Source organism: Gemmata obscuriglobus (assembly GCF_008065095.1).
Taxonomy (GTDB): Bacteria; Planctomycetota; Planctomycetia; order Gemmatales; family Gemmataceae; genus Gemmata; species Gemmata obscuriglobus.
The window spans coordinates 453,472-684,157 of the sequence record NZ_CP042911.1 but is presented as its reverse complement, the minus strand read 5'-3'; the positions used below and the strand labels follow the sequence as shown (position 1 = coordinate 684,157).

185 protein-coding genes, 8 tRNA genes and 2 pseudogenes (2 of these 195 running past the window's edge) are annotated in these 230,686 nt (G+C 68.0%); 90 read left to right on the top strand and 105 right to left on the bottom strand.

The features are described 5' to 3' along the window. From nrfD to GobsT_RS02895, 10 genes and pseudogenes are all read left to right on the top strand, one after another. A pseudogene (gene nrfD / locus GobsT_RS02935) lies at window positions 1-117 on the top strand (NrfD/PsrC family molybdoenzyme membrane anchor subunit) (its annotated part extends 1,281 nt beyond the left edge of the window); the annotation flags it as partial. Continuing rightward, on the top strand, window positions 103-810 hold the full coding sequence (locus tag GobsT_RS40920; RefSeq protein WP_417936403.1) for a DUF3341 domain-containing protein: 708 nt from the start codon (window positions 103-105) through the stop codon (window positions 808-810). The pseudogene nrfD and the gene GobsT_RS40920, both read left to right, overlap by 15 nt. 60 nt (window positions 811-870) lie before the next feature. Beyond that, window positions 871-1,902, top strand: a complete 1,032-nt coding sequence (locus GobsT_RS02930) for a c-type cytochrome (RefSeq protein ID WP_010048627.1) — start codon at window positions 871-873, stop codon at window positions 1,900-1,902. Window positions 1,903-1,932: 30 nt separating this feature from the next. Continuing rightward, the gene (locus tag GobsT_RS02925) at window positions 1,933-3,210 is read left to right on the top strand and encodes a hypothetical protein (RefSeq protein WP_010048630.1); all 1,278 of its coding nucleotides are present in this window, start codon (window positions 1,933-1,935) and stop codon (window positions 3,208-3,210) included. 35 nt (window positions 3,211-3,245) lie between these two features. Continuing rightward, entirely contained in the window at window positions 3,246-3,632 is a 387-nt protein-coding gene (locus GobsT_RS02920) for a hypothetical protein (RefSeq protein ID WP_010048633.1), read from the top strand. Next, on the top strand, window positions 3,629-3,952 hold the full coding sequence (gene ccoS, locus GobsT_RS02915; protein ID WP_010048636.1) for a cbb3-type cytochrome oxidase assembly protein CcoS: 324 nt from the start codon (window positions 3,629-3,631) through the stop codon (window positions 3,950-3,952). Before GobsT_RS02920 ends, ccoS begins: the two co-directional genes overlap by 4 nt. A gap of 317 nt (window positions 3,953-4,269) precedes the next feature. Beyond that, window positions 4,270-5,724, top strand: a complete 1,455-nt coding sequence (locus GobsT_RS02910; protein WP_010050087.1) for a cbb3-type cytochrome c oxidase subunit I — start codon at window positions 4,270-4,272, stop codon at window positions 5,722-5,724. Window positions 5,725-5,877: 153 nt separating this feature from the next. After that, entirely contained in the window at window positions 5,878-6,696 is an 819-nt protein-coding gene (locus GobsT_RS02905; RefSeq protein WP_010050088.1) for a cbb3-type cytochrome c oxidase subunit II, read from the top strand. Beyond that, entirely contained in the window at window positions 6,693-7,568 is an 876-nt protein-coding gene (locus GobsT_RS02900) for a c-type cytochrome (RefSeq protein ID WP_010050089.1), read from the top strand. The genes GobsT_RS02905 and GobsT_RS02900 overlap by 4 nt, the downstream gene beginning before the upstream one ends. A 129-nt stretch (window positions 7,569-7,697) precedes the next feature. Next, window positions 7,698-10,604: a heavy metal translocating P-type ATPase gene (locus tag GobsT_RS02895; RefSeq protein WP_162542187.1), complete on the top strand. Its 2,907-nt coding sequence runs from the start codon at window positions 7,698-7,700 to the stop codon at window positions 10,602-10,604. Here the strand turns inward: GobsT_RS02895 and GobsT_RS02890 are convergent. Beyond that, window positions 10,588-11,379, bottom strand: a complete 792-nt coding sequence (locus GobsT_RS02890; RefSeq protein WP_010052821.1) for a sulfite exporter TauE/SafE family protein — start codon at window positions 11,377-11,379, stop codon at window positions 10,588-10,590. The genes GobsT_RS02895 and GobsT_RS02890 overlap by 17 nt on opposite strands. Before the next feature lie 913 nt (window positions 11,380-12,292). Between GobsT_RS02890 and GobsT_RS02885 the strand changes: the two genes are divergently transcribed. Beyond that, the gene (locus GobsT_RS02885) at window positions 12,293-13,879 is read left to right on the top strand and encodes an N-acyl-D-amino-acid deacylase family protein (protein WP_029601208.1); all 1,587 of its coding nucleotides are present in this window, start codon (window positions 12,293-12,295) and stop codon (window positions 13,877-13,879) included. A gap of 117 nt (window positions 13,880-13,996) precedes the next feature. On the opposite strand, the gene GobsT_RS02880 is transcribed toward GobsT_RS02885, so the two are convergent. The 3 genes from GobsT_RS02880 to GobsT_RS02870 form a co-directional block, all read right to left on the bottom strand. Next, window positions 13,997-15,259, bottom strand: coding sequence for a tetratricopeptide repeat protein (locus GobsT_RS02880; RefSeq protein WP_010047834.1), 1,263 nt, complete (start codon window positions 15,257-15,259; stop codon window positions 13,997-13,999). 71 nt (window positions 15,260-15,330) lie between these two features. Then, window positions 15,331-16,344: a DUF1559 domain-containing protein gene (locus tag GobsT_RS39285; protein WP_010047836.1), complete on the bottom strand. Its 1,014-nt coding sequence runs from the start codon at window positions 16,342-16,344 to the stop codon at window positions 15,331-15,333. 119 nt (window positions 16,345-16,463) lie between these two features. Beyond that, window positions 16,464-17,333 carry an AraC family transcriptional regulator gene (locus GobsT_RS02870; RefSeq protein WP_010047837.1) on the bottom strand — a complete coding sequence of 290 codons (870 nt, stop codon included), beginning with the start codon at window positions 17,331-17,333 and terminating at the stop codon, window positions 16,464-16,466. A gap of 103 nt (window positions 17,334-17,436) precedes the next feature. On the opposite strand from GobsT_RS02870, the gene GobsT_RS02865 reads away from it, so the two are divergent. From GobsT_RS02865 to GobsT_RS02855, 4 genes and pseudogenes are all read left to right on the top strand, one after another. Beyond that, window positions 17,437-18,657 carry a CaiB/BaiF CoA transferase family protein gene (locus GobsT_RS02865; protein WP_010047838.1) on the top strand — a complete coding sequence of 407 codons (1,221 nt, stop codon included), beginning with the start codon at window positions 17,437-17,439 and terminating at the stop codon, window positions 18,655-18,657. 63 nt (window positions 18,658-18,720) lie between these two features. Beyond that, window positions 18,721-19,233 (top strand): annotated as a pseudogene (locus GobsT_RS40915) (Uma2 family endonuclease); the annotation flags it as partial. 669 nt (window positions 19,234-19,902) lie between these two features. Further along, window positions 19,903-21,054, top strand: a complete 1,152-nt coding sequence (locus GobsT_RS40910) for a Gfo/Idh/MocA family protein (protein ID WP_033199576.1) — start codon at window positions 19,903-19,905, stop codon at window positions 21,052-21,054. A gap of 18 nt (window positions 21,055-21,072) precedes the next feature. Then, on the top strand, window positions 21,073-21,933 hold the full coding sequence (locus GobsT_RS02855) for a DUF1559 family PulG-like putative transporter (RefSeq protein WP_010047841.1): 861 nt from the start codon (window positions 21,073-21,075) through the stop codon (window positions 21,931-21,933). A 296-nt stretch (window positions 21,934-22,229) separates the two neighbouring features. Here the strand turns inward: GobsT_RS02855 and GobsT_RS02850 are convergent, their stop codons facing one another. Next, window positions 22,230-23,180 (bottom strand): ParA family protein, encoded by a 951-nt coding sequence (locus GobsT_RS02850; protein WP_010052038.1) that lies wholly within the window; start codon window positions 23,178-23,180, stop codon window positions 22,230-22,232. Between the two features lie 206 nt (window positions 23,181-23,386). Between GobsT_RS02850 and GobsT_RS02845 the strand changes: the two genes are divergently transcribed. After that, entirely contained in the window at window positions 23,387-25,570 is a 2,184-nt protein-coding gene (locus GobsT_RS02845; RefSeq protein ID WP_010052040.1) for a glutamine synthetase III family protein, read from the top strand. Between the two features lie 82 nt (window positions 25,571-25,652). Here GobsT_RS02845 and GobsT_RS02840 read toward each other — a convergent pair whose 3' ends face one another. Next, window positions 25,653-25,979, bottom strand: coding sequence for a hypothetical protein (locus GobsT_RS02840; protein WP_010048077.1), 327 nt, complete (start codon window positions 25,977-25,979; stop codon window positions 25,653-25,655). Between the two features lie 178 nt (window positions 25,980-26,157). Here GobsT_RS02840 and GobsT_RS02835 point away from each other — a divergent pair, with 178 nt between their 5' ends. The 3 genes from GobsT_RS02835 (at window position 26,158) to GobsT_RS02825 (ending at window position 28,660) form a co-directional block, all read left to right on the top strand. Then, on the top strand, window positions 26,158-26,508 hold the full coding sequence (locus GobsT_RS02835) for a c-type cytochrome (protein WP_010048078.1): 351 nt from the start codon (window positions 26,158-26,160) through the stop codon (window positions 26,506-26,508). A 65-nt stretch (window positions 26,509-26,573) separates the two neighbouring features. Continuing rightward, window positions 26,574-27,596: an NAD-dependent epimerase/dehydratase family protein gene (locus GobsT_RS02830; protein ID WP_010048080.1), complete on the top strand. Its 1,023-nt coding sequence runs from the start codon at window positions 26,574-26,576 to the stop codon at window positions 27,594-27,596. 92 nt (window positions 27,597-27,688) lie between these two features. Beyond that, the gene (locus tag GobsT_RS02825; protein WP_010048081.1) at window positions 27,689-28,660 is read left to right on the top strand and encodes a DUF1559 domain-containing protein; all 972 of its coding nucleotides are present in this window, start codon (window positions 27,689-27,691) and stop codon (window positions 28,658-28,660) included. 3 nt (window positions 28,661-28,663) lie between these two features. On the opposite strand, the gene GobsT_RS02820 is transcribed toward GobsT_RS02825, so the two are convergent. Next, the gene (locus GobsT_RS02820) at window positions 28,664-29,635 is read right to left on the bottom strand and encodes a hypothetical protein (protein ID WP_010048083.1); all 972 of its coding nucleotides are present in this window, start codon (window positions 29,633-29,635) and stop codon (window positions 28,664-28,666) included. A 214-nt stretch (window positions 29,636-29,849) separates the two neighbouring features. Between GobsT_RS02820 and GobsT_RS02815 the strand changes: the two genes are divergently transcribed. Then, window positions 29,850-31,532, top strand: a complete 1,683-nt coding sequence (locus tag GobsT_RS02815; protein ID WP_010048084.1) for an amidase — start codon at window positions 29,850-29,852, stop codon at window positions 31,530-31,532. Between the two features lie 509 nt (window positions 31,533-32,041). Then, window positions 32,042-32,587: a hypothetical protein gene (locus GobsT_RS02810; RefSeq protein ID WP_010048086.1), complete on the top strand. Its 546-nt coding sequence runs from the start codon at window positions 32,042-32,044 to the stop codon at window positions 32,585-32,587. A 308-nt stretch (window positions 32,588-32,895) separates the two neighbouring features. Here GobsT_RS02810 and GobsT_RS02805 read toward each other — a convergent pair whose 3' ends face one another. Together GobsT_RS02805 and GobsT_RS02800 are read right to left on the bottom strand one after the other, a co-directional pair. Then, a complete protein-coding gene (locus tag GobsT_RS02805) occupies window positions 32,896-33,708 on the bottom strand; it encodes an ABC transporter permease (RefSeq protein WP_010048087.1) in 813 nt (270 codons plus the stop codon). Window positions 33,709-33,794: 86 nt separating this feature from the next. Continuing rightward, window positions 33,795-34,799: an ABC transporter ATP-binding protein gene (locus GobsT_RS02800; RefSeq protein ID WP_010048088.1), complete on the bottom strand. Its 1,005-nt coding sequence runs from the start codon at window positions 34,797-34,799 to the stop codon at window positions 33,795-33,797. 645 nt (window positions 34,800-35,444) lie between these two features. Here GobsT_RS02800 and GobsT_RS02795 point away from each other — a divergent pair. The 5 genes from GobsT_RS02795 (at window position 35,445) to GobsT_RS02775 (ending at window position 40,766) form a co-directional block, all read left to right on the top strand. Then, window positions 35,445-35,915 carry a hypothetical protein gene (locus tag GobsT_RS02795; RefSeq protein WP_010051006.1) on the top strand — a complete coding sequence of 157 codons (471 nt, stop codon included), beginning with the start codon at window positions 35,445-35,447 and terminating at the stop codon, window positions 35,913-35,915. Continuing rightward, a complete protein-coding gene (locus GobsT_RS02790; RefSeq protein ID WP_010051009.1) occupies window positions 35,912-37,021 on the top strand; it encodes a prenyltransferase/squalene oxidase repeat-containing protein in 1,110 nt (369 codons plus the stop codon). Before GobsT_RS02795 ends, GobsT_RS02790 begins: the two co-directional genes overlap by 4 nt. Before the next feature lie 331 nt (window positions 37,022-37,352). Next, window positions 37,353-38,000: an NAD(P)H-dependent oxidoreductase gene (locus tag GobsT_RS02785; RefSeq protein WP_010051011.1), complete on the top strand. Its 648-nt coding sequence runs from the start codon at window positions 37,353-37,355 to the stop codon at window positions 37,998-38,000. A 55-nt stretch (window positions 38,001-38,055) separates the two neighbouring features. Then, window positions 38,056-39,456 (top strand): outer membrane protein assembly factor BamB family protein, encoded by a 1,401-nt coding sequence (locus GobsT_RS02780; RefSeq protein ID WP_010051013.1) that lies wholly within the window; start codon window positions 38,056-38,058, stop codon window positions 39,454-39,456. Window positions 39,457-39,710: 254 nt separating this feature from the next. Next, on the top strand, window positions 39,711-40,766 hold the full coding sequence (locus GobsT_RS02775) for a Gfo/Idh/MocA family protein (protein WP_010038707.1): 1,056 nt from the start codon (window positions 39,711-39,713) through the stop codon (window positions 40,764-40,766). Between the two features lie 66 nt (window positions 40,767-40,832). Here the strand turns inward: GobsT_RS02775 and purD are convergent, their stop codons facing one another. Next, the gene (gene purD / locus GobsT_RS02770; RefSeq protein WP_010038709.1) at window positions 40,833-42,200 is read right to left on the bottom strand and encodes a phosphoribosylamine--glycine ligase; all 1,368 of its coding nucleotides are present in this window, start codon (window positions 42,198-42,200) and stop codon (window positions 40,833-40,835) included. Between the two features lie 192 nt (window positions 42,201-42,392). Between purD and GobsT_RS02765 the strand changes: the two genes are divergently transcribed. Together GobsT_RS02765 and GobsT_RS02760 are read left to right on the top strand one after the other, a co-directional pair. Beyond that, complete coding sequence (locus GobsT_RS02765; protein WP_148087589.1) at window positions 42,393-43,340, top strand: metal ABC transporter solute-binding protein, Zn/Mn family; 948 nt, start codon at window positions 42,393-42,395, stop codon at window positions 43,338-43,340. A gap of 26 nt (window positions 43,341-43,366) precedes the next feature. Then, window positions 43,367-44,188, top strand: coding sequence for a metal ABC transporter ATP-binding protein (locus tag GobsT_RS02760; protein ID WP_010038713.1), 822 nt, complete (start codon window positions 43,367-43,369; stop codon window positions 44,186-44,188). Between the two features lies 1 nt (window position 44,189). On the opposite strand, the gene GobsT_RS02755 is transcribed toward GobsT_RS02760, so the two are convergent. From GobsT_RS02755 to GobsT_RS02745, 4 genes are all read right to left on the bottom strand, one after another. Then, entirely contained in the window at window positions 44,190-44,729 is a 540-nt protein-coding gene (locus GobsT_RS02755; protein ID WP_010038715.1) for a GNAT family N-acetyltransferase, read from the bottom strand. Then, window positions 44,726-45,310, bottom strand: coding sequence for a helix-turn-helix domain-containing protein (locus GobsT_RS02750; protein WP_029600838.1), 585 nt, complete (start codon window positions 45,308-45,310; stop codon window positions 44,726-44,728). Before GobsT_RS02750 ends, GobsT_RS02755 begins: the two co-directional genes overlap by 4 nt. Beyond that, entirely contained in the window at window positions 45,286-45,426 is a 141-nt protein-coding gene (locus GobsT_RS37425) for a hypothetical protein (protein WP_162097353.1), read from the bottom strand. Before GobsT_RS37425 ends, GobsT_RS02750 begins: the two co-directional genes overlap by 25 nt. 577 nt (window positions 45,427-46,003) lie before the next feature. Beyond that, entirely contained in the window at window positions 46,004-46,447 is a 444-nt protein-coding gene (locus GobsT_RS02745; RefSeq protein ID WP_148087588.1) for a hypothetical protein, read from the bottom strand. 180 nt (window positions 46,448-46,627) lie between these two features. Between GobsT_RS02745 and GobsT_RS02740 the strand changes: the two genes are divergently transcribed. From GobsT_RS02740 to GobsT_RS02730, 3 genes are all read left to right on the top strand, one after another. Beyond that, window positions 46,628-47,143, top strand: coding sequence for a CBS domain-containing protein (locus tag GobsT_RS02740; protein ID WP_010038721.1), 516 nt, complete (start codon window positions 46,628-46,630; stop codon window positions 47,141-47,143). A gap of 296 nt (window positions 47,144-47,439) precedes the next feature. Continuing rightward, window positions 47,440-48,486, top strand: coding sequence for a DUF1559 domain-containing protein (locus tag GobsT_RS02735; protein WP_010038725.1), 1,047 nt, complete (start codon window positions 47,440-47,442; stop codon window positions 48,484-48,486). Between the two features lie 77 nt (window positions 48,487-48,563). Then, window positions 48,564-48,797, top strand: a complete 234-nt coding sequence (locus tag GobsT_RS02730) for a hypothetical protein (protein WP_148087587.1) — start codon at window positions 48,564-48,566, stop codon at window positions 48,795-48,797. Window positions 48,798-49,098: 301 nt separating this feature from the next. Here GobsT_RS02730 and GobsT_RS02725 read toward each other — a convergent pair whose 3' ends face one another. The 4 genes from GobsT_RS02725 to GobsT_RS02710 form a co-directional block, all read right to left on the bottom strand. Further along, window positions 49,099-49,335 carry a hypothetical protein gene (locus GobsT_RS02725; RefSeq protein ID WP_010038727.1) on the bottom strand — a complete coding sequence of 79 codons (237 nt, stop codon included), beginning with the start codon at window positions 49,333-49,335 and terminating at the stop codon, window positions 49,099-49,101. A gap of 1,189 nt (window positions 49,336-50,524) precedes the next feature. Continuing rightward, window positions 50,525-50,992 (bottom strand): CBS domain-containing protein, encoded by a 468-nt coding sequence (locus GobsT_RS02720; protein ID WP_010038729.1) that lies wholly within the window; start codon window positions 50,990-50,992, stop codon window positions 50,525-50,527. Between the two features lie 235 nt (window positions 50,993-51,227). Continuing rightward, the gene (locus tag GobsT_RS02715) at window positions 51,228-52,607 is read right to left on the bottom strand and encodes an FAD/NAD(P)-binding protein (RefSeq protein ID WP_010038731.1); all 1,380 of its coding nucleotides are present in this window, start codon (window positions 52,605-52,607) and stop codon (window positions 51,228-51,230) included. Window positions 52,608-53,039: 432 nt separating this feature from the next. Further along, window positions 53,040-54,035, bottom strand: coding sequence for an acyl-CoA desaturase (locus GobsT_RS02710; protein WP_148087586.1), 996 nt, complete (start codon window positions 54,033-54,035; stop codon window positions 53,040-53,042). Between the two features lie 123 nt (window positions 54,036-54,158). On the opposite strand from GobsT_RS02710, the gene GobsT_RS02705 reads away from it, so the two are divergent. Next, window positions 54,159-54,929: a CoA-transferase subunit beta gene (locus tag GobsT_RS02705; protein ID WP_010038738.1), complete on the top strand. Its 771-nt coding sequence runs from the start codon at window positions 54,159-54,161 to the stop codon at window positions 54,927-54,929. Window positions 54,930-54,932: 3 nt separating this feature from the next. On the opposite strand, the gene GobsT_RS02700 is transcribed toward GobsT_RS02705, so the two are convergent. From GobsT_RS02700 to GobsT_RS02690, 3 genes are all read right to left on the bottom strand, one after another. Then, entirely contained in the window at window positions 54,933-55,607 is a 675-nt protein-coding gene (locus GobsT_RS02700) for a TIGR02996 domain-containing protein (protein ID WP_010038740.1), read from the bottom strand. A gap of 12 nt (window positions 55,608-55,619) precedes the next feature. Further along, window positions 55,620-56,000: a hypothetical protein gene (locus GobsT_RS02695; protein WP_010038741.1), complete on the bottom strand. Its 381-nt coding sequence runs from the start codon at window positions 55,998-56,000 to the stop codon at window positions 55,620-55,622. A gap of 118 nt (window positions 56,001-56,118) precedes the next feature. Next, a complete protein-coding gene (locus GobsT_RS02690) occupies window positions 56,119-57,009 on the bottom strand; it encodes a DUF1559 domain-containing protein (RefSeq protein WP_010038742.1) in 891 nt (296 codons plus the stop codon). A 288-nt stretch (window positions 57,010-57,297) separates the two neighbouring features. Between GobsT_RS02690 and GobsT_RS02685 the strand changes: the two genes are divergently transcribed. After that, window positions 57,298-57,513 (top strand): hypothetical protein, encoded by a 216-nt coding sequence (locus GobsT_RS02685; RefSeq protein ID WP_010038743.1) that lies wholly within the window; start codon window positions 57,298-57,300, stop codon window positions 57,511-57,513. A gap of 1 nt (window position 57,514) precedes the next feature. Here the strand turns inward: GobsT_RS02685 and GobsT_RS02680 are convergent, their stop codons facing one another. The 8 genes from GobsT_RS02680 to GobsT_RS02655 form a co-directional block, all read right to left on the bottom strand. Further along, on the bottom strand, window positions 57,515-58,810 hold the full coding sequence (locus tag GobsT_RS02680; protein ID WP_010038745.1) for a TIGR02996 domain-containing protein: 1,296 nt from the start codon (window positions 58,808-58,810) through the stop codon (window positions 57,515-57,517). Window positions 58,811-58,812: 2 nt separating this feature from the next. Further along, on the bottom strand, window positions 58,813-60,627 hold the full coding sequence (locus GobsT_RS37420; RefSeq protein ID WP_010038747.1) for a tetratricopeptide repeat protein: 1,815 nt from the start codon (window positions 60,625-60,627) through the stop codon (window positions 58,813-58,815). A gap of 134 nt (window positions 60,628-60,761) precedes the next feature. Continuing rightward, the gene (locus GobsT_RS02675) at window positions 60,762-61,943 is read right to left on the bottom strand and encodes a zinc-binding dehydrogenase (RefSeq protein ID WP_010038749.1); all 1,182 of its coding nucleotides are present in this window, start codon (window positions 61,941-61,943) and stop codon (window positions 60,762-60,764) included. Continuing rightward, window positions 61,940-63,391 (bottom strand): DUF5690 family protein, encoded by a 1,452-nt coding sequence (locus GobsT_RS37415; RefSeq protein WP_010038750.1) that lies wholly within the window; start codon window positions 63,389-63,391, stop codon window positions 61,940-61,942. Before GobsT_RS37415 ends, GobsT_RS02675 begins: the two co-directional genes overlap by 4 nt. 84 nt (window positions 63,392-63,475) lie before the next feature. Continuing rightward, entirely contained in the window at window positions 63,476-63,742 is a 267-nt protein-coding gene (locus GobsT_RS38595; RefSeq protein ID WP_033198185.1) for a hypothetical protein, read from the bottom strand. 19 nt (window positions 63,743-63,761) lie between these two features. Next, window positions 63,762-64,076 carry a hypothetical protein gene (locus GobsT_RS02665; protein WP_010038755.1) on the bottom strand — a complete coding sequence of 105 codons (315 nt, stop codon included), beginning with the start codon at window positions 64,074-64,076 and terminating at the stop codon, window positions 63,762-63,764. 10 nt (window positions 64,077-64,086) lie between these two features. Further along, window positions 64,087-65,328, bottom strand: a complete 1,242-nt coding sequence (locus tag GobsT_RS02660; RefSeq protein ID WP_010038758.1) for an LL-diaminopimelate aminotransferase — start codon at window positions 65,326-65,328, stop codon at window positions 64,087-64,089. 783 nt (window positions 65,329-66,111) lie between these two features. After that, window positions 66,112-67,074 carry a C40 family peptidase gene (locus GobsT_RS02655; protein ID WP_010038759.1) on the bottom strand — a complete coding sequence of 321 codons (963 nt, stop codon included), beginning with the start codon at window positions 67,072-67,074 and terminating at the stop codon, window positions 66,112-66,114. Window positions 67,075-67,620: 546 nt separating this feature from the next. Here GobsT_RS02655 and GobsT_RS37410 point away from each other — a divergent pair. The 8 genes from GobsT_RS37410 (at window position 67,621) to GobsT_RS02615 (ending at window position 73,751) form a co-directional block, all read left to right on the top strand. Continuing rightward, window positions 67,621-67,851 carry a nitrilase-related carbon-nitrogen hydrolase gene (locus tag GobsT_RS37410; protein ID WP_010038760.1) on the top strand — a complete coding sequence of 77 codons (231 nt, stop codon included), beginning with the start codon at window positions 67,621-67,623 and terminating at the stop codon, window positions 67,849-67,851. Then, window positions 67,824-68,021, top strand: a complete 198-nt coding sequence (locus tag GobsT_RS02645) for a hypothetical protein (RefSeq protein WP_010038761.1) — start codon at window positions 67,824-67,826, stop codon at window positions 68,019-68,021. Before GobsT_RS37410 ends, GobsT_RS02645 begins: the two co-directional genes overlap by 28 nt. Window positions 68,022-68,039: 18 nt before the next feature. After that, window positions 68,040-68,489 (top strand): DMT family transporter, encoded by a 450-nt coding sequence (locus GobsT_RS02640; RefSeq protein WP_010038764.1) that lies wholly within the window; start codon window positions 68,040-68,042, stop codon window positions 68,487-68,489. 670 nt (window positions 68,490-69,159) lie between these two features. Next, a complete protein-coding gene (locus GobsT_RS02635) occupies window positions 69,160-69,399 on the top strand; it encodes a hypothetical protein (RefSeq protein WP_010038767.1) in 240 nt (79 codons plus the stop codon). 291 nt (window positions 69,400-69,690) lie between these two features. Beyond that, a complete protein-coding gene (locus GobsT_RS02630) occupies window positions 69,691-69,978 on the top strand; it encodes a hypothetical protein (protein ID WP_148087584.1) in 288 nt (95 codons plus the stop codon). A 489-nt stretch (window positions 69,979-70,467) separates the two neighbouring features. Next, window positions 70,468-71,946, top strand: a complete 1,479-nt coding sequence (locus GobsT_RS02625; protein ID WP_010038771.1) for an ABC transporter permease — start codon at window positions 70,468-70,470, stop codon at window positions 71,944-71,946. Window positions 71,947-72,041: 95 nt separating this feature from the next. Continuing rightward, the gene (locus tag GobsT_RS02620) at window positions 72,042-72,776 is read left to right on the top strand and encodes an ABC transporter ATP-binding protein (protein ID WP_010038776.1); all 735 of its coding nucleotides are present in this window, start codon (window positions 72,042-72,044) and stop codon (window positions 72,774-72,776) included. 129 nt (window positions 72,777-72,905) lie between these two features. Further along, window positions 72,906-73,751, top strand: a complete 846-nt coding sequence (locus GobsT_RS02615; protein ID WP_010038779.1) for an aminotransferase class IV — start codon at window positions 72,906-72,908, stop codon at window positions 73,749-73,751. A 211-nt stretch (window positions 73,752-73,962) separates the two neighbouring features. On the opposite strand, the gene GobsT_RS02610 is transcribed toward GobsT_RS02615, so the two are convergent. The 4 genes from GobsT_RS02610 to GobsT_RS02595 all read right to left on the bottom strand — a co-directional run bounded on the left by GobsT_RS02610 (window position 73,963) and on the right by GobsT_RS02595 (window position 79,819). Continuing rightward, entirely contained in the window at window positions 73,963-75,159 is a 1,197-nt protein-coding gene (locus GobsT_RS02610; protein ID WP_010038782.1) for an ABC transporter permease, read from the bottom strand. Continuing rightward, the gene (locus GobsT_RS02605) at window positions 75,156-75,914 is read right to left on the bottom strand and encodes an ABC transporter ATP-binding protein (RefSeq protein WP_010038784.1); all 759 of its coding nucleotides are present in this window, start codon (window positions 75,912-75,914) and stop codon (window positions 75,156-75,158) included. Before GobsT_RS02605 ends, GobsT_RS02610 begins: the two co-directional genes overlap by 4 nt. A 215-nt stretch (window positions 75,915-76,129) precedes the next feature. Further along, a complete protein-coding gene (locus GobsT_RS02600) occupies window positions 76,130-79,093 on the bottom strand; it encodes a pilus assembly protein TadG-related protein (protein WP_010051684.1) in 2,964 nt (987 codons plus the stop codon). A gap of 231 nt (window positions 79,094-79,324) precedes the next feature. After that, window positions 79,325-79,819, bottom strand: coding sequence for a Clp protease N-terminal domain-containing protein (locus GobsT_RS02595; RefSeq protein WP_148087583.1), 495 nt, complete (start codon window positions 79,817-79,819; stop codon window positions 79,325-79,327). Between the two features lie 844 nt (window positions 79,820-80,663). Between GobsT_RS02595 and GobsT_RS02590 the strand changes: the two genes are divergently transcribed. From GobsT_RS02590 to GobsT_RS02580, 3 genes are all read left to right on the top strand, one after another. Next, window positions 80,664-81,224: an NfeD family protein gene (locus tag GobsT_RS02590; protein ID WP_010044315.1), complete on the top strand. Its 561-nt coding sequence runs from the start codon at window positions 80,664-80,666 to the stop codon at window positions 81,222-81,224. 21 nt (window positions 81,225-81,245) lie between these two features. Continuing rightward, window positions 81,246-82,949, top strand: a complete 1,704-nt coding sequence (locus GobsT_RS02585; RefSeq protein WP_010044317.1) for a flotillin family protein — start codon at window positions 81,246-81,248, stop codon at window positions 82,947-82,949. Window positions 82,950-83,080: 131 nt separating this feature from the next. Then, on the top strand, window positions 83,081-86,488 hold the full coding sequence (locus tag GobsT_RS02580; RefSeq protein ID WP_010044321.1) for a sigma-70 family RNA polymerase sigma factor: 3,408 nt from the start codon (window positions 83,081-83,083) through the stop codon (window positions 86,486-86,488). A gap of 586 nt (window positions 86,489-87,074) precedes the next feature. Here GobsT_RS02580 and GobsT_RS02575 read toward each other — a convergent pair. Continuing rightward, window positions 87,075-87,788, bottom strand: coding sequence for a lipoate--protein ligase family protein (locus GobsT_RS02575; protein WP_010044325.1), 714 nt, complete (start codon window positions 87,786-87,788; stop codon window positions 87,075-87,077). 72 nt (window positions 87,789-87,860) lie between these two features. Between GobsT_RS02575 and GobsT_RS02570 the strand changes: the two genes are divergently transcribed. Both GobsT_RS02570 and GobsT_RS02565 read left to right on the top strand, forming a co-directional pair. Then, entirely contained in the window at window positions 87,861-88,175 is a 315-nt protein-coding gene (locus GobsT_RS02570; protein WP_010044327.1) for a Dabb family protein, read from the top strand. 62 nt (window positions 88,176-88,237) lie between these two features. Next, window positions 88,238-88,657 (top strand): ubiquitin family protein, encoded by a 420-nt coding sequence (locus tag GobsT_RS02565; protein ID WP_010044329.1) that lies wholly within the window; start codon window positions 88,238-88,240, stop codon window positions 88,655-88,657. Window positions 88,658-88,846: 189 nt separating this feature from the next. On the opposite strand, the gene GobsT_RS02560 is transcribed toward GobsT_RS02565, so the two are convergent. Continuing rightward, window positions 88,847-89,743 carry an alpha/beta hydrolase gene (locus GobsT_RS02560; RefSeq protein ID WP_010044331.1) on the bottom strand — a complete coding sequence of 299 codons (897 nt, stop codon included), beginning with the start codon at window positions 89,741-89,743 and terminating at the stop codon, window positions 88,847-88,849. A gap of 42 nt (window positions 89,744-89,785) precedes the next feature. After that, a complete protein-coding gene (locus tag GobsT_RS02555; protein ID WP_033198959.1) occupies window positions 89,786-91,267 on the bottom strand; it encodes a sulfatase in 1,482 nt (493 codons plus the stop codon). A 98-nt stretch (window positions 91,268-91,365) separates the two neighbouring features. Here GobsT_RS02555 and GobsT_RS02550 point away from each other — a divergent pair, with 98 nt between their 5' ends. The 3 genes from GobsT_RS02550 to GobsT_RS02540 all read left to right on the top strand — a co-directional run bounded on the left by GobsT_RS02550 (window position 91,366) and on the right by GobsT_RS02540 (window position 96,504). After that, window positions 91,366-94,188, top strand: a complete 2,823-nt coding sequence (locus GobsT_RS02550; RefSeq protein WP_010044339.1) for a DUF1549 and DUF1553 domain-containing protein — start codon at window positions 91,366-91,368, stop codon at window positions 94,186-94,188. Between the two features lie 39 nt (window positions 94,189-94,227). Continuing rightward, on the top strand, window positions 94,228-95,313 hold the full coding sequence (locus GobsT_RS02545) for a 3-keto-disaccharide hydrolase (RefSeq protein ID WP_010044342.1): 1,086 nt from the start codon (window positions 94,228-94,230) through the stop codon (window positions 95,311-95,313). Window positions 95,314-95,844: 531 nt separating this feature from the next. Continuing rightward, window positions 95,845-96,504, top strand: a complete 660-nt coding sequence (locus tag GobsT_RS02540; protein ID WP_010044345.1) for a hypothetical protein — start codon at window positions 95,845-95,847, stop codon at window positions 96,502-96,504. A gap of 29 nt (window positions 96,505-96,533) precedes the next feature. Here GobsT_RS02540 and hflX read toward each other — a convergent pair whose 3' ends face one another. After that, window positions 96,534-97,889, bottom strand: a complete 1,356-nt coding sequence (hflX, locus tag GobsT_RS02535) for a GTPase HflX (protein ID WP_010044346.1) — start codon at window positions 97,887-97,889, stop codon at window positions 96,534-96,536. Window positions 97,890-98,122: 233 nt separating this feature from the next. Then, complete coding sequence (locus GobsT_RS02530) at window positions 98,123-102,658, bottom strand: VWA domain-containing protein (protein WP_010049959.1); 4,536 nt, start codon at window positions 102,656-102,658, stop codon at window positions 98,123-98,125. Between the two features lie 546 nt (window positions 102,659-103,204). Here GobsT_RS02530 and GobsT_RS02525 point away from each other — a divergent pair. Continuing rightward, window positions 103,205-104,257, top strand: a complete 1,053-nt coding sequence (locus tag GobsT_RS02525) for a hypothetical protein (protein WP_010049958.1) — start codon at window positions 103,205-103,207, stop codon at window positions 104,255-104,257. A 257-nt stretch (window positions 104,258-104,514) separates the two neighbouring features. Here GobsT_RS02525 and GobsT_RS02520 read toward each other — a convergent pair whose 3' ends face one another. The 3 genes from GobsT_RS02520 to GobsT_RS02515 form a co-directional block, all read right to left on the bottom strand. Beyond that, on the bottom strand, window positions 104,515-107,181 hold the full coding sequence (locus GobsT_RS02520; RefSeq protein WP_050790395.1) for an OPT family oligopeptide transporter: 2,667 nt from the start codon (window positions 107,179-107,181) through the stop codon (window positions 104,515-104,517). Window positions 107,182-107,322: 141 nt separating this feature from the next. After that, window positions 107,323-107,472, bottom strand: coding sequence for a hypothetical protein (locus GobsT_RS37405; protein ID WP_010043664.1), 150 nt, complete (start codon window positions 107,470-107,472; stop codon window positions 107,323-107,325). Window positions 107,473-107,759: 287 nt separating this feature from the next. Further along, window positions 107,760-108,059: an HNH endonuclease gene (locus GobsT_RS02515; protein WP_010043666.1), complete on the bottom strand. Its 300-nt coding sequence runs from the start codon at window positions 108,057-108,059 to the stop codon at window positions 107,760-107,762. A 110-nt stretch (window positions 108,060-108,169) separates the two neighbouring features. Between GobsT_RS02515 and GobsT_RS02510 the strand changes: the two genes are divergently transcribed. Further along, window positions 108,170-109,198 carry a TolB family protein gene (locus tag GobsT_RS02510; protein WP_010043669.1) on the top strand — a complete coding sequence of 343 codons (1,029 nt, stop codon included), beginning with the start codon at window positions 108,170-108,172 and terminating at the stop codon, window positions 109,196-109,198. Between the two features lie 360 nt (window positions 109,199-109,558). On the opposite strand, the gene GobsT_RS02505 is transcribed toward GobsT_RS02510, so the two are convergent. From GobsT_RS02505 to GobsT_RS02490, 4 genes are all read right to left on the bottom strand, one after another. Next, window positions 109,559-111,028, bottom strand: a complete 1,470-nt coding sequence (locus GobsT_RS02505) for a tetratricopeptide repeat protein (RefSeq protein ID WP_010043671.1) — start codon at window positions 111,026-111,028, stop codon at window positions 109,559-109,561. Then, entirely contained in the window at window positions 111,025-111,672 is a 648-nt protein-coding gene (locus GobsT_RS02500) for a hypothetical protein (protein ID WP_148087582.1), read from the bottom strand. The genes GobsT_RS02505 and GobsT_RS02500 overlap by 4 nt, the downstream gene beginning before the upstream one ends. A 338-nt stretch (window positions 111,673-112,010) precedes the next feature. Further along, window positions 112,011-112,910, bottom strand: coding sequence for a hypothetical protein (locus GobsT_RS02495; protein ID WP_010043673.1), 900 nt, complete (start codon window positions 112,908-112,910; stop codon window positions 112,011-112,013). 73 nt (window positions 112,911-112,983) lie between these two features. After that, the gene (locus GobsT_RS02490) at window positions 112,984-114,906 is read right to left on the bottom strand and encodes a DUF362 domain-containing protein (protein ID WP_232068325.1); all 1,923 of its coding nucleotides are present in this window, start codon (window positions 114,904-114,906) and stop codon (window positions 112,984-112,986) included. A 102-nt stretch (window positions 114,907-115,008) separates the two neighbouring features. On the opposite strand from GobsT_RS02490, the gene larC reads away from it, so the two are divergent. From larC to GobsT_RS02470, 4 genes are all read left to right on the top strand, one after another. Continuing rightward, the gene (gene larC / locus GobsT_RS02485; RefSeq protein ID WP_029601053.1) at window positions 115,009-116,166 is read left to right on the top strand and encodes a nickel pincer cofactor biosynthesis protein LarC; all 1,158 of its coding nucleotides are present in this window, start codon (window positions 115,009-115,011) and stop codon (window positions 116,164-116,166) included. A 233-nt stretch (window positions 116,167-116,399) separates the two neighbouring features. After that, complete coding sequence (locus tag GobsT_RS02480; protein ID WP_010043679.1) at window positions 116,400-116,651, top strand: hypothetical protein; 252 nt, start codon at window positions 116,400-116,402, stop codon at window positions 116,649-116,651. A gap of 85 nt (window positions 116,652-116,736) precedes the next feature. After that, window positions 116,737-117,999 (top strand): peptidylprolyl isomerase, encoded by a 1,263-nt coding sequence (locus GobsT_RS02475; protein WP_010043683.1) that lies wholly within the window; start codon window positions 116,737-116,739, stop codon window positions 117,997-117,999. 346 nt (window positions 118,000-118,345) lie between these two features. Further along, window positions 118,346-119,491: an ISAs1-like element ISGob5 family transposase gene (locus GobsT_RS02470; RefSeq protein WP_010033957.1), complete on the top strand. Its 1,146-nt coding sequence runs from the start codon at window positions 118,346-118,348 to the stop codon at window positions 119,489-119,491. Window positions 119,492-119,552: 61 nt separating this feature from the next. Here GobsT_RS02470 and GobsT_RS02465 read toward each other — a convergent pair whose 3' ends face one another. The 4 genes from GobsT_RS02465 to GobsT_RS02450 form a co-directional block, all read right to left on the bottom strand. Further along, window positions 119,553-120,293, bottom strand: coding sequence for a pyridoxine 5'-phosphate synthase (locus tag GobsT_RS02465; protein WP_010043685.1), 741 nt, complete (start codon window positions 120,291-120,293; stop codon window positions 119,553-119,555). A gap of 33 nt (window positions 120,294-120,326) precedes the next feature. Further along, window positions 120,327-120,785, bottom strand: a complete 459-nt coding sequence (locus GobsT_RS02460; protein ID WP_010043687.1) for a hypothetical protein — start codon at window positions 120,783-120,785, stop codon at window positions 120,327-120,329. Window positions 120,786-121,040: 255 nt separating this feature from the next. After that, window positions 121,041-122,102, bottom strand: coding sequence for a sialate O-acetylesterase (locus tag GobsT_RS02455; protein ID WP_010043689.1), 1,062 nt, complete (start codon window positions 122,100-122,102; stop codon window positions 121,041-121,043). Between the two features lie 148 nt (window positions 122,103-122,250). Beyond that, window positions 122,251-123,876, bottom strand: a complete 1,626-nt coding sequence (locus GobsT_RS02450) for a M20/M25/M40 family metallo-hydrolase (protein WP_010043691.1) — start codon at window positions 123,874-123,876, stop codon at window positions 122,251-122,253. Window positions 123,877-124,273: 397 nt separating this feature from the next. On the opposite strand from GobsT_RS02450, the gene gatB reads away from it, so the two are divergent. Further along, the gene (gene gatB / locus GobsT_RS02445; RefSeq protein ID WP_010043693.1) at window positions 124,274-125,797 is read left to right on the top strand and encodes an Asp-tRNA(Asn)/Glu-tRNA(Gln) amidotransferase subunit GatB; all 1,524 of its coding nucleotides are present in this window, start codon (window positions 124,274-124,276) and stop codon (window positions 125,795-125,797) included. A 238-nt stretch (window positions 125,798-126,035) separates the two neighbouring features. On the opposite strand, the gene GobsT_RS02440 is transcribed toward gatB, so the two are convergent. The 9 genes from GobsT_RS02440 to GobsT_RS02400 form a co-directional block, all read right to left on the bottom strand. Next, window positions 126,036-126,108: transfer RNA gene (locus tag GobsT_RS02440), tRNA-Asn, on the bottom strand. Window positions 126,109-126,191: 83 nt separating this feature from the next. Continuing rightward, window positions 126,192-126,263, bottom strand: a tRNA-Pro gene (locus tag GobsT_RS02435). Between the two features lie 130 nt (window positions 126,264-126,393). Further along, window positions 126,394-126,465 (bottom strand) — tRNA-Gly (locus GobsT_RS02430). Between the two features lie 69 nt (window positions 126,466-126,534). Further along, window positions 126,535-126,607 (bottom strand) — tRNA-Phe (locus GobsT_RS02425). A gap of 14 nt (window positions 126,608-126,621) precedes the next feature. After that, window positions 126,622-126,694, bottom strand: a tRNA-Lys gene (locus GobsT_RS02420). Window positions 126,695-126,816: 122 nt separating this feature from the next. After that, window positions 126,817-126,888: transfer RNA gene (locus GobsT_RS02415), tRNA-Gln, on the bottom strand. Window positions 126,889-126,909: 21 nt separating this feature from the next. Beyond that, a tRNA-Gln gene (locus GobsT_RS02410) sits at window positions 126,910-126,983 on the bottom strand. A gap of 13 nt (window positions 126,984-126,996) precedes the next feature. Continuing rightward, a tRNA-Asn gene (locus GobsT_RS02405) sits at window positions 126,997-127,070 on the bottom strand. 398 nt (window positions 127,071-127,468) lie between these two features. Further along, on the bottom strand, window positions 127,469-127,768 hold the full coding sequence (locus tag GobsT_RS02400; protein WP_010052988.1) for a hypothetical protein: 300 nt from the start codon (window positions 127,766-127,768) through the stop codon (window positions 127,469-127,471). Between the two features lie 247 nt (window positions 127,769-128,015). Here GobsT_RS02400 and GobsT_RS02395 point away from each other — a divergent pair, with 247 nt between their 5' ends. The 3 genes from GobsT_RS02395 (at window position 128,016) to GobsT_RS02385 (ending at window position 131,704) form a co-directional block, all read left to right on the top strand. Continuing rightward, a complete protein-coding gene (locus GobsT_RS02395; RefSeq protein WP_010052985.1) occupies window positions 128,016-129,011 on the top strand; it encodes a type I phosphomannose isomerase catalytic subunit in 996 nt (331 codons plus the stop codon). Window positions 129,012-129,320: 309 nt separating this feature from the next. Further along, on the top strand, window positions 129,321-130,889 hold the full coding sequence (locus tag GobsT_RS02390) for a sigma-70 family RNA polymerase sigma factor (RefSeq protein WP_010052587.1): 1,569 nt from the start codon (window positions 129,321-129,323) through the stop codon (window positions 130,887-130,889). Window positions 130,890-130,921: 32 nt separating this feature from the next. After that, window positions 130,922-131,704, top strand: coding sequence for a hypothetical protein (locus GobsT_RS02385; RefSeq protein ID WP_010052589.1), 783 nt, complete (start codon window positions 130,922-130,924; stop codon window positions 131,702-131,704). A 266-nt stretch (window positions 131,705-131,970) separates the two neighbouring features. Here GobsT_RS02385 and GobsT_RS02380 read toward each other — a convergent pair whose 3' ends face one another. From GobsT_RS02380 to GobsT_RS02365, 4 genes are all read right to left on the bottom strand, one after another. Continuing rightward, window positions 131,971-134,862 (bottom strand): NACHT domain-containing protein, encoded by a 2,892-nt coding sequence (locus GobsT_RS02380; RefSeq protein WP_109571341.1) that lies wholly within the window; start codon window positions 134,860-134,862, stop codon window positions 131,971-131,973. Next, entirely contained in the window at window positions 134,859-136,328 is a 1,470-nt protein-coding gene (locus GobsT_RS02375) for a KAP family P-loop NTPase fold protein (RefSeq protein ID WP_148087581.1), read from the bottom strand. Before GobsT_RS02375 ends, GobsT_RS02380 begins: the two co-directional genes overlap by 4 nt. Before the next feature lie 466 nt (window positions 136,329-136,794). Then, a complete protein-coding gene (locus GobsT_RS02370) occupies window positions 136,795-137,187 on the bottom strand; it encodes a hypothetical protein (protein ID WP_010049630.1) in 393 nt (130 codons plus the stop codon). An 18-nt stretch (window positions 137,188-137,205) separates the two neighbouring features. Further along, window positions 137,206-138,204: a beta-ketoacyl-ACP synthase III gene (locus GobsT_RS02365; RefSeq protein ID WP_010049633.1), complete on the bottom strand. Its 999-nt coding sequence runs from the start codon at window positions 138,202-138,204 to the stop codon at window positions 137,206-137,208. Window positions 138,205-138,356: 152 nt separating this feature from the next. Between GobsT_RS02365 and GobsT_RS02360 the strand changes: the two genes are divergently transcribed. The 4 genes from GobsT_RS02360 (at window position 138,357) to GobsT_RS02345 (ending at window position 141,325) form a co-directional block, all read left to right on the top strand. Beyond that, window positions 138,357-138,794, top strand: coding sequence for a YkgJ family cysteine cluster protein (locus tag GobsT_RS02360; protein WP_010049635.1), 438 nt, complete (start codon window positions 138,357-138,359; stop codon window positions 138,792-138,794). A 178-nt stretch (window positions 138,795-138,972) separates the two neighbouring features. After that, entirely contained in the window at window positions 138,973-139,455 is a 483-nt protein-coding gene (locus GobsT_RS02355) for a hypothetical protein (protein WP_010047156.1), read from the top strand. A gap of 25 nt (window positions 139,456-139,480) precedes the next feature. Further along, window positions 139,481-140,713 (top strand): PQQ-binding-like beta-propeller repeat protein, encoded by a 1,233-nt coding sequence (locus GobsT_RS02350; protein WP_010047158.1) that lies wholly within the window; start codon window positions 139,481-139,483, stop codon window positions 140,711-140,713. A 60-nt stretch (window positions 140,714-140,773) separates the two neighbouring features. Then, on the top strand, window positions 140,774-141,325 hold the full coding sequence (locus tag GobsT_RS02345) for a hypothetical protein (RefSeq protein WP_010047160.1): 552 nt from the start codon (window positions 140,774-140,776) through the stop codon (window positions 141,323-141,325). A 128-nt stretch (window positions 141,326-141,453) separates the two neighbouring features. Here GobsT_RS02345 and GobsT_RS02340 read toward each other — a convergent pair whose 3' ends face one another. Further along, window positions 141,454-142,518: a hypothetical protein gene (locus GobsT_RS02340; RefSeq protein WP_010047162.1), complete on the bottom strand. Its 1,065-nt coding sequence runs from the start codon at window positions 142,516-142,518 to the stop codon at window positions 141,454-141,456. 209 nt (window positions 142,519-142,727) lie between these two features. On the opposite strand from GobsT_RS02340, the gene GobsT_RS02335 reads away from it, so the two are divergent. After that, window positions 142,728-143,168 carry an FKBP-type peptidyl-prolyl cis-trans isomerase gene (locus GobsT_RS02335; RefSeq protein ID WP_232068324.1) on the top strand — a complete coding sequence of 147 codons (441 nt, stop codon included), beginning with the start codon at window positions 142,728-142,730 and terminating at the stop codon, window positions 143,166-143,168. Between the two features lie 130 nt (window positions 143,169-143,298). Next, on the top strand, window positions 143,299-143,529 hold the full coding sequence (locus GobsT_RS02330; RefSeq protein WP_010047166.1) for a hypothetical protein: 231 nt from the start codon (window positions 143,299-143,301) through the stop codon (window positions 143,527-143,529). Window positions 143,530-144,213: 684 nt separating this feature from the next. On the opposite strand, the gene GobsT_RS02320 is transcribed toward GobsT_RS02330, so the two are convergent. The 3 genes from GobsT_RS02320 to GobsT_RS37400 all read right to left on the bottom strand — a co-directional run bounded on the left by GobsT_RS02320 (window position 144,214) and on the right by GobsT_RS37400 (window position 149,632). After that, complete coding sequence (locus GobsT_RS02320) at window positions 144,214-145,110, bottom strand: EF-hand domain-containing protein (RefSeq protein WP_010047167.1); 897 nt, start codon at window positions 145,108-145,110, stop codon at window positions 144,214-144,216. Between the two features lie 277 nt (window positions 145,111-145,387). Next, entirely contained in the window at window positions 145,388-148,651 is a 3,264-nt protein-coding gene (locus tag GobsT_RS02315) for a S41 family peptidase (protein ID WP_010047168.1), read from the bottom strand. Window positions 148,652-149,029: 378 nt separating this feature from the next. Then, the gene (locus tag GobsT_RS37400) at window positions 149,030-149,632 is read right to left on the bottom strand and encodes a hypothetical protein (RefSeq protein WP_157506950.1); all 603 of its coding nucleotides are present in this window, start codon (window positions 149,630-149,632) and stop codon (window positions 149,030-149,032) included. Here GobsT_RS37400 and GobsT_RS40370 point away from each other — a divergent pair. Then, entirely contained in the window at window positions 149,606-150,313 is a 708-nt protein-coding gene (locus tag GobsT_RS40370; RefSeq protein WP_109571343.1) for an EF-hand domain-containing protein, read from the top strand. The genes GobsT_RS37400 and GobsT_RS40370 overlap by 27 nt on opposite strands. A gap of 124 nt (window positions 150,314-150,437) precedes the next feature. Here the strand turns inward: GobsT_RS40370 and GobsT_RS02295 are convergent, their stop codons facing one another. The 3 genes from GobsT_RS02295 to GobsT_RS02285 form a co-directional block, all read right to left on the bottom strand. After that, on the bottom strand, window positions 150,438-151,781 hold the full coding sequence (locus GobsT_RS02295) for a dihydrolipoamide acetyltransferase family protein (RefSeq protein WP_010052368.1): 1,344 nt from the start codon (window positions 151,779-151,781) through the stop codon (window positions 150,438-150,440). 133 nt (window positions 151,782-151,914) lie between these two features. Then, window positions 151,915-152,970, bottom strand: a complete 1,056-nt coding sequence (locus GobsT_RS02290) for an alpha-ketoacid dehydrogenase subunit beta (RefSeq protein ID WP_029601351.1) — start codon at window positions 152,968-152,970, stop codon at window positions 151,915-151,917. 130 nt (window positions 152,971-153,100) lie between these two features. Next, a complete protein-coding gene (locus GobsT_RS02285; RefSeq protein WP_232068322.1) occupies window positions 153,101-154,234 on the bottom strand; it encodes a thiamine pyrophosphate-dependent enzyme in 1,134 nt (377 codons plus the stop codon). 642 nt (window positions 154,235-154,876) lie between these two features. Between GobsT_RS02285 and GobsT_RS02280 the strand changes: the two genes are divergently transcribed. After that, complete coding sequence (locus GobsT_RS02280) at window positions 154,877-156,994, top strand: S46 family peptidase (RefSeq protein ID WP_010050829.1); 2,118 nt, start codon at window positions 154,877-154,879, stop codon at window positions 156,992-156,994. 234 nt (window positions 156,995-157,228) lie between these two features. Beyond that, complete coding sequence (locus GobsT_RS02275) at window positions 157,229-158,353, top strand: non-specific serine/threonine protein kinase (RefSeq protein WP_010049791.1); 1,125 nt, start codon at window positions 157,229-157,231, stop codon at window positions 158,351-158,353. Window positions 158,354-158,399: 46 nt separating this feature from the next. Here the strand turns inward: GobsT_RS02275 and hemF are convergent, their stop codons facing one another. After that, on the bottom strand, window positions 158,400-159,284 hold the full coding sequence (gene hemF / locus GobsT_RS02270; protein WP_010049793.1) for an oxygen-dependent coproporphyrinogen oxidase: 885 nt from the start codon (window positions 159,282-159,284) through the stop codon (window positions 158,400-158,402). A 121-nt stretch (window positions 159,285-159,405) separates the two neighbouring features. On the opposite strand from hemF, the gene GobsT_RS02265 reads away from it, so the two are divergent. Then, window positions 159,406-161,070 carry a hypothetical protein gene (locus tag GobsT_RS02265; protein WP_010049795.1) on the top strand — a complete coding sequence of 555 codons (1,665 nt, stop codon included), beginning with the start codon at window positions 159,406-159,408 and terminating at the stop codon, window positions 161,068-161,070. 546 nt (window positions 161,071-161,616) lie between these two features. On the opposite strand, the gene GobsT_RS02260 is transcribed toward GobsT_RS02265, so the two are convergent. Continuing rightward, window positions 161,617-162,906, bottom strand: coding sequence for a Gfo/Idh/MocA family protein (locus GobsT_RS02260; RefSeq protein WP_010049797.1), 1,290 nt, complete (start codon window positions 162,904-162,906; stop codon window positions 161,617-161,619). Between the two features lie 824 nt (window positions 162,907-163,730). On the opposite strand from GobsT_RS02260, the gene GobsT_RS02255 reads away from it, so the two are divergent. Beyond that, window positions 163,731-164,720 carry an AAA family ATPase gene (locus tag GobsT_RS02255; RefSeq protein WP_109571345.1) on the top strand — a complete coding sequence of 330 codons (990 nt, stop codon included), beginning with the start codon at window positions 163,731-163,733 and terminating at the stop codon, window positions 164,718-164,720. A gap of 72 nt (window positions 164,721-164,792) precedes the next feature. Here GobsT_RS02255 and GobsT_RS02250 read toward each other — a convergent pair whose 3' ends face one another. Further along, window positions 164,793-165,809, bottom strand: coding sequence for an HDOD domain-containing protein (locus GobsT_RS02250; protein WP_010047268.1), 1,017 nt, complete (start codon window positions 165,807-165,809; stop codon window positions 164,793-164,795). A gap of 165 nt (window positions 165,810-165,974) precedes the next feature. After that, entirely contained in the window at window positions 165,975-166,709 is a 735-nt protein-coding gene (locus tag GobsT_RS02245; protein ID WP_010047270.1) for a 3-keto-disaccharide hydrolase, read from the bottom strand. Window positions 166,710-166,892: 183 nt separating this feature from the next. Between GobsT_RS02245 and GobsT_RS02240 the strand changes: the two genes are divergently transcribed. Next, the gene (locus tag GobsT_RS02240; protein ID WP_010047271.1) at window positions 166,893-168,809 is read left to right on the top strand and encodes a dihydroorotate dehydrogenase; all 1,917 of its coding nucleotides are present in this window, start codon (window positions 166,893-166,895) and stop codon (window positions 168,807-168,809) included. Here the strand turns inward: GobsT_RS02240 and GobsT_RS02235 are convergent. From GobsT_RS02235 to GobsT_RS02210, 6 genes are all read right to left on the bottom strand, one after another. Beyond that, the gene (locus GobsT_RS02235) at window positions 168,796-169,089 is read right to left on the bottom strand and encodes a hypothetical protein (protein ID WP_010047272.1); all 294 of its coding nucleotides are present in this window, start codon (window positions 169,087-169,089) and stop codon (window positions 168,796-168,798) included. The two genes, GobsT_RS02240 and GobsT_RS02235, sit on opposite strands and share 14 nt — an antisense overlap. A gap of 97 nt (window positions 169,090-169,186) precedes the next feature. After that, complete coding sequence (locus GobsT_RS02230; RefSeq protein WP_010047273.1) at window positions 169,187-171,895, bottom strand: PAS domain-containing hybrid sensor histidine kinase/response regulator; 2,709 nt, start codon at window positions 171,893-171,895, stop codon at window positions 169,187-169,189. Window positions 171,896-172,138: 243 nt separating this feature from the next. Beyond that, window positions 172,139-172,735 (bottom strand): Uma2 family endonuclease, encoded by a 597-nt coding sequence (locus tag GobsT_RS02225; RefSeq protein WP_010047276.1) that lies wholly within the window; start codon window positions 172,733-172,735, stop codon window positions 172,139-172,141. 29 nt (window positions 172,736-172,764) lie between these two features. Then, on the bottom strand, window positions 172,765-173,430 hold the full coding sequence (locus tag GobsT_RS39275) for a hypothetical protein (RefSeq protein WP_010047278.1): 666 nt from the start codon (window positions 173,428-173,430) through the stop codon (window positions 172,765-172,767). After that, on the bottom strand, window positions 173,427-175,388 hold the full coding sequence (locus tag GobsT_RS02215; RefSeq protein WP_029601188.1) for a YjhG/YagF family D-xylonate dehydratase: 1,962 nt from the start codon (window positions 175,386-175,388) through the stop codon (window positions 173,427-173,429). Before GobsT_RS02215 ends, GobsT_RS39275 begins: the two co-directional genes overlap by 4 nt. Window positions 175,389-175,471: 83 nt before the next feature. Further along, on the bottom strand, window positions 175,472-177,208 hold the full coding sequence (locus tag GobsT_RS02210) for an RNA polymerase sigma factor (RefSeq protein WP_010042453.1): 1,737 nt from the start codon (window positions 177,206-177,208) through the stop codon (window positions 175,472-175,474). Window positions 177,209-177,340: 132 nt separating this feature from the next. Between GobsT_RS02210 and GobsT_RS02205 the strand changes: the two genes are divergently transcribed. The 3 genes from GobsT_RS02205 to GobsT_RS02195 all read left to right on the top strand — a co-directional run bounded on the left by GobsT_RS02205 (window position 177,341) and on the right by GobsT_RS02195 (window position 179,366). Beyond that, window positions 177,341-178,504 carry an aldose epimerase family protein gene (locus tag GobsT_RS02205; protein WP_010042455.1) on the top strand — a complete coding sequence of 388 codons (1,164 nt, stop codon included), beginning with the start codon at window positions 177,341-177,343 and terminating at the stop codon, window positions 178,502-178,504. Between the two features lie 269 nt (window positions 178,505-178,773). Further along, complete coding sequence (locus tag GobsT_RS02200; RefSeq protein ID WP_010042458.1) at window positions 178,774-178,962, top strand: hypothetical protein; 189 nt, start codon at window positions 178,774-178,776, stop codon at window positions 178,960-178,962. A gap of 41 nt (window positions 178,963-179,003) precedes the next feature. Then, the gene (locus tag GobsT_RS02195; protein WP_148087580.1) at window positions 179,004-179,366 is read left to right on the top strand and encodes a hypothetical protein; all 363 of its coding nucleotides are present in this window, start codon (window positions 179,004-179,006) and stop codon (window positions 179,364-179,366) included. 248 nt (window positions 179,367-179,614) lie between these two features. Here GobsT_RS02195 and GobsT_RS02190 read toward each other — a convergent pair whose 3' ends face one another. Beyond that, window positions 179,615-180,703: a hypothetical protein gene (locus tag GobsT_RS02190; protein ID WP_029601002.1), complete on the bottom strand. Its 1,089-nt coding sequence runs from the start codon at window positions 180,701-180,703 to the stop codon at window positions 179,615-179,617. A 1,063-nt stretch (window positions 180,704-181,766) separates the two neighbouring features. Between GobsT_RS02190 and GobsT_RS02185 the strand changes: the two genes are divergently transcribed. The 5 genes from GobsT_RS02185 (at window position 181,767) to GobsT_RS02165 (ending at window position 189,488) form a co-directional block, all read left to right on the top strand. After that, a complete protein-coding gene (locus tag GobsT_RS02185; RefSeq protein ID WP_010042461.1) occupies window positions 181,767-182,516 on the top strand; it encodes a vWA domain-containing protein in 750 nt (249 codons plus the stop codon). Continuing rightward, window positions 182,513-183,265 (top strand): PP2C family serine/threonine-protein phosphatase, encoded by a 753-nt coding sequence (locus tag GobsT_RS02180; RefSeq protein ID WP_010042463.1) that lies wholly within the window; start codon window positions 182,513-182,515, stop codon window positions 183,263-183,265. Before GobsT_RS02185 ends, GobsT_RS02180 begins: the two co-directional genes overlap by 4 nt. Further along, a complete protein-coding gene (locus GobsT_RS02175) occupies window positions 183,262-185,241 on the top strand; it encodes a helix-hairpin-helix domain-containing protein (protein WP_010042465.1) in 1,980 nt (659 codons plus the stop codon). Before GobsT_RS02180 ends, GobsT_RS02175 begins: the two co-directional genes overlap by 4 nt. A gap of 168 nt (window positions 185,242-185,409) precedes the next feature. Then, complete coding sequence (locus GobsT_RS40365; RefSeq protein WP_010042468.1) at window positions 185,410-188,946, top strand: PAS domain S-box protein; 3,537 nt, start codon at window positions 185,410-185,412, stop codon at window positions 188,944-188,946. Window positions 188,947-189,050: 104 nt separating this feature from the next. Further along, the gene (locus GobsT_RS02165) at window positions 189,051-189,488 is read left to right on the top strand and encodes a response regulator (RefSeq protein ID WP_050790294.1); all 438 of its coding nucleotides are present in this window, start codon (window positions 189,051-189,053) and stop codon (window positions 189,486-189,488) included. Here the strand turns inward: GobsT_RS02165 and GobsT_RS40360 are convergent. The 9 genes from GobsT_RS40360 to GobsT_RS02120 form a co-directional block, all read right to left on the bottom strand. Then, window positions 189,457-191,124, bottom strand: a complete 1,668-nt coding sequence (locus GobsT_RS40360) for an RNA polymerase sigma factor (protein WP_010042473.1) — start codon at window positions 191,122-191,124, stop codon at window positions 189,457-189,459. The two genes, GobsT_RS02165 and GobsT_RS40360, sit on opposite strands and share 32 nt — an antisense overlap. Window positions 191,125-191,287: 163 nt before the next feature. After that, the gene (locus GobsT_RS02155) at window positions 191,288-191,827 is read right to left on the bottom strand and encodes a fused DSP-PTPase phosphatase/NAD kinase-like protein (RefSeq protein ID WP_157506788.1); all 540 of its coding nucleotides are present in this window, start codon (window positions 191,825-191,827) and stop codon (window positions 191,288-191,290) included. Window positions 191,828-191,983: 156 nt separating this feature from the next. Next, window positions 191,984-192,430 carry a DUF1810 domain-containing protein gene (locus tag GobsT_RS02150; RefSeq protein WP_010042479.1) on the bottom strand — a complete coding sequence of 149 codons (447 nt, stop codon included), beginning with the start codon at window positions 192,428-192,430 and terminating at the stop codon, window positions 191,984-191,986. A 257-nt stretch (window positions 192,431-192,687) separates the two neighbouring features. Continuing rightward, entirely contained in the window at window positions 192,688-193,062 is a 375-nt protein-coding gene (locus tag GobsT_RS02145; RefSeq protein WP_010042481.1) for a helix-turn-helix domain-containing protein, read from the bottom strand. A 44-nt stretch (window positions 193,063-193,106) separates the two neighbouring features. After that, on the bottom strand, window positions 193,107-194,252 hold the full coding sequence (locus tag GobsT_RS02140) for an ISAs1-like element ISGob5 family transposase (protein WP_010033957.1): 1,146 nt from the start codon (window positions 194,250-194,252) through the stop codon (window positions 193,107-193,109). 236 nt (window positions 194,253-194,488) lie between these two features. Further along, a protein-coding gene (locus GobsT_RS02135; RefSeq protein WP_417936319.1) for an IS3 family transposase occupies window positions 194,489-195,617 on the bottom strand; the annotation gives its coding sequence in 2 pieces (ribosomal slippage) (window positions 194,489-195,337 and window positions 195,339-195,617; 1,128 coding nt in all). Between the two features lie 115 nt (window positions 195,618-195,732). Beyond that, on the bottom strand, window positions 195,733-196,326 hold the full coding sequence (locus GobsT_RS02130) for an SMI1/KNR4 family protein (RefSeq protein ID WP_148087579.1): 594 nt from the start codon (window positions 196,324-196,326) through the stop codon (window positions 195,733-195,735). Window positions 196,327-196,335: 9 nt separating this feature from the next. Beyond that, window positions 196,336-196,932 carry a Maf family protein gene (locus tag GobsT_RS02125; RefSeq protein ID WP_010042487.1) on the bottom strand — a complete coding sequence of 199 codons (597 nt, stop codon included), beginning with the start codon at window positions 196,930-196,932 and terminating at the stop codon, window positions 196,336-196,338. Beyond that, window positions 196,899-197,963, bottom strand: a complete 1,065-nt coding sequence (locus GobsT_RS02120) for a glycosyltransferase family 9 protein (RefSeq protein WP_010042489.1) — start codon at window positions 197,961-197,963, stop codon at window positions 196,899-196,901. The genes GobsT_RS02125 and GobsT_RS02120 overlap by 34 nt, the downstream gene beginning before the upstream one ends. Window positions 197,964-198,206: 243 nt before the next feature. Here GobsT_RS02120 and GobsT_RS02115 point away from each other — a divergent pair, with 243 nt between their 5' ends. Then, on the top strand, window positions 198,207-199,034 hold the full coding sequence (locus GobsT_RS02115; protein ID WP_010045762.1) for a hypothetical protein: 828 nt from the start codon (window positions 198,207-198,209) through the stop codon (window positions 199,032-199,034). Between the two features lie 8 nt (window positions 199,035-199,042). Here GobsT_RS02115 and GobsT_RS02110 read toward each other — a convergent pair whose 3' ends face one another. The 12 genes from GobsT_RS02110 to GobsT_RS02055 all read right to left on the bottom strand — a co-directional run bounded on the left by GobsT_RS02110 (window position 199,043) and on the right by GobsT_RS02055 (window position 210,735). Further along, complete coding sequence (locus GobsT_RS02110) at window positions 199,043-199,228, bottom strand: hypothetical protein (RefSeq protein WP_010045760.1); 186 nt, start codon at window positions 199,226-199,228, stop codon at window positions 199,043-199,045. Window positions 199,229-199,331: 103 nt separating this feature from the next. Further along, a complete protein-coding gene (locus GobsT_RS02105) occupies window positions 199,332-199,601 on the bottom strand; it encodes a hypothetical protein (RefSeq protein WP_148087578.1) in 270 nt (89 codons plus the stop codon). A 102-nt stretch (window positions 199,602-199,703) separates the two neighbouring features. After that, window positions 199,704-200,555 carry a class I SAM-dependent methyltransferase gene (locus tag GobsT_RS02100; protein WP_010045753.1) on the bottom strand — a complete coding sequence of 284 codons (852 nt, stop codon included), beginning with the start codon at window positions 200,553-200,555 and terminating at the stop codon, window positions 199,704-199,706. Between the two features lies 1 nt (window position 200,556). Next, window positions 200,557-201,564, bottom strand: coding sequence for a glycosyltransferase family 2 protein (locus tag GobsT_RS02095; protein WP_010045750.1), 1,008 nt, complete (start codon window positions 201,562-201,564; stop codon window positions 200,557-200,559). Between the two features lie 139 nt (window positions 201,565-201,703). After that, entirely contained in the window at window positions 201,704-201,949 is a 246-nt protein-coding gene (locus GobsT_RS02090; RefSeq protein ID WP_010045749.1) for a hypothetical protein, read from the bottom strand. A gap of 346 nt (window positions 201,950-202,295) precedes the next feature. Then, window positions 202,296-203,297 (bottom strand): hypothetical protein, encoded by a 1,002-nt coding sequence (locus tag GobsT_RS02085; RefSeq protein ID WP_010045747.1) that lies wholly within the window; start codon window positions 203,295-203,297, stop codon window positions 202,296-202,298. Beyond that, window positions 203,294-203,644 (bottom strand): PadR family transcriptional regulator, encoded by a 351-nt coding sequence (locus GobsT_RS02080; protein WP_010045745.1) that lies wholly within the window; start codon window positions 203,642-203,644, stop codon window positions 203,294-203,296. Before GobsT_RS02080 ends, GobsT_RS02085 begins: the two co-directional genes overlap by 4 nt. A gap of 222 nt (window positions 203,645-203,866) precedes the next feature. Continuing rightward, window positions 203,867-204,610 carry a DUF4058 family protein gene (locus GobsT_RS02075; protein ID WP_010045742.1) on the bottom strand — a complete coding sequence of 248 codons (744 nt, stop codon included), beginning with the start codon at window positions 204,608-204,610 and terminating at the stop codon, window positions 203,867-203,869. 61 nt (window positions 204,611-204,671) lie between these two features. Then, window positions 204,672-208,025: an efflux RND transporter permease subunit gene (locus GobsT_RS38590; RefSeq protein ID WP_010045740.1), complete on the bottom strand. Its 3,354-nt coding sequence runs from the start codon at window positions 208,023-208,025 to the stop codon at window positions 204,672-204,674. Between the two features lie 133 nt (window positions 208,026-208,158). Further along, the gene (locus GobsT_RS02065; protein ID WP_010045737.1) at window positions 208,159-208,527 is read right to left on the bottom strand and encodes a four helix bundle protein; all 369 of its coding nucleotides are present in this window, start codon (window positions 208,525-208,527) and stop codon (window positions 208,159-208,161) included. Window positions 208,528-208,645: 118 nt separating this feature from the next. Beyond that, on the bottom strand, window positions 208,646-209,887 hold the full coding sequence (locus GobsT_RS02060; protein WP_010045734.1) for an efflux RND transporter periplasmic adaptor subunit: 1,242 nt from the start codon (window positions 209,885-209,887) through the stop codon (window positions 208,646-208,648). 209 nt (window positions 209,888-210,096) lie between these two features. Further along, the gene (locus GobsT_RS02055; protein ID WP_010045729.1) at window positions 210,097-210,735 is read right to left on the bottom strand and encodes a TetR/AcrR family transcriptional regulator; all 639 of its coding nucleotides are present in this window, start codon (window positions 210,733-210,735) and stop codon (window positions 210,097-210,099) included. Window positions 210,736-210,970: 235 nt separating this feature from the next. On the opposite strand from GobsT_RS02055, the gene GobsT_RS02050 reads away from it, so the two are divergent. Next, entirely contained in the window at window positions 210,971-211,948 is a 978-nt protein-coding gene (locus GobsT_RS02050; protein WP_010045727.1) for a DHH family phosphoesterase, read from the top strand. A gap of 477 nt (window positions 211,949-212,425) precedes the next feature. Next, window positions 212,426-214,198, top strand: coding sequence for an MFS transporter (locus GobsT_RS02045; protein WP_010045724.1), 1,773 nt, complete (start codon window positions 212,426-212,428; stop codon window positions 214,196-214,198). Between the two features lie 159 nt (window positions 214,199-214,357). On the opposite strand, the gene GobsT_RS02040 is transcribed toward GobsT_RS02045, so the two are convergent. Both GobsT_RS02040 and GobsT_RS02035 read right to left on the bottom strand, forming a co-directional pair. Continuing rightward, a complete protein-coding gene (locus tag GobsT_RS02040) occupies window positions 214,358-216,754 on the bottom strand; it encodes a serine/threonine-protein kinase (protein WP_010043630.1) in 2,397 nt (798 codons plus the stop codon). A 36-nt stretch (window positions 216,755-216,790) separates the two neighbouring features. Further along, entirely contained in the window at window positions 216,791-217,489 is a 699-nt protein-coding gene (locus GobsT_RS02035; RefSeq protein ID WP_010043632.1) for a sigma-70 family RNA polymerase sigma factor, read from the bottom strand. Between the two features lie 125 nt (window positions 217,490-217,614). Here GobsT_RS02035 and GobsT_RS02030 point away from each other — a divergent pair, with 125 nt between their 5' ends. Further along, a complete protein-coding gene (locus GobsT_RS02030) occupies window positions 217,615-218,418 on the top strand; it encodes a hypothetical protein (RefSeq protein WP_010043634.1) in 804 nt (267 codons plus the stop codon). Between the two features lie 149 nt (window positions 218,419-218,567). On the opposite strand, the gene GobsT_RS02025 is transcribed toward GobsT_RS02030, so the two are convergent. Beyond that, a complete protein-coding gene (locus GobsT_RS02025; RefSeq protein WP_010043637.1) occupies window positions 218,568-220,916 on the bottom strand; it encodes a serine hydrolase in 2,349 nt (782 codons plus the stop codon). Between the two features lie 104 nt (window positions 220,917-221,020). Here GobsT_RS02025 and GobsT_RS02020 point away from each other — a divergent pair, with 104 nt between their 5' ends. From GobsT_RS02020 to GobsT_RS02010, 3 genes are read left to right on the top strand one after another with little or no spacing between them, the layout of a single operon-like run. Next, complete coding sequence (locus tag GobsT_RS02020; RefSeq protein ID WP_010043640.1) at window positions 221,021-223,534, top strand: PSD1 and planctomycete cytochrome C domain-containing protein; 2,514 nt, start codon at window positions 221,021-221,023, stop codon at window positions 223,532-223,534. An 11-nt stretch (window positions 223,535-223,545) separates the two neighbouring features. Further along, on the top strand, window positions 223,546-223,947 hold the full coding sequence (locus tag GobsT_RS02015; RefSeq protein WP_010043643.1) for a hypothetical protein: 402 nt from the start codon (window positions 223,546-223,548) through the stop codon (window positions 223,945-223,947). A 22-nt stretch (window positions 223,948-223,969) separates the two neighbouring features. After that, a complete protein-coding gene (locus GobsT_RS02010) occupies window positions 223,970-225,397 on the top strand; it encodes a DUF1501 domain-containing protein (RefSeq protein ID WP_010043645.1) in 1,428 nt (475 codons plus the stop codon). Window positions 225,398-225,797: 400 nt separating this feature from the next. Here the strand turns inward: GobsT_RS02010 and GobsT_RS02005 are convergent, their stop codons facing one another. Continuing rightward, a complete protein-coding gene (locus GobsT_RS02005) occupies window positions 225,798-227,039 on the bottom strand; it encodes a TolC family protein (protein ID WP_010043647.1) in 1,242 nt (413 codons plus the stop codon). Window positions 227,040-227,328: 289 nt separating this feature from the next. Here GobsT_RS02005 and GobsT_RS02000 point away from each other — a divergent pair, with 289 nt between their 5' ends. From GobsT_RS02000 to GobsT_RS01985, 4 genes are all read left to right on the top strand, one after another. Then, the gene (locus GobsT_RS02000; protein WP_162097380.1) at window positions 227,329-228,042 is read left to right on the top strand and encodes a TetR/AcrR family transcriptional regulator; all 714 of its coding nucleotides are present in this window, start codon (window positions 227,329-227,331) and stop codon (window positions 228,040-228,042) included. A gap of 3 nt (window positions 228,043-228,045) precedes the next feature. After that, on the top strand, window positions 228,046-229,416 hold the full coding sequence (locus GobsT_RS01995; protein ID WP_010043650.1) for an HlyD family secretion protein: 1,371 nt from the start codon (window positions 228,046-228,048) through the stop codon (window positions 229,414-229,416). 39 nt (window positions 229,417-229,455) lie between these two features. Continuing rightward, on the top strand, window positions 229,456-230,160 hold the full coding sequence (locus tag GobsT_RS01990) for an ABC transporter ATP-binding protein (RefSeq protein WP_010043651.1): 705 nt from the start codon (window positions 229,456-229,458) through the stop codon (window positions 230,158-230,160). Between the two features lie 119 nt (window positions 230,161-230,279). Next, on the top strand, window positions 230,280-230,686 hold the 5' portion of the coding sequence (locus GobsT_RS01985) for an ABC transporter permease (protein WP_010043653.1). It continues 1,237 nt past the right edge of the window; 407 of the gene's 1,644 nt are visible here — the first part of the coding sequence; the start codon lies at window positions 230,280-230,282; its stop codon lies off the right edge, out of view.

Below are 230,686 nucleotides of genomic sequence, written 5' to 3'. Positions count from 1 at the left end.
CTCCAGATGATCGGCGACTTCGGGCTGTTCTTCACGCTGGTGCTGCTGTTCCTGCGGGCGCTGCCGATGGTGGCGATGGCGGAGGTGAAGGGCGTGCTGCCGATGGCGAACCCGCACGGGGCCGTGCCGGCCGCGGGGGCGTACCTCAAGGGAACGGACGGCACGTACCCCACCGCGGACCACGCGATGGCCGCGGCGTTCGGCCCGCCGTCGCAGCCCGTCACCGAGGTGAAGCCGCACCCCGAGCCGGTGCCCGCGTTCGTCCCGACGCCGGGCGGCACGGGCGCCCCGTGGGGCGCGGTCGCGGAGTTCGCTAACGGCACGCAGTTGCTCGCCGCGGCCAAGGCGGCGCTCGCCGCGGGGTACACCCATTTGGATGCGTGGACCCCGTTCTACGTCCACGGGATGAAGGAAGCGATCGGCCGCACGCGGAGCCGGCTGCCGGTGTTCACGCTCGCCGGGGCGCTCACCGGCCTCACCGCGGCGGTGGTGCTCCAGTTCTACCTGATGGCGTACTACTACCCGACCGTCGTGGGCGGGAAGGAGTACCGCTCGTGGGAAGCGTTCGTGCCGGTGTTCTTCGAGATGACGATCCTGTTCGCCGGGTTCTTCACGCTGTTCAGCCTGATCGGGCTGTGCGGGCTGCCGAAGTTCTTCCACCCGCTCGACAGCCACCCGACGTTCGGCCGCAGCACGCAGGGCGGGTTCTTCCTGACGGTCGAGGCGAAGGACGCGAAGTTCGCCCCCGACCAGACGCGGGCCTTCCTGGAGTCGCTCGGCGGGAAGCACGTGGCGGTGGTGGAGGCGTAACAGCAACCCGCCCGCGCCGCCTCTGGGGAGAGGGGCTGGGTTCTTCGAGGCCGATGAAGCATGTACGGCGTTGACCCGAACCTGTTCATGAACGGCGTGCTGGCGGCGGTCCTCGCCACCGGCGCGCTGGTTCTCGTCGCGACGGTGCTGGCCGCGTGGCTCGGCTGCCGCGGGCGGGTGATGTCGTACCTCTACATGTTCACCGCCCTGTTCGTGACGTTCGGGGCCGTCGTGGGCGTCCTCGGGTTCCGCGGGCGCGGCAGCGACGCGCGGCCGTGGCACCTGTTCCTGGACATGAAGTACCAGGCGAAGTACACGAGCCAGGGGCAGAGCCGGTACTTCGCCGACGGGCGCAGCAGCCGCCTGCCGGTGGAGGGCACGGTCCCGTTCGACGGCACCGACTACGCCGCCGACGCCGGCCGGCACGCCGCGCCGAACCCGGACTTCCTGAAGGCCGACCCGCGCTACTACACCGGGGTCGCCAACGCCGCGGCCAAAGGCCCGGACGGCGCGCCGGCGAAGCCCGCCTGGGTCACCACGGAAACGGCGGTGGCGCTGCGATTCAAGCCGCACGGCCACTGGTTCGGCGTGCGCGTCGTGCCGCCAACGATCCCGCCCGAGAAGAGCGTTGAGCCGCGGCTCCGGGGCCGCTGGGTCGGCGCCCGGGTGTGGCCGGTGAAGCAGTCGGCCGCGGTGACGGTGCGGTCCACAAAGCTGAACGAGACGTACTGGGTCAACAACCTGCCGCCGACGGCCGTCGAGCGGGCCGGCGGGTGGGAGGCGCTGCTCAAGCGCGGGCAGACGCAGTTCGACCGCCACTGCGCGGTGTGCCACGGGGCCAGCGGGCGCGGCGGCGGCGGCGAACTCGCATACGGAATCGTCGGCGCGTACGGCCTGAGCGTGCCCCCTGCGAACGTGGTCGCGCCCGAGATCCAGACCCAGCCGGACGGTCAGTTGTTCGGCACCGTGACTAACGGGAAGGGCGCGATGCCCGGTTACGGGCACAAGGTCCGGGACGTGTTGGACCGGTGGGCGATCGTGGCGTACGTGCGCGAGCTGCAGTTCGCCTACGGCACCCCGGCGGTGAAGTGAGGTCGGCGGCGCCGCACACAGAGAAGGTCGATGAGTAGCGCGAGCATCAACAACGAAACGCACGGCGAGCCGGCCCCGCTCACGTACCCCGCGGGGCTACCGGACCGCGTCGCGCCGGTCGGCGACGCGTTCGCGAGCGGGGTGCGCGTCCTCATCGCGGTCGTGCTGGCGTCCGGCACCGTACTCGCGGCCGGGTGGGTCGCCAACCGGCCGCAGTTCTACCACTCGTACCTGTTCGGGTACGTGTTCGCCCTGGACATCGCACTGGGCGCGCTGTTCTGGACGATGATCCACCACGTCGCGGACGCCGGCTGGTCGGTCGGGCTGCGCCGGGTGTTCGAGAACATCAGCCGGGCGATCCTGCCGCTGACGGTGCTGTTCCTGCCGGTCCTCGTTGGGACATTTACCGGCGAATTGCACGCGTGGTATAATTTCGTCCACGGCCAGGAGCCGCCGGAGGGGCACCTGAAGCACCTCTGGCACGTGAAGCACACGTACTTCGCCACGCCGTTCTTCCTGGCGCGGCTCGCGCTCTACTTCGCCGTGTGGGTCGGGTACTCGGTGGCGATGCGCCACTGGTCCACAAAGCAGGACGCGGTCGGCGGCGTGGCCCTCACGCGGACGATGCAGTGGTGGGCGCCGTCCGGGGTGGCGCTGCTGGGGCTGACGAGCAGCTTCTTCGCGTTCGACGTGCTGATGAGCCTCCAGTACTCGTGGTTCAGCACGATCTACGGTGTGTACTTCTGGGCCGGCGGCATCCGCGGCTCGCTCGCGACCGGCGTGCTGCTCGTGCTGGCGCTCCGCGCGGCCGGCTTCCTGCGGAACACGATCACCGTCGAGCACCTGCACGACGTCGCGAAGATCATGTTCGGGTTCACCGTGTTCTGGACGTACATCGCGTTCTCGCAGTACTTCCTGATCTGGTACGGGAACGTGCCCGAGGAGACGCAGTTCTACCTGTTGCGGCGCAACGGGGGCTGGTACACGCTGTCGATGCTGCTGCCGGTCCTGTACTTCGTGGTGCCGTTCTTCATGCTGCTGCCGCGTGCGCACAAGCGCTCGCCGGTGTGGCTCGCGGTCGCCAGCGCGTGGATCCTGGTCATGCACGCCTACGACCTCTACTGGCAGGTGATGCCGGTGCTGCACCAGGACACCGTCCACTTCCACTGGCTGGACGTGGCCGCCCCGGTGTGCATGTTCGGCGTGCTGCTGCTGTCCGCGGTGTGGGGCTTCATGCGGGTGCCGCTGATCCCCATCCGCGACGCCCGGCTGAGCGAGACGATCGGGTACGAGAACGAAACGCCGTGAGCAGCCGGCGCGGCCCCGACACACGAGACCATACGATGTCCGACACGACCCTACCCGCCGCCGATCGGTCGCCGCGCTTCCCGTTCGTGACGGTGGGGGCGGCGCTGGGCGTGCTGTTCACGTTCCTGTTCCTCATGTGGCTCGTGACCACCCGCGAAAAGGAGGCGGACGCCCAGCGCGCCGCCGACACGAAGGCCGAGCCGAAGCCCGACGCCGCGACCAAGCTCGACGAGGTGAAGGCCCGCAACGAGGCCGCCCTCAACGGGGTCGGCGCGAAGATGTCGCGTGACGAGGCACGCGGCAAACTGCTCGCGCGGCTGAAGGGGCCGGGCGACACGATGCCGTTCCCCGTGCCCGAGCCGGCGCAGCCGGCGGCGCCGAAGAAGGACGAGCCCAAGAAGGACGCGAAGGAGAAACAGTGAGCGCGTTCTACTCCGCACTGTTCGCCGCCGGCGGCGCGGCCACCGAGGGCGCGTCGGCCCGGGGCATGAGCCCGACCGATGTCGCGCTGTTCGCCACCGTGATCGGCTCCATGCTGCTGTTCGGCGGGGCCGCCGTGCTGGCGCTGAGCTGGGCGTTCCGGGCGGGGCAGTTCGACAACTTCCAGCAGGGCTCGCGGTCGATCTTCGGGCCGGACGAGCCGATCGGCGAGGGCACGGACGCGTTCCCGGGCGCCCGCCCGGCCGAAGCCGACCGCGAGCCGGAACCGTTTTCCGTGACCGGGCCGCCGGCCCGGCGGTGAGTGACGGGGGCGCTGGGGCGCACAGGGCTCCCGCCCTGTGCTACCCCCGGCGACCCCTCCGGGGTGCCAGACCAAGGCACAAGAGCAAAGTCAAAAGGCAAAGAGGATGCAGCGCTTTTGCCTTTTAACTTCTTTTCCGCCCCGGAGGGGCCGGCGGGCGTAGCACAGGGCGGGAGCCCTGTGCCCAGAGGCGCCGCGAGTGGGCGCACAGGGCGAGAGCGGCGTGAATGGGCGCACAGGGCTCCAGCCCTGCACAGGGCGGTAGCCCAGCGCCGGCGATCCGGGCGAGAACGCGATTTTTGGGAGACCGATGCGACATGGCCGCGACCGCTGAGCTATCCCAGTACGACCGGGCGAAGTCGGCCGCGGAGCGCGCCGCGATCGACGCGTCGTGCCGCGGCCCGGTGCTGTTCTTCGCGTCCGCCGCGGTCCTGTGGCTGCTGGTCGGGTCGCTGCTGGCCCTGGTGGCCTCGGTCAAGCTGCACAGCCCGTACTTCCTCACCGGCACCGCCGAGCTGACGTTCGGCCGCGCCCGGATGGCGCACCTCCAGGCGGTCGCGCTCGGCTGGGCCACCCTCGCGTCGATGGCCGCCTGCCTGTGGCAGATGTGCCGGCTGTCCCGCGCCGAGCTGCCGTACCCGAAGCTCCTGTACCTGGCCGGCGCGCTCTGGAACGTGGGCGTGTGCATCGCCGTGTTCGGCGTGCTGCTCGGGGCCGGCCAGTCGGTCGAGTGGCTGGACGCGCCGCCGGCCGCGGCCCCGTTCTTCGTGACCGGCCTGGGGATCGTGTCGGCGTGGGTGGTGGCGGTGTTCCGCCGCCGCCGCGAGGCGCACGTGTACGTGACCCAGTGGTACATCTTCGGGGCGGTGTTCTGGTTCCCGTGGCTGTACCTCGTGGCCCAGTTCGTGATCTTCTGGATGCCGGTGACCGGGGTGGTGCAGCCGATCGTGAACTGGTGGTTCGGGCACAACGTGCTCGGGCTCTGGTTCACCCCGATCGCCGTGGGCACCGCGTACTACCTGATCCCCAAGATCATCGGCCGCCCGGTCCACAGCTACTACCTGAGCATCATCGGGTTCTGGTCGCTGGCCCTGTTCTACGCGTGGGCCGGGATGCACCACCTGATCGGCGGGCCGATCCCGGCGTGGCTGGCCACCGCCAGCACCGTGGGCAGCATGATGATGATCATCCCGGTGCTGGCGGTGGCGATCAACCACCACATGACCATGCTGGGCCACTTCCACCGGCTCCGGTACAGCCCGGCCCTGCGGTTCACGGTGTTCGGCGCGATCTCGTACACGCTGGTGAGCTTCCAGGGCTCGCTGATGTCGCTCAAGTGGTACAGCGAGACGGCTCACTTCACGCACTACATCGTCGCGCACGCCCACTTCGGGGCGTACGCGTTCGTGACGATGATCCTGTTCGGGCTGTTCTACTACATGGTCCCGCGGCTCACCGGGCGGGAGTGGGTCAGCAGCCGGCTCATCCGGGTCCACTTCTGGTGCACGTCGATCGGGATCACCGCTTACGTGGTCGGGCTGTCGGTCGGCGGGTGGTGGCAGGGGGTGATGATGAACAACCCGGACGTGCCGTTCGCGCGCATCGTGCTGTACACCCAGCCGCACCTGCTGGGCCGGTCGCTGGCCGGCGCGCTGCTGACCGTGGGGCACCTGGCGTTCGCGGTGTCGTTCGCGGCGAACGTGGGCGGCTGGGGGCAGCGGCGCTCCAGCGGCCCCACGCTGTTCGCGCAGCCGGCGGGGCAGAAGGCATAAGACAGAGTGGCCACAAAAACGCACAAAGGGCACAAAAGAGAACCGGGGCAGAAGAAGCGAGGTTGGGACCAGTTCAAACTCTTTGATTTGGTTTTCTTTTGTGCCCTTTGTGCATTTTTGTGGCCGCTCCTGTTCTCGTTGAATGAGGGAACGATGGACCGCGGGATGGTGATCTTCCTGGGCGCGCTGCTCACGTTCTCGTCGAGCTGGCTCGGCCTGATCGTGTTCCCGTACTGGCAGTTGGGGAACGAGAAGCCGTACCAGAAGGGCGAGGGCGAGGACCCGTACCCGCGGCCCCTGTCGGGCGCCGAGCTGGCCGGCATGAAGGTGTACCAGCACAACGGGTGCATGTACTGCCACACGCAGCAGGTGCGCAGCGCGCGGTTCGGCGGCTGGACCGACGCCGACGGCGTCGAGCGGACCGGGGCCGACATCAAGCGCAGCTACGGGCTGCGGCGCACCGTCTCGCGCGACTACATCTACGACAACCCGACCATGCTCGGGACCATGCGCACCGGCCCGGACCTCGCGAACATCGGGGTGCGGAACCCGTCCGACGCGTGGCACCACACGCACCTGCTGAACCCGCGGTCGGCGAACGTGTGGAGCGTCATGCCGTCGTTCCCGTTCTTCTACACCCGCGAGAAGGTCACCGGGGCGCGCAGCGACCGAGCCCTGGCGCTGGGCCGCGAGTGGACCGTCGACCCCGGGTACCGGTGGCGGCCCAGCGACGGCGAGTGGGACGGGATCGTGGCGAAGCGCGGGCCGGAGCTGGTGGCGCAGTACACGGCCGGCCGAGCGGAGTCCATCGACATCTCCACCGCGGACGGGAAGAAGCGGCTCCTGGAGTTCTGGCTCACGACCCCGGAAGAGGACTACCAGGTGGTCCCGAACGCCGACGGCGACGCGCTGGTCGCGTATTTGCTCGCACTGCGGAAGGCCGAAGTTCCGCTGCCGGAGGCGAAGGAATGAGCGACACCAACCCGACCAACGCCCCGATCCGCACCGACGCCCCCGTGGTCCCCACCGGCGGCGACTCGGTCCAGGACCTGCACCGCGCCCACATGGCGCAGATGAACGACCCGGTGATGCTCACCGCCGACGGCGTGGACGACACCGCGGTGGACGAGCCCGGGGCCGGCGGCGCGGACTCGGTGCAGTCGATGCACGACGTGCTGATGCGCGAGCAGGCCGAGCCCCGCGACGGGTTCGAGCCGGTGCCGTTCTGGGTGGCGGTGGTGTGCGGCGCGCTGCTCATGTGGGGCGGGTTCTACGTCGGCTCCAACTCCGCCGACTTCCGCGCCGACGTGTACGACGAGCCGAACCCGGTCGCCACCCCGGTGGCCGGGCCGGTCACCGACCCGGACCCGCAAACGGTCGAGGAACTGAAGGCGATCGGCGGGCGCAAGTACAACGCCATCTGCGCCGCGTGCCACCTGCCGGAAGGGCTGGGCAAGCCCGCGGAGAACATCCCGCCGCTCGACGGGTCGAACTGGGTCACGGGCGACCAGTCGTCGCCGGCGCGGCTGTCGCGCATCGTGCTGTACGGGCTGAAGGGGAACATCGAGGTGAAGTCACCGCAGGTGCCGCGCACCGCGTGGGGCGCCGCCGCCATGCCGCCGCACGCGGACCAGCTCAAGGACTACGAGATCGCGGGCGTGCTGACCTACGTGCGCAACAGTTGGTCGAACAAAGCCGATCCGGACGACAAGAAGCCGGCGATCACCGCCGCCACCGTGCGCGCCGCCCGGGCGAAGGACGGCAAGCGCGACTCGGTGACCGCAGCCGAGCTGCAAGAGAAGTTCCCGAAGGACTACGCCGACCCGCCGGCGCCGAAGAAGTGACCCGGCTGTCGGTTGGTCCGGGTGTACAGCCGGCGGGCGCGCACCAGGCGAGAGCGGCGTGAATGGGCGCACAGGGCTCCCGCCCGGTGCGCCCCCGCCGGCCCTGTGCGGCCGATGCAAAAAGCGAACATGACCACCTGCGCGAACTGTCACGGGCCGATCACCGGGGCCGGGTACGCCGGCCGCGCCGACGGCGACCGCCCCGCGCCACTCTACTGCTGTTTCGGCTGCCTCGCGGTCGCCGAGCGCGCGTGCGGGGCGGGCGCGTGCGGGGCCGGCGCTGAACCGGAGTTCGCGCAACTCGGGTGGCGCCTCGGGGTCGGGGTGCTGGTCGTCGGCCAGTCGATGATCTTCGGCCTCGCGCTGAACGTCCACGACGACGTGCCCCCGGCGGCCCGCGACCTCGCCCAGTGGGGCATTCTCGCGGGCACGGCCCTGGTCGCGGCGCTCCTGGGCGGGCCGCTGGTCCGCGCCGCCGCGCGCGAGCTGCGCCGCGGTCGGCTCACCATCGAGGCCCTCTTTCTCCTCACGGCCACCGGGGCGCTGGCCGCGTCCCTTCAAGCGCACCTCACCGGGCGCGGCAAAATCTACTTCGAGGTCGTGTCGGTTCTGCTGGTCGTTTACACGCTCGGGAAGGTGATCGGGGCGCGGTCCCGCGCCGCCGCGCTGGCCGGCTCGCGGGCCTGGGGCGACCGGCTCAGCCTGTGCCGCCTGCTGGGCGCGGACGGGGCCGCGCGGACGGTGGCGGTCGCGGACGTGCGGCCCGGCGACGTGGTGGAGGTTCACCCCGGCGAACTGGTCCCCGTGGACGGGCTCGTTCGCGACGGCACCGGCTTCGTGTCCGAGTCCGCCGTGAGCGGCGAGCCGTTCGCGGTGGTGCGCCGGCCCGGCGACCGCGTCCTCGCCGGCTCGGCCAGCTTCGACGCCGCCTTTCGTGTGACCGCGACGGCCAGCGGCCGCGAGCGCGAGATCGACCGGCTCCTGAAAGTGGTCGAAGAGGCGCGCGACAAGCCGCTGTCGCTCCAGAGCCGCGCCGACCGGCTCGGGCGGTGGCTCTTCCCCCTGGTCGTGTTCACCGCGCTCGGGACGTTCGCGTACTGGTCCCTGGGCGCCGGGGCCGGGTGGGAGGTCGGGCTGTTCAACGCCATGTCGGTGCTGCTGGTCGCGTGCCCGTGCGTGATCGGGCTGGCGACGCCGGTGGTGGTCTGGTCCGCGCTGAACCGGCTCGCGGAGCGCGGGGTGATCGTGAACAGCGGGGACGCGCTCGAGCGCCTCGCGGCCGTCGATCGCGTGATGTTCGACAAGACCGGCACCCTGACCGACGACGCGTTCGCTCTGGTCGATGTCCGGACGGTCGCGGTCGGGGCGGAGCGCGCGAAACTGCTCGGGTGGCTGTCGCTGGTGCAGGCTCAGAGTTCGCACCCGGTGGCGAAGCCGTTCGCCGAACTCCCCCGGCCGTTCGCACCGGGCGCCGAGCCGCGGGTAGAATCGCTGCACGCGGTCCCGGGGTGCGGTGTGGTCGCGCAACTGGTCGAAACCGACGGGACGCGGCACGAGGTGAAGGCCGGCGTCGCGGAATGGGCCGCGGCGGGTGCGGGCGCGCCGGAACCAGACGGGAGCAAGACGGTTCACATTTCCGTCGACGGGGCGTGGGCCGGCGTGGCGGTTCTGACGGAACGGCTCCGCGATTCGACCCCTCGGGCGCTGGCACACTTCGCGAAGCTTGGGGTGCCGGTTCAAGTGCTCACCGGCGACGTTCCGGGCCGGGCCGAGGCGCTCGGGCTGCCGGACGCGCGAGGGGGAATGCTGCCGGACGAGAAGCGGGCCGCGGTCGCGCGCGCACGGGCCGAAGGCGCGAAGCCGCTGTTCGTCGGCGACGGGATCAACGACGCATCTGCGCTCGCGTCCGCCCACGTCGGGGTGGCCCTCGCGAGCGGCACCGACCTCGCGGTCAGCGCGGCCCCGGTCACGCTGTACGGGGGCGACCTGTCGGCGCTGCCGTGGGCGGTGGAACTGAGCCGCAGCGCGGTGCGGGCCGTGCGCGCGAACCTGGCCCGCGCGGTGGCGTACAACCTCGTGGGCATGACGCTCGCCGCGTGCGGGGCGCTGCACCCGGTGGTCGCGGCCGTGCTGATGGTGGTGTCGAGCCTGACGCTGATCTTCTCGTCCACGCGCGTCGGGTGCGGGCACGAAGAACCTACCCCCCCGGCCCCCCTCCCTGAAGGGAAGGGGGAGAAAGACCCACCCCCCAGCCCCCTCCCTGAAGGGAAGGGGGAGAAAGAATCTTTGCCGAGCGACAACGTTTCCGCGCGTCCTTTGTTTTCCTCCCCTCTCCCTTCAGGGAGGGGGCTGGGGGGTGGGTCTTTCTCCCCCTTCCCTTCAGGGAGGGGGGCCGGGGGGGTAGGTCTGGCCCACGCGCTCGCGTTCGCGCTCCAGGGCGCCGCGTTCCTGCTCCTCCTCGCCGCGCTTCGCACCCCGGTCGCGGGGGCGCTCACCCTTGTCGGGTTCGCGACGGTGGGCGCGGGGCTCGCACTGGCTTGGCACCGGTGCACCGTCCCGCACTGGCTCGACATGTGTTTCGGAATGGTCACCTTCGGCAACCTCGGGATGGTGCTCGGGTGGTGGGCCGACAACGGGTGCGCCGCGCTGCCCGATCACGCCTGCTGCGGCTGCGTCGAGGCCATGCGCGAGGGCGTCATGAGGCCGTGGATGTGGGTCGGGATGCTGACGCTCGCCAACGTCGCGATGAAATGGTTCGGGAAGGGGCCGGCGCCGGGGGGCGAGCACGCGGTCGCGATGTACACCGGCGGTAACGTCGGGATGGCGCTGGGGATGATCGGCGGCGGGTGGCTCGCGGCCCAGACCACGCTGGCGAACATGGTCGCGGGCGTGGCGCTCAGCTTCGCGGGCATGACGGCCGGGATGCTCGCCGGGATGCTCGCCGGGACGTGGCTCGTCGAGCGGCTGCTCGTCGGCCTTCGGGCCGTCGGGTTCTGGCCGACCGGGTGGCGGATCGGGGCTACACGTACTTCTTGACGAAGTAGAACGCCGACAGCCCGAACCCGATCGCGATGACCGCGTACCGCACGTAGCTCGCCGGCAGCCGCCGCGCTACCCGGGCGCCCATGTAGCCCCCGGCCGTGGCCGCCGCCGCCATGACCAGCACGAAGTTCCAGTCCACCAGCCCGTCGCGGACGAAGACCACCACGCTCGCCGCGTTGATGAGCGCCGCGAGGCACGTCTTCACCGCGTTCATGCGGTGGATGTCGCCCACCCCCATGAACCCCAAGGCGCTGAGCATCAGGATGCCGATCCCGGCGCCGAAGTACCCCCCGTAAGTTGCAACCAGGAACTGGAACCCGATCACCAGCGCCTGCGTGATCCGGCCCGGCTCGTGGTGCTCGGGCTGCGCCCCGTCCCGTGCGGCCCGGCTCTTCACCCACTTCGAGAGCGGGGCCTGCGCCACGAACAACAGCGCGGCCGTCAGGATCAGCCACGGTACGAGGGTGGCGAAGGCGTCCTGGTTCTCGCCGACGAGCCACGCGCCGAGGAACCCGCCCGCGAGGCTCGGCGCGCACATCCGCAGCACGAACCGCCGGCACTCCCACAGCTCTTTGCGGTAGCCCAGCGCTCCGGCGCACGAGCCGGGCAGGAGTGCCACGGTGCTGGTGCCGTTCGCCATCGCCGCGCTGAGAACGCCTGTCAGCGCGGGGAACGTGAGCAGCGTCCCGCCGCCGGCCACGGCGTTCATGATTCCGGCCAGGAACGCCGAACCGCACAGGAACACGTAGGTCCAGAAGTCGATTGGCATGCCCGAAGCCCAGAGAGACGCGCGCCGGAGAGAACGCCCAGGGCGCTCGGACTATTCTCGGTACTATCGCCGGGGGCAACAGGGGTGCGGCACATCGAACCGGAAGACGCCGCATCCGGTGCCGCCCGAAACGACCGGCGGGGCGGGCGGTGCCATCAGGTTAATAGGTAGCCGCACCGGCGCGTTACGCCATTACGCGACGGACGGATGCTGAGAGTCGTTTCAAGCTGGCGGCAGCGGGGACGAGATCAATCGCTTGATCGGAACGTGCCGAGGTGCCACCCGCTTGGTGACGCGGACCGGGCGCACAACCAACGAACTTGAAACTACTGGGTTCGGTGCGAGATGCCGCCCTCTTACTCGGGCGGCTGCAACGCGTCGGGAAAAGTCCCAGTGTCCCGCCGGCGCGCGGCTGTAACGGGGGTTACAGCCGCGCACGAAGTAGGAGCGATGGGGGGCGTGGTGGCAATCCGCTGGTGCTCGGACTACCGGTTGGCTACTCATCCGCTGCCGAAAACAAGTTGCTCGAAATTTGGGTGAACGGTCCGAATCAGTCGCTTGGGAGAATTATGCTAATGGTGCGACTCGCCTATCTGTTGTTTATTATCGCGAAAGCAGAAACCTCACATTTTATTGGCATGGCAATTTGTGACAATTTCGGAGGGCTTAACAATCGGCATTTTATGCATGAATATGCGATCGGCTCCGAGTTATGTGTGCCGCACGTGTTTATCGTGAGCCTTCTTCCCGGGGCGGGCCGTTGCTGGAAACCGTTTCAGATCCCGGATTTGTCGCCGCGCCTTCCGAGGCGCGGCGACAAATCCGGGATCAAATTAAGATCCGAAATTCGTCACGCCCGTTGGCGCCGTGCGCGCCGGTTTCGGTACACTGGTGCGACACCCAGGAGGTCGCGATGCGTCGCTTCGCCAATGCTCGTGTGCTGCTCGTTTCGCTCGTCGCGTGTGGCTCACCGCCGCCCACATGCGGGGCCGAACCGAACGCCCCGGACACCAACCTCGTGTTCCGCGGCGCCACCATTTACGACGGCACCGGCGCGAAGCCCGCGAAGGGCGACGTTCACATCAAGGGCGACAAGATCGCGGCCGTCGGAATGGTGGGAAAGGTTGAGGGCGCGCGCGAGGTGAACGCCGACGGGCTGGCGATGTGCCCGGGGTTCATCGACCTGCACACGCACTGCGACCCCGGCCTGACGGGCAAAACGGGCAAGTTCAACAAGAACTACGTCGCCCAGGGCTGCACGCTCGCGGTCACCGGCAACTGCGGTTCCGGACCGGTCGACGTCGGGGCGTTCTTCAAGAAGCTCGAAGAGGGCGGCGTGGGCACGAACGTGATCCACCTCGCCCCGCACAACGGCATCCGGGCGGAGGTGATGAAGAACGCCAACCGCCCGCCCACCGCAGACGAACTGAAGAGAATGGAGCAACTCACCGACAGGGCCATGAGGGACGGCGCGTGGGGGCTCTCGACGGGACTGATCTACAACCCCGGCACCTACTCCAAAACTGACGAGATCGTCGCACTGGCGAAGGTCGCGGCGAGGCACGGCGGGCTGTACGCCAGCCACATCCGCAACGAGGGCGGCGGGCTGCTCGGGGCGATCGAAGAGGCGCTGACCATCGGGAAGGAGTCGGGGTGCCGCGTTCACGTCTCGCACATCAAGGCGAGCGGCAAGTCGGCGTGGGGCAAGTCGAGTGACGCCATCGCGCTGATCGAGGCCGCACGCACGAAGGGCGCGGAGGTGACCGCCGACCAGTACCCCTACGTCGCGAGTTCCACCTCCCTGCGTGCGACGCTGGTGCCCGCGAAGTACCGCGAAGGCACCGAGAAGGAGTACGTCGCCCGGCTCGACGACCCGCGGACCGGCCCCAAGATCAAGGCCGACATCGAAAAGGACCTGGGCGGCCGGGACGGCGGTAAGCGCATCCAGATCGCGCGCTACGCCGGGAACCCGAAGTGGCAGGGCAAGAACCTCACGACCATCGCCGAGGGCGAAAAGAAGGAGCCGATCGACATCGTTCTGGAGATCGAGCGGAACGGCGGGGCGCAGGTCGTCAACTTCGGGATGACCGAAGAGGACGTGCGGCTTTACATGAAACAGCCGTGGGTGGCGACCGCGAGCGACGGCGGCGTTCAAGCGCCGGGCGCGACGGTCCCGCACCCGCGGAGCTACGGCACGTTCCCGCGGAAGATCGGCCTTTACGCCGTCGAGGAGAAGATCGTTCCGGTCGAGTTCGCGGTCCGCAGCTCCACCGGACTGCCGGCCGACATCCTGAAGCTGACCGACCGCGGGTATCTGAAGCCGGGGCACTTCGCGGACGTCGTCGTGTTCGACCCGAAAGCGTTCCGCGACACCGCCACCTTCGAGAAGCCGCACCAGTACGCCGCCGGCTTAAAGTGGGTGCTCGTGAACGGTCATCCCGCGATCAAGGACGGCGAATATCAGGAGGTGCTCGGCGGTCGGGTGCTACGGCACCGTTGAACGCTGTGACGCCAGGTCTGATTGAAGGGCGTCGGTAGTTTGCAGGGCCACCCGCCGGCCGGCCGGCGGGTACAACCGATGCCCTGTCGAGCCGTTACTCTTTAACCGGATGTGGCATCACTCGTCATCGCGGAACGCCTTCTTCGCCTTGAACAGTTCCAGCCGCGCCTCCAACGTCTTGCGATCGCCCGCAGGGATCGCCTTCGCCTCGAGCGCCTTTTGAAGCTCGGTTACCGCCGCCTCAAAGTCCCCTGCCGCGGCGTGCGCCGCGGCGAGCGTGTCGCGGAACCCCCAGGCCCCGTCCAGCGCGACCGCCTTCTTCGCCGCCTCCACCGCCTTCTTGCCGTCGCGGTGCTTCTCGTCCGGGCAGGTGGCCAGGTGCCACGCGAGCGAGTTGAGCCGCGCCGCCGACGGGTCGAGTTTGGCCGCGGACTCGAACCCGGCGGTGGCCGCGTCGTACTTCTTCAGCTTCGCCAGTGCCCGTGCCCGGTACCACACCGCCGCCGCGAACTGCGGGTCGAGTTCGATCGCCCGGTCGCAGTCGGCCACCGCCTTCTCGTAGTCCTTCTTGTTCAGCAGCGCGTGCCCCCGGTTGCTGTAAGCGACCGCGTATTTCGGGTCGGCCTTCAGCACCGTGGTGAAGTCCTCAATGGCCTTATCATACTCCTTCTTGTTGATCCACACGGTGCCACGGTTGTTGAGAGCGGCCGAACTGTTCGGGGACAGCTTGAGGTACTCGGTGTAATCCGCGATCGCGGCGTCGTGCTTGCCGTTTTCGTTGTTGCTCGCGGCGCGCATGAACAGCGCCCAACTGTTCTGCGGGTCGGCCTTCAGCAGCGCGTCGAAGTGGGCGACCGCCGCCTCTTTGGGAACCAGGTCGTCCTTGACGACCCACCCCTCGCGGTACCGGTCGCGGACCCGCACCCAGCCGTCGCCGTTGTCCCGCACCACAACAAAAGAGATGCCGGTGAGCGTGAAGAACGTGGACCGGCCCTTCTCGTCGCGGTCCCCGAACTGCACCTGGTTGGCGCTCCTTTTCGCCAGCACCTTCGCCCCGGCGGCCCACAGCTTCGCGGGATCGATCTTGGGGGCCGGGGCGCCCTTCCGGGGCATCTCGCGGCCGGCGAACAGCTCCACCTCGGTTTTGAACAGGACACCGGTCTCGTCGACGAACTCGAGGTACACGCCGTCGTCCGACTTGACGGTGAGCGTTTGGCCCAGCGTCACCTCGGCACCGTCGCGAAGGATCCCGCCGGCCTGCCTGGTGCCGAGCCGGGTGGTCGTGCGCAGCCGGACGGTTTTGTCGGCCCAGTTCTGGTCCTGGCCGACCGCTGCGGCGGTCAACACCGCAACGGTCGCGAGAGCGAAAATGCGAGTCATGGGCGCCTCCGAGGTGACCGCACCAGTGTACCGGTGCGCCCGCCGACGGTCAAAGCCCTTACCGCGGGCGGTCACTCGGCCCCGGAGATCACCTCGCCGTCGTTGCGCACCGCGAACCGGCGCAGGTTCGCGGCGTCGATGCTGTTCCGCACGGCACGGACGCTGCCGTCGCAGAACACGAAGTTGCACACGCCCGTGTGCCAGCTCCCGAACCGGCGGGCGTAGAACGCGTCCCCGCGGGTGCTCGGGGTCACGTCGGTCGGCCCCTTCGCCAGGGGGTCGTCCGGCCCGGCCACGCGCCCGGAGTACGTGGTCCACACGCCGTTGTAGATCGACCCGTCGCCCACCTTCGCGCGCCCGAACATGCCCTGCGGGATGTGCTTCTCGCCCGCCAGGAACGTGTTGCTCAGCCCGTCGCTGATGCTGCCGAAGTGGGTCAGCCCCTTGAAGCTGGTCCCGACCGGGGCCTGCCCCTGGATCAGCGCGCCGTTAGCCCGGACGCTGGCCCACGCGATGTCGGTCGTGTTTCCCGGGTAGTTGTCCACGGTGCCCACGCTGCCCGCGTAGTCGCCCAGCGCCCCGGGCGGGTTGTTGGTCCCGGCGAACCGGGCGTCGGTGCCCGGCCCCGGGAAGTTCGGGGGCGGCGACGCGTCGGCCGGAATCACGTCCTCCTGCGTGCTCAGCGTGCCCGGGCTGCGGCGGCTCGGGCAGTAGAAGCTCTTGACGTGGAACTGGCGCCCGTTCGCGTTGGTCGTGGAGGAATAGTTCGCGGTCGGCGTCCACAGGTTCCGCAGGTTGTCCTGTTCCATGTACGGCATAATGAGCACGAACCACGTGACCGTGTTGTTGGTCACCCGCAGCGGCGGCAGCGTCCCCACAGAGTCGTGGTAGTTGTGGGCGGCCAGCCCGAGCTGCTTGAGGTTGTTCTGGCAGCTCATGCGGGCGGCCGCCTCACGGACCTTCTGCACTGCGGGCAACAGCAGCCCGATCAGGATCGCAATAATTGCGATCACCACCAGCAATTCAATGAGCGTGAACCCGCGCGGGCGCGTGCGGCGCCCGAGGCGAAGACCCGGGAGAGACATCGGAGCCTCCGAAATAAGAGCGGACCGAGGTGCTTGCAAATCCGAACGAGATGACACTGCTATTGGAGCAGTAGCAGTACGTTAATCGATCTCTAACGATTCGGTCTTGGCGGATCGGGTCAATCCGATTGGCGGATCGGGCCAACTTCGCGCAACACCGGCACGGCCGCACCGGACCCGCGCCACCGGCCCGGGGACTGCCCGGTGTGCCGCTTGAACGCGCGGTAGAACGCGGACAGGTCCTCGTACCCGCACTCGAACGCGATCGAGGTGATGCCGCGGGCGGTGTCCCGGAGCAGTCGGCACGCGTACTCGACGCGGACCCGCTCGACGTACTCGGCGAACGGGCACCCCGCCGCGGCGCGGAACAGGCGGGTGAACGAGCGCCGGCTCAGCCCCAACTCGGCGGCGGCCCGGTCGAGCCGCGGCGGCTCGTAGAACCGGCGGTCGAGGTCGGAGCGGAACCGCTCGACCGCCTCGCGCCCGGTCTCGCGGCGGGGGGCGCCCGCGGCGGGCCGGGGCGCGGACCGGGCGACCAGCGCCACCAGTTGCAGGGCCAGCCCGACCATCTTCGCGCGCCCGCCGGGCAGCGTGTCGGTCTGCTCGTGGAACATCTGGCGCAGCCCGGCGCGGACGCGGGCGGCCAGCACCCGCGAGCCGGGCACGACGCCGGCCCGCTCGTTGAGTTGCAGTTCGGGGTCGCACGCCAGCAGTTCGGCGGAAACGCCGATGCCGTACAGGGTGAGCGGCGCGTCGCGGTCCGCGATCTGGTGGACCACGCCCGGCGGCACGACGACCACGTCGCCGGGGCCGCACGCGTGCCCGCGCCCGGCGAGAACGAACGTCCCGCGGCCGTCGAGGGCGTAGAAGAGTTCGGCGAACGGGTGGCTCTCGGGCTCCATCACGAACCCGTGGTCGTGCTGCGTCTCCCACACGTAGACCCCGTGTGCGGGAAGTACGACCGCGACCGGCGCGCGGCGCGCGTTCATCGAGTGGCCCCTCGGGAGAGTTGGAGGGCGCGCGCAGTTTAACGCGCCGCCCCGGGCGTGTCACGTCGCGACGCGGCATAGAATTTCGGGCACGGAGGTTCCCATGCTGCCATTCCCGACGGACCCGGTGCCGCCGCTGCACGGTGTGCGCGTCCTCGACGCGGCCCGCGTGCTGGCGGGGCCGTTCTGCGGCCAACTGCTCGCCGACCTCGGCGCCGAGGTCATCAAGCTCGAGCGCCCCGGCCAGGGCGACGACACCCGCGGGTGGGGGCCGCCCTACGTGCCCGGGTTCGGCGACCTGTCGGCGTACTTCCTGTCGTGCAACCGCGGGAAGCGGTCGCTCACGCTCGACATTGCGAGCGCCGAAGGCGGCGAACTGTTTCACCAACTGCTCGCGAAAAGCGACGTACTGCTGGAGAACTTTCGCACCGACAGCGCGGACAAGCTCGGGCTGACGCCGGACGCGCTGCTTGCGAAGCACCCGCGGCTGATCGCGTGCTCGATCTCGGGCTTCGGCCGCACCGGACCGCTCAAAGACGCCCCGGGGTACGACTTCGCGGTTCAGGCGCTGTCGGGCCTGATGAGCATCACCGGACCCGCCGAGGGGCCGCCTTACAAGGTGGGTGTGGCGGTCGTGGACATCCTGACCGGCCTCTACGCCGCGAACGCGGTGCTCGCGGCGCTGCACGCGCGGTCCCGGAGCGGTCACGGGTACGCGATCGACCTCGCGCTCGCCGACTGCGCGCTCGCGGCGCAGGTGAACGTAGCGCAGGCGTACCTGACCGGCGGCACCGTGCCGTCCCGGCAGGGGAACGCGCACCTTCAGATCGTCCCGTACCAACTGTTCGCCACAGCCGACGGCTGGCTGGTGCTCAACGTCGGCAACGATTCGCAGTGGCGCGCGTTCTGCGCCGCGGCGGGCACGCCGGAACTCGGCAGCGCCCCCGCGTTCGCGACCAACCGGCAGCGGGTGGAGCGCCGCGCCGAGGTGGTCCCGATGGTAGAAGCCCTGATGAAACGGCTGGGCACCGCTGAGTGGGAAACGCGCCTGACGAAAGCGAACGTCCCGCACGCGGTGGTGCGCACCTACGCCGACGTGTTCGCCGATCCGCAAATGCTGGCCCGGGGGATGAAGCTCACGGTGCGCGACCCGGCGGGCAACCCGGTGGACCTGATCGGCTCACCGCTGCACGTCCACGGCGCCGCCGCGCCCGAACCGACGATGCCGCCGCGCCTCGGCGCCCAAACGGACGCGATACTCGCCGAGTTGCTGGGCCTCGGCGCCGACGCCGTTCGCACGTTGCGCGACAAGGGCGTGGTGTGACCGTTCGACCTTCCGCGGCTGTGCAGCAACAGATACGCTGTTGCGCATACGCAGGAGGAGCCCATGCTTATCGGTACCGCGCGACTCGAACTCGCTTACCGATATGCCGCCGCCGCGTACCGGTTCGCGGAACGCCGGTGCCACGACGACGTCGTACCGGCCCACGCTGAGCAACGCGATATCACGCGCTGGCCGTTGGAAGTTGTGCGTGGCGTCCGGAGCGATGTGCAGCCGTTCACGAACTTGCTGATTCAGTTCCCGCAAAGCGGAACGAACGAGCCGGGTCAAATCAAACCGGATAACGCACTCTTCATTCACCCGTACCCACTCGCACCGGGCGACAGCTACAACACTCCGCTGCAACCGGTGGGACCGTTTCTGGTGCTGGAATACGTATCGAAGGCGAGCGCCCGCAAGGACGAGGAAACGAGCTACGCGAAGTACGAACAGGAGCTGAAGGTTCCGTACTATTTGCTGTTCTACCCGGACGCGGACGAGTTTACGCTGTTCCGGCTGGGCGAGAAGGGCTACACATCCGTGGTGCCGAACGCACTCGGCCGGTGCCCGATCCCGGAACTGGAACTCGAAGTCGGGCAACTCGGGCGGTGGGTGCGGTACTGGTTCCGCGGCGAGTTGCTCCCGCTTCCGGGCGACCTGCTAAAAGAACGAGACGCCGCGCTCCAGCAGCGCGACGACGCCCAGCGGCAACTGAGCGCCGAACGACAGGTGCGGCAAACGGCCGAGGCGGAACTGGCCAGGCTGCGTGAAGAGCTGGCGAAAGCCAGGGGACAGGAGTTAAGGGCACAATGCGACCGTGCCGCCAGTGCCGAGCGCCGATCGAGAACCGCGTCGCGGTCTGCCCGCAGTGCGGAACCGCGCAAGGCGACACGCCGAAACCGAACACCGCCCCGTCTCCGCCGCAAACGCAACGTGCGCTCACGCGGCAGATCTCGGAAGGCGTCTCTGATACCGGCGGGCTGGGGCTGGCAGTCATTCCGTTTGTGTTCGTGTTTCCGTTCGTGCTTGCCTGCGGCGCCGTCGGGTACCTGCTTGCCGGGCAGACCGGCGCGGCCGTCGGGGGCGTTGGCGCCGTCGCTCTGGCGCTGGGCGCTGTCATGTGGACCGAATCGGGGGGCTGACGGCGCGCACGCCGTCCTTACAATCTCCGGCACGCATCGAACCCCGCCTCCCTCTTCCGGAGTTCCTCACGTGCCGACCAACGGATCACTCAACCGCAAGCTCCGCATGGGCCTCATCGGCGGCGGGCAGGGCTCCTTCATCGGCCGCGTCCACGCCACCGCGGCCGTGCTCGACAACCGCGCGGCGCTCGTCGCCGGCGCGCTGTCCAGCGACGCGGCCCGCGCGAAGGCGTCCGCGAGCGATTACGACATCCCCGCCGAACGCGCTTACACCTCTTACAAGGAGATGGCCGAGGCCGAAGCCAAGCGGGCCGACAAGGTCGATTTCGTTTCCGTCGCGACGCCGAACCACACCCACTTCGAGATCGCCAAGACCTTCACCGAAGCCGGGTTCAACGTCATCTGCGACAAGCCCCTCACGTTCGACCTGGCCCAAGCGGAAGAGCTGCTGAAGGTGGTTGAGAAGTCCGGCGTGGTGTTCGCGGTGACGCACAACTACACCGGCTACCCGCTGGTGCGGCAGGCCCGCGAGATGGTACTCAACGGCGAACTCGGCGAGATCAACGCGATCCGCTCGAACTACATCCAGGGCTGGCTCCGCGACCGACTGGAGACGGGCGGGCAGAAGCAGGCGGCCTGGCGCACCGACCCCAGCAAGAGCGGGATCGCCGGGTGCTTCGGCGACATCGGCACCCACGCCTACAACCTCGGCCGGTTCATCACCGGGCTGCTGCCGACCGAGATCTCGTGCAGCCTGAAGATCTTCGCCGACGGCCGCGCCCTCGACGACTACGGCGTCGCGCTGGTCCGGTTCGAGAACGGCGCGCTGGCGACCGTCACCGCCAGCCAGATCTCGCACGGCCGCGAGAACGACCTCTTCATCGAGGTGGACGGCACGAAGGGCGCGATCGAGTGGCACCAGGAGGAGCCGAACAAGCTGCTCGTGCGCAAGAACGGCGAGCCGCACAAGCTGTACACCCGCAACGGCGGCCCGTACCTTGGCGCCGCGCACGGCGCGAGCGTGCGCCTGCCGAGCGGCCACCCCGAGGCGTTCTTCGAGGCGTTCGCGAACGTCTACGGCACCGCCTACGACGCGATGGTGAAGCGCGCCGCGGGGGAGTCGTTCGAGACCGTGAACACGGTTTACCCGAACGTCTACGACGGCGTGGAGGGTATGCTGTTCATCACGAAGTGCGTGGAGAGCAGCAAGCAGAACGGCGGGTGGATCGCGTTCCACCACCCGAAGAGCCGCAAGTAACCCCGCGAGGGCCGCGACGTGTCACGCAATCGGGTGCTGGTCGTTGTCGCGGCCCTGTGCGTACTGACGTGCGTCGGGTTGCTGTTCCCGGCCGTTCAGAAGGTGCGGGAAGCAGCGGCGCGGATGACCTGCCAAAGCAACTTCAAGTGGTGGGCCACGATACTGCACACCCACGCCGATGCACACTATCGCGGTCCGGACGCGCCGTGGGATGATCGCACTACTGTTTTTCTGACCGGGACGGTGCAGAACCCGGCTCTCCCGCCAGAGCGGCGATTGAGTTGGTTGGTGGAAGTGTTGCCTTACGCCGAACAAGGTCGGGCGTACAACAAATTCGACCTGATGCGTGGGGCCGACGATCCGGTCAACGAAGGGGCCGCCAGCAACCGCTTCCGTAACTTGGTGTGCCCGTCGTCTGGCGAGTACGACCACAACACGTCCCGTTGGAAATCGCCGACTCCAATCACGCACTACGTTGGCGTCGCGGGCATTGGGACTGATGCAGCCGAACTGCCTCTGAAACACCCACGAGCGGGCGTGTTCGGCTACGACCGGCGCACCTCGCTGAAGGACGGCTTCCCCGACGGCACATCAAACACGCTGCTCCTCATCGAAACCGCGAACGAGCCCGGGCACTGGGCCTTCGGCGGGCGCGCGACCGTGCGCGGGTTCGAGCCCGGAACGGCGCCGTACATCGGCCCCGGGCGGCCGTTCGGCGGGTTCCACAACGGCGGCCCTGTGCTGGTCGGCGAGCGGTTGCACACCTGCACCGTGGCGTTTGCCGACACGTCAGTGCGGTCGCTCACCAGCGCGACCGCTCCGGAGGTACTGGAGGCGTTGGCAACCGTTGGCGGGCGGGAAGACGTCCCGCCCCCGTGATGACGATGAGCGGTAACCAAAGGCCGTAACCGCGACGGCATCGGCGGTGCTGTACCGATTTCGCGGCACCGGCAGGCTGCGCCCATCGGCAGCGAGCGCAAACCACTGGTGCGCTGTTTCACGCACCACTCAACCGCCGCGGCAACTCCTTGAGGAATGCCTGTGCCACAAAGACGAGAACGGGTAGCCGCGACCGGGCGGTAAATGATCGCAACACGTGTGTGAACGAGAGCCGGCCCGGACAGGTTTGCCTGTCCGGGCCGGCTCTCGTTTACATGCCCATTCCAGACGCGGTATCACGCCACCGCAGGCTCCGGCACCTCGACGGTCGTTTGGCGAACTGGCACATCGAGCACCGGCGTTTCGAGTACCGGCACCGCGACCGCTGCCGATTCAGCCGCCGGAGCCGCGACCACCGGCACTTCGACCGTCAGCTTCAGCGGCCCCACCACCACCGGAGCCGCCACGCCCATCACCTCGTTCGCGAGGGCGGCGTAGTCGGTCGCACCGCTGCTCTTCGGCGCGTAGGCGAACACGCTCTTGCCGAAGCTCGGGCACTCCGCCAGTTTGATGTTGCGCCGGATCCTCGTGCCGAACACCTTGGCGTTCGCCCACGGCACGTTCGCCCCGCGGCTCTGCGCCAGGAACGTGGTCAGGTCCGTGACCACCTCCTGAGCGAGTTTGGTGGCAGCGTCGTAGAGGCACACCACGACCCCGGTGACCGTGAGCTTGGGGTTGATGCGCCGGGCCACGAGCGCCGTCGTTTCGAGCAGCTTGCTCAGCCCGTGCAGCGCGAGGAAGTGCGGCTGGAGCGGGATGAACACCTCGTCCGCGGCGGCCAGCGCGTTGAGCGTCAGCACCCCCAGCGACGGGCCGCAGTCCATCAGCACGTAATCGAACGCGGTCGCGTCCGCCGCCAGGGCCTCGCGGAGGATCACCTCGCGGCCCACGATGCCCGCGAGTTCCACCTCGGCCGCCGCCAGGTTGATGTCCGACGGGATCAGGCTCAGGTTGTCGCCCACCGTGCGGCGCACCTCGGCGACCGGCTTGTTGGACACCAGCACGTCGTACAGGGACGGCAGCGTGCCGTCCGGCTCGGCCCCGAGGTGGGTGCTGGCGTGCGCCTGCGGGTCCAGGTCGATCACGCACACCCGCTTGCCCGCCAGCGCCAGCGCCGCCGCGAGGTTCGCGGTGGTTGTCGTCTTCCCGACCCCGCCCTTCTGATTGATGACCGCGATGGTCCGCATGGTGTGTCCTCCTGACGCCGCATTCGCCCGCCGGCGCGGAACTTGCTTCTTGCCGCAACTCTCATCACGCTTATAACCTGAGTAACCTCTCCCCGACCAGCCCAACCGCGCGGCCCGAAATCGGCCCACAGGGCGCCCGTTGCGTGCTGTCCACCACCTTTACTGAGTTGCGCCGCGGCGCGGCGCGGAACAGGAGTCTCCTCCCGATGTCGAACCCCCGTCAGGCCGCGATTCAAGCCATCGCGACGACCGAATACGACCTGAACCAGATCGACTTCCGCACCGCGCACCTGAAGGAGCTGTTCGGCACGCTGGTGTTCAGCGAGGAGGTGCAGAAGCAGCGGCTCCCGAAGCCGGTGTTCAAGGCCCTCCAGAAGACCATCAAGCAGGGCGCGCAGCTCACCGACCCGGCCGTCGCCGACGCCGTCGCCAGCGCTATGAAGGACTGGGCCATCGAGCACGGCGCCACCCACTTCACCCACCTGTTCCAGCCCATGACCGGGCTGACCGCCGAGAAGCACGACAGCTTCCTGGCCCCGACCGGCACCGGCAGCGCGGTGTCCGAGTTCAGCGGCAAGGAGCTGGTGAAGGGCGAGCCGGACGCGAGCAGCTTCCCGAGCGGCGGCATCCGCGCCACGTTCGAGGCCCGCGGGTACACCGGGTGGGACCCGACCTCGCCGGCGTACATCCGCGAGACCCCGAACGGCGCCACCCTCGTCATCCCGACCGTGTTCGTGTCGTGGACCGGTGAGGCGCTCGACAAGAAGACCCCGCTGCTCCGCAGCATGGAGGCCCTGAGCCACCAGGCGCTCCGCATCGTGAAGCTGTTCGGCAACGCCGAGGCCAAGAAGGTGTTCACCACCGTCGGCCCGGAGCAGGAATACTTCCTCATCGACAAGAACTTCCTGTTCGCCCGCCCGGACCTGCTGAACTGCGGCCGCACCCTGTTCGGCGCCAAGCCGCCGAAGGGCCAGGAGCTCGAGGACCAGTACTTCGGCACCATCCCGGAGCGGGTCATCGCGTGCATGGCCGAGTGCGAGGCCGAGATGTTCAAGCTCGGCATCCCGGTGAAGACCCGGCACAACGAGGTGGCCCCGAGCCAGTACGAGATCGCCCCGATCTTCGAGGACTCGAACCTCGCGACCGACCACAACCAGCTCACGATGGACGTGATGCGGCGCACCGCCGAGAAGTACGGCCTCGTGTGCCTGCTGCACGAGAAGCCGTTCGCCGGCATCAACGGGTCGGGCAAGCACAACAACTGGTCCATGTCCACCGACCTGGGCGAGAACCTGCTCGAGCCGGGCCAGACCCCGCACGACAACGCGCAGTTCCTGGTGTTCTGCGTCGCGGTGATCCGCGCCGTCGCCAAGTACCCCGAGCTGCTCCGCGTCACGGTCGCCAGTGCGGGCAACGACCACCGCCTGGGCGCCAACGAGGCCCCGCCGGCCATCATCTCGATCTTCCTGGGCGACCAGCTCCAGGACATCATGGACCAGCTCGAAAAGGGCAAGCCCGAGAAGACCCTGCCGGGCGGGTTCATGGAGGTGGGGGTCAGCGTGCTGCCGAAGCTGCCGCGCGACGCCGGGGACCGCAACCGCACCAGCCCGTTCGCCTTCACCGGCAACAAGTTCGAGTTCCGCGCCGTGGGATCGAGCTTCAGCATCGGCGGGCCGAACACGGTGCTGAACACGATCGTGGCCGAGTCGCTCGACTTCGTCGCCACCCAGCTTGAGGCGGCGGTGAAGGGCGGCACCCCGCTCAACGCCGCGATCCAGAACCTGCTCCCGAGCATCCTGAAGGAGTCCAAGAAGGTCGTCTTCAACGGCGACGGGTACAGCGAGGAGTGGCACAAGGAGGCCGAGCGCCGCGGGCTGCCGAACCTGAAGAACACCGTGGACGCGCTGCCGGTGATCGTCCGCAAGGACTCGGTGGAGCTGTTCACCAAGTACAAGGTGTTCACCGAGCGCGAGCTGACCAGCCGGTACAACATCTTCAGCGAGAAGTACGTCAAGGAGATCACCATCGAGGCCAACACGATGGTGAACATGGCCAAGACGATGATCCTGCCGGCGGCGCTGCGGTACCAGGCCGAGGTGGCGGCGGCGGTGAACGCGACCAAGGCGGCCGGCGTGGACCCGGCGGCGCAGCTCGACCACCTGAAGGAGCTGGTCACCACGACCGGCGAGTTCCAGAAGGCGACCGCGGCGCTGGCGCACGCGGCGGGCCACGAGCACGCCGGCGACCCGTACGACCACGCGAAGGCGGTGCGCGACACCGTGCTGCCGAAGATGGTGGCGCTGCGCGAGCTGGGCGACAAGCTCGAAACGATGGTCGCCGACGACCTGTGGCCGCTCCCGACCTACCGCGAGATGCTGTTCATCAAGTAAGCAAGAGTGAGTGAAACGAAGTGGCCCGCGGGGTTAAAACCCCGCGGGCCACTTCATTATCCGGTTATCGACGCCACGAACGTTAGTCACAGACCGGCGGCTTCGGCCTCGCGGGTACTGGCCCGGCTGCCGGTGGCGCGTCGGTCGGAAGCTGGCCCTCCTCCAGGGCCGCGATCTGCCGCTTCAGTTCGGCCTCATAGCCGCGGTATCGAGCGATCTGGCGGCTCCAACCCGCATCGGCGCGACGCTCAAGCGCCTTCCGCGTCTTCTCGGTGGACGCGAGGAGCTGTCGGTGGCTATCGAGCAGCCGGCTGCGGATGTCGGCGCCGAGTTGCTGCGGGGGCTGTTGAGGGGACGCCCCCACCAACTCGAACAGGGTAACGAGCGCCAGGGTCGGTAGTGCGCACATCGGCAAACCTCCGCAAGGGACCGGGACGGAACCAGTTCAAACGCTACCCGACAGCCCTGACGGCGGGAAATACGGATCGGGGATTGTGAGCGGCGCCGGAACAGGCGGCAGCAACTCTGACCGTTCCCCCGTTGCTACACTAACGGCACCACATTCACTCCGCGCACAGGGACCGCGCATGTTCCGTCGGTGTCTCGCCGCGTACCTGGTGTTCGTCTCGGCCCACGCCCTGCTCGGCTGCGGCGGGCCGAAGGCCGATCCCAACGAGACCTCTCCGCAGGCGCTGTACGACCAGCACTGCGCGAAGTGCCACGCCCGCGCCGGGCAGCCGGGCGGCCCCGGGATCGGCGGCTCGCGCGGCCCCGACATCTCGAAGACCGGCCGGGAGCACGACGCGAAGTGGCTCGCCGACTACATCCGCAACCCCAAGAGCGTGCGGCCCGACGCGCGGCTCATGCCCGCGTTCGAGGGGACGCTTACCGAGGCGCAGATTCAGGCCCTGGCCGAGCACCTCGCCGCCCAGAAGTAGCCCGAAACGCGCACACCCGGGCGCGGCCCGCTGTCGCCGGTCGGCGGGGGCGTATAACACGCTTCATGTCACGCAAACCTTCTGTCCTCATCACCGGCGCGTCGGGCGAGATCGGGCACGCGCTGATCTCGCGCCTGTCCCGCACCGACCCCGAGCGGCCCATCGTCACCCTGGACCTGAACCCGCTCCCGCCCGAGTCGGCGAAGCTGGTCCGGCAGGCGGTGTCCGGGTCGATCCTCGACCCCGCGCTGCTCGACGGGCTGCTGGCGCAGTACGAGGTGGACCACGTGTACCACCTCGCGGCGCTGCTCTCCACGCGGAGCGAGTTCAGCCCCGCCCTGGCGCACAAGGTGAACGTGGAGGGGACGCTCAACCTCCTGGAGTTCGCCCAGAAGCAGGGCGAGAGCCACGGCCGCCCGGTCGCGTTCTTCTACCCGTCGAGCATCGCGGCGTTCGGGCTCCCGGACCTCGGCGCGAAGGCCCGCGCCGGCCGGCTGAAGGAAGACGACTACAACGTGCCCACCACCATGTACGGCGCGAACAAGCTGTACTGCGAGCACCTGGGCCGGTACTACGCGCGGCACTACAAGCAGCTCGCGGCCGAGGTCATGAGCGGCAAGGTGGACTTCCGGTGCATCCGGTTCCCGGGGCTGATCTCGGCGGAAACGGTCCCCAGCGGCGGCACCAGCGACTACGCCCCCGAGATGATCCACGCCGCCGCCGCCGGGCAGCCGTACGCGTGCTTCGTGCGGCCGGACACCCGCATCCCGTTCATGGCGATGCCCGACGCCGTGGACGCGATCTTCCGTCTGATGGAGGCCCCGCGGGCGCGCCTCACCCGCACCGTGTACAACATCGGCGCGTTCGCCCCCAGCGCCGCCGAGATCGAGCAGGTGGTGCGGGCCGCGTTCCCGCGGGCGCAGATCACCACGCAGGTGGACGAGAAGCGCCAGGGGATCGTGGACTCGTGGCCCGCGGACGTGGACGACTCCGCCGCCCGCAGCGACTGGGGGCACCGGCCGGTGTACGGGTTCGCCTCCGCGTTCGGCGAGTACCTGATCCCGAGCATCAAGAAGCGGTACACCTGAGGCCGCACATCCGGACCGAATTAACCGCGGGCCGGCGAAACGACCCGCCTTTTCGCTTGCCGACGAAGTGCCAACGGGCTGACAATGGCGGGATGAAAAGCACCCCACCGTTGTCGGCCCGCTCCGCTTTCACCCTGATCGAGCTGTTGGTGGTGATCGCCATCATCGCGATCCTGATCGGGCTGCTGCTGCCCGCCGTGCAGAAGGTGCGCGAGGCGGCGGCCCGCATGAGCTGCCAGAACAACCTCAAGCAGCTCGGGCTGGCGCTGCACAACTTCCACGACGCGAGCGACGCCTTCCCGGCGTCCGGGTGGACGACCAGCGGCCCCGGGAACCCGAGCGGCAAGTACGTCGGCTGGCGCCCGCTCACGCTCCCGTACATCGAACAGGGGAACCTGCAAAAGCTGTACGACTTCGGCTCGAACTGGTGGGAGGGCACGAACCCGACCGCCGCCGCGGTGCCGGTGAAGGTGTTCCAGTGCCCGTCGGTGCCCGGTCGGGCGGAGGTGCTCAGCGCGGTGGCGAAGGCCCCGCGCCCGGCCATGACGTTCGCCAACCCGCTGGCCCCGACCGACTACGAGGCGCTGATGGGGGTGCAGCCGTCGGCGGTCAACCCGCACCTACCGGCCGCGCTCTACGACGCCAACAACCGGTTCGCGGTGCTGCACCGGAACTCGCGGGTGCGGGTCACCGACGTGACCGACGGCACCTCGACGACAATCATGCTGGTCGAGGCCGCGGGGCGCCCGCGGGTGTACCGCAACCGCACCGCCCGCGCGGACCTGAGCAACGACCAGGGCATCGGGTGGGCGGACAGCGAGGGGCCGTTCAGCTTCGACGGCGCGACGGCCGACGGTTCGGCCGAGGGGTGCGGGCCGGCGGGCGGGTGCACCTCGGTAATGAACCGCAAGAACGACAACGAGCCGTTCGCGTTCCACTCGGGCGGGGCGAACGTGGTGTTCGCGGACGGGCACGTGCAGTTCGTGCGCGATTCGGTGCCGCTGGCGACGTTCGCGGCGCTCAGCACCCGTGCCGCCGGTGAGGTGGTTGCGGGGGAGCTTTGAGCCTCACCACCCGGTCACGGCGTCGAGCGCCCAGCACCCCGGAATGTGGAGGTGCGGCCCGCGGCAGTGCGCGAGCAGGTGCTCGTCCTGGCACCCCGCCTCCTCGAGCGCGTCGGCCAGGATCGGCAGGGCCGAAAAGTCCCCGGTCGTGGCGATCTGGTTGGCGATCGACGGCACCGCCCCGTGGTTCCAGTCGAGCCACGCCGGGTCGATCCTGGGCGGGCTGAACGGGTTGCCGAACACCTCGCGGATCAGCTCGCACGCGCTGCGGTCGGCCTCCGCGGACCGCAGCGCCTCGCGGTCGGCCGTCAGGTACGTGAGCCCCCGCTGCCAGGGCGAGAAGCCGCCCGCCCCGCTCGGCCACTCGGTCCCGACGCGCTCCCGCTTTCCCTCGGGCAGCCGGGCGATAATCTCTTCACGGAACCGCACCCCGTCGAGCCGGCTCTTGGCGTCCGGCAGGTTCACCTGGCGCAGCATTTGCGCGAACCACCCCACGGGCGCCGCGGGCGAGCCCAGGGTGATCCGCGCGGCCAGCACCTGCGCCTCCTGGTACGCCTCCTGGCGCGCGCCGGACCGCACCGACGCGGCCCCGATGTCGAAGACCCGCTTCACCTCTTCCGTGTGGACCTGCGCCATCGCGCTGAGCCGGTGCGCGAACAGCCGCGCCCACGCGCTGTCCACGCCGAAGCTCCAGTCGAACGGGAGCGGATCGGGGATCTCGGGGGCGTGCGCCCGGACCACCTCGCGCCACAGGTGCGTCTCCTCGCTGTTCGCCGGCGGCCGGAAGGCGAACTGCTCGAGCGCCGCGAGGACGCGCTCGCCGAGGTCGGTGCGCGGCCCCGGCACCATGTGCCGCACCGCCGCGCACGTCAGGAGCAGGTACTTGCGCCCCCCGTTCGGCTGGACCCGCGAGAGGCGCAGCAGGTGCCGCGGGTTGGTCGCGGTGGTCCAGCTCTCTTCGGATGAGTTCGTCATTACGGCCAACCGGCCCCCGGCCCGTGATCGTTCGGTCAATTCGCTAATGGTTCGCACGGGAATCGGGCTCGCGAACGGAGAGGGGCGCACTCCCGGTTAATGATCGTCGATTCGGCGGCGGATTTTCGCCGGGCCTGAACCGAACCGTCCGACCCGGTAGAATTGCTCCGCGTGCCGAACTCACTTCTCCGAAACCGGTCCACGGGACGATGACATGCCTGCTGAAGTTTCGCGCCGGGAGCTGTTCGCCGCGGTGGCGGCCGTCGGGGTCGGGGGAACCACCTTCCAGCGCGCGGCGGTCGCCGCGGCGGCGCAGTCGAAGGTCGAGGCGGTGACGCCGGAAATGGTGCAGTCCGCCGAGTGGGTCGCCGGCATCACGCTCACCGAGCCGGAGCGGAAGGCCGTCGCGGCGGCGCTCACGAACACGCTCCGAAGCGTCGCCGCGCTGAACAAGCTTCCGATCAGCAACGCCGTCGGGCCGGCGGTCCACTTCGCCGCCGCGCCGGGAGAGCCGCCTTCGAAGGGCGGCCGCGGGGCGGTGGAACTGAGCCGCAAACCGGAGGGCGTGAATAAGCTCTACGGCGACGACCTCGCGTTCGCCCCGCTCGCCGACCTCGCCTTACAGGTGCGACACAAGTTCGTCTCGTCGACCGAACTGACCAAGCTCTACCTCGCCCGGCTCAAGAAGTACGACCCGGCCCTGCTGTGCGTGGTTTCGCTGACCGAGGAGGTGGCGCTCCGGCAGGCGGCCGAGGCCGACAAGGAGATCGCCGCCGGGAAGTACCGCGGACCGCTGCACGGCATCCCGTGGGCCGCGAAAGACCTGATCGCGTACCCGGGACACCCGACCACATGGGGCGCGGGGCACTTCAAGGACCAGACGTTCGAGGAAAAGGCGACCGTCGCGGCCCGGCTGGACTCCGCCGGCGCGGTGCTCGCGTGCAAAACCACCCTCGGCGCGCTGGCGTGGGGCGACGTGTGGTTCGGCGGCACCACGCGGAACCCGTGGAACATCAAGCAGGGGAGCAGCGGGTCGTCGGCGGGCACGGCGTCGGCGGTCGCGGCCGGGCTGGTCGGGTTCGGCCTCGGGAGCGAGACCCACGGCAGCATCGTGTCACCGTCCACGCGGTGCGGAGTGACGGGGCTGCGGCCCACGTTCGGGCGCGTCAGCCGGCACGGGTGCATGGCGCTGTGCTGGTCGCTCGATAAGGTCGGCCCGATGTGCCGCAGCGCTGAAGACTGCGCCCTGGTATTGGGCGCGATTCACGGGTTCGACGGCAAGGACGCGACCGCCCAGGACCGGCCGTTCGACTGGCCCGTGAAGGCGGACCTGAAGGAGTTGCGAGTCGGGTTCGTCGAGGGGCGGTTCGGCGGTCTGGCGGACGACGACCGGAAGGTGCTCGCCGACCTTGGTGTGAAGCTCGTGCCGATCACGCTCCCGGCCGGACCGGCCGGCGCGCTCATGAGCATGATTCTGGACGTGGAGTCGGCGGCGGCGTTCGACGACCTCACCCGGGAGGGGGTGAAGGAGAACATCGGGCTGTGGCCCAACACCTTCCGCCGCGGCCGCTTCGTGTCGGCGGTGGACTACTTGCGCGCCCAGCGCGCCCGCACCCTTTTGATGCGCGAGATGACCCAGGTGTTCGGGAAGGTGGACCTGTACGTCAACGGTAACGACCTCGCGCTCACGAACCTGACCGGCCACCCGACCGTCTGCTTGCCGAACGGGTTCACGAAGACGGGCGCGCCGACGGCGCTCACGTTCACCGGAAAGCTGTTCGGCGAGGGCGCGCTGCTGACATTGGCGAAAGCGTACCAGGACGCCACCGGGCACCACCGCAAGCGCCCGCCGCAAGAGGCATGGGTGCCGGAGAAGAAGGACGACAAGAAGGAGTAGCTGAGGCCAGAATTGCGGTGTGAGCGAGGGACAATACGGTTCCTCGCTCGCACCACAGCCTCATTCCAAGCATTTGAACGCGCGACTGGATGCACACCCCCACTCCAGGTGCCACGGCCAGCCCGAGGCAAGGGCTGGCATCACCAAAGTTCGGCGGAGAGGCCAAGACGATTTCGACATGATCAACAGGATATACAGGATGTCGATCCAACCGGCCTTCATCTCGTCTATCCTGTAATCCTGCCAAAAGCGCTCTTCGTGACCTCCGAGGCCCGCGAGGGCCGACGAAGCCGCATCCGTCCATTTCGCCACGCGCTCTTAACAACACCTCTGCCCCGTTGTTTGCTCCGTGCCTTTGAGCATCGCTCGATTCCGGTTCGCGCGATCGCGCGGGCTCCGCGGCCCCAGCTCTTCCGCCCGCGTTCCGATCGCGCCGGCAAACTGGACAACCCACGCAAGGGGTGCCGATCCCGTTATCGCATCCAGTTTGGGAAGACGGGAGCTATACGATGACGCACCTACTGCGCCGGGCGGCCGTGCCGGGCTTCGCGACTTTGGCGATTCTTGCGGGTTTGCTGGCATCGGTGCCGGTGGCGACTGCCGGTGACGGCGCGCCGAGTGCCCCCCGGCTCGAAATGCACGACCTTGTGCGGATGTCGAAGACCGACCTGGAGGCCCTGTACCTGGGCGCGCCGCCGGCGTCGATGCCGAGCGGGTTCGTTCCGGGACGAGCGATCAAAAACCCAGGGGGGCGGCTCACCGCAACGAACGCCCGCGCGACGCGGCTCGTGTGGCAGGGCAAAATCTTCCGCGACGACGCCACGATGATTAACCGCGTGTTCGGCATCGGGCGGGCGATCCCGGCGGACGTTTACCAGGGCGAAAGCCTGATCGACGGTCAGCCGTCGCTGATTCTCGACTACTCGGGCTCGAAGCTGTGGCCGGACGTGCGGGACGAACTCCGCGAGGTCGAGCCGGGCCTCTACTTGGGCGTGATGTACAAGGGCAAGCCGGCACGGCAGAAGATGTTCTTTACGCTCGACGCGCGGAAGTGAACGCCACAAGATGTCGAGATACACTTTCAGGGCAAAACGTGATCCCGGCGACTAACCTCGTGCCGCCATTTGGCCCGAGGTCAACGAAGTCTATTTCCCCTCGCCGCACGTTTCGGCCCCTCGCGGCTTGATTCCTGCGCCCGCAGGGCGTCCAGTTCTGCACGAACGGTAACCCGCGCCTCGTCGCACTTGCGGCGATAGTCTCACCAATAGCAACTCGAACAGGTGCAGTTGTTCGCTGATGCGCAATCGCCCGATGCGCTCGCGCAGCTCGTTCAGTTCGGCCTCGTTCGTCATTGAGCGCCCTCCTACACGTCCCGCTTGCTGAACCCGAGCAAGCCCGCGGCGGCGGCGGCCACGCTCAGCACGAACGCGCCGGTCAGGAACTGCGTCAGCGTCGCCGGGTTGTACTGCCCCTGGAGCATGAACTTCAGCCGCGCCAGTTGGCGATCCGGGGACGGCCACGGCTCCGGCATCAGCGTGAGCAGGAACCCGACGCCGTACAGCACCAGCCAGAACACCGTGATGCCCAGCATGGTGCTGTTGGCGAGCGCGCCGATGGCCACCCCCCACGACACGATGACCGCGAACAGCGCGCACACGACCAGCACCGCGGCCGCGGCCCCGCCCGGTGACAGGTCCGACTGGGCGTCGTCCTTGAAGAGGAAGTACGACGCGGCCACCACCCCGGCCGCGAGCGCCGCGAACGTGAGGGTCACCACGACGAGCCGGGCGTGCCACTTCGCCAGGAAGTACTGGTACCGGCTGATGCCGCGGCTCAGCACCGAGTCGGCCACGGTGCCGCGCTCGGAGCTGATGCTGGACACCGCCAGCACCACCACCAGCGCGAGGCTGCCGAGGATCATCAGCCGGAACAGGTCGCCGGTCTGCGCCGCGGCGCTCTGGAACATGCCGGCCTCTTTGTGCAGCCCGACGCGGTACAGCAGCAGCCCGGCGGCGGCGAACACGGTCATCAGCACCCACAGCCGGTACACCCAACTGCGCGCGGTCTGCCTCAGGTCCGTCTGAAGCACGGCCCAGTACGGCAGGAACTTGTTGAACCGCACCGTGACCACCGGCGGCGACGCGTCCATCTTCTTTCGCCCTTTATCCTTTGCCATGCGTCACCGGTTCACCTTCGTCGCAGTCAGTGGGGTGCGAGGTTCACGTGTCGGCTTCCGGCCGGTGACAACTGGGACGGCTGCTCCTACGCCGCTTCGACGTCCTTGTAGAGCCGGGCGAACCCGCGGCTCTCTTCCTTCTCCACCAGATCGAGGTACGCCTGCTCGGTCTGCATCCCGACGCTGCGCACCGTGATCAGGGTGATCTTGTGCTCCGCGAGCGCCTGGAACACCTGGGCCAGCACCGCCGCGTTGGGCGTCTCGTCGCCGAGCTTGATCTCCAGCCGCCGGAACCGCAGCGCCGCGTGGGTGACGTCCTTCATCCCGCGGACCACCTGCACGCACTTGGTGATGGACTTCTGCTCGCCGTCGAGGTCGAGTTCGTAGTGGTTCTTGCGGATGCGGCCCTTGAGGTCTTGCAGGCTGCCGTGGAAGATCAGTTGCCCCTTGTTCAGCACGCAGGCGTGGTTGCACACCTCGTCCACGTCGCTGAGGTTGTGGCTGCTGATGATGAGCGTCTTCTCGGCGGCGAGCGACTTGATGAGCTCCAGCATCGACCGGCGGGCCTCGATGTCGAGCCCGTGGGTGGGTTCGTCCCAGATGAGCAGGTCCGGCTCGTTGATGAGGCTCGCGGCGACCGCGAGGCGCGCGGTCATACCCGGGGTGAAGTGGGCGATGGACTCGCCCGAGTGCGGGAGCAGGTCGACGGCGCGGATCAGGGTCGCGAGCTTGGGCTTGCGCACGTCGGCGGGGAGCCCGAAGAGGCGCGCGATGTAGTCGAGGTACACGATGGGCGTCATGCCCTTCGGGAACTGCGGGTTGGTGGGGATGTAGCCGATGCGGCGGCGGAGGTCGGCGGCGTTGGGCGACATCGTCTGCTTGAACACCTTCGCCCAGCCCGCGGTCGGGCGGTGCAGCCCGAGGATGAGCCGCAGGAAGGTGGTCTTTCCGGCGCCGTTCGGCCCGAGCAAGCCGAGGACGCACCCCGGCTCGATGGTGAGCGAGACGTCGTTGAGCGCGATCTGCCGGTTCTGGTAGATCTTGGTCAGGTGCTGTGTTTCGACAACCAGTTCGGGACCGTCGTCAGCCACGGGCGCAACTCCCCCGGTGCGATTATTTCGCGTCTATCAAGCGCGTATAACCGCGGGGGTTTAACGAATCCAGGGCAGTTGTAAAACCGACAATCGCGAAACGGTAAGCTGTACGGGCGCCGAGTGATGAATGCGCTTAAAGTGCCGGTGGTACAGTCTATAGCGGCTGCTGATCCGGGGAAAAATCCCGAGTACGGAAGCCCCGTTGTGGCTCGGTTTGCGGCCCGCGTACCGGAAGAGATTTTTCCGCATCGCGGCGCGCGGAACGGATACCATTTCCGGTGATACCAAATCCGCTTGAAGAGTAACTACTCGGCAGTGCGTCGGTTGCACCCGCCGGCTGACACCGGCGGTTCGACGAGCCGCGGTCGAACCGCCGGTGTCAGCCGGCGGGTGGCGCTCCCAATCACCGATACTCTTCAATCGGATTTGGTATGACTTGTATCTCGACCAGCCAGACGCGGCACGTTGCAAGAGGGGTCTCGCCGGTGCGGGTGTCGCCCCCTTCGTCCCGACGACCGCCGGGCCGTTCGATTTGTTGAGGGCTCCCGCGTGCGAACTGCAGAACCGGCCGAGCGTGCTCCGCGCCGGGTAACGATAGCGACACGACTCGGCCGGGGCTTTGTTGGGGTCGGCCTCGGTTGGGTGTGGTGCTCGATCGGCACCCTGCTGTGGTTGGCGGCACTGGCGGCCGGCTACGGCGGGTTGGACACGGGCCTGTCTCGGTTCAAGTCCGAGCCGTGGGCGCCGGTCGCGGCGGCCGCGTATTTCGGGTCCGTGAGCGGCGCCTGGGTCGGCAGCGCCGTCGGCCCGGTTGTCGTCGGGGCGTCCCGGCGCCGCCGGCCGGTGCTCACCAGTTCGTTCCTCGCTGCGGCGGTGGGCGGGGCGTCCGCCGCGACCGGCGGTGCCGCGCTCGGCTGGCTCCTGTGGCGGGGAGGAGCCGGGCTGGAGTTGGCGCTCAAAGCGACCTTGTGGTTCGGGGCGGCGGCTGGCGCCCTCGCTGGCGTGTGCGCCGGCTGGGCGGTCGGCCACCCCAGGGCCGGCGTGTACCCGGCCGCACTTGCGGGCTCGCATGACGGCGCGGTTGCCCGCGCGGATGATCGGACCTCCTCATGACCCGATACACCCGCCGCTCCGTCCTGCGTCTCGCTGCCATCGGCGGCGCCGGCTCGCTCCTCCGGGCCGGGCACGCCGGGCCGCCTCCGGCGCCCGCGCCCGAGGGACCGGTGGACTTCGTCACACCAGCGACCCAAACCGCGATCGACAGCGGGCTGGCCTTTCTGGCCCGGTCCCAGCGCGAGGACGGCGGGTTCGCCACCGAGCGCCCGCCCGGCCCGACGGCCGTTGGAGTCGCGGCCCTGGCGGGGTTGGCCCTGTTGGCCGGCGGGCACCACCCGGGCCGCGGCCGGTACGCCCGCACCGTTTCCCGCACCGCTGACTACCTGCTCGCGGCCGCCGACGGACCGGTCAGCGGGTTCCTCACGCCGCCCGGCGGCCCGCGGGCCGTCACCGAGGAGTGGAACCAGCGGGCCATGTACTCGCACGGCTTCGGGTGTCTGTTCCTGGGCGAACTGTCCGGCACGCTGCCGGACCCGGAACGGCAGCGGCGGGTGCGGGCGGCGCTCGAACGGGCCGTCGGGTACACCGTCCGGGCGCAGTGCCCGGACGGCGGGTGGCGGTACACCCCGCACCCGCCGTACTCGGACGCGTCGGCCACCGTGGCGCACCTCCTGGCGCTGCGGGCGGCGCGGAACGCCGGGGTGCTGGTTCGCAAGGAGGTGATCGACGCGGCCGGGCGTTTCCTTCGGGCGTGCCAGCGGCCGGACGGCGGGTTCTCGTACACCCCCGGCGCGGGCGAGACGTCCATGTTCGCTCGCAGCGCCGCCGCGCTGGTCGGGCTGTTCAGCACCGGGGCGTACAGCGGGCCGGAGGTCGAGCGAGGGCTGCGGTACGTGCAGCAGTTCCGCCCCGGGCGGTCGCTCACGTCCCGCGAACTCCCCCCGGCGTACTACTACTACGCCCACTACTACGCGGCCCTGGCGATGTGGACCGCCGGCGGAACCTACTGGGCGGCGTGGGCCCCGGCCGCGCGCGACGAGCTCCTCGCGCGGGCCCGGGACGGTGCGTGGGACGACCGAATCTTCGGACCGGTGTACGCGACGGCGATGAGCCTGATCGTGCTCCAGTTGTCCGACCACTACCTGCCCATCTTGCAAGCGTAGGCCCCGCGGCGCGTGCGGTGAGCGCGTCCGGCACAGCCATTTGCTCGCTTGTAACCGACCGCGAGTCGTCCTCCCCCTCCACCGACCGATTTCGCCACGCACAGGATCTTCACACCCGACACGGTTTCCAGCTCGTGAAAGGTGGCTCCCGGTCGCTAGCTATAAGCGGTACACCTCACCTCGATCGGAGGCCCCGATGTTGGCTCGCGTTCGTCGCGCGGGCGAATGGCGCGGGCAAGCCCCGTTACAGCGTGGTGCTGGGAACAGACCTCTCTCGTGTGAACAAGGGCCGCGAGGCCGCTCTCGACCCCGATTCGATTTGGAGCCCCCGATGTCGACCGTTGCGCCCGAAACCGTTCTGACCCAGCTCGGTTGGCGGTATGCCACCAAGAAGTTCGACCCCGCAAAGAAGATCGCCCCGGACCTGTGGTCGCAGCTCGAACGCGCCGCGACCCTGTCGCCGTCGTCTCTCGGTATGCAGCCGTGGAAGTTCGTCGTGGTGACAGACCCGGCGGTGCGCCAGAAGCTCCACCCGGCGTCGTACAACCAGTCGCAAATTCTGGACGCATCGCACCTCATCGTGTTTGCCGCCAAGAAGCCGCCGACGCCCGCGGACGTGGACGCAGTCGTCGCGCGGTCCGCCGCGGTCCGCGGGGTGACGCCCGAGAGCCTCGACGCGTACAAGAAGATGATGCTCGGCGCCCTGTCCGGGATGGACGCCAAGCAGGCGCACCAGTGGGCCGCGAAGCAGTGCTACATCGCCCTCGGCACCTTCCTCGCCGCCGCGGCGCTGGTGGGCGTGGACGCGTGCCCGATGGAGGGGTTCCAGGCGGACCAGTACGACGAGATCCTCGGGCTCAAGGAAAAGGGGCTCGGGGCCGTGGTGATCGCCACCGCCGGGTACCGCTCGCCCGACGACAAGTACGCAGAGGCCCCCAAGGTCCGGTTCCCGGTGGACGAGGTCGTGGTCCGCGTGTGAACGCGCGGGCCGCGCGACGTGTCGGAGTGTCGCCCAACCCTTTACGAGATACCGAATGAATCGCCTCGCGCTCGGCCTGCTGGTCGTTCTCGCCCCCGCGCCGGCGCTCGGCGCCGACTGGCCGCAGTTCCGCGGCCCGTCCGGCTCGGGCGTCGCGGACGACCAGAAGCCGCCGGTCAAGTTCGGGCCGAAAGAGAACCTCGCGTGGAAGGTCGCGGTGCCCCCGGGCGCGTCGTCGCCCGTCGTCATCGGCGACAAGCTGATCCTGACCGCGTTCGAGAACAACAAGCTGTTCACCATCTGCTACGCCTGCGCCGACGGCAAGGAGCTGTGGCGCGCCGACGCGAAGGCGACCAAGATCGAGCCGTTCCACCCGACCGAGGGCAGTCCGGCCGCGTCCACGCCGGTCAGCGACGGGAAAACGGTGGTGAGCTACTTCGGCTCGTGCGGCCTCATCGCGTACAGCCTCGAAGGCAAGGAGCTGTGGCGGTACGACATGCCGACCGCGGTGACCAACAACGAGTTCGGCAGCGGCACCTCGCCGGTTCTCGCCGACGGGCTCGTGCTCCTGGCCCGCGACCTGTCGAAGGACTCGGCGGTGTTCGCGATCGACCTCGCGACCGGGTCGCAGAAGTGGAAGGCCGAGCGCAAGTACCAGAGCGCCTACAGCACCCCGCTCGTCTGGACGGACAGCGGCAAGCGGGTGCTGGTGGTGCCCGGGATGACGACGCTGATCGGGTACGACCTGCTCTCCGGTAAGGAGCTGTGGGCCATCAACCGGATGGCGGCGGTCGCCTGCACCACGCCGGTGGCGTACAAGGACACGCTGGTGTACGCGGGGTGGTCCCCGGGCGGCGCGGACTTCAAGCTCCCGACGTTCGACGAGATCCTGAAACAGGCGGGGGACGAGAAGCTCGGCTACCTGACGAAAGAGGGCGCGCAGAAGACCGCGTTCGGCAACTTCTTCGACAACAACGACCCGAACAAGGACGGCAAGATCACCCCCGAGGAGTGGGCGATCAACATGAAAGTGCTCGCCTCCGGGGAGAACCGCGCGGTCGCGCTCAAACCGGGCGGCAAGGGCGAACTCGCCTGGACCTACACGAAGCACCTGCCCTACGTGCCGAGCCCGATCGTGTACCGGGACAAGTTCTACCTGTTAAAGGACGGCCCGCTGCTCACCTGCCTGGACGCGAAGACCGGTAAGCCGGTGTACGAGGCCGAGCGCATCAAGGCCGGCGCGCGGTACTACGCCTCACCGGTCGCGGCGAACGGGCACCTCTACGTCGCGTCGCTCGACGGCACGGTGGCGGTGGTGGCAGCGGATGAGACCGAGCCCGAGGTGGTCCACGCGGTCAAGTTGCCGGAACCGGTCCGCGCGACGCCCGCGATCGCCCACAACACGCTGTACGTTCGCAGCGACAAGTTCCTGTACGCGTTCGCTGCGAAGAAGTGAGCGGGAGAGGGTCGAAAGGGCACCGGCTCACGCTCCTACTTTTTGTGCTTTTGCTCCCGTTTTAGCAGCCTCTGACCGAACCCAGTAGTTTCCAGTTCGTCACGCCAACGTTGCCCCCGCCTGCGTCAGCAGGCGGGGGCAACGTTGGCGTGTTCGGATCTCCCGGCCGATCGACTCCTTCGCTCACGGGGCTGGGGCTGACCGATCAATAACCGGGGCCGCTACAATCTCCCGCACCTCACACGGGAGACGCCATGCCTCAGCCCCTCGGGTTCGCGATCGTCGGTTGCGGAATGATCGCGCGGTTCCACGTTCGCGCGCTGCAAGAGATCCCCACGGCACGCGTCGCGGCGCTGGTTAGCCGCAGCCGGTCGAGTGCGGACAAGCTGATCGCGGACACCAAACTGCCGCCGTGTCCCGTTTTCACCTCGGTCGAAGACGCGGTGAAGGCGCCCGGCGTGGACGCGGTCATCATCACCACCCCGAGCGGCGCGCACCGCGAGCCCGCCCTCGTCGCCGCTGCGGCGGGCAAGCACGTCGTCGTTGAGAAGCCGCTCGAAATTACCGGCCCGCGGTGCCAGGAGATCATCGACGCCTGCGACCGCGCCGGGGTGAAACTGTGCACCATCTTCCCGTCGCGGTTCGGTGACGCCAACGGCGCCCTGAAGGCCGCGGTGGAGGCCGGCAAGTTCGGCCGCCTCACCCTCGGCGAAACGACCTGCAAGTGGTGGCGCTCGCAGGCCTACTACGACGAAGGCGGGTGGAAGGGCACGCAGGCGCTCGACGGCGGCGGGGCGATGATGAACCAGGCCATCCACAACGTGGACCTGCTGCTGTGGCTGATGGGCGACGCCACGCACGTGAGCGGGCTCACGGCCACGCTCGCGCACGAGCGGATCGAGGTGGAGGACACGGCGGTCGCGGTTGTCCGGTTCAAGAGCGGGGCGCTGGGCGTGATCCAGGCGACCACCAGCGTCCACCCCGGCTACCCCAAGACCGTCGCGGTCCACGGCGACAAGGGCTCGGCGGTGATCGAGCAGGACGACGTTCTGAAGTGGGACTTTACGCCCGAAACGCCGGACGACTGGATGGTGAAGGGGCGGTTCGCGGCGCGGGTCGGGGCGAGCGGCGGGTCGGCGGACCCGAAGGCGATCAGCCACGAAGGGCACCGCCGTCAGCTCGCGGACTTCGTCGAGGCCGTGCAACAGAACCGTGTGCCGAAGGTCGACGGGCGCGAGGGCAAGAAGGCGGTCGATCTCATCTGCGCGGTGTACGAGAGCGCACGCACCGGGCGCACGATCACCCTGTAACCGTTACGGTCCCCCCGCCGGGCGTGCCGTTTAACATTCAAACGGCGCGACCGCGGCGGGCCGGTTTCAGTTGGCGGGCTTGTCGCCGCCCGGCTTACGGAACCGCGCCGGCAGCTTCGGCGCCTCTTGCGGCGGCGCGGGCGGCTTCACCTTCAGCGCCTTGTCCGCGATGTCGGTCCGGTAGTGCATCCCCGGGAACTGGATCAGTTTGACCGCTTCGTACGCGCGGGCCTTGGCGTCCGCGAGCGTGTCGCCGAGCGCGGTCACCCCGAGCACCCGCCCGCCGTCGGTGACGGTGCGGTTGCGGTCGTCGACCCTCGTGCCCGCGTGAAACACCTTCACGTCCGGAAGCCGGTCCGCATCCGCGACGCCGGTGATGACCTTCCCGTTGTCGTACTTACCGGGGTAGCCGCCCGCGCACAGCACCACACACACCGCCGGCCGCGGGTCCCACACGATCTTGTCTTCGAACTCCTGAAGCCGCTCGTCCGCGACGGCCTCGAGCAGGTCGAGCAGGTCCGTCTTCAGGCGCATCATCAGCACCTGCGTCTCGGGGTCGCCGAACCGGCAGTTGAACTCCAGGACGCGGGTGCCCTGGTTGGTCAGGATGAACCCGCCGAACAGCACCCCCTGGAACGGGTACCGGTTCCGCTTCATCCAGTGGATCGTGGGGAAGAAGACGGTCTTCTCCCACTCCTTCATCAGCTCGGGCGTCGCGACCGGAGCCGGGCAGTAGGCGCCCATGCCGCCGGTGTTGGGGCCGGTGTCCCCGTCGCCGACCGCCTTATGGTCCTGGCACGCGGGGAGCGGCAGGAACGTCCGCCCGCTTACGAGCGCGAGGACCGACACCTCCTCGCCGTCGAGCCGCTTCTCCACGACCACGTTCCGGCCGGCCTTCTGGCCGAACTCGGCGTCGGTCATGATGCGCTTTACGGCCTGGGTCGCTTCCGTGCCGGTCTTGCACACCACCACGCCCTTGCCCGCGGCCAGCCCGTCGGCCTTCACCACCACGGGGTAGTCGCGGGTTTCGATGTAGTCGCGGGCCGGCTGGGGGTGGTCGAAGACCCGGAACTCGGCGGTGGGCACGTCCGCGTGGCGCATCAGCTCCTTGGCGAACACCTTGCTCGACTCGATCCGGGCGGCCTCCTTCGACGGCCCGAACACCTTCAGCCCCTTGCCGCGCAGGAAGTCGGCAAGCCCGGCCGCGAGCGGGTCCTCGGGGCCGATCACCACCAGCCCCACCTTCTCCCGAAGGCAGAACCGCTGAAGCTTGTCCGTTTCGGTGTGGTCGATCGGCACGTTCGTGATGCCGTCCCGCGCGGTTCCCGCGTTGCCCGGGGCGCAGAAAATCGTTCCCGCGCGCGGCGACTGTTTCAACCGCCATGCGAGCGCGTGCTCGCGCCCGCCCTTCCCGATCACCATCACGTTCAGCATTGCAGCCGTTTCGCCTTCGAGTTGCCAAGGGGTGGTGATGTCAGTTTATCCGTTACGCAACTGAAAGCGAAGTGGTGTTACGGCCTTCGTCCGCGCCCAGGGCCGGTGAAGTGCGATTCCTCTCGACTCACTTCAGAGCTTCGCGTAGACTAATAATGCGTTTAGCCCGAGCTAGTCGTGTGGGGGATTCTTGTGCGCGTTTCGCGAATTGCCCTGGCAGCGGTGCTGAGCAGCCTCACCGTTCTCGGGCTGCCGGGGTGTTCGGGTGGACCGCCCGCATTCGAGAAGCCCCCGGTGCGGGTGGTCGTTACCACCACCATGATTGCGGATCTCGTGAAGAAAGTTGGTGGCGACCGCGTGTCGGTAGACGCCCTCATGGGTCCGGGCGTCGACCCGCACCGGTACCAGCCGACCGCGGGCGACCGCAAGAAAATCGACGCCGCGCACCTCGTGTTTTTCAACGGCCTGCACCTCGAAGGCAAAATGACCGACACCTTCGAGAAGAGCCGCGGGCGCGTCCGCGGTTACGCGGTTACCGGGGCGATCGATAAGGACCAACTCCGGCACGCCGAGGTGGACGGCGGCGAACACGACCCGCACGTCTGGTTCGACGTGGCGCTCTGGGCGAAGACCGTTGACGTGGTTCGTGACGCGCTCGCGGCACTCGATCCCGCCGGCGCCGCAGATTACGAACGGAACGCGACGGGCTATCGGCGCGAGCTCGAGGCGCTCGACACGGAAGTGCGGCAGGCGCTCGCGGTCGTGCCGAAAGAAAAGCGCGTGCTGGTCACGTCGCACGACGCGTTCGGGTACTTCGGGCGCGCCTACGGGTTCGAGGTACGCGGGTTGCAAGGGGTCAGTACGGCCAGCGAGTCCGGGACGAAGGACGTCAAGGAGCTGGTGGATTTCCTGGGCCGGAACAAGATCCCCGCGGTGTTTACGGAAACATCGGTTCCGGACGCGGGGCTGAAAACGGTTCTCGACGCGTGCCGCCGCGACCACAACCACACGGTGGCGCTGGTGGGCGGGGACGAGGCGCTGTACTCAGACGCCCTGGGCGAACCCGGCACGCGCGGGGAAACGTACGCGGGCATGGTGCGGCACAACGTGGCGGTCATCGTGCGGGCGCTGGGTCGGTAACGGGCCGGTGACGAATCGAGGACGTGATGATCGAGTCGGCTGCTCTCAGCGGTCCGGGTGCGGTGAGCGAAAGTTCGCCGGCGGCACCCGCTTTTCACCGACCGGTACTCGGGGCCCCGCACGCGCTGAACGCGATCGAGGTTCACGACCTGACCGTTGCGTACCGCGAGAAGCCGGTCCTGTGGGACATCGACCTGGCCGTTCCGCGCGGGGTGCTGATGGCCGTCGTCGGCCCGAACGGTGCCGGGAAAACCACGCTCATCAAATCGATGCTCGGGCTCGTGAAACCGGTGTCGGGCCGCGTGCTGGTGAACGGCCTTCCGTACTCCCCGCACTCGCAGGCCGTGGCGTACGTGCCGCAGCGCGGGACCGTCGACTGGGACTTCCCGACAACGGTGTTCGACGTGGCGCTCATGGGCACCTACGGGCGCCTCGGGTGGTTTCGCCGGCCGGGAGCCGCCGAACGCGCCGCGACCCGCGACGCGCTCACGCGGGTCGGTATGGCCGACTTCGCGGACCGTCAGATCAGTCAGCTTTCGGGCGGTCAGCAGCAGCGGGTGTTTCTGGCCCGCGCGCTCGTTCAGGACGCTCCGGTGTACCTGATGGACGAGCCGTTTCAGGGGGTCGACGCGGTGACCGAAAGGGCCATCGTGGACGTGCTGCGTGGGCTGCGCGATCGGGGGCGCACGGTGCTGGTCGTTCACCACGACCTGTCCACAGTGCCCGAGTACTTCGACTGGGTCACGCTGCTGAACGTGCGGAAGGTGGCGAGCGGGCCGACGGCAGCGGTGTTTACCGGGACGAATCTGAAAGCGGCTTACGGCGATCGGTACACGGGCCGCGCGTAAGTCAGCTCGCGCGGGGCGGCAGCGCGCGATAGAAGTACGTCGTGCTACAGAACTCGCCGTGCGGCGTTAGCGCGTAGTTCGGGATGTCGCCGGCGCGGACCCAGCCGAGGCGTTCGTACAGCCGCGCTCCGTCGCCACCCGTAACCGCGTCTAACACCAGCAAGGTGCGCCCGTGCTCGCGGGCCACGTCCTCGGCCGCACGCATCAGCGCGGCCCCCACACCCCGCCGCCGCGCCCGCCGGTGAACCAGCATCTTCGCCAAATCGGCCCGGTGCGGTTGGTTCTCGGGGAGGCCGAAAATCACCTGCACCGTGCCGCACACGCCCTCTGCGTCTTCCGCAACGAGTACCGCACGCTCGCCCCGTTCCACGCCGTCCGCCACCCTGCGCCAAAAGTTCGTCGCCCGCTCGCGCGATAGCGGGAGCATGAAGCTGACCGACGCGCCGCCCTCGACGCAGTCGATCAGCACGTCCGCCAGCGCATCAACATCCGCGTCTTGAAGCGCACCGAGGCGCCGAACGGTCCAGGTGTGTGTGCTCATCGCAACGAAATGGGAAGGGACGCGATCACCACCGCGTAACGCGCCGGCTCCCGCGTGGGGTTGTGGAACACCGTCGGTCGGTCGAGTTGCATCGCGAGGCAGTCGCCGGCGCTGAGTTGGTGCCGGTCCGCGCCGAACGCGACCTCCATCGCGCCTTCGAGCAACCAAATCTGTTGGTACACGCGGGCGTCGCGCGGGCCGGTCTCGAACGCGACCGTGGCCCCGGGCGGGAAATGCACCTCGACGATCTGAACCGGGTTCGAGGTGCCGGGCGGGGACACGTTGCGCCGGGTGTACCCGGAGCCCGGGTCGGTCCACTCGGGTTGCTCCGACCGCCGCGCGACCGGATGCGGAACCGCTGGTGCGTTGAAGAGGTCGGCAAGCATGACCCCGAGGCCGGTAGCGAGCTTGTCCAGAACTACCGCCGTTGCGCTGCTCTCGCCACGTTCGATGAGCGAGATCATTGAGCGGCTCACCCCGCACTTGCCTGCAAGTGCGTCAAGTGACAGCCCCGCGGCGGTACGCAATTCGCGCACACGGGTTGCGATTCGTTCATTCAAGCGAGTTGCAGCATCCACCATGATGGATTAATCATCCACCATGGTGGATGCCGCATCAACAAGATTTCGGGCAAATTCATCATCGTCACGAAGTGTTTGTGCGGGTGCTTATGCTCGGAGCGGGCATCGGTCACCATCGCCCACTCCAACCCCGGTTCCCGCACCCGGTTCGATGAGCGCCGGCAGTGTGACGAACTCGTGGTTCAGGAATTGGGACATGCAGAGCAGAGGCGCAAAGGTCGCAGCCGGCCCCGGTAGCGTCGCGCGGACGGCCGCGTTCACGGCATGCGCGTGCCCCCGCGCCAGGTGCCAGAACTGCTCCCGGTGTAACGTGTGCACGCGGTCAAAATGGCACCCAGAGGCCCTACTCTACCGTCGCGTCCGAACCGTGATAATATTTCTACACGCCGTGAGCATAATACATTCAAAGAATTGTATACAATCACGCTACACCAACTTAAAACGACTGGAATCCAGTGGTTTTAAGTTCGGGCGTGTGCTCTCGTTTACTCTGAAGAGCGCGGGCATCTTGCCCACCTGAGTCACGCGGTGGTATCGCGACACGAGTACGCGTGTGCCGTACTCGTGCGCGTCGCAAGGCAGCCGGGACGGCCGCGCTCCGCAGAACGAACCAATTGCCTGCGCTACACTTAAAATGACTGAATGCGGTGTCAGCCTTGCGATAACGCGAAACGGCCCGGGCGGCGCCCAGTATCACGGCTGGGGCGAGCGGGCCGGTACGGTGCCCCCGGCCGGCTGAATCGTGCTCGCCCCGCCTCCGGTAGCGCCGCGCTTGCGGTACGTGATCTGGTATTCGGTCGTGTTCGTGCTGGTGACCATGCCGTTCGTGCTGATCCGCTCGCCCGGCATGTTCGGCTGCTTCTTGTTGGGCGTCATCTGGGTCTGCGTTTCCTGGTTGTTCATGACCCGAGAGCCGGTGACGACTTCGCGCTCGTCAACGATCTCAAAATCCGGCCCAACGTGCTTCCGCATCAGTTCCTCCGCCTCCTGGCGGTAACGGAACGGGGGGCTGTTCGTGTTGGAGGGGATCGCGACCACCCCCGAGTCCCCTTGTTTCGAGACGTACCGGGCGGACGCGCACCCCATCAGGTTCGTCACGCACCCTAAGATAAATACGATGGCAACTGTACGACCCATAGCATCTCCCCCGGACGAAGCCCCCCGGCCTCAACGGCTGGGCCGGATACCGTCGCGGGGTGGCGGAATCAACGCGGCTTCGCGACGGCGCTGTGCGGCGGGTGCGGTGTTTCGTATTTCGACTTTAACGCCTTTCGCCGCTGCGACACCCGCCCATCGAGTGCCCCGCGACCAGGAACGATGTACTGCCCCGCCTGCGACTACCGCAAGAACGCCCTCGGCGCGGACGCGTGCGGCAACTGCGGGTTGCCGCTCACGCGTCTGAACGCCCCGGCGCCGAACGGACCGGTCGAGGCCAGCCTCATGCGAGAGCCGGTGTCGGTGCTCGATCCCCGTCCGCCGATCACCGTGGACGCCGGGGCGACTCTCGGCGACGCGGTGCGACGGATGATCGACGGGCGGACCGGCGCGGTCCTCGTGACCGGTCCGGGTGGCGAGTTGGTAGGTATCCTCACCGAACGCGACTTCCTCACAAAGGTGGCCGGGGCGCCGGGGTTCGAGGCGCGCCCGGTCCGCGAGTTCATGACGCTCGCCCCGGAAACAGTCACTCCAACTGACACACTTGCGTTTGCACTGGGCAAAATGGACGCGGGCGCGTACCGGCACCTACCGGTCGTTGAGGGCGGCCGACCGGTAGGCGTTATTTCGGTAAGAGACCTGTTGCGCCATGTCACAGAAGTATGCCCGGAGAATTAATCTTGTGTGCGGCTCCTGCGATTGTGCAAGGTTCGTGAAAAAATCAGTTGACGCCCACGGCCGCTCTGCAACAATATTCTTTCGATGGGGGTGATGCGACTTCGGTCGACGACTCGCGCGGTGGCTCTTTCGCATTATTTCGCACCGCATTTTTGCCGCCGGCTTTTGAGCTTCCTCCATCAGCTTCTTAACGCGCTTTGCCGCGTTTGTTTTTCTCCATCCCTACCGCCGGCTTCGCCTGCCGGTCTGAGCCACTGTGCTCATTTTTCGGATCTTCGCCCGTGCAAGGAGTACCCATGACCCATATTCGTTCAGGGCGTTTGCGCCCTGGCTTCACCCTAATCGAGTTGCTAGTGGTGATCGCGATCATCGCGATCCTCATCGGGCTCCTGCTGCCCGCCGTGCAGAAGGTGCGCGAAGCCGCGGCCCGCATGACGTGCTCCAACAACCTGAAACAGATCGGGCTGGCTGCACACAATTATGAGAGCGCTCGTGGCTATTTGCCCCCGGGCTATTTCGGCGCGTACCCGGATCGAAACAGTGGTGAATCTGGCTACACGTCTAACTACGAAACGGGTGTCAGCGCGCTGACGGCAATGCTCCCGTACATGGAGCAGGACAACATCTTCCGACAAATACCTGCCCAGATGTCGGAAAACGATTCGTTCCCGACGACGCCAGGCTACTTTTATGGTTGGTGGGAAACGGGAGCCGATCCGGCTTGGGCGATGGCCCAGACGAAAATCAAGACGTTTACATGCCCATCAGACACTGACAGCCGGCCGCAGCGGACCATTGCTTATTGGTACTGGCAACAGGGCACCGGGAACGGCGCCGATAACTTTGGGTATGCGTACTGGTCAGCAGATTACAACATGGCCAAAACAAACTACGCCCCTGTCGGCGGCGCGTGCGGCACTCGGGCGAGCAATCCGTCCTCAAGTTTCGGCCCGAACGTGAACATCGCTCAGTTCAGCGGAATCTTCGGGAACCGGACGAAAACCAAGATTGTTGCTATCGCTGACGGGACTAGCAACACGCTCATGTTTGGTGAAGGGGCAACGCGGAATGACAATGTCGTGATGTGGCAGTGGATGAGCATCTTCCCTGTTCCCACCCTCATCGGTTTGAGCAACAACACGGCGAGCACGCAGACGGTCTTCCGCTTCGCCAGTCGTCACACTGGAACCGTGAATTTTTGCATGGGTGATGGCGCGGTGCGGTCTCTGCGCACCAGTGGCACCACGACTTGGGACCCGGCTACAAACGAGTGGCTGTTGTTACAAAAAATGAGCGGCATGGCCGACGGACAAACGGTCGACATGTCCGGTCTCAGCTACTGAATTGTAACCCAGGGACCCGGTACGCATTCGGGTCCCTCTTTCGTTTTGTTCGCGGTTTACGCTCGCTCGGAGGCTCAATGAAACTGCTGCGACGCTTGCCATTATCTGCCGTTTGCATTATCACGCTTGTCCCAACAATCGGTTGCGGGAAAAGCGGCCCGGCTCAACCGCCAGCTCAGCCGGTCGCGCAACCGCCTGAGCTGAACAAAGCCGAACCGCGCGGCAAGGGCGCGAAATCGAACAAAGACCGGATCGGCGGTGGGGCGACGGACTCTCCCCAAACCGGTGGCGGGTTCAAGCAAGGTGATTAAGTTTGACGGTCTTGTGTTGCGACTCGCTCGGGTCGCAACACGTAACAATCACTGCACCCCTGCCGCATGAGTCATAAACAGCCGGACGGCTCGAACAGCGAGAATGGTCTGGATCGCAACGATATGCGGCGCCACCCCTCGACATGCATCAAACTAATCAATCAAAAATTAGTACCGTGTCGTATATGGTACACGACACGGTACTGATTGCCAGTTCGTCATAAGCCATCAACGGATGCCGTTACTCCGCCCCGCTCGCGGTGCGCGGGCCGGCGGCCGGGTGGGTCCTCAACCCAGTCATTCAAGAAGCCGACAGCACAACCTGAACGCTGAGTAACGTGTGGCCGGGCTTGGCGGCGTCGTACTCGACCGTCACGACCGTGCGGGAGTCCCCGGCCGTCAGCGGAGAGGTGATCTCATACGTCGCTAAGTAAGTCACCTTGTTGTCACGCACGTTAGCCGGATGAATGCGTGCCGCGGCCGTGCCGAGCAGGCCCTCGACCTCTGTTCTCGGCAACCCGGGTTGGAGTCGGGCCAAGAGTTGGCCGATCCGGTCCGGAGTTGCAGACTCAGAAGGCGGAGGGAGAGGGACAGTTCGCGATGGCACCGAATTGTCGAGCGTGGTCGAGTTACGGCTTGGTACCGGCGCGCCGGGCCGTTCCATTCCACACGCCCACCCGATGAGCACGGCCGCGGTGCCCCCGAGTAACGCATAGACCACATAAAGTAACCGGCCGGACCACATCTTTCGCCCTCCGCCGAGCGCGGCGGCCGCGCCGCCACAGCAATTCCGTTTCAAGACCCGCCTACATGTACACTGTGGCGAACGTTTCGTTTTTTTTTTTTCCGCACGCCCCCTCCTTGAAGGGAAAGGGTGCGAACACCCGCTATTCGCTTGCCACTGAACGAGATTTCGCGGGAAACGTGCGATGTAGCTGGGGGCGGCGGTGCTTCAATCTGCGCGTTCTCCACTCAATCCGGTTTTCTTCATCGCGACGGTCGGTATGGGACGCCGACGCTTCGGCCGGCACCTCGTGTGTTGTCTAACCTAGAGCGGAGCAGGTGTGATCCGGATTAATTTTAGGTGAACCATTGCAGCATCGTTGAGGACATCGCCTGGCCACTCGCGGGCGCCACTCTCCGGCTTGCCATCAGGTAAATAGGGCCACGCATTGACACGCCCGAGCGAGGGAAGGCGTGCCGGCCCTCGTTCAAAACCAAACCTCTCGTAAACACCGGTAGTGCCCATGCGCCCTTTGTCCACGAAGTCACCCCGATGGAACGGCCTGCGAGACCAGTACTCAACGCGCCGAACAGAGGAGCCAGTTTACACGACTCATGGGCGGTACTGTACCCCCCGTTACAATGCCGCGACGGGCACACCGGTGTCTCTCGGACTGGACATCGGCTACCAACCGGCTACCCGCTCGCTGGCAGTTCGCTGGCTGGTTGCTACCCACGAATCACACGTCTTGTTTCAAAGTGTCAACACCAATGCCAACCCGATCCGGTGCCGTTTGTACCGAACGATCGCCGCGCAACATCTTTCTTCCGCATCATTTGCGGTCGGCAAGCGCCGACAAAGAGCAAAAGCTCGCGATCGGCAATTGAGCCCCATATCGCGCCTGGGACGGCTCCCGAAGCCCGTTCAGCGACTGCCGTGCGACTGGCGATTCCGCGGCGCCGAGGTCAGCGGGTTCATCGCATTCGTGCCAAGGGGACTTGGCTCACGCGCCTTCGGGGGTTTCAGGGTAGCGGTCCGGCTCGGGCGGCAGGTTGAACACCAGCCCCGGGAAGTGTTCGACCAGATAGTGAACCACCCGGCGCGCCGACAGCACGCCCACCGGGCGGCCGGCCTCGTCGACCACGGGCAGGTGCCGGTAGCCGCCCCGTTGCATCCGCTTGATCACGGTCCGCACCGAGTCCTTCGGCGCCACCGTTACCGGGGCCGCGGTCATGAACAGCCGGATGGGGGCGCCGAGCGGCTTTTGGGGCGCGAGGACGCGGGTGAGCAGATCGCGTTCGGTAAAGATGCCGACCACGCGACCCTGCTCCGTGACGAGCAGACAGCCGACGTTGCCGGCGCGCATCTCCTCGACGGCGCGGGCGACGGTGTCGTCCGCATCGACCCAGCGGGGCGGCGCCGGGTCGAGCCGAGACACGCTATCCACCTTGAGGTTGCGGGACAGCTCCATCAGATACAAGCACTCGTGAACGCCGATGGTGCGCGGGGATCACACGCCTAGCGCCCGGAGGGATGAACCGCTGTTCCCACACGGGGGAGAGTGTTGAGGGGACGTTCGCTCGCTGTTATTGTCCGAACGCACGCCGGCCGGGCAAGGCCGGTCGCACGAGAGGCGGGCGGGCGGTGGGTGCGTGTCGGTTCGCCTTTGTTCGAAATGCGCGCCCCGCGTGCGGAATGCCGGCGACTCAGGCGACCGGCAGACCGGCCGCAACGGCCCCGGCGGTCCGGGCCGCGTGAGCCCGTAGTTCCGGCACCGCGGTGCCCTCCCCGTCGCGCGCCCGGAGGAACGGGCCGACGTAGTACAGCACCGACGAGGGCGCGCCGTCGGCACCAACCACGGCACCGTCCGGCGCGACCTCGATGCCCAACCCGAGCGGGTCCGGGCGTGCGGCGCCGCGGGCCAGTAGGTCCGCGAGCAGCGGGTCGCCGGCCCCGAGCGCGTTCGTTGCCGGCCCGGTACAGTTGACAACGGCGCCGACTCGAACCGTCCGCTCGGCTCCCCCGCCCTTGGGGGCGAAGGCCACCTCGACACCGGAGGGGTGTTCATCGAACCGCGTGAACCGGCCCGCACACACCGCGAGCCACCCGCTCGCTACCAGGTCGTCGATCGCGGCCCCGGCGGCCGGCGCGAGCCGGTGCCGGTGAGCGTCCCAGTACGGGCGCAGGTGGCGGAAGAACCGGTGCCGGTCGGCGGTCCCCAGGGACTGCCACAGGCGGGGCGTGTACGGCCGGAGCGCGTCGATCACCTGGCGCCAGTTTCCGCCGCCCGTGGTCACCTCTCGCACGCACCGCCGCACGGCCCGCACGTGAGCCCGGAGGGACCGCGGCCCGTCTCCCATGCCGGAAGGGACGTGAGACGAATCCGGGGCCGGAACGGACGGATCGTGCGGCCGGGGGAGCAGCCCGCGGCGCGACACCGCGATCGCGCCGGGCAGCCCCGCCGCGTGCAGGTCGAGGGCCACATCGGCCGCCGTCAGCCCGGTGCCCACCAGGAGCGCCGGCTGGTCCCGCGGCACCGCGGCCAATGCGCCGGCGGCCCACGGGTCGCGGACGTACCGCTGCGAGTCGAGGAACGTCCGCGGAACGCCGGGCGGCGGCGCGGGCGGGTAGTGCCCGATCGCGAGGACCACGCGGTCCGCCCGAAGTTCCTCACCGGCGGCGGTCGTGACCCGCACGCCGTCGAATCCGGGTACAACCGAAACCGCTTCGCCCACGACCCGGCCGAGCGCCCCGGCTCCGGCGGCGTGCTCGGCCTCGGCCAGGATGTGCTGGAGGTACTCGCCGTAAACCGACCGGCGCACGAACGCCCCGGGGCTTGCGCCGGGGTCCGACTGCCGCACGAAGCGGAGGAAGTGTTCGGGATCGTTGGGCAGCGCCGACATGCGCCCGGCCGGAACGTTCAGCAGGTGGGACGGGGAGTTGGTGCCGTAGGCGACGCCGCGGGCCATCGCCCCCGACCGGTTCACCATCACCACCCGCAGCCGCGCGGTTCGCAGCAGGTGCGCCGCGACCATCACGCCGCTGAACCCGGCGCCGATCACCACCACGGTATGCGACGAACTCACACGCACCTCCGACCGCTGGCGCGGCGCTGCGGCTCCAGGGCTGATTTGGAGGGAGAGGGGTTGTTATACCGGTTCGCGGAGCGCTGGTCCGACGCCCCGGCGGGTCAGAATTTTTTTCCGCGGCCGTGTCCCGAGCCGCGTTCGCCGTGGGGTTACGGTGACCGGGCGCCAACCAGTCTGAGCGCCTCCCGCTCAGACCCGCTGCGCCCGGCGGCCACAGCTTGGACCGCGGCCCGCACGCCGAAAACGCTTGAAATGCCAATAAAAAGAAACGAGCCGCCGGGGACCACCCCCGACGGCTCGTTCCGCCCAAGCCTCCGACGGTGTCCCGCTGACACCGCCGGGGTTGCCATGCCGAAAGCACATAATGCACGCGGTATGCCAAAACGCACCGGGCGGGTACGGCGGGCACGCCGACGAGCGCCCCGGGACTCATTCCCCGCGCTCGCCCGGGGTGTCACTCTTCGCCCCGGCGGCGATGTGTTTGGGCACCTTCACCGGGGCAATGTTCCACGCGAGCCCCACGAGCTGCAGCGCGCGCACGAAGGTGAACGTGAGGTCCAGCTCCCACCACCGGTGCCCCTGCGAGCACGCCCGCGGCGCGGCGTGGTGGTTGTTGTGCCACCCCTCGCCGTTCGTGAGCAGCGCCACGACCCAGTTGTTGGTGCTGCGGTCGCCGGTGTTGTAGCTCCGGTAGCCCCAGCGGTGTGCGGCCGAGTTCACCAGCCAGGTGATGTGCCACACGTACACCGTCCGTACCACCACCGCCCACATGAACCACTGCACCCCGAACTGCACCGCCCCCGCGGCCGTGTCGGAGAACAGGAACCCGGCGCCGAACCCGAGCGCGGCGAGCGCGGCCACGTGCGCCGCCCACACGAGCAGCCACTTCTCGCCGCGGTGCAGCCAGCGGAGGAACTTGTCGCCCATCAGGTCCGGGACGTACCGCGCGTAGGTGTCCAGCTTCTGCCGCCGCTCGTCGGCGGTATAGATCCACTCCATGTGGCCCCAGTAAAAGTGCTCCCGCGGGCTGTGCGGGTCGCCCTCGTCGTCGCTGTGCTGGTGGTGGATGCGGTGCGTACACACCCACCACAGCGGCGACCCTTCGAGGCTGCACACGCCGCACAGCACCCACAACCGCTCCAGCGCCTTCGGGAACTTCGCGGCGGAGTGCGTCAGCATCCGGTGGTAGCCGAGATTGATGCCGAGCGAGCCGAAGATGAAGTTCCCGACCAGCACGACCGGGATGCCCCACCACACAAATGTGTACGGCAGGAACGCGAGCGGCACCAGCAGGTGCATCGCGACGATGGCCGCGACGAACCAGAACACCCGCCGCTTGCGGGCCCTCGCCGCGGGGGCCGCGGGCGCGGCCGGGCCTGTGGCGGGCGGGGTGGGGGCGGCGTTCGAAGCGGGAACCGTACTCACGAAGTACCCTCAAGGACTGGGCGCGAGTTGTTGCGGGCCGGCGGGGGTGTAGTCAGAATAATACCCGCGTGCAATTCCGTCAGTGTGAATTCACCTCTCCCCGGGTACCCGAAGGGCTCGGTTATGTCGTTCAGCCCGATGGAACTGATGATCTGCTGCGCGGCCCGCGAGTTGGAGGACGGGAAAACCGTCGCGGTAGGCACCGGGTTGCCCTGCGCCGCCGCGATGCTGGCGCAGCGCACCCACGCGCCCAATCTGGTCATCATGTTCGAGGCCGGCGGGGTCGCGCCGCTGCTCCCCACGATGCCGGTGAGCGTCGGCGACAGCACCACGTTCCACCGGGCCGTGCTCGCGACTTCGATGGCCGACGTGATGCAGTTTTGCCAGCGGGGGCTGGTCGATTACACGTTTTTGAGCGGCGCCCAGATCGACCCGCACGGCAACCTCAACTCTACGGTGATCGGCCCGCACGGACGCCCCAAGGTTCGGCTCCCCGGCAGCGGCGGGGCCAACGACCTCGCGTCGTTCTGCTGGAAGACGCTGATCGTGATGAAGCACGACGCGAAGAAGTTCGTGGAGCAGCTCGACTTCCTCACCACGCCCGGCTACCTCACCGGCCCCGGCGCGCGGGAGGCCGCGGGGCTGCCGGCCCGTACCGGCCCGCACCGCGTCATCACCGACCTGTGCGTGCTGGACTTCGCCCCCGAGTCGCGGCGGATGCGGGTGCGGAGTCTGCACCCGGGCAAAACGCTCGATCAGGTTCGCGCCGCGACCGGCTTCGCGCTCGAGGTGTGCGACCCGCTCGGCACGACCGTCGAGCCGAACGCGGAACAGTTGCACATCTTGCGCACGGAGGTGGACCCGGGGCGGTACGTTCTGGGGCGGGCGGGCTGAGTGCTACCGCGCGCCCGCCGCGCCGACGAGCCGCGCGCCGAGCCGGTAGCGGAGCGGGGCGAACAGTGGTGCGTTTTGGTCGCCGGGAACGCCGAGCAGGTTCAGGCCGTCGAGGTGCGAGGAGGCGTTGAGCAGGTCCACCACCCAGGGCGAGAAGTCGAACCGGGTGAACCGGAGTGCGCGGAGCTGGCGGAGCCGCGGGGAGTGTGCCACGGCGTCGACCACCCGCGCCAGGCCGACGGGCCGCTCGGCCCACAGTTCGAGTTCGCCCCAGCCGGGGTTCCAGTGTCGCTCCAAGAAATCGGCGACCGGGTAGTGCGCCGTCACGCGCAGGCACAGGCTCCGAACCCAGGGCAGCGCGGCGAGCCGTTTGTACCGGTCCAGGAACGGCTCGATCGGGGCTGCCAGCGCCTCCGGAAAGCCTCGCCGAAACGCCCACTGCGCCTCGGCGAACTGCGGTACCCGAAGGTCGGTGAGCCACCGCCCGCGGTTCCGCTCTTCTAACTCGGCCTCGCGCATCAGTTGCGCCTCACCGGCGTCCGGCAGGCACTGGAGGCGGATGAACTCGGCGCGCTCGGCGCGGTCGTGCTCGTCGAGCCAATCCGCGTAGACCAGTCGCGGCGTGTCTTCGTCCGGTTGCGCCCCGATCGCCGCCAGAAGGGCGTCTTCATCGCTCATGGTGTGTGATGCTCAAGCCGCTCCGAAGTCCTCGGGCATCATCTCGGTGGGCCGCCAGTCCACTTCCGCCGCGGTCGGTAGTGGGGCCGACTCGAACAGTTCCGGAGCGTAGCCCGCAATCACATCGGCCCAGGTTCGCGGCAACTTGTCCAGGCATTCGGCGTTCGTGACGTAGTGCTGCAACTCGTGGGCGTCGAGATACAGGACGAGTTCGGACCACTTCCCGGGCTGCGACTTGTCGGCCGGTGTGCTCGCCGGGATGCGGAACGCGAACTCGGCGATGTTGCGCCCGGCGCCGGTGGTGTACGACACCGCGATGCCGTACGGTTCGAGGAGTTGCGTCACCCGGTCGTTAATGGTCGAAACGAGTTGCTTACATTCGTCCGGGGTCATAGCTCGGGAACCTCACGGGAGGTCGCTCGGGCGCCCGCGTCGGCGAGGGGCGTGCTTGGGTATCGTAGCAGACGTACGTTCGGTCTGATAGCAGCGTCGGGCCGCTCCCGCACGGCCATCACAGCTCGCTCGTGTTGATCACCTCGTTGTCGTTGCGGACGCACGCCTTGGTCCAGGTGGCGGGCGCGATCGAGTACCGAATCGACCGCACCGAACCGTCACAAAACACGGCACCGAACCCGCTCACCCGCGGCCCGCCGAACACGTGCGACGGGGCGACCGTCTGCTCCGGGTTCCGGACGTCCGATGCCGGAGGGGCGAACCCGGTGCGGTACACTTCCCAGTCCCCGTTCCACCCTGGCGTGCAGTACGACTCGTTGTCGTCGGTACTGGTCCCGAACGCCGCCGCGTTCAGTTGCTTCTCCCCCACCAGAACCGTGGTACTCGTTCCGTCGGTGACGTCGGCCAGCCGGATCGTTCCGTAGTGCGTCTTCATAATCACCCCGTCGGTTCCGTACCCGCTGCTGGAGCCGCCGGCGTTACACGCGTAGTCGATCTTTGCCGTCCCGTTCACCGTCGCCGCCGTCCGCCGCTGCGGGCAGTAGTACACTTTCACCGGCGTGCGCCGGACGGTGTCCGGGTCGCCGTTCTTGTACAGGTTGTCCTGTTCGAGGTACGGCAGGATGAAGTAGGCCCAGCTCCAGCTCGCTTCGCGGGCCTGCGGGCTGGGGGCGTGCGGGTCGGCGCTCGACGGGGCGCCCGGCGGGTACACGTGCATCCCGCCGCGCGGGAACCGGCCGGTCGCATCGTGGTGGCCGTGGACGGCCAGCCCGATCTGTTTGAGGTTGTTGGCGCACGTCATGCGTGCGGCCGCCTCACGCACCTTTTGTACCGCGGGCAGCAGCAACCCGATGAGAACCGCGATGATGGCGACCACCACAATCAACTCGAGGAGCGTGAACGCCCCCCGTTTCGACGGCGGCCGAATGCGGGTTGTAGGTAACGACATGCGCGACTCCGGGTCGCCAAATGGGGATGAGCCCGGACCGCGTGGCGACCGGTGAGCGGGCGAATCGACCCAAATTCTCGAACGATCGGCCGCGAGTATGAAGAGCAACGATTATTGGTATCCGATGAGAATCGTGAGTGTCAAGCGGAAAAATGAAAAAGACATGAGCGAAGAAAGGTTTTGCAGCGACCGGACATGCAGCGTGAAAATATTGGGGTTGAATCGTGTTTGCCGGGCGCCCCATAATTCAGCTTGTGTGATTGCTGAAGAACAAGGAGGTTCTTGGCCATGATCGTTACCAACCCGTCCGTTCTGCTCCCCGAAGCTGTTGCCATCGACATCTCGGAGGCCCGCTGGGCGGCCGAGTACCTGTCACTGATGATTGAGCAGTTGGGGCCGGAGTCGTCCGTGAGCCTGGTGCTGATGCAGGCCCGGCGCGAGTTGGCGAGCCTGGCGCGAGACCCCAGCGCGACGGTGATCGGCCCCTTTCGCATCGCGGCGTGAGTCAGCTCTCCAGGAACCGCACGCGGTCGCCGAACTTCGCTCGGAGCGCGTTAGCAGCCCTCTCCGGGAAGTGCGACACCCCGATCGCGAACGTCTCGATCCGGTCCGGGTCGACAGCGTCCACCAGCGGCAGCAGCGCTCGGCCGTTCTCGTACGCGCCGAACAGGGCGAAGTGCTTCACGCGCTTGAGCAGTGGCGCGGCGGCTAGGTCGCGTACCGCTTCAGCAGTGAGGTAGACGCCGGCGAGGCGAAGCTCTTTGAGGCCTGTGAGATCGTTGCCCCGGCGGAGCACACCGAACCGGTTCCGCGCGTTCCCGAAATCGATGTCCAAGGCACGGAGGCGGCCCCAGGCGCGCGATTGGAGCAACGGCGCAAGGTCGTCGGAGTTGTCCAACATGTGAAATGCCAATCGACGCACCCCGGACACGTGCCGTGACTCGACGAAGGTCCGTAGCGGTTCCGCCTGATCGCTCTCGTACCACGGCGGCGAAAAGAGTTCCAGGTCGAGCGATTCTAGAGCCGCGAACGGTTCGGCGCGAGCGAACATCTCTGCGACGCGGTTCGGCCGGATCGGCGCCGAGAGGTGCCGCAGGCGCGGGGCGTGCGCGGCGGCGACCTCGAACGCGAGCGAACCCGCCACGACGGCCGGCTGAATCGCCCAACTCGCGTGCAGGGTCAGGTGCTCGAGCGCGCCGAGGTGCGGGGAGTCGCGTGCGGCGCGGAGCGTATCGACGCTGTGCTGGCGGATCTGGAGGCGCCGCACGGTGCGGAGGTGCTCCCCCTCGGGCCACTGGTAGCGCGGTTCGCGTGCCGCGCCGACCGCGACGAGTTCGGTCAGCGGGGAGACCGCGGCCCAGCGCGCGAGGTACGAACCGCACGGCCCCGGACCGGCCGCCAGGGCCGGAACCGACACCGCCTCCGGGAACCCGCGGCGAAAGGTGATCGGGCACTGGTCACGGGGTAGGGCGCCGTCGCCGGGCGACCGTCGGGGCACGAGTGCGGCGCCCCCCGCCGCGCGGTAGCCCGGCGGGCCGCCGGTTGGTAACCCGACGGCCGCGCACACCTCACCCCACCACTCGACCCAGTGCCGCTTGAACAGCGCTTGCGCCCGTGCCTCCAGCGCGGCGCGGGCGTTCGAGTACGGGTGCAGGCGTTCCGCTTCCACCTGGAGCCGGATGAACGCCGCGCGGGGTTCGTTTCCGTGCTCCTGAAGGCAGTCGGCATAGGCGAGCCGGGCCGTGTCATCGCCCGGATTGGCGACGACTGCGGCCAGCAGCGATTCCAGGTCCGGCGACACGGTTACCGGCCGCCTTTCACCTTCGCGAGGCTCTGCTCTACCTGTGCCGCTTCCTTCGAGCGGTTCGCCTCCTTCAGGTACGCCACCGCCTGCTCGTGCAGTTTCACGCAGTACGCGCTCACCTCGTCGCCGCGGCGCGGCGGCACCTTCGGCAGGATCTCCAGCCAGAACTTCGTCATCAGCGCGTCGCCGCCCTTGATGTCCTTCGACACCTCCTGCATACGGGTGACCATGCGCGGCACGTACCGGCCCTCGTCCGGGAACTTGCGCACCGTGAGCGCCAGCCCGTCGAACGCCTTCTTGTGGTCCTTCGCGTCGGTCTGGTAATCGACCAGCTTCAGCCGGGCCTCGCAGGCCAGGTCCGGGCGCCCGAGGTTCTCGTAAGCGGTCGCGAGTTTCAGGAACATCTGGGTGCGGTACTGCTTGTCCTTCTGCGGCGTGAGCAGTTCGTCCACAAGTTGCCACGAGAAGTCCGGGAACTTCGCGAACACCGTGGCCGCCTGGTTCACGAGCCGGGTGGCCTCCTGGGCGTCGGTCAGCTTGCCGTCGCGGTGCAGGGCCGCCAGTTCGAGCCACGCCTCCCCGCTCATCGGGTACACCGCCAGCACCTTGTTCAGGTACGCGAGCTGCTGTTTCGTGGTCAACTGCTTGGCGTCGCGCACCAGCGGGAACGCGCGCATGAGCAGGTCCGCGTGCCGGCTGCTCAGCGGCGCGTTGCCGACCGCGGTGAGCCGGCGCTCCAGTTCGCGGTCGGTCGTTTGCTTCCCGGACCGCGGGTCCCGGAGCGTGCCGACGTAGTAGTGATCGCCCTGGTAGCGCCCGAACGATTCGAGCGTGAACGTCACGGCCTCTTTCTGAACGGCCTTGACCTCGACCCACATCACCCACGCGTGCAGCACGCCGGAGTTGGCCTCCCCGCCCACGTACTCCGCCGGCACCAAGAGCGATTTGCCGACCCGCGCGGCGAAGTCCGCCTGCATCGCGCACACGCCGCCGTGCTTCAGGATGCTCTCCAGCGTGTACGGCTTGTCGTTCAGCTTGCACACCCGCGACTGCGTCCGGAGCATCTCGGTGTCGTACACGATGTCCTTATAGACGGTGCCGATCCCGGACCGGCGCGACAGGTACTTGCCGACCGCCCAGTCGCGCTCGGCGACCGGCGTGCGGTTGTTCACCACGTGGACGAGGAACTCCCACGGGAGCTGCGTCTGCGGCCCCTTCAGCCGCGACTGGCGGTCGAGGACGTATTTGAAGTTGTCCAGCGTCCCGACCTTCATGACCCCGTCGGGCAGCACGCTGCGGGTGCGCACCTGGTGCCCGCGGTAGTCGTAGGGCGCCCGCGGGTCGTCCCACACGACCGAAACGGCGGTCGCCAGTTCGTCGCTCTTGCGCACCGCCTCAGGGTCGGCCTGCCACAGCTCGCGGAACACACGAATTACCTTACCCGGGTCGTCGAACGCGGGGTCGATGGCGGTGAGCAGCGTCTCCTTCACCTCGCGGTTCTTGTCGAGCCATGCGAAGAGGGAATCCGCATCTGCGCCGAGCGCGGACCGCATGGCCGGGCCGTGCTTGGCCTCGAAGTACTTGGTGAACGCGGTCCGGGCGTACTTGTACTCGCCCTTGGTGAACGCCTTCTCGCTGAACGTGCCCGGACCGGTCACGAAATCGATGAGGAGCCGGTCCGCGTCGTCGGCCTTCGGCGCTTCGAGCGGTGCGGTGCCGGTCCTGGGCGGCTCGGGCTGCGCGCTGACCGGGCCGTAACCAACGAGGACGAAAAACCCGATCGTGAGCAACCCGGCCCAGGGGCGAGCAGACATGGTAGAACCTCGGTGTCAAAGCGAGTGGTGCCGGCGCGGGCGGTGCCAAGCTTCGGTTCTGGGGCGCCGGCGCCTGTGCGCGGTACGGCACCCGAAACGTAGAGCGTGTGGCGACGAGAATTGTACCCGGCGGGTCAGTCGCACACCACCGCGACCCGCACCGGGCGCTCGGCCTCGGCGAACCGGAACGCGCCGTTCACGTCCGCGAGCGGGAACGATTTGGCCACCAATTCTGCGAACGGGAACCGCACGTGGTTCGCGGCCAGGAACCGCACCGCCGCGTCCAGATCCTGGGGGGCGTAGTTGTGAACGCCGGTCACGGTGAGGCACCGGCGGATCACCTGTTCCGGGAGCATCGGCACCGGGTCCGTGGGGAACACGGCGCCGGCCCAGACCGCCGTACCGCCCACCCGCAGTACCTCCAGCGAAGCCCGCGCCGCCTCCGGCGCGCCGCTCAGCTCGAGCGCCGTGTCGGCCCCGCGGCCGTGCGTGACCGATTTCACCAGGTCCGCGAGCGCGTCGGGGTTCGCGAGGTGGCGCGCGCCGAACCGGGCCGCCTGCGCGAGCCGCGCGTCGCTCACGTCGCACGCGATGGCGGTGATCCCGAGCGCCTCGGCCCAGGCGCAGGCGGTCAGCCCGAGCATCCCGAGCCCGAGAACGACGCATGAAGAACCTTCCCCCTCCCTGAAGGAAACCGGGGGGAGAGAACGTTCCGGCGCTTCCAACGACTCCGAGATGGCAGCGGGACGCGAGGCCTCCCCCCTTCCCTTCAGGGACAAGCCGGGGGGCGGAGGTAATCGCCCCGCCGCCCGCAGCATCGCGGCGACGGTGGCGGTCGCACACCCCGCCGGCGCCGCGACTCCGTCCGGCAGATCGGCGGGTACCTTCACGATGGCCGTGCCACTCAGCAGGTGGCAGTGCGTAGACAACCCGCCGAGCGGCCCGCACTGCGGGGTGAGCGGCTCGTGGCCGTACTTTCGCAACGACTCGCACTTCTGCGGCAGCCCGTGGGTGCAGAAGAAGCATGTCCCGCACGACACCGCGACCGCCCACACCACCCGGTCGCCGACCCGCACCGGTTCGCCGCCGACGGCGCACACGTCGCCGGCCACCTCCTCGACCACCCCGACGGGTTCGTGCCCGAGCACGCACGGGGTCTTTTCCTTCCGGCGACCGATGAAGGTGTGCAGGTCGCTTCCGCACACGGTACACAGCGACACGCGCACCAGCGCCTCGCCGGGCCGGAGCGCGGGCCGGCCGGCCGGCTCAACGTGGAGGGGGAGGTTCGGACCGTCGAAAATGGCCGAGCGGATCACGTCGCAGCTCCCGCTCGTGGCACGTGGCCCCGGGCCGCGGTGCGCACGACCAGCACCCCGCTCGCGGTCATCAGCAGCACGCCGACCGTGGAGGCGACGATCGCATACGGCACGAAGAACTCCAGCCGGTTGAACTGTCCGGCCGCGAGGTCGCGGTAAAGCTGAACGAGCACCGAGCCGGTGTACCCGACGCCGTCGGCGAGCTGGATCGCGAACACGGCGGTGCCGTTGAACCGGCTCGCGGCCATCATCCGCTCGAACAGCACCGCCCCGAACGGCACGTACGCCAGATACATCCCGAGCCCGACCGCGGCCATCCACCAGTAGCCCGAAATGGCCCCTGCCTGAAACGCTACTGTGGCGCCCCCGATCAGCGCGAACCCGCCCACGATGACCCCGTACACCGCGATCAGCGCCCGCCGGTGGTTCGCGACGAGGTTCAGCACCGCGACCGCGACGATCACGCCGAACATGGCCCACAGCTCGGTCCGGGTGAAGATGGCGCGCTGCGACCCCAGCCCGAGCGCGTCAAAGATCTCGGCCCCGTAGTGGTCGCGGAAGTCGCGCAGCGCCGTCAGAAACAGGTACGCGACCAGCAGCATCCCGAACCCGATCCCGAAGTGGGCCAGGAACGCGCGCCGCTGCCGGCGGTCCATCGTCACGCGCTCGGACCGGAGAGCGACATCGGCTGCCGAAGGGGGCGGGAGCCGGTCCAGTAGCAGCACCGCGAGGACGAACGGCCCGAGGAACAGCAGCCCGGTGGCGACCGGCATCCACGACTCGGACACCCCCCACGAGCCCATCACGATGTCGCGGGCAATGTCGCGGGTCGCGGCGCCGGCCACGATGTACGAGCAGCTCAGCCCGGCGACCATCACCTCGCTCGCCCGGCGCCCTTCGAGGTACCGGACGCACAGCCCCCACACCATCCCGAGCGGCAGCCCGTTCAGGAGCATCGCCAGCGGCTTCAGGGCCGGGGGGAGGTTCGCGAAGAGCAGCAGCGCCCCCTCCGCGAACAGGATCAGCCCGACGAGCAGGTGCGCGCGGCGGTTCGCGGGGGTTTCGGAACAGATCTTGGTCCCGAGGTACTTCGACAGGCAGTAGCCGATGACCTGGGCGATGACGCACATCGTCTTGAGGTCGAGCCGGGTCCCGAGGTACTTGAGGGCGACCGGGTTGGTCTTCGGCACCTCGGTCTCGGTGCCGTCGGCGGCCTTCTGCTTCTCCGTCTTGGGGTTCCCGTCGGGGCCGAACACCGGCTCGCGGACCACGCTCCCGTTCGCGTCGGTGACGTAGAACTTGGCGGCGTCGAACGGCTTGCGGAACGCGTACATGCAGAAGTACGTGCAGAACGCGACCGCGATGGCGTACACCGTGAGCCGCCAGAGCGGCCCGCGGGCCAAAAAGCCGGTCAGTCCGCGGTGCTCAGGCGGAGTGGGGTCGGACACGGACGGTCCTCGGGGCGGGCGGGTGGTTCCGGATGTGATACGGGGCGCCGGCGCCCACCGGGTGAAATTCGCGTGAAGCCGGCACTACCCCGGCCGCGGCGCGCCGAGCAGCCGGAGCACTTCTTCGGCCACGCGCCGGTCGCCCCGCCCCCCGTCGAACGGGCGGCCCGCGGCGGAAGCGAACGCGCCCAGCACCTCGTCTTCGAGCCGCACCCGATCGAGCACCCGCCGGGCGTGGCCGAGCGGGGTGACGCCCTCACGGTCCGGCCGGTTCGCGTCGGCCCCGGCCGCGAGCAGCAGCCGAATCGCGTGAGCCACTCGCGCGGGGGCGTTGGCGGCAACTGGGGGCATGCAGGGCGCCGATGCCGCATTACCGGCGGTAGCCCGCGGGACGCCAGTTCGCGCCCCGCGCGGCAGGGTAAATTTGGATGTCGCGAAGAGCGGTTCCGTCAGGTGAACGGAGCCCCAGTTCTGCGATCGAATCCATTACGGAATCGAGGAGGCTTAACGCCTGATCGTTCACCAGTTGCTCGAACTCGGCGAATAACGGTGCGACCTCGCCGAACTGCGGTCCGGGAGTGAAATCACCGCTCACCCACTCTGGCGAAACGTCGTCAATCCGGACGGAACCGATGTACCGTCCGAACACATCGGTTAGTGGAACCGTGTCGCCGACGCCGAACATTGGCTCTCGCTCAGAACTTCAGGTTCATGCCCTTCAGCCGGGCCACCGTCTCGGCCATGAGCGCGTCCTCTTCCGCCTCGTCCTTGGCGATGTAGGTGACCGAGAACCGCAGGTACGCGCCCGCGTCGTCCCACGGCACGCAGCACACGCTCTGCTCGTGGATCAGGTACTGGGACGCCGCCTCGGCGTTCCCGAAGGCGATGTCGCCGGCCGCCTTGGGTGCCGCGGCGTAGAGGAAGTACGTGCCGCCCGGCATCTCGCACTTGAACCCCACCTGCTTCAGCGCCGCCACCAGCTTTTCGAGCCGCCGCTGGTACTTGGTGCGCACCTGGACCGGGATCTCGGCGGTGCGCAGCGCCTGGGCCGCCGCGTGCTGGACGGCCATGAACTGGCCGCTGTCGCTGTTGTCCTTTACGTCCGCGTAGGCCTGCACGATCTTCGGGTGCCCGGCGACGAAGCCGAGCCGCCAGCCGATCATGTTGAACCCCTTCGACATCGAGTGGACCTCGACGCCCACCTCCTTCGCGCCGTCCACCTGGAGGAAGCTGAGCGGCGGCTCCTTGTAGCTCAGGAGGATGTGCGCGGCGTCCTGCACGATGACGATCTGGTTCGCGTGGGCGAACTCGATCACCCGCTTGTAGAAGTCCTTCGTCGCGACCGCGCCGGTCGGCGAGTTCGGGTAGTTGATGACGAGCAGCTTGGCCCGCTTGCGCACCTCGGCGGGGATGCCGTCGAGGTCCGGGAAAAACCCGTTCTTCTCCAGAAGGGGCAGGCGCACGACCTCGCCGCCGAGGTAGCGGGTCCAGGTGCCCGCGACCGGGTACCCCGGGACGGTCATCAGCGTCACGTCGGCAGGGTTGATGAACACCGCCGGGAGCATGGCGTACGCCGGCTTGGAGCCGATGCAGTGGCAGATTTCCGTCACCGGGTCGAGGGTGACGCCGAACTGCCGCTGCATGAACTCGGCCGCGGCGTCCTTGTAGTTCTGGATGCCGTTGTCCGCGTACCCGCGGTTCTCGACCTTGTTGGCCTCGCGGGTCAGCGCCTCGCGGACGCTGACATCGGCCATGTCGTCGTTCTCGCCGATGCCGAAGTCGAGCAGCTTGCGCTCGGGGTGGTCGGCGAGCGCCTTCCGCTTCGCGCGCTTGATCTTCTCGAACTTGTAGATGTCGGTGCCCTTGCCGTAGTTGGCCCCGCCGATCCGGTCGGCGAACAGGGTCTGGAACCACGGGTCGGAAGCGGTAACGGACATGGCGCAAGGCCCTTACGCAGAAAGAAACGGAGGAGTGGCTGTTCTAGCGGCGGAAAAAGAAAAGCCCATCCGCGCCGCGGACGGGCGTTCGGCGCGGCCGGCGCTCGGCCTCGTTATTCGATCAGGACCGGTTTCGCCCAGACCCCGTGCCCCAGCCGTAGCCCTCCTTAGCAATGCACGCTGGCTCGTCAGCACCTTGACGCTGGCGATATCGGATCGCGCAGGGTTGGTAGGCGTCGCGCTTCGTGACCGGTTCCGATTTCCAGAGCGATTCGCCCCCCCCCGAGCACCACGAACGTGGACGCCGGGTCGGCGGGCGCGTTCCCCTCAATGGCCGGCACGCCAACTTTCACCCGCAGCACAGTCCAGTTGCAGCTCACCGTGTCCCTTCATTTGTCCGGTGCCCCGCTCCGGCGGGTGTGTGAGAAGGCCGTGGGGGCCCAAGCTCCCGTTCGCCTTGAACTTCGCCTCACGCTTACCAACCACCAACGTACTGTTATTGTCACTAAAGGAGTTGTGCCGTAACTGTACGTCGAGATGTCTGATGGCATCCAGATACGTGGGTCTGACTGCCGAACGGGAGAGGCACCTTGAAGGCGAACGGCTCGTGTTCCTTCTCGACCGCGTCGGCCCCTGCGTCCTGCTTGAGTTTCCATCAACTCTTATACACACAGCGTAAGTGGGACCGCCCGGCATCGGCGCGCTGAGCGACGTGACCGAGTCACGATCTTAAGACCGGGTGCGGTGCGACCCACAAGCAAGAGGCCGATCCTCGTCCGCGCTCTACTCAACCGCGGCGTTGACGGCCGCGTCCGAGCCGGCGCCGCCGATCCCGGTCAGCAGGTGACCGCGGCGGGCGCTGCGGTGGTACGTGAGCGCCGTGCCGTAGGGGGATTTGTCGACCGGGTGCAGGAAGAGCCCCATCGTCCCCCACTTCCCCTCGACCAGTACCGGCTGCCCCTCGGCCACGTACCGCACCAGCGCGGTGTGCGACACCGTGCCGTTGTTGCGGTACACCACCACGTCGCCCGGTTGCGGCTGGGCGACTTCGGCGTAACCGTTCTCCTTAAGAATCAGTTCCACGTCGTCGGGGCTGAGCAGGAACTTGCCCCCGGTGAACACCCAGCCGTGGCAGTTGAACTCGTCCGACGGCCCGGCGTGGCGGATCACCTGATCGTCCAACTTGGTGTCGCGGAGCAACCTCTCTTCGGGGCTCGAGAGGGTTTCGGGAGCGCGGGGCGACTGCGGCTCCTTGAGGACCACCGGGGTGCCGCGGTCGGTCGTCGCGCTGGCCCGCTCGGTGGGGCGGTTCGGCTGGCGGCCGAGCACAACTTCGAGGTCCAGCGTCTGATCCTCGGTGAGCTGCTGGTCGGCGAAATCGAACCACACCGCCGCACCAATCACGACCGCCAGCCCGGCCACGACGAGCCCGGCCCCACGGGCGGCCGGCTTGCGGAGCAAAGCACCGGCAGCCGCGAGCCGGCGGTGAAACCAGCCGGAGCTGAACAGGTTAACGACAACCAGTGCCGCCGCGAGTATCGCGGCGGCTCGCTCCGCGAGTTCGCGGTGCGTGAGCGTGCCGAGGGCCGCGACCGCCGCACCGCACCCGGCCGCGCCGAGCACCGTCCGGAGCACCACCATCCCCCCGCGCCAACCCAGGGCCAAGTTCGCGCACCCGAAGAGCATCAGCCCCGCGCCCACGGTCACGAGGAAGAAGAAGCGTTCGAAGTGTTCGGTACTGTTCACGGTCGCCCTTGGCTTGCGACAGCCTTCCGCGTCTCTCGGACGTCCAACCTACTTCACTTTTAACACGCTGCGGGTTAGGCGGTAGTGAGTGCGAGTTGGGAAAAATCGGTGAGTAGCCTTTCGGAAAAATGAGAGCCCGTCGTAATAATCTGCACCACGAGAAGACTCTATATCCGCACGTGGGTCCGCGTTTATTAATCGGCCAAGCCGTTTTAAGGTGTGTACTTACCACGGCTCACCTGGTCACCAACACCGCAACCTTGGTATTAGCACTGTCACACCGGTTGAACAACCAGGGTTCCAGATCGTACCACAAATTGAGCCGGTCGGGCGGATTGGCGCCGAGTGCCGACCGCGGCGAGAAACGTTGACAGGCCCGCTGCCCCGCCGGCGTCCGGCGTTAGCGCCCCGCGGGTACCTAATTCGTCACCTCAGGCATACCATGCGAACTCTCCTGACCTTTCTCATTTTTTGCCGCCCATTTCCGGCGCCGCCGCTCCAGGCGCGACCTCGGTAAACCAACAACCACCGGTCGCGCCAAAGACCGTGAAGGTCGCGGCGGTTCAGTGCTCGTCCGACCTCGGGGATGTCGTAGCCAACACGAGGAAGCGGACGGCACTGATCCAGGAAGCGGCCAAGGCCGGCGCGAAGTTCGTAGTGCTGCCCGAAACGGCCATCACGGGGTGCCCGTCGCAAGACCTCAAGACGAACTGGCACGTCAAAGGGATGCCCATCGAGAAGCGGAGTGGATGTGGGAGAAACTGCCGGCGCGGGTGAAGCCGTTCAAGCACCATCTGGTCGGCGCGAACTGGAGCGTGAACAAGAAGCCGGACTGGCGCGGGTACGGGTTCAGCGTGATCGTGTCGAACGAGGGGAAGGTGGTCTCGGGCGCGAAGAGACTGTACGGCAGCGAGATCGTATACGCGGACCTTCCGACCGCGAAGTGACGCGATACAACACCCCGCATGAACATCGTCGTTTTCGCGATTCTGGCCGCGGGTGCCGGGGCGTGTATCGCGCTGCAAGCGTCGGCCAACGGGAACTTCCGCAAGAACCTCGGCGACAACCCGCTCGCCGCCGCGTACCTGTCGATCTGCGGCACCATTATCACCGCCACGCTCGCCGTTCTGCTGTTGCGGCCCCGCGTTCCGGAAATGACCGCGGTGCGCGAGACGCCGTGGTGGAACTGGATCGGCGGGCCGCTCGGGGCGCTCATCGTGCTCGCCGGGGCCGCGCTCGCGCCGCGGCTCGGCGCCGCCCTCTTCATCGCCCTCGTGGTCGCGGGGCAGTTGGTGTGCTCGCTCGCCCTCGACCACTTCGGGCTAATGGGTCTGACTCAGCAAGCACTGACACCCGGCCGACTGCTCGGCGCGGTACTCGTCGTGGCCGGGGTGGTGTGCGTCAAGTACCTGTGACCGCTCGGTCGCGAGGCCCACACCTTCATCTTCCCGATCCCGGCTCGACCACGATCCGGCGCCGCGCCCGGCCGCTTCCCGGCCTACTGTCGGACCGTCAGCGTGCCCTTGGCGGGCGCCGGCGCGGGGCACTCAACCCGGTCCCCGAGTAGGCCGTGTCACCGGTGCGTGGCACGTCCTGAGGGCACACCACCCGGTCCCGTTCGTACACCGTCTTATCATGCACCGCGTGTGGCCTCGTCCTCTATGTGCGCGGCTTCAATTTTTGTACCGCATTGCTTACAAAGGCAGCAATGTCGTCCACAACGAAGAAATATTAACTTTTGACTTTTGACAAATTGCGCAACTTATTATTTAACAAGACAGCCGTAAAAGTCACAAGCCAAGTGCGGTGCTGAATTCAAGCGTCGTTGGCACAGCGCGCCAAGTCAAGTTATTTGAGTCGGTTTGCAGGCCGCAGCAGTGGCGGAGATCAGATGCCAACGCTCGTCGTTGAGCAACTCGGCCGGGTTGCCCTTGGCGCCTCGGTCGCGTGCTAATCTAATTGCGTTCGAGTTGCCGATGTTACGGCATTGAGTTCAGCCCCGGGCATGTGTCGCGCGGGGCGAAGTAGTCCCGTGTTATTGGGCGAAGCCTCGCACACTAAACACGGGTTCGGCGGAGGGGAGACGTGGGGCAACCGGATTCGTCGCGAGACCGCATCAGCGTAGTTCGAGTCGCCCTCGGACTCACCGGACTGATCGGGATCGCCTGCACGGTCCTTGGGGTCTTGCTGGCCGCTGCCGATAAGCGGGAGAACCTGGACCCGGCCTGGCGATTCCTGGCACTGGCGGTGGTCACCCTGTGGGGCACGGCGGTGGGTTGGCGGTTCCTGGTGTCCGCGGGCTCACGCCCAGGGGCGAGTGCGTAGATCGCACGCGGTCCCGTCGGTGAGCCCGCGTAGCGAGTGGTGCGGAGCCGCATCGCGAGCCGAACCCGGCGCTGCACCTGACACCGCCCGCTGATCTGTGACGCATCGCTCATCCCATGATGGCGGTGCAGGTGAGTTCTTTGTTCGGCCATAAGAGGCGTTATGGACGGTAAGGCTCGATTGGGTCGGTGGGTGCTACTTTCCATCATCGTCGTAACAGCTTTGTCGGAACTGGCCCTGGCCGGTTTTAGCCTCCAGGCCGGCCGATTCAAAGGTAGTCAGATTGGCCGTGTGTTACTGACCGGTTGGCTGTTGTGGCGGGTGTGGGACGGGGCCGGGTGGGCGAGGTGGCTGGTGGCCGGGCTGTTCTTGGCCGCCGCCGCGTTTGCGATCGTTCTCGGGGTGGCCTCGCCGGTTGTGCTGGCGAGGCCGGAGGTGACAGCACTGGTAGCCGGCATGGCGGCCGTGTGCATGGCGGCCGGGGCCGGGTTGGCGTCGCCGTGGGTAGGGGCATACCAGGCCGCCCGGCGCGGGAACGAAGAGGCCGAATCCGACGCTGCTCCGCACACCATCGGTTAATTGGCTGCGCGCTGCGCCTCGTGTGATCGTGCAGAGGTCGGGCAGGCGCCCGAACTCACCCCTCCGCGATCTGACACCCGCGCGCAGGCTCAGAGCGGTCCGGCTGTTGTCACATCATGAGCGGTAGTATTTACTACCGCGGGCACCGAAAACGACCGGTTTCGACGGATTTCGAGTCGGCCACCTGAAATGGCCAAGCTCCTCGGAATCCGAGGGGGGCTTCGGGGGGTTCACGCAAGAACTGATTTCGCATTTCGAGACCGGTGCCGTCCCCCATCGGCTTACCCTTCCGGATCTACATTTCCCGCCGCTATCGCGATAGCTGCCGTTTGATCGCGGCTAGTGGTGCGTCTTCGTGCTCCTGCCGTCTTGGTGGCGGGGCCTTCTGCCTTACGGCCGTTCCGACTTCACCTTTTCCTCGCCTGCCGATCGTGTTACAAGCACCGCGACCGCGTGCGCGCACCGACAGTGCCGGGAAGGAATCCCACCGTGTACAAGCTGCTCCTCTGCGTCCGCTACCTGCAAACGCGCTACTTGGCGTTCATCTGCATCGTGAGTGTGATGCTCGGCGTCGCCACCCTGATCGTGGTGAACGCGGTCATGAGCGGGTTCGGCACCAAACTCAAGGACCGGCTCCACGGGGTGCTGTCGGATGTCGTCGTCGACACGGACCGCCCCGACGGGTTTTACGTCCTCAGCGACGACCCCGACCCGGACCGGCGCCGGCCGCTGACGCCCGACGAGATCGTCGCGAAGATCAAGAGCGGGCCGGTGGGCGACCGGATCGAGGCCCTCACCCCCACCATCGAGACGTTCGCGATCATCCGGTTTCAGTGCAACGGCACGAACGTTTCCAAGCCCGTCCGGCTCATAGGGGTGGACCCGCAGGGGCGCGCGGAGGTGGGCGGGTTCTCCGAATACCTCGTGCGGCAGAAGGACGCGCCCAGGCCGAGTTTCGACCTCACCCCCGAGGCGCTCCAGCGGCACGAGTGGAACATCAAGCAGGCCCGCTACGAGGCCGGGAACGTCGTTCCGCCGCTCAATGACAAGGGGCTGCCGCCGCTGCCGGACGCGATCCCCGAGCCGAAGATGGACGAGCACATCGGCATCCCCAAGCCGAAACTGCACGGCGTGATCCCGGGCCACTCGATCGCCCACTTCCGGTACAAGGACAAGAACGGGCAGCCCGTCGAAGAGTGCGTGCTGAAGCCCGGCGACGACGTGGTCCTCATCACCGCCGGCGGCCAGGAGATGAAGCCGGTGTGGGGCTCGTTCATCGTCACCGACTACCTCAAGACGGAGATGAGCGAGTACGACCAGAGCTTCGTGTACGTGCCGCTCGAGCAGTTGCAGCACATCCGCGGGATGATCGGCCGGGCGACCGCGTTCCAGGTCAAGCTCAAGAACTACGACCGCGACAAGGAGCTCGTGACCCAGGAGCTGCGCAAGGTGTTCCCGCACGCCGACGTGCGCGTGGCGACGTGGGAGGAGCACCAGGGGCCGCTGCTGTCGGCCATCGACATCGAGCGCGGCATCCTGAACCTCCTGCTGTTCATGATCGTCGGGGTGGCGGGGTTCAGCATCCTGGCCATCTTCACGATGATCGTCAGCGAGAAGTACCGCGACATCGGCGTCATGAAGTCGCTCGGCGCGTCGAGCGCCGGGGTGATGTCCATCTTCCTCAGCTACGGGCTGCTGCTGGGCGTCGTGGGCAGCCTGCTCGGCACCGCGCTGGGGCTCACCGTCACGCGGTACATCAACGAAATCGAAGCGGCCCTGACGGTCCTGACCGGCCGCGCGGTGTTCCCGAAGGACATCTACTACTTCAAAGAGATCCCGACCAACGTCGAGCCGGTCACCGTGATCGCCGTGAACGTCGGCGCGGTCCTGATCGCGACCGTGTTCAGCCTGCTGCCGGCGTGGCGGGCCGCCCGGCTGCACCCGGTTCAGGCGCTCCGCTTTGAGTAATGCGGGATGCGGAACTCGGAATGCGGGACCGAAACCGCCGCACCTCCGGGTCTTCATTCCGAATTCCGAACTCCGCATTCCGAACTGGTGAAACGATGCTAATTGCGGAAAACCTTCAGAAGACGTACCGCCGGCACGCCGTCGAGGTGCCGGTGCTGACCCGGCTGAACCTGGAAGTCCGGACCGGCGAGTTCCTGAGCATCATCGGCGCGTCCGGCTCGGGCAAGAGCACGCTGCTGCACCTGCTCGGTACGCTCGACGAGCCGGACGGCGGGCGGGTGCTGCTCGACGGCAAGCGGATCGACAACCTGCCGAGCCGCGCCCGCGACCGGCTCCGCAACGAGACGTTCGGCTACATTTTCCAGTTCTACCACCTGCTCCCGGAACTCACGGCGCTCGACAACGTTCTAATGCCCGCCTACATCAGCAACTCGACGCTCGGCTGGTGGCGCAACCGCGCCCGCTTGCGCCACCGGGCCGAAGAGCTGCTGGAGAAAATGGGGCTGGGGCACCGGCTGAAGCACAGGCCGCGGGAGCTGTCCGGGGGCGAGATGCAGCGCACCGCCATCGCGCGTGCCCTGCTGATGCGGCCCCGGGTGCTGCTGGCCGACGAGCCGACCGGCAACCTCGACGCCAAGGCCGGCGGCGAGATCGTTCACCTCCTCCGCCAGATCAACCGCGAGGAGAAGGTGACGATCGTGATGGTCACACACAACACCGAAATCGTGTCGGAAACCGACCGCGTCGTGCGAATGGCGGGCGGGATGATGATCGAGGAGGCCCCGCCGCAGCCGCGGGGGCCGTTTCACCCGCGGTTAGCCGCGGTCTGATCGATGCGGAGCGCGGAATCCGGAACGCGGAATAAAAGACATTAAGAGTCACGCGGTGGCTCTGTGTTCCGGTGCCGCATTCCGCTGCTTTCTATTCCGCATTCCGCATTCCGCATTCTCTGAGCCCCCATGTCTCTCGTTTGGGTCAACGGCACGCTCGTTGACAAGCTCGACGCCCGCGTGAGCCCGTTCGATCACGGGTTCCTGTACGGCGACGGTGTCTGGGAGCACCTGCGCGTGTTCGGCGGGGCGCCGTTCCGCGCGCCGGAGCACCTCTCCGCCCTCGCCAAGGCCGCCGGCGCACTCGGGATCGAAGTGCCCCTTTCGCCGGCCGAGCTGCTGGCAGCGATCGGGGCGACGGTCCGGGCGAACAGCCGCACCGAGGGCTACGTTCGCGTGCTCGTGACCCGCGGTCCGGGGACGATCGGCCCGGACCCGCGGAAGCTCGAACCGCAAGTGCTCATCACCGCCGAAGAGTACCAGCCGTTCCCGCAGGAGCTGTACGGCCACGGGCTGCACGCGGTCGTTTCGCCGCAGCTCCTGGACGCCGACAACCCCGCGCACCAGTTCCGCACGCTGAACCAGCTCCACATCGTCCGCGCGAAGCAGCACGCGCTTCAAAGCGGGTGCCTCGAAGCGCTGCTCCAAAACCGGAACCGCGAGATCGTGGGGGCCACCGAAGGCGTGCTGTTCGCCGTGAAGGGCGATTTGCTCACACTCGCGTCCGGGGCGGCGTGGGACGACACCGGTGCGGCGGTCATCGATTCGACCGCCGACCGGCTCGCGCTCGTTGAAGATCCGCTCCGGCTCGAACACCTGCTCGCGGCGGATGAGGTGTTCGTCGCCGGGACCGCGTGCGGCGTCATCGGGGTCGTGCGCATCGACGGAACGGACATCGGCCGCGGGATCGAGGGGGCGGTCACACGGGGCGTGCGCGAAGCGTACACCCGCATCACACAGCGCGGAACCGAGTGACGCCGGAGCGGCAACGGCCCTCGGTCCTCGGTGCGGCTGGGCTGAATCCGCGCCGCATGGGACTACGGTAACGTGTGCGGGCACGTCGGCCACCACTTCCCGATCGAGTCCGGCTTGGTCCGAGCGATGGAAGTGTGCCCGCTCCCGCCGCCCGATCAGGCGCCCTGATGGGCGGCGCGTCTTCTTGCCCGGGGCGCGCGGCTCCGGCCGATCAGTAATCCAGGGTCCGGAACTCGTAGGCCGCGACCGCCAGCACGCCCACCGCGAACGCCAGCGACGCCAGCACCGACAGCTCCGGCTGGAACCGCTTGCTCTGCTTCACCGCGTCCAGCTCCGGGACCGGCGTCGAGTACGCGCCGGCGTCCATCGCGTCGAAGAAGATGCCGCTCAGGTCCAGCGGCTTCGGCAGCACCCAGTACCCGGCCTCGACCAGGAACGCCGACAGCGGGGCGAGCCCCTCGACCGGGAACGCGGTCACGCGCAGGTAGGTGAAGTTCATCGCCCAGCACAGCACCCAGAACAGCAGCGTGCCGAACACGCTCACGACGGTGCTGCGGGTGCACACCGCGAGGAACGCGCTGAACGCGTAGAACACCGCGAAGTTGGTCACCAGGAGCGGCACCGCGAGCCAGTATCGTGCGTCCCAGGTGCCCGTCCCGACGCCGAGGCACACCCACGTGGCGCCGACGAAGATCGTGGCATGGAGCGCGACGAACAGCACCACCCCGGCGCACTTGCCGACCAGCAGCGCCCACCGCGGGGCCGGCTTCGCCAGCAGCACCGTGACCGCGTGCGGTTCGAGGAACGTGGGCAGGAACCCCGCGGTCCAGAGCAGCGCCAGGAGCACGCCCACCGTGTCGGCGGCGACCCCGGCGAGCCACAACTGCACCTCGCGGGCCGCCGCCTCGCGGGTCTTCCGCAGCGGGTACGTGTGCAGCCCGAACCCGAGCGACACCTGCCCGTCCACGACCCGCAGCCCCTCCTTCTCGACCGTCTCGCGCCCGACCCGCGCGGTCTCCTCGGGCGTGACGGCCCCCATCCGGCGGCGCAGCAGCTCGTCGCGCCCGGTGCGCTCGGCGTCGGCGAGGGTGAACCCCTTCAGCCCGAGCCGCTTCGCCTCCTCCCACCCCACCCGGGCCGCGTCGTCCCGCTTGGTGCCGGCGAGCGTGTCCTGGCGGATCTTGTCCCACCCGATCTGGGGCAGGTCGAGCCGGTTGACGTACAGGGGGAGCTGGTCCGGGTGCTGCGGCCCAGGCGCGTCCCCGCTCACCGACACCCCCAGGCAGAACAGCGCGCACACCGCGGTCAGCGCGAGCATCACCCAGAACAGCTTCGTCGCGAGCGACTGGCGGAACGTGTCGCGCACCATCCAGCGGGCGGTGCGGATGGCCACCGGCAGCGAGTTCATGCGGCCTCCGGCTGGTACAGCCGCTGGAGCGCGGCTTCGAGCGTCCGGGCGGCGCCGGATTCCGGGTCGCGGAGCAGCTCGGCGAGCGTGCCGGTGAACGCCACCCGGCCGGCCACGAGCACCGCGGCCGAGTCGCACAGCTCCTGCACCTCGGTCAGCACGTGCGACACCAGGAGCACCGTCTTCCCGGCGGCCCGGCGCTCGCGCACCACCGCGCGGAGCAGCTGCCGGCCGAACAGGTCCAGCCCCTCGGTGGGCTCGTCGAGGATGAGCAGGTCCGGGTCGTTGAGGAGCGCCTGGGCCAGCCCGAGCCGCTGCACCATGCCCTTGCTGAACCGCGCGATCGGCTCGGCCTGGCGGTCGGCGAGCCCGACCCGCTCGACCAGGGCCGCCACGCGCCCGCCGAGCGCGCCGGCGGGAGCGCCCGACAGCCCGCCGTAAAACCGGAGCAGCTCGGACGCCGACAGGTACCGCGGGAACGCGTGGTTCTCGTGCATGTACCCGACGCGCCCGAGCGTGCCCCGGTCGGCCAGCGGGGCGCCGAGCCGGGTGACCGCCCCCGACGTGGGCCGGCAGAGCGAGAGGAGGAGCTTGATGAGGGTGGTTTTGCCGGCCCGGTTCGGCCCGAGCAGCCCGAACACCTGCCCGGCCGGGACCGTCAGGCTCACCCCGCGGAGCGCCGGCACCCCGCCCCGGCGGAGCAAGCCGGTCGGGTACGTCTTCACCACCTGGTCGAACACCGCGGCTGCCGTCACGGTCGGCGCCTCCGGAAGTTAACACCCGTTACTGACTGGTAACATAGCTCACATTTTGAGCCGGCACAGAAACCAGAAGACAAAGAGTGTTCAGCGCCGAGGGCACGAGAGGGCGCAGAGAGAAGACCAAAAGAGTGAGAACGGCTCAACTCTTTTGGTCTTCTCTCTGCGCCCGCTCGTGCCCTCGGCGGTGAATACTCTTCTCGATCCGCCGGCTACTCGATGAGCACGACGGACACGCCGCTCTGGAAGATGCGTTCGAGGCAGTCGCGGAGCCGGTTGATGCGCTGGTCGTAGCTGCCGGTGATGATCTGGGCGTCCGGCAACTGGGTCGCGCCGGTGGTGCCGGTGCCGCCGTAGGCCGCGCAGTTCGCGAGGAACTGGTTGGCGGTCGGGCGGAACGTGGCGTTCGGGGCCAGCACCTCGTCGAACAGGTCCCCAAACGCGATCGGGTACACCCGGGCCGGGGCGTTGGGCAGCGAGAGCCCGCTGTCGGCGCCCCCGCCCGAGGTTGTGGCGGTCGAGGCCATCTGCTTCACGATCTGCTGGATCACGCTGTACGCGTGGTTGATCCCGGTGGTGTCCCCGTTGTTTCCGCTGGTGACGCTGCCGGCGAGCGTGTAGTACGAGTTGTACCCCCGGGCGTTGAACGTCGGCACCCGGTAGCTGTTGGGCACCCCGTCGGTCTCGAAGATCACGATCTTCTGCGCCCCGCGGCGACCGTTGCCGGTCCCGACCGATTTCGCGGCTGTGATGGTGGACGGCGATAACAGGTTAAACGCGTACCCCAACCCGGTGGCCGGGTCGGTGCCCCCGGAGGAGTTCGGGATGATGGCCTGGTTGTACCCGCCGAGTGACGTGTTGGTGTACGGCCGGTACTCGCTGGTCACGTCCCCGTTGGTGATCGTGTCCACCAGGTCCCGCGGGTAGAACAGCGCGTTCTGGATCCGCTTGTAGTTCTGGCTCAGCGGGATCCGCACCCCGTTGTGCTGGCTGGTGGCGAAGTACACCAGCCCGCTGTAGTCGTTCGGGTGGTTGTTCTTCACGTCGTCGAGCACCGCGTTCACACCGGCCTTGAGCTGCCAGCACTGGGCCTCGTACACGGTGCCCGCGGTCCAGTTGCTGCCGGTCGCCGACGCCAGGAAGTCCATCATCGACAGCGGCCCGAACCACAGGTGCAGCCGCGGGCGCAGCGGGCTGTCGGTGTACCGCATGTACGGGCGGGTGGCCGCCCCCGTCTCCCAGGTGAACTTGTAGGTGGTCATGTCGCTGGTGGTGATCGACGCGGCGCTGGCCGACCAACTGTCCGCCACCCCGTACAGGTTGTCGGCTGAGGTGTAGCTGCCGGTGCCCAGCACGTAGTCGATGTACAGCTTCCAGAACCCCTTATCGAGCTTCTGGGCGGTGGTCCCGGTGGCCGTGTTCACGTCGTCCGGGATGGACGTGTAGTACACCACCCGGCCGGCCCGCAGGTTCGGCGGGAGCACCTGCGGCCCGCTCTTGATCCACTTCAGCACCGCCGCGTAGTTCACCACCGCGGCCGAGTTAATCGTCTGACCGGACGAACCGGTGTTGAACACCGCGTTGTTGATGTGGTCGGTGGTGCCGGCGGTGTTGGTGGTGTTGTTGTCGTTCTGCGGGTCGAGCGCGCCGCCGCTGCGGTTGAAGAAGAACCGCTGCCGCCAGTCGCCGGCCACGTGGCCCGCGTCGCCCGGGTTGCCCACCGGGGTGCGGGGGTCGGGCGGCCAGATGTAGAACGTCTTGCCCCAGTACCCCGGCCCCATCGAGTACCCGACGAACCGGTCCGCGGTCGGCACCAGGATGTTGCTCAGGACCCCGAGCCCGGTCGAGGCGAGGTACGTCGTCGGGTTGAGCGGGCAGTTGTTGGCCCCGTTCCGGGCGGCGCGGTACTTCACGATGTCCAGGTCGTAGCCGTGCGTCTCCCACACCGGGTCACGGAAGTTCAGCCACGTGGTCGCGAACGCCGGGTTCAGCCCCATGGCGGACGTGGGGGGCGTCGAGTTCGTGTACCCGAGCAGGTCGGCCGCGTGGTACGCGGCGCGGTTGTTCGTGCTGCTCCAGTCGGTCGTGGTCTTGTCGATGCGCCCGTCGCGCCGCCGCCACCGGTCACCGGTGTAGGTGAGGCCCGACGCGTCGGTCATCGTGCCGTAGGTGTCGGGGGCGGGCGTCGGCCCCTGGGGGGTGGTCTCGTTCCCCTTGTGAAACGCGTTGTAGCCGGCGAAGTTGTACGTCGGGGCGATGTAGTTGTCCGAGTCCGCGCCGCTCTCGGGCGGGGACCAGCGGTGGAACGCGGGCAGCAGGTTCGCGCTCCCGTCGCCCTTCGTGGTGACGGGGGAGGCGACGGTGCTCGGGGTGCCCCAGTTGCTCGGGTCGTAGTAGTACGAGCGGACGATCGGCGGGCCGCCCGGCGTGGTGATCGTGAAGTTGTTCCGCGGCAGCGCCTCGTTGGAGCTGTTGGCCAGGTTATCGGCCGCGACGATGCGGCTCTGGACCGTGGTGTAGTGCCCGGCCTTCGGCACGAGCGGGTCCGGGTTCATCGACTGGTAGTCGGACGAGGAGCCCTGCGCGTTGCCGCTGTTAAACGTGCTGCTGAACGCCATCGAGCCGGTCATGTCGAGCACGAACGCGATGTCGCGGGGGCGGTACACGGCCGTCGCGACCGCCCCGCTGGGCATCGAGTTGACGCCGAACACCCGCATGAAGTACGTGGGCTGCGACACGCCCAGGGTGACCCGCATCGCGGTCCACGAGTTGCCGCCCGGCGCGCTCATCGCGCCGCCCCCGGTGACCTGCGTCCAGTTCTGCACCTGGAACGTCTGGCTGGTGGGGTCGTAGAGGTACTGCCCCACCTCCATCTTGCTGACCTCGCCGCTCACGAAGTTGGTGCTCAGGTGCGGGTTGCTGGTCACCGACGCCTGGGCCGCGGTGACGGCCGCCGGCAGGTTGTTGTAGGCGACCCCGTCCCGGTTGTTGAGCGTGCGGGTGCCCACCAGCGCGGCCACGTCGGCCCCGTTCTGGCTCTGGGTGCGGGACACCGCCAGCATGCCCAGGTCCACCGCCAGCGCGACGAACCCGAACAGCCCGATCAAACACACCCCGAGCAGCGGCAGGATGGTCCCGCGGCGCCCCCGTCGGTTCTCGTAACTCCCCACTTTCATGGCGCGGTGCTCCCGGGCCGCGCCGGGCGCGGCCCCGTCCAGGCAATCTCAGATGTGGGGAGCCTAGTTCACGCCGGGCCGCCGGTGCGGCACCGGGCGGGCGAAAAAGCGGCGGTTTCTGAGGATTGAGACGGGGGCAGATTTCAGGGCGTGAATGCGTGTGTGAGAAGAGGCGGGCGCCCGGGCCGATGTCGGCCCGGGCGCCCGCCTCTTCTCACACACGCGGACACACTATTTCGCCGGCACATCTTTCTCGGCAAGAACGGCGAGTTCGGTGAGCTTGGCCGCGGTCACCCCGATCCGCTCGAAGCACTCGGCGACGATACTGTTCGGGGTGGTGAACAGGGTGATGAGCAGGTCCATCGGCGTGACGATCCCGCGGCCGCAGTCGTAGGCCCGACCGTAGGCGTCGCGCAGGAGGCGGATCACGTTGTCCGACAGGAACTCGCGGTTGAGCAGCAGCGGCGGGACCGGTTCGGCGTTCGGCTGGTGGAACAGGTCGCGGAACTGGTCGAGCAGCCCGGGCAGGTCGGCCCCGAGCTTGCCGGCCCACTTAAATACGCCGGAGTCCGGGGCGGCCAGCAGCCCCATAAAGAGGTGGGGGGTGCGGACACTGTCCCAGTTCGTGGCCCGGGTGTGGCCGAGCGCCTCGCGCAGCACGCGCGCGGTGGCCTCGTCCAAGATGTCCGGGCGGAGACGACCACTCGGAAGAAATATGTCGTCCACGGTTTCAACCGTTCCCGTCTATTGCAGCGGCTCGGACCCCTCACCTTCATCCCGATCTCGGCGGTCGAAGGTGAGGTGAATTATGTCGCGCCCCTCGCCAACTCGCAAGACAGTCTGCGCCGCACCGGTCACTTTTTCCTTGCCCGACAATCAGTTCCGCCCCACCATGAATCGCGCCGCGGAAAACTCGGCCTCCCGGTTCAACGTTCCGGGCGCCGACCGCCGGAGGCCCCCCCCCGGGCCGCGACTCTTTATCCAGTCCGGTCGGGCGCGTGACCCGGGAGCCGCACGCGCGGCCCGCGCGAGGGTTGAAGGCGGGCGCCAAATGAGAGCGGCGCCTCACACCGACTCCAGCCGTTTCAAGTTCGTCAAGTGTGTGCGCCACCCGCCGGCGTCAGCCGGCGGGGGCACCTCGGCGTGTTCCGATCTCACGGCCGATTACCAACGCCGCCCGAACTTGAAACGACTGAAGTCCAGTCGTTTCAAGCGGGCCGCAGGCAACAGGTTCGCTCTGTGGAGCGCGGCCGTCCCGGCCGCCTGGCGACGCGCACGAATACGGTACACGCGCGCTGGTGTTGCGATGCCACCGGGTGACCCAGGCGGGCAAGATGACCGCGCTCCGCAGAGAACACCAAGGCACGCGCCCGAACGGGAAACGGCGGCCCCGCCTGCTAACGCCCGGCGCGTGACTTCTTTGCGGCTTATGCCGGTGGCGCCGGCTTATTCGATTGGGCAGCTGGCGCATTTCTGTTGCTCCCGGCCGGATCTTCCCAAATCATCACAGTGTTCCGACGAATGCCCCGGTAGCAGCGTCCCTCTTCTGACCGGACCCGGCGGAGGCCACATGGAAACCGTGTTCCTGGTGTGTGCGATCACCGGCGGTACGCTCGTCGTGTGCCTGCTGGTCGCGGGGCTGTTCGGCTTCGGCAGCGAACACGATGTCGATCACGACACCGACACGGACGCCGACCACGACGCCGGCGACGACGGGCACGGCAATGCGCTGTTCGGAATGCTGTCCGTCCGCGCGCTCACGTCGGCGCTCCTGTTCTTCGGCCTCGGCGGCATGACCGCCCGCTACTACGGGGCCGACGAACTGGCGGCGTTCGGCACCGCCCTCGGCGCGGGGGCCGGTGTGCTTTACCTCGTCGCGACCGCGCTGCGGGCGATGAAGCGCCTCCGGTCCGATGGCACGGTGCGCGTCGAGCGGGCGGTGGGCACCACCGGGACGGTCTACCTGCGGGTCCCGGGCGAACGGGCCGGGTCCGGTAAAGTTCACCTCGCGCTCCAGAACCGGACCGTCGAGTACCAGGCCGTGACCGCGGGCGGCGAGTTGCCCACCGGCCGCCCGGTCAAGGTCGTCGCCGTCGTCAGCGCGGACACCGTCGAAGTCGAGCCGGCGTAACCATCACCCGGAGTTCCTCTCATGCTCACGCACACGCTCCTGGCGCAACAAAAGCCCGTCCCGGCGGAGGTGCCGTGGCCGGCGATCACCGCGCTGGCGGCCGGGCTGGTCCTCTTCGGGCTGCTGATGCTGGTCGCGAAGCGGTACAAGCGGTGCCCGAGCAACCGCGTCCTGGTTATCTACGGCAAGACCGGCGGCGGGAACGCGGCCAAGTGCGTCCACGGCGGCGCCGCGTTCGTGGTCCCGCTGATCCAGGACTACTCGTACCTCAACCTGGACCCGATCCAGATCGAGGTGCCGCTCAAGGGCGCGCTGTCGATCGAGAACATCCGGGTGAACGTCCCCAGCGTGTTCACGGTCGCGATCGGCACCGACCCCGAGACCATGCAGAACGCCGCGATCCGCCTCCTCGACCTCGGCACGCAGGAGATCAAGGAGCAGGCCCGGGACATCATCTTCGGGCAGCTCCGGCAGGTGATCGCGTCGATGCGGATCGAGGACATCAACCGCGACCGCGACAAGTTCCTGGAGAGCGTCCAGAAGTCGCTGGAGCCGGAGCTGAAGAAGATCGGGCTGGTGCTCATCAACGTGAACATCACCGACATCACCGACGAGAGCGGGTACATCGAGGCCATCGGCCGCAAGGCCGCGGCGATCGCGATCCAGCAGGCCAAGATCGATGTCGCGGAGCAGGAGAAGAAGGGGCAGATCGGCGTCGCGGAGGCGGAGCGCGAGCGGGCCATCTCCGTAGCGAACGCGACAAAGGTGCGCGAGATCGGCACCCGCGAGGCGACCCGCGAGCAGGCCATCAAGGTGGCGCAGCTCGAAAAGGACCGCGAGGTCGGCGAGCAGACGGCGCAGCTCGAGCAGGACGCGCTCATCAAAGAGGCCCAGCGCCAGCAGGCGATCCGCATCGCCGAACTGGACCGCGACCAGCGGGTCGGCGAGCAGCAGGCGGTGTTCGAGCGGGAGGCCCGGATCGCCGAGGCCGAGCGCGACAAGCGGGTGCGGCTGGCCGAGGCCAACGCGAAGGCGGTGACCGGCGAGGCCGTCGCGCAGGCGGACGTGGCCGGGGCGCAGGCCACGCTCGCGGTCCGCAACGCGGAGGCGTACCAGCTCGCCGAGACCAAAAAGCGCGAGGCCGAGGCCGCGGTCCTCGAAGCGCAGAACCGGGCGCTGGCGCGGGCCGCGCTGGCGCAGGCCGAGAAGGTGGAGGCGGAGCAGCGGGCCGCGCTCGAGGCCCCCGCGAAGGCCCAAAAGGCGAAGATGATCGTGGACGCCGAGGCCGCCGCGGAGCGGGTGAAGCTCGAGGCCGAGGCGCAGGCCGCGACGATCTACGCCAAGCTCGAAGCCGAGGCCCGCGGGCAGTTCGAGATCCTGGCGAAGAAGGGCGAGGGGCTCAAGAAGATCATTGAGGCGTGCGGCAGCCCGCAGGCGGCATTCCAGTTGCTCATGCTGGAGCACATGGACGCGCTCGCGGAGGCCAGCGCGAAGGCCATCTCGAACGTGAAGTTCGACAAGGTGGTGGTGTGGGAGGGCGGCGGGAACGGCACCGGCACCTCGAACACCGCCGGGTTCCTCAAAGACATGGCCAAGATGATGCCGCCGATGATGCAGGTGATGAAGGACATCGGCGGGGTGGAGTTGCCCGAGTACTTCGCCCGGCTCACGGGCGACACCTCGACCGAGCCGAAACCGAGCGCGAACGGCACGCACGCCGTGTAACGCCCCCCGGCTCCGAGCCGCGACCTCGCGCCCGCCGAAACGGACGCGAGGTCGTCCCGCTAAATCGACCGACGGAAACGGGCCGGCCGGCAACTACACTGAGTTGCCCACTCACCCCGGCAGGCCGACCGATGAGCGCCCCCCTCAGCTCCCTCCTGGGACACGTCCGCGGGCTGGATTCCGCCCGCGGCGCATCCGCCACCGACGCCGAACTCCTGAGCGGTTTCGCCGCCCACTGCGACGAGGCGGCCTTCACGACCCTGGTCCAGCGCCACGGGCCGATGGTGCTCCGCGTGTGCCGCCGGGTGCTGCGCCACGAACAGGACGCGGAAGACGCCTTCCAGGCGACGTTCCTGACGCTGGCTCGCCGCGCGGCCGCGGTCCGGAAGGGCGAGGCCCTGGCAAGCTGGCTCCACGGCGTCGCCTGCCGCACGGCCGCCAGCGCCCGGCGGGCCGCGGCCCGGCGCCGCGCGCACGAGGAGCGTGCCCGCCTCGCGCCCGTAACCGCACCCGGCGAAGAGTTCGCCTGGCGCGAGGTGCAGTCGGCTCTCGACGAAGAGGTTCAACGCCTCCCGGAGAAGTACCGCGCCGTGTTCGTACCGTGTTGCCTGGAAGGCGAGAGCCGGGCCGAGGTCGCGCGCCAACTGGGGGAAAAAGAGGGGACCGTTTCGAGCCGGCTGGCGGAAGCTCGCAACCTCCTCCGCCGGCGGCTGGCCCGCCGGGGCATCACGCTCTCCGCACTTCTCACCGCGGTGGCGGTCACACAGGGGACGGGGCGCGGCGGCGTGCCGGCGGCCCTGGCGCGGTCCACGGTTCGGGCCGCGGGGATGTTGGCACGAGGCGCGAGCGCGGGGGTGTCGCACCGCGTCCTGACGCTGATCGGCCGCGGCGGCGTCAACCGGCCCGGTCTGGTGACGGGCGCGCTGGTCCTGACGCTCCTCGCCGCCGGTCTGGTGGTCGGAGCGGCGACGACCGCCGACCAACCGCCCGCGGGCGATTCGCCGGTGCGGTCGCCCGTCGCGGCGCTCGCGCCCGAGGAGCCGGTTCGGAACCCGGAGCGCACCGACCGTCACGGCGACCCGCTCCCGGAAGGGGCCGTGGCCCGCATCGGCACCCAGCGGTTCCGCCACGGCGGGGGGAGCGTCAACCGCGTACTACCCACCCCCGACGGCAAGATGCTCGTGTCGAAGAACTACTACGGCGATGCTTCCGTACTCGTTTGGGAACTCGCGACGGGTCGGTTGCTCCACCAGTTCCCCGGTCACTACAAGGAGAACCGAGCCGTTGCCCTCTCGCCCGACGGCAAAACCCTGGCGCTAGGGCAGGACAAGGTGATCCGCTTTTACGACCTGACTTCTGGCAAGGAGGTGCGAAATTTGTCGAGTTCGATCGGTGGCACCGACGGACTGGCGTTTTCGCCCGACGGAAAAGTGCTGGCCTCCGGACACGGGTGCAACACGGTCCTTCTCTGGGATCTGGCCGGCGGCAAAGTGCAGAGCCAACTCCAGGCCGAGCAGAACCAGGTTTCCAATCTGGTTTTCAGCCCCGACGGCAAAACGCTGGCCACCGGAGACACAATCGACACGTTGATCCGGTTGTTCGACGTGGCGACAGGAAAGGAGCGCCAGCAAATTCGCTGCGCGGTGTTCGCGCGCGAGTTTGCCTTCTCACCGGACGGCAAGACGCTGGCCGTTGGTGCTCAGGAAGGCGCCGCCTCGCTCTGGGACGTGACCACCGGCAAGCCGATTCGGGAGCTGCACAGCCCGAACAAGTACGTGCGATCACTGGCGTGGTCGCCCGACGGGAAATCCCTCGCCACAGGCGATCTCGATGACGAAACGCAGGTGGTTGCCGTTCGGCTGTGGGACCCGGCGACGGGGAAGGAACTCCGGCAGATGCAGATGAACGGGGCCGTGGGGATGGCCGAGAGCCTCGCCTTCACCGCCGACGGCAAAACCTTGATTTGCGGGGGCAGCCACGGCGTCATCCGGCTGTGGGACCCGGCCACCGGCGCGGAGAAGTCCCCGACGGGCCTGCCCGGGCCGGTCAGGCACATGGCCGTCTCACCCGACGGCAAGACGCTCGCGTTCTCCGCCCGTGACATCACCCTCTGGGATCTGACAGCGGAACGGGAAATCGGGACGTTGCCGGGGCACCACTGGTCGTTTACCTTCGCGCCGGACGGCAAGACTCTCGCCGGCGGTAATGACATGAACGGGCTGAACGTGTGGGACGTAACCGGCCGGCGGCTCCTGAGCCAAGTAAAGGTTGATCCACAAAAGGAGAACCTTAAGTGGGTTGCGTTCGACTGCGTTGCGTTCTCGCCAGACGGAAAAGTGATTGCAACGGCCGGCCGCGAGCTCAACGAGACGGCCGGCCGCGAGCTCAACGGGTCGGATCGGTACCCCGTCGTCCGCTTGTGGGAAACGGCGACCGGAAGGCAGATACGAGAACACTGCTACAAGGACGAAATATATGACATGCCCGGGAGCGTTGCCTTCTCGCCGGACGGAACGCTGCTTGTAACGTCGGGGGCTGTTCTCGAGCGAGACGGCGCGGTCTGCGTGCTGGACATGTCCGGTGCCCAGGATCAGAGCCGTTTACAACAGATGATTAACCGATCACTCGGGAAGACGAAAAGACGATTCATTGGCCAGATCCCGGAACCGCGCGTCGCCTTCTCACCGGACGGGCGGTTGCTGGCAATGAACCGCTCGGAGGAAGGCATCCCCGTGTGGGAGATGGCCACGGGGCGCGAGCGCTGTTTGCTCAGGGGGCACGACGGCCCGACGTCTGCCGTCGCCTTCTCGGCCGACGGGCGGACGCTGGCCTCGGCCGGCTGGGACCACACCATCCGGGTGTGGAACGTCGAAACGGCCACAGAACTGAAGCGGTTAAAGGGGCACCGGGGCCAGGTGAACGCGCTGGTCTTCACCCCGGACGGGCGCAGGCTGATCTCCGCGGGCAACGACTCGACGGTGCTCTTCTGGGACGTGCTCGACCTCACCCGCCGCCCCCGCCCCGCGCTGCGCCTCGGGCCGTCGGAGTGGGACGCACTGTGGGCGGACCTTGCCGCCACTGACGCCGGCAAGGCGCACGCCGCGCTGGCGCGCCTCACGGCCGCGCCGGCGGTCACGGTCCCGGCCGTGCGGGAGCGCGTGCGACCGGCCCCAGAACCGGATGTGCGGCTCCTCGCGCAACTCGTGCGGGATCTCAACTCGGAGGAGTTCGCCGCCCGGGAGAAGGCGTCGCAAGAGCTGGGGCGTCTGGGCGAGTCGGTCGAAGCGGCGGTGAAGAGCGCCCGCAAGGGGGCGTCGCCCGAAGCGGCCCGGCGGTGCGACGAGTTGCTGACGAAACTCGCCGTCCTGTCCGGTGACCGATTACGGGGCGTGCGGGCGGTCGAGGTGCTGGAGCGGATCGGCACACCGGAGGCCGTTACGGTGTTGGAGTCACTCGCCCGCGGCGCCCCGCAAGCCCGGCTCACCCGAGACGCCCGGGCGGCACGGGACCGGCTCGCCCGTTCCGCCGGCGATCGTTGAGGTAGGAGTGAGGCCATCGCGCCCCGGCACCGGCTCGGGGTTGCGCGGCGCGTGCGGTGCCATCTGCCGTTTGATGCACGAGATTGACCCGCCGATCGTCGCCCTCCTCCGCGGGCCGTTTCCGGGCACCGCCCGGACGGTCTCGTCGTTCCTTGCTGGTCCGGCGCCGCAATGGGGCTCCCGTACCGCACCTGGGTGCCCCGTTGGGGCGCCGACGGGACATTCGCTACCTAACTACTGGTCACGAGTTGGCGATTCGCTGGGTAGTCGCTACCCACGAAAAGCCGGCTCAAGCCCCACACTCCGCGGCCGGACAGGTAAAGAGAAATGCCGTCGCTGCGCGGTCACTACGTCGCAACAGATTGACACAGTTGCACTTGCGACTGATTCGCCCTATGCACGTGTTTGGCCCGCGCGAGCGAACTTCCCGGTATTGGTCGCCGCACAGGGCGCGATTTGGACTTCAGAAAGTGCGGCATGGCGAAAAGACGGGGGAACAATGCCTGATGTGCGGAACATCCGGGCGACGACGCCAACGAACGGGAGGACGCGGGAGCCCGAGCGGGCGCGTCACGCCGGGGCCCCTTCACCGCCGCAGCGTCCACTCGTCGCGGGCGTACTTATCCGCGACAAGTTCTTCCGCCCGGGCCAGCGGCACCGGAGCGTATTCCCCGTCCGGTGCCCACGCTTCCACGAGCAACCGTTTGACCTCGGCAACACCGGCGGGCAGGTTCCGGACGAACTCCGCGTGCGGGCGGTCGCGCCGGTACTCCGGCTGGCGCTCCGGCGGGTTCAGGTACTTCGGCACCAGCCCCAGATCGAAGCCGCAAAGCAGCGTGCCGTGGTGCAAGAAGAAGTTGCGCTTCCGCTGCTGGGCGTTGCCGGAGAACTTCACGCCGCCAACGGTCAGATCGCTGGAACCTTCCACCGCGGCCGGTGCCACCGACTTGAGCGCGTTCAACACACGCCCCAGGACGTACCGGTTCGAGGCCGGAATGTCACCCAGCCCGGGCGCGTGGGTGTAGCCCAGCACCACGGAGAAACACAGGCACCCCGGCCCGAGGAGCACCGTTCCGCCGCCGCTGGCCCGGCGCAACACGGGCACCCCGTCGGCGGCGCAGGCCTCGCGGTTCACGTCGATCGGGACCGATCCGCCCGACCCGACGACCACGGCGTAGGAGGGGAGTTCCCAGAGGCGCAGCACCTCCCCGCCGGTGCCTTCTTCGGCTACGAGCAGCAGCGATTCGTCGAGGGCGAGGTTCGTCGCAGGGGCCGGGTGCGTATAATCGAGCAGCTTCATCGGGCGTTGACACGAGGGAGGGGGCGCGTATCTCAACACCGTTGTTGTACGCGAACCGCGGAGACTCTCCCGATGTCCAAGGACCGTCTGGCCCACAACGTGTTCTTCAAGCTGAAGGACGCGACGCCCGCGAAGGTGCAGGAACTGGTTGACGCGTGCAAGAAGTACCTGAACGTGCAGCCCGGGATCGTGTTCTTCGCCGCCGGGCCGCTGTGTGCCGAACTGGACCGCGAGGTGAACGACCGCGACTGGCACGTGGGGCTGCACCTCGTGTTCGTCGATAAAGCGGCCCACGACGCCTACCAGGACGACCCGACGCACAAGAAGTTCATCGACGAGAACAAACCGACCTGGGCCGGGGTCCGCGTGTTCGACTCGTATGTGTGACTCCGCCCGCTGTGCCGAGTGAACGGCGGCGGCGGGAGCCGCTCGCCCCATAAGAGACGCTCATGAACCGCCTACAGCCGCACGAGGTCACGAAGTTCCTACGCAGTCACCGGTTCGTCGGCGGTCAGCTCCGTGCGGTGCGGATCGTTCACGGGCGGGGCCGGGAGGTCGCGGTCGAGTTCCGCGTGCGCGTCCGCGAGTCGATCACGGACCTGGGCGCGGAGCCGAAACACGTCAGCCTCATCATCCGCGTGAGCGGCGCCGACGAGTTCCGGTTCCAGATGCGCCCGCAGCAGCCCAAGCTCAAGATCACCGACGCCCGCATCGGCTACCACAACGGGCTGTTCTACGTCACCTTCGATTCGATCGGGCTCGAAGCGGGCGAAACCGCCCAGGTGTTCGACTTCCGGTCCAGCGAGGTCTACGCCGCCGGCCGCGAACTGTTCTGGAAGCGGGTGGAGCCACAGAAGCAGGCCGAGTAGACAGGAAGCATTTTTGACAGGATCAACAGGATAGACAGGATTTGAAAGACAAGAACTCGATCGCCGCGACTGAACCGAGATTCCGCCCGAGAGCATACTTTGCCATCTTCTCCGCGGAACGCATGATCGTCCCGCCGGAGGAGATGGCATGCCGGGGATGGCAGCCAAGGTGGTCGTTACCGGACGTTCTCATTTCGCCTTATCGAGCAGGCCGCGCGACTTCAGCCAGTCGCCGGCGCGGTCGGGCCAGCTCGCGCACGGGTGCGGTGTTTTGCGCATCCCGTACCCGTGCCCGCCGGTCGCGTACAGGTGCAGTTCTGCCGGCACCTTGTTCTTCGTCAGCGCGAGGTACAGCGCCACGCTCCCCTCGCTCGTGACCGGGTCGTCCGACGAGTGCGCGAAGAACATCGGCGGCGAATCCTTGGTGACGGCGAACTCCGGCTTGAGCGCGCCGCCCTTGTCGGTCAGGTACGCCGGGTAGACCAGCACGCAGAAGTTCGGCCGGTGGCCGACCGCCTCGTCCGCCTGATCGACCTTCTCGTACAGCCGCTTCTGGGTGAGCGCGGTGCAAACGGTCAGGTGCCCGCCGGCCGAGAACCCGAGCATCCCGACCCGGTTCGGGTCAACGCCGAGTTCCTTACTCATGCCGCGGACGAGCGTGACCGCGCGCTGCGCGTCCTGCACCATCGCGAGGTTGTCGGGGCTCTGCGCCTCGCGCTTCGGCACCCGGTACTTCAGCAGCACCGCGGTGACGCCGAGGTCGTTGAGCCACTTGCACACGTCGGTGCCCTCGTGCTCGATGGCCAGGATCGAGTACCCGCCGCCCGGCGCGACCACCACCGCGGCGCCGTTCGCCTTCTCTTTCGGCGGCGCGTAGACGGTAATGGTCGGCTCGCTGACGTTACCCAGGCGCTTCACATCGGCTTGCCCCTTCTTGGGCTCGGTGAGCTTCTCCGCGCCGATGTCTTTCGTCTCACCCGGCGCCTTGCCCGGCCACAGCTTGTGTGTCACCGGTTCGGCCGCCCGTGCGGCAGACAGTGCGAGCGCGGCGGGTAGTGCGAGTGCGAGTGCGAGACCACGAATCATGAGGCACCTCAGCGGGGTGTGGGTAACGGGGCCACGGCCCCGTTACCTCTCGGGGAACGGGTCGTTCGGGCCGATCGGCTTGCCTTCCCAGACAGGCACGCCGTTGTCGAACGTGAGGAGCCGGCCGGTGCTTTTCGGCAGCGGGGCCGCGCTCGTGGCCGGCACCCACTTCGCGAGTTCTTTTTTCACCGCGGCGAACTTGGCATCCTTCGCGAGGTTGCTCCACTCGTGCGGGTCGGCGCCGCGGTCGTACAGTTCTTCGCTGCCGTCGGCGTACACGATGTGCCGCCACTTCTCGGTGCGGACGGAATGGTTGCCCGGGTTGTGGGTCGTGACGGCCGGGCGCTCCCGCGCCGCCTTTGCGTCCTTCAACTGCGGGGCGAGGCTGAGCCCTTCGTTCGCCGGGTTCGCAGGGAGGCCGCAGAGGTCCGCCAGCGTCGGGTACAGGTCGAGCAGTTCGGCCGGACGGTCGCACCGGGCGTTTGCGGCGACCTTCGGCCCGGCGAAGATGAGGGGCACGCGGGTGGAGCGCTCCCAGAGCGTGTTCTTCCCGGTGATGCCCTTCTCGCCCAGGTGCCAGCCGTGGTCGCTCCACAGCACCACAACCGTGTTCTGTTCCAGCCCGCCCTCGCGCAGGGCGTCGAGCACGCGGCCCACCTGGGCGTCAACGAAGCTGACGCTCGCGAGGTACGCCCGCACGAGCGGCCCCCACTGCTTCGCGTCCCGGAGCCACTTCAGCCGCGGCTCGGGGAGCTTCCAGTGCAGGTACGAGGCGAACCGCGGCAGGTCGTCGCGGTCGTCGTCCTTCACGTTCGGCAAAACGAGCTGATCCGCGGGGTACAGGTCGAACCACTTTTGCGGCGCATAACAGGGGACGTGCGGGTGCTGGAAACCGACCGCGAGAAACCACGGCCCTTTCGGCCGGTCCTTGAGGTGCTTCACCGCCCACGTCGCGACATCGTGGTCGAAACAGTCCTCGTCCTTCTCCGGGAACGCGCCCCAATCAACGAGCGGGTGCGGGTCCGGCGTGTCCACGAACTTCGCTTTTGGTCGCGGTTGCAGCGCGCCCGGCGGGCCGAAGGTATCGACCTCTGCGGCCCGCGCCTCTTTGGGCGGGTAGCCACCGTGGAAGATCTTTCCGGTGCTGGTGGTCGCGTACCCGCTCCGCTTGAACCACTGGAAGAGGGTAGCGTGGTCCTTCAGCTTCTCGGAGGTGCGGAACCACGGGCTGAGCGCGTAAACGCCGGTCGTGGAGGGGCGCAGCCCGGTGAGTACGCTCGTGCGCGACGGGTTGCACAGCGGGGCCTGGCAGTGCGCGTTCGTGAACGTGGTGCCGCGGGCCGCGAGCTTGTCGATGTTGGACGTTTTGACCTGCGGGTGACCGCCGAGCGGGCCGACCCAGTCGTTCAGGTCGTCGATCGCGATGAACAGGACGTTCGGCTTCTCGGCGCCGGCGGCGCGGGGCGGGTGTGAGCCTCCGGAGGCGATCGCGACACCGAGGGCGAGTGCGAGGAGAGGCCGCATCCGAATTTCCCGCGTGAAACCGCCCGCGGTGTTCCGGTACAATGCCGCGAGTCCCGCCATTGTGCGCTCCCGCGCCCGTCCAGACAACCCGCGATCCCATGCTCCGACCTGCGACCACTCTCCCGTTCGCTCTGCCGGGTGCGCTGACGGCGGCGCTGGTTCTGGTGCCGCTCGGTTCCGGGGGCGTACCCCTCACGGCCGCCCGGGGCGCCGACGCGAAGCATTGGGCGTTTCAGGCGCCCGTTCGCCCCGCGCCGCCGAAAACCGCGCACCCGGTTCGCAACCCGATCGACGCGTTCGTCCGCTCGCGGCTCGAAAAGGAGAAGCTGACGCCCGCGCCGGAAGCGGACCGCGTCACGCTGTGCCGCCGACTGTACCTCGACCTCACCGGGCTGCCGCCCGCGCCGAAAGACGTGGACGCGTTCGTCGCCGACACGCGCGCCGACGCTTACGAACGGCTCGTTGACAAGCTGCTGGCGTCGCCGCACTACGGCGAGCGGTGGGCGCGGTGGTGGCTCGACGCGGCCCGGTACGCCGACAGCGACGGGTACGAAAAGGACAAGTCCCGTCAGGTGTGGGCGTACCGCGACTACGTTATTAACGCGTTCAACGCCGACCTACCGTTCGACCGCTTCACGGTCGAGCAGGTCGCCGGCGACCTGCTCCCGAACGCGACGCAGGACCAGATCGTGGCGACCGGGTTCCTGCGGATGTCGATGCTGAACGAGGAGGGCGGGGTCGATCCCGAGCAGTTCCGGATGGACGCCATGTTCGACCGCGTGGACGCCCTCGGCAAGGCGTTCCTGGGGCTGAGCGTGGCGTGCGCGCAGTGCCACGACCACAAGTCCGACCCGCTCACACAGGAAGAGTACTACAAGCTGTTCGCGTTCCTCAACAACGACCACGAGGCCCAGCGCGTCGTGTACACGCCGAAGGAGCGGATGGAGGTCAACCGCATCCGCTCCAAGGTCACCGAGATCGAAGCCGGGCTGAAGGAGACGCACCCGGACTGGCAAGAGCGGCTCGCGAAGTGGGAGGAGAACGTTCGGAACGAGCCCGCGTGGAAAACGGTGGCCGTGGAGAACGCCAGCGACAACTCCCAGCGCTACATCGCACAGCCGGACGGCTCCGTTCTGGCGCAGGGGTACGCCCCGACGAAGTTCAACACCCTGATGCGCGGGCCGGCGCCCGTCAAGACGGTGACGGCGTTCCGAATCGAACTGCTCAACGACCCGAACTTGCCCTGCAACGGCCCGGGCCGCTCGTTCATGGGTACCAGCGCGCTGACCGAGTTCCAGGTCGAGACGGAAGCTCAGGGCAAGCGAACGAAAGTGAAGCTCGTGAAGGCGCTCGCGGATTACGCGAACCCGGAGCGCCCGCTGGAGAGCAACTTCGACGACAAAAGTAACAAGCCGCGGGTGACGGGGCCGGTGTCGTTCGCGATCGACGGCAAGGACGAGACCGCATGGGGCATCGACGCCGGCCCGGGCCGGCGGAACGCGCCGCGGGTGGCGGTGTTCGTGCCCGAAAAGCCGATCGAACTCCCCGAAGGGGGCACGCTCCACTTCACGCTACGGCAGATGCACGGCGGGTGGAACAGCGACGACAACATGAACAACAACCTGGGCCGTTTCCGGCTCAGCGTGACCGACGACACAGCTCCCGACCGCGCCCCGCTCCCACCGCTTGTACGCGCCGCGCTCGCGGTTCCCGCTCACAAACGCACAACCGCCCAGGCACAGACCGTGTTCGGTTTCTGGCGCACCACCGTGCCCACGTTCAAGGACGCGAACGCCGCAATTGAGGCGCTCTGGAAGCAGTGGCCCGAGGGCTCGACGAGTCTGGTCGTCGAGCCGCGTGACGAGCTACGCCCGACCGCGATCCTCAAGCGCGGCGACTTCTTGCGCCCCGCCGCGAAGGTGAGCGCCGGGACGCCCGCGTTTCTGCACCCGCTGCCCCCGGGCGCCGACGCGAGCCGGCTCACGCTGGCGAAGTGGCTGGTGGACGCGAACGCGCCGACCACGGCGCGGGCGGTCGTGAACCGCGTCTGGCAAGCGTACTTCGGCGCCGGGCTGGTGAGCACGCCGGAGGAGTTCGGAACCGAGGGCGCGCGGCCGACCCACCCCGAGCTACTGGACTGGCTGGCCCGCGAGTTCCAGGACGGCGGCTGGAGCGTCAAGAAGTTCCACAAACTCGTCGTGATGTCCGCCACCTACCGCCAGTCGTCGAAGGTGTCGCCCGAGTTGCTGAAGGCCGACCCCGATAACAAACTGCTCGCACGCGGCCCCCGGTTCCGCGCCGAGGGGGAGATCGTGCGCGACACGGCCCTTGCTGCGAGCGGGCTGCTGAACCCGAAGGTCGGCGGGCCGAGCGTGTTCACGCCGGCGCCGGACTTCCTGTTCAAGCCGCCGGCCAGTTACGGCCCGTTCGAGTGGACCGAAGCGCGGGACGGGGACCGCTACCGCCGCGCGCTCTACACCTTCCGCCGCCGGTCAACGCCGTACCCGGCGCTGACCGTGTTCGACGTGCCGGTCGGTGAGGCGTCGTGCGTGAAGCGGACGCGCACCAACACGCCCCTCCAGGCGCTGACGGGGCTGAACGAAACACTGTTCGTGGAGGCCGCCCGGGCGCTCGGCAAGCGCGCGGTTCTTGAAGGTGGGAAGACCGACGCGGACCGCCTCACCTATGCGTTCCGGTTGTGCGTGGCGCGCAAGCCCACCGCCGACGAACTGGCGGTGCTGTCGGCGCTGCTCGACAAGTCCCGCAAGCGTTTCGAGGAGGGCGGCGCCAACGCCGCGGAAGTGGCGACCGGTTCCAAGGACGCCAAGCAGGTTGAAGGACTCGCGTTCAGCGACTGGGGGGCGTTCGCCGTCGTGGCGCGCGTCTTGCTGAACCTGGATGAAACGGTGACAAAAGAGTAAATCGCCCGCCGGACCGACGTTAACGCCAAGGGACTATTCATGCTCGTGCGCCGACTGCTTTCGACCTGCCTCTTCGCCGGCCTGACCGCCGCCTGCCTGCCCGCCGAGGACAAGGCGCCCGCGCCGGCCGGGGGCGAGGTGAAGGCGCTGTTCAACGGCAAGAACCTGGACGGGTGGGTGAACGTGAACTGTGCCCCCGGCACGTTCTACGCGAAGGGCGACGAGATCGTCACCACGGGCAACCCGACGGGGTTCCTCCGCACGGACCGGCAGTACGAGAACTTCGAGCTCGACTTCGACTGGATGCACGTCGAAAAGGAGAAGATGGCGAACAGCGGGCTGTTCGTATGGGGCGACCCGCTCCCCGCGGTCGGCACCGGCTACACCCGCGGCATTGAGGTTCAGGTGCTCATCAACTACGCCCCGAAGGACGGGTGGGCCACCAGCCACGGCGACATCTTCAGCATCTGGGGCGCGAAATGCACCCCGGACCGGCCGCACTTCAAGGGCATTGAACGGTGCCTCCCGAGCGAGAACCGCGTGAAGGGCGGCGGCGAGTGGAACCACTACAAGGTGATCGCCAACGACGGCGCCATCAAGCTGCACGTCAACGGCAAGGAAGTTTCTGGCGTGAGCAAGAGCAACCCGCGCAAGGGCTACCTCGCGCTCGAGAGCGAGGGCGTGGAGTGCCACTTCAAGAACATCAAGATCAAGGAGTTGCCGAGCACGAACCCGACGCCGGCCGAGTGCGCGAAGGTCGCAGAGGGGCATGTGTCACTCTTCAACGGGCTGAACCTGGACGGCTGGAAGGCCGAAAAGGGTGGGTGGAAGGCCGGCGGCGGTATCGTCCGCGCCGCGGGCACGAGCGACTTGGTACATGAAGGGACGTTGCCGAACGGCGGCGCGCTCCTGTTCGACTGGAAGGTGCCGGCCAAGTCCGCGGCGGACCTCACCCTCGAACTCGCCGGCACGCCCGTGACGGTCAAGGCCGAGAAGCCGGGCGCGTGGCAGCGCACGCAGGTGCTCCTCACCCCGAAGGCCGGCGGTTCGCCGGTGGCGTTCAAGCCGGTCACCGGGTTGGAGGTCATGAACGTGTTCGCAAAAGAGCTTCCGGCCAAGAAGTGAGCGGCGGCTGATCAAAGTAACCTCCTTCATGTAGCCGGCCTCACACAACAGATTTGAATCCTGAAATGGCAAATCCGGACTGTCACCAGAGCAATCCAGATGTCACGGATTTCATGAACAATGGCGCTGCTACGTGCCCCGGACTGAAATCTGTTGTGTGAGGCCGGTGGTGTGCGGGTGCGACAGCACCGCCTCACCGATGCCTGTTTCCAGACCGCCGTCACTTTTCAACCGGATTCGGCCTCACCTATCATTCCGATGGCAGCGGGACCGGAACCCCGTGAGCGGCAAAAATTGCGTGGGATTTGTGGGTAGCAGTCGCCCAGCGAAGTGGTAGTCCGTGGCCAGTCGGACGGCAGCGAATGTCCAGCCCGTGCCCCACCTGCTGCTACCGATCGGTACTGTAACCCCCGTTACAGCGGCGGGCCGCGGCGTGTGTCAACGAGTGAACCGCCCGGGTTCGGCGCCTCATAAAATACACGGCTCAACGCGGCCGGTCGGGATTCGGGGCGCCAGACCTTGAGGGGCGGCATGTTCCTGTTCGGGCTGAACGAGGCCGAAGTGTCGGCCGAGTACACCAAGCGCGTCATCGTGACCATCCTCGTCGCGGCGACCACATCGGGCACCACCTTCGTGTTCACCTGGTGGTGGGCGCGGCGGCAGGCCAAGCGGCAGTGGAAGGCGAAAGAGTTCCTGGACCGGCTCACGATCAGCCTGAACATCTTCGCCGACGGCACGCTCAAGATCCGCACCGTGATGGAACGGTCCATCGACGAGATCTTCCTGAACCGGCTCGCGATCCAAAAGGTGTGGGCGGCGGCCCGCGCCACGACGCCCGCGAACCCCGTGCTGCCGATCCCGAAAGCGGACCGCTGGTTCCTGCTCAACTTTGTACTCAACGCGGTCGCCGGGCACTTCGTTGAGGGGCACATCCGGCTCGACGCCGGGCTCCCGGTCGCGAGCGTGAGGTACGCCCTGTTCCTGACCTGCGAGCACCTGGGAGAAGAACGCATCCGCAAGGTGCGGGCGATGTTAGTGCGGTGCGACGTGCTAGAGAACTTCCCGCACCCCGACACCATGCCGCGGCTGGAAAGCCCGTGGCACGACGACCGCATCCGGACCCTGCGGGTGGCGTCGGCCCTGTACAAGGCCGAGCCCGACAACTTCCTGACCGTTGAAGTCTGCGTGTAGCGCGGGCGGCCCGCGCCGCGCACCGAACCTCACCCGACCTCGCGCCGCCCCGCCGCTTCCGGTCGGCCCGTGCGCTCCACGAACCGCACCTTCACCGTCGGGCCGGCGATGTGGTGCAGCAGGTGCTTCGGCAGATGGCACCGGATCACCACCTCGTTTTCGTCGTCGCGGAACTCCTGGCGGTAGATTTCGGCGTGCGCGTTCAGGAACGCCAGCACCCGCCCGTTGCCCGAGTCCGTGACGATCTCGGCCTCCGCGAAGTCCTCCGCGAGCGCCTCCATCACCGCGTCTTCGAGCTGGTCCAGGCCCTCGCCCGTCAGCCCGCTCACCGCCACCGCCCGCGGGTGGTGCGCCTCCAGCAGCGTGAGCAGCGAGCGGTCCTGGAGCCGGTCGACCTTGTTCAGCACGAGGAGCGTCGGCCGGTCGCCGCAGTCCAGTTCCTTCAGCACGGTGTTCACGGCGTTGATGTGGACCTCGGCCTGCGGGCTGCTCGCGTCCACGACGTGGAGCAGGAGCTTCGCGTGCCGGGCCTCCGACAGCGTGGCCTTGAACGACGCGACGAGGTGGTGGGGCAGGTCGCGGATGAACCCGACGGTGTCCGACAGCAGCACCCGGCCCCAGTCGCGGATGTGCCACTGCCGGGTCCGCGTGTCGAGCGTCGAGAAGAGCTGGTTCTTGACGTACACGTCGGCCTTCGTCAGCGTGTGCATCAGCTGCGACTTGCCCGCGTTGGTGTAGCCCACGAGCGAGACCGTGTGCTCCTCCGCACGGCTCTTCACCTCGCGCTCCTTGCGGGCCAGCACCTCGTCCAGCTTGCGCTTCAGGTCGCGGATGCGGTGTTGCACCAGCCGGCGGTCGGTTTCGAGCTGGGTCTCGCCCGGGCCGCGGAGCCCGATCCCGCCGCCCTTCTGGCGCGACAGGTGGCTCCACATCTGCTTCAGCCGCGGGAGCGAGTACTCGAGCTGCGCGAGCTCCACCTGGAGCTTCGACTCGGCCGTGCGGGCGCGGCTGGCGAAGATGTCCAGGATCAGCTCGCTGCGGTCGAGCACCTTCACGCCCAGCGCCTGCTCCAGGTTCCGCGCCTGGTTCGGCAGCAGGTCGTTGTCGAAGATGACCACGTCCGCGTCGGCCGACTCGACCAGGTCGTGCAGCTCCCCGACCTTGCCGGTGCCCAGGTAGGTGGCGAGCTGGATGTCGTGGCGCCGCTGCGTGAGTTCGGCCACGGCGGTGGCCCCGGCGGTCTCCGCCAGCCCGCGGATCTCGTCGCACGGGTCGGCCTCGTTGGGCCACGGGCGCTCGGGCAGCGCCACGCTGACCAGGACCGCCCGCTCGCTCGCGACCGAGAACTCTTCCCGCTGCGTGTCGAATGCTTTGCTGATGATCACGTCCTCCGGCGCGGGATCGCGCCGCACACATTGTAAGCGGCCGCACGGCACGCCGTGAAGCCTCAAGTTGCCCGGCCGCAAGTCCTAAACCCGCATGGCCTTACCGAGCGAGACTTTACGACTCGTTACCGGGCGACGTGAAACGTCCCAGAAACGCCCGCGGCCCGACCGGGATTAGACATCCCGGTCGGGCCGCGGGTTCGCAACCGCTCAGGTTTTGGCGGTCGCGTCAGTTACTTCTCGGAACCCGGCAGCAGCGGCACCTTGGGCAGTGCCAGCTCGCCCTTCACCCCGGCGAACACGGGGCTGACCGTGACGCTGTAGGTCTTGCGGTCCGGGTTCAGCTTGTACGTCGCCCGGACGTCCCCGGCGCCGTCCATGCCCGGCTTGCGGGCCTCGGTTTCGGTCGCCACCACCGGCATCGTGGGGCCGTTCGACGAGGTGATCGGCGAGGTGAGCGCCGAGCCCGTGCGGCCGAACCCGGCGCCAATGCCCGACGAGCCGCCGGTCACCGCCGAGCCGGTCGTCTCGGACCGCAGGTCCGAGTCCCCGTTCATTTCGTCCTGAACGGCCGCCAGCTCGGTCCGCGAGCCGCCGACCAGCTTGACCTCAACCGGCGTCCCGGTCAGCGGAACGTCGAGCAGGTCGGTGCTCTCCTGCGGGGTGCCCTTGAACCGGGTCACCTTGACCTGGGCGCGGCCCCCGATGGGGCGGCCGAACGCCTGCTTCGCGGTGACCGTGTACACCCCGCTGAACGCGCTGGCCGCGGTGTACACCTCGGACCGGTCGTTCTGCTGGTCCAGCAGGTCGGCCTTGAGGACGCCGCCGCCGGTGGTGCGCTTGTGAACGGGCGAGCACACCGACCCGGTCGGCTCCGTGACCACCAGGTCCAGGTCCGCGCTGCCCTGCCACTGCAGCTCGATCACCAGGTCGCGCCGGGTCTGCTCGGCGGCCACCTTGGCGAGCGCGTCCGCCTTCTGGCCGGCCGCCTGCAGCTTGGCCGCCAGCTTCGGCAGCCGGTCGTTCACCTGCTTGTGGTAGTCCACGCCGTCGGAGGTGTTCCAGTCCCGCTTGAGCAGGTTGTTGGCCGCCCACAGCACGGCGTCGCTCCGCACGTCGGTGGACCGTTCGGCGTAGGCCATCGCGTTGGCGTACGGGGTCGGGTCGTTCGGGCTGCACTCGGCGGCCCGCTTGCAGAACGCGACCGCCTGGGCGTGGTTCTTCAGCCCGTCCTCGGCCCGCGCGGCCTTCAGGTACGCCTTGGCGTCGGCCGGGTCGAGGTCGATCGCGGACACCGCCGCCCGCTCGACTTCCACCGGCGGGCCGTTGCCGGCCTGCAGCGCCACGGCCAGGGCCTCGTGCGCCCACGCCTCGGTCGCCAGCCCCTTCCGCAGGTTCCCCTTCAGCACCTCGGCCGCGTGCCCGAACTCGTCGAACTCCATCAGGAACTCGGCGCACGCGACGATCAGCCCCGGGTCGGTCACGGTCTGGTCGATCGCCTTGCTCCACATGGTCCGCGGGTCGCCGCCGATCGCCTTGCGCATCGCCACCACGTCCACCTTCGGGTTCACGAGCGCGGGCTTCTCGGCCGCGACCGCCGCCCCGACGCCCATGTTGCCGTTGCCCGGCAGCCCCATGTTGCCGTTGCCCGGCCCGATCGCGAACGCGCCGCCCGGCGGCTTGGCGGGCAGCCCGACCATGCCGTCCTGCTTCCGCAGCTTGACGCTGGCGGCCGAGTGGTACCGGCTGGTGCCGCGGATGATGAGCGCCCGGGCCGGCGGGTAGTACCCCAACGAGTTCAGTTGGGCCGCGGTCAGCAGCGGCGCGTCGGACTCGCCGTCCCCGGGCTGCGGGGACACCCCTTGCATTTGGGCCCACTCGCCCTTGGCAACGGTTTCGAAGATCAGCGACATCAGGAGCCGGCTCTGGTCGCCGCCCTGGATGCCGAACTGGCCGCCGAGGTTACCGAACTGGCCGATCTGGCCGCCGCCGACGCCGGCGAACCCGCCGCCCGGCCCGTTCGGGTTCTGGCCCAGGTTGCCGCCCTGGTTGCCGAACGGCCCGGGGTTCCCGTTCGCGCCGCCCAGCGGGTTGTTGTTGTTCCCCAGCCCGTTGATGCCGCCCTGGGCGCCGAACTGGCCGCCGAGGAAGTTGGCCGCGCCGCTGGCCGCCCCGAAGATGGCCAGCGTCTGGTTCTGCACGTTCTGGTTCAGCTGCAGCGTCTGCAGGTTCACCGAGCTGGGGATCGGGATCGCCAGGTCGGCCACCGGGAACACCCGGGTCACCTTCTCCTCCAGCTTGCGCTGGAACGTGGTGATCTCGATGTAGTCCGGGCGGACGATGAACGTGGCGTTCATCGACACGAGGACCAGGTCCAGGAAGTTGCCCAGCTTGAGCCCGCGGAGCTGGGTCGCGGCCAGCTTCGGCTTCTCCTCGCGGATGTTCGGCACGCCGTCGGCCTTGAAGTACTCCTCCATCACCACGAACGACACGTTGTACTTCTTGGCCAGGAACCCGAGCAGCTCGAACAGCGGGGTGTCGACGAGGTTCTTGTTCTCCAGGTCGACCTCGGTGTCCTCGATCGCGCTCTTGAGGCGCCGCTGGCTCTCGCTGGCGTTGGGCCCGAGGTTCGAGTTCATGTACGCCTCGCGGCGCAGCCCGGTGAGCTGGCGCCACACCGAGGCCGGCGGGAAGTGGACCGGCGGCTCGTCGGGGTACGGGACGTGGGACTTCTCGGTCTGCATCATGGCGAGCAGGAACCGGTCCTCGCGGATCCGGGTCAGCTCGCGCCACTCGCGCAACTGGGTGGCGTGCTGGCCGATGATGTAGCTGGCGGTGTTGGCCACCGGCACCGGGAGGCCGCGGTTGGTCTTCTCCTGCACCATGAGCTGGGCCTCCTGGTACGCGATGTCGTACCGGGCCTCCTTCATGAGCTGGCGGAACTGCTCGATCCGGTCCTTGTCGCGGGCCTGCTCGTCGGCCTGCCGGTCGAACTCGCTGAGCCGCTGCTTGGTGCGGGCCACGCTCTGGCGGTCGGCGTCGGCCTGGCGCTTGATCTCGGCCCCCTTCACGAACACCTCGCGCATGACCGCCTCGAGGTCCGCGACGAGCTGGCGCCGGGCGTCGTCGCCGATCCCGTCGTAGGCCAGGATGTCGTCCCGCTGCCGCTTCAGGTCCTGGTACGCGCCCTCGGGGTCGGCGCGGAGCAACTGGCGGGCCCGGCGGACGGTCGCGTCGGCCAGCACGCGGTACCGCTGCTCCTCGATCTGGCGGCGGGCGGCGGCCTCCTTCAGCAGGTCCGCCGCGGCGCCGGGGGCGGCCGGGGCCGGCGGCACCGGCTCGTTCACCTTCGGGTCCTGGAGGACGGTGCGGATCGCCTCGTTCGGCGAGATCTTCTGCGCGTTAACCTTCTTGTTCACCTCTTCGGCGAGGGCGGCCTTGGTGACCTTGCCGGCCTTCATCTGGGCGGCCAGGGCGGCGCCCTTCGCGGCCTCCTTGTCGGTCGGGTCCACCTTGGCGGCGGCGGCGTACAGCTTCTCGGCCTCGTCGAACCGGTCGGCGCTGATGGCCCACACCGCCTGGGTGAGGAACTCGTCGCGGTACAGCTTCACCTGCGTGCTGGCCAGCGCCAGGGCGCGGTCGGACCGCAGCATGGCCGGCGCGTCCTTGTGCGGCGCGGCTTTCCACTGGTCGACCATGCGGTTCATGAAGAAGTTGTCGACGGCCGGGGCCGGGAGCGGCTGCGACAGCTTCAGCTCCACCGGGCGGCCGTTCACCGTCGCGCTGACCGCGACGCTGACGGCGGCCGCGGCGGGCTTCGCGAGCCGGCCCATCACCAGCGTCCCCTGGTCCGCGCGGAGCGGCGGCAGCTTGGTCGGGTACAGCTCGCCCACCTCGCCGCCGAACGTCCACTTCTCGGGCTTCGCGACGGGCACGTCGAGGGCGGCCTTGAGCCGGTCCACGAAGGCCTTCCGGCCCGGCGCGGCGGCGACGTCCTCTTGCAGGCGGACCACGGCGCCGCCGGTGAGGGCGGCCAGCCCGTGCAGGTTCTGCGGTTCGAGCTTCAGCCCGAGCGGCACGGCGAAGAAGTACACGTCGCCGCGGTCCATCCGGTTACCCAGAGCGATGCGGGCCCCTTCGCTCACCGGCTGGAACGCGCTCTCGCCGTCGCCCAGGTACAGCACCACCTGGTGCCGGCTGCGGTTGGGCGCCATGGTGGTGAGGGCCTTGTCCAGCCCGCCCGCGAGGTCGGCGGCGCCGGAGCCGTACTCCACCTCGGTGAGGGCCCGAGCGGCCTCGGCCAGGTTCTCGGAGGTGGCCGGCTGGAAGTCGCGCGTGAGGGCCCGGGTCGCCTTCGGGGTGCTGAGCGACCACACGCTCACCCGGTCCTCGGCGGTCAGCCCGGCGGCCAGCCCGGTAATGATGTTCCGGGCCTGCTGGAGCGGCCGGCCGGCCTGGCTGGCGGTGGTGTCCACCACCACCAGCACGTCCCGCGGGCGGGCCGCCTGGGGGGCCAGGGGCGGCTGGATCTGCCACGCGAAGATCAGCTCGCCGTCCCGCGGCTGGTACGTCAGCGCGGGGGTGTTACTGAACTTGGTGGCGACGAGGTCCTCGACGAACCGCCCGCCGTCGGGGCGGGCGGGTTCGAGTGTGGGGGCGCCGGGCGGGGCCGTGCGCATGTCGCCGAACAGGGTGGTACCCAGAGCCGCGAGGGTGGCGCCCACCCCCAACAGCACCGGTAGCACCCGCAGCCGTTTCAGAAGGTTCATCTGCCCGTCGCTCCTCCAGGTAGGTCGTCCGGCGAGGGTCGGACGGCCCGAACAAGTACGAACCAAACCTTGATTTTACGGCACGCCGCGGGCAGCCCGCTACGCGAAACCGCGCGGGCAACACCCGCCCCGGTCCCGGTCCGACCGGCGGGGCAGTGGCCCGAAGTTTTGCGCGGCCCGAGGCCGTGTCCCTATGATGGGGCTAGCGCTCGCGAGCGCGCCGCCGATTGGGACAGTCTAGCCGGTTTAACGGCGCTCCCGGGACGGCGTTGGCGAGTTCGCCGATTCGGGTTGGCGGGTCGCAAGTTATCGGCCGCGCCGTCCGCACAAGCGGTGCGACCGGCCGCGGGATTTTGATTTGACTTGATGGTTCTGCGGCCTAGGCTCATTCAGGCTAGGCAAGAGGATAATTCCGCCAGGACCGTCGAAACTCTCAGTTCCAAGTACCCGGCGCCAAGTCCCCATCACGGAGCAGCAGGCCGTCGCGGCAAGCCGTTGCGCTGTCAGAACTTGGAACGTGGAGACCGGGAGTTGGAACTTAACACTATGGCGAACCCGAACCCGCCCTCCGAGCAATCGCTTACGGCCGCCGAGCTGCGCCGCCGGCTTCTGGCATCGACCCCGCCGCCCATCGCCGCGACCGCGTCCACGCCCGACCCGCTCGTCGAACTTGTTGAAGAACAAGAACCTCCGGCGCCGCTCTCACCGCCGCCGGTCGCCCCGGTGGCCTGGGGCGGGGGCACCAGCGACCTGTTGGCGCGCCTGCGCATGCCGGGCAAGTCCGGATCGGTCCCGGTGCCGCCGGCCCGCACCGCCGCGCCGCCGCCCTCGTACGCGGCCCCGCCGTCGTCGTTCGCCGGGACGCCCGAAGCGCCGCGGAGCGTGATCGGGCGGCGCGGGCCGGCGCCCGGGGGCGGCCGCTCCTTTGCATCGGACCCGGGCAGCGCCATCGCCGGCGCCCTGAACCACCTCGCGGAACTGTCCCCGGGCGGTAACCGGTTCGACGAGTCGCCGGTCGGCGAGAACCAGCGGCTGAAGGCCGAGAACAAGGAGCTGCGCACGCTGCTCGACGAGATGAAGCACCTGCTCCAGGAGGCGAGCAACACCGAGCAGCAGTTCCTCGTTCGCGAGAAGGAGTTCGAGGCGGCGGTCGCGGAGAAGGACACGCAGCTCGCGGAGCTGAACGCGCAACTGGGCGCGATCGAGGAGCAGATCGCCACCGGCCAACTGGCCCCGCCCCCGCCCGTCCCGAAGACCCGCAACGAGCTCGAGGAGTGGGGCGACGAGCTGGAGCGCGAGAGCGCGAAGATCACGCAAGAGAAGCGGAAGCTCGAAGACGACCGCCGGCAGTTGCGCGAGGACGAAGACGCGCTCGAGCAGCAGATGCGGCAGATGGAAGTGTCGATGGCCCGCGAGCGGGCCATGATCGCCCGGCAGGAGACCGAGCTGCGGCGCCTGTCGGCCGAGATCCAGCACGAACTGGACCTGCTCCAGCGCGGCGACGCCGGGCTGCGGGAGCAGATGACCAAGTTCCAGCGCCGCGCCCAAGAGGTCATGACCAAGCCCGGCGGCGGCCCGCCGCCGAACGGCCGCCGCTGACAGCCCGCCCGATAAACGGCGCCGCCCGCGAGCATCTGCTCGCGGGCGGCGCCGTTTGTGGCTTTCTGATCCATGAACCTACTTGGGATGCCGCGGTCGCGGCTCGTCAAGAACGCGGCCGTATTACCGGGTGTGCATGAAGTGTGGCCCGCGCGCTCCGCGAGCGGGGCTTCGCGCACCAGATCAGCTCCTCGCAACGGACCCGAACGGCTTCGCCTCCGCTCGCGTATCACACCCCGAGCCAACGCCACTCGGGGTTACGCCGCCTGCTCCGCCTGCTCCGGGGCCGACCTCAGCAGGAGCCCGAGCCCGACCGCCGCCAGCAGCGCCACCAGCAGCCCGAACGGGATCAGCGTGGCCCACTGCGGCTGCGGCACGAACACCTCCGCCTGCGCCGGCAGCTTTTCCGGCACCTTCAGCGCGCCCTTGTTCAGCTCCAGAAGCTGCGCGGCCTTCCAGGTCCGCCCCAGCTTCTCCTTCGCGACCGCGCCGAGGGTGGTGTCGCTCGGGGCCGTGTACTCCTCCCCCTTCTCCCCGGGCGCGATCTTCAGCTTCGTCCCCGCCGGCACCTTCACCCACTGGGGCGGCAGGTCGTCCTCGTTCAGCGCGACGATCTCGCCCGCGAGCTTCTTACGCGCCTCCTCCGACCCGTCGGGCAGCTCGCGCCCCGCGACCGCCGCGGCCGCGTCCTCGAGCGGCAGCTCCGCCCCGATCGGCGCGGACCGGTACTGGAACGCGGACAGGTCGCGCGGGAGCGTGTCGCTGAACGCCAGGAACGCGATCAGCACGCCCGCGATCGACCCGCCGGCGATGTACCCGCTCGCGAGCAGCACCCCGGGGCTGGTTTCGGCCTTCCGGATCGCCTCCACCTCGGCCTGGGCCTTTTTCGCCGGGTCGTCGCCGGCCGCGGCGATGTCGCGCGCCGCCTCGGCGGCGTACTTCTTGTCCACCGCCCAGCGGACGACACCGCCGATGAAGATGGTCACCGAGAACTGGATCGGCACGTACAGCCCGACCGCGAACGCGAGCGCCGACACGCCGCACAGCTCCAGCATGACGGCGATCATCGCCCCGATGGCCACCATCGTCCAGTTCAGGTCCTTACTCAGAACGCCGTTGATGACGATCCCGAGCACCCGCGTCTTGGGGGCGTCGAACTTCCGCTCGACCGGCGTGCCGTCGTCCCGCGTCTTCAACTGCCCCATGATGGTGTCGTCCTTGAGGATCGCCACCGTTCCGGTGTCCGGCTCCACGAGGTAGCGCCCGGGCTTGTACTTCAGCACCTCCTCACGCGGCTTGTACCCGTCGGCCGCTTTGATCAGCTCGCCGTTCCGGGCGTCCATGATCTTGTACGTCTTGCCCTCATACATCTCGGTCTGGCTCAGACGAGCCAGTTCCGCCGGGGCGAGTGTGAGGGGCGGAACGTTCTCCGGCTTCGAGCTGTACACGGTGCCGGGCTTGTTCAGCAGGAAGATGAGCGTGCCGCCGATGACCAGAGCCGAGACGAACGCACCGGCCATGATCGCGTACTGCATGTACCGCGGCGTCCCGCCGACGAGGTAGCCGGTCTTGAGCGACTGCGCGACCGTCCCGCCGTTTGAAGAGGCGATGCACACCACGGCCGCGACCGACAGGGCCAGCACGCGGTCGATCGGGCTGGTCATGCCCAGCGCCAGGAAAATGAGGCAGGTGATCATCAGCGTCGCGGTGGTCATGCCGGAGATCGGGTTCGACGACGAGCCGATTTCGCCCGTGAGCCGGGCCGACACCGTCACGAAGAGAAACCCGAACAGAACGACCAAAAGCGCGCCGAGCAGGGCGGTCACAACGGACACCTCGCTCGCCAGGAACAGCGCGAGAAGCGCGACGAGGACGACGGTCCCCCCGAGCACCCAGCTCATCGGCATGTCGCGGTCGGTGCGGGGCACGTCGCCGCCCGCCCCGACGCTGACGCTCGACAGGCTGGAGCGAAAGCTGCGCACGATCAGCGGCAGCGTTTTTAACATGCTGATGATGCCGGCGGACGCCACACACCCGGCGCCGATGTAGAGCAGGTACGCGTTGCGGATCTGCGACAGGCTCATGTCCTTGATGGGCTTCACCCCGGGCGGGATCGCGTTCGGGTTGTTCTCGCCCACGAAGTAGATGATGGGCAGGATCACGAGGTAGCCGAGGACCGCGCCGCCCATCATCATCGCGGCGGTGCGGAGCCCGATGATGTAGCCCACCCCGAGCAGCTCGGACGCCATCTCCGTCGAGAACACGGCGGCCTTGTTGATGAAGGCCACCGGCACCTTGGCGGTGGCGACGAACAGGTTCATCCCCTCCGTCAGGAACTTGTGGAGGAACGCGAGCCCGAACCCGATGAACACCGTTTTGCCGGTGGTGCCGCCCTTCTCGCCGCTGATGAGCACCTGCGCGCACGCGGTGCCCTCGGGGTACAGGAGCGTTTCGCCCTGGTCCTTCTTCCCGGGCTGGAAGTGCATTTTCACGATGAACGCCCGGCGCAGCGGGATCATCACCAGGATGCCCAGCAGCCCGCCGAGGATCGAAACGACCATCACCCGCCCCAGGTCCATCCCGAACCCGAGCAGCAGCAGCGCCGGCATCGACACGCCGACCCCGAACGCGATGCTCTCGCCGGCGGACCCGGCCGTCTGAACGATGTTGTTTTCGAGGACCGTCGCTTGGCGAATTTTGAACGCCTTCGACAGCGCCCGGAACACGGTAATCGCCAGCACCGCGACCGGGATGGACGCGGACACCGTCATCCCGACTTTGAGGACGAGGTACAGCGACGACGCGGCGAAGATGAGCCCGAGCCCGGTCCCCGCGGCGACCGCCGAGAGGGTGAACTCCCGCGGCGCTTCGGAGGCCGGAACGAACGGCTGGAACCCGGGGTCCGGTTTCACTTCGGACGACATATTTTGGCCCGTGCGAGTGCGGTACTGTGGCGGAGAGTTGAGCCACAGCTTACGGGCCGGCGCGCGCGAAGTGAAGGAGGTGCGTGGGACCGCCCCGCGGGCGCCGCGTTTTGCGCGGCGCCCGCGGGGCGGTTGGAGGTGTTACCGGCTGGCTTGTGCGACGGGTGCGGCGGCTTCGGTGTGGGCGGGGTCGCCCTGGCCCCGGGCGCCGGGGGCGGTGCGGGCGCTCTCGGCGGCCCGGCGCACCAGTTCCTGAATGAACGACGCCATCACGCTGTCGGTCCGGTCCACGGCTGCTACTCCGCGCGGTTCGAGGGACGTTTGTCCTGTGATCGAACCTAGATCACGTTTCGGGGTGCGGCACACGATTTCCGTGCCGGATGCGGTTCGAATTGTGTCCGAACCGCACACTTAACGGACGCATCTTACCCTGCAATTGGTTCGCGAAGATGTCCGTTGTGTGAAATGTGGCGTCGGGCGCTCAGAATACCGCAGACTCGCCCTTCCGCGCGACCGCAATTCGGCCGCTTGTGGCGTCTTTGTTGCCGGGGGGAGCGAATGCGGGGCGCTTTGCGCGCCTACAGTTTTCGCTTCCGCGGCTTGTTCTTCTTCTTGCGCGTGACCGGCTGTTTGCGCGCCCACTTGATGAACCCGACCAGTTCGGGGGCCTTCCGCAGTTGCTCGATGGTCGGGTACACGGCCGCCAGCGTCGCGTTCGTGTAGGTCGCGTGGACCATCCCGTGGCACTGCGAACAGATCATCGCCACGTCGCCCGCGGTCCCGCCCTTTTCCTTCGGCAGGCAGTGGTGTTGCGTCAGGTCGCGCGGCGGGAACCCGCGACCGCACAGGCCGCAGGGCGTCGGCTTCGGCTCGTCCATCGGAACGCGCCCTCAACGTCAGGAGTGCTGGCGGACCGCTTCCCCGGAATGATACACTGGGGGACCAAAGGTTCGCGCCCGCTCCCTCACGCACGAGGACGTCACGCTCCATGAACGCGCTTCTGCTCACACTCGCATTCGCGCCCGCCGCCGATCCCGAAGACTGGAAGGGGGCCGAAGCGGCGTACCTGAAGAACATCCGTCAGCTCACAACGGACTACGTGCGGGCCGGCGAAGGGTACTTCTCGCCGGACGGCACCCGGGTCATCTTCCAGGCCGAAGAGAAGGACACGGGCAACCCGTTCTACCAGATCTTCATCATGGACCTGCGGACGGGCAAAGCGACCCGCATCAGCCCGGGCGTCGGGCGCACCACCTGCGGCTACTTCCACCCCGACGGCAAGAGGGTGCTGTTCGCCTCCAGCCACTCCGACCCGGACGCCAAGAAGCACCAGGAGGCCGAGGTCAAGCAGCGCGAGGAGGACAAGAAGAAGGGCGTGCGCCGCCGGTACTCGTGGGACTTCGACCCGCACATGAAGATCTACGAGGCCGGCCTCGACGGCACCGGGCTGAAGTGCCTCACCCCGGACGCGAAGGTGTACACCGCCGAGGGGAGCTACTCGGCGGACGGCAAGAAGATCGTGTACAGCGCCGGCAACGCCGGGAACGTGCAGCTCTTCACCATGAACGCCGACGGCACCAACGTGAAGCGCATCACCGACGTGGCGAACTGCTACAACGGCGGCCCGTTCTTCAGCCCCGACGGCACGAGGGTGGTGTTCCGCGCCGACCGCAAGGAGAAGGACCGGCTCCAGCTCTACGTGATCAACGCCGACGGCACCGGGGAGAAGGCGCTCACGAGCGACGACAAGTGGGTGTACTGGGCGCCGTACTGGTACAAGGACAACCGGCACATCATCTACACCGGCGCGGACCACTCGAACCCCATCGCGCCGCCGAACTACGACCTGCACTGGATGGACACCGAGACCGGCAAGAAGACGCGCATCACGTTCGCCCCGGGCCAGGACGTGCTGCCGGTGTTCAACCCCGACGGCACGAAGGTGATGTGGACCTCGTCCCGCGAGGGCGGGCGGGCGGCCCAGCTCTACATCGCCGACTTCACCCCGCCGAAGTGAGGTGCCGGAGAACGGCGGCGCCCGAACGTGGGCGCCCCGTGGTTGGCCGTCATTGCGGTTTCAGTAATTCCAGGTTCGCTGGTTGTGAACGCTATCCGCCTGCCGACGCAGGCGGGTGTAACCTCAGCGTTCGGATCTGCAGGGCTCAAATGCACCACGAGCCAGACGGGGCTAAACAAGTGCAGCATGGCATCGTGCTGGTGAGCGTGGTACGAAAGTGATCCAGCCGACAAGGCTTGAACTTGCAATGCCCCCGGACGTTGATTGAGTATTCTAGCTAATCAGATTAATCACAAGTTAATTCATAATTTTTAATTAGATCAGCGAGGCAATTCGCCCCAATGTATCTATTATTTTAAATTATATTTTAATGTTAATTATCTGTTCGTGGGCCGCATATCTGCCCGCACCTTCAAGTTCTCGGAACTGGGCTTGAAGTCGATTCCATCGTGAGTCAGATTCCCCCACTGGGAACAAGTCTAAATCGAAATCATCCTGAATTCTCGACCGAGGTGCAGCGGGAGTGGGCTTCACCTTCTCGGTCGACTGCTCACGAGCGTCGCGAACGAATTGACGGAACGATTCGTGATTTTCTGCGACCTCTGGAATCTCCGGAGCAAGTTGTTTTGCCTGCTGAAACAGACTTTCGATTTCTTCGATCGTCGTCCCCTCTTGTCCTCGAATAACTGCCATCCAATTCAAAAGTAGCCCGCGAATCGTTCGGCCTGGCTTCCGGCGAAGCGCTTCCTCGGTCATCACTTTCGCGCGCGCGAAGTCCTGAGCCTCCATCGCCCGCTGTGCTAGGTATAGGAAGGGGTAATGAGCTTTTTCTCCCAACTCGATGGCGCGTTCGAAGTCATCGAACGCTTGCACGGCCGGCTGGGTTACCAAACCTCGCATTGTCCAGAGACCCGGATATTTGGGGTTAAACTGAATCCCCTCGTTGCAAACGTCCCGCGCGCGTGCGTTCGCATTTAGCTTCCAATGGGCAAAAGCCGCGGCTTCAAAACAAAGGCTCATGTAAAGGCACAGGTCTGGATCTTGCTGGAACGCCTTCGGCATCTCTTGGTAGCGTTTCCAGCCATTTTCAAAGTGTTTTATTTGTTCGCCCAGCAGTTCTTGCTGGAGACCTTCTTCGGTCTGAGAAGCCCTCCGGTGACACACAAGTGATGCACTTACATGTGTAATGGCGTGGTCGATCTCTTTCAGTTGGTACTGGACGTACTCCCACGCCTCATCTAACCGCCCCATCGCAGGCAGTGACAATGGCAGTGCCGCGGCCAAGAAGTCGAGAGAGGGATCTTCGGGGCGGAACTGCATCGCTGAAAGGTAAAACAACGTCGCGGCGTGGTAACGCTTCAATTCCTCGCAAATAAAGGCCCGCATGAACGCCAGCCCTGTTCGGTCAAAGATGAACGGGTGGCCTTTTAGGATTTCAAGGGCATCGACATGCCGCCCCGATTTACTTGCTTCAAAAATTCGCTTCCGAACCTTCTCTATGTAATCCGGAGCCGCACGCGCTTCGACGTCGCGCATAAACGGCTCGAACAAAGGTCGCACCTCGGCTCGCAGCAACCGGCGCTCAACTCGCCGTGCGACTCGTAGTGCCCGCGCGTATCCACCGCCATAGAAGTGATGGCTGGCGGCGAGAAATAGCAGAAGGTGCTTGTCGCCAGATTTCAAGGCCGAATTGGCTCGCGCCTCGAACAGTTTCGCGGCTGCTGAGTATTGAGCGTGTGCAAGCTCCGTGTCCCCGCTTCCGAGCGCGAGCTTCCCTTCCGCCGCCAAGCGCGACGCCATGCCGTCTCGATCGATCAGCAACGCGTTCATGGTCGCTTCTTCTTCTGGCCGCGTTTCTTTACCTTCGGGTAGTTGCTACCAGGGCCGGTCCGGGACACGTAATGAAGTTGGCAACGGACCCCTTGATCGGGTGGGTGGCGAAAAGCCACAACGGAAGCAAACCCGGTCTCGCTTTTGGTTAGCACTTGGGCACACTTTTGTTTCAGTCGGGCCGTCGATTCGTACCCGTTCGGGTCGTCGCGGACCCCACTGCTCTCGGCCTGCAACGGAGGCAACCCCTGGATCTCGATCAGGTAGTCGCCCCCGCTGCCGATCTGGAGAACTGTGCGTATGACAGCTCCGACCAATTCATGAAGCAACAACGCCATCACGCCGATGGCCGCATCTTCACTAATGTCCTCTTCGTTACAGGTATTCGACCATTTAGCGCACTGGTTGGTCAGGTACCGTGGAACCTGAGCCCATTCGATGTCCCGCGTGAACACCTCGGGCGGTCTGCCACCGGGTTGACACACCCACTCGACCGTAACACTTCTCGTCATAGTACCAGAGAGAAGCGGGGTTGGGTCAAGGCTCAACCGGACGATCGTCGGGATCGCGAAACGGTACAAGAGCGACGCCTGTGGATGGTTCACTTCGACGGAATTGAGTTCCAGAGGCGATCCGGACGGCATCGGGCAACCGTAGCGAGGGAAGATAATTCGATTCTACCAGCCTCAACTGGCTCCGACGAGTAGCAGGCCACTAGCGGGAAATGCCCGCCCGCCCGAGACACGCCGCTTGTTACATTCCTAGATTTTGTCAGCGCCGATAAAGCACAAGGTGGCGCTGAACCAGCGGCCATGATGCGGTTAGCCGACACAATCACCAACCTCATAAGGTAGGTGGGCGATCACCCGTTCCCGAAATGCTTTAACGTCGAGTAACACGACAGCCCATTTCTCCGCCTCCGGCACCTAGACTTAAAAGAAATTACAGACCCGAATACTCCGAGTCGCATATTATTTCGGGCTCACTTGTCGCTCACCCGCAGCGCCCCGAGGCTGACCACCGCAACGGCCGGTAAGCCTTTCAGCTCCGCGTTCGGCGCGAGGAACTCCGGGAACCCGGCCCGCGGCTTCTTCTTGCCGGCCAGCGTCAGCTTGGTCCGCCCGTCGCCGGTGTAGTGCTCGGACGCGCCGAACAACCGCTCCACCGACTGCCGGTACACCCAGTCCGCCCCGCCCGCGTCCCGGAGCGCGGCGTACTCGATCGCGCGCACGCGCTTCTTGCCCGCGTCCGGGAAGCTCGCGATGAACGCCGCCTCCTTTTCCGAGCGGAACTGGAACTTGGTCGGCTGGAACCTGTCGCCCTCCGGCCGTACTGCGAATCGCTCCTTATCGGACGTGCTCCGGTCGGCCAGCGCGAACAGGTTGTCCCACGTGGACGGGAACACGCGCCGGTCCCAGTCGTCCGGGACCGCGTCGGCCTTCGGGTCGGCCTCGCGGACCGTGTCGGGGTACGCGAACACCACCGCCACCTTCTCCACGCCGGTCTCGGCGTCGATGATGTCCTCGGGGTCGTAGCCGATGGCCGACAGCACGCCGAGCAGGTCGCGGCCGTAGGCGGTCTCGGGCACGGTCAGGAACACGACGGGCCGGGTGCCGAGCCAGCCGGCCGGCTTCAGGTCCGCGTCCACCGCGTACTGCCGCGACAGCACCCGGAGGTACACGCCGTCGGCCTTCGCGGCGCCCGGGTCGAGCGGCTTCTGATCGGTCGCGAGGAGCTTTTCGACGTGCGGGCGCAGCACCGCCGGCACGTCGGCCGGCGCGGCCGGGTACAGCAGCTTGCGCGGGCCGCCCGCCGCGGGTTGCCCCAGGACCGCCGGGGCGAAGGTGAGCCAACAGGCGAAGGCGAGAAGCGTTCGTGACACGGGAGCCTCCTCGGAGTGGGGCGGGCGCCCCGGGAGGCGTTAGTCTAACCCCGCGTGCGTGCGCGCACCAGCGTCACGCCGTCTGCTTCGGCGGCGGGAGCAGTTCGCGGTCGATCTTCGGCGGCAGCGCGAACGTCTGCGCGACGGCCGCGATCGGCTCCCCGAACTGCGGGATCTCGGCCTCCGCGATCCGCCCGACGCGCTTCGCCGCGGCGTACACGAGGGTGGGCACCCGCTCCGGCGGCAGGCCCATGATCCGCGCGCCGGTGGCGTCCACCGCCACCGGGTCCAGCCCCATCACCAGCACGCCGGCGTGCTTCGCGGTGCCGTGCAGCGGCCCGTCGCCTTCCATTCCGACGATCCCGTCGATGATCGACAGGTGCGCCGGGTGGGTGCAACTGATGTCCACGATGCTCTGCGGGATGCCGCGCCAGTGCAGCTCGTTCTTCGGCCACCCGTAGCAGATCCCCGGCAGCGTGCCGAACAGGTTCTTGAGCGACAGCGTCACCCCCGCCCAGTGGTGCATCTTCAGCTTCGGCAGCGAGACGAGCACGTCCGCCCCCAGCACGGTGCGCGACATGTACAGGTGGTCGAGCTTCGTGAGCCGGCCGAGGTTGAGGACCTTGACGGGCTCGTCGTGGTTGATGTCCAGGAACCGCACGCCGTGCCTGTCGAGGACGGCACCCAGGCCGCTCTCGCGCACGAGGAACTCGACGTTGCGCCAGTGCCCGGGGCCTTCCGCGACGATGATCTCGGCCGCGCCCTCCTGCTTGCACAGGGTGATGACGGCGTCCACGACCCGCGGGTCCGTGTTGATGACCCGGTCGGCCCGGTACTCGACCAGGTTCGGCTTCAGCACCACCCGCTTGCCCGCGAGCGGCAGGTGCGGGCGGAAGTGCGCGAACTGCGCCGCGAGCACCTCCGCGAGCGGCTCGTCGTAGGACGCGGCCCGCGCGATGTGGACCGCCGACGTGGGCGGGAGCGGCTTCAGCGCGCCGAGCCCCGCGACCATCGCGCCGCGGAACTTGGTCGCGACCTTCGCGAGGAGCCCCCCCCCGGCGGCCGGCGGGGCCGCCGCGGTCGCGTCGAGCGGGCTGGCCGGGTGCGCGCCGTACCGCAAGCGCATCGGGTTCGTGCCCGCCACCGCCAGGGCCGCGAGGGCGAGCCGGTGGACGGTGATGGTCGGGTCCGCCGCCAGGGCCGCGACCTTCTTGTCCAGTTCCGGCAGCAGCTCGCGCGTGGCGGTGTCCGCGTCGTGAACGCCCAGCGCGATGCGCGCCCAGGCGAGGTGGTCGAGGTCGTTCGACTTCGCCGCGTGGACCCGCAGGTACCCCACGGCGGCGTCCACCCGCGGGTGCGCGACCGCCCCCTGCACCGCGAGCAGCATGAGCGCGGTCGGCCCCGGGATCGGCTCGGTCGCGGTGCCGAGCACCACCCGGTTCCCGTAGTTCACGCCGCCGCTGTCGAACGCGCGGTCCAGGAGCAGCTTGAGCCCCTGCTGGACCCGGGGGTGCAGTTCCAGCCCCGCGGCCCGCAGCGCGAGGCACGCCCACGCGGTCGGCTCCACCCAGCCGAAGTTCGTCGCCGCCCAGGGCCACCCAACGAGCGACAAGTCGATGTCGTTCTCCATGTCGGCGGTCTCGGGCACCGCCTCGACCGCCCGGCTCTCGGTGCCGAGCACGCGCGCGACCGTGGGCTTCACCTGCTCCGGCCCCGCGCCGAGGGCGAGCTGCGTGAAGAGCGTGATGGCGGTGGGCCAGCCGGCCTCGGGGCGCGCGCCGGCGAGCTGGTAGCCGCCGTCCGGCTGCCGGTGCCGCTCCAGCGCCGCCAGCCCGTTCGCGATCGGCTGCGCGAACGGCTCGCGCGCGGTGCTCAGCGCCAGCAGCGCCAAGCAGGTCGGTTCCGGGTGGCTGGCCGTGCCGGCGGTGTACCCCCACCCGCCGTCCGGGTTGACCGCCGCGACCAGGCGCGCGAGCAAAGGGTGCGATTCGGACACTCGACGACCTCCGCGGGACGGGCGATACCAGTTTATGCCACGCGGCGGGGCGTCCGGCCACTAGAACACCGGGAAGGGCTTCGTTCCGTTTGGAGAACAACCGTGCGTGTGGCTCACTTCGACTGCTTCAGCGGGATCAGTGGGGACATGGTGCTCGGCGCGGTTATCGACGCGGGCGTGCCCGCGGACGCGATCCGCGCCGCCCTGGATTCGCTCGGGCTCCCGATCTCGCTCGAAGTCGAAAAGGTGAAGCGGTGCGGGTTCGCGGCCACCAAGGCGACGGTCACGGCGGCCGACCAGGAGGACTACCGGTTCCTGCCGGACGTGGAGGCGATCCTGGCGAAGGGCGACCTCACCGAGAAGCAGCGCGGGCTCGCCGCCGCCATCTTCCGCAAGGTCGCGGTGGCCGAGGCGACGGCCCACGGGATGCCGCTCGAGCGGGTCCACTTTCACGAGGTCGGCGCGCTCGACAGCATCGCGGACATCGTCGGCGCCGCGGTCGGCCTGGACCTGCTCGGGGTGGACAAGTTCACCAGCTCGCCGGTCCCCACGGGGAGCGGAACGGTGAAGTGCGCCCACGGGATCATGCCCGTACCGACGCCGGGGACCGCGGAACTGCTCAAGGGCGTGCCGCTCGCCCCGTCGGTGATCAAAGCGGAACTCACGACCCCCACCGGGGCGGCGATCCTCACCGCCGTGGTGAGCGAGTTCACCGCCGCGCCGGTGCTGACGATCGAGCGGATCGGCCACGGCTCGGGGACGAAGGACTTCATCGAGCAGCCCAACCTCCTGCGGCTGCTGGTGGGCACCGCCGCGCCGGCGCCGCAGGCCGCCGAGGAAACGGACACGGTCGCGGTGCTGGAAACGAACCTCGACGACATTTCGCCCGAGGTGATCGGGTTCGCCATCGAGCGGCTGTTCGAGGCCGGCGCGCTGGACGTGTTCGCGGTGCCGGTGCAGATGAAGAAGCACCGGCCCGGGGTGCTGCTGAGCGTGATCTGCGACCCGGCGCATGTCGCCGCGTTCGAGGAGATCCTGTTCCGCGAAACGGGCACGTTCGGCGTCCGGCGCACGTCCGCGGCGCGGGCGAAGCTGCGGCGGGAGGCCGTTACGGTGGAAACGCCGTGGGGGCAGGTGGACGCCAAGCGCGGCTGGCGCGACGGGTTCGAGATCGTCACCCCCGAGTACGAGGACTGCGTCCGCGTCGCGCGCGAGCACAACGTTCCGCTGCGCGACGTGTACGCGGCCGTCCGGAAATAACTGCGGTCGGCGCCACCCGCCTGCGTCAGCAGGCGGGTGGGACCTCGGCGTGCTCGGGTCCCCCGCCCGGTCGCCAAAGTCGCGTGAACTTGAAACTGCTAAGCTCGGAACTGCCCTGAACACTGAACACTGAACACTGAACGGCGCCCGTCGACTTTTTCCTTGCCCCACCCCGTCGCTCACGTTATCGCTTCGACCGAATCTCTTTCCCACCTGTGCCGGGGCGTTCTGACATGTTCGCGCCACTGGGCCGTCGGGCGTTCGTGCTGGCGCTGCTGGGCGCCCCGCTTGCCGGCGGCTGCGCCTGCGCCCGCCGGGACCACCTTTCGGAGCGGGTCCGCGAGCGCGACGCGCGCGAGTGGGAGCTGCGGGCCGCCGCAGCACAGGCGGCGCCACCCGTCAACGACCCAACGGCCTCCGACCGCGAGGTGTGGGAGGAGCGTTCCCGGCGCGAGGCCGAGTTCCGCGCCGGGGGGCGTCGCTGAAATCGCCGCTGTTCCCACTTGCACTCCTCGCGAGAGACGATATAGCCACGGCGCATCACCACGCACTCACGCGCCGAGGCCGGGCATGGACGCCGCGAACCCGCTGTGCCGCTGTTCCCTGTTGGCCGTCGGACTGGCCGCCCTCCTCGGGTGCCAGTCGGACCGGGCGAGCCAGATCGCAGCCGCGCGCGGGCAGCAACCCCCACTCGACCCGATCGCCCCACTCGCTCCGGTCGCCCCCCCCGCACCGCCCGCGAACGCGCCGCCGCTCGCGCCCGCACTGGCTCCCGTAATGGGGAGCCCGGTCGGGACGTTCGCGGTCGACACGAAAGGCCCCGTCGTCCCGGTGGGCTTGAACGGGCCGGCCAAAACGGCGATCACCGCGGCCGACCTGCTCCGCAGCAGCGTCCCGCGGGTCAAGATCGTCGCGCGGGTGGGCGAGAACAACGTCATCACCGACCAGGAGGTGGTCGAGGGCGTGTACCAGCAGTTCCGCGAACTGGCCGCGCTCGACGGGCACGCCCGCTCGGCCAAACAGAAAGAAATGTACAACCAGGTGCTGCGCAAGACGATCGAGCGGGAGCTGATCCTCGACGAGATGTACACGAAGCTCAAGAAGGCCAACAAGATGGCCATCATCGACGAAGTCAAGGAGCTGGCCACGCAGTCGATCGACCGGCAGTTGCGCATGTTCCGCAAGGACACCGGGGCGAAATCGGAGGAGGAGTTCGCGGCGATCCTCCGCACCCAGGGGCTGACGGTGCCGGTGATCCGGCGCCAGATGGAGCGCCAGTTCATGGCCGAGCAGTACGTGAGCAGCGTGCTGAAGGAGAAGAGCCGCCGCACCGGGTTGGCCGAAGTGCGCGCCTACTACGACCAGCACCCGGACGAGTTCCGGCGGCCGGACCGGGTGGTGTGGCAGCACCTGTTCATCGCGGTGCGGAACTACCCGAACGCCCAGGCGGCGTACAACCAGGCCGCGGCACTCGCTCAGCAGGCGAACAGCGGTGCCGACCTGGCCGAACTGTCGATGAAGTACGACGAGGGGTTCGCGAAGCAGCAGAAGGGGTTGGGCGCCGGCGAGAAGCGTAACGAGATCCAGCCCGCGGACCTGGAAGCCACGGTGTGGTCGCTGCAACCCGGGCAGGTGAGCGGCATCCTCCAAACGCCCACCGGCTACCACCTCGTAAAGGTTGTGGAGCGCGACATGGCGGGCGTTCAGCCGTTCGACGCGGCCCTTCAGAGCAAGATCCGCGACAAGCTCACCCGGGCTCAAATGGAGAGCGAGTACCAGAAGCTCGTGGACGAGCTGTGGCGCAAGGGCGTCGTCCGCGTCTTCGATGAGTGAGCGGGTACAACGGCCGCAAAGGCAGAAGGCAGATTGGCCACAAAGAAGCACAAAGGGCACAAAAGAAAACCGAAGAGGAACACAGAAGAGAGTTAGCCACAAAGAAGCACAAAGGGCACAAAAGAAAACCGAAGAGGAAGAGTGCGTTTCAGAACACTGCTCTTCTGTATTGGTTTTCTTTTGTGCCCTTTGTGCTTCCAGGGCAAACGCACTCAATCCCCTAGGAATCGCTGGATTCTAGCTAATTTTGAGGCGTGTGATCGAGCGGCCATCGCTCGCCTCCTGCGCATGTGCGGCCCCGCCTCCATATGATTCTGGCGCGCCCTCACCGCCTCGGAGTCTGCCGATGAGTGCCGCCCCCGGCCCACGCCCGTTAATCGAGTACCTGTCCCAGATCCCGGATCCGCGGGTCGAGTTGAAGTGCTTCCACGACTTGATTGATGTACTCATGATCGTGACCTGTGGGACGATCGTCGGGGCCGATGACTTCGTGTCGATCGCCGAGTTCGCGCGGGCCAAGGAGTCCTGGTTCCGGGACCGGCTGGGGCTGACGCTGCGCAACGGGATTCCGTCCCACGACACCCTCAACCGGGTGTTCGCGCTGGTCCGCCCGGAGGCGTTCGGGCGGTGCTTCCGGGCGTGGGTCGCGGACGCCGCCGAGGGCCTCCGGGTGCCCCACATCCCGATCGACGGGAAGACCATGCGGGGGTCCAAGCGGGTCACCGGCACGGGGGCTCGCAAGGCCACACACATCGTCAGCGCATGGGCTCAGCAGTTGGGCCTCACGTTGGCCCAGGTGAAGACCGACGAGAAGTCCAACGAGATCACCGCGATCCCGGAACTGCTGGAGCGGCTGGACCTCGCGGGGGCCCTGGTGAGCATCGACGCGATGGGCACCCAGAAGGACATCGCCCAGCAGATCGTGGCCGCCAAGGGGGACTACCTGCTGGCGGTCAAGGACAACCAGCCGCGGCTGCTCGAGGACATCCAGCGGTTGGCCGAGGGGGCCCTAGAGGCGAGCTACGCGGGCCGCTCGACCGACCTCAACGAAGGAACGGGCCACGGGCGCGAGGAGATGCGGTTCTGCTTCGTGATCGACGACCTGGAGTCGATCCGGGACCGGAATGTGTGGCCCCGGTTGCGGTCCGTCGTGGTGCTCGTCAGCAGCCGCACGGTCGCCGGTAGGACGAGCGACGAGGTGCGGTATTACATCAGCTCGCGGAAGGCATCGGCCAAGCGGTTCCAAACGTGGATCCGGGCTCATTGGTGCATCGAGAATTCATGCCATTGGGTGCTGGATGTCGCGTTCCGAGAAGACGACCACCGACTCCGTGAAGGGCACGGCCCGCAGAATATGGCCCTCGTGCGCAAGATCGCCTTGGCGATGTTGAAGAAGGCAAACGCCAAATGTGGGATCAAGAACCGGCGACTCAAGGCCGGATGGGATAATACCTACCTCGAACAGGTACTACTGAAAAATCCCGAGGATTGAGTGCGTTTGCCCTGTTGTGCTTCTTTGTGGCTAACTCTTCTGTCTTCGCGGCCGTTGTACCTCAGCCGCTCTTGCGCGGGTTGGGGTAGTGTTCCTGCATCACCTGCTTCATCTCGCGCACCGCCCGCTCCATGCCGACCAGCACCGCGCGGGACACGATGCTGTGCCCGATGTTCAGCTCTTCCACGCCGGCGATCCGCACGATGGGCTGCACGTTCCAGTAGTTCAGCCCGTGGCCCATGTGGACGTGCAGCCCCAGCCCGACGGCCCGCGCGGTGGCCGTCCGGAGCTTCTCCAGCTCCGCCTCCACCGCCGCGCCCTTCGCTTCCGAATAGCTCGCGGTCTGGAACTCGATCGCGTCCGCGCCGAACTGCGCGCTGGCGTCGATTTGCGCCGGGTCCGGATCGATGAACAGCGAGACGTGGACGCCGGCGCCCTTCAGGCGCTCGACCGCGCCCCGAACGCTCGCGGCGTTGGCAACGACATCCAGCCCGCCCTCGGTGGTCAGTTCCTGGCGCTTCTCGGGCACCAGTGTGACCTCGTCGGGCCGCGCCTTCAGTGCGATCTCGACGATCTCGTCGTAGGCGGCCATTTCGAGGTTCAGCCGCGTGGTGACCGTCTCGCGCAGGCGGAACACGTCGCGGTCCTGGATGTGCCGGCGGTCCTCGCGGAGGTGGATCGTGATCCCGTCGGCCCCGCCGAGCGTGGCCAGCACGGCGGCCGCGACCGTGTCGGGCTCGTGCGCCCGGCGCGCCTGGCGCAGCGTGGCGACGTGATCGATGTTAACGCCGAGGCGGATCATCTTCTGAGGTTCCAGGTGACGGGGCGCCCGCCGCTACCGGTGAGAGAAGCGGGCGAGGTAATCGAGCACGGTGCGGTAGCGGTCCAGTTCGCGGAGCAGCACGCGGTACGCGACCACGGCCAGCACCCCGTCCATCAGCCGCTCGACGATCGGCGAGATGATCGGGAGGAAGAACCAGTGCGCGAGCAGGAAGTAGTTGAGCACGCCCAGCGCCGCGAGCAGCGGGAAGGTGATCTGCGCGGTGCGGCTGATCCGGTACCGCGAGTCGAAGTACATCTGCGCGGCGAGCCGCACCTCGGCCCACACCTGCACGAAGAACCACGGCTTCCGAATGTCTTGCGGCTCGGGCGGGGTGAGGATGGCCCCGAGCGGCGGGGCCGGCAACAGGCGCATGAGCGGGAGGATCGCGCTCGCCGCCGACGACACGACCGAGCCCTCGGCGGGCGGGGCGGCCGGCGGCGGGGGCGGCGGGGTGCTGCTCGGTTCGGTCATGCCCACTCCTCAGGCGCGTCGGTGCGCTGACGGTGTTAGGGTAATGCGTTCCCGCGTCGACGGAAAGGTCAGAGTCGGCCTCATGTTCCGGGCGCCGGCGCCGGTCCGGTGGTTTCAAGTTCCCGGGGTTGTTGACGGGTCCAACGGCGCGCCGGATGCGCCACGGTCCCCACCTGCTGGCGCCCGCGGGGACGCGCCCGGCCCGGGCGCCGGAGCGACCGAACCGGGGCCGGAGACCGGGGCGGGGCAGTCGGGTCACGGCTTGTTCTTGTGCAGTTCGAGCATCGCGTCGGCCAGCGACTTGCCGATGCGGTTGAACCAGATCGCACTGCCCAGGTAGTGGTACGGGAAGTCGCCGCCGATCTTGTCCCACTTTTCCTTGTTCTCGCGCCACGTCGGGAACAGCTCCTCCGCGGCTGTGTCCACCAGCACGTCGGTGCGAACCGCCTTCACGTTCCCCCGGTACTCGGGCACCTCGTTCATCGCCAGTTGCGCCTTCTGGATGACGAGCATCGGCCCGGTCGCGGGCTTCGACCCGTTCTGCCCCATCGCGGCGATCACCACCGGCAGCTTCGGCGCCTTCAGGTCCTTGCGCACGTCGTTGATGAGGTGCTTGAGGTTCGCCTCGTACTCGGTCTCGGCCCCGTTGTACTGATCGTTCCACCCCTGGAACCACACGAACCCGGCGAGTTCGAACGGCCGCCCCTTCAGCGCCGGGAACAGCGTGCCCATGTTCTCGGTCGCCCCTTTCACCTCCGCGAGCATCGCGCGGTACGACTCCCCGTAGCCCTTCTTGATTTCATCAAGGGTCGGCAGCGGATCGGTTTTCTTGTTCTTCTCGTTGTTCTGCCGGACCCGGTCCCGGGCTTGCTTGAGCTCCTTTTCGAGAACGGCGTCGGCCGGCAGCCCGGCGGCCGGCGGCCGGAACTGCTTGTACAGCGAGTGCCCGCCCCACGCCGCCTTCACCAGCAGCACCGGCTCGTCGAAGTGGTTGCCCAGCGCGGTCCCGAACTCCAGCTCCGCCCCGGTGCGGCCCGGCGAACCGAACCCGACCGTGAGCGGCCCCTTGCGGTCGAGGAACTTGACGAACACGTCGTCACGAACGGCCCACTTGTCGCCGGCGCGGAGGTGGGCGAACAGGTCTTTCGTCTTCGCGTCGGCGGCCTGGGAATCGAGCAGCGCGTTGGGCGCCTTGCCTTCCATGTTCGACTGCCCGGCGAGCAGGAACACCTTGACCGGCTTGGGGGCGTCGGCGCGGGCCGGCGTGTGGCTCGCGCCGGCTCCGGCGACGAGCAGGAGGAGGGACAGGACGGTCATGATGGGTGACCCGAAAGGAGGGAACCGACTCGAACGGCGTTCGAGCCGACACTCTCTCCGGGTGCGGAGCGGTTTGCAAGGGGGCGCGCGTCGTTTTGCACGCGGCTACGAGCGCGGGGACCGGACGTTCGGTCCCCGCGCCGGGCGGTCACTTCACGCCGCTCTTCTGGCGGGCCGGGAGGAACTCGTCGCCGGGGTTCCAGGTCGGGAGCTTGTCGGCGTCAGCGGCGGCGCGGGCGATGTCGAGCGCGAACCCGCCCAGCACCGGGAACCCCGAGTAGTCCCACTCGGGGCGCACCTCGTCCTGCGGGGCGTGGTAGCGCTGGTCGTTGAACTCCTGCGCCGCCTTCTTCGCGAAGTCCGCCGACTTGCCCTTGAGCTTCGACCCGGCGCCGATCGAGAACGCCGGCACGCCGGCGCGGGCCAGCGAGAAGTGATCCGACCGGTAGAACACCCCCAGGTGCGCCCGCGGGTCGGGCTCGACCTCCAACTTGTGTTTCGCCGCGGCGGCCTTTACCACCGGGAACGCGGTCGTGCGGTCCGCGCCGGTCACCACCACCGACTCGGGCACGCCCAGCGGCAGGATCATGTCGAAGTTCAGGTTCAGCGCGGTCTTGCCCAGCGGCACCAGCGGGTTCTGGGCGTAGTACTTCGACCCGAGCAGCCCCTTCTCCTCGGCGGTGACCGCCAGGAAGACCGCCGACCGCTTGGGCTTCGGGCTCTGCGCCGCCCACGCCCGCGCCAGCTCCATCAGGAGGGCGGTGCCGGTGGCGTTGTCCGCGGCGCCGTTGTAGATGGTGTCCCCGACCACCGCCCGGCCGACGCCGAGGTGGTCCCAGTGCGCGGTGAACAGCACCGCCTCGGACTTCAGCGTCGGGTCGGAGCCCTCGACCGTCCCGACGACGTTCTTGCTGTGGATCTTCTCGATCGTGGTCGGCACGCGGCCCTTCAGGTTCACGCCCAGCGCGCGCGGTTTGAACCCCTTCGTGTCGGCCGCCTTGAGCGCGTCACCGACGGTGAGGCCCGCGGGGGCCAGGAGCTTTTCCCCGGCCTTCTGCGAGAGCCAGCCCGCGAACGCCAGCGCGGGCGTGTTGGGATCGCGCTTGAGCTGCGCGCCGTCGAGCGGGCGCACCACCGAGTACGGGTACCCGGCCGTCTCGTTCGTGTGGATGATGAAGCACGCCTTGGCCCCGCGGCGCGCGGCCTCCTCGAACTTGAACGTCCACCGGCCGTAGTACGTCAGCGCCTTGCCGCCGAAGAACTGCGGGTCGTCCGACGGCGGCTCGTTGGTGAACAGCACCACCACCTTGCCCCTTACGTCGGTGCCCTTGTAATCGTCCCACCCGAACTCGGGCGCGGTGATCCCGTGCCCCACGAACACCGCCTCCGCGTCGAACTCTTCGAGTTCGGTTTGCGTGTGGCTGGTGCCCGAGAACTCCTCCTCGCACTGGAACGCGATCGGATCCTTGCCCGGGGCGGCGGCCTGGAGCGTCGCCTTCGGACTGGTGGCCACGCGCACGAGCGGGACCGGCTGGAAGTACGTCCCGGCGGCGCCGATGGGCTTGAGCCCGGCCTTCTTGAACTCGGCCGCGATGTGGTCGGTGGTCAGCTCCTCGCCGCGCGTGCCGGGGCCGCGTCCCTCGAGCCGGTCGCTGGCGAGGTACGCGATGTCGGCCTTGATGCGGTCGGCGGACAGCGCCGGCGGGTCCGCGGCCGGCGCGCGGGCCGTTACCGCCAGCGCGGCGCAGCAGGTGAGTGCGAGTCGGAACGTCACGGCGTGCGTCCTTCCGGTGAGGTGCGGCAGGCGGAGAGGTACGCGGCTATTATGCGAACTCCAGTAGTCGCAAGTCACAAGTCACAGATCACAGGTCGGCAAGTCTCAAGTCACAGGTCGCGGCTCCCAAGTCCCAAGTCCCAAGTCACAAGCATCGCGAGCGACCTTGGTGACTTGAGACCTGCCGACCTGTGACTTGAGACCAGGAAGCAGCGCCGGCGGGTCCCGAATCGTTTTTAACGGGATCGACAGGATCGAGCACCATCCCGTTGATCCTGTCAAAAATGGCGTTTCCGGCCGCGGGGCGAACCGGCGGGGCCGGTCCGTTCTCCTTCCGGCGCGGGCCGCTACAATTCCCTTTCATCCGCACCCGGAAGAGTTTGGGGAGCCGTCGCACATGGCCGAGCCGTACAAGATCGTCATCGGGCTGGAGGTCCACGTCCAGCTCCTCACCAAGACCAAACTGTTCTGCGGGTGCCTCAACAAGTTCGGACTGCCCCCGAACACCGCCACGTGCCCGGTGTGCCTCGGGATGCCCGGGTCACTGCCGGTGATGAACGAGCAGGCGTTCAAGCTCGCCCTCCGGGCGGCGCTGGCGCTCAACTGCCAGATCGCCCGGCACCCCGGGCAGGCGCCGGGCTTCACCAAGTGGGACCGCAAGAACTACTACTACCCGGACCTGCCGAAGAACTACCAGATCTCGCAGTACGACCTGCCGTTCAGCCACGACGGGTGGCTCGAAATCAACATCGCGAAGGACCCCAAGAAGGAGTTCGTGGGCCGGAAGATCGGGATCATCCGCGCGCACCTCGAAGAGGACGCCGGCAAGAACCTGCACGACGAGAGCGGCAAGGGCGGCGACACGCTCGTGGACCTCAACCGCACCGGCACCCCGCTGCTGGAGATCGTGTCGCACCCCGACATGACCTCGCCCGAGGAGGCGATCGCGTACCTGGAAGAGATCCGGCTGATGCTGCGCGAGATCGGCGTGTCCGACTGCGAGATGCAGGAGGGCTCGCTGCGGTGCGACGCGAACGTGAACATCCACGTCCCGGTGATCGGCAAGGAGCACGCCGAGACCGGCAAGGACTACCACGCCACGCCGCTGGTGGAGATCAAGAACCTGAACAGCTTCCGCGCCGTCGGCCGGGCCATCACCTACGAGGCGAAGCGGCACTACGAGGAGTACCAGAAGGACACCGCGGGCACGTTCCGCTTCGGCAAGATGCTGAAGACGACCGCCGGCTGGGACGACGCGAAGGGCGTCACGGTGGTCCAGCGGCACAAGGAAGATGCGGCCGACTACCGGTACTTCCCCGAACCGGACCTGGTGCCGGTGGTGGTGACCGAGGCGCAACTCGCCGAGGCCCGCGCCGCGATGGGCGAGCTGCCGCAGGAGCAGCGCAAGCGGCTGGTGGCGCAGTACGGGCTGTCGTCTTACGACGCGCAGGTGCTGACCGCGAAGGGGCGTCCCACCGTGGCGTACTTCGAGGCGGTGGCGACGGCGCTGAACGACGGCAAGGCCGCCGCGAACCGGATGAGCGACCTCGTCTACCCCGCGCTGACCGAGCGCAAGGAGGAGATCACGGAGTTCCCGTTCGACGCCGCGAAGTTCGCGGACTTCGTGAAGACCGGCCCGACCAACTCGCAGGACCGCCGCGACGTGTTCAAGCTGATGGTGGATGAGGGCCTGGACCTCGCCGCCGCGAAGGTGAGAGCGGGCATCAAAGAGGTCAACGCGGACGCGCTGCGGGAGTCCGTGAGGCAGGCGATCGCGAACAACCCGAAGGCGGTCGCGGACTTCAAGAGCGGCAAGGACGCGGCCAAGATGAAGATCGTCGGCGAGGTGATGAAGGCCAACAAGGGCGTGTCGAACGAGGTGGTGCGCGGCCTCGTGGACGAGGAACTGGCGAAGGTGTGATGGCGCCGGTACGCGAGTGCCCCAGGTCGAGGGCCTTGGTTTCGCCGAACGGGGCTACTGGATTTCCGTTGCCCCGATGCGGAACGAGATTCACAGCCCGGCTAGTTGCATCTATTTCTTGTGGCACAGACAGGAATGTCTGTGCGGCGCGAGAGGACTGCACAGACAGGAATGTCTGTGCCACAAAGCCAAATCCAAAGCAGACACCGGCAACCGGACTGTGGGCGAGATGTGGCAGAGGGCCGGGTGGGAATCGAACCCACTACACGCGGGTTAACAACCCGCCGCTATTCCGTATCAGCTTCCGACCCGCGAACAGTACACCGTGCTGGAGTCGAACCAGCCGACCAGACTTCGGAGGCCCGGTGCCGATAAACCGTCGGACGGTGCGCGATCAGGACGGCCGGAATCGAACCGACTTGAACGAGTTCCCAAGACTCGCGGCCAGCCAATGGCCCACGTCCTGAAGTTGCCCGCGCGAGTGCCGGGGGCGGTTGAAAGTTACGACCGGATTCGCACCGGCAACTTCCCGCTCCCAAAGCGAGTGCTCTACTATTGAGCTACGTGTGTACGCCCCCGATGTCGGGCGCGGGCAGAGCGTTCGGCGGGACTCGAACCCGCGCATCCTGGTTGGGAACCAAGCAGGCTACCACTAACCTCACGAACGCAGTCTTTTCGAGCACGGAATCGCGACAAGGACCGCGCGATCCGTTCCGAGTTCCGAACTTCAAAACAGGTCCCGGTGGCTGGGGTCGAACCAGCTCCTCCGCGTTTTCAGCACGGCGCTTCTACCGAGTTAGCTTCGCCGGGACGTTACGAACCAGTGCCCCGCCAGGGGATCGAACCCTGCGTATACCGGTTAAAAGCCGGCTGCTTCACCGTTGAAGCGTGCGAGGCGTGTTTTGAATGCGGAGTGCGGAATCCGGAATGCGGAATATAATCCAAAGCAACCACAGCAATGATTTCAATCCGTTGCTTTTAATTCCCCGTTCTGAATTCCGCACTCCGCATTCGAGAGGTTCCGGGGGCTGGAATCGAACCAACATCTCCGCGTTCAGAGCGCGGCGTTGCTACCGTTGAACTACCCCGGAACAGGTCCCGACCGCGCCGAGCACGGGGAGAAGGAGTCGAACCTTCATGGTGGCCGGGTTCAAAGCCCGGAGGCATACCGTTAGCCCATCCCCGTAGCGACCAGCGAGCAGCGGTGGTAGGAATCGAACCTACAAATTACGCCTTAACAGGGCGTCGCCTTACCATTCGGCTCCACACCGCTGTGCGCGAACCCGTGAACGTACGAACGCACCGTCGGCCGGGCGTCTCGATGGGAGACGCCCGGCCGACGGTGCGTTCAGCGTGTGCTGAAGGCGGTCGGTGCCTGGCGTCACCCGGTCTGTTGAGCGCGGGGGCGGTTCGGGAACTGTCCGGGGCGATTAAACCGCCCGAACCCGAACCCGCGCCGTTGCGGCTGCGGGCGTTGCGGGTTTCGCGGTTTATTCATGAACCCGGTCATGGGAGGCGTCCTATTTCGATGGTGATGTCGTCGCAGATATAGACGCGGCGCACACCGACGGGTTCGCGGTGTGCGCCGATTTATTTCGAACCCGTCCCGGCCGCTACCCGCCACCCGGTTCCGGCGGCAAGCGGCCGGGACGGTGCGCGTCCCGAGTTCGCTCACCACCGGCGCCGGTCCTCGACCACCTCGATCCGCACGCGGCGGCCGTCGCGCTCCAGGCGCCGGGCCACGCGCTCGGCCTCGTGCCGGGTCTCGTACCGCCCGTACCGGTCCCAGTGCCCGAAGTGCCGGATTAGCACCACATAGTCGTGGTCGTGGCGCGGGTGACCCGGGGGCACGAACCCGACGTCCAGCGGCCCGCCGATCGGCCCGCGCACCGGCTCGCCCGCCGTCGCGGAGGCCCCGCCGAACCCGACCGCCGCCGCCGCCACCGCCCCCAGAATCAGTTTGCGAATCATCGGTATTTCCTTCCCGACTCGGAGTCGAGAGCTTGAGGTTTCCCGGCGGTTTTCTGCTCCCGCCAGATTCACTCAAGTAACGGGCCGCAACGGCCGACTTGCGCCCCGGTTCGCATTGTTGGCGCGTGCCCGGACGCCTATATCTGGTAGGGAACGAAACGAGCGCGATCGGCGGCGCGTGAGATGGTGCGGCCCGGGGGCGGACCCGGCCCGCGCCGCGCGGCCCGCGCGAGCACGAGAGACACGAATGGCGCGCCCGCCGCTCTACCCGCTCCGGTTCGACCCGATCTTCACCACCAACCTGTGGGGCGGCCGGCGCCTCCCGGCGTACCTGAATCGCACCGTCAGTCACGACGACCCGGTGGGCGAGGCGTGGGTGCTCAGCGACGTGGACGGGAGCCCCAGCCGCGTCACCGACGGGCCGCTCGCCGGGCGCACGCTGCGCGAGCTGCTCGCCGACGCCCCGGAGCGCGTGGTGGGCGGTGCGAAGGCCCCGCAGGGGCGGTTCCCGCTGCTGCTCAAGTTCCTCGACGCCCGCCAGGAACTGTCCGTCCAGGTCCACCCGAACGACCAGCAGGCGGCGCTGCTCGGCCCCGGGAAGTTCGGCAAGACCGAGGCCTGGGTGGTGCTGGACCGCGACCCCGCGACCAGTCGGCTGTACGCCGGGTTCGCCGAGGGCGTGTGCGCGTCCGCCTTCCGCGCCGCGCTCGACGCGAAAACCACCCCGGGCACGCTGCACAGCTTCACCCCCGAGGTCGGCGACTGCGTGTTCCTCGAGGCCGGCACCGTCCACGCAATCGGGGCGGACCTGCTGCTGTTCGAGGTGCAGCAGACGAGCGACATCACGTACCGGCTCTACGACTGGGACCGCGTGGACGCGAAGACCAAGCAGCCGCGGCAGCTCCACATTGATGAGGGGCTGGGGTGCGCGGACTTCGGCCGCGGCCCGTGCCACCCGGTGCGCCCGTCGGCGGCGGCGGACGGCGCCGCCCGGCGCGAGACACTGGTGTCGTGCGAGTACTTCACGCTGGAGCGGCGGACGGGCGCCGCGCCGTTCCGCGCCGGGGCGGCGGACGCGTGCCGCGCGGTCGTGTGCGTCGGCGGCAGCGGGGCGCTGGAGTGGGGCGGGAACAGTTACCCGCTCCGCACCGGCGACGTGTACCTGCTCCCCGCCGAAGTGGGCGCCGTGACGGCCGTTCCGGCGACCCAACTCACGCTCCTCGAATGCGGCCTTCCGGCTTGAGCCGGGAAGAAGAAGAGGATTGGCCGCAAAGAAGCACGGGAGCAAAGGCAGATTGGCCACAAAAAAGCACAAAGGGCACAAAAGAAGACAGAAGACCAAGACAAAAGAGTGAGTTCAAAACACTTCTTCTGCTTTGGCCTTTGGTTTTCTTTTGTGCCCTTTGTGCTTTTTTGTGGCCAATCTGCCTTTGCTCCCGTGCTTCTTTGCGGCCAATCTGCCTTTGCTTCCGTGCTTGCTCGCTCCGTTTTTCTGAACACTTCGCGGCCTGGGCGGACATGATGGGGTAGAAGCCCGCCGGGAACCCCGCCGATGTCCGCTCGCACCCCGTTTTTGAACCCGCTCCTCGCGCTCGACGACCGCACGCTGCTGGCGCGGTTCGCGGAGCAGCACGACGAGGACGCGTTCGAGCAGCTCGTGAAGCGGCACGGCCGCCTCGTGTTCGGCGTGTGCCGCCGGGCGGTCCGCGACGCCCACCTCGCCGAGGACGCGTTCCAGGCCGTGTTCCTGGTACTCGCCCGCGCGCCGCAGAAGGCGGTCGAGGCGGCGTCCGTCGGCGGGTGGCTGTTCGGGACCGCGCGGCGGGTCGGGTCGGCCGCCCGCCGGCACGAGCACCGGCGCGAGCGGCGCGAGGCCCGCGCCGCTCAGCCGGCGGCGGAAGCGGGCGCCCCGGGCAGCGATTTCAGCGACCTCCTGTGCGTCCTCGACGAAGAGCTGGGAACGATGCCCGAGGAGATGCGGGCGGCGCTGGTCGCGTGCTTCCTCGAAGAGCGCACCCAGGACGAGGCGGCGCGCGAACTGGGGTGGAGCGTCAGCACCCTGCGCCGCCGACTCGAAAGCGGCAAGGAACTCCTGCGCTCGCGCCTCGCCCGCCGGGGCGTGACGCTCGGGGCGGGGCTGCTCGTGGGCGGACTCGGGGCGCCGGCGCGGGCCGCGGTCCCGGCACTGAAGCCGTCTCCGGCGGCGACGGTACTCGCGAACGAGGTGCTGGTCCGGGGAGTCGGGCTGAAGGCGGCCGCGCTACTGACCTCGGTGGCGCTCGCGGTCGGCGGGCTGGCGCACGGGTTCGCGAGCGACGCCGCGCCGACCGCTTCCGCGCAGGCCACGGCCCCCGCGGAAGTGGCCCCGCACACCGCCGAGCGCGTTCCGTGGGCGACCGTGTCGGGCCGAGTCGTGTTCCCGAAGGGGCACGCGGCGCCGAACCCGACGGCCCTGGCGACGGCGGCGCTCAAGGACGCGAGCGTGTGGGAGCCGTTCGCCCCTCTGTTCGACGAGGGCGTCCGCGTGAACGCGGGCAACCGCGGGATCGCGGACGCTGTCGTCTGGCTGCGACCGGACTCGACCGACCGCCGGGCCGAGTTCCCGGCCGAGCGGGTTCACCCTGCGCTCGCCGGCGCGAGGCCGCAGACGCACGCGGTAATCGCGGCGGCCGGGCAGTTCCGCCCCCGCGTGGTTGCGGCCCGGGCCGGCGACGCGGTGGTGTTCGAGAACCGGCTCCCGGTGCCGACCAACGTCCACTACGCCCCGACCGACGACGGCGCCCGCGACTTCAACGTGCTGCTCGGAAAGGGCGTGGCGCACACTGCCAAGCCGCTCCCGGCCCTGCGCGTCCCGGACGTGTACCGCTCGGACATCTACCCGTGGATGCGCGGCTGCGTGTGGGCGTTCGACCACCCGTACTTCGCCGTCACGGGCGCCGACGGGCGGTTCGAGCTGAAGGGCGTGCCCGCGGGCGCGTGGCGCCTTGTCGTGTGGCACGAGGTTGCCGGCTACCGCGCCGCGAGCCGACTCGGCGCAAAACTCACCGTTCCCGACGGCGGGAGCGGCCCCATCGAACTCGGCCCGATCGAGTTCGAGAGCGACGACTGGCCGACTCCGTAACCCTCCCCGTTCCTGATTTCCGAGGTGCTCCGATGCGACTTCTCATGTCGTGCGTGTGGTGCTGCGCGCTCGCGGCCGTTGCGGGCGCGGACGACAAAGACAAGTGGGCCACGGTGAAAGGCCGGGTCGTGTTCCCACAGGACGCGAACCTGCCGAAGCCCGGTACGCTCAACGTCACCCAGGACAAAGAGCACTGCCTGAGCAAGGGACAATTGCTCGACGAGTCGGTGCTGGTGAACCCGAAGAACCGGGGCATCAAGAACGTGGTCGTGTACCTGCGCCCGGACGACGCCAAACTGACCGCCGAGTTCACGCCGCAGCAGATCCACCCGGATGACGCCAAGCGGAAGCCGGCGGAAGTGGTGATCGACCAACCGTGCTGCGTGTTCGTGAAGCGCGTCACCGTGGCCCGGGTGGGCGACACGCTGGTGGTGAAGAATCCGTCCCCGGTGGCGCACAACTTCTACTGGGAAAGCGGCAACAATGGGTCCCACAACCCGAACATCGCCAAGCAGACCGACTGGAAGATGCCGAACGCGCTGGTAAAAGAATCCCCACCAATCCCCTACAAGTGCTCCGTTCACCCGTGGATGGTCGGCTATGTGCGCGTGTTCGATCACCCGTACTACGCGGTCACCGACGAGAACGGGAACTTCGAGATCAAGAACGCCCCCGTGGGCAAGTTCCGCATCGCGTACTGGCACGAGAACGGCCTCCGCGGCGGGGTAAAGGGCCGCGCCGGCGACCCGATCGAGATCGCCGGTCCGACCACCGAGCTGAAGCCCACCGACTTCGACGTGTCCCCCAAGCCGTAACTCCGCTCCGGGTTGAGGCAGCGACGGCCCCGCGCTCCACAGGTCCTATCCTGCCGGGCCATTCCACGCCTCAGATTGGGCCACTTAATTATCCCGTCTCCTGTGGGCGCCGGCCGAGAGCCGCCGGCGCCCGCAGGCCTGGGGTGCCCCAAACCCACGCACATTGTGAAACACGGAAGTGGCCTGCCAGGGACGTGGTGAAAACTGAGTTCGGCGCGTTGCGCGGTATGTGCGGTCCAGCACACCTTCTACCACTTTGCAAAGTACTACGCCGATGGCCTCATTATCACAACACCACGGCGCTGTAGCTCGTCAGGGATACTTAATGCACTTGCGCAGCCGCCCAGGTCCAGGAACTGTAGGGCGGTGAGTGGTGCCAGCGGGGACAGGTCCAACACCCCCGTGCAGCCACTCAGGTCCAGGCCTTCTAACGCCGTGAGGTTGGCCAGCGGGGACAGGTCCGACACACCCGCGCAGCCGCTCAGGTCCAGGTCCTCTAACGCCGTGAGGTTGGCCAGCGGGGACAGGTCCGACACACCCGCACAGCCGCTCAGGTCCAGGAACCGTAAGGCGGTGTGTGGTGCCAGTGGGGACAGGCACGACACCCCCGCACAGCCGCTCAGGTCCAGGAACCGTAAGGCGGTGTGTGGTGCCAGCGGGGACAGGTCTGACACCCCCGCGCAGCCACTCAGGTCCAGGCCCTCTAACGCCGTGAGGTTGGCCAGCGGGGACAGGTCCGATACCCCCGCACAGCCGCTCAGGTCCAGCTCCTCTAACGCCGTAAGGGGTGCTAGCGGGGACAGGTCCGACACCCCCGTGCAGCCGTTCAGGTTCAGGTGCCGCAATCCCGTGAGGTTGGCCAGCGGGGACAGGTCCGCCCACCCCGCACAGCCGCTCAGGTTCAGGTGCCGCAATCCCGTGAGGTTGGCCAGCGGGGACAGGTCCGACACCCCCGCGCAGCCGCGCAGGTTCAGGCCCTCTAACGCCGTGAGGTTGGCCAGCGGGGCCAGGTCCGACACCCCCGCGCAGCCGCTCAGGTCCAGGAACCGTAAGGCGGTGAGATTGGCCAGCGGGGACAGGTCTGCCCCCCCCGCGCAGCCGCTCAGGTCCAGGAACCGTAAGGCGGTGAGATTGGCCAGCGGGGACAGGTCCGATACCCCCGCACAGCCGCTCAGATCCAGCTCCTCTAACGCCGTAAGGGGTGCTAGAGGGGACAGATCAGCTATATCTGTTTTGCTCAACACAAGACGTCGAAGAGATAGTCCTCGGCGTATTTGGGTCCAGAGCATCTCAAGGCGTTTGTCGGGATCGAACCCTGAGCGCCGGAGAATAACTGGCAGAGCGTTTTCGTGCCGCTTTTTGGAGGGCTCTCGCTGTTGGCTGTGCAACATCCAGCCAATGATTGTCAGCAAATCTCGCTCGCGTTCGTGAGATTCCAACCCAGTGTAGGGGTCGATCAGTATTTCCGCTAGCAGTCGTACTCGCGATTCTGAAACCGTGTCATCATTGGGTAGCTCATACCGGGGACCGAACAGCGCTTCTCGCAACTCCTCAGCCCACTGCGGCCTCTCACTCAATCGCTCGAACAAAAGTAGCATCGTTTCAGTCCACGCCGCACTATCGGCATAGTCGTTCAGCGAGTCGCGCGATGTGCCTGGGTACAGATCGCGGCCTCGCACCCACTTTGGAGAGGCAATTTGATTCTCAAGGCATCGAGCGGCAAAATACTCTTGGAATGACAAATGCATGAACGCATATCGCCCCTCGCCCCTGGGTAGCAAGAGCCCGCTACGCCGAGCAACATAATCAAGGAATTGCTCTGCCTCGGAGCGGCTCGGGGCGCCACCCACTTTTGGCATCTCATCGACGAGAAGCTTGAGCAGTTCTTCTCGTCCGATAAGGATTTCCCGCGCTTGCTGGCGGCTTCTTTGCTTTGCGTTCGCGGCACGGCGGGTTTGGAGGTGGAATGCGACGAACGCTAGCCACATTTCCATCCGGTCACGGGTAAATCTGGGGAGAAATCCGCGTGACTTGTCGATCGACTCCAGGTATGCTTCGGCAACTTTGTCGTACAGTTTCGCCCGACCATGGGGCAGGTCAAGTTGCACCTTGTACACCAGCGCGAACAGCGTGAGTAGGTTCGGAATTCGAGCCAACGCAAGTGGCCCTCCTTCAGATCGCAGCCGGCTGAGGAACTCGCTTGCAAGGCGTGTACCTTCGGTCGTACCTTTAGTCTCTCTCGCCATGAACCACGTTCGTGCAAACTGATCTACCTGTCTGTCGTCGAACGGGCAGCAATACGCTCGACGCATTGGAACCATTAATTCTCCGCTCAGCCCTCGGGCCGGTGCCAACAGTACGTTCGTCCGTCCAGAGAGCGTCTCGGCTGATCGAGTGACGCTCTCTTCTGAATCGGCATCCTGCTCAGGTGAGGACCAATCCGTGGGGACGTCGTATGGTACCTCGTCGTATCCGACTATGCGCGAGGTTAGAAGCCAGGGTGGCAGATGCCTGTCCTTATTAATCCGCGGAAATTGTGCTCGCGCGATGCCCTCAGCAATTGCTGCCCTCAATGCCTTTCGTACCTCCAGATCGGACAGTTCATCCAACCCGTCCACCAGTACGAACGCCTGCCCACGTGCAAATATTGCATCGAACTCAGTACGGGTGAGCTTGTCCTTCGCGACGCCATGCTCCAGAAACTTGTCACACAACGAGTTCCAGGTGATGTCGCGGGTAACAGCCAGTTCGCGGATTACGAGTGGAATCGGCACCATTGGACCGAACTTGTCCAGCCACTCTCCCCCATCCCAGCGGGTAAAGTTCCACGCTACCCAGTTCAATAGCGTCGATTTGCCGGCACCGGGGTCGCCCAACAGTACGACATTCGGGTTCTTCGCATCGAACAGGTCGATCAGCCGGTGCCGCCCCTTTTCCCACGCTTTCGTGGGCTCATCGGCGCGGTGGTACGCACCGTGAACGTAAGGCTCCACGAACAACCGCGACAGTGGCTCATCCGGGGTTTCGTGCAGGTGCGGCAACCCAAGGAAACGCATGTACCCGTGCCAGTCGTTCACCGACCGCAGGTACGCGAGCAACCGCGGGTCGTTGTTCGGGTCCGGCAGGTCCGGCCGGGTTGCGGTTCTGCGCGTGTTCATACAGCCCCCCGGATCAGGCACTGCTTAAAAATGTCGGTGGTGAGACCGGGCGACGCTTGGCTCTTCAGGAACCGGACAAGCGACTGGATGCGGAATACGTTTCCCCGAGCTGGGTCCGGAAACGTGGACGGGAACGCTGCGGCGCCGGGCGTCGGCGCCGCAGCAGCGGCACCCGGCACGTCCGCTGGCTTCAGATCCTTGAACAGGTCGTGAGTAGCCGTTATCCCGGGGTTCTCACACCACTGCGCGATGAGGTTAAAAAACTCTTGGCCGTGCCATTCCAGCACTCGATACAGTTCTGGGTTAAACTGGTGCAGGTACGCGAGCACTACACACAACTCGGGCACAGGGGTGTCCAACGAACCGGACCGGGCGGCGTGCGCGAGGAACCGTGCCAAGGTGTTCACGAACGATTTGATCCGTCGCGGGTTCGCTGGCAGACACTTGTGCTGCTGAATCAGTAACCCCAGCGTGCCCGGCGCAAGTTTCTGCCCGTCTTTCGCTGCCAAATCGGCCACGCCGGCGTCCCGGAGCCACCGGTTCACGAGCGCCTCAAAATTGGCGCACGCAGGCAAGTGCCAATAATTCTTGCAGATCTTGTCCATGTAGTCGCGGGCACGGAGCCGGGCTTCATCGCTCGGTTTCTCGGCCTTTTCTTTGGCCATCTGCTCTGCCAAGCTCTGCTCAATTACTGTCTGATTAACGCCCAATACAAACACGCAATTCGGCAGGTTCAGATAGATTTTGATGCCCTCCAGCAACCGATACGCGGCCTGAGCCTCGCACCGGTCCAGGTCGTCGATCAGCACCACCACGCGGGCGCTGTTGACCTGCGGGAGCAGGCGGCGCAGGGTGTCTTCAAGGAACTGGCGGAGCGTGTGCGAGGGAAGTTGCTCGGCGAAATGTTCTTTCTCCCATTTCTCGCCGATCTCTTGTACCTTGGAAGCCTGCACCCCGACCCGCTTGGTGAGCCACTCCATCGCAAACAGTGCGGACTTGACCGACACCTCGCCAATCTTCTTGGCCGAATCGAACAGTTTGCTGGCGGTAGGCAGTTGCGCGCGAATCTCGTGCAGCAGCGCGACTACTGGCGCGGGCTCGTGTTGATACCGCCACGCCTCGAACCAGATTACCGCAACGTGGTCTTTCGGTTGCCATTCTTGCGGCCAATGCTCGGTCATCACCACACCACGGTCGAGCCCGTCGAGCGGTGGACAGGTGCCGGTGAGGTAGTGGTGGAGGATGTGGAGGAAGCTGGTCTTTCCGGCACCCCAGTCGCCATGCACGCCGAGCACGCACGGTGGGTGGCAACCGGCGGCCGTGTCGCCTACCTGCCGGACGAGGTCCATGCGGGTGAGCAGGTCTGTCAGTGTAGGCTCGTCGGACAGGAATGTGGGCGCAGACATTCGTGCTCCTCCTCCCCGTGCATGATAGCGACGGGTTGGGGGAGCAATAACCAGATCCACCGCTTGCCATCAGCCGTGTATGGCTTCCGGCTACGTCGGGTGTCCGTTCGCGGCGCAAAGGGTAGCGGTCAAGAGCGGGCTGCTGACCTGAGCGTTCGGCACCGGTTGGAAGCGTTGTGCGGTACGGACCGCGGCAGAGCCGGTGGTTGAAGCCTGTCCGGAGGCGTCGTCGCTTCCGACTTGCCGGCGCTGTAACGGGGGTTACACGACCGCACGGGCTACCACCGACGGGGCGCCGACTGGACATTCGCTACCGTCCGACTGGTCAGGAGCTGGCCGTTCGCTGGGGTGCTGCTACCACCGAATCCCGGCCTTTGAGCCCCAGGAACAGGGTTACGGTCAGCCAAATGTGAGTAGCGAGAACAGACACGGATCAGAGGACAAAGCCTTGCTGAGTAATACCTTACACGCGAATCGATCGAGGCGAGCGGCATTGCCGATCGAACGAGAGGAGCGGCCGGATGCGTCACATCACGACCGCGAGTCGGAAGCGGACGCCGGCGCGGGCCGCCGCTTCCAGTTCGTCTCCCAGGTTGGACAACTCGGCCATCACCTCGGCCGGCCGGGAGAACGCTCCGGGGTGCGATTCCAGGTACTCGTACAGAGCGTTGACCGCCGCGACCCCGGCCGCTGCCGGGAACCACACCGCGGGCGGCAGTTCGGCGAGCCGTTCGTCGTCTATGAGTCCGGCCACGTCCTCGGGGGCGTAGCTCTCGAACGCCAGCAGCGACGTCAGCCCGTTCTTCGTCGCCAGCCGGTCGAGCGATTCGCGCGTGCGAAGCAGTTGCGGGTTGTCGCCGCCGAGCGTGCCGTGGGGCAGAACCGCCGACTCGAACACCGCGCTGAAGGTGGCACTCACCCCGCCGTCCTCTGCCGGTTAAAGGGTCACGAGCGCGCTGCTCCACGTCAGCCCGCCGCCGAACGCGACCAGCAGCACCGTGTCCCCGCGCTTGCACCGGCCCGTCCGGAGCGCCTCGTCGAGCGCGATCGGCACGCTCGCGGCCGACGTGTTCCCGTACCGGTCCAGGTTCACCATCACCTTGTCCCGCGGGAACCCGGTCGATTCCAGCGCCGCATCGATGATCCGCTGGTTCACCTGGTGGGGGATCAGCACGTCGACCCCGGGCAGCCCCAGTTCGCACACGTCGTGTTCGGCCCGCTCGATGAGTTCCACCATCCGCGTGACGGCGAACCGGAACACCTCGCGCCCGCTGATCCGGATGTGATCGAGCCGCGGCAGGGACGTGCCGGGCGGCGGGGTGGGGGTGACCTTGCTCGGCACCTGGATCAGCTCCTGGCGCGAGCCGTCGCAGTAGAGCCGCAGCGCGCGGATGCTGTTGTCGGCCGGCGGGGCGGCGCTCAGCACCACCGCCCCGGCCCCGTCGCCGAACAGGATGCACGAGTTGCGGTCGGTGAAGTCGAGGGTCCGGGACAGCACGTCGGCCCCGACGAGCAGCGCGTGCCGGGCCGCCCCGGTGTAAATGAACTGCGCCCCCACCGACAGGGCGTACAGGAACCCCGAGCACGCGGCGCTGAGGTCGAACGCGGGGATCGGGCGGGTGCCCAGTCCCGCCTGAATCAGCGCCGCGGTGGCCGGGCACATCAGGTCCGGGGTGACGGTGGCGCACACGATCAGGTCGAGGTCGGCGGCGGTCAGCCCGGCGGACGCGAGGGCGGCGCGGGCGGCGGCGGTGCCGAGCGTGGCCGAGGTGTCGCCGGGGCCGGCGAACCGGCGCTCGCGGATGCCGGTGCGGGTGCGGATCCACTCGTCGGACGTGTCCAATCCCAGAACGTCGGTGAACTCTTGGTTGGGGACGACGCGGGTGGGTAGGGCGCTGCCCGTGCCGCGGAGAGCTACCCCGAACTGTGGAGTCATCACGGGACCAGGTTGTATGGGGCGGACCAGACGCCGAAGTGTTGGTGTAGCAAAAAAGCGCAACGGACGCTAGACGAACAGCTTGGTCCGTTGGTTGCGGCCCGCGGGCGCGGTATCATCACATCCATTGCGCCCGAAGTTTGGGAGAGAACGTGGCAGACAGTCAAACCGGCGGGGCCGAACCGGGGCCGTGGTACAAGGACGGGCTGGCGTTCGAGTGCACCCAGTGCGGGGACTGCTGCACCGGCGCGCCCGGGTTCGTGTGGGTCACCGACGAGGAACTCGCCGCGATCGCCGCGAAACTCGGCGAGCCGGTGGACGAGGCCCGCGACCGCCTCACCCGCCGCGCACGCGGGCGCCGCACGCTCCGCGAGCGGCCCAACGGCGACTGCGTCCTGCTCGACGCCAAGCGGGGCTGCACCGTGTACGGCGTGCGCCCCGCCCAGTGCCGCACGTGGCCGTTCTGGGAGAGCAACGTCGAAACCCCCGAGGACTGGAAGCGCACCTGCGACATCTGCCCGGGCTCGGGCCGAGGCGAGGTCATTCCGGTCGAAGAGATTTCCCGCCGGCTCAAGGTCATCAAGATGTGAGGGGCCGCGTGGGTGGCAGCCCCTCAGTCGAGAAGAAATAAGAGGTTTCACCGCAGAGGGCGCGTGAGGGCGCAGAGAGAAAATGCAAAGTATGAAAGAGCTCTCACGCGGTCTTCATTCTTCTCTCTGCGCCCTCACGCGCCCTCTGCGGTGAAACCTCTTTGGGACGACCTCATCAATGACTGACGACGTGCGGAGTGAGGTGCTGGCGGTGTACGCGGCGGCGGACGCGGCTGTAAGCGCCGCCGCGCCGCGGTGCGACGCGTCCGGGCGGTGCTGCCGGTTCACCGAGTACGGGCACACGCTCTTCATCAGCGCGTTCGAGGCCGAAATCCTGCTCGAACGCGCCCCACGCTACGAGCAGCCCGTGTCCCGCGACGGCTGTCCGTTCCAGATCGACGGGCTCTGCAGCGCTCGTGAAAACCGCCCGCTCGGGTGCCGTATCTACTTCTGCGACCCGACGTATGAACCGCGCATGAGCGAGATCACGGAGGAGTCGCTCGCCGCACTCAAGCGGATCGCGGACGCGCACGGCACCGGGTGGAACTACGCCCCCCTGCACCATTTCCTCAACGCGCGGCCGCGCCCGGACGGTGCGGATACCATGACACCGCCGGTGACACGGGTTCCCCTGAGCGTCGTCACACCCTCCGGGGGCTGACGCCGCTCGGTTCGCAGGAGGTCCGATGATACGCTCCCTTGCCGCGCTCGCCCTCGCGTTCGCCCCTGCGCTCACGCTTTCCGCCGCCGACTGGCCGCAGTTCCTCGGGCCGAACCGCGACGGCAGCACCCCCGAGTCCGTGGCGCCGTGGGCCGCCCCCCTCAAGCCGCTCTGGAAGCAACCGGTCGGCGAGGCGCACAGTTCCCCGGTGGTCGCGGACGGACTCGTGTACGCCTTCTACCAACCGAAGGGGAAGAACGCCGACGCGCTCGCCGCGTTCGACGCCAAGACCGGCGAACTGAAGTGGGAAAAGAGCTACGACCGGGCCGAGTTCAAGCCGCTGTTCGGCAACGGTCCGCGCGGCACCCCCGCGGTCAGCAACGGGAAGGTGTTCACCTACGGGGGCACCGGGATCGCCGCGTGCTGGGACGCCAAAACCGGCGCGCTCGAGTGGAAGGTGGACACCCTGAAGGAGTTCAACGCCAAGAACCTGTTCTTCGGCGTCTCGACCTCGCCGCTGGTGGTCAACGATCAGGTGATCCTGCTGGTGGGCGGTAAGGGCGCCGGCGTCGTGGCGCTCGAGGCCAAGACCGGCAAACCGGCGTGGAAGGCGACCGACGAGGCCGCCAGCTACTCGTCCCCCGTGCGGGCCGGCAAGCAGCTCGTGTTCCTCACCGGCGGGAACCTGCTCGGGCTGTCCGAAACGGGCGAGAAGCTGTGGGCCGTTCCCTTCGAGGGCAAGGTGGGCGACCTGATCGAGTCGTCCGCCACCCCGCTCGTGGTGGGCGACCTGGTCATCGGCAGCACCGTGACCGGCGGCGCGATCGGGCTGAAGGTCACCGAGAGCGGCGGCAAGTACGCCACCAAGCAGGAGTGGTTCAGCAAGCCGCTCACGTGCTACTTCTCGACCCCCGTGGCGGTCGGCGACTACCTGTACATGGTGAACGGCACCGTGTCGTTCAGCAACCCGACGATCACGCTCCGGTGCGTCGAACTGAAGACCGGGAAGGTGGCGTGGGAGAAGAAGAACGTCGGCAAGTACCACGCGGCGATCGTGAAGTGCGGCCCCGCGGGCAAGGAAACGCTCCTGATGCTCGACGACGCCGGCGCGGTAACTCTGTTCGAGGCGAACCCGAAGGAGTTCAAGGAACTGGCCAAAAGCAAGGCGTGCGGGAACACCTGGGCGCACCCGGCGCTCGTGGACGGGCGGCTCTACCTGCGCGACGAAAAGGAACTGCTCTGCTTCGAGTTGAAGTGAGCGCGGACGCGGCCGGCCGCCGAACCGTAACCGAGCGCCCTCAAGACGGAAGGTGATCCCGTGACCGGTGGACTGCTCCTCGCGGCGGGCTTGGTACTGGTCGGGCTGTTCACGGGCGCGCGGCAACGGCAGACGCTGCGCGCGCTCGGCGCGGAGCCGTTCCTGCCGGACGTGGACCGGGCGTACCGCCGCGGGCTGGCCCGGCGCCGCACCGTCACGTCCGCGATCCTGGTCCTCATCGGCGCGCTGATCGCGGGGTACTACGTCTCCGGGATGGACGCCCGCATGGACGCCATCCCCGAGCGCGACCGGCCCGCGCTCCCGGACGGAGCCGACGACCCGCGACCGGCGGAGGGCAAGCAGTTCGCCCGACTCGTGGCGGTGTACTGGAGCGTGGTGATGGGGCTGGTGTTCGTCGCCGTGTGCCTGGCCGTAAAGGACTTCTGGGCGACGCGAACGTACTGGATGGCGCGGTACAAGGAGCTCCGGGCCGACCACGAGACGAAGCTGCAACGCGACCTGGCGGTCCACCGGCAGCAAAGGCTGAACGCTCGCGTCCCGGGCTTAAAGCCGCCCGAGGACGACACCGCGACCGACGAGCCGCCGGTGTGAGCCGAACCCGTTCCGCATTCGCGAGACGTGAATTGAGGAGTGGCGTTACGGGGAGATGGCCCCGCCTGCTGACGCAAGCGGGGTAGCCGTGACCGAACTCGGACCGGACCGAGCCGGGCAGCGAACCGTTACGGCAGCGGGATCGTCTTCAGGTCGCCGCTCTTGAGCAGAAGGAGGGCTTGGGTGTCGTTCAGCTTGTCGAGTTGCACCACGTCGGCCAGTTCCTTGATGGCTTCAGCCTTTACGCCGGCCGTACCGCCGCCCTTGACCGCCGCGGTGAGAGGGGCCGCGGTCGCGAACTCGCCGGCCGGCAGCTTCAGGATTCCGTGCCGGCTGTTCGCCATCAGCACGTAGTCCTTGCCGTCTTTCGTGTAAACGATCATGTCCAGCGGCTTGTTTTGGTTACCCAGCTCGGCGATGGTCACGCCCTTCACCTTCGAGCCGGCCTTCAGATCGGCCACCGGGATCTTCACCAGCGGGGTGCAGGTGTACGCGGCCATGATGTGGTCCTCCTGGCCGATCTTGTACGGCACGAAGGTGCGGATCGGGGATTTCGTTTCGAGCGCGCCGTTGTGTGCGGCATGGAAGATTTCAATTCCGGTGCCCTTATCAACGTCTTTGAACGGGAACGGGATTACGCGCAGGGTGCTGGCGAACTGCTCGCTCGACAACCCCGCGACGATCACCTTGCCGTCCACGAACGCGAGCTGGGTGATGACCTCGGGCGCGCCGCCCTTGGCCCCCGCGGTGGCCGGGTTCGGAAACGTGGCCTTCGCGAACGCCACGTCCTTCAGCGCGAACGGGGCCACGGTGCCGTCGCGGGCCACCTTGACCAGCGCCGGGGTTCCGGCGCCGGCGCCGCGGGCGACTCCCACGAACACGTTCCCGGACGCCGGGTTCACCCGCACGTCGGTGATCTTCACGTCTTTGTCGGTGACGCCCAGCGCCGCGGCGATCTTGGAGTCCAGTTTCTCGACGTTCAGCGGCTTGTCGCCGGCCGGCTTGGTGTCGCCGGTGTCCACTGCGAACACCGCGGCCCCAGCGGAGTCGCCGATGAGCAGCAGCCCCTTGGGGCCGAACGCGAGGGCCGTGACGGACTTCACCTCGGGGGTGCCCCTGGTCAGGCCGTCGTCGGCCCGGCCCGCGGCGGCGGACGCGACGAGCAGCGCGGCGGCCAGCAGCTTGGTGCGCATGAAATGTTCCTCACGGGGAAGGGAGGCGAACGGGTCCGGGGCGTGCGGCCCCGGACTGTGCATCATCCCGCTCCCGGGCACGGAAGCAAGCGAAAAGGGGTGAGAGTTTTCCGCGCCCCGGCAGTGCCCCCAGAGGCAGGCCGGCGTACCCTGGCAGGACGGGGCCGCGGGCGCGGCGCCGGTTCGGTTTCTGGTCCGGAGGGATGCTGATGCGTCTGACGACGATGTTCGCCGTGTGCGCGGCGCTCACGGTGGTGCCGTTCGCGGCCGGTGAGGACAAGAAGCTCGAGCGCCCGGCGCTCGACTCGAAGGAGTGGAAGAAGACCAAGTCCGGGCTGGAGATCTGGGACGTGAAGGAGGGAACGGGCGAGGCGGTGAAACCCGGCGCGACCGTGACGATCCACTACACCGGCTGGCTCACCGACGATAAGGCGACCAAATTCGACAGCAGCCTGGACCGCGGGAAGAAGGCGACCTTTCCGCTGGGCCGTCTCATCAAGGGGTGGCAGGAGGGCATTCCGGGGATGAAGCCGGGCGGCGTCCGGCGGCTCCGGATCCCCGCGGACCTGGCCTACGGCGACGAGGACAAGGGCATCATACCCGCCGGCTCCACGCTGGTGTTCGAGATCGAACTGTTCGAGGCGAAGTGACGCAAGCGGTCTCCGTGCGTGGTTCTAATACTACAGAGCCTCGTCAGTTGCTCCTGCACGTCATCCGGGTGCCGTGGTACGAGCGGAGGCCTTGGTGTGCTCATGGGGATGTGTTGGGGGTGGCGCGCACGTGGATGTGCCGGCCCTGCGCCAGTTGAAGCCCGAGTTGGACCGGTTCCTGGGGCGGTACGGGCTGCTGTTCGGCCGGGGTGAAGCGGCGGCTCACGCCTACTGGTTCGTACGGGGTCTGCTACTGGGCGCGGATCGGCGAAGCGTGGAGAACGTCGCCGAGGCCATCGACGCGTGTGTGGTGCAGTCCCGGCAGAAGTTCATCACCCAGTCCCCGTGGTCCGACGCCTGACTGCTGGAGCAACTCCAGGGGGACGTGGTCGCGCACCTCGGGGAGTCGGATTCTGGCCGACGCGTTCCAGTATGTCGGGTGTGAGAGCGGCCGGGTTCTCGACCACTGTCGCGGCCCGGCACCGCACGCGCGCGGGTGCTGAGTCATCGATCTGGTGCTGGGCAAGGAGTAGAACGCGGGCGGGTTTTGAGCGGGAACTCGGTGCGTCGGTCCGGTTGGTCGGGGCTGGTTGTTGCGGCCCGGATGTGCTTGGCCCCGCGAGCAGCCACAACCGCCACCGAGGTTGCATACGGAGCACGGGCGCTTACATTGCGGGTGTTGGTCCGCGGCGGTCAGCGCCACGAGTTGCGGCGTTACGCCGCGGACGGTTAACGCCCACCGAGTTGAGTGACCGCCGAACTTCCGGGTCCGCCCTCCCGTGGAGGGACCCGGAGAGTTTTCGCCGTTCGGCGGGAAAGTGGTCGCCGCGGACCGACACCTTTACACAACGAAACCGGGCGGTGAGCGTGACGCGCGCTCCGGTACATTCATTCCCGCTCGTCCGCGGAGTCAGCGCCACGAGTTGCGGCGTTACGCCGCGGATGGTCTCGGCCCTACGAAGTTGATGCCGGTCGCAACACCCCGGTGTGTAAGACGGGGTCTTTGTGCCGTTCGGCGAGAAAGTGGCCCCGCGGGTGAACGCCTTCAGTCTTGCTCTTCGCGCTTTTGCTGCTTCCGTTTGTCCTCAGTCTGTTTCACAAACCGTTGGTACTCGTCGCGGGTCAGTAACCCGTCGGCGTTCAGGTCCATCTCGGTGAACGCCGCAATCGGCCGGCCCCCCTTACGCCACTCGAACAGCGCGATCTGACCGTCCTTGTCGGTGTCGAGCGCGCCGAACCACTCCGGCAGCCCGGCCCCAGGTGCCGGCTTTCCCTCTTTGCCGCGCACCAGCGGGTCGCCGCCCGGAGCACGTCCGGCGGACAGCGTGTCGGCTCGCACCTGCACCCGCTTGTGGAAGTACCCACGGTATTCGGTTTTCGACAGGCGTCCGTTACCGTCCGCGTCGGCACCGAGCTTGTCGTCCTTCAGCCCGGCGGTGAACTCCTCGGGTGCCAGTTCGCCGTCGGCGTTGCGGTCCAGCACGCGGAACACTCGGTCGGCGTCCTCGTTCGGGTCCGGCCCGTCGCGCCCCGGGCCGTCGCGCATCATTTTCTTGGTGTACCGGGCGAACTCGTCCCGCTTGATCGAGGGCACCGGGCCGAGTTCGAGCCGCTGCAACACCTTATCGAACAGTTCGGCGAACCCCGGGACGTCGTCGCGGCGCCAGTCCTCGTTTTTGCCGACCAGCAGCGCGAACCACGTCGCGTACTCCTCTTCCGTGGTCGCGTGGACCACCTTGTCCGGGAACGCGGCCTCGAGCGCCTTGATCCACTGCGCCCGCTCGCCGACGGCATTCTTGTGCGCCCGCTCCGCGCATCGGGCGAGCATTTGGTCCTCGTACTTGTCCTGCTCCTCGGCCGCACCGGATGGCGAGGAACAGACCACGGCGACCAGTGTGGCGAGCAGGAGCGGGCGCGAGCGACCGCGGGCAGCGTGGCGCATGGGTCCGACCTTGAAACGTGAGCGCGGGAGGGCGGGAGGCGGCGGGTGATGAGAAGCTTACCGCGCGTTCACGAAATTGTCACGACCCGAAAAGTCGTGGTCGGGCGCCGGGCCGGAGCGCAACCGCCGCCGGAAGGCGGCACCCGCCCAGCGACGAATCGTCGGGCTGCGAAATTACCCCTGCATCGCGCGCCTGCGATTCTGTCACGCACGCGGCACAGGCGAATGGCAACACGACCGGGTTACTAAGGCGGGCCGGGATGTCGCGCTGCGGGCATCACTCCTCGGCCATCGGGATGCGGACCGTTCGCGGGGCGCTCGGCGCGGGTCGCGTGTGCGGCATCGGCGCCACCGGCGGCGGAGCCGGGGCTGCGGCGGGCACGGGCACGGCCCCGATTGCACCGCCCGCGGCGCCGGCCTTCGCGCGCTTCCACGCGGCCACGTCCTGCGAAACGACTTCTACCGCCTTCAGAAGTTGCCCGTCGGTCCCCTTCTCCCAGTCCGCGGGCGTCACCTCTACCGGCACGTCGGGCGCCACGCCCTGATTTTCCATATTCACACCGTCGCGGGTGTACACGCCGATACGCGGCAGCCGGAACGACGAGCCGTCGATCAGGCGCGTGCTCCCGGTGCCGATCACGAACCCGCCGGTCGCCTGCCCCACGACCTTGCCCAGCCCCAGCGCGCGGAACGCGTGGGGGAAGATCTCCGCGTCCGAGTACGAGCGGTTGTTGGTCATCACCACCATCGGCTTCGTCCACTTGCGGTCGGTGGCGCGCAGCACCATCCCTTCGCCGCCGTCGCGCTGCTTGAAGAACGTGTGCTCCTTCCCGGCGAGGTAGTTCAGCACCTGGTCGTGCGTGAACCCGCCGCCGTTGAACCGCACGTCGATGACGAGGGACTCCTTGTCGAAGTGGTCCGAGTACAGCGCCCGCACGAACGCGTCGAGCCCCGCCTCGTCCATGCTCGGAATGTGGATGTACCCGGCCTTGCCGTTGCTGGCCTTCGCGACCGCCGCGGCGTTCAGTTCGACCCACCGCTCGTACATGAGCTGCGACGTGCGGGTTCGGCTCGCGGCAATGATCTCCACCCGGCGCTTCGTCTTGGCGTCCTTCGGGTCGGACGCGAACTCGATCTGAACCCCCTCGCCGATCTTGTTGTTCAACAGCTTCGAGACGTTCACCCCGGCCGTGAGCGGCACCCGGTCGATCTCCAATACTACGTCCCCGGGCTTGATATCCAGCCCGCGCTTGTCCGCCGGGCCGCGCTTGAGCACCTCGAGCACCTTCAGCCCCGGGCCGGTGTACGTCTCGTCGAAGATCAGCCCCAGGTCGGCGGTCCACTCGTCCGGTGTTGGCATCCGCCCGCTGATCCCCAGGTGCGACGCGTTCAGTTCGCCGAGCATCAGCGACACGAGCGCGTACAGGTCCTCGCGGGTCGCGGTGTGGGCCACGAGCGGCAGGAACTTCGCCCGCACCGCGCTCCAGTCGGCCCCGTGGTGCGCGGGGTCGTAGAAGTTGTCCGACAGTGCCCGCCAGCACTGCGCGAACATCTCGTTGAACTCCTCGTCCCGCCTGATCGTGATCTTGGCGGTGAACGGCACCCGGGTCGGATCGAGCGGCGGGCTCCCGAACGAGAACCCGGTGCGCAGGTAGCACAACTGTCCGGACCCGTTCAGAAAGTACACGGTTCCGTGGCTCTTCTTCGACCACCGGATCCAGCTCGGCGTCTGGTTGCCGTTCGTCATCCGGGTGAGCGCCTGGCCGTTGCTGCTCACCACCCACAGGTCGTCGCCGCTGGACGCCGATCGGAACGCGACCTGTGAACCGTCCGGGGAGACGGTGCCGTATTCGGCGCTCATCGTGGTCGGGCGCTCGACGCGCAGGTGCAGGTCGTCCCAGTCGATCTGGTCCGCGGGGGGGCGGGTGCCGCCGTCGGCGACAGGCTTCTGGAGCGACACCACGTGAACGCCGTAGGCGCCGCGGCGCTGGCCCACGAACGCCAGCTTCCCGTTCGTGCGGCTCCACGACACGTCACTGTTCCACGTCGCGTGCCGCGACACGTTCACCGGGGTGCCGGTTCCGTCGGTCGCCTGGATGTAGACCTCCGCCGCGAACGAGCCGTCCATGCGGCAGTACGCGATGTGCTTGCCGTCCGGCGCCCAGTCGTAGTCGAGCACCTTCTGGGCGCTCACGAGGACCCGCTGCTCGGAGCCGTTGGGCCGCATCAGCCAGAGCTTACCCTCGCGAACGAACGCGACCCGATCCCCCGCCGGGCTGAACGTCGGGTTCAACTCCTCACTGGTAGTGGCGGTAAGCTTGGTCGTTTTGAACTTGTGGGCCTTGACGAGTTCGGAGTGCTCGGGGTCGTCGCTTTCGAGCGCGTAGAGGTCCGTCGTGCCGCCGCGGTCGGAGGCGAAGAGGATCTTCTTGCCGTCCGGCGACCATGCCGGGTTCGAGTCCGCGAACTCGTGCTCGGTGAGCCGCGTGGCCTTGCCGCCGCCGGGGACCTTGGTGAGGAACAACTGGCCGTGGATCACCAGCACCGCGTGCTGCTCGTCCGGCGCGAGCGCGTACTCGGTGGCGTCGCGGGTGTAGGTGTGGGTGCGCTCGGTGTTCGACTTGTCGTCGGCGTTCACCTCGATAGCGAGCTTGCGCGGCGGGAGGTCGCTCCGGGCGCTCGCGACCCACAGGTCGGCACCGAGTTCGTACACGATCCAATCCCCGTTCGCGGAGAGCCGCGCCCGGCGCACGGTATCGTCGTCGTGGGCAGTGATTCGTTTCGCCGGCCCCGCCGGGGTGAAGTCGGGGGCGAGCGGCTGGCGCACGACGTTCGCGCACCCGGGCTTGCTCTGGCTCTCGGTGACGTAGAAGAGTTGCCGGGCGTCCGGGGCGAACATCGGGTAGGAGTCCTGGCCGTCGAACGTGGTGACGCGCTTCGGGTTGGAGCCGTCCGGGCCGCTGATCCAGATGTCGTCGTTGCTGGACCCGCGGTAGCCGCGGCGGTACCACGTGCCCGGGCCGCGGACGAACGCCACCGCCCCGCCGGTGGGCGCGAAGTACGCCTCTTTCGCCTCGAACAGGTTCAGCTTGCGCTCGGCGCCGCCCTCGGCCGGCACCACGAAGCACTCGGTGTTGATCGGGTACGCGACCGAGCGCGGCGACGAGAACACCACCCCCTTCCCGTCGGGGGTCCAGCCGGTCACCATGTCGGGTGCGCTGTCGAAGGTCAGCCGCCGGGGTTTGCCGCCGGCGGCCGAAACCACGAACACGTCGTACTGGCCGAACCGGTTCGAGGAGAACGCGATGAGCCGCCCGTCGGGGCTGAACACCGGGTTGACGTCGTGGGCCTCGTGCATCGTTACCGGCCGGGCGACGCCGCCGATCGCCTCCACGGTCCAGATGTCACCGAGGTAGCTAAACGCGACGGTTTTTCCGTCGGGGGAAATGTCCGGTGTGCGGGCGAAACGGATCGGCTCTTGGGCGGCGGCGGGAGAGGAGGTGAGGGCCGCGAGAACGAGGGCGCGAAGGTACAAGCGCATAAGTTCGGCCTTCCCTGAAACACGGAAGTGTGCTCGGGTTCACGAGCAGGTCACGCGGAGTTCACAACCCACTGTAACCGACCGGGGTGGCGGGTTCCAAAAGGAATGACGAGCAGAAGTTGCTGCGATTAACACCTGGCCGGGTGGGTTTCACGGTTCGGGCGTCTCGGCGCTCCGCGGATTACGTTTTTAAGCCCGGCGGAACAGGCGATCGGTGCGGGTCGGGATTTCTGAAAGGGCTGTGAGACTTTGGCGAATGCACCGTGACACATGAGCCACATTAGAGTTAGTATCACCATTGACCCATTCTGCCCGCATCTGGGGTGTGCCATGTGGAAGAAGTGCCTCGCGTTCTCCGGGATGCTCGGCCTGATCGTCTTACTCGACCCGACACCGACCCCGGCACAGTTCGGCGGTGGCAAAGGCGGTAAGGGTGGTAAGGGTAGCGGCGGCTTCAACCCGGCCAGCTTCGGTCAGCCCAGTGGCGGCGCTTCCGGTCAGCCTGACGGCGGCGGCTTCGGCGGTGGTCAACCGGGCGGCGGTGGCTTCGGCGGTAGAGGTGGCTTCGGCGGTGGTCAACCGGGCGGCGGTGGCTTCGGCGGCGGTCAACCGGGCGGCGGTTTCGGCGGTAGGGGTGGCTTCGGCGGTGGTCAACCCGGTGGTGGCGATCAGGGCGGATTTGGCGGGCGTGGCCCTGGTGGCGGCAACTTCGGCCAGCCCGGCGGCGATCAGGGCGGGTTTGGCGGGCGTGGTCCGGGTGGTGGCGGTGGTGGCGGTGGCGGGATGGGCGGACGCGGCGGGATGGACCCGGAGCGCGGCTGGCAGATGCTCCAACGGCTGACGAACAGCAGCGGCGACACCGTGGACCTCGGTGCAATCCCTCCGCAAACGCGCGAGTGGATGAAAGGCATGATTGAGCGAAGCGGTGGTGTCCCGCTGCCGGAATCGGGCATCATGTCGAAGGTGCAGTACCTCGACCACCACGCCCGGAACGAGGCGGCACGGGCCGCGAACTCTCAAAACAACCCGAACGGCGGACCGGGCGGCGACCGCGGCCGATTCGGTCCGGGAGGCCCTGGCGGCCCCAATGGCCCCGGCGGCTGGGATCCTAACAACGGTGGCGGTTGGGGCGGCGGTTGGGGGGACATGCAGCGTCCGCCCGAGAAAAAGGAAACCGAGGAAGAGCGCCCGGTCGCAATGCGGTACGGCAAGTTGCCGAAAGATCTCCCGTCGTGGTTCGATGAGTACGACACCGACCAGGATGGCCAGATCGGACTCTACGAATGGCGCAAGAAGAAAAGAGACATTGACGAGTTCACGGAAATGGATCTGAACGGCGACGGGCTCGTGACCGCCGACGAGTACCTGCGGTTCACCCGCCAGCAGAGCATCGACAAGAAAATCGCCACCTACGAAGAAACCGGCACGCGGCCCGGCTCGTGGGGGTTGGGGCCGACCGGTCCGTCGTCCGGCGGCGACGGCTCGAACACGCGGAGCAAGGGTTCCGGTAGCTGGGGCGGCGGCCCTGGCGGTTGGAGCGGCCCCAAGGGCGGTGAATCGGGTAGCAAGGGCGATCGCAGCGAGAAGGGTGATCGCAGCGAGAAGGGTGACCGCGGCGAGAAGGGAGACCGGAAGGGCAACCCGTGGTCGAAGAAGAATTGAGTCCGCGCTGACGGCCCGCTGAAACGTCACACCGGCCGCCGAATCGTTTCGGCGGCCGGTGTGACGTTTCGAGCCGTGTTCTCACAGTGTTGGGCGGTGCATATGTCCGGTGGCTATACCCCCCTCAGCCTCCGAACGCCTCCGGCAGCAGTAGCACGGCCGGGGTTTGCAGGTACCGCACTACCGCGTTGCCGAACGCGGCCCCGATCGCTCCGTCTAGAACGCGGTGGTCGAACGAGAACGACAGGAAAACGATGTCCGACGGCTTCAGCGCGCCGTTGGCGTCGTAGGTGGGGCGTTTCACCACCTTGCCGACACCCATAATGCCGACCTCCGGGTAGTTGATGATCGGTGTCGAGATCAGCCCGCCGATCCCGCCCACCGACGTGACTGTGAACGTGCTCCCGCGCAAGTCATCGATCTTGCTTCGCCCGGCTTTGGCATCGCTGCTGAGCCGGTCGATGTCCGCGGCGATGGTCGCGATGTCCTTCTTGTCGGCGTCGCGCACGACGGGCACCAGCAACCCGCCCGGGGCCGCGACGGCCACACCGATGTGGTACCGGTCGTGCAGCGCGACCTCGCCCGCGGCCTCGTCATACGTGCTGTTCACGATCGGCACTTCTTTCAGCGCCCGCGCCACCGCCTTCACGAAGAACGCCAGGTACGTGAGCTTCACCCCGGCCTTCGCGAGCGGCTCGCGCAACTGGTTGCGGAGCTTCACCGCGTCGGTCAGATCGCACTCGTCGATGTACGAGTAATGCGGGATGTGCCGTTTCGATTCGACCATGCGCTCGGCGACCCGCCGCCGCAGCCCGATCAGCTTTTGGCGCGTGCCCGCGACGCCGAAATCCAACTTCGAGGTGTCTGTCTTGTTCGTGGCGGCCGGGCGCGCCTCTCCGTTGGATTTCGGAGTAAGGAACGGCGTCAGGTCGTCGAGAAGAATGCGCCCATGCGGCCCGGTTCCGCGAACACGGGCCAGATCGACGCCGAACTTGCGGGCCAGCAGCCGAACAGACGGGGCCGCGGGCGGGAGCGGGGCTGAGTGGCCATTGGTGCCCGCAGCCGTGGAAGATGCCCCGTCTCTCCCGCTCCCTTCAGGGAGCGGGAGAGACGGAGCGTCCAACACGCCTTGCAAATGGAGTTCACTGAAGGTGTCCGTCGAACTCGCCTTCCCTTCAGGAAGGGGGCCGGAGGGCGAATTATCTTTCACCCCGGCCGGGAGCGCTGATCGATCACCGACCGCGTCGTAACTTAGGATCGCCTGTCCGACCTTGATTTTCGTTCCCGGCGTCGCGGCCAGCGCGGTGATCGTACCCGCGAACGGCGACGGCACTTCCATGCTCGCCTTGTCCGACATCACCTCGGCCAGCCCCTGCCCGCGTGCGACCACGTCCCCGGCCCGCACGAGCCATCGGACCAGTTCCACTTCGAGCAAGCCTTCGCCGACCGGCGGGAGAGGAAAGTCCATGATGCGCCCTTCGGGCTCGTGTTGAGTACGTGGCGTTCCGTGTTTGGTGTGGGGCGGAACCGCGCCGCCGGCTACCGCAAAGGTGGGCGCCGGTAGCAAAACACGGCACACGAACGCCCGAGCGCACCGCTCGCTACGCGGCTTCCGTCGCCAGCGCCCACATCGCGGCGCGGATGTCGCCCAGTTGCGGGACGCTGTTCAGCTCGTAGTTCTGGTTCATGCCGATCCCCGGAACGTGTTTGCCCATCAGGGTCCGAGGCCGCACCACCAAGTCGTAGAAGTGCTCGTCAACGACCCGGCGCAACAGGTGCTCGCCGAAGTTGGTGACTTCCGTGTCCTCGTTCACGATCAGCACGCGCCCCGTCTTCAGCACGCTCCGGGAGATCAGCTCCCAGTCGTAGGGGAAGATGCTCCGCAGGTCGATCACGTCGAACGCGTGGTTCCGGTGCGCCAGTTCGTCCGCCGCCTGCACGCACAGGGGGAGCGTGCGGCCGTAGCTGATGACCGTACCGGACGCCCCCTCACGGACCCGCTCCGCGGTGCCGATCGGGATCGTGTAGTCTTCCAATTCCGGCCAGTTCGGCTCCCAGCCGGTGCGGTCCCCGACCGGGGCGTCGATCATGCGGCCGAGTTCGTCCGGGTCGGCGGGCTCGCCGGGGATCAGGCGCGGGTCCTTCGCGCGGAGCAGCGCCTTCGGGAGCAGCACCAGCACCGGGTTCGGGTCCTTGATCGCCGCGAGCATCAGCCCGTAGGCGTCGCGCGCGTTCGACGGCATCACGACCTTCCAGCCCGCGAGCCGGCTGGCCCAGCTCTCGAAGCTGTGCGAGTGGTACAGGCTGCCGCGGATGCCGGCCCCGTTGGGCGTCATCACGACCAGCGGCATGTCGAACCCGCCGCCGCTGGCCCACCGCTGGTTGCCCGCGATCTTGAACATGTCGAGGACGTTGAACGCGTAGTCGCAGAACTGGATCTCGCACACCGGGCGCCCGCCGGCGTAGGCGATGCCCATCGCGGTGCCGATGATGCCGCGCTCGTCGAGGGGGGTGTTCCAGGCGGTCTTGAGGCCCTGCGTCGCGGTGAACACGCCGCCGAGCGGCGGGCCGACGTCCTCGCCGAACACGTCCGTCACGCCGAGGTGCTTTTCGCCGTAATGCAGCGCCATCCGCACTGCCTGAGCCATGTTCGCCATCGGGCTCCTCCCGGGAGCAAGGAGGGAGAAAAAAGCGTGTTCGCCGCAGAGGGCACGGAGAGAAACCAGAGTCGGGTTCGTTCTCCCGTTCTTCTCTCCGCGCCCTCTGCGGCGAACACGCTTCTCGTTCTTATTTAATCCCCGGCAGACCGGTGTAGTCGCCCGGGTACACCGCGTCGGCGGGGCTGGGGGCGTAGGTCCCGGCGTACACGTCGTCGCGGCTCGGTTCGGGCTCCTTCATCGTCGCCACGACCGCCGCGTCGGCCTCGGCCTTGGCCTCTTCTTTCATGACGCGCACGGTCGGGGCGTCGATCGCGCGGGCGTCGATCAATTTCTGCTCGAACGCCGCGATCGGGTCCGCCTCGGTCCAGTTCCGCTGGGCTCCGCTCGAGGAAGAGTGGCCGTGCAGTCGGCTCACGACGGCCTCGAGCAGGTACGGCTTGCGCTCGCGCCGGCAGTACCGCATCGCGCGGTCGATGCCGTGCCACGCCGCCACCGGGTCGTTCCCGTTGATCGTTTCGCAGCGGACACCGTAGGGGATCGCGCGGTCCGCGATGGGGCGGTGCGCGTGGACCGTGCCCAGGTCCGTCGAGATGCCGTAGTTGTTGTTGGTGACCACCATCAGCACGGGCAACTCGTTGCCGGGGCGGGTGCTCCAGTTCAGGCAGCTCTCGAAGTCGCCCTCGGCGGTGCCCGCCTCGCCGCCCACCACGACCGTGATGCCTTCGGCCTCGGCCGGGTTCTTGAGGCCGTGCCGCTTCTGCACGAGTGCCGTCCCGGGGGCCATCGCGAACTGCACCTCGATCACGCTCGTGACCGGTACCACGTTCCACTCGGGAACCGCGTAGTGCCCCACGAAGTTGCGCCCGCGGGAGTGCCGGTCGGTCGCCCGCATCGCCAACTGGCGGGTGTGGTCGATCATCGGCATGCCCATCGCGAGCATCACCCCGGCGTTGCGGTAGTGCAAGTGCAGGTAGTCGTGGGCCGGCCCCCGCCCCCTGTTGATTTGGAGCCCGAGGCAGACGTTGAACGCCTCCTCGCCGGGGCCGCCGATCCAGAAGTAGGCCTCGCCGGACTTGGACATCTTGATGCTCCGCTCCTCAAGGGCGCGGGTGCGGAGCATCTGGCGGAACACGGTGAGCGCGACCTCGACCGACATCGCGTGGCGCCCGGACGCGATCGCCGACGGGGCCGCGGTGCGGGTGCCGCGCCGCACCAGCGCGTCCTCTATATCAGGAGCATCCTCGTTGTTCGCCTCGGGCATGACTTGGCTCCCGGCTGGGGTCGGTTCATGGAGAGGAGGACCGACCGGGTCCGAAAACGGCGGCTCGTTCGGGTTTGGGCCGCTGGCCGCGGGTTGGGAGTAACCCCGACAGCAGGAATCGCGCCACTCGCTAGAATAGCGGCCCGTGCCAGGGAAACACAATCCGCTAACCGATTCTACTCCGCGTCGCAGTCGCGCGACGTGGCAAGCCGTGCGGAATGTGCGGGCAGCGCCGCACCGTTTCACAAACGCAACACTTCGGCCCGACTGTCCACCGGCATTATACGCTCTTCTCAGCCGGATCGGTCTGCAAGGAACTGTTCCCGTGCACCGCCGACAGCACGTAAAACCCGATTGCGACACATAAGAGCAACTGGAAACCCAAAACAACAAGAGGAGTTTTCCGTCAAGCCGTGACATTCGCGCCGAACGCGCGGTCGAGTGGTGCCGTGCGTGTGAAACGGGTCGCAGCGCGGGACGACCGCGCGTCTGCCCGTGCCGGGACTCGTAACCCGGCGCCCGTCGCGAGTGCATTTCTCCCCACCGGCGCACTATAACAGTGCCCCACACGGGCGGCGCCGCGGGCCGACCCGCCGTCTCTCCGTTCTCGCGCCTGTTCCCTTTCGCCGGAGACTCGCACCCATGCGCCTGCGCTCCCTCGCACTTGCGCCCGCCGCACTGATAGGGTTCCTCATGACGTCCGACACGCTCCAGGCCGACGAGGGCATGTGGCTGTTCAGCAAGCCGCCCCTCGCGCAGCTCAAGAAGTACAACTTCACCCCCACCGATAAGTGGCTCGAGCACGTCCGCCTCTCCAGCGTGCGCTTCAACTCGGGCGGGTCGGGGAGCTTCGTCTCGCCCGACGGGCTCGTGATGACCAACCACCATGTCGGGGCCGGCGACCTGGACAAGGTGTCCACGCCCGAGAAGAACTACCTCCGCGACGGGTTTCACGCCAAGACGCACGCCGAAGAGATCAAGTGCAAGGGGCTCGAGCTCAACGTCCTCATCGCCATCACGGACGTGACCGAGCAGGTCGAGCAGGCGGTACCGGCCGGCACCGCCCCGGCTGAAGCGTTCAAGAAGCGCACCGCCAAGATCGCGGAACTCGAGAAGGGCGCCGCGGTCCCGGACAAGAACATCCGGGCGGACGTGGTCACGCTGTACGCGGGCGGCCAGTACCACCTGTACACGTTCAAGCAGTACACCGACATCCGCATCGTGTTCGCGCCCGAGAAGCAGGCGGCGTTCTACGGCGGCGACCCGGACAACTTCGAGTACCCGCGCTACGACCTCGACGTGTGCTTCTTCCGGGTGTACGAGAACGACAAGCCGATCAAGTGCGAGCACTACCTCAAGTGGAGCGCCGCCGGGGCCAAAAGCGACGAACTGGTGTTCGTGTCCGGGCACCCGGGCCGCACGAACCGCGCGAACACCGTCGACGAGCTCAAGTACCTGCGCGACACCGGCTACCCGTACCTGCTGAACCGGCTGAACCGGCTCGAGGTGATGCTCCAGGCGTGGGGCGGGCGCAGCGAGCAGAACGCCCAACGGGCGGAGGAGGAGCTGTTCAGCATCCAGAACAGCCGCAAGGCACGTATCGGCGGGCTCGCCGGCCTGATGGACCCGAAGCTGATGGGCCGCAAGGAGGCCGAGGAGAAGCGCCTGCGGGAGTTCATTAAGCTCAGCTCGGACCCCAACATCGCCAAGGTCGAAGCGGCGTTCGACGCCGTATCCAAGGCCGAGAAGGTGCGCACCGAACTCATCAAAGAAATGACCGTCCTCGAGAACGCCGGCGGGTTCAACTCCGCGTCGTTCGGCATCGCCCGCACCCTGCTCCGCGCGTCCGAAGAGCTGCCGAAGCCGAACGCGGAGCGGCTCCGCGAGTTCGCCGACGCCCGGCTCCAGTCGCTCAAGTTCCAGCTCTTCTCCGACGAGCCGATTTTCGAGGACCTGGAAACCCTGAAGCTGGCGGACGGGCTCCAGTTCCTGGCAGTCACCCTTGGGCCGGACGCCGAACTGGTCAAGAAGGTCCTGAACGGCAAGTCGCCGCGCGAGCGCGCGTACGAGCTGATCAGCGGTACGAAGGTCCGCGACCCCGAGGTGCGGAAGAGCATCTTCGCCCAGATCGAGGCCGCGGCGAAGGGCGGCAAGGCGGCCGACCTCGCGGCGCTGAAGGACCCGATGATCGAGCTGGCGCGGCTGGTGGACGGCCCGTCCCGTGAGCTCCGCAAGCGGTTCGAGAACGAGGTGGACGAGCCGAAGCGGCAGGCGCACGCGGCGCTGGCGAAGGCCAAGTTCAAGATGGACGGCGACAACGTGTACCCGGACGCCACGTTCACCCTGCGCTTGGCGTTCGGGACGGTGAAAGGCTACAAGGAGGACGGCAAGGACGTGCCCCCGTTCACCACCTTCGACGGGCTGTACAAGCGGGCCGCCGAGCAGCACAACAAGGGGCCGTTCGAGCTGCCCCAGCGGTGGGCCGCGAAGAAGGGTAACCTCGAACTCGCGACCCCGTACAACTTCGTCTGCACCGCGGACATCATCGGCGGGAACTCGGGGTCGCCGGTCATCAACCAGAACGCCGAGGTGGTCGGCCTGATCTTCGACGGCAACATCCAGTCGCTGGTGCTCGACTTCATCTTCGACCAAGAAACCGCCCGGGCGGTTTCGGTCGACAGCCGCGGGATCGTCGAGGCGCTGCGGAAGGTCTACGACGCCAACGACCTCGCCGACGAGCTGACCGGTAAGAAGGGCTGAGCGAACCCGAGCCGACCGGTCGGGTGAGCGTTCGGAGCGCGCCGGGTGGGTGAGCAAGGGCCAATGCGGTCTCTTGCTCACCCACCCGGCGCGCTCCGCTATGTTACGGACGCCTTCGACATCGCCGCGTGGCGCCGCGCGCCTCGATACCGGTAGCTCATTGCGTGTCCGCACCGGCACCGTTAGATTGGGCTCCGATCGAGGGACGAATTCGCCGAACGAGGAGGCCGCCGCGTGCCCGACATTCGTACCGACAAGGCGCCCGCGCCCGTCGTGCAATCGTTCAACGAGTGGGACCCGCTGGAGGAGGTGATCGTCGGCACTGTACTCGGTGCGACGTACCCCGAGTGCGGTCCCGTTCTCGCCGCCGCCGGCGAGCCGGACTGGCTCTGGCATTACCAGGGCGTCCTGGTCGAAGAGGAGTCGGTGCAGGCGGCGCACGAGCAACTCGAAGAGCTGGTCGGCGTGCTCCGGGGCGAAGGCGTGACGGTGCGCCGGCCCGACCCGTTCCCCCACAACGTCGGCTACTCCACCCCCTTCTGGCAGTGCCGCAGCGGGTGGAACACGGCCAACCCGCGCGACCTGTTCCTCGTCGTCGGCGACGAGATCATCGAGTGCGCCAGCCCGATGCGCCACCGGCACTTCGAGCCGCTCGCGTACCGCCGACTGTTCACCGACTACTTCCGCGCCGGCGCCCGGCTAACGTCGGCACCGAAGCCGGCCTTGCGCGAAGCCCTGTACGACCACAACGGCCGCACCGCCGGCGCCGACACCGGCAAACGCATCCACCCCGAAGGGCAACCCCGCCGGTACCCGATCACGGAACTCGAACCGGTCTGGGAGGCCGCGGACTTCGTGCGGTGCGGGCGCGACCTGTTCGTCATCCGCAGCGTCGCCACCAACGCCCTGGGCATCGAGTGGGTGCGCCGCCACCTGGGCTCCGGGTTCCGGGTCCACGAGATCAAGACCCGGTGCGCGACCCCGCTGCACATCGACACCACGTTCGTGCCCCTCGCGCCGGGCAAGGTGCTGGTGAACCCGGACTGGATCAACGTGGCCGAGCTGCCCGAGTGCCTGCGCAAGTGGGACATACTCCAGGCCCCGCGGCCGACCTACGACCCGGAATCGCCGATGGCGTCCCCGCAGTTCAGCAGCCAGTGGCTGTCGATGAACGTTCTGTCGCTCGACCACGAGCGGGTGGTGGTGGACGCCCAACAGCACAAGCTCATCCGCAAGCTGGAGGAGTGGGGCTTCACTCCCGTCCCGATCCACTTCGACCACTTCGGGCCGTTCGGCGGCTCGTTCCACTGCGCGACGCTCGACGTGCGCCGGCGCGGCAAACTCGAATCGTACTTCTGAGTCGCCCGGTTCTGCGGCCGGAAGCGCGGCGCCGCCCCCCTTCGCATCACCCGTCCATCGCGGCCCAGTCTTGGGGCCGGAGCCAGTAGCCGGTCAACTCGGCCTCCGGCGTGCCCGGGGCCGGCGTGTAATCGTAGATGTACCGCACCACCGGCGGCAGGCTCATCAAGATGCTTTCCGTGCGGCCGTTGGTCTTCAGCCCGAACACCGTGCCGCGGTCGTACACCAGGTTGAACTCCACGTACCGCCCGCGCCGGTACTCCTGAAAGAACCGCTGCTCGGGCGTGTAGCTCAGCCCTTTCCGGCGGTCCACGATCGGCACGTAAGCCTCCACGAACGCGTCCCCGGCTCGCCGCACGAACGCGAACGCGTCCTCGGTGGCGTCCATGTAGTCGAAGAAGATGCCGCCCACGCCGCGCGCCTCGTTGCGGTGCTTCAGGTGGAAGTACTCGTCGCAGTCCTTCTTCATCTTCGCGTAGTCGGCGACCGTCGGGTGCGCGTCACACGCCCGCTTCCAGGTCTTGTGGAAGTGAACCACGTCCTCCTTGAACGGGTAATACGGCGTGAGGTCGCCGCCGCCCCCGAACCACGCCTTCGACCCGTGCGTGAGGTAGCGGAAGTTCGCGTGGACCGTCGGCACCAGCGGGTTGTGCGGGTGCAGCACCAGCGAGACGCCCACCGCCGTAAAGCTCAACCCGTCGCCCGGCATCTGTTTGGCGAACTCCGGTGCGAACTCGCCGTACACCTCGGAGTAGTTCACGCCGCCCTTCTCGAACACCGCGCCGTTCTCGATCACCCGCGTGCGCCCGCCGCCGCCCCCGGGCCGGGTCCAACTGTCCTCGCGGAACGTTGCGCCCCCGTCCGCGGCCGCGAGTGCGGCACAGATACGGTCCTGAAGCCCCTTGAGGTACTCGGCAGCACGGGGGTGCATGGCAACTCTCCGAGAGTTAATTGTGGACAACGAGGTTCTATTTGTCTTTTCGGCAGATGGCAAATGCCGCCCAGAGCGCGTATTCTAATCGGTGCCACATTACTCGTTCGGAGTCCCCATAATGCGGTACGCATTGGCCCTGGTAGCCGCGGCTCTGGTGGCGCCCGCCGCCCTTCGGGCGGCCGACCCGCCGATCACGTTCCAGACGCAACCGCTCAACCGCGTTCTGGACGACGTGCGGGCCGCCGCCGACCTGATCGGCGGCGAACGGGCGGTCAAAGGCTTCAACGACAAGATCAAAGAAGAGTTCGGGGACAAGGGGTTCGAGGGGCTCGACCTGAGCCGCCCGATCGCGGGCTACGTTCAGCTCGCGCCGAAGGCGGCGGACGCCGTCGCGGTCATCGCGTTCCCGGTCACCAACGAGAAGGACTTCGTCGAGCTGTGCGACCGGGTGCTCGAGTTCCCGCCGAAGAGCCTGGGCAAGGGCATGTACGCGCTGCCGGCGATCGACCCGAAGCACAAGGCGCGCATGAAGTTCGCCGACGGGTACGCGTACGTGGCCTACGGCGTGAACCCCGAACCGGCGCTCGACGCGAAGGCCCTCGTCCCCCTCAACAAGGTGATCGACCCGGCCGACCAGGCCATCTTCGCGAGCAAGTTCCACTTCGACCGGCTCACGCCCGAGGTGAAGCTGGCGATCCCCGGCGTGATCGCCGAACTCCGCAAGGAACTCGGCCTGGACGGCAAGGACGGGCCGGACGTTACCGGGGTGACTCGCGTCGACAACAAGTTGATTCTGCCCGTGATCGAGCAGTTCGAGAAGATGTTCACGCGGTACGCGCTCCTGCTCGGCGGGGGCGAGTCCGCGGCGCTCCGCGTCGGGCTCGACGTGGCCGCCGGGGAGTTCTCGGTCGAGGCGACGCTGAAGGGCAAGCCCGACACCCTGCTCGCGACCGCCATCGCGGCCCGGAAGCCCACGGGCAACAAGTTCGCCGCGCTCCTCACGCCCGACACGGTCGCCGGGTTCAAGACGCGCCTGCCGTTCTTCAACGACGAGCTGCGCACCGCGACCGTCAAGGGGATCGAAGCGGCCCAGAAGGAGGCCGGCGCGCCGCCGATCGGCAAGGACCTCGTGGACGAACTGTTCAAGGGGCTGATCCGCACCGTGAAGACCGGCGAGGTGGACGTGGTCGGCGCGGTCCGCGGGCCGAACAAGACCGGCGATTACGACCTGGTCGTGGCGGTCGCGTTCGACGACCCCTCGGCGCTGGGCAAGGAGTTCAAGAAGCTGGTCGAGAGCGGAACCGTTCCGATCGAAGGCAACCGGTTCAAGTGGGACGCGGACAAGCTCGGGAAGGTCGACATCCACACGTTCAAAATGCCCGAGGGCCGCGACTTCTTCGACTTCAACAAGCCGTTCGGGGACGAAAAGGCGACGCTCGCGTTCGCCTTCGCGCCGAACGGGGTGTTCGTGGTGGTCGGTGCGGACCCCGTCCCCGCCATGAAGGCCGCGCTGGCGGTCAAACCGGTCGAGTCCCCGGTGCTGGACGTGGTGCTCAACCCGGCCCGGATGAAGAAGTTCGTGGATAAGGCCGGCGGCCCCGGTTTGGAGGTCGAGCGGACCCTGGGTACGGATGACAAGCTGCTGTCCGCGGCGTCGCTCGACGTCACCGGCGGGAAGGAACTCAAGGTGCGGTTCGGGCTCAACCTGCGGGTGCTCCCGAAGGCCATCTTCGCGGGCGAAGACGGCAAGCCGCAAACGGAATCGGTCCCGTTCAAGAAGTGACGGAACGCGCCGTCCGTCGGACCCCAGGTCAGACGGGCGGCGCCCGTTTCTGATACCCGCGGCGGTCACGATCGCCACTGCAACCGTGGGGCGGCGACAGCCGCCCGCATGTCTGCGGTGCCGGGCGGTCGCTGGCTGGAGAGTCGGCACATCGGTCATTTCCCCACCCTATTTCCCCTCAATTGCACTTCCAGAAGTTCGCGTCCCATCGCGTGTGGTGTTCGGGACCGGTTTTCCGTCCGAGCGAAGAAGCCCCTTCACGCGGATCGATTCGGCGCAAGCGGCGAAATTACAACACGATACGCATTGCGATCCGGTCGCCACCGTGCCCGCCCCCGCTTGGCTGCGGGGCTCTCACATGGGGCCTCCATCGCGTGATTCGGTGGTAGTAGCCACCCAGCGAACTACCAGCGAATCGCCAGTCCGTCGGCAGCGAATGTCCAGTTCGCGACCCAGTTGCAGTGATCGGTGGTGCTGTCCCCCCCGTTACAGCGCCACCGGCAGACGCGGGGCCTCGCGCAACCGCGTTCCCCGCGTCCGCCGGCTTCAAATCTTCCACTTCGTCCGCGGTTCGCGGGACAGTTCCTTGTTCGCCGCTTCGTCGCCGACGAACAGTTCCTTCGCCGGGTCCCACTTCAACTTGCGTTTGAGCCGGTAGCCGATATTACCCAGATGGCAGATGCTCGCGGAGCGGTGACCGGTCTCGGCCGGACAGATGGTTTCCTTCCCGCTGCGGACGCACTCCAGCCAGTTCTTCTTATGGTCGGTGCTCGGGTAGACGCGCTTCTCCTTCTCGCCGATCGGCTCCTTGAGAATCGTGTCGGGCAGGCTGCTGATGCCGCCGCGGCTCACCAGGATGGTGCCCTCGGTGCCCTCAAACACACAATCGGCCTTGATCTCCTTGCCGTCCTTCCCCTTCTCGAACTCGTTGTGGATCACCACCACGCCGCTGGCGTAGACGAACCGCAGCCCGCGGTCGCTCTTCTTTTCCGGCGGGAGCACCTCGACCGGGCCGCTCGTGTCCGTGCCCATCGCCCACTGCGCGATGTCGAAGTGGTGCGCGCCCATGTCGGCGAGTTGCCCGCCGGCGTACTCCTGGTAGTCGCGCCACGCGGGGAAGTGGCCGTGGACGCCCTTCGGGCACAGCACCGAACTGTACTCGCGCTCCGGCGCCGGCCCGAGCCACATGTCCCAGTCGGTGCCCGCGGGCTTCTCCTCGCCCTTCAGGTCGCACGGCCGGGCGGCGGCGCCGACGCCGATGCGGACCGTCTTCAGCTTGCCGATGCGGCCGTTCCACACGTACTCGACGGCTTTACGGAAGTGCCCGCCGAACTCGCTCCGCTGCTGGCTGCCGGTCTGGAAGACGACCTTCGCCTTCGCGACCTCGTTCACGATCCAGCGGCCGTCCGCGAGGTTCTGGGTGAGCGGCTTCTCGCAGTAAATGTGCTTCCCGGCGCGGGCCGCGAGGACGGCGGGGATGGCGTGCCAGTGGTCCGGGGTGGCGATCACCACCGCGTCGATGCCCTTGTCGGCGATCAGGTCGCGAAAGTCCGGGTACGTTTTGACGCCCTTGTAGGCGCCCGACTTGATCTGTTCGGCGTACCGCTTCTCGATGGTCTGTTTGGCGCTGTCGGTGCGCTCCTTCACAACATCTGACACCGCGACCACGTGCACGTCGCTGCGGCCGAGGAACCCGCCGAGGTGCCCGCGGCCCATCGTGCCGACGCCGATGAACCCGAGGGTCAGCTTGTCGTTAGCGGCCCGCGCGTCGGCGCGGCGGGAGAACACGAGGGGGGCTGCGGCGCTCGCGGCCAGAAACGTGCGGCGGGAGAGCATGGAAGGGCCTTTCGGGGGTGGGAAGGGAACGGGAAAGATCATAGCCCGGGCGCGAACGGGGCACAACCGTTGCGAACTCGTTCCCGTGCTCGTGCCTGTGCCGTGTGCGTCTCATTTCCAATCTGTTTAATTGTGTCTGCTTCTTGTGGCACAGACATTCCTGTCTGTGCAGCCTTCTCACGCCGCACAGACAGGAATGTCTGTGCCACAAGAAGCAGACAAAAACGGACTTCAGCAACCGGAACGCGAATCAGACACGCACACGAACGGGCACCCATATTCCTGATGGCAAGCCCGTCGCCGGGGCCACCGGGGAAAGGCGCGCCGCGTTCGCCGGGCGGGTAAAACGATCCGGCTCGATGTCGGGATCAGATGGGCGAACATCTAGATCAAATGGTTAAGAGGCAATTGTGTGCGGCCTACGTTTTTTGGTGTGTTCCGCTCGCCCCGCGAGCGGTCGCAATATCGTGCCGGGTGCGCTAGATGTGGTTAATTGAATGCGCGGAGCGACCGCTCGCGGGGCGAGCGGAACACACTGAAGGCCACACCTGGGAAGCAATGTGAACGGTCTCGAAGTGCGGGCGGCGCACGCGAGGACATCCCGATTGGGCGCTTCCTTCGCTCCGGCTGGGAAGACCGACGACGCGAATTCCGGCGCTAACGGCGCTGGCAGTTTCGCACGCCGTACCGGTTGTGCAGGGCACCGAATTGAATTTGCGTTCACTACTGTAATTGCGAACATTCAACTCGATCGCGCGGGCCGCAACGATGGGGGCGTAACGTTGTACCGTTCCGTTTCTGTGCGTCGTGGGAGACCGGGTATCATGTTCGAAGTTCGTAAGGCGAAGCGCCAGCGGCGTCCGTTGAAGATCAGCCTTGAGGGCCTGTCCGGGTCCGGGAAAACCTTTTCCGCGCTGCGGCTCGCGTTCGCGATGCGCCGCGCCAACATCGGCAAGCGGATCGTCATCGCCGACTCGGAGAACGAGTCCGCGGGCCTGTACGACGGCGTGACGATGGACGGCGAGAAGTGGGAGTACGAGGTGTGCCCAATCCCGCACGACAAGCAGAACCCGGGCGGGTACGCCGAGTGCTACGAGCACCTGGTCGGCGCCGGCTACGACATCGTCATCTTCGACTCGCTGTCGCACGCGTGGCACGGGGCGATGGAGCAGGTGGACCGGTACGCCCGGGCCAACAAGGGCGACAAGTTCGGCGGCTGGGCACAGGTCACCCCCGAGCAGCGGCGGATGCTCACCACCCTCACCGACCCGCGCGCGCACTCCATCGTCACCATGCGCGTGAAGAGCGAGTACGAGCGCGTCGACGACGCCGGCAAGACCAAGATCAAGAAGGTCGGCATGAAGACCGACCAGCGCGAGAACACCGAGTACGAGTTCGACGCCGTGATCCGGCTGGAGGTGGAGAACCACGCGGCCCGGGTGGAAAAGGTGCGCGGGTGCACCGCGATGGACGGGAAGACCTGCGACCACCCCGGGCCGACCTTCTGGAAGCCGCTGTTCGACTGGTGGTTGAGCGCGGAGCCGGTTGAGTCGGTGTCGCCCGAGGACCAGCACCGTCGGCAGTTGAACGCGGCCAAGACGCTGGCCGATCTGGCGACCGTGTGGGGCGGGATTCCCAAAACGCTCCAGGCGCGTTTGGCCGACGACAAGGACCGTCGCAAGATGGCGCTGACGAGCGCGGTGAAGACGAAGGTCGCCGCGCCGGTCGGGGCAGGCGGGAAAGTGCTCCCGGGCCTTCCCGACGACGACGAGGAGCTGTTCCCGGCCGGCGCCCGGTCGGGGGTACAGGATTGAGGTTCGGGACGCGTGGGCGGGGTTGCGGGCGCGAGCGGCCGTTCCCAACGGGGCGCGCCGAGAGTTCCCGTCTTACCGGGCCACGGGGGCGGCACGACCGGGCGATGCGCGTGACAATTCCGCCGCCGCGTGCGTCAGCAGCGAGGCGTAATCGGGGCACCGCCCGATCTCGCGGTTCAGCACGTCCGCGAAGTCGCGGATCTGCGGCCGCACCGTGTCCAGGAACTCGGCCAGCGAGCCGACGCTGAACCCGAACCGCCGGCCCGCGACCGACAGGATCAGGTCGAGCGCCTCGGGGTGTTCAACAACCGCCTCGAGGCGGGTGAGCAGGCCGGCGAACCACAGCAGCTCCGCGCGCTGCGCGTACCGGGTGCCCGCGAGCCGCTCGGGGTGGTGGTGGTGCCGGATCGGTTCGTAGATCTCGTCCGGCAGCCCCCAGCGCTTGAGGACCTCCGCGCTCACCTCCGCGTGATCGATGCCGAACGCCTCGCGCTCGCGCTGGCACGCCTCGGCCAGCAGCGGGTCGCCGCCGCGGGCGATGTGTCCCGCCCACGCGGTGGGGTACGTTTGCTGGATCAGCAGCACCCCGATGTCGCGGAGCAGCGCGGCGTTGAGTTCCTCCTCGGGGTCCGCGTCCCCCCGCCGGGCGGCCAGTTCGCGGGCGATGATGGCGCCGCTGATGGACGCGAGCGAGTGCTCCATCGCGCCCCGGTCGTACCGCGCCTGCGGGCGCAGCGCGGGGAGCGACAGCCCAAGGGCCATCGCCCGCACCTTGTTCAGCCCGACGAGCAGGACCGCGCGGTCCACCGAGTTGACCGGGCGGCTGGCCGCCTCGCGGGCGGTGTTCACGCTGTGCAGGAGCGACGCCGCGAACCCCGGCTCGTTCGCGATCATCGCGCCGATCTCGCGGGGCAAGCAGTCGTCATGAGTTGCGGCCTCGACCACCCGCACCGCGACGGCCGGGGCCTGTGGGAGCTGGGCGGGGCTGAGGATCGCTTCGAGCGCCTGGTCGTGATCTGTGGTTGTGTGGGGAACGGCCCGGCTGGTGGCCGAACGGGTGATCCAGCTCGTGAGTTTCGATGAGGACATTGGGGAGAGCCTCCACCCGCCTCGCGGCGCGGCCGCCGGGTTAACCCACTATCGAGCCGTCCGCGCGAAGATTTGCTTCGCGCAGGAGCGGAAACCGAACCGAGAGCGTTCGGAAGCGAGTTCCGGGGCCGGCCGTTCTGCGGGCGCGGGCGTTCCGGGCGCGCCTCACTTCACGGTGAGCAACTTATCCTCCTTCGGGAAGGTTTCGAGCACCAGCCCCTTGAACTGGACCTCCTGCGGCACCGTGTTGGAGTGCAACTGTAACCCGATCGGGCCGGCCTTGATGCGCTCGGGCTGCGGGTCGCGCCAGTCCACCACCGCGGCGCCGTTGATCGCCACCCGGATGCGGTTCCCCTGCGCCAGCACCTCGATCTCGTTCCAGTCGTGCTGCTTCCCGACCTTCTTCGCGGGAGCGCCGTCAACACCAAGGCCGTTGCGACCGAACAGGTCGTACAGACCGTACCCCGACGGGAACATGACCAAATGCCCCGCGTAGGTGTGCTTCGTGCGGTCTTTTTCCGGGTCCTTGCTCACGTCGGGCTTCACGACGCCCCAAAAGCACACGCCCGAGTGCATTTCCGACGTGACCAGCTTCGAGGCGAACGTGAGACGGAAGTCGGAGTACGTGTCTTTCGTGAGCAGGTACGTGCTGAACTTCAGCGGCGCGGTGTTCTTCGCGACGATGACGCCGTCGTTCACGGACCACAGATCGGAGTACCCCTCCCAGCCGGCGAGGGTCTTGCCGTCGAACAGCTTGACGGTCTCACTCTTGCCCTCGCGGGGCTTCACGACCGGGGCTTCTTTCTTGGCTTCCTTCTTGGGCGGGTCTTTCTTGTCCTGACCCGACACGGCACCGACGAGTACGAGCAGGAGGGCAACGGAGAGGCGGGCGCAGCGCACGGGTACGGCTCCTGGCAGCGTGTGGGCGGGCGACGGCCCCGATGATACCACCCGCGCGGCGCGAGTTCAGGTGTTTTCCGGGTACCGTGAGGAGTGTTGCGGGATCGCTCCAGTGACGGTTATAAGACGGAGGGCGGCCGGCGCCGCGCCGGCCCCGGACTCCCTTACGTGCCCCGGGTCGCCATGCCAGACTGGTTCTACCGCACCGTTTCGCGGCCGCTGTTGTACCGCCTCGGCGCGCGAACCGCCCGGGCCGTCGCGCTCGGGTTCATGGGGCGGCTCGCGCGGCTGCCGCTCGGCCCGCTGGCGATCGACCTGCTCGGGCACATGCGCGCGGACCCGCGGCTCACGGTGCGGCTCCTCGGGCGCGACTTCGCGTCCCCGATCGGGCTGGGGCCGGGACTCGATCCGGAGGGGGTGGCGCTGCCGGCGTTCGCCCGGTTCGGCATCGGGTTCATCAGCGTCGGGCCGGTCGGGTTACAGAATCCGCCGACACGCCCGAGCGTGGAGCGCGACGACGCGCGCGAGGCTATCGGCTTTCCGGACGCGGCCCCGCCGCTCGGATTGAAGGCGGCCGGGGCGGTGTTGGCCGAACTGTCCCGGCTCGGGGTGCCGGTGGCGGTACGTGTGTCCGGGGAGACGGCGGAAGAGTACCGCCATTTGCTCACGGAGACGCGTCGCTTCGTGGCCGCGATTGCAGTGCCGGCCGCCGCGGCTGTGGCGATGTCCGAGTGGCTCCCGGCCGCGGAAGGGGTTCCGATCCTGCTGACCGTTCGCGCCGACTCGCCGACAGCGGATATGGAGGCCCTTGCGGCCGGGCTGGCTGCTGGTGCGGGCGGCGTTCTGATCGACGGTGCGGTCGCGCGGGAGGGCGGCGGAACCGAGATCGGCGCACCGGCGCGGGAGCCGGCGCTGGCGCTGGTGCGGGCGCTCCGTGCGTCCCTCGGTCCGGCGGTGCCGCTCGTCGTGGGGGGCGGGGTTCACGAGCCGGAGCACGCCCTCGCGCTGCTCGACGCCGGGGCCGACCTCGTGGAAGTCGACAGCGGGCTGGTCTTCAACGGCCCGGGGCTGGTGAAGCGAACGAACGACGCGGTGCTGTACCGCAACCTGTCCGCTCAGCGGGAGCCGCCGGGCGCGGCGCCACGGCCGGCCGCGATGACGTGGTTCTGGACGGCCCTTTTGGGCTTCGGAATGCTGTTCGGCGGCGCGCTCGCCGTGGGCATCGCGGCCACGCGGGTGGTGCTGCCGTACGACGAGGCGTTTCTGGGACTGTCGCGGGACCAGCTCCACACCGTGAACCCGCGGCTCCTCGCGTTCATGGCCCACGACCGGGTGTCGCTCGCCGGCCCCATGCTGACCGTGGGAACCGTGTACCTCGGGCTCTCACTCGGGGGCATCCGCCGGGGCGTTCACTGGGCGATGGTTGCGGTGTTTGCGTCCGCGTCCGCCGGGTTCGCGAGCTTCTTTCTGTTCCTCGGGTTCGGGTACCTCGAACCGTTGCACGCGTTCGTCACGGCGTGCCTGCTCCAGCTCCTGCTGCTCGGAATGCACTCGGAGCTGGGGCCGTACACGCCGACCGGCCCGCCCCCGCCGCGCACCGACCGGGCGTGGCGGCGGGCGCAGTGGGGGCAACTGTTGCTGGTGGCGCACGCCGGCGCGGTGCTGGTCGCGGGGGCGGTGATTTCACTCGTCGGGGTGACGGCGGTGTTCGTCCCCGAGGACCTGGAGTTTCTGGAAACGACCGCGGAGCAACTGCGCGCGGCGCACCCGCGGCTGGTACCGCTGGTGGCGCACGACCGGGCCACGTTCGGCGGGATGCTGGTGTCGGCCGGGCTGGTGCTGCTGCTGACCGCGCTGTGGGGGCACCGGGCGGGGAACGGCTGGCTGTGGTGGACGCTGCTACCGGCCGGGGTGCTGGGGTACGCGCCGGCGATTGCGGTTCACGTCGCGGTCGGGTACACGGACGGCATGCACCTGCTGCCGGCGTTCGCGGGGCTGGGGACGTTTCTGCTGGGGCTGGCGCTGACGCGGGCGCACCTGATGGAATCGGGAGGCGGGCCGGAACCGGTGAGCGTGCCTTGGGCCGCTACTCGCCGGTGAACCCGTACTCGGTCCGCATCCGCTCGCGCACCGCCGCGGGCGGGCTCACCCCGTACCCCGAGGCAATGATGCGCCCGTAGGCGTTGAGCTGGAGTTCGCCGCCGGACGCCTTGCGGAACGCTGCCCGTTTGCCGGGGTCGACGAGCAGGAAGTACCACGCGTCGCGCCCGGTCGAGTCCTTCCCGCGCACCAGAAACAGGTTCCCGGACCGCTCCCGGCGCACCCGGTCGGCGAACGTGCCTGTCCCGCCGCGGTCCCGCTCGCGCTCGGCGAAACTCATCTCAATCGCCCCTCCGACTCATACCGAATCCGGTAGTTTCAAGTTGTTGACAGAGGCCGGCTACAGAAAGCCGTTACTCTTCAATCGCCCCCCCGACTCACGGCCCCACGGCGTCGAACACGATCGCCAGCAGGTCCTCAGTGCGAAACGGCTTGCGCAGGAACCCGGCCAGCCCCTTGCCCTCGAACCCGCTGGTGGCCTCTTCCGCGGCGAACCCGCTGGTGAGCACCACCCGCACGCCGGACCGGTGCCGGCGCATCTCGCGAAACGCCTCCGCCCCACCCATTTTGGGCATGGTCAGGTCCAGCAGCACCAGCGCGAACTGGTACGGCGCGGCGGCGAACGCCTCCACCCCGGCCGCCCCGTCGGCGGCAACCGTCACCTCGAACCCCGCGTGCTCCAGCACCTTGCGGGTGAACACGCGCACGTCCTCCTCGTCGTCCACCACGAGCAGCCGGCGGCCGCGCCCGTTCCGCTCGGCCGCCTCGTCCGCGGGGGCGGGCTCTTGGTCGGTGCCGTCCAGTGCCGGCAGCAGCACCTTGAACGTGGTCCCCTTGCCCGACTGCGTGTACACCTTGATCGCGCCCTTGTGCGCCCGGACGATGCCCTGCACCGCCGCGAGCCCGAGGCCGCGGCCGGTAAACTTGGTGGTGAAGAACGGGTCGAAGATCTTGGCCCGCACCTCCTCGCTCATCCCGCACCCGGTGTCCGACACCTCCAGGTACACGTACCGCCCGGGGTCGAGTTCCGCGCCCGCCTGGATCTCCGTGAGATACCGCGCGTCCGCGTCGATCAGGCCGGTGGTGAGCGTGATCACCCCGCTCTTCGGGCCGATCGCGTCCGACGCGTTGGTGATCAGGTTCATCACGATCTGGCGGAGCTGGGTCGGGTCCGCCTGCACCTGGGGCAGCCCGATGGTCAGGTTGTACTTGAGCACCGCCTTCTTCGACAGCACCGCCCCGAGCAGTTGCGTCATCTCCTGGGTCAGCGCGTTCAGGTCCACCGCCCGGACGACGAACTGCCCGCGGCCCGCGTACGCGAGCATCTGCTGGCACAGCTCGGCCGCGCGCTGGGCCGCGGACTCGATCCGCTTCATGTCCTCGGCGATCGGGTCGTTCGGGGGGAGCCGCATCCGGCTCAGCGACGCGTACCCGAGCACCGCGGTAAGGAGGTTGTTGAAGTCGTGGGCGATGCCGCCGGCCAGCACCCCGAGGCTCTCCAGCTTCTGCGACTGCAGCAACTGCCGCTCGTACCGCTGCTGCTGCTCCTTCGCCCGCAGGTCGGCCTCGAGCTCGCGCCGCGCGTCCTCGGCGGCCCGCCGGTCGGTCACGTCCCGGCCCACCGCCTGGATCTCGACCAGCCCGCCCGCCGGCGAATAGAACCCGCGGTTCACGAACTCCATCCAGCGCGTCCGCCCGCCCGCGTTGACGATGCGGTTCTCGATCCGCACGACCGGGTTGTCCGGCGACATCCGGGCCAGCTCGGTTTCAACGTGGTCGAGGTCGCCCGGGTGAACGACCGGGTGCCAGGGGCGGCCGATCAGCTCGTCGGCGCGCTTCCCGAAGGTGCGGCAGTACACGTCGTTGACGAACGTGAAGGTGCCGTCCGGGCGGAACCGGCACACCGTCTCCGTCTGGTCCTCGACGACCTGCCGGTACCGCTGCTCGCTGTCGCGCAGGGCCTGCTCGGCGGCCCGCCGGTCGGTCAGGTCGCGGGTCACCTTGGCGAACCCGGTGAGGCGCCCGGTCGGGTCGCGCAGCGCGGTGATGACCACGTGCCCCCAGAACCGCGCCCCGTCCTTGCGCACCCGCCACCCCTCCTCCGCGAACCGCCCGACCCGCGCCGCGGTCTCCAGCTCGGCCTCGGTGCAGGCGGTGCTCTCGGGCGGGTAGAACACCGAGAAGTGCCGGCCGACGATCTCGTCGGCCGTGTACCCCTTGATGCGCTGGGCGCCGGCGTTCCAGGTGGCCACCCGGCCGTCCGGGTCGAGCATGAAAATGGCGTAATCGGTGACGCTCTCGATCAGCAGCCGGTGCCGCTCCTCGCTGTCCCGGAGGGCCTGCTCGGCGGCGCGGCGGGCGGTGATGTCGCGGACGATGGCGGTGAACCGGCGGTCGGCCCCCGCGCCCCAGTAGGCGAGCGTGATCTCCGCCGGGAACTCGATCCCCCCTTTACGCATTGCCGGCAGTTCGACCACGCGGCTCCGCATGCGGGACGAGTTCGCGGGGTCGAACGCGGCCATCGCGGCGTGGTGCTCGGCCGCGTACCGCGGGGGCACGATCAGCTCCACGTCGCGCCCCAGCGCGTCCGACGCCGGGTACCCGAACACCCGCTCCGCGCCGCTGTTCCACCCGATGATCGTGCCCTTCGGGTCGGTGGTGACGATCGCGTCGAACGCCGCCTCAATGGTCTGCCGGTAGCGCTCCTCGCTGTACCGCAGAGCCTGCTCGGCCCGGGCCTGAACGGAGACGTCGGTGGCGGTGACCAGCACCCCGCCGTCGGGCCGGGGCACCAGATGCACGAGGAGCACCGCGGTGCCGCCCGGGGACGGGAGCGAGACGGTGTGCGCGAACGGCGCGCCCGACTCCCTGACCCGGGCGACGTTCGCGTCCAGTTCCGGCCCGAGGTCGGGCGGCAGGCCGATCTCGCACAGGGTCCGGCCGAGCAGTTGGTCCGCCGAACGACCGATCATGCGGCACGCGGCCGGGTTGACGAAATCGTGTCGGCCGCCGCGATCGAACCCGATCACCGGGGTCGGGAGCCGGTCGAGGATGGCGCGAAAGTCGTCGGTCTTCACGTCGGGCACGGTGAGAACCTGCGAGCGTACGGAGAGAACCGCGTCGCGGGAATTCTACCAGCCGGAACGAGAGGGCAGAAACCAAATTAAAACGGCCGGGCCGGAATTAGTCTGTTTACTGACAAGGGTTTAGGCCGCGGCAGATCTTCGTGATGAGGTCGAAATATGTGGATTATCTTGTCTTGTTTTGCGCGCGACTGCGACCTTTATTCGTGCCATGATTGATGTGCCGGCTGGGCGGCTCCAGTTCTGTCACTGGAACAGATCGCTCACGCGAACGACCGCACGGGGCGCGGCCAGCGGCTGAACGGTGTCGGCGGGCGCGAGGACCAGGTGCGCGCGGTACGCCGTGGCGCCCAGACCGGTCGGGAGCGGCTGCGGATCGCGGTAGACGTGCAACTGGCGGTTCGGGATGTCGAGCACCCAGTACTCGGGCACGTTAGCGGTCGCGTACAACTCGGCTTTGGTACTCAGGTCTTCGGACAGCGTCGTGTCGGAGACCTCAACGAGTAGTGCCGCGGTGGTGGGGTGGTCGGTGTAGTCGCGCGGAGAGCCCGCGATGACCATTGCATCAGGTTGGGGCTGTGAAGCGGGTTTTGTGCCGGGAATCGCAATCGGCTGTTGCGAAGCGACCCAAAAACCAAGTGGGAATGCCCGATTCAGGGCCGCAACTACGAGGTTCACGCACAGTGCGTGCGGCCAGTTTATCGGGCTCATCTCGACGATCTCCCCGCACAGGAGTTCCACACGCTTTCCGTCGAAATAACCAAGCTGCCCCAGTTCGAGGTACTGTTCGCGGGTGAACCGAAACGGCCGGCGCGACGGGGCCGGTGGCGGCATGGCGGTCATGCGAATTCCTCCTCACCGTCAGTGTACCTTCACTCCTTGCCGAGCACGAGATCAACAACCCAGCACCCGCGCACGTGGACCTGCTGCGGGTCACGACAGTGGGCCAGGATGTCGTCGGAGTCGCACCCGGCGTCTTGAATGGCGTCGGCGAGAATCGGCATCGCGCCGAAGTCGCGCGACTCGTACATCTGGCGCGCGATCGCAGTTGTGGTGCCGGTGCGCCACTCGGTGGAGAAGGTGACCGGCCGGAACGGATTGCCGTAAATGTCGCGCAGGAATGCGCAATGCGAGCGCCGTTCTTCGTACTCGCCGTAGCGCCAGCGACCGACCGCGAGGGCAACCATTTCGGAGGTCGCGAGTGTGTGGAGCTTGGCGGTCAAGACGGCCCGAGCCGCAGCGATTTTGGCTCCCCGGAGTGGGTCGTCACGCCGGCGCCACAACTCGCCAATGGCTGCGGTGACGCCGAATTCTTCGACGGACGGTTCGAGCCGCAGCGCCGCGAGGGCGGTTCGGCCGCTCAGGCGTTCGAGCCGGTGGAGGAAACGGTGGCACCGCACATCGTCGATCAGCTCTCGGACCCGCTCGATACACGCCAGGTTGAAGCGGATCCAGCGGAGCGGAGAGAACCGCCAGTTCCGTAACTGGCGGCGCATGTGAGTGCGGTGCCCCCACGTCCGCCACATCTCCTCGGTCACGCCTTTACTCCAGCGAGCTTCACGGCAATCAGCCCCGGGTCGTACACGCACCCGCCCCACACCCCGCCGCTCGCGTGCTGGAGTGCGGCCCACAGTCTCGTGTCTGCGGGCAGCGCCGGGTCCGGCTCCAGGTCCGGGCGTGCGGACCGCGCCGCCAGCTCCGCGCTGCCCCACAGCGGCCCGTAGTTGCCGATCTCGTTGCCGACCAAATCGATCGTTCCCTCAAGCTTGTTGCGGTCGATCACGATCTGGATCAGGTCGCCGTCGCGCAGCTTGCCGATGGGGCCGCCCGCGAGCGCCTCCGGGGAGACGTGCCCGATGCACGCGCCCGTCGAGACCCCGCTGAACCGCGCGTCGGTGATGACCGCGACCTGCTTGCCCCACTTCAGGTATTTGAGCGCGCTCGTGACCTGATACGTCTCCTCCATCCCGCTGCCCAGCGGCCCGCGGCAGCACAGCACCAGCACGTCGCCGGGCACCACCTTGCGGTCGCCCTCGCCCTTGATGGCCTTGATCGCGTCTTTCTCGCGGATGAACACCTTCGCCGGGCCGACCTTGCGGTACACGCCGTCAGCATCCACGACCGACGGGTCGATGGCGGTGGACTTGATGACGCACCCGTCCGGCGCGAGGTTCCCGAGCGGGAACGTGATCGTGCTCGTCAGGCCGCGCTGCCGGGCCTGCTCGGGCGACATGATGACCGTGTCCGGATCGACCCCGTCGCGCGTCCGGAGCAGCTCGCGCAGGCGCGTCCGGCGCTCGGACGTTGCCCACCAGTCGAGAACGGTGCCGAGCGGTTCCCCACTGACGGTCAGCGCGTCCAGTTCGAGGAGCCCGAGGGCGCGGAGGTGGAGCATCACTTCCGGAACGCCCCCGGCGAGGAACACCCGCATCGTCGGGTGGTTCATCGGGCCGTTGGGGAGCGCGTCGACGAGGCGCGGCACCTTGCGGTTGAAGTAGGTCCAGTCGTCAATGGTGGGGCGCCGCACCCCGGCGTGGAACGCGACCGCCGGGGTGTGCAGGAGGAGGTTCGTGCTCCCGCCGAACGCCGCGAACACCGCCAGCGCGTTCTTGAACGCCGCTTCCGTCAGGATGTCGGGGGTGCGGATGCCGCGGTTCGACATCTCGACGAGCGCCCGCGCCGACCGCCGCGCCGTGTCCAGCCAGATCGGCTGCCCCGAGGGTGCGAGGGCCGCGTGTGGCAGGGTCAGGCCCAGTGCTTCGGCGACCACTTGCGACGTGGCCGCGGTGCCGAGGAACTGGCACCCGCCGCCCGGCGAGGCACAGGCGTGGCACCCGGCCTCCGCGGCCTGCTCCAGCGTGATCTCGCCGTGAGCGTACCGCGCGCCGATGGTCTGCACCTTGCCCGTGTCTTCGTGCCCGGCTTCCCCGGCCAGCATCACCCCGCCGGGGACGAGAATGGTGGGGTGGTGGTGCTGCGCCGCCAGCGCCATCATCATCGCGGGTAAACCTTTGTCGCAGGTGGCGATGCCCATGACGCCGGCCCGCGTCGGGTGGCTGCGCATCAGGCGCCGCATCACCTGCGCGGAGTCGTTGCGGTACGGGAGGCTGTCGAACATCCCGGTGGTGCCCTGCGTCCGCCCGTCGCACGGGTCCGTGACCGCTCCGGCAAAGGGGAGGCACCGCAGCTTCGCGAACTCCTCCGCCGCGGCCTTCACCAAGAGCCCGACTTCCCAGTGCCCCGAGTGGAACCCGAGCGCGATCGGGGTGCCGTCGTCGGCGCGGAGCCCGCCGTGGGTGCTGAGGATGGTGAACTCTTTGCCGCCGAGCAGCGCCGGGTTCCAGCCCATGCCGACGTTCTGGGTCCAACCGAACAGGTCGCCGCTCGGGGCGTGGCGCAGCAGATCGTCCGTGAGCGGGAGCGCGCCTTTCGGCCCGGGGGCGGTGGAAACGAGTTGGTAGGCGGATTCGGGCGTGTCGAGGAGATCGGACGGCATGAGTGATTCCGGGAGCGGTTGAAGGTGTCGGCCCGCCGCAGCGGCCCGACACCTTCAGAATACACTGCGCCTGCCGGTCGGCGTCACTTCTTCGGGGGCGCATCGTACCGGCCGCTCAGGTACAGTTTGACTCGGTCGTCGAGTTGCTCGCCGTCGCGCCAGTTGATGTCATTCACCCGCCAGCCGCCGTCCTCCAATTTCGCGAGCGTGACAACGGGGCACGCGTACACTGTCTCGGTGCGCGTAATCCTGACACCCCGCCTCTCGTACACAACGTCGATCTGGTTATCGTTGAGCAGCACCGCAACCACCGCCGTGCGGCCCGCCCAGCGTTCCTTGATGTCTCCGACCTTGTTCTCAGAAATCGACCTCGGTACGGTGAGCTTCAAAGCGCCAGCGGTCTTCCCGGCGAGCACGAGCCCCAAGAACTCACTGGCCACATCCCACGGTGCCCTCGAATGCGTGTCAATTTTTAATGTATGATCATCATCGAATCCTATTGCCCACGATATCACCGGGGGTCTTTTAGGAATAAATGAATCGACATAATTTAGAATATTTTTCTCGCTTTCGCAACCCCAATCAATCGATTTCCACGGTAAGATCGTTCTTTCGCGTCGAATAACAACCGCCACGTGTGCGTCGTCAGGCGCATCTCCCACAGCGTTATTCAGCCTGGTTCTCTCAGTTACAACCGCCACCCGCGTGTCGTTCATCAGAATTGCCACAAGCCGCGCTCGTGTTAATCCGGATCGTTTAACTGAACGTACGCGTTCTTCGGCAGCAGCAAGCTGTAGGCCGGTCAGTGATGAATAACCGCCGACTTTCAGTGCTTCTTCTACCTTGCCATCAATGCTGAGTTGGAGGAAATGCGCCGCGACATCCCACGGCTGTTTTGGCTGCTCTTCCTGTGTCGCCGCGGGTTCGGGCTTCGGTGCTGTGTTCTCGGGCGCATCCGCCGGTACCGTTTGGGAGCGATTCACGGTTGCGGACGGAGCACTTCCGTCGCGCAAGGTGGCGGCGAGTATGCCGACCGCAAGGGCGAGCCCGCTACACGCCGCGACGGGCAATTTCCATTTGGCGATCCACATCGTTCGGGTCACTCCGTTCACGAGGGCCGCGACCGCACTGGGTGGTGCCGCGCCTGTTGCGTAACCGATCGCCGCTCCAACGAGTTCCGCCGGCGGAACCGCCCCACCGTTCTGACCGAGCAGGTTCAGCAGCAGCGGTATGCCGAACGCCAGCCCGCGCCGGGCGAGGCGCGAGCGGAGCAACTCGCGGCCGCGTTCGAGGCCGTGTTTGACGCGGTTCGCGGGCCACCCCAGGCGCTCCGCCGCCTCGTCACGTGACAGCCCTTCGAGGCTGCACAGAACCAGCGGGGCGCGGTACCGCTCCGGCAGCGCCGCGAGTTCCGCGTGGAGCGCGGCCTCGGCCTCGCGCACGGTCAGGTCGGCGAGAGCGCCGGGGCGCTCGTCGACCGGTTCGGACGCGCCGGCTTCGACCCGGCGTGTGCCCCGGAGCCGGGCCGCTACCCGGTACGCGACCGCGTGCAGCCAACCGCCCACTGCGGCGCCGGCGCGGAGCGTGCCGGCCCGGCGCGCGAATACGACCAGTGTCGCTTGGAACGCGTCCTCGGCGGCGTGGTGGTCGCGGAGCACCTTGCGGCACACCGCCCACACCGTCGGCCCGTACCGAGCGACGAGCGCGCGGAACGCCTGCTCGTCGCGGCCCGCGACGAACCGCTCGACCAGTTCCGCGTCCGGCGTGTCCGCACACGCGGTCCCGCGGATGAATTGCACCACGCCGTCCGACCGGGCCATTTCGCCGCCTCCGTGTGCCTCTCACCCAGTAAGTGCCCGTCCGGTCCGAAACGGCAGCCGAAAAAATGGCCCCCGACGCCCGGCCGGGGTACATTGTCGCCAGTTCCGATTCCGCAAGGAGTTCCACACGTCATGCGTCGCGCTCTCCCCGCCCTGTTCGCCGCGCTCGGCCTCGCGTCCGCCGCGACCGCGCAGCCGGCCAAGACCGGACCCGCGTTCGAGGAAACCAAGTACGGCGTCCTCCCGGCACCCAAGGACGGCAAGAAGGGGCCGACCAGCGTGTCCCAGTACACGCTCATCAACAAAAACAACCTCGTGTTGAAGTGCATCGACTACGGCGCGATCATCACCGAGCTGCACGTCCCGGACAAGGACGGCAAGTTCGCCGACGTGGTGCTCGGGTTCGACAAGCTCGAAGGGTACCTCGGCGGTCACCCGTACTTCGGCAGCAACGCCGGCCGGTGCGCGAACCGCATCGCCAACGCGAAGTTCCAGCTCGAGGGGAAGGAATACAAGCTGTTCGCGAACAACGACCCGCACACCCTGCACGGCGGCAAGGAGGGGTTCGACAAGAAGGTGTGGCAGGGCAAAGCGACCCTCACCGCCACCGGCCCGAGCGTGACGTTCAAGCGCACCAGCCCGGACGGCGAAGAGGGCTACCCCGGGGCGCTGGCCGTCGAGATCACCTACACCCTGACCGACAACAACGAACTCGTAGTCGATTACCGCGCGACTACGAACAAGACGACGATCTGTAATCTGGCGCATCACAGCTACTTCAACCTCGCCGGGCACAACGCGGGCGACATCAAGGGGCACGAGGTGCAGATCGCCGCGAAGAACTACACTCCGGCCGATGGCACGCTCATCCCGACGGGTAAGATCGAGCCCGTCGCGGGCACCGCGTTCGACTTCACGAAGGCCAAGACGATCGGTTCCGACCTGGAAAAGGCCGGCGGGAAGCCGGTGGGCTTCGACCTGAACTACGTGCTCGACAAGGGGACCACGAAGCGGCCGGAACTGGCGGCGCGGGTGGTGGACCCGAAGAGCGGGCGCGTGCTGGAGGTGCTCAGCACCGAGCCAGGGCTCCAGTTCTACACCGGCAACTTCCTCGACGGCTCGAACAAGGGCAAGGCGGGCGTCGCGTACAAGCAGTACAACGGGTTCTGCATGGAGCCGCAGAAGTTCCCCAACTCGGTCAACACGCCGGAATGGAAGGACAAGTCCGACGTGGTGCTGAAGCCGGGTGACACCTACAAACAGACCACGGTGTACCAGTTCAGCGTCGCGAAGTGAGACGAAAAGCACTTTCTGACAGGATCAACAGGAGCGACGGCGTTTGAAAGACAAAACGCCATCGGTCCTGAGTTGACAATCCGTTTCCGGTCTGCGCCAGTGTGGTCTGGGGGCTACGGTTCGGCAACCGGAGCCCCGACCATGCCACACGGCCCTCAGTTCCCGCCGATCACTCCAACCGACGACGACCGGCACCTCCGACGGCGACACGCTGTACCTGCCCACCGGCGGGGCGAGCGCGTTCAAGCTCGGCGCGCGGGGCGTCCCCGGTGGCGGCCGACGGGAAGGTGTACGTGCTGAACGAGACCGGCTCGTGCGCGGTGCCGGACGCCAAGGCGGACGGGTTCGAGGGGCTGGCGACCAACGACCTCCCGGGCGAGGCGCTGGGCACCCCGGCGATCGCGGGCGGGCGGATCTTCATCCGCACCGACAAGGCGCTCGCCCCCATCGGGAAGTAGGTACTCTTTCCGTGACCTTTCGGGCACACGAGGAGAACGCAGTGGCTGAACAAGAGTGGGAATCGGTAACCCACTACGATGCGCGAGGCACGTGGGACAAGGGGCGCGGCCCCTCCGGTTTCGGAGAGCCACTTCCGAGGGTGATATTTCGGGATGACGAAATCGTCATCGACTGGCCCGATGGGGACGGGACGACACTGATCGTGATCAAACAACACTCGGGCAGCCGCTTCACCGGCAGAGCCGTTTGGAACAGAGGACGACCGGACGAAGAGCACGCAATGGTCGAAGCAACCTTGTATTCAACTCCACAGGGCAAACACATGCTGTATGGGGAAGAGGTTTGGGAAAAAGCGCCGCCCGATTGGTTTGTGATACGGTTGACTGGTGGACGGCTCGTGTAGTGGGTTCCTGACAGCCCGCCGTTACCGCGCAGTAAGGCCGGGGTTCGGAGACGATATTTTACCTGGCGCTCAGGCCAGGGAGCTACCTCTGAACCCCGGCCTTACCGAGCGGTAACGGCGAACTGTCTTGGGTAACTTGCTTGAGTCCGAGCGGAGTCGGGGATCGTGATTCCCTCTCGCGTCCGTGTGGAGGATGACAAAAACCCTGCGTTCTGGGAGGTGTATACGTCTGGTACGAGCAGGCAGGGTTAAGGCTTGGGCTTACTCGAAGACTTCACTTTCTTTTCGGGCTTCTGAAGGTCGGGGCCTGTCGGCGGGGGGGGGGCTGTAAGCAAGGCAACGGCCTCCTGCGAAGCGTTAAGTTCGTTCATCATGTGTGCCCCGGTAGCCGTGAGTCGGTCCTTGATTTCGTTGATCGATCCCTCTTGCATGCTGAGCCCGACCGAAAAAATTGAGACAAACAACGTGACAAGTGACACGGTGGACAGCAACTCCAGGCAATACATTGTCTTAGCGAACCGTGAAACTGTCTCGATGCCGCCGAGCGGTGAAGTGGTCAGGACACTCACGCTGTAGAGGAGACAGTCGTAGAAGTGCGGCGAAAGTCCCTTTAACTGTTCTTCCCCAATTGCGGCGAGTGCGTAGTAGATCGACGCATACGACACAACTGTAACTCCGAACAGCATCAAGAAGTAAAGCATGAATCCGAATGAGATCGAGGAGACGACATGCGCCTCGAACCGCCTTAGGATCGGGGTGAGGTACGAAAATATCAAGACAATGTTGTTCAGGTCTTTTTTGACTTCGTCGGCTGTGTGTTTGGCCGGATCCTTTCGCCTGACCGTTACGCACAGTTCATGGAACAGTTGAGTAAGAGCGTTAACGGGTTTTACTGGATTTGTCGCCCATCGTACCCCGCTAACGACAAGAAAAAAGTTGATTGCCACAAGCAGGAGGGAAAATCCCTGGATGAGATCTAAGTTATCCAAATTCGTTAACACAATAACGCAAATTGCTACCAGCATTAGGTACACTGGCGCGGTGTAGGAGTGTGTCGCGCGATGAAGCAGTATCGCTGGGTAGTGCATTTTACGCACCAACCAGACGGTAGCCAGAACTGGGAAGAAGACCAGATTTGCTGAGTACAGCAGAAAGGTGCCGAGCCTCTGACTGATTAGGTGCACGCAGCCTACGCACAGTGGGTAGAGTGCGACCCACAAGAATCGCACATTGACGCTGTCGGGCGCGAACACCCGCCAGGTAGCGAAGCCTAGACAGAACCAAGCGACAATCGCCGGAATTCTCCAAAACGCCCAGTTGCAAAGCATAACGCTCATGAGAACTACCAGGTGGCACGTACTAAGATCAGGGTAAAGTATCGGAGGTTACCCGAGGGGTCAAAAGGTCCGATTCTAACGTGTGAAAAGGCCCACACCCTTTTGGAGATGCGGGCCTTCTGTCTTGAACGAGAGCGCTGTCGATCGGTCGTGTCGGCGATACTCGTGGTATCGATCGTGCCGGCGGGTTCACCCGTTTTCGGGTTGACGCGCTGGGCCTGACCGGCGTTTTTTGGGTTGTGGTCTCGTTGCCGATGTTTTCGTGCGGTTTATTCTCGGCTGTGGCTGTACTTTGCGCGGCTTCCTGTATTCGAGCGGCTGAGTAAGGGTAGGTATACAGGCGCCGACTCGTCCAGACGATGGGGTTACCACAGCACCCTCGCTTGGGATGGACGCGACTGCGTCACCATCGCATCTGGTGCCTTCGTCGTGCCAGTGGTTTTCGGCCCTTGCAACCACTCTGGTCCTGCACTCGGCTCCCACGGCTCGCGTGGCTGCTGGTGGAGACCGTTCTGGCCCCCGGCTGTCGCCGTCACTGGCTCGGCCGATAAGACCGCGAAAGTCTGGAAGCTGAAAGAGTGACCGGGCGGCTGCCCTGATCCGGGCCTTCGGAGTGACCACGTCCACGCCTCGCCGGTCGGCCGAGCCGTCACAGTTGATTAACTGCATCTCGGTGCCAACCCCCTTTGAGTTTGATCAAGCGTGCGGCGTCGGCCCGGCCGGATCTGGCATCCGACCGGGCGTCATTTCACTTGGAACGGCGCCCGCGCGGCGGCTTAATTCGCGCCGTTGCGTCGAGGCGATACGAGGCGGGTGATGGGCGTGCGTGTGAGTGCGTCGGCGCGAATTCTTAGCTGCCCCCAGCAGCGTGCGTGCGGCCTCGACCCCCTGGACCAAAACTACCGAGTCGTCTGGTTCGGCAACGCCGCCGTGAAGTCGGTCCGGCCCTGACGGCCGGCAGAACGGTGACGGGCCGCCGACCGCCCGCGACTGCCCGCCGCGGCGAGGTGTGAATATACTCGTCCGAGGCAGAACGCCGCTCAAAGCCGTTCGGGGGTCGCTCGTGGCCGAACAAATCCCGTTCAGTGATGTCGCCCTGGCGACCAACCCGGAACCGCGGTGCCCGTGCGTGCTGCTCATCGACACCTCCGGGTCGATGGCGGAAGTGGTGAGCGGCACCGGCCGCGACCTGGGACGCACCGCCCAGGTTGACGGGAAGACGTACCGGGTCGTTTCCGGCGGCACGACCCGGATCGATTTGGTCAACGAGGGCCTGCGCGTGTACCAGGCGGACGTGACGAACGACCCGCTCGCGGCCCAGCGCGTCGAGGTGTCCGTCGTCACGTTCGGCGACACGGTCCGGACCGTCACCCCGTTCGTGACGACATCGCAGTTCACCCCGCCCGTTCTGACCGCGAACGGCGAAACGCCGATGGGCGCGGCGATCCTGAAGGCGATCGACGCGGTCACCGAGCGCAAGCGCGAGTACCGGCAGAACGGGCTCCACTTCTACCGCCCGTGGATCTTCTTGATCACCGACGGCGAACCCACCGACGCGTGGGAGGCCGCGGCGGCCCGCGTGCGCGAGGGGGAGGAAAAGAAGCAGTTCGCGTTCTTCGCCGTGGGCGTGGAGGGGGCGAACATGGACCGGCTGAAGCAGATCTCCGTTCGCCAGCCGTTGCACCTCAAGGGGTACAGCTTCAAGGAGATGTTCCTCTGGCTGTCGCAGTCGCAGCGGAGCGTGTCCCACTCCAACCCGGGCCAGGAGGAGCAGGTCAAACTGGCGCCGCCGGCCGGGTGGGCCAGCCTGTGACCGACCCGATTTGGCGGACCCTCGGCGAAAGCGCCCCCGGCACCTCCCACGCGGCCCGGAGCGTTCCCTGTCAGGACGCGTTCCGGGTCTGCCACTGCGGTCCGGGCGGCGCCTGGCTGCTCGTGGCCGTGGCCGACGGCGCGGGCAGCGCGTCCCGGTCCGATGTCGGGGCCGAACTGGTGTGCGACGAGTTCGTGCGCCTCGTGACGCGGGCGGTGCCCGCCGACCTGTGCGCGCCGGCGGCGCTCGTCGACCTGTTCGCCGCCGTCCGCTCGGCCGTCCTGGCGCGGGCCGACGCCCTGGAGGTGCCGCCCCGCGAGTTGGCCTCGACGGCGCTCGTGGCCCTGGTCGGCCCGGAGACCGCGGCGTTCGCACAACTCGGCGACGGGGCGATCGTGTGCGGGGCGGGTGACGGGTACCGCGTCGTGTTCTGGCCCGAACCGGCGGAGTACGCCAACGCCACCGACTTCCTGACCGACGACGGGTTCGCCGGCGCGATCCGGACCGAGGTGGTCGCCGACCGGGTGACCGAACTCGCCGCACTGACAGACGGGCTCCAGCGCCTGGCACTGGATTTCGCCGCCCGCGCCCCGCACGCCGGGTTCTTCACACCGCTGTTCCGGCGGCTCCGGACCGAGCCCGACACCGAAGCCCTGTTCGAGCCGCTGCGTCAGTTCCTCAACTCCGCCCGCGTGAACGAGCGCACCGACGACGACAAGACGCTCGTACTAGCCGCCCGCCGCCCATGACCCCACCCGCACTGATCGACGCCCAGGGGCGCCCGTTCCCGCTCGCCGCGCACCTCGCGTCGGGCGGCGAGGGGGCCGTGTTCGCCCTGCCCAACGACCCCGCCCAGGTCGCGAAAGTGTACCTCAAGCCGGGCGACCCGCGGCGCGGCGAGAAGCTGGCCGCGATGGTCGCGCTCGCCAGCCCGGCGCTCAAGCAAATGACCGCGTGGCCGACCGCGGTGCTGTTCGACGCGCGGACCCGCGCCGCGGCCGGGTTCGTCATGCCGCGCGTGTCGAACGGCCACCCGGTCCAGCAGCTCTACAACCCGGTCATGCGGCTCAAGGCGTTCCCGCGCGCCGGCTGGACCTTTCAGGTCGCCGCCGCGCGGAACTTGGCGGCCGCGTTCGACGAGGTGCACAAGGCCGGGTGCCTGGTGTGCGACGTGAACCAGAGCAACGCGCTGGTGCTGCCGGACGCCCGCATCGGGCTGATCGATTGCGACTCGTTCCAGGTGCGCGCCGGCGGCGCGTCGTACCTGTGCGACGTGGGCACCCCGCACTACACCCCGCCGGAGTTACAGGGCCAGCACCTGCGCGGGCTGGTGCGGACCGAGAACCACGACCGGTTCGGGCTGGCGGTGCTGATTTATCAGCTCCTGTTCGTCGGCCGGCACCCCTACGCCGGGGTGTACACCGGGCCGGACGACCCGTCGTTCGAGGAACTGATCGCCGGGTTCAAGTTCGCCCAGGGGCCGCGGGCGCACACCTGGGGAATGGCGCCGCCGCCGCACACGCCGACCTTCGCCGACATCCCGCCCGACCTCGGGAACCTGTTCTGCCGGGCGTTCGAGCGCGGGAGCGAGGCCGGGGGGCGCCCCAGCGCCGCCGAGTGGGTGCCCGCGCTCCAGGCCCTCGAACAGGAATCCGTGCTCTGCGCGGCCGACCCGGGGCACCGGTACTGGCGCGGGGCCGTTGGCGGGTGCGTGTGGTGCCGGCTGGCGGCCCGGGGCGGGCCGGAGTACTTCTTCGGCGCCGGCGGCACTTCGGGCACTTTCGAGGTCGATGAGGAGAAGTTGCGGGACGTGCTGGAGCGGTTGGGCCGCACCCAACCGGCCGAGTTCCGCTACGACCGCGCCCGGTTCGCCCCGCCGGCCGCCCCCGCGCCGGACCCGCTCCCGGAGGGGCTCGACGAGCACCGGAACGTGACGCGGATCGTCGGCGGCGCGGCCGCACTGTGCGCGCTGGCGATGCCGCTGGGGCTGGTCCGCGAGTTCATGTGCGTCATCGCCCTTTTGGGTGCGCTGGCGTTCGGCGGGTGGCTGGCGGTGCTGGTCGCGCGGTCGCCGTGGCGGCAGGAGTACCGCCGCCGCCGCGCGGCGTACCGGCACGCGAGCGACGACCTCGCAGACCTCGAAGACAAGTGGCGCCGGCGGGTCCGCGCGTACCAGCGCGATCACGCGGACGGGGACCGCCGCGTCCGGCGCCTCGTCGACGAGTGCCGCGCCCTGGCGTCGCAGTATCAAGGGGAGGTGCGACAACTGGCCGCACACGCGGAAGCGGCGGCGCTCCGCCGGCACCTCCAACTCCACCCGCTCGCGGACGCCGAAATCCCGAAGATCGGGGCGGGGCGAAAACAGACCCTGGCCGCCGCCGGGGTCGTGACGGCGGCCGACGTGGAGTGGGACCGGGTGCGCGGGATCAAAGGGTTCGGGGACGCCCTGACGAACAACGTCATGGCCTGGAAGAACGAGGTGCTGCGGGCGTTCCGGTTCGACCCGCGGGGCGCCACGTCTCCGGCCGAGCAACAGGCGCTGGTCGTGAAATATCGCGCCCGCCAGCAGCAGGCCCTGGCCGAACTGGAGCGCCGGCTCGGCGAACTCGGGGCGCTCGCCCCGGCCTGCCGACAGGCGGTCGAGAAGTTGGCGCCCGGCCTGGCCCGGGCGGTCGCGGCGTTCGATCAGGCGCGAGCGAACTTCCGGGCCGTCGGCGCCCGCTGACGGCCCGCCTCAAAATAGCGCCCCTCGCGCCGGCCCGTTGTCGCCTGGCAACAACATTTCAACCACAGCGGAGGCGCCGCGCACGGAAAGCGGCCAACCGGCTTTGCCTGTCGCAGCCATGTTATAGAGTTGGTGCCGGGCAACGTGTTGGACCCAAGACCGCGCGCCATGCAACACTTTTGGCTCTCCCTGTTCGACACGTCCGACTTCCCGGCCCGGTGGCGGTGCGGGAACTGGGACGCGCCGCTGGGCTGGCTGCACATCCTGTCCGACCTGGGCGTGTGGTCCGCGTACCTGGCCATCCCGATCGCGCTGGTGCTGTTCGCGCGGCGCCGCAAGGATGTCCCGTTCCGCAACCTGTTCTGGCTGTTCAGCGCGTTCATCCTCCTGTGCGGCACCACGCACCTGATCGAGGCGATCATCTTCTGGTGGCCCGCGTACCGGCTGGCCGGGCTCGTCAAGCTCGCCACCGCCGTGGTGTCGTGGGCCACCGTGCTGTCGCTGCTGCCGGTGATCCCGAAGGCGTTCGCGATGCGCTCCCCGGAGGAGCTGGAGCGCGAGGTGGCCGAGCGGCGCCGGGTCGAGGCCGAGCTGCGGGCCAGCGAGGAGCGGTTCCGGGCGGCGATGAACGGCAGCCTCGACGCCATGTTCTTCCTGACCGCCGTCCGCGACCCCGACGGGCTGATTACGGACTTCACGTTCGACGACGTGAACCCGGCCGGCGAACACCTCGTGGCGCGGACCCGCGCCGAGACCGTCGGGCAGCGGCTGTGCGAGATGCTCCCCGTCAACCGCACCGGCGGGTTCTGTGACCGGTACGCCCGCGTGGTGGTCACCCGGGAGCCGCTCGAAGAGGAGTTCCCGTTTCAGACGCCGGAGGGCGTGTCGTGCTGGCTCCAGCACCAGGTGGTGCCGCTCGGGGACGGGGTCGTCATCACGTCCCGCGACATCACCGCGCGGAAGCAGGCCGAGCTGGAGCTGCGGGCGAGCGAGGAGCGGCTGCGGTCGGTGGTGGAGTCCGCGACGGACGCGATCATCACCACCGACCGGCACGGGCTCGTGGTCGGGTGGAACCGCGGCGCGGAGCGCGTGTTCGGGTGCCCGGCCGAGGCCGCCACGGGCTCGGACATCACCCGCATCATCCCCGCCCGGTACCGGGCGGCCCACGCGGGGCGGCTGGCCGAGTACCGGCCCGGGCGGCCGTCGTCGGTGGTGGGACAGGTGGTGGCGGTGGACGCGCAGCGGCGGGACGGGACCGAGTTCCCGGCCGAGCTGACGGTGACCGCGTGGGAGGCCGGCGGGGAGACGTTCTTCACCAGCATCGTCCGGGACGTGACCGATTCGCGCCGGGCGGCCGAGGCGGTGGCCCGGTCCGAGCGGTACTACCGCACCCTGTTCGAGCACGCGCACGACCCGGTGCTGGTGTTCGACCCGGACGGCGAGCGGGTGCTCGACGTGAACCCCGCGGCGTGCCGGGCGTACGGCCTGCCCCGCGAGGAGTTCGTCGGCCGGTCGCTCGCCGACCTGTCGGCGGACCCCGCGGGGGGACTCGTGCACGTCGCCGCGGCGACCGACGGGCGCGACGTGTACCAGTTCGAGACGGTCCAGTTCCGCCGCGACGGGGCGCGCATGGAGCTGGAGGTGAACGCGTCGGTGGTGGAGTTCGACGGCCGCCCGGCCGTGCTGAGCGTGAACCGGGACGTGACCGAGCGGAACCGGGCCGAGGCGCGCCGGGCCGAGCGCGAGCGGGCCGCGGCGATGCGGGCCGGGGTGGCCGCGGCGGTGGCCCGCGGGGGCGACAAGCCGGAGGCGCTGCGGGCGTGCTGCGCGGCCGTGGTCGACGAGCTCGGCGCGGCGCTGGTGCGCGTGTGGGTTCTGCCCGAAGGGGGCACGGTGCTGGAGCTGCGGGCCAGCGCCGGGCTGACCGCGTCCACCGACGGCCTGTACGCCCGGATCCCGGTCGGCCGGCTGCTGGTCGGGCGCATCGCCGAGGAGCGGAAGCCGTACTGGACCGATGCGGTCGCCGACGACCCCCTGACGGGCGAGCCGGAGCGCGTCCGGAGTGCGGGGCTGGTCGGGTTCGCCGGGTACCCGCTGCTGGTCGAGGGGCGGCTGGTCGGGGTGCTGGCCACGTTCGCCCGGACCGCGCTCGGCGCCCCGGCGCGCGAGGCCCTCGGCGGCGCCGCGGACCTGATCGCCCAGTTCGTCGAGCGGCGGCGGGCGGAGGAGCAGATGCGGCTCCGCGACCGGGCGCTGGCGGCGTTCCCCCAGGGGGTCGCGATCGCCGACGCCACCCGGCCGGACCACCCCCTGGTGTACGTGAACCCGGGGTTCGAGCGGATGACCGGCTACCCCGCCGCCGAGGCGCTGGGCCGCAACTGCCGGTTCCTCCAGGGCAAGGGCACCGACCCGAGCGCGGTGGCGGCCGTCCGCGCGGCGCTGCGGGACGGGCGGGCCGCGCTGGTCGAGCTGCTCAACTACCGCAAGGACGGCAAGCCGTTCTGGAACGCGCTGACGGTGGCCCCGGTCCGCGACGGGGCGGGCGCGCTGACCCACTTCGTCGCGATCCAGACCGACGTGAGCCCGCTCAAGCAGTTGGAGGCCCAGCTCCTCCAGTCCCAGAAGATGGAAGCGGTGGGGCGGCTGGCGGGCGGGGTGGCGCACGACTTCAACAACCTGCTCACCGTGATCCTGGGGTTCGGCGGGATGCTCGGCGACCGCCTGACCGGGCGGGAGCGGACCCTGGTCGGCGAGATCGTCAAGGCCGGCGAGCGGGCGGCCGGGCTCACCCGGCAACTGCTCGCGTTCAGCCGCCAGGAGGTGATCCAGCCGCGCCCGCTGTCGCTCAACGTGGTGGTGGCCGAGGCCGAGCGGCTGCTGCGCCGGCTGATCGGCGAGGACATCGAGCTGACGACGGTGGCGGACCCGGAGCTGGCGCAGGTGGTGGCCGACCCCGGGCAGGCGGAACAGGTGCTGATGAACCTGGTGGTGAACGCGCGCGACGCGATGCCCACCGGCGGCCGGCTCACCGTCGAGACCAGCAACGTCGAGCGCGACGGGGCGCGGTACGTCCTGCTCTCCGTGACCGACACCGGGTGCGGGATGTCCGACGAGGTGAAGGCGCGGCTGTTCGAGCCGTTCTTCACCACCAAGGGGGCGGGCCGGGGCACCGGGCTGGGGCTCGCGGTGGTTCACGGCGTGGTCGAGCAGGCGGGCGGGCACATCGAGGTGGACTCCGTGATCGGTCACGGGACCACGTTCCAGGTGTACTTCCCCGCCGCCGGCGCCGGCCCGGGTTCGTCGGGGGTCGCGACGCCGCTGCCGGCCGTTCCGGATGGCACGGAAACGGTTCTGCTGGTCGAAGACGACACGGAGGTCCGGGCGCTGGCCCGCGAGGTGCTCCGCGAGCGCGGGTACACGGTGCTCGAAGCGCCCGGCGCGGGCGAAGCGCTCCAGACGGCCGCGGCCCACCGCGGGCCGCTCCCGCTGCTGATCACCGACGTGGTGATGCCGGGGATGGGCGGGCGGCAACTGGCCGAGGCGCTCCAGTGGTCGCGCCCCGGGCTCCGGGTGCTGTACGTGTCGGGGTACACCGACGACGCGGTCGTGCGGCACGGGGTGCGGTCGGCCGAGGTGGCGTTCCTCCAGAAGCCGTTCACGGCCGAAGCGCTGGCCCGCAAGGTGCGCGCGGTGCTGGACGGCTGACATACCCCCTCAAGCAGTGCGCGCCGTGCCTGGGGCGTGGCGCGTGTTCGCTGTAAACCGTGCGGCTCGCTCGCGCGGGACGCTTATTGTTGAAGGGTGCGACGGTGGCTCACGTTCTTCTGATCGACGACGACCCGCAGGTGCAACTCCTGCTGCGCATGGTGTTCGAGGAGGCCGGGCACGAGGTGTCCGAGGCTTCGAACGGGCGGGCCGGGGTCCAGGCGTACGCGCGGCGCGCCGCCGCGGTCGTCGTGTGCGACCAGTTCATGCCCGTCCTGGACGGGCTGGAAACGATCCGGCAGTTGCGCGCCCTGGACCCGGAGGCGGTGGTGGTCGCCATGACCGGTGAGCCGCCGCGGGGCGGCAGCGCGTTCCCGGCGGCCGCGCACGCGGCGGGCGCGGCCGCGGTGCTGTCGAAGCCGTTCAACCCCGCGGCCCTTCTGCACCTTGTTGGAGAGCTTTCGGCCGGGCGGGGCCGCCACGACCAGGTGCGCTCGGCCGAGGCCGCGATCAGCCCGGCGGGGGCACCGGGATCGGGTTGATGTTCGGTACGTTCGGCAGGTTGGGCATCAGGTTCTTGATTTCCTCCAGCGACACGATTTGGGCCTTTCGCAACTCGGCCGCCGGGAGCACTTTGCCGACGAGGCCGTCCCACTTGGCACGCTGCTCGGCGGTGAGCACCTTGAGGGCGGCCTCCCACGCGGCCACGTCCCGCTCGGCCTCCGGATCCTCGACGCGCCCGTTCACCATCCGAACCGCCAGCGTGCCGCCGTTCTTGCTCCGGTCCGGGGGCGCCACGGCTTCGATCTTGTCTTCTTGCTCGGCGGACAGCCCGAGCGCCCGAATCACCCGGCGGTCGAGCAGCACGACCGGTCCCTTCGCTTGCAGCGAGAGCTGCTTCAGCCGGCGCATCTGTTCGGGCTTCAGAATCTCGGCGGCGGCCTTGTAAAACTCGGGGTCGCTGGGCGACTCCATACCACTGAACCCGACGGCCACGTCCACGACTTGGATGCCACCCCCGACGGGAATTGCCGGGCCGACGGGCATTGCCGGGCCGACAGGAATTGCCGGGCGGGCGGGCATTGCCGGGCCAATCACAACACCGCCGACCGGCCCCTGCTGGATCACGTTCGGCACAACCGCCTGCTTGCGCCGGCCGCGCAGCTCGTCCACCTTCTTGGCCTGCTCGGCGGTCAGTTGGATGTCCTTGCGGATCGCCTCGACCTTGAGCAGCCCGGCGATGTTGTCGACCTTGACCCGGTCGAGCGGGTCGGCGGCGCCCGGGGCGGCTTTGGGAACCGGCGCAGCAAGCGCCGGCGCGGCCCCCGACGGGAGCAGGCCGGCGCCGCCAAGGGCGGCCGCGCCGCTCAGCACCGTCGCGACCGCGAACGCGCGAAGTTTGCTCAGGCTCATGGCTCGTAGTACCTCGTTGAGAAGCAGTTGCGCGCCTGCCGGGGCGCATTGTGACCCGGAGAACGCAACCGAAACTGCGGACCCGAAGAGCTTGGCCGGTGCGGCCATCGCGGTGCTCGCGAGCCCGCCCGCGGCGCCCACGGCCGCGGCGCCGGCGACCCCGCGGCGGGTGAGCCGCGAAGCCAGCAGGGCGCGCCCGCGGGCCAACCGGCTGGCCACCGTGCCGACCGGCAGCCCGAGTTCGGCCGCGGTCTGGGCGACGGTCAGCCCGCGCACCTCGCACAGCACCACCGCCGCCCGGTACTTGTCCGGGAGCCGCTGGATCTCCTCGTCCAGCACCCGACCGAGGTCCGGCTCCGGCGGCGTGTATACGGCAGATGGCTCGGGCGTGTCGCCGAGCGCGCGTTCGCGGGCGAACCGCCGGAGCCGCCCGGCGCGGGCCTTGCGGGCGGTCAGCACGGCGACCCCGTGCAGCCACGCCGCGACCCGCCCGGGCGGTCGGACCGTGTCGGCCTTGCGGGCCAGCACCAGAAATGTGACCTGGAAGGCGTCTTCGGCGTCGGCGCGGGTGCCGAGGACGCGGTGACACACCCCGTATACGGTCGACCCGAGCCGGCGCACCAGTTCGGCGAACGCCTCCTCGTCCCGGGTCGCAACGAACCGGGCGAGCAGTTCGCCGTCGGACAGTTCGCCCAGCCGCACGGCCGCAAGCGCGGCCCGCACGATCGGGTCCAGCACGCCGCCGCGCCCGCTTCGCGTTCTCACACGTCGGCCCTCCGCACCTCGCTCTTCTGGAGGTACCTTTCCGAGACGTGCTGCAACTTATCCACGATTTCGGAATTTTGTTCCGGCGCCGCCCCGGCGGATCGTGTTCGGAGCTGGCTGCGTTTTACTGTGTGAGGCGCGGCGGCCGGATGACATCCGGCTTTCAGCGACTCGGTTCGGCCCGCCGGCGGTAGGAGAGGATGTAACGGGTGTAGGCGCCGGCGGCCGCGTCCTTGTCCGGGTCGAACCCGAAGGTCCGCATTTCCGCAACCGCCTGTTCCGGGGACCAGCCGTCGTGATCCACGCGGTAAACGGCGCACACCGTCCCGGTGCGATCGCGGCCCGCGGTGCAGTGGACGTAAACCGGGTGGTTCGCCGGATCAGCCATCACGGCCAAAAACTCCCGCGCGACCGGTTCCAACGGGCTGCCGCCCGGTTCCGCGCCCGTCTCGCGGGGCGGAATTCGCACGAACTTGATTCCGCGCGACTGGCAGATGGTTTCTTCGTGCGCGTCCGACTTCTCGGCCTCGTCGCGCAGCGGCCGCAGGCTCACGACCGTTTTGATGCCGTGGTCGGTCAGGAGCCGCTCGAACGCCGACGGGGTGAGTTGTCCGCTGCGGTACAGCACGCCGGGTTCCACCACGCCGAAGTTGCGCGGCCCGCGGTCGCACCCCGAGCCCGATAGAAGGACCGCAATCGCCACCAACGCCGTCAGAATGGGTCTCGATCCACCAATCATCACCGTGGTTCCTCGCAGGGCGCTGGACGTGGGCGGTGGGCGACTTTCAGCGGACCGTTTCGGGTGCTGCGTTTGCGCTCCGCTGCGTGAACGCGGCCATACCCCCGGCCGATGGCACGGTCAACCGAGCAGTCGGAGCGTTTTCTCGTCTCGCTCACCGCCGAAGAACCGCTCCAGGAGTTGGTGGAACACGGAGCCGTCCGGCGAGATGTGCGCGAACAGCGTCGCGCACGATTTGAGCTTCGCGTCGTCGGGACCGCCGAAGATGTCGAGCGCCGATTTGCCCGCGACACCCAGCGCCGCCTCGGCGCATTCGAGGAGGCGCGGCCCGAGAACGGGGTGGGCGAGGTACGCTTCCGCCTCCGCACGGCTCTTGATCGCGTACCGCTGGGACATCGCACTGAACCCCAGCCCGGCGAACTGTGGGAAGACGTACCACATCCAGTGCGTGACCTTGTCGCCGGCACGGACCTCGGCCAGCGCGGTGGCGTAATCCGACCGCCCGCCACCGCCCTGCTGGGCCGCAACGAACCGGTTCAGGTCGTAAGGGTCATTCGCGTTTGTCATGACCAATCCGGGTTGATTCTGGCGGCTATCACCGGCGCTGAATCGTGTGATTCGTTGGTAGCGACGCCCCAGCGAAGTGCCAGTCGGGAGGTAGCAAATGTCCAGCCGGCGACCAGTCGGCGTGGTGCTGTCCCCCCGTCGCAGGGCCGAATGAGTCGAAAACAATAGACCCTCGTATTGAGGGCGCCTCCAAGAAAGTCGCCGCCGATCAGCAGGGACGGCTTGCGGCGTGCCGTGGTCGCAACGACGCGGGTGACTCATACTGTTGGTGCAACATCTTGAAGCGACCATACCAGCCGCTTGCCAATTGCCGCAGCGTAACGGGCCAGCGTATCAACGGTTGGGTTATCGTGGACGCCGTTTTCGAGCCGGCCGAGCGCGGCCTTGTCGATACCCGACCGCTCGGCGACATCTGCGAGGCTCAACCCGGCCGCCTCCCGCGCCTTCTTGAGTTCGACCAGTGCGGCCATGAGCGACAGGTACACCCCGTGCGGAATGGGGCCGTTGTACTCACCACTTTCGATGAGCTGTTGGGGCGTCGGACGCTCTTTCTGAAACTGCTCGCGAATGGCCTTGTACCGCGCGCGATCCTCGGCGGTCCATTTCATGTCGCGGTGAATGCGCTCGGCCATTGCTTACCCATTGCTGACGGTTGATGGAAGCAGGGCAAACGCACTCAATCCTCGGGATTTTTCAGTAGTACCTGTTCGAGGTAGGTATTATCCCATCCGGCCTTGAGTCGCCGGTTCTTGATCCCACATTTGGCGTTTGCCTTCTTCAACATCGCCAAGGCGATCTTGCGCACGAGGGCCATATTCTGCGGGCCGTGCCCTTCACGGAGTCGGTGGTCGTCTTCTCGGAACGCGACATCCAGCACCCAATGGCATGAATTCTCGATGCACCAATGAGCCCGGATCCACGTTTGGAACCGCTTGGCCGATGCCTTCCGCGAGCTGATGTAATACCGCACCTCGTCGCTCGTCCTACCGGCGACCGTGCGGCTGCTGACGAGCACCACGACGGACCGCAACCGGGGCCACACATTCCGGTCCCGGATCGACTCCAGGTCGTCGATCACGAAGCAGAACCGCATCTCCTCGCGCCCGTGGCCCGTTCCTTCGTTGAGGTCGGTCGAGCGGCCCGCGTAGCTCGCCTCTAGGGCCCCCTCGGCCAACCGCTGGATGTCCTCGAGCAGCCGCGGCTGGTTGTCCTTGACCGCCAGCAGGTAGTCCCCCTTGGCGGCCACGATCTGCTGGGCGATGTCCTTCTGGGTGCCCATCGCGTCGATGCTCACCAGGGCCCCCGCGAGGTCCAGCCGCTCCAGCAGTTCCGGGATCGCGGTGATCTCGTTGGACTTCTCGTCGGTCTTCACCTGGGCCAACGTGAGGCCCAACTGCTGAGCCCATGCGCTGACGATGTGTGTGGCCTTGCGAGCCCCCGTGCCGGTGACCCGCTTGGACCCCCGCATGGTCTTCCCGTCGATCGGGATGTGGGGCACCCGGAGGCCCTCGGCGGCGTCCGCGACCCACGCCCGGAAGCACCGCCCGAACGCCTCCGGGCGGACCAGCGCGAACACCCGGTTGAGGGTGTCGTGGGACGGAATCCCGTTGCGCAGCGTCAGCCCCAGCCGGTCCCGGAACCAGGACTCCTTGGCCCGCGCGAACTCGGCGATCGACACGAAGTCATCGGCCCCGACGATCGTCCCACAGGTCACGATCATGAGTACATCAATCAAGTCGTGGAAGCACTTCAACTCGACCCGCGGATCCGGGATCTGGGACAGGTACTCGATTAACGGGCGTGGGCCGGGGGCGGCACTCATCGGCAGACTCCGAGGCGGTGAGGGCGCGCCAGAATCATATGGAGGCGGGGCCGCACATGCGCAGGAGGCGAGCGATGGCCGCTCGATCACACGCCTCAAAATTAGCTAGAATCCAGCGATTCCTAGGGGATTGAGTGCGTTTGCCCTGTTGATGGAAGCAACTTGCCGTGCCTGTCTGTGAGCCGTGAACCGTACAGTGGACCCCATTGTCTAGACCAAAAAGTTGCTATCCTTCGCTACTGTTTCGTCGGGGCCTTCGTGGCTCCGACGCCATACACCTGAGCCGGGGTGCGGTAGTCCAGGGACTGGTGTAACCGCTCGGTGTTGTAGAACCCGAAGTACGCCCGGAGCCCACTCTCCAGGGCCGGCACCGACTCGTAACCCTTGAGGTACACGTCCTCGTACTTGACGCTCCGCCACAGGCGCTCCACGAACACGTTGTCCAGGCACCGGCCCCGCCCGTCCATGCTCACCGCGACCCCGGCCCGCTCCAATCGCCCGACCCACGCGGCGGCCGTGAACTGGACTCCCTGGTCCGTGTTGAACACCTCCGGCTTGCCCCGGCCCAAGGCCTCCTCCAGCATGTCCTGGCAGAATGACCCGTCCAACGTGTTGGACAGTCGCCAGGCCACCACGTACCGGCTGAACCAGTCCATCGTTGCGGCCAGGTACATGAACCCGGTGGGCATCGGGATGTACGTGATGTCCGTGCTCCACACCTGATGGACCCGGTCGATGGCCACGCCCCGCAACAGGTACGGGTACACCTTGTGCCCGGACCCGACCGACAGCTTGGGCTTGGGGTACAGGGCCTCCAACCCCATGATCCGCAACAGCCGCTGCACCCGCTTGCGGTTCACCTCGTGGCCCTGGGTGCCCAGCCACGCGGCCAGGCGCCGGCTCCCGTAGAACGGGCACGTCGTGTACTGCTCGTCGATCAACCGCATCAGCGTCAGGTTCTCCGCGCTCTCCGGGGTCGGCTCGTAGTACACCGTCGAGCGGTTCAATCCGATCAGCTCGCACTGGCGCCGGACGCTCAGCTCCGGGTGCTCGGCCTCGATCCGGGCACGCTTGGCCTCAGCCGAGGGCGGCCGATTTTTTTTTCACCCAGTCGAGTTCCACCTTGAGGCGGCCGATCTGCTCGTACAACTCGGTCGTCTTGTCTTCCGGGGGGCCGGTGCCCTTCGCCCCCGAGGCGAACACGGCCTCGGCCCCGGTGAGCAACTGCTTCTTCCACCCATGAATCAGGGTCGGGTGGACGCCGTGCTGACTCGCCAGTTCGTTGATGGTCTTGTCGCCCTTGAGGGCCGCCAGCGCGACCTGGGCCTTGAACGCCGCCGAGTGACTCTTCCGCTTGCCCGCCATGGGTTCCCCTTTCCTGGGCCTCCGGTATAGCTTAACCGGCGGTCCAGTTTTCGGGGTCCACTATACCGGTCTCAGTGGGTGTACTTCGGCAAACGCGACAGTGGTTCGAGTTTAACTATTCGCCGTCTCTTGCCTCGACGCACTCGAAACCAACCTTTGTGCGCTCCCAACGATCACGTTCGAGAGACGTGACGAACTTGTACGTCCACCACTCGAGACTTGGGGCGATCTCGGGACGATCGTGATCGCGGTTCCAGAACTCGACCAACCGCCCAGGTTCCGGACCGGCCACATCCACGCACAGATAGCTCCCGGCCCCGTTCTCCAAAAACGGCACCCAGTTCGGGTCCCACCAGCCCGGCTCGAAGTCATATCCGATCATACCGTCCATCAGCGTTTTGACGCGCCCGATGTCTTCCGCGGGCATCCATTGTCGATTGCCGTGAAAGCTGTCGAACGTGTCACCCTGACCGTCTCGCCACTGGTACAGCACACGAAAAGCGTCCGGCAGCTTCACACCCAGTTGAGATTCGAAGTCGAGCCACGCCGCATGAGACAGACCCGGGCGAAGGCGGGCGTAATAGTCGGCACGATTTCGTGCGAGCCAGGCATCGAGACGGCCGACCAGTTCCGCCATCGGCGGTGGAGGTTCGGGCGGGCCGAAGACACGACGGAACAAGTCACGCAACTGTTTTTCCGGACCGGCCACGGGCGCACCTCACATCATTTTGGCCATCCACCCCAGCGCCTTCTCCAGCGACTCCATCGGGAGCCCGACGACGTTGCTCGCGCTCCCGGTTTCGATCGTCAGGTAAGGGTCGTGCGGGAACTCGATCGAGTACGCGCCGCTGCACCCTTCCCACTTGCGCGTCTTCAGGTAGGCGTCGATTTCGGCGTCCGAGAGCTGGGCCATGCGGACGAGGCTGCGCTCCTGCCAGCAGAACTGAAAGTCCGACGGGCGGTGCCACAAGCACACCCCGGTCCAGAGTTCGTGAACGGTGCCCGACAGGGATTTGATGATGCGCCGCGCGTCCGCCTCGTCTTCGGGCTTGCCCACGACTTTCCCGTTCAGCCAGCCCACCGTGTCGGCGGCGATGACGAGCCCGTCGGGTTCTTTCAGCGCGACCGCTTCGGCCTTGAGCCACGCGAGTTCGCCGACGTAGTGCCGGCAGTCGCCCAGCCGGGCTTCCGTGGGCTCGTCGATGTTGGACGGCTTCACCTCGAACGGGTACCCGGCTTGCTCCATGAGCCAGCGGCGGCCCCACGAGCCGCTCGCGAGGATCAGGCGGAACGGGAGCTGCGCGCGTGCTGCCATGTGTCGAGAACCTCTGCCAGTTTGGGCCACAGCCGGTCCGCGGTCAGGTCCGGCAGGCAGACCATGTTCGGGCACTTCTTGATGTAGCTCCCGCCGCACGCCACCGCCGTTTCGACGCAGTTGGCGGCTTGCGTGTACGGCCCGTGGGACGCCACCTTGGTGCAGAGGTACGGCGCCACGCACGGTACGCCCAGCGCCGCCGCGAGGTGCAGCGGCCCCGTGTCGTTGCCGACCATCACATCGGCCAATGACAGCGCGGCCGACAGGCGCGGGAGCGAGGTCCGGCCGGTGAGGTCGAGCGCGGGGCCGCGCAGGCCGGCGATCACCTCGCGCGCGGCCGGCGTGTCCTCGTGCCCGCCCACAAAAACCGCGGAACCGCCGAAACGCGACTGCGCCCGGTTCAGCAGTTCCGCGAAGTGCGGGGGGGGCCAGCGCTTCGTGACCCACTTCGCCCCCACCGCGACCGCCACCCACGGGCGCGGGAGCGTCATCAGTTCCGCCCGCGCCGTTATCCGCTCGTCCGTCCGCACCGGCACGCGGAACGTTTTCGGCAGGTGCCCGACGCCGAACGCCTCCGCGACGGCCCACATGCGATCGACCGCGTGCCCCTCCGTGCGCGCGGGCGCGGCCAGCTTGTGCGTGTACGCGTACCGGCTGCCCTCGCGGGCGTTGCGGAACCCGACCCGGTGCGGGGCGCCGCTCGACAGCGCCATCAGCCCGCTGCGGAACAGCCCCTGCATGTCGATAACGAGGTCGAACTGCCGGCGGCGGAGTTCCGCGGCGAAGCCCCACGCGGCCGCGAGCCCGCCGCGGAGCCCCTTGAACGCCCCCCGATCGAACGGGAGCGTGTCGGTCAGGTCCGGGTGGCCGGCGATGAGCGGCTCGAGACTCGCGTTCACGACCCAGGTGATGCGCGCCGCCGGGAACCGGCTGCGGAGGGCCGTTAAAACCGGAAGCGCGTGAACGATGTCGCCCAGTGCGCTGGGTTTGATGATCGCGATCCGCCGCGCGTTGATCTGGTCCAGCGTCATGGCGGGCCTTTCCTTAAACGGCCACTGCTCAGGGGGTACGGGCGCGGTAGTGTGCCCACGTGGTGCGTGGCGGGCAAGACCGAATCCCGCCCCGCACTACCAGCATAGCTTGCACCGCCGGCACTTTCGGCACGCGCCGCCGCGCGTACCGAAAGTGCCGGCCCCCTTTACACCCCGGCGCGTTGACCGGTCCGCCGATTCGGACGACAGTACAATGTGAACTGCTGTCGAGGTGTGACCATTATGACGCTGGCCGAAACCAACCTGCGCCCGACGGTCCCGGAAGCAGGCACGCGCACGGCGTTCCTGGTGATAGCCGGGGCGAGCGTGCCCGACGGGAAACTGCTCGCGTCGGTACGGCACCCCGGCGAAGACCTCGCGCCCGAAGACGCCCTCCGGCGCGCCCAGGAAGCGAACGAACCCATCCCGGTGAGCTTCCAGGCGCCGGTTGCGGTGTGCGTGCTCCGGGTGGCCCCGGATTTCACCCTGCTCAACTTCAAGTGTCTCGACGCGCCGCACTTCCGGCCGCGGGAGATCGTGAACCAGTTCTGGTTCGGGGTGACGCATTACAACGCCAGGCTCGTCACGTTCAACGGCCGGGCGTTCGATTTGCCCCTGTTGGAGTTGGCGGCGTTCCGGTACGGAATCCAGGCCCGCGACTACTACCTCGCGCGCGACCGGTACCGGGGGCCGATCGACCTGTCGGACTGGCTCACCAACTCCGGCGCGTACAAACTGGCCGGCGGGCTCGACGTGCTGGCGAAGCTGATCGGTACGCCGGGGCGCCTGTTCTCGGTTCCGGCCGGCGGAATCGCCGAGATCAACGACCGGTGCCTGTGCGACGCCCTCGACACCTACTTCGTGTTCCTCCGCACCCGCGTGATGACCGGCGACATCACCTCCGACCAAGAGGCCGCGCTGGTCGCCGGCGCGAAGGCGCTTCTTAGCACGAAAGTCGCCGAAGCCCCGGTGTTGGGGGCTTACCTCGCGGCGTGGGCCGCGGCTCCGGGGCGCGGCCCGACGGTCGGCGGGGCTCCCGAACCGGCGGGGACCGGTGCAGGAGCCCCGTGACGCCGGGCTCAGCGAGCGGGGGTCGAACCGGCGCCGGGCGGGTGGCTCGTGTTGAGCGGCCCTGTGACGCCCGACACACGCGTTTGTGGGGGCGCCGGCGGCAACTCGACCCGGGTGAGCGGGTTCGGCAGGAGCGACCGGGCGGCATCGGATCGCGTCATTCGGTTAACGTAGCGGCGGTCGTATTTGCGCATGGGTATTGTTCCTGGTGTGGGGCGCACACCAGCGCGACACGCGCCGGCGGTGCGCGGGTAAGAGTTCGGGTCATAACGAATAGAGCGGGGGTGGGGGCGAACGCTACTCGCGCCAGACGCAGTGGCGGGCGTGTGTACGGACGGGTTCGTTATCGGATCGGTCGGCCGGCGGCCGTACCGTGAGGAGGGGGAGCGGGACGATCGCACGGGGCCGCGCGACGTGACGCACGGCCGCCGAAACGGCCGGCGCGTCCGGCCGGGTCACCTCTTGCGGCTCGGCACCGTCGGACTCGCCGCCGAACGCCGGTGCCGGCGCGGCCGCCAGGAGCAGCCCGAGCAAGAGCGTGCAGAGAATTCGCAGTAACGGCGCCATCGGGACCGCCCCGGGGGTCGTGAGCCGGCCGGTGCGGCCGGGCACCGAGTTATACGCCCGCCGGCCGCCCATCTTTACCGCTCTCGGCCCGATTTCCGGCCGTCACTTCCGGCGTAGCACCCACGCGTCTTGCGGCGGGTTCCCCTTCGCGCCCTCGCGGGCGTGTTCCAGCACCTCGAACCCGTCGGCCAGCACCCCGCGCACGAACGCCGGCGGGTGGAACACGGCGCAGTGGTTCGTTCCCGCCAGTTCCCCGGAGCGCACCACCAGCCGCCCCGCCCGGTAGTCGGCGCGTTCGGCCCGGTTCAACTTCCCGACCAGCGCGTCGCCGTGCAGCGAGAGCACCAGCACCCCGCCCGGCTTCAGCACGCGGCGCAGCTCGCGCATCCAGTGGAACTGAAGCGGCTGCGGCAGGTGCGTCAGCACCGAGAACGCGTAGGCGACATCGAACGAGCCGGCGTCGTAGTCGAGCGCCGATTCCAGCGCGTTCACCGCGAACCGGGCGGTCGGGAGGTGCTCCGCGCACCACTCCACGCCCACCGGGTTCGAGTCGCACCCGTGCAGCGCCGCGGGCAGGTGCGTCAGGTGCCGGAGCACGCGCCCGCACCCGCACCCGAAGTCGAGCACCGCCTCGCAGTCCCCAAGCGCCACGCCGTTGCGCGCCAGCAGCGCCGCGAGCGCGTCGGCGGCGAGTTTCCCGGCGGTGAGGAACCAATCCGCGTCGCCGGTCCCCGCGACCATCAGCCGCAGCACCTCGGGCGGGAGCGGGGGCGCCGCGCCCGGTTCGGTGTGGCCCGGGCGGCGGTTGCCGGCGCGGGCCTTCAGCCGGTGGTTCTCGCCCGCGAGCCGCCAGCACTCTTCGGTGAGTAACCGGTTCTCCCGCTCCCGGGCGGTCAGCGCGTGGGCGAGCTTCGACAGCCCGGGGACGAACCGCAGCAGGTCGCGGGTACGCATGTCACGCCTTCCAAAAACGGAGCAGCTCGCGGCGCAGGAACGCCCACAGCCCGCGGGCCGCGACCAAGCTGTTGTGCGCCTTCGCCCGCTGCCCGGTCGCCCGCCGCCAGACCGCCTCGACGAGCTTCTGGGTGAGTTGAAGCGGGGCGTCGACGGTCACCAGGGCCTTGTACGCGAAGAGCGCGAGCGGGCCGGCGCCGCACTTGCGGAAGTAGTGCACGTAGCCGATCGCCACGTTCGGGGCCGCGAAGTTGATGTTGGTGCGGCCCGCCGCGCGCCCGTAGTGGACGACCTCCACGCTCGCGGCGTACAGCACCGGCCCGAACCGGCTCACCTGCGTGGACAGGTCGATGTCCTCGACCCCGAACCAGTAGGCCTCGTCCCACCGCCCGACCCGGTCGAACACCGTGCGGGACAGGAACACCGCGGCCCCCATCAGCACCTCGACCTCGCGCGCGGTCATCGGGTCGAACGTGTCGCGGCGGTACTCGTAGTACGCGCGGCGGAACAGCCCGGTCCAGCGCAACAGCGTGATCCGGTGCAGCAGCGCGGCGAGCGTGGGGCGGCGCCGGTACGAGATCTGGACCTCGCCGTCGGCGCCGCGCAGCCGCGGGCCGAACATGCCCGCCCCGGGGTTCGCCTCCGCGAGGTCCAGGAACCGCCGGAGCGTGCGCTCGGGGACGAGGGTGTCGTTGTTCAGGAAGAACAGGAACCGGCCGGTCGCGACCGCGGCGGCCTGGTTGCTGGCGCGCGCGAAGCCGTAGTTCTCGGCGTTCCGAATGAGGACCACGTCCGGGAACTCGGCGACGACCATGTCGGCCGCCCCGTCGGTGGACGCGTTGTCGGCAATAATCACCTCGAACCGGGCGCCCTGGTCCTGTTCGAACAGCGACTGAAGGCAGCGCCGGAGCAGTTCGACGCAATTCCAGTTGGCGATGCACACCGACACGTCCGGCACGGCCGGGCGGGCGACGCGGGGTTCGGGCGGTGCGATGAGCACCTGCGACATGAGCGCTTCCTGCGTTCGGGGTCGGTCCTTCGGTGCAACAGACGGGGGGTTCTACCACTTCTGCGGAAGCCGTGTCAACCGCGACGCGCGGGAGGGTGTGTCTGTGGATGTTGGCACATCGGTTGAGGCACGCGATTTCCTACGCGGCGGTCCAAAGGTCCTTCCATTCGGGCGTTTCGACGAGGCCCCCGAGTTCGACCAGCGGTCCGACGTGCGCGGCCTTCCACCGAGCCCCGGTGCGCTTGAGCCGCCGGTTCACGACGTGCTTGATGGCCCCTTCGACGCACCCGCTGCCGATGCTTCGCCCTTGCCCCAGTCGGTCGGCGTGATGCAGATGCGTCGGGTGCGGGGCCGGATACGCGGCCAAGTGCACCAACTGTTCCACAGCCGCCCCGCCAGGAACTCGCGGTACCGGTTCCCCGCTCCGCCTCTCGATCCCCCTCTTGCCACCCAACAGGGCCGCGCAATAACGCCATCGGCGGCCGGTGTGACGGTCACAAGCGCCTCCACGGATGCCGGGGACGTGGCCGTGGTTCCTTCGGCGAGCGCCCGCCGCACCTCGGGCGGGACGTGCGGGTGAACGCGGACGGGTTGGCGCGGGCTCTCATACACAAGCCGGCTGTTGGTGTCCGTTTTGAGTTTTGTCTTTGTGGCACCGGCACCACCAGCCGGACCGTGAATCAGGCTCTCGACATTGAGCCGCGTGATTTGGTCTCCGGGATCGGGGCCGCTCACAGCAGCGCCGCGACGAACTCGCGCGCCGCGGCGAGCCAGGGGAGCAGGAGCAGGAAGCACACGACCGCGAGCCAGGTCCCGTGATGGGGCTCGAACCGGTTGCACAGCGGGAAGAACGTCGCCCGCACCGCGCCCGGGAAGTTCGCGCCCGCCGCGCCCAGGACCATCCACCAGAACGCGGCAGCACCGGCCCCGGCGAACAGCCCCGCCGCGATTTGTGCCAGGTCCGGCGCGACGGGTATCATCATCAGTAACTTGCGGTCCTCCTTCTGTTGCCGCGACGCGCTCGTGAGCCAGCGGTCCGAGGGCGGTGCCCGCAACTCCTCCAGCGACGGGAGCGCGTGGGGCTCGTAAGACTGGGCGAGTCGCCACTGCGCCTGTTCGACCTGCGCGCCGGCCACCAGCCCGAGGGCGACCGGCCACATCACCGCCGCGAGCAGCAGCGTCGCGCTCACCAGCACCACCGGCGGGTACAGCAGCCACTTCCGCCCGGCGCCGAGGTCGATGCCGCGCTCGCGGGCGTGCGCGATCCCGGCGCGCGAGAGCAGGTAACTCAGGAGCAGCGCCAGCGGGAACACGACCATCGTGACCAGCCCGACCGCGAGCACCCCGAACGACAGGTACGCGAGGCGCCAGTCCTCCGGCCCGCTCCACAGCGTGAGCCGGACCCGCCGGGCGCCCGCCGCGGCGGCGGTTCGCGCCCCCCGGAGGTGCTCGCGGAGCAGGTGCCGGACCCCGTGGAACGCCGCCGGGTCCGGGGCCGCGCCCCATTGCGCCGGCGGGCCGAGTTGTTCGAGGACCGCGCTCAGCGCCGCGAGCGCGACCGGCTTCGGGGCCGCGCTCAGTTCGTTCGCGACGTGCTCGCGGAGGTCGGACTCGATGTCGCCGGCGCTCACGTCCGGCGCCCCGGCCAGCGCCCCGCGCACCTGCCCGAGGTACTCTTCCAGCCGCGCCGCGGCGGGCGGCGACAGGTCCAGATCGGCCGGCGTCAAGGTCATGGCAATGGCTCCGTTGCGGTCACCGTGTCGATACCGGTTCGGACCTCGGCCCACGCCGCCAGCATCCGGGCGAGCATCTCCTGGCCGCGGGCGGTGAGCCGGTAGTACTTGCGCGCCGGCCCCTCGGGCGACTCGGCCAGCGTCGCGTCCACCAGCCCTTCCTTCTTGAACCGGCTCAGGATCGGGTAAATGGTCCCCTCGCCGATCACGAGCCCGTCCACCGCGGACAGCCGCTTGACGATGTCGTACCCGTACACCCGGTCGCCTTTGAGGGTGGCCAGAACGCACAGTTCCAGCAGCCCCTTGCGCATTTGCGTGGTCCAGTTGGCCAGAAAGCCCGCGTCCATGCGGTCACTATAATGTCACGCAAGGTACCTGTCAATGAGGTGGGCCGGCCCGAGCCAGGAAGGCTCTTTTCCCGCTGTAGTCTCACGGCACCCGGCTGAAATGAAGACGTTGCGAGAACGTCGGTCGCCCGGACAAGGCGCCCGCCGGGAACGCTCCGAAGGCGAAAGCGGTTCCCGTACCGGCGACGTTCGGGAGGTGGGGCGAAGTTGCGGACCGTTCCGTCACCGCGGTTCCAGCTTCGCACGGTCTTGCGGGAGCACGTCGGCGTAAGCCGCTTGGTACGCGCGCTCGAGCGGCGCGTAAACGTACTCGTCCGGCCGCAGGAACAGGGGCATGTCCGGGAGCGGGTCGCCGACCGCCAGCGGCTGAACGTAGCACCGGTGCGGGCTGCCCGCGGCGTCGCCGGACTCATACGCGGCGAGCGCCAGCGGCTTGTCGTCCGGTCGCGTGTACGGGGCACCGCCGAGCCGCGGCCAGATCACGCCGTGGAGCCCGTTCGGGTCTCGCTTGCCCGGCGGGAACGGATCGATCACCAGCGCGTGGATGCCCGCGTCCACGGCCGTCACCACCTTCTTCACGAACTCGCGCAGGGGTTGGGCGGACGACGTGTTGCCCGGCGAAACCAGCTCCACGATGGCGACGAGCCGGTCGTCGCTGGAGTGGCGGATCGCGAGCCGCTTCTGCGCGAACGCGGGCACGCGCGGCGCGCCGGTGGCCGCAATGGCGACGCGGGGCGGGGCGGCGGGGACCGTTAGCACGGTCCCGCCGGGGCGCGTTGTGTCCGGCTCTTTCGACTGAAGGGTGAGTACGTCCGGCCCCATCGTGCGGAGCGTCTGTTCGGCGCGGGCGTAGTAACCGGGCGGGAGGGCGCCGTCGTTCAGTACGCGGCGGATCGCGACCAGCCAACCGATGCGGAAGTCGTGATATGCGTAAGCTTCGACGCGGGTCCAGTCGTGCAGCGGCATCCCTCTCCTCCGGGCAGACGATCCAGTCTACTGCCCGGGGAAAGCAGACAACAACGCCGGGTTACGACCCGGTCGGGGCGGCGTCCGATTCGGCCTCCCGGAACACCGGCACTTCCTGAACCGTTTCGGCCGCCGCGTGCTCCGCGACCGGTTCCGCCATCGCGATTGCCGCCGGGGCCGGCCGCGTGCGCCGCCGGTCGATCCACGCCGCCACCCGCTTCCCGCGGTTCATCATGTCGTCCCAGATCGAGTACGCCACCGGCGTCACCAGGAGCGACAGCAGCAGCGACAGGAGTTGCCCGCCGAGGATCACCTTCGCCATGCTGGCCCGGGCGCCGGCCCCGGGGCCGCTCCCGGTCGCGATGGGGATCATCGCCGCCACCAGCATCACGGTCGTCATGAGGATCGGCCGGAACCGGGCCTCGTTCGCACGGAGGATCGCCTCGTCGCGCGGGAGCCCCTTCGCGATCAGCACGTTCGTGTAGTCCACCTGCAAGATGCCGTTCTTCTTCACGATGCCGAACAGCATGAACAGCCCGATCATCGCGTAGATGTCCAGGGGCGTGCGCAGCAGCATCAGCGAGATCAGCGCGAACGGCAGCGTCAGCGGCACGGCCATCAGGATCGTGATCGGGTGGACGAGGCTCTCGAACTGCGCCGCCAGGATCATGTACATGAACACGAACGCCAGGAAGAACGCGAGCAGGAAGTTGGCGTTGGAGTCGGCCATCAGCTTGGCCTCGCCGAGGAACTCGTACCGGTACTCCGGCGGCAGGTCCAGCTCCTTCACGTACCCCTCCACCTCCGGCAGCACGTTGCCGAGCGCCACCCCGGGCGCGAAGTTGCACTGCACGCCGATCTGCCGCTGCCGGTTGTACCGCTCGATGGTCGCCGGCCCGCGCTCGTCGGCGAGCCGGGCGAGGGTGCGCAGCTCCACCATCTGCCCCTTCGTGTCGGGCACGAGCAACTGGTCGATCGTGGCGGACCGGTCGCGGCTCGGGAGCGCGGCGCGGAGCCACACGTCGTACTGGTCCGAGCCCTCCTTGTACTTCGTGACCGGTTCGCCGCCCACCAGCAGGCTGAGCGCGGTGGCCACGCCCTGCACGTTCACCTTCTGGTCCGCCGCCCGCTGGCGGTCGATGCGCACCTGCAGCTCCGGGCTGCGGGCCGCGGCGTTGGTGTCCACGTCGGTGAACTTCGGGTTCGCCTTCATCTTCTTCATGATCTCGGCCGCGTACCGGTCGAGCTTGTCGCCGTCGGGGCCGCGGATGCTGAGGTCCAGTTGCGCGTTCTTGAACGCGCTCGAGCTGATCAGCTTCACGTCCTGCACGGAGGTGCGCAGGTCGGGGTAGTCGGCCAGCACCACGCGGGCGTCGGCCATCGCGTCGCGCTGCGCGAAGTCGCGCAGCGAGATGTCGCTCATCCGGCAGTAGATGTTGACCTGCGTCACGTCCCCCTGCCCCTTCGGCGCGCGCCCGTCGGTGGGGCCGATCACGGTGAACACGTTGGTCACCCCGCGCACCTTCTTGAGTTTCTCTTCCAGCTCCGCGCACTGCGCCTCGGCGGTGGCGAGCGTCGAGCCCTCCTTCAGGGTGATGGCGACCTCGAACTCGCTCTGGTCGTCCTTCGGCACGAAGTCGGTGCCGACGAGCACGAACAGCACCGGCGTGCTGAGGAACGTGATGACCGTGGCGAGCACGATCACCCACCGGTGCCGCAGGGACCAGGCGAGGGTGCCGACGTACCACCGCGTGAGCCAGCCGGACGAGTGGGCGTGGGAGGAACCTACCCCCGTCCCCTCCCTGAAGGGAGTGGGGGAGTCCGATTCGCTCGCGGTGTGCGCGCCGGGTTCGTGATCGGCGCGCGAAGGTTCTTTCTCCCCCTTCCCTTCAGGGAGGGGGGCCGGGGGGGTCGGTCCCCGCAGCAGCCGGGCGCACAGCATCGGAGTGAGCGTGAAGCTGACCGCCATGCTCATCATGATCGCAAACGCGACCACGAACCCGAAGCTGTTGAAGAACCGCCCCACCTGGCCGGACATGAACGCGATCGGCGCGAAGATCACCACCAGCGACAGCGTCGTCGCCACCACCGCCAGCGCGATTTCCTTGGTCGCCTTGCTGGCCGCGTCCCACCCGCTGAGCCCGTACTCCTCCGTGTACCGGAACACGTTCTCCAGCACCACCACCGCGTCGTCGATCACGATCCCGACCGCCAGGATCAGCCCGAGCAGGGTCATGTTGTTGAGCGAGAACCCCATCACGTCCATGAACGCGAACGTGCCCACGATGCTGGTCGGCACCGCGGTCGCGGCGATCAGCGTGGCCCGCCAGTCGCGGAGGAAGATGAAGATGGTCGCGATCACCAGCACCGCGGCCAGCACGAGGTGGAACTTCACCTCCTCGATGGACCCCTTGATGAACTTGCTCTGGTCGCGGATGATCTCGGTCTTGATGTCGGCCGGGAGCCCCGACTGGATCTTGGCGAGCCGCTCCTTCACCCGGTCCGCGACCGCCACCGTGTTCCCGCCGGACTGCTTCTGGATGACGAGGCTGACCGCGACGTTGCCGTCCAGGCGCGACTTCCCGCGGGGCTCCTCGATGTCGTCGGTGACGTCCGCCACGTCCTTCACGCGGACCGCGTACTTGAGCCCGTTCTCGTCGGTGCGGGTCTCGATGATGACGTTCTCGAAGTCCGCCGGGGTCTGGATGCGGCCCACCACGCGCAGCCCGCGCTCCTGGGCGCCGCCGTCCACCTTCCCGCCCGGCAGCTCGATGTTCTGCGCCGCCAGCGCCCGCCGCACGTCCTCGGGGGACAGGGGCGGGCTCAGCGCGCGGAGCCGCTCGGGCCGCAGCGTCACGTTCACCGCCCGCTGCTCGCCGCCGACCAGCACCACGGACCCGACCCCGGTCACCCCTTCCAGGTCCTCCTTGATCTGCTTCTTGGCGATCTCGGTGACCTCGCGCAGCTTGCGCCCCGGCCCGCCGGACACCACCACCGTCACGACCGGGGCCGCGTCCAGGTTGAACTTCTCGACCACCGGCGCGTCGGTGCCGTAGGGGAGCCGCGGGAGCAGCGTGGAGATGCGGTCGCGCACGTCCTGGGCCGCGATGTCGCCGTTCCGCTCCAGCTTGAACCCGATGACGACGCTGGACACGCCCTCCTTGGTGGTGGAGCGCAGCTCGTCGATGCCCGAGACGGTGTTCACCGCCTCCTCGACCGGGCGGGTGACGCTCGACTCCATCTCCTCGACGCCGGCGCCGCGGAGCGTGGTGGTGACCACCACGACGGGCACGTCCACGTTGGGGAACAGCTCGACCCCGAGCCGCCCGTAGGACGCCATCCCGAGCACCACCGGCCCGAGCACGAGCATGGTGGTGAACACCGGGCGGCGGATGCAGATGTCCCAGATGGCCATGATTTGGGTCTCAGGTCCACAAGTCTCAAGTCACAAGTCGAAGACACCGACGGGGCGGCCGGGATCAATCGGTTCCGTCTGAGGTCCACCAGTCCCAAGTCACAAATCGAAGACACTGACGGGGCGGTGGGGCTCACTCGCCCGACAAGTACGACATGAACCGCTGAAGCATCCGGCATACCTCGGTCGTGAGTGCCGACGCCTCGTCGAACTGCGTTTGAGAAATGAAATTGTTGTCTAGCGCCGCGTAAAGCTGGCTTCGGACCTCCCCGGCCGAACCTTTCGCGATGGAAAGGAAGTGCCGAAAGTCTTTGTCGCCGCTGTCTCGTTCGTACCCCTCAGCGATGTTCGACATCACCGACAGCGCCGCGTCCCGCATCTGACGCCGGAACCCGTAATCGCGGTCGAAGGCCGCCCCGCCCGTGATCTGAAACACTAAGTTGGTCAGGACGCGCGCCCGCTTCCAGGCTTCAATGTCCTCGAACCGTCGAATGGCCGCCATCGGTGCTCCCCTGTTACTGACTTGGGACTTGCGACCTGACGACCTGGGACCGCTCGCCAATGGCCGCCATCGGTGCTCCCTGTTATTGACTTGGGACTTGCGACCTGACGACCTGGGACTACTTGATCCGGACGGGGGCGCCGTCCACCAGTTGCGACTGCCCGCTCGTGACCACCTTCGCGCCCGCGGGCACGCCGGCCACCTCCAGCCACGCCTTGTCGCGCGTGCCCACCGTCACCTCGACCGCGCGGGCCTTGTCGCCCTCGACCACGAACACCTTGTTCACCCCGGCGAACGACACCAGCGCCTCCGGCGGCACCGTGGTCACCGCGTCGGAGCCGACCACCACCTCCCCGGTCGCGAACCCGCCGGCCTTCAGCCGGCCGTCCCCGTTGCGCACCCCGATCACCACCCCGAAGGTGCGGCTGGTCGGGTCGATGGTGGGGCTGATCCGGGCCACGAACCCGTTGAACAGGTGCCCCGGGTGGGCCAGCACGCTCAGCTCCACCTGCTGGTTCACCAGCACGTCCGGCGCGTGCTTCTCGGGCACCGCGACCCCGAACTTCAGCGCGTGGTCGATCACCAGCCGGAAGCAGTTGGTCAGCGGCATCGACTCGACCGACGAGCCGGGCGTGACCATCCGCTGGGCCACGGCGTAGGACAGCGGGGTCGCGGTCGTGCCGAGCTGCTGCACCCAGTCGTTCCACTCGGGCGGGTTCGGGGCGCACAGCTTCGTGTCCGCGAGCTTGCGCTCGGCGTCCTCGAGCGCGGCCTTGAGCCGGCGGGCGTTGGCGAGCGTCACCCGGGCCTCGGTCTCCGCCACCAGCACCCGGGTCCGCGCGACCGCCACGCGGTTGATCGCGGAGTCGAGCGCCTGGCGCGACCCGACCCCGCCCGCGACCTCCTTCTCGACCCGCTTCAGCTCGGAGTCCGCGAAGTCGGCGTTGGCCTTCGCCTCGGCCACCGCGTCCACCTTGGCGATCAGCGGCTCGAACTCGGCGTCGGAGGCGGGCAGCGCGGCCAGTTTCAGCTTGCGCAGCTCGCCCTCGAACGCGGGCCGGGCCTGGTCGACCGCGAGGCGGAACTCCGTGGGGTCGAGTTCCATGAGCAGCTCGCCGGGGCGGACCCGCGCGCCCACGTCGTGGTACGCGCGCAGCACCCGCCCGCCGACCTTCGGCGCGAGCATCACGTCCTCGTAGGGGTACAGCGTGCCGGACACCGGGACCGTGCGCCGCAGCTTCATCGCCTTCGCCTCGGCGACCGTCACCGGGACCACCTTCGCGGCGGCGTCCGCGGTGGTCGCGGGCGGCTTCGGCGCGCACGCGGGGAACAGGAGGGCGAGGAGCAGGAGCGGTACCAACCGACTCCCCCGGCCCCCCTCCCTGAAGGGAAGGGGGAGAGAAGGCACTCCCGAAACGCCTTGCGAATCGAGCGTGCGAGGGGCATCCGCCGCCCCCCCCCTCCCTGCCCGCCGGCCCGCGGAAGCTCCGCTGACAGGGCCGGCGAGCGCGGCGCGGGGGCCGGGGGGTGGGTTGCTTTGGGTGCCTTCGAGGGGTGTCGGTTCTGCGCTCATCGCGTCTCCTTTGCCGCAAGAACACCGTTCAGCACCACATCGAGCACGTCCGCGGCCTGCGCGTCCGGGTCGCTCGGGCGGCCGGTCAGCAGGTTGGTGAGGATGGTGCCGTACAGCAGATCGCCCAGCACGTTAAAGAACCGCTCCCGCGGCACCGCCCGGATCGCGCCGGCGCTCACGAGGTGGTTGAAGAACGCCTCGTGCTTGCACTCGGCCTCGGCGTTCTTGGTGACGAAGTAGAGCGGCCGGTGGTGGTGCGGGAACGCGGCCCGCTCCTGGATGAACAGCTCCGCCATCTCGGGCCGCCGGTGGAAGAACCCCAGGTACGCCCGCACCGCGGCGCGGATCAGGTCGGCCCCTTGGTGGGGCTGCGCCAGCACGCCGTCCATCTCGGCTTCCAGCTCCTTCAGCCCGCGCTCGACGGCGCTGAGGAACAGTTGCTCCTTGGTCGGGAAGTACCGGTACACGGTCCCGTTCCCGACCCCGAGGTGGTTGGCGATGGTCTGCACCTGCGTGTTCGCGAACCCGAAGGTGGCGAACACGCGGGCGGCGGTGTCCAGGATCTGGGCCTTGCGCCGCGCCTCCAGATCGGGGTCGCGCGGGCGCCCGGGCTTCCGGTTCTCAGTGACACTCATACGGCGTTTCACTGATTTTAGATATTTAACGGATTGGTCCGTCCGGTAAATAGTAACCACTTGTGAAATAAGCGACAAGCCCAACTTTCACTCGGTTCGGAAAGACTGGCGAATTTCGGGGCGGTGTCCCGTTCCGGCTCGCGCGGTCACTTCCGCCGGCGCGGCGCCCGAATTCTCGTTTCCGGATGCGGTGGGCCGGTTACAATTCACCTATCTCGCCATTGGAACGCATTACATGCCGCTCGACTGGTCCCCGCTGGTTGACCTCCTGCGCCGTCACGACCGCCCGCTCCTGATGACCCACGTGCGCCCGGACGCCGACGGGATGGGCGCGCAGTTGGCGCTCCGCGACGCGCTCGCTGCCATCGGAAAGTACCCCCGCGTGGCGATCGCCAGCAAGCTGCTCCCGCGGTACGAGTTCCTCGACCCCAAGCGGGCGGTCATTGAGGACTTCAAGCCGGCCGCGTTCACGGACCGGGACTGCGTGGTGATCCTCGACACCGGGACGTGGAACCAGCTCGGCGATTTCGGCGACTGGTTGCGGAAGTCGCCGCTGCCGCGTGCGGTCGTGGACCACCACCGCACGCAGGACGACCTGGGCGGGCTCCAACTGGTGGACACCACCGCGGAGGCCGCCGGTCGGCTCGCCTACGAGCTGATCCGCGCCCTGGGCGCCCCGCTGAGCGCGGCGGCGGCGAACCACCTGTTCATGGCGGTGGCGACCGACACGGGCTGGTTCCGGCACCCGAACGCGACGGCGCAGACCTTCGCGCTATGCGGCGAACTGGTCGCGGCCGGGGCGAACCCGACGGCCCTGTACGAGCAGTTGTACGAGGCGGCCTCGCTGGCCCGGTTCAAGCTCACCGCGGTGGCCCTGGAGCGGCTCGGGGTGCGGGCGAACGGGAAGATCGGGTTCACCGAGATCGCGCTGGCCGACTACGAGAAAACCGGGTCCGTCCCGGGCGACACGGAAGACCTGATCAACTACCCGCGCTCGGTGGAGGGCGTGGAGCTGGCGCTGGTGTTCATCGAGCAGCCCGGCGGCGGGACGAAGGTGAGCTTCCGGTCGCGGGCCGCCGACGTGTCCAAGCTCGCCGAGAAGTGGGGCGGCGGCGGGCACAAGCTCGCGAGCGGCGCCCGGCTCGGGAAGCCGCTCGCGGAGGCCCGCGAGGAGGTGCTCGCCGCGGCCGAAGCCGTCCTGGCGGGCCAGTAAGGCGTGCGGCTTGCTCGCCCGCGCTGTAACGGGGGTTACAGCGCGACACCGCCGGTAGCCAATGGGGCCGCGACGGGACATCTGCTGGCCGTGGACTACCCATTCGCTGGCGGTTCGCTGGGTGGTCGCTACCACGCGAATCGTGCGTTCCGGGCACCGCGGTCGGGTCGAATGCGACCGGGAGCGGGTCCGGCCGCACGCCGAATAACGACTGTAAGTATTTGCAACGGCAGCGTTTGCAACGCAGTTAATCGGCGCCAACGAGCGTGCTTCGCGGTTCGGTGCCCGTTGCCAATGCTCCGCCCGGCACGGATGCGGGAAGCGAAAACTTCTGGAAGTGCCGAATCGGGAAATTAGGGGTGGGAAATGCCGGGTGTGCCGACCGACCGGTTGGCGGTTCCCGCCCCGACCGGACTCCTGTTACGGCCGGGTGACGCTCGATAACGAGACCTACCACAACTCCTTCTGGAGTTCCCAATGAGTTACACGCTCCGTGACCTGCCCCTGCCCGTCAAGGTGGTGGCGACCGTGTTCCTGCTCGCGGTGGGCGCCGGGTACTCGTCGGCGGTGCTGCAACTGCACATCCAGGACTCGAAGTCCGGCAAGCCGATGCCCACGCCCGAGGACGTGGTGCTGAAGTTCACCGGCAAGAAGAAGTTCGACCCCAACGCGCCGCCCCCGGAGTCACCGGCATCCCGGCTCGAGGCGCTGATCGTCGCCCAGACGGAAGAGATCAACGGCAGCACGATGGCCGGCGCGTTCACCGCGCACGACCGCGGGCCGAAGCACCTCAAGTTCTCGGAGCACGTCAAGGCGCGCCCGGAGGCCGAGGTGCGGGCCGAGCGCAAGGGCGAGCAGCGGGTGCTCGTGCAGTGGATCCGCACGCCGGACGCGGAGCGTAAGGCGGCCTACGAGGCCGACAAGTTCGTGCCGCCCGCCGGCAAGACGCCGAAGGCCCTGACCGCGGGGCTGAAGGACGGCGACGCGGTCAAGATCAAGACGCTGATCGACTCCCGGTGCGTGACGTGCCACTCGAAGGGCGGCGAGAAGGAGGAGCCGGCGCTCGACAGCTACGCGGGGCTGATGAAGTTCGTTCCGCCCCCGCCGCCCCCGCCGCAGCCCGACAAGTACGGCTACATCAAGGTCGAGGAGCCGATCAGCATCAGCAAGCTGACGCAATCGACCCACGCCCACCTGCTGAGCTTCGCGGTGCTGTTCTCGCTCACGGGGCTGATCTTCGCGCTGAGCAGTTGGCCGGCGTGGATGCGCGTGATCGGCGGGCCGTGGGTCGTGGTCATGGTGTTCGCGGACGTGTCGATGTGGTGGCTCGCCCGGCTGTGCGACGAGTACGGGCCGTTCTTCGCGATGGCCGTGATCCTCACCGGGTTCCTCGCCGCCGTCGGGCTGTTCGTCCACATCGCCGGCAGCCTGTTCACCATGTACGGGCTCAAGGGGCGGGTGGTGATCGGGCTGCTGTTCGTGGTGGGCGCGGTCGCGGGCGGGGCGTTCGTGACGAAGTTGCTCGTGCCCGCCCTGCCGAAGCCGAAGGTCGAGGACAAGCAGGCCGCGGACCCGGAACCGGACGCGGGCAAGCCCGAGATCAAGAAGCCCGAGGTCAAGAAGCCTGAGGACAAGAAGATGGAAGACAAGAAGGAACCTTTTGTTCCGGTGGTGGTCACGCCCAAGAAGCCGATCAACGAAATCGACCGGCTGTTGACGCGGCCGCTCGATCCCGCGGGCAAGCCGGTTCCGCTGACCGAGCTGAAGTTCGCGGGGGGGGAAGACGGCGGCATGATCCGCGCGTTCTTCGACAAGGAAAAGAAGTACGCGGACGCGATGAAGAGCGGCTCGCCGGCCGAGCAGGACAAGCTCAAGGCCCAGCGCCAGAGCGACCTTAATGCGCTGGTCGCGTGGGCGCGCAGCCCGGACGCGGTGCGCAAGAGCAGCTACGAGGCCGACACGTTCGAGTTCCCGGGCGGGGGCGACAAGGCCGTCACGCCGGACTTCGTGAAAGACGGTAAGGTGAAGATCAAGACGCTGATCGACAACCGGTGCGCGACGTGCCACGCGCCGGGCAAGAAGCAGGAGGATTACCCGCTCGACAGCTACAAGGGCTTCTCGGCGTACCTGGCTGCGTTCGACGCGCCGGCTCCGAAGGACGAGAAGGACGGGAAGGCCGAGGCGCCCGCGCCGGTCGAACCGAAGGCGGTAAAGCCGGTCGACCCGATCCCGCCCGCGAAGGACGATTGACGCGGTTCGCGCGGAACCCGTGTGGTGTCTGGGGTGTGGTCCGCTCACTCCGCGAGCGGTTGCGATGTGGCCGGTGCTGCGATTCGTAACCGTGATCTGACGCGCGAAGCACCGCTCGCGGAGCGAGCGGGCCACACTCCAGACACAACGCGAGGGCGGCTAATTTTTCTTGAGCGGCTGCCAGTCCTTCTTGCCGTCCTTTTTGCCCCGCATGCCGCCGAAGCCGCCGAACTCGCCGTATTGCGTGGCTTTATCGGATGCGTTCCAGGACGCGCGGGTGTCGTTCAGCCGGGCGCAGACTTCGGCCAACGCGCCGTAGGTCGCAGCCAGCAGCTCGCGCTCGTGGCGGAGACGCGGTCCCTCGCCCGGGCGCTCCGTCGGAGGTCCGGCCAGTGGGGCGAGCGATTCCACCGACTCTTCGAGCGTCTTGCGCGCCAGGGACAACTTCCCTTGCGCCGACAGCACGCTCGCGAGTCGATAGCGTGTGAACCCTAGTTCGAGGTGCGCATGCGCCGGCGGGACCACCTCGGGGTCCGTGAACGACACGATCGCTGCATCGTAGTTCGCCGCAGCCGCGGTACGGTTGCCGCCCTGCTCCGCGGTCCAGCCGGCCCGCACCCTCACCGACCCACTCAGCCACTCGCGCCCTTCGGCCAGTTCGGCGGCGCGGCGGAGCGGCCGCTCGGGGTCCTGCGGGAACACGCCCGGCGGCGCGGTCAGGTACGCCATCACCAGTTCGGTCCGCATCCCCTCGTTGTCCTTGTTGTCTCGGACGAGCGGCTCCAGGAGCGTCACCGCGCGGTCGAACGCGGCCGCCGCCTTCTCGGGCCGCCGCAGCCACATATGGGCCTCGCACACCCGGCGCGACGCCTTGGCGGCCTCGAACTGGAGCCGCGGGGTCGGCGGGTTCTGCTCCACGAACTTGTCGTAAAACGCGAGCACCGCTTCGAGGATCGCGGCCTTGTCGGCGGCGAGTTCGGTGTGCGGGCCGCCGGGGCCGCCGTCCTGGCCGTCTTTGGACCCGTCCTTCGGGCCGCCGAACGGTCCGTCCTTCGGCCCGAACCCGCCGAACGGCCCGCGGTGCTCGGGGCCGCGCCCGCCGATCGGCCCGCGCGGGATGGGCAGCCACGATCCGGGTTGGCCGCTCGCGCTGGCCACCTCGAACACCTTCTCCATCGTGTCCAGCGACAGCTTCAAATTCGCCTCGAGCCGAGCCGAAAGCGCGACGGCCTCGGCGGTCGCCCGGTCGGCTTTGGCCCGCGCTTCCTCGGCCTCCTTGCGCCGGTCCTCTTCGCGCGCGAACCAGACCCACCCGGTCACCGCGGCCAGGGCCAGGGCTGCGACTGTGGTGGCCGTCAGCGAGGCGACCGCGGGGTTCCGCCGGCACACGCGCCACACGCGCGCCGGGAGCGACAGCCGCCGGGCCTTGATGGGCCGGTCGTTGAGGAAGGCGTCGAGGTCGTCGGCCAGCTCGCGCGCGCTGGGGTACCGGGCCGACGGCTCGCGGGCCATCGCCTTCAGCACGATGGTTTCCAGGTCCCGGGGAATATCGGGGTTGAGCGCCCGGGGCGGCGGCGGGTCCGCGTCAGTCACTTGCTTGACGAGGCGCGCGGGCGAGTCCGCGGAGTAGGGCGGTTCGAGCGTCAGCAGCTCGTACAGCGTGGCCCCGAGGCCGTACACGTCGCTGCGGTCGTCGGACCGGCCGCTCAGCCCTTCGGGCGGCACGTACTGGAGCGTGCCCAGGATGTCGCCGGTCGCGGTGAGGCCGTCGGCGTTCATCAGCTTCGCGAGGCCGAAGTCCGCGACCCACACGCTCGCGCCGTCGAACAGCAGGTTCGCGGGCTTCACGTCGCGGTGCAGCACGCCGTGCTGGTGGGCGTAATCGAGCGCCTCGGCCGCCTGGAGCCCGGCCCCGGCAACGAACCGCCAGTCGCCGTAGTTCGGGCCGTCCGGCTCCGGCTCAACGGCCTCGTAAGGCGGGGCCGCGGCGGGCTTCGTCCCGGGGCCGTGCGCGAGCGTCTCGCGGGCCGCTTCGGCACTCCTGCCGAGCTGCCGCCGCCACAGGCGGACGAGCGCGTGGAGCCCGCACCCGGGGATCAGTTGCATGACGTAGTACGGCAGCCCGTCCTGCTCCCCGACGCCGAACACCGGCACGATGTTCGTGTGGTGCAATTTGGCCGCGGCCTGCGCCTCGCGCACGAACCGCTCGCGCCGGGTCCGGTCGAGCTGGGCGTGCCGGGCGAGCACCTTCAGCGCGACGGGCCGCCCGAGCGATTCTTGAACCGCCTCGAACACCACCCCCATGCCGCCGCGGCCGAGTTCGCGCACGATGCGGAAGTCGCCCAGGCGGTCCGGGAGCGACGGCTCCGCGCCGGGGGTGCGGAACCGCTTGAGCAGTTCCATCTGTGCGACCGCGGGTAGCAGCTCGCGCAACTGCTCCGCGTGGTCGGGGTGGGCCGCCGCGTAGGCGCTCACGGACGGGTGCTCGCCCCGCCGGAGCCGGTCGGCGAACTCCTCGGCCAGCACGTCCACGGGGTCGCGGTCGTCGGAGAGCATGGGGCACCTGTCTCGGGCGGGCCGGAGCGGGGCGCGTCACCCGGTGAACCCGGGGATCGTTTCCAGAATCTGTTTGAGCCGGGCCAGCGCCCGGACGTACCGCTTGCTGGCGGCCGCGGGCTGCACCCCCAGTAGGGAGGCCGTTTCGGTGTTGCTCAGCTCCTCGAAGTGCCGCAGGGCCAGCACCTCGCGGTCGAGCGGGTCCATCGCCGCGAGGGCCTGCTCGAGCCGCGCGAACGACTCGGTGCGGGCGGCGGCGTGGCTCGGGCTGCTCCCGTTCCCGAGCAGGCACGCGGCCAGGCACGCCGAGTCGGCGGCGGTCGCGCCGCGGTCGATCGAGACCTCCTGACCGATGTCGCGCTTCTGAGCCAGGTGCTCGCGGTGGACATCGGCCAACCGCTGCCCCACGACCAACCGCAGCCAGCCGAAAAACGGCTGGTCCGGCTTCTCGAAGTAGTGGTCGATGCGCTTCAGCGCGTCGATGTACGCCTCTTGCAGCACGTCCGACGGCGAAACGCGGCCCGTGAGCCGAGGGTCCAGCCGCAGTTGCACCATCCGGCGCAGCTTGTCGCGGTGCTTGGCGAACAGCTCGGCCAGCGCCGGCTGGTCGCCGCCGCGCACCCGGCCCAGCAGGTCCGCAATATCCTTTTCGGCTTCCACGGCCATCAGCACGCCCTCGTCGGTCTCATGAATTAAACGCCGCCGGCCGAGGGCCGCGACCGCGGGCCGGCCCATGAAAAGGTTCTGAGCACGGGTCGCGACGCCGAACGCCCACCGTTTGTCATTATGCCAGGGAACGCGATCCGTTGGGCGACCGTTTCGCCCCGGATCAGACCTCTCCCGCGCTGCGGAGAACGTACATGTTTTGGCTCTCGAAGGTGTTCGCCCCGGCGGTCCTGGTGATCGGGATCGCGGGATCGGCGGTGGTGGTGATGGCGCAACAGGACGGCGCGGACGACAATCAGCCCCCGTTCGGCAAGGGCGGTCCGGCGTTCGGTAAGGGGCAACCGCCGTTCGGCAAAGGTAAAGGTGAAGACAAGAAGGGCGACAAGAAAGGCGACCGGAAGGGCGAGGAGAGGAAATTCGAGGAGAAGAAATTCGAGAGGAAAGGTGACGAGAGAGGCGCGTCCGGTCCGAAGGGGCCGGCACCGAAGTCCGACGCGGTGGTAGACGCGTGGGTGGCAACGCTGTTGAGCAAGATTACCGATCCGCATGACACGGTGCGTGACAGCGCCCGCGGGGCACTGGTGGCGGTCGGGCCGGCGGCCCTGCCGGCGCTGCAGAAGCTGGCCGACGGGGACGATCCGGCGAAGGCGGTCGCCGCGCGGAAGCTGATCGGGGCGATCCACGGCCGCGGTCCGGGTGGCCCGGCCGCGGGACCGAGTGGGCGCGGCGGGCGCGGCGGCTTCGGACCAGGCGAGCCGGGTGGGCGAGGCGGGTTCTCCGGCCCGGCGGGTCCGGGCGGGCGCGGCGGGTTCGGCTTCGGAGCCCCAGGCGGGTTCGGCCCGGGTGGGCGTGGGCCGGGCGGCCCCGGCGGGCAACCGGGTATGAGGCCCGGCGGGCGCGGTCCCGGTGGGCCGGGCGGTGAGCGCCGCCCCGGCCGCGAGGAAGAGGAGCAGGAGTTCGAAATCGCGCCGCAACCGCGCGTCCTTGCGATCCACTGACCGAATCGGCGGGCGCCAGCCCGCTGACTCGCCGCGGCCCCGGGATCCCCTCCCGGGGCCGTGTCGTTTGCGGCCGCACGATCGTTGGGGCGGCCGGAGCAAACTCGAACGGTCGTCCGCGGCCGGCTCGTACCGCTCCGCGAGCGCGATCAGCGCGTCAGCTCCTCGAAGGTCTTGTTCAGGATGGGGTACTTCTTCCAGTCCTTGTAGTCGAAGTGCCACCATTCCTCCTCATACACCGTGAACCCCTCGGCCTCCATCGCTCGCCGCAACAGGTCGCGGTGCCAGCGCTGCTTTGAAGTGCCGCCCATGTAGTCCGGGAACGCGCGGTCGGAGAACTCGTCGTACCCGCTCACCACCTCGATCGGCTTGCCGGTCTTCAGGTCGTACAGGGCAAGATCGACCGCGCACCCGCGGTTGTGGCGCGAGCCCTTCGACGGGTCGGCGACGAAGCCGTGAAACTTCTCGGGTGTCGCGTCCCAGAACATCTTCGTGACGTGCCACGGCCGATACGCGTCGAACACCAGAAGCCCGTACCCCTGCTCCTTCAGCGTCGTGTGAACGCGCGCGAGCGCCGCGGCGGCCGGCTTCTGCATGAACGCCTTCGCCGACGTGTAGAACGGGGCGCTAAGGAAGTTGTTGTCGGTCGCGTACCGGATGTCGAACTTCACGCCCTCGATCGTGGCGAGGTCGATCAGATCGGGCTTGAGGAACTCGCCCTTTTCGACGGGCGGTGTCGCGGCCAGTGCGCCCTTGCGAACCTCCGCGAGCGGCTTGGTCGGCTTCACCTTGAACGTCTCGCCGTTCTCGCCGTCCAGTTTGCGGCGGTCCATGACCACGCTCGCGCACGTCACCTTCGTCGCCCGGCCGGTCTTGTCGCGCGAGAACACGAGCTTCTCGCCGTAGTACATCCCGCGGTCCGGAGGGAACGCGAACACGTCGTCCGATTCCTGGGTCAACGGGTCGATCTCGGTCAGCTCGATGAGCGCGTGGAGCTGGCCGTCTTTCTCGTAGATGATGAGCGGCAGGTGATCCCAGCCGTACTCGCCGATCAGCCCCGCGAACTTCCCGGGGGCGTCCGCGGGAGCCGCGGCGCGGGGCTTCTCTTTCTCGAACGTAAACTTCCCGATCGCGAGCTTGCCATCAGTAAGGGTGTACCGGGCGCCCCACGCGGTCACGTCATCGGCGACGAGACCGCCGGGCGCTTTCCGGAGTTCGATGCGGGAGCCGCCGCGGCCCGATTCCACGAACAGCCGGCCGAAGGACTCGGACAGGTCGAGCCACCGGTCGCCGCTGCGGTAGCGGCCGACCAGCGCCCGGGTCTCTTCGGGCTTCAGCGGTTCGCTGGTTTCGATCGCCGGTAGCGGTTTGCCGGCCTTGGCCGCGACCGCGAGCCGCAGCAGGTCGTTCGCGATCCGGGTGACGACAGCGTTGGACGAGTCGCGCGACGACACCACGACCACCCCGAGCTTCTCACCCGGGAGCAGCGCGAACTCGGTCGCGAAACCGTAAATGGCGCCACCATGCCCCACACGCTTCTTACCGTCGAGTTCGCCGAGCACGAACCCCAGGCCGAACTGCCGCAGGGCGTCGTTCTCGGAAAACTGCGGGCTCAGCATCTCCTTGATGCTCTCGGGCTTCAGGAACGCCTTATCGGCCACTTTTCCGTCCGCGAACAGGCACGACTGGAACTTCGCGAGGTCCAGAACGGTCGAGTACATGCACCCCGCGGGGGCCGCGCCCAGCTCGAAGGTCGGCGCCGGGAACTCCTTTCCGTGGTACGTCCACATCACCGCGTCCGCGAGCCCTTTTTTGACCCCGGCGGTGGGAAGGAACGAACTCGCGTTCATCCCCAGCGGGTCGATCACGCGCCGCTGAACGTACTTCTCGAACTGCTCCTTTTGCGACTGCTGGAGCGTGTACCCGACCACCCCGATGGCCGCGTTCGAGTACTTCATGCGCGACGACGGCGGGTACACCAGTCCGATGCCGTTCATGCTCAGTACCGTCTTCTCGAGGCTCGGCTCCGAAGGGTCGAAGTAGTTCCCGGTTGGTGGTTCGCGGATCAGACCCGACCGGTGCGACATCAGCATCCGCAGCGTGATCGGCTTTTCGCCGTCCCTGTAAGACGGCTTGAACTCGGGGACATACTTCGCCACCGGCGCGTCGATGTCGAGCTTGCCGTCTTCCACCAACTGCATCACCGCGACATCGGTGAACAGCTTCGACACCGACCCCACGCGGTACACGGTTTCCGCGGTGGCCGGGGTTTTACGCCCGCGGTCCTGAAACCCGTACCCGGCGGCCCAGACCACCTTCTGATCGTCCACCAGCGCGACCGAGAGCGCCGGGAGCTTCTTGTCCCCGACCTCGTGCTCGATGAGCTTCTCGGCCTCCGCCACGGCGGCCCGGTACGGCTCCGCGGCCGGCACCGACGGCTGGGCGTGCGCGCGGGGCGCGAGCGCGCAGCCGACGACAAGAGCAACGAGGCAGCGCATGTGTGCTCCAATCAAAAGGCGGACCGATGGTATTTGCAATCGTCCGGTTCGTCCCGGTATACTACCAACTCACCGACCGGCCCCACCCGCCCCGACGAAATCCCATGCGACCGCTTCTCCTTCTCGCATGCGCCCTTTGCCCAGCAACCGCCCGCGCCGCCCCAGAGCCGCCGGTCGATTTTGCCCGCGACGTTCGCCCTATCCTGTCGAACCAGTGCTTTCAGTGCCACGGGCCGGACGAGAAGACCCGCAAAGCGAACTTGCGCCTTGATGTCCGCGAGGCGGCGCTGAAGGCCGGGGCGTTCGTGCCCGGGAAACCGGACGCGAGCGAGATCATCACGCGCATCTGCACGACCGAAGACGAACTGCGGATGCCGCCGGCGAAGCTGAAGAAGCCGCCGCTCACCGGACGGCAGATCGCCACGCTGAAGCGGTGGATCGCGGAGGGTGCGAAGTACTCCGGTCACTGGGCGTTTGCACAACTGACCCGCCCGGCGGTGCCGGACGTTGGCCCCGCGGCACGAAACGTGATCGACAAGTTCATCCTCGCGCGCCTCGCGGCGGAACAGGTGGCGCCTGCCAAAGAGGCGGACCGCGTCACGCTGATCCGGCGCCTCTCGTTCGACCTCACCGGGCTCCCGCCCGCTCCCGAAGAGGTGCGAGCTTTCGTGAACGATGAGGCGCCTGACGCTTACGAGAAACTGGTCGACAAGCTGCTCGCGTCCCCTCACTTCGGCGAGCGCATGGCGGTGTGGTGGCTCGACCTCGTGCGGTACGCCGACAGCATCGGCTACCACAGCGACAACCCGATGAACGTGTCGCCGTACCGCGACTACGTGATCCGCAGTTTCAACGAGAACAAGCCGTTCAACCAGTTCACCGTTGAGCAACTCGCGGGAGACCTGTTGCCGAACGCGACGCTGCAACAAAAGGTCGCCAGCGCGTACAACCGGCTGCTGCAAACGACCGAAGAGGGCGGGGCGCAGGCGAAGGAGTATATCGCCAAGTACTCCGCCGACCGCGTCCGCAACTACGGGCAGGTGTGGCTCGGCGGCACGCTCATGTGCGCCGAGTGCCACAACCACAAGTTCGACCCGTACACGCAGGCCGATTTTTACTCCGTGGCGGCGTTCTTCGCCGATATCCAGGAGCCGGCGGTGGGCGGGCGCGGCCCCGGGACGCCCATCATGACCGCGGAGCAGGAAAGCGAACTGAATCGCCTCGTGCGGAACGTCCGGATCGCGTCCGCGAAGCTCGAAGCCGCAGCAAAGGCGTTTGCGGCTGATGACGACGCGTTCGCTGACGTGGAGAAATGGCCGAACCCCGCGACCGTGAAGAAGGAACCCGCGCGGGTGGTCGTTTCGGCAGACGTGAGGGCGATTCTGGCAAAGTCGCCCGATAAGCGCTCGTCCGCGGAAGTCGGGCGGCTCGCGGTGTTCGCTCGCGACAACGCGCCCGACTTCAAGGCCGATCGCGACGCGCTCGACGGCGCGACCGCCGCGCGAGCGGCGTTCGACAAGACCATTCCGCGCGTTCTCATGACGCAGAGCGGCCCGCCGCGCACGGTCCGCGTGCTGCCGCGCGGCAACTGGCTCGACGACAGCGGGCCGGAGGTGAAGCCGAACACGCCCGCGTTCCTGCCACCGCTCCCGCCGCTCCCCGCGGGCCGGGCGCGGTACACGCGGCTCGACCTCGCGCGCTGGACCGTGTCGCCCGAGAACCCGCTCACCGCCCGCGCGACTGCGAACCGGCTGTGGCGTGTGTTCTTCGGGTACGGCCTCGCGCGGTCGCTCGAAGAAACCGGCGTTCAGGGCGAACTGCCGACACACCCGGAACTGCTCGACTGGCTCGCAACCGAGTTCGCGGCCAAATGGGACGTGAAGGGCTTGGCCCGGCTCATGGTTCTCTCCTCCACCTACCGCCAGTCGTCGGCGGAGACGCCGGCCGTGCGCGAGCGCGACCCCATGAACAAGCTGTTCGCGCGCCAGACCCGCCAGCGCCTCGACGCCGAGTTCATCCGCGATACGGCGCTGCGCGTGAGCGGGCTACTGAACCCGCAGGTCGGCGGCGCGAGTGTGAAACCGTACCAGCCTGCGGGGTACTGGGCGGCGCTCAACTTCCCGGCACGCGAGTGGCAGAAGGACGCCGGCGACAAGGTGTACCGCCGCGGCATGTACACGCACTGGCAGCGGTCCTTTCCGCACCCGGCGATGGTCGCGTTCGACGCTCCTAGCCGCGAAGAGTGTACCTGCGACCGCCCGAAATCGAACATCCCGCAGCAGGCGCTCGTGCTGCTCAACGACCCGGAGTTCGTGGAAGCGGCGAACGCCTTCGCGGCGAAGACGCTTCGAGAAGGCGGGGCCGGCGATGGGGCGCGAACGGCGTGGGCGTTCGAGCGGGCCACCGGACGGGTACCGAAGCCTGAAGAGGTTCAGGTGCTGACGGGCGTACTGAACAAGCACCGCCGGCAGTTCGCCGCGAAGCCCGACGAGGCGAAGAAGCTGCTCGCGGTCGGCGACGCGGCCCCGCCGAAGGACGCCAAGCCCGAAGAGCTGGCCGCGTGGGTGAGCGTATGTCGTGTCGTCCTGAACCTGCACGAGACGATCACGAGGCCGTGAGGGAGTCAGCGATGAGCGCGTCATACGCACCGCCGCCGCGCGGGTTCGGCACCTCGGCCTGGGGCGTCGCACTGCACGCGGCGCTTCTGTTCGGGCTGTTCGTCCTTTACGTCATTTACGTGCCGCCGGCGGCGCAGGTCTTCGACCGGTACGCCCTCACGCTGCCCAAGGCCACCCGGTTCGTTGTGAGCCTTTCGACTCTCGTAGCGGACTACTGGTGGGCGCTGGGGCTCGCCGCCGGAGCGGCACTGGCCGCGGATTTCGCTGCGATCTGGGCGCTGCGGCGAACCGGTGCGGCTCAAGCCGTCGTGTTGATCGCGACCGTCGCGCTGTTGCTCGTCGCTTACGGTGCGCTGACCGTCTACGCCGTCGAGTACCCGAAAGAGAAGTTGCGCCAGGCTCTGACCCGCTGACCCGCCCCGCCGGACCCTCGCCATGAACGCCGATCTCCTCGCCGCGATCCGATTGCACCAGCGCCGCACGTTCCTCACACAATCGTGCCGCGGAGTCGGCGCGCTCGCACTCTCCTCGCTGCTGCCACAGGCCGTTGCCGGGGCTACTCCGCCGCCGCGCGGCGTGGTTACGAAGCCGCACGTCCCGCCGAAGGCCAAGCGGGTCATCTTTATGGTGATGGCCGGCGGCGCCAGTCACCTCGAACTGTTCGACCACAAGCCCGAACTCGCCAAGCGGCACGGCCAGCCGATGCCCGAGAGCGTGACCAAGGGCCAGCCGATCGCGCAGCTCCAGGGGGCAAAGCTGACCTGCTTCGGCCCGCAGTGGGGCTTCAAGAAGCACGGCCAGAGCGGACAGGAGATGAACGAGCTGTTCAAGTTCCTGCCCGAGGTCGCGGACGACCTGTGCGTGGTCCGCTCGTGCAAAACGGAGGCGATCAACCACGACCCGGCGCACACGTTCATGAACAGCGGCTCCAGCGTGTCGGGCCGCCCGAGCATGGGGAGCTGGCTCACCTACGGCATCGGGAGTGAGTCGGCCGACCTGCCCGGGTTCGTGGTGATGACCTCGAACGGCCGCGGCGGGCAGAACCAGCCGATCGCGTCGCGCCAGTGGTCGGCGGGGTTCCTTCCGGGCAAGTTTCAGGGCGTGCAACTGCGGGGTAAGGGCGACCCGGTGCTGTACCTGACCAACCCGCCCGGGGTGGGCGCGGAGCAGCAGAAGGACGTAATCGACGCGGTCGCACGCCTGAACCAGATGCAGAACGCGGCAGTGGACGACCCCGAGATCGCCACCCGCATCGGGCAGTACGAGCTGGCGTTCCGGATGCAGACGAGCGTTCCCGAACTGATGGACCTGTCAAAGGAGCCGGCGAAGGTGCTCGAGAGCTACGGCACGAAGGGCGCGGACGGGTCGTTCGCGGCCAACTGCCTGCTCGCGCGCCGGATGGCCCAGAAGGGCGTGCGGTTCATCCAACTCTACCACCGCGATTGGGACCACCACGGCGGGGTAAAGGACGGCATCAAACTGAAGATCGAGGAAATCGACGCGCCGCTGGCCGCACTCATCAAGGACCTGAAGCGGCTCGGGATGTTCGAGGACACGCTCATCGTGTTGACGGGCGAGTTCGGGCGCACGCCGATGTCGCAGGGCGGGAACGGCCGCGACCACCACATGAAGGGGTTCAGCGTGCTGCTCGCAGGCGGCGGCATCAAGGGCGGGGTCAGCTACGGCGCGACCGACGAGTTCGGGTACAACGCCGAGGAGAAGGTCTTCCCGGTTCACGACCTCCACGCAACGATGCTGCACCTGCTCGGGATCGATCACGAGCGGCTCACGTACAAGTTCCAGGGCCGCGATTACCGGCTTACCGATGTCCACGGTCGAGTGGTGAAGGAGATCCTGGCGTAGCACCGGCGGGGCGGGGCAAGTCGCTGAGCCGAAGGCCCGCGCGACAACGGACCGGTAGCCCGTGCGCGTGCCGACCGCGGGGGCGCATTTCAGCCGCACCGCAAATCGGCCGCGCTGCGTTTCGTCGCGGGTGCACGTTTCCGCCCCGCGACGTATCTGACTTGTGCGCGGTTGCCTCAAATCTGTTCGCGTCCTACGGCTGAGCGTTCCAGCCGTATGCACATCACAGAAGCCCTTGTACAACTTGGTCGCGTTCCCGCACCGAGCCGGGCTTCGGAGTTTCACAAGGCGCTGCCGGACATTGTGGTACAGGCGATGCGCGACACCCGCACCGTGCTCAAGTCGTGCGAGTGGCCCGGGCGCCGCTCGTTCCGCCTGGCGACTTGCGGCATTCGAAGTTTCACCGCCCCGCGCCCAAACACTCCCAGGCGAGCCAGCCCTTCGCGGCTTTTAAGCGCACGCGGGCGGTGTGCCACGCCATCACCTCCCCGACCACTTCCGTGCGTGCTTTGAGCCATTCGAGGGTGACCTGTGCTTCGAGCAACTCGGCCCCGGGCTGGTTCGCTTCGCGCTTCTTCACGGCGTCTGTTCGCTGCGCGGCCCAGAGGTCGAGCCGGTCACGCGCCAGTTGCACCTTCCGCGCCTGTGCCGTCAGTGACACCACCGCGGCCCGCGTCTCGTCCGCGACCGCCCGCTCCCGCGCTTCGATCAGGTCCGCGAGCTGTTTCCTGCGCACCTCAAGTTCGGACAGCGTTTCGGCGCTTGCGCTGCGACGCAGTAATCTGGCCAGCCCCCGGGGCGGGGGAGGGGCGGAACCGAGCAAGGGGTTGGTTCCCCGCAAGTGCTCTCGCGCGAGTGGAAGTGCGTCCGGAATCAGGCCCGCGTGAAGCGCGCGTAGCCCGCGCAACTCTGGCCGATCCGCGAGCGCGGCGGTCACTTCCTCTTCGACGTGAGGCACCTCCGTTTGGATGCCGAAGTCCCCGCTCGGCCACAGCCGCTCGCTCACCGCCGGCTGTCCCAAGCGGCGTTTCAGGTCGATGTTGAGTAGTGCGCTGCCGGCTTCCGCCTGCTCGAGCTGCGTCAGCATCTGGACGCGTTGCCGCTCCAAATCGGCCGGGTCGAGGGGGAACCGCACGTTCGCGGCCCTTGCGCCCTTCGCCTTATCGAGTAACTCGTCGAGGCGGGGAAAGGCCTCCCGGAGGAAGTCCGTCTGGCCCTCCACGGCTGCGAGCTGAAAGAACCGCTCCGCGGCATCGGCCGCCGACCGGTTCCGTAGCTCGAGCGCCGCACAGAACCGCAACACGCGCTTCAATTCGTCGGTCCGGCGTTCACACGCGGCGGGGGCACGCCCCTCTTCGTCCAGCGCGTTTGCGGCCGGTGTGTGTTGCGCCGCGAGTGCCTGGCACGCCGGCTCGGTGAGGCGCCGGTAAGCGATTTCGGCACTCGCGCTGATGGGCTTGATGGGCGTCCGCGCGAGCCGGCTCACATCGGGCTCGACCCGGTCGGGGGCGGCGAGCGGGAGTTCGGGAGCGTTCGCTGCGACAGTAGCCCGCGGCGCGAAGGCGGGCGGAGCCGGCGCAGGCGCGCGGCACCCGGCGGCAACGCCGAACGCGAGCGCACACGCTCCGAGCACCACACGCATACCGCCTCCCAATCAAGTCCGTTCTCCTTTACATCGGACGAATCAATGGCGCCGTTTGAGCCGATCGCCCGAATCGCGCCGATTACCCCGGTGATGAGTTCCGCCGGCTGTGAAGCTGGGGTCTGCTGGAAATTCGCCCTTTCGCCTGAGTTCGTCTTGACGGCCTAGTCTGGTCAGTCTACTATCAGGCCATTGTAAATAGACCTCTTGGTCTACGCTTCAGACCCTTCGACGGAACGTCCGCTCTCAATATTACTTAGAGGGCGGCGTTTTTCTGATGGATGACACGGTGCGAGAAGCGAATGCTTGTGAAGAGCTGCACAAGCACCCGATCCGCGGGTTGAGTGACCCGGCGGTGGGGCTATCGGAGATCGCGGTCACCCGGCGCGAGCAGATCCTGGATGCGGCGGAGGCCATCATCGCCGGCCACGGCATCCAGCACCTGTCGCTCGGGCGGATCGAAGAGCGGGCCGGGATGAGTCGCGGGCAACTGACGTACTACTTCCCGACCAAGGAATCGATCCTGCTCGCGGTCCACGACCGGATGCTGCGGCGGATGATTAGCGAGTTCCAGAGTGAGGACGGGCCGAAGCCGCAGACCGGCCGCGCCGGGGAGTGCTTCCGGTTCGCCTTGGAGCGGCACCTCGCCCCCGCGTGGCCGACGCCCCCGGCACAGAGCCTCCTCAGCATCCTGTTCACGTTTCTCGCGCAGACCGGGCACCGCGAGGAGTACCGCAAGCGGCTCGCCCAGTGGTACGCCGAGTGGCGTTCGTTCATCGCCGCCGATGTGGCCGGGAGCGTACCCGAGCCGCGGTTCGCCCCGCCGCGGGTGGCGGCGGCACTCGTTCAGGCTCTGATTCACGGGTTGGACGTGCAGCTCATGATGGACCCGGAGGCGTTCGACCGGACGGAGATGCTCGGCGCGGTGACGAAACTGTTCGCACCACTGTTCGCGCCGGTGCCCGATTCACCCACCCCCGGCGCGCCGGGGAGCGAGGGCTAACGTATGGCTGTTTCGACCGAACCCGGGCCGAGCGCCTCGATGAACGGCGACCTCGTGAACCGGGTCCAGCAACTCCGGCTCGACAACCAGATCGGCAAGGGCGGCGCGGGCGTCCGCGGCGGCTCGTGGCTCCCGTGGGTGCTGTGCGGGCTGCTCGCGGCGGCGTGGGCGGGCGTCGGCGTGCGGTCGTACCAGAAGGGCGGGCAGCGGGCCGACGACGCGCCCGCCGGCGCAGCCCCCACAACCGCACCGGCCGCCGGCAACGCTCCGGCGTCGCCCGGCCCGGCCCGCGGCCCGAGCACGCCGGAGGTCGAGGCCGGCGCGCTGGTGACCCAACTGAAGGGCAACGTGATCCCGTCCCTTCAGATCACGGTCAGCCCGCGGGACGTGGCCGCGGAAATCACCGAGGTCTACTTCGTCGAAGGCAAACGGGTGAAAAAGGGCGACCGGCTCGCCACGCTGCTCGATCACCTGTACGCGAACCGGCACAACACGGAGGTGGCGTCGGTGGCCGCCGCCGAGGCCCAGGTGACGCGCGCCGAAGCCGGCTTGATCGGGGCCGCGGCCAAGGTGGCGAAGGTAAAGTCCGCACTGGCCTCGGCCGAGGCCCGGTTGACCCGCGCGATCGCCCTCCAGGGGCGCGCCACCAAGGACTTCGAGCAGGCGCAGCAGCAGCGGGTGGGCGGCGGCATCTCGCTCCAAGATTACCAGAGGTTTGACGCCGACAAGCAGGCCGCGGACGCCGACCGCGTTGCCGCCGAGGCGGACATTCAGGCCGCGAAGCGCGAGATCGAGGCCGCCGAGGCCGACTCCAAAACCGCCGACGCGACGGTACGGTCCGCCAAGGCCGATCTGAGCGCCGCGAAGGCCCGCTGCGACGAGGCCAGGCGTCTGGTCGAGAACTGCGTGGTTACGGCGCCCATCGACGGCACCATCCTGACGAAGTCCGCGGACAAGGGCGCGCTGGTGAGCCCGAACTCGTTCAACGTCGCGGCCGGCATCTGCCTCATCGCGGACCTCGCGAAGCTGGAGGTGGAGATCGACGTGCCCGAGCGGCAAGTGACCAAAATCAGGCCGGGCCAGCGGTGCAAACTCCAGGCGGACGCCGACCCGAACCGGGAGTACCGCGGCGTCGTGGACCGGGTGATGCCGATCGCGGACGACACCAAGAACGTGGTGAAGGTGCGCATCCGGGCCTACCTGGCGAAGGACGAACTCGACAACGACCGGGACGCGTTCCTGAAGCCCAAGATGAGCGTCACCGCGACCGTGTACGAGAGCCTGTTCGAGCCCTCGCCCGCGACCGACCTCCAGTGGGGCGACGAGGCGCAGCGGGCTGCGGCCTGGGGCAAGGCGTGGCCCGGGAAAAAGTGACGCTGGACGAGTGACGCCGCAACCGCACACGAGGAGCCGATGACCACTTCCCGCGCCATCGTGCAGGTGCGCGACCTGCACAAATCGTTCACCCGCGGCACCGAATCGATCCACGTGCTCCGGGACCTCACGCTCGACGTGGGCGAGGCCGAGTTCTTGGCCCTGATGGGGCCGTCGGGGAGCGGCAAGACGACGCTCCTGAACCTCATCGCCGGGCTCGACACGCCGACGGACGGCAGCATCACCGTCGGCGAGAACGTCATCTCCGCGATGTCGGAGAGCGAGCTGGCGCGGTGGCGCACCCGGCACGTCGGGTTCGTGTTCCAGTTCTACTACCTGCTCCCGGTGCTGACGGCCTATGAGAACGTCGAGCTGCCGCTGCTGCTACTCAACCTCACGAAGGAGCAGCGGCGCAAGCAGGTGGAGACGGCCCTCGGCCTGGTGGGGCTCACGAACCGCATGGACCACCGCCCCGGGCAGCTCTCCGGCGGCCAGCAGCAGCGGGTCGGCATCGCCCGCGCGATGGTCACCGACCCGACGCTCATCGTCGCGGACGAGCCGACCGGCGACCTCGACACCAAGAGCGCCGACGAGATCCTCCAGTTGATGGAGATCCTGCGCTCGCAGTTGGGCAAGACGATCATCATGGTCACGCACGACCCGAAGGCCGCCGGCCGGGCGCAGCGCACGCTGCACCTGGAGAAGGGGCAACTGGTCCACGACACCGCTGCCGTGCACGCTTAGTTCCTGGGATTCGGTGTTGAGCATTTGGCGACCTGTAACTCGCGACGGCGCCCGGCCGCGATAACGGCTGAACACCAGACACCAACAACCGAATACCAACACCCAAACACCAAAACATCATGTTCGGCATGCCGATGGAAACGGGCGGGTTCGGGTACGACACGTCCATGCTCCAGCTCGCCGCTTACATGTTCGGCGCGCTGGTCGGGCTGATCGGCGGCGGGATCGCCCTGGGCACGATCACCCTCCCCGCGTTTTTCTTGACGTTGTGGAACTTCGAGCTGGCGACCGATGAGGCCCGACCGGTACTCCGCTGGGGCGTAATCGGGACGTGCAGTTTAGTTTGTTCAGGGTGCTTTGCGCTGCAGCCGGTGCTGACCACGCTGCCGATGCCGGCCGCGCTGTTGGGCACGCTGTTGAAGTTTCTCGGGTATCTGTTGGTCGCGCCGACCGCGGCCGCGCTCCTCGGGGCGTCGGTACCGCTGCTCCCGATGTTCCCGCGGCGCCTGCTGCTCATGATGTTCCG

Coding starts and splice junctions, on each gene's coding strand:
- GobsT_RS40920 (WP_417936403.1), top strand. CDS start 103: ATGGCGAACCCGCACGGGGCCGTGCCGGCCGCGGGGGCGTACCTCAAG.
- GobsT_RS02930 (WP_010048627.1), top strand. CDS start 871: ATGTACGGCGTTGACCCGAACCTGTTCATGAACGGCGTGCTGGCGGCG.
- GobsT_RS02925 (WP_010048630.1), top strand. CDS start 1,933: ATGAGTAGCGCGAGCATCAACAACGAAACGCACGGCGAGCCGGCCCCG.
- GobsT_RS02920 (WP_010048633.1), top strand. CDS start 3,246: ATGTCCGACACGACCCTACCCGCCGCCGATCGGTCGCCGCGCTTCCCG.
- GobsT_RS02910 (WP_010050087.1), top strand. CDS start 4,270: ATGGCCGCGACCGCTGAGCTATCCCAGTACGACCGGGCGAAGTCGGCC.
- GobsT_RS02905 (WP_010050088.1), top strand. CDS start 5,878: ATGGACCGCGGGATGGTGATCTTCCTGGGCGCGCTGCTCACGTTCTCG.
- GobsT_RS02900 (WP_010050089.1), top strand. CDS start 6,693: ATGAGCGACACCAACCCGACCAACGCCCCGATCCGCACCGACGCCCCC.
- GobsT_RS02895 (WP_162542187.1), top strand. CDS start 7,698: ATGACCACCTGCGCGAACTGTCACGGGCCGATCACCGGGGCCGGGTAC.
- GobsT_RS02890 (WP_010052821.1), bottom strand. CDS start 11,379: ATGCCAATCGACTTCTGGACCTACGTGTTCCTGTGCGGTTCGGCGTTC.
- GobsT_RS02885 (WP_029601208.1), top strand. CDS start 12,293: ATGCGTCGCTTCGCCAATGCTCGTGTGCTGCTCGTTTCGCTCGTCGCG.
- GobsT_RS02880 (WP_010047834.1), bottom strand. CDS start 15,259: ATGACTCGCATTTTCGCTCTCGCGACCGTTGCGGTGTTGACCGCCGCA.
- GobsT_RS39285 (WP_010047836.1), bottom strand. CDS start 16,344: ATGTCTCTCCCGGGTCTTCGCCTCGGGCGCCGCACGCGCCCGCGCGGG.
- GobsT_RS02870 (WP_010047837.1), bottom strand. CDS start 17,333: ATGAACGCGCGCCGCGCGCCGGTCGCGGTCGTACTTCCCGCACACGGG.
- GobsT_RS02865 (WP_010047838.1), top strand. CDS start 17,437: ATGCTGCCATTCCCGACGGACCCGGTGCCGCCGCTGCACGGTGTGCGC.
- GobsT_RS40910 (WP_033199576.1), top strand. CDS start 19,903: ATGGGCCTCATCGGCGGCGGGCAGGGCTCCTTCATCGGCCGCGTCCAC.
- GobsT_RS02850 (WP_010052038.1), bottom strand. CDS start 23,180: ATGCGGACCATCGCGGTCATCAATCAGAAGGGCGGGGTCGGGAAGACG.
- GobsT_RS02845 (WP_010052040.1), top strand. CDS start 23,387: ATGTCGAACCCCCGTCAGGCCGCGATTCAAGCCATCGCGACGACCGAA.
- GobsT_RS02840 (WP_010048077.1), bottom strand. CDS start 25,979: ATGTGCGCACTACCGACCCTGGCGCTCGTTACCCTGTTCGAGTTGGTG.
- GobsT_RS02835 (WP_010048078.1), top strand. CDS start 26,158: ATGTTCCGTCGGTGTCTCGCCGCGTACCTGGTGTTCGTCTCGGCCCAC.
- GobsT_RS02830 (WP_010048080.1), top strand. CDS start 26,574: ATGTCACGCAAACCTTCTGTCCTCATCACCGGCGCGTCGGGCGAGATC.
- GobsT_RS02825 (WP_010048081.1), top strand. CDS start 27,689: ATGAAAAGCACCCCACCGTTGTCGGCCCGCTCCGCTTTCACCCTGATC.
- GobsT_RS02820 (WP_010048083.1), bottom strand. CDS start 29,635: ATGACGAACTCATCCGAAGAGAGCTGGACCACCGCGACCAACCCGCGG.
- GobsT_RS02815 (WP_010048084.1), top strand. CDS start 29,850: ATGCCTGCTGAAGTTTCGCGCCGGGAGCTGTTCGCCGCGGTGGCGGCC.
- GobsT_RS02810 (WP_010048086.1), top strand. CDS start 32,042: ATGACGCACCTACTGCGCCGGGCGGCCGTGCCGGGCTTCGCGACTTTG.
- GobsT_RS02805 (WP_010048087.1), bottom strand. CDS start 33,708: ATGGCAAAGGATAAAGGGCGAAAGAAGATGGACGCGTCGCCGCCGGTG.
- GobsT_RS02790 (WP_010051009.1), top strand. CDS start 35,912: ATGACCCGATACACCCGCCGCTCCGTCCTGCGTCTCGCTGCCATCGGC.
- GobsT_RS02785 (WP_010051011.1), top strand. CDS start 37,353: ATGTCGACCGTTGCGCCCGAAACCGTTCTGACCCAGCTCGGTTGGCGG.
- GobsT_RS02780 (WP_010051013.1), top strand. CDS start 38,056: ATGAATCGCCTCGCGCTCGGCCTGCTGGTCGTTCTCGCCCCCGCGCCG.
- GobsT_RS02775 (WP_010038707.1), top strand. CDS start 39,711: ATGCCTCAGCCCCTCGGGTTCGCGATCGTCGGTTGCGGAATGATCGCG.
- purD (WP_010038709.1), bottom strand. CDS start 42,200: ATGCTGAACGTGATGGTGATCGGGAAGGGCGGGCGCGAGCACGCGCTC.
- GobsT_RS02760 (WP_010038713.1), top strand. CDS start 43,367: ATGATCGAGTCGGCTGCTCTCAGCGGTCCGGGTGCGGTGAGCGAAAGT.
- GobsT_RS02755 (WP_010038715.1), bottom strand. CDS start 44,729: ATGAGCACACACACCTGGACCGTTCGGCGCCTCGGTGCGCTTCAAGAC.
- GobsT_RS02750 (WP_029600838.1), bottom strand. CDS start 45,310: ATGGTGGATGCTGCAACTCGCTTGAATGAACGAATCGCAACCCGTGTG.
- GobsT_RS37425 (WP_162097353.1), bottom strand. CDS start 45,426: ATGGTGACCGATGCCCGCTCCGAGCATAAGCACCCGCACAAACACTTC.
- GobsT_RS02745 (WP_148087588.1), bottom strand. CDS start 46,447: ATGGGTCGTACAGTTGCCATCGTATTTATCTTAGGGTGCGTGACGAAC.
- GobsT_RS02740 (WP_010038721.1), top strand. CDS start 46,628: ATGTACTGCCCCGCCTGCGACTACCGCAAGAACGCCCTCGGCGCGGAC.
- GobsT_RS02735 (WP_010038725.1), top strand. CDS start 47,440: ATGACCCATATTCGTTCAGGGCGTTTGCGCCCTGGCTTCACCCTAATC.
- GobsT_RS02730 (WP_148087587.1), top strand. CDS start 48,564: ATGAAACTGCTGCGACGCTTGCCATTATCTGCCGTTTGCATTATCACG.
- GobsT_RS02720 (WP_010038729.1), bottom strand. CDS start 50,992: ATGGAGCTGTCCCGCAACCTCAAGGTGGATAGCGTGTCTCGGCTCGAC.
- GobsT_RS02705 (WP_010038738.1), top strand. CDS start 54,159: ATGTCGTTCAGCCCGATGGAACTGATGATCTGCTGCGCGGCCCGCGAG.
- GobsT_RS02700 (WP_010038740.1), bottom strand. CDS start 55,607: ATGAGCGATGAAGACGCCCTTCTGGCGGCGATCGGGGCGCAACCGGAC.
- GobsT_RS02695 (WP_010038741.1), bottom strand. CDS start 56,000: ATGACCCCGGACGAATGTAAGCAACTCGTTTCGACCATTAACGACCGG.
- GobsT_RS02690 (WP_010038742.1), bottom strand. CDS start 57,009: ATGTCGTTACCTACAACCCGCATTCGGCCGCCGTCGAAACGGGGGGCG.
- GobsT_RS02685 (WP_010038743.1), top strand. CDS start 57,298: ATGATCGTTACCAACCCGTCCGTTCTGCTCCCCGAAGCTGTTGCCATC.
- GobsT_RS37420 (WP_010038747.1), bottom strand. CDS start 60,627: ATGTCTGCTCGCCCCTGGGCCGGGTTGCTCACGATCGGGTTTTTCGTC.
- GobsT_RS38595 (WP_033198185.1), bottom strand. CDS start 63,742: ATGCCCCCAGTTGCCGCCAACGCCCCCGCGCGAGTGGCTCACGCGATT.
- GobsT_RS02665 (WP_010038755.1), bottom strand. CDS start 64,076: ATGTTCGGCGTCGGCGACACGGTTCCACTAACCGATGTGTTCGGACGG.
- GobsT_RS02660 (WP_010038758.1), bottom strand. CDS start 65,328: ATGTCCGTTACCGCTTCCGACCCGTGGTTCCAGACCCTGTTCGCCGAC.
- GobsT_RS02645 (WP_010038761.1), top strand. CDS start 67,824: ATGTGGGAGAAACTGCCGGCGCGGGTGAAGCCGTTCAAGCACCATCTG.
- GobsT_RS02640 (WP_010038764.1), top strand. CDS start 68,040: ATGAACATCGTCGTTTTCGCGATTCTGGCCGCGGGTGCCGGGGCGTGT.
- GobsT_RS02620 (WP_010038776.1), top strand. CDS start 72,042: ATGCTAATTGCGGAAAACCTTCAGAAGACGTACCGCCGGCACGCCGTC.
- GobsT_RS02615 (WP_010038779.1), top strand. CDS start 72,906: ATGTCTCTCGTTTGGGTCAACGGCACGCTCGTTGACAAGCTCGACGCC.
- GobsT_RS02610 (WP_010038782.1), bottom strand. CDS start 75,159: ATGAACTCGCTGCCGGTGGCCATCCGCACCGCCCGCTGGATGGTGCGC.
- GobsT_RS02600 (WP_010051684.1), bottom strand. CDS start 79,093: ATGAAAGTGGGGAGTTACGAGAACCGACGGGGGCGCCGCGGGACCATC.
- GobsT_RS02590 (WP_010044315.1), top strand. CDS start 80,664: ATGGAAACCGTGTTCCTGGTGTGTGCGATCACCGGCGGTACGCTCGTC.
- GobsT_RS02585 (WP_010044317.1), top strand. CDS start 81,246: ATGCTCACGCACACGCTCCTGGCGCAACAAAAGCCCGTCCCGGCGGAG.
- GobsT_RS02580 (WP_010044321.1), top strand. CDS start 83,081: ATGAGCGCCCCCCTCAGCTCCCTCCTGGGACACGTCCGCGGGCTGGAT.
- GobsT_RS02575 (WP_010044325.1), bottom strand. CDS start 87,788: ATGAAGCTGCTCGATTATACGCACCCGGCCCCTGCGACGAACCTCGCC.
- GobsT_RS02570 (WP_010044327.1), top strand. CDS start 87,861: ATGTCCAAGGACCGTCTGGCCCACAACGTGTTCTTCAAGCTGAAGGAC.
- GobsT_RS02565 (WP_010044329.1), top strand. CDS start 88,238: ATGAACCGCCTACAGCCGCACGAGGTCACGAAGTTCCTACGCAGTCAC.
- GobsT_RS02560 (WP_010044331.1), bottom strand. CDS start 89,743: ATGATTCGTGGTCTCGCACTCGCACTCGCACTACCCGCCGCGCTCGCA.
- GobsT_RS02555 (WP_033198959.1), bottom strand. CDS start 91,267: ATGCGGCCTCTCCTCGCACTCGCCCTCGGTGTCGCGATCGCCTCCGGA.
- GobsT_RS02550 (WP_010044339.1), top strand. CDS start 91,366: ATGCTCCGACCTGCGACCACTCTCCCGTTCGCTCTGCCGGGTGCGCTG.
- GobsT_RS02545 (WP_010044342.1), top strand. CDS start 94,228: ATGCTCGTGCGCCGACTGCTTTCGACCTGCCTCTTCGCCGGCCTGACC.
- GobsT_RS02540 (WP_010044345.1), top strand. CDS start 95,845: ATGTTCCTGTTCGGGCTGAACGAGGCCGAAGTGTCGGCCGAGTACACC.
- GobsT_RS02530 (WP_010049959.1), bottom strand. CDS start 102,658: ATGAACCTTCTGAAACGGCTGCGGGTGCTACCGGTGCTGTTGGGGGTG.
- GobsT_RS02525 (WP_010049958.1), top strand. CDS start 103,205: ATGGCGAACCCGAACCCGCCCTCCGAGCAATCGCTTACGGCCGCCGAG.
- GobsT_RS02520 (WP_050790395.1), bottom strand. CDS start 107,181: ATGTCGTCCGAAGTGAAACCGGACCCCGGGTTCCAGCCGTTCGTTCCG.
- GobsT_RS02515 (WP_010043666.1), bottom strand. CDS start 108,059: ATGGACGAGCCGAAGCCGACGCCCTGCGGCCTGTGCGGTCGCGGGTTC.
- GobsT_RS02510 (WP_010043669.1), top strand. CDS start 108,170: ATGAACGCGCTTCTGCTCACACTCGCATTCGCGCCCGCCGCCGATCCC.
- GobsT_RS02505 (WP_010043671.1), bottom strand. CDS start 111,028: ATGAACGCGTTGCTGATCGATCGAGACGGCATGGCGTCGCGCTTGGCG.
- GobsT_RS02500 (WP_148087582.1), bottom strand. CDS start 111,672: ATGCCGTCCGGATCGCCTCTGGAACTCAATTCCGTCGAAGTGAACCAT.
- GobsT_RS02480 (WP_010043679.1), top strand. CDS start 116,400: ATGTTCGCGCCACTGGGCCGTCGGGCGTTCGTGCTGGCGCTGCTGGGC.
- GobsT_RS02475 (WP_010043683.1), top strand. CDS start 116,737: ATGGACGCCGCGAACCCGCTGTGCCGCTGTTCCCTGTTGGCCGTCGGA.
- GobsT_RS02470 (WP_010033957.1), top strand. CDS start 118,346: ATGAGTGCCGCCCCCGGCCCACGCCCGTTAATCGAGTACCTGTCCCAG.
- GobsT_RS02465 (WP_010043685.1), bottom strand. CDS start 120,293: ATGATCCGCCTCGGCGTTAACATCGATCACGTCGCCACGCTGCGCCAG.
- GobsT_RS02460 (WP_010043687.1), bottom strand. CDS start 120,785: ATGACCGAACCGAGCAGCACCCCGCCGCCCCCGCCGCCGGCCGCCCCG.
- GobsT_RS02455 (WP_010043689.1), bottom strand. CDS start 122,102: ATGACCGTCCTGTCCCTCCTCCTGCTCGTCGCCGGAGCCGGCGCGAGC.
- gatB (WP_010043693.1), top strand. CDS start 124,274: ATGGCCGAGCCGTACAAGATCGTCATCGGGCTGGAGGTCCACGTCCAG.
- GobsT_RS02400 (WP_010052988.1), bottom strand. CDS start 127,768: ATGATTCGCAAACTGATTCTGGGGGCGGTGGCGGCGGCGGCGGTCGGG.
- GobsT_RS02395 (WP_010052985.1), top strand. CDS start 128,016: ATGGCGCGCCCGCCGCTCTACCCGCTCCGGTTCGACCCGATCTTCACC.
- GobsT_RS02390 (WP_010052587.1), top strand. CDS start 129,321: ATGTCCGCTCGCACCCCGTTTTTGAACCCGCTCCTCGCGCTCGACGAC.
- GobsT_RS02385 (WP_010052589.1), top strand. CDS start 130,922: ATGCGACTTCTCATGTCGTGCGTGTGGTGCTGCGCGCTCGCGGCCGTT.
- GobsT_RS02380 (WP_109571341.1), bottom strand. CDS start 134,862: ATGAACACGCGCAGAACCGCAACCCGGCCGGACCTGCCGGACCCGAAC.
- GobsT_RS02365 (WP_010049633.1), bottom strand. CDS start 138,204: ATGACTCCACAGTTCGGGGTAGCTCTCCGCGGCACGGGCAGCGCCCTA.
- GobsT_RS02355 (WP_010047156.1), top strand. CDS start 138,973: ATGACTGACGACGTGCGGAGTGAGGTGCTGGCGGTGTACGCGGCGGCG.
- GobsT_RS02350 (WP_010047158.1), top strand. CDS start 139,481: ATGATACGCTCCCTTGCCGCGCTCGCCCTCGCGTTCGCCCCTGCGCTC.
- GobsT_RS02340 (WP_010047162.1), bottom strand. CDS start 142,518: ATGCGCACCAAGCTGCTGGCCGCCGCGCTGCTCGTCGCGTCCGCCGCC.
- GobsT_RS02335 (WP_232068324.1), top strand. CDS start 142,728: ATGCGTCTGACGACGATGTTCGCCGTGTGCGCGGCGCTCACGGTGGTG.
- GobsT_RS02320 (WP_010047167.1), bottom strand. CDS start 145,110: ATGCGCCACGCTGCCCGCGGTCGCTCGCGCCCGCTCCTGCTCGCCACA.
- GobsT_RS02315 (WP_010047168.1), bottom strand. CDS start 148,651: ATGCGCTTGTACCTTCGCGCCCTCGTTCTCGCGGCCCTCACCTCCTCT.
- GobsT_RS40370 (WP_109571343.1), top strand. CDS start 149,606: ATGTCGAAGGTGCAGTACCTCGACCACCACGCCCGGAACGAGGCGGCA.
- GobsT_RS02295 (WP_010052368.1), bottom strand. CDS start 151,781: ATGGACTTTCCTCTCCCGCCGGTCGGCGAAGGCTTGCTCGAAGTGGAA.
- GobsT_RS02290 (WP_029601351.1), bottom strand. CDS start 152,970: ATGGCGAACATGGCTCAGGCAGTGCGGATGGCGCTGCATTACGGCGAA.
- GobsT_RS02285 (WP_232068322.1), bottom strand. CDS start 154,234: ATGCCCGAGGCGAACAACGAGGATGCTCCTGATATAGAGGACGCGCTG.
- GobsT_RS02280 (WP_010050829.1), top strand. CDS start 154,877: ATGCGCCTGCGCTCCCTCGCACTTGCGCCCGCCGCACTGATAGGGTTC.
- hemF (WP_010049793.1), bottom strand. CDS start 159,284: ATGCACCCCCGTGCTGCCGAGTACCTCAAGGGGCTTCAGGACCGTATC.
- GobsT_RS02265 (WP_010049795.1), top strand. CDS start 159,406: ATGCGGTACGCATTGGCCCTGGTAGCCGCGGCTCTGGTGGCGCCCGCC.
- GobsT_RS02260 (WP_010049797.1), bottom strand. CDS start 162,906: ATGCTCTCCCGCCGCACGTTTCTGGCCGCGAGCGCCGCAGCCCCCCTC.
- GobsT_RS02255 (WP_109571345.1), top strand. CDS start 163,731: ATGTTCGAAGTTCGTAAGGCGAAGCGCCAGCGGCGTCCGTTGAAGATC.
- GobsT_RS02250 (WP_010047268.1), bottom strand. CDS start 165,809: ATGTCCTCATCGAAACTCACGAGCTGGATCACCCGTTCGGCCACCAGC.
- GobsT_RS02240 (WP_010047271.1), top strand. CDS start 166,893: ATGCCAGACTGGTTCTACCGCACCGTTTCGCGGCCGCTGTTGTACCGC.
- GobsT_RS02235 (WP_010047272.1), bottom strand. CDS start 169,089: ATGAGTTTCGCCGAGCGCGAGCGGGACCGCGGCGGGACAGGCACGTTC.
- GobsT_RS02225 (WP_010047276.1), bottom strand. CDS start 172,735: ATGACCGCCATGCCGCCACCGGCCCCGTCGCGCCGGCCGTTTCGGTTC.
- GobsT_RS02215 (WP_029601188.1), bottom strand. CDS start 175,388: ATGCCGTCCGATCTCCTCGACACGCCCGAATCCGCCTACCAACTCGTT.
- GobsT_RS02210 (WP_010042453.1), bottom strand. CDS start 177,208: ATGGCCCGGTCGGACGGCGTGGTGCAATTCATCCGCGGGACCGCGTGT.
- GobsT_RS02205 (WP_010042455.1), top strand. CDS start 177,341: ATGCGTCGCGCTCTCCCCGCCCTGTTCGCCGCGCTCGGCCTCGCGTCC.
- GobsT_RS02190 (WP_029601002.1), bottom strand. CDS start 180,703: ATGAGCGTTATGCTTTGCAACTGGGCGTTTTGGAGAATTCCGGCGATT.
- GobsT_RS02175 (WP_010042465.1), top strand. CDS start 183,262: ATGACCCCACCCGCACTGATCGACGCCCAGGGGCGCCCGTTCCCGCTC.
- GobsT_RS40365 (WP_010042468.1), top strand. CDS start 185,410: ATGCAACACTTTTGGCTCTCCCTGTTCGACACGTCCGACTTCCCGGCC.
- GobsT_RS02150 (WP_010042479.1), bottom strand. CDS start 192,430: ATGACAAACGCGAATGACCCTTACGACCTGAACCGGTTCGTTGCGGCC.
- GobsT_RS02145 (WP_010042481.1), bottom strand. CDS start 193,062: ATGGCCGAGCGCATTCACCGCGACATGAAATGGACCGCCGAGGATCGC.
- GobsT_RS02140 (WP_010033957.1), bottom strand. CDS start 194,252: ATGAGTGCCGCCCCCGGCCCACGCCCGTTAATCGAGTACCTGTCCCAG.
- GobsT_RS02125 (WP_010042487.1), bottom strand. CDS start 196,932: ATGGCAGCACGCGCGCAGCTCCCGTTCCGCCTGATCCTCGCGAGCGGC.
- GobsT_RS02120 (WP_010042489.1), bottom strand. CDS start 197,963: ATGACGCTGGACCAGATCAACGCGCGGCGGATCGCGATCATCAAACCC.
- GobsT_RS02115 (WP_010045762.1), top strand. CDS start 198,207: ATGACGCTGGCCGAAACCAACCTGCGCCCGACGGTCCCGGAAGCAGGC.
- GobsT_RS02110 (WP_010045760.1), bottom strand. CDS start 199,228: ATGCGCAAATACGACCGCCGCTACGTTAACCGAATGACGCGATCCGAT.
- GobsT_RS02105 (WP_148087578.1), bottom strand. CDS start 199,601: ATGGCGCCGTTACTGCGAATTCTCTGCACGCTCTTGCTCGGGCTGCTC.
- GobsT_RS02100 (WP_010045753.1), bottom strand. CDS start 200,555: ATGCGTACCCGCGACCTGCTGCGGTTCGTCCCCGGGCTGTCGAAGCTC.
- GobsT_RS02095 (WP_010045750.1), bottom strand. CDS start 201,564: ATGTCGCAGGTGCTCATCGCACCGCCCGAACCCCGCGTCGCCCGCCCG.
- GobsT_RS02085 (WP_010045747.1), bottom strand. CDS start 203,297: ATGACCTTGACGCCGGCCGATCTGGACCTGTCGCCGCCCGCCGCGGCG.
- GobsT_RS02080 (WP_010045745.1), bottom strand. CDS start 203,644: ATGGACGCGGGCTTTCTGGCCAACTGGACCACGCAAATGCGCAAGGGG.
- GobsT_RS02075 (WP_010045742.1), bottom strand. CDS start 204,610: ATGCCGCTGCACGACTGGACCCGCGTCGAAGCTTACGCATATCACGAC.
- GobsT_RS38590 (WP_010045740.1), bottom strand. CDS start 208,025: ATGGCCATCTGGGACATCTGCATCCGCCGCCCGGTGTTCACCACCATG.
- GobsT_RS02065 (WP_010045737.1), bottom strand. CDS start 208,527: ATGGCGGCCATTCGACGGTTCGAGGACATTGAAGCCTGGAAGCGGGCG.
- GobsT_RS02055 (WP_010045729.1), bottom strand. CDS start 210,735: ATGAGTGTCACTGAGAACCGGAAGCCCGGGCGCCCGCGCGACCCCGAT.
- GobsT_RS02050 (WP_010045727.1), top strand. CDS start 210,971: ATGCCGCTCGACTGGTCCCCGCTGGTTGACCTCCTGCGCCGTCACGAC.
- GobsT_RS02045 (WP_010045724.1), top strand. CDS start 212,426: ATGAGTTACACGCTCCGTGACCTGCCCCTGCCCGTCAAGGTGGTGGCG.
- GobsT_RS02040 (WP_010043630.1), bottom strand. CDS start 216,754: ATGCTCTCCGACGACCGCGACCCCGTGGACGTGCTGGCCGAGGAGTTC.
- GobsT_RS02035 (WP_010043632.1), bottom strand. CDS start 217,489: ATGGGCCGGCCCGCGGTCGCGGCCCTCGGCCGGCGGCGTTTAATTCAT.
- GobsT_RS02030 (WP_010043634.1), top strand. CDS start 217,615: ATGTTTTGGCTCTCGAAGGTGTTCGCCCCGGCGGTCCTGGTGATCGGG.
- GobsT_RS02025 (WP_010043637.1), bottom strand. CDS start 220,916: ATGCGCTGCCTCGTTGCTCTTGTCGTCGGCTGCGCGCTCGCGCCCCGC.
- GobsT_RS02020 (WP_010043640.1), top strand. CDS start 221,021: ATGCGACCGCTTCTCCTTCTCGCATGCGCCCTTTGCCCAGCAACCGCC.
- GobsT_RS02015 (WP_010043643.1), top strand. CDS start 223,546: ATGAGCGCGTCATACGCACCGCCGCCGCGCGGGTTCGGCACCTCGGCC.
- GobsT_RS02010 (WP_010043645.1), top strand. CDS start 223,970: ATGAACGCCGATCTCCTCGCCGCGATCCGATTGCACCAGCGCCGCACG.
- GobsT_RS02005 (WP_010043647.1), bottom strand. CDS start 227,039: ATGCGTGTGGTGCTCGGAGCGTGTGCGCTCGCGTTCGGCGTTGCCGCC.
- GobsT_RS01995 (WP_010043650.1), top strand. CDS start 228,046: ATGGCTGTTTCGACCGAACCCGGGCCGAGCGCCTCGATGAACGGCGAC.
- GobsT_RS01990 (WP_010043651.1), top strand. CDS start 229,456: ATGACCACTTCCCGCGCCATCGTGCAGGTGCGCGACCTGCACAAATCG.